Origin of the sequence: Burkholderia sp. RF4-BP95, assembly GCF_001521985.1 — a bacterium.
In the GTDB taxonomy this organism is placed as follows: Bacteria; Pseudomonadota; Gammaproteobacteria; order Burkholderiales; family Burkholderiaceae; genus Burkholderia; species Burkholderia diffusa.
Map to the genome: position 1 here is coordinate 1 of NZ_LOSX01000027.1, position 225,791 is coordinate 225,791.

General features: G+C 68.0%; 205 protein-coding genes, 1 tRNA gene, 1 pseudogene and 1 riboswitch (1 of these 208 running past the window's edge). Of the genes and pseudogenes, 96 read left to right on the forward strand and 111 right to left on the reverse strand.

What is annotated here, in order from left to right:
- Both WS46_RS33735 and WS46_RS11095 read right to left on the reverse strand, forming a co-directional pair.
- Positions 1-547: hypothetical protein (locus WS46_RS33735; protein ID WP_179949147.1), on the reverse strand; the 547-nt coding region annotated here is incomplete at its 3' end.
- A gap of 35 nt (positions 548-582) precedes the next feature.
- Positions 583-1,428: an aldo/keto reductase gene (locus WS46_RS11095; RefSeq protein WP_059527756.1), complete on the reverse strand. Its 846-nt coding sequence runs from the start codon at positions 1,426-1,428 to the stop codon at positions 583-585.
- Between the two features lie 168 nt (positions 1,429-1,596).
- Between WS46_RS11095 and WS46_RS11100 the strand changes: the two genes are divergently transcribed.
- Positions 1,597-2,343, forward strand: coding sequence for a GntR family transcriptional regulator (locus WS46_RS11100; RefSeq protein ID WP_059528318.1), 747 nt, complete (start codon positions 1,597-1,599; stop codon positions 2,341-2,343).
- Between the two features lie 21 nt (positions 2,344-2,364).
- Here WS46_RS11100 and WS46_RS11105 read toward each other — a convergent pair whose 3' ends face one another.
- Entirely contained in the window at positions 2,365-3,756 is a 1,392-nt protein-coding gene (locus WS46_RS11105; RefSeq protein ID WP_059690562.1) for a CoA transferase, read from the reverse strand.
- Positions 3,757-3,895: 139 nt separating this feature from the next.
- Here WS46_RS11105 and WS46_RS11110 point away from each other — a divergent pair, with 139 nt between their 5' ends.
- Positions 3,896-5,128, forward strand: coding sequence for a citrate/2-methylcitrate synthase (locus WS46_RS11110; RefSeq protein ID WP_059690563.1), 1,233 nt, complete (start codon positions 3,896-3,898; stop codon positions 5,126-5,128).
- Here WS46_RS11110 and WS46_RS11115 read toward each other — a convergent pair.
- The gene (locus WS46_RS11115; RefSeq protein WP_059690564.1) at positions 5,101-5,427 is read right to left on the reverse strand and encodes a DUF2917 domain-containing protein; all 327 of its coding nucleotides are present in this window, start codon (positions 5,425-5,427) and stop codon (positions 5,101-5,103) included. The genes WS46_RS11110 and WS46_RS11115 overlap by 28 nt on opposite strands.
- 201 nt (positions 5,428-5,628) lie before the next feature.
- On the opposite strand from WS46_RS11115, the gene mdtD reads away from it, so the two are divergent.
- Positions 5,629-7,068 (forward strand): multidrug transporter subunit MdtD, encoded by a 1,440-nt coding sequence (gene mdtD, locus WS46_RS11120; protein WP_059690565.1) that lies wholly within the window; start codon positions 5,629-5,631, stop codon positions 7,066-7,068.
- Positions 7,069-7,252: 184 nt separating this feature from the next.
- On the forward strand, positions 7,253-8,527 hold the full coding sequence (locus tag WS46_RS11125; RefSeq protein WP_059527773.1) for an EAL domain-containing protein: 1,275 nt from the start codon (positions 7,253-7,255) through the stop codon (positions 8,525-8,527).
- A 15-nt stretch (positions 8,528-8,542) separates the two neighbouring features.
- Here the strand turns inward: WS46_RS11125 and WS46_RS11130 are convergent, their stop codons facing one another.
- Both WS46_RS11130 and WS46_RS11135 read right to left on the reverse strand, forming a co-directional pair.
- Positions 8,543-9,157: a bifunctional 2-polyprenyl-6-hydroxyphenol methylase/3-demethylubiquinol 3-O-methyltransferase UbiG gene (locus tag WS46_RS11130; RefSeq protein ID WP_059690566.1), complete on the reverse strand. Its 615-nt coding sequence runs from the start codon at positions 9,155-9,157 to the stop codon at positions 8,543-8,545.
- Between the two features lie 182 nt (positions 9,158-9,339).
- Entirely contained in the window at positions 9,340-9,864 is a 525-nt protein-coding gene (locus WS46_RS11135; RefSeq protein WP_059690567.1) for a DUF962 domain-containing protein, read from the reverse strand.
- Positions 9,865-9,945: 81 nt separating this feature from the next.
- Here WS46_RS11135 and WS46_RS11140 point away from each other — a divergent pair, with 81 nt between their 5' ends.
- Together WS46_RS11140 and chrA are read left to right on the forward strand one after the other, a co-directional pair.
- A complete protein-coding gene (locus WS46_RS11140; protein WP_059690568.1) occupies positions 9,946-10,653 on the forward strand; it encodes a Crp/Fnr family transcriptional regulator in 708 nt (235 codons plus the stop codon).
- Between the two features lie 100 nt (positions 10,654-10,753).
- Positions 10,754-11,965 (forward strand): chromate efflux transporter, encoded by a 1,212-nt coding sequence (gene chrA / locus WS46_RS11145; protein ID WP_059690569.1) that lies wholly within the window; start codon positions 10,754-10,756, stop codon positions 11,963-11,965.
- 112 nt (positions 11,966-12,077) lie between these two features.
- On the opposite strand, the gene sodB is transcribed toward chrA, so the two are convergent.
- The gene (sodB, locus tag WS46_RS11150; protein ID WP_044848579.1) at positions 12,078-12,656 is read right to left on the reverse strand and encodes a superoxide dismutase [Fe]; all 579 of its coding nucleotides are present in this window, start codon (positions 12,654-12,656) and stop codon (positions 12,078-12,080) included.
- 240 nt (positions 12,657-12,896) lie between these two features.
- On the reverse strand, positions 12,897-14,279 hold the full coding sequence (xseA, locus tag WS46_RS11155; RefSeq protein WP_059690570.1) for an exodeoxyribonuclease VII large subunit: 1,383 nt from the start codon (positions 14,277-14,279) through the stop codon (positions 12,897-12,899).
- A 450-nt stretch (positions 14,280-14,729) separates the two neighbouring features.
- On the opposite strand from xseA, the gene lpxK reads away from it, so the two are divergent.
- From lpxK to WS46_RS11180, 5 genes are all read left to right on the forward strand, one after another.
- Positions 14,730-15,758, forward strand: coding sequence for a tetraacyldisaccharide 4'-kinase (lpxK, locus tag WS46_RS11160; RefSeq protein WP_059527790.1), 1,029 nt, complete (start codon positions 14,730-14,732; stop codon positions 15,756-15,758).
- Complete coding sequence (locus tag WS46_RS11165) at positions 15,739-15,942, forward strand: Trm112 family protein (protein ID WP_006750935.1); 204 nt, start codon at positions 15,739-15,741, stop codon at positions 15,940-15,942. The genes lpxK and WS46_RS11165 overlap by 20 nt, the downstream gene beginning before the upstream one ends.
- A gap of 118 nt (positions 15,943-16,060) precedes the next feature.
- Positions 16,061-16,852 (forward strand): 3-deoxy-manno-octulosonate cytidylyltransferase, encoded by a 792-nt coding sequence (gene kdsB, locus WS46_RS11170; RefSeq protein WP_059690571.1) that lies wholly within the window; start codon positions 16,061-16,063, stop codon positions 16,850-16,852.
- 208 nt (positions 16,853-17,060) lie between these two features.
- Positions 17,061-17,723, forward strand: a complete 663-nt coding sequence (gene adk / locus WS46_RS11175) for an adenylate kinase (protein ID WP_059690572.1) — start codon at positions 17,061-17,063, stop codon at positions 17,721-17,723.
- Positions 17,724-17,936: 213 nt separating this feature from the next.
- Entirely contained in the window at positions 17,937-18,695 is a 759-nt protein-coding gene (locus WS46_RS11180) for an SDR family NAD(P)-dependent oxidoreductase (RefSeq protein WP_059690573.1), read from the forward strand.
- Positions 18,696-18,773: 78 nt separating this feature from the next.
- Here WS46_RS11180 and WS46_RS11185 read toward each other — a convergent pair whose 3' ends face one another.
- Positions 18,774-19,616, reverse strand: coding sequence for a SirB1 family protein (locus tag WS46_RS11185; protein ID WP_059528320.1), 843 nt, complete (start codon positions 19,614-19,616; stop codon positions 18,774-18,776).
- A gap of 8 nt (positions 19,617-19,624) precedes the next feature.
- A complete protein-coding gene (gene murJ / locus WS46_RS11190) occupies positions 19,625-21,175 on the reverse strand; it encodes a murein biosynthesis integral membrane protein MurJ (protein ID WP_059527801.1) in 1,551 nt (516 codons plus the stop codon).
- A gap of 304 nt (positions 21,176-21,479) precedes the next feature.
- On the opposite strand from murJ, the gene rpsT reads away from it, so the two are divergent.
- Positions 21,480-21,752 (forward strand): 30S ribosomal protein S20, encoded by a 273-nt coding sequence (gene rpsT, locus WS46_RS11195; RefSeq protein ID WP_006482211.1) that lies wholly within the window; start codon positions 21,480-21,482, stop codon positions 21,750-21,752.
- Between the two features lie 147 nt (positions 21,753-21,899).
- On the opposite strand, the gene WS46_RS11200 is transcribed toward rpsT, so the two are convergent.
- Entirely contained in the window at positions 21,900-22,220 is a 321-nt protein-coding gene (locus tag WS46_RS11200; RefSeq protein ID WP_006762342.1) for a DUF3579 domain-containing protein, read from the reverse strand.
- A gap of 413 nt (positions 22,221-22,633) precedes the next feature.
- On the opposite strand from WS46_RS11200, the gene argF reads away from it, so the two are divergent.
- The gene (gene argF / locus WS46_RS11205; RefSeq protein ID WP_059511839.1) at positions 22,634-23,563 is read left to right on the forward strand and encodes an ornithine carbamoyltransferase; all 930 of its coding nucleotides are present in this window, start codon (positions 22,634-22,636) and stop codon (positions 23,561-23,563) included.
- A gap of 120 nt (positions 23,564-23,683) precedes the next feature.
- On the opposite strand, the gene murB is transcribed toward argF, so the two are convergent.
- On the reverse strand, positions 23,684-24,733 hold the full coding sequence (gene murB / locus WS46_RS11210; protein WP_059690574.1) for a UDP-N-acetylmuramate dehydrogenase: 1,050 nt from the start codon (positions 24,731-24,733) through the stop codon (positions 23,684-23,686).
- 136 nt (positions 24,734-24,869) lie between these two features.
- Between murB and WS46_RS11215 the strand changes: the two genes are divergently transcribed.
- On the forward strand, positions 24,870-25,355 hold the full coding sequence (locus WS46_RS11215; RefSeq protein ID WP_006762345.1) for a YajQ family cyclic di-GMP-binding protein: 486 nt from the start codon (positions 24,870-24,872) through the stop codon (positions 25,353-25,355).
- A gap of 82 nt (positions 25,356-25,437) precedes the next feature.
- Here WS46_RS11215 and plsY read toward each other — a convergent pair whose 3' ends face one another.
- Positions 25,438-26,076, reverse strand: coding sequence for a glycerol-3-phosphate 1-O-acyltransferase PlsY (plsY, locus tag WS46_RS11220; protein ID WP_059690575.1), 639 nt, complete (start codon positions 26,074-26,076; stop codon positions 25,438-25,440).
- 182 nt (positions 26,077-26,258) lie between these two features.
- Positions 26,259-26,750, reverse strand: coding sequence for a Cys-tRNA(Pro) deacylase (gene ybaK, locus WS46_RS11225; protein WP_059527812.1), 492 nt, complete (start codon positions 26,748-26,750; stop codon positions 26,259-26,261).
- Between the two features lie 279 nt (positions 26,751-27,029).
- Between ybaK and WS46_RS11230 the strand changes: the two genes are divergently transcribed.
- Entirely contained in the window at positions 27,030-28,592 is a 1,563-nt protein-coding gene (locus WS46_RS11230; RefSeq protein ID WP_059690576.1) for a class I adenylate-forming enzyme family protein, read from the forward strand.
- A gap of 37 nt (positions 28,593-28,629) precedes the next feature.
- On the opposite strand, the gene xerD is transcribed toward WS46_RS11230, so the two are convergent.
- From xerD to queG, 3 genes are all read right to left on the reverse strand, one after another.
- A complete protein-coding gene (gene xerD, locus WS46_RS11235; RefSeq protein ID WP_059690577.1) occupies positions 28,630-29,598 on the reverse strand; it encodes a site-specific tyrosine recombinase XerD in 969 nt (322 codons plus the stop codon).
- Positions 29,598-30,065, reverse strand: coding sequence for a methylated-DNA--[protein]-cysteine S-methyltransferase (locus WS46_RS11240; RefSeq protein ID WP_059690674.1), 468 nt, complete (start codon positions 30,063-30,065; stop codon positions 29,598-29,600). The genes xerD and WS46_RS11240 overlap by 1 nt, the downstream gene beginning before the upstream one ends.
- 63 nt (positions 30,066-30,128) lie before the next feature.
- The gene (gene queG, locus WS46_RS11245; RefSeq protein ID WP_059690578.1) at positions 30,129-31,364 is read right to left on the reverse strand and encodes a tRNA epoxyqueuosine(34) reductase QueG; all 1,236 of its coding nucleotides are present in this window, start codon (positions 31,362-31,364) and stop codon (positions 30,129-30,131) included.
- 17 nt (positions 31,365-31,381) lie between these two features.
- Here queG and tsaE point away from each other — a divergent pair, with 17 nt between their 5' ends.
- On the forward strand, positions 31,382-31,933 hold the full coding sequence (gene tsaE / locus WS46_RS11250) for a tRNA (adenosine(37)-N6)-threonylcarbamoyltransferase complex ATPase subunit type 1 TsaE (protein ID WP_059690579.1): 552 nt from the start codon (positions 31,382-31,384) through the stop codon (positions 31,931-31,933).
- Complete coding sequence (locus WS46_RS11255) at positions 31,915-33,441, forward strand: N-acetylmuramoyl-L-alanine amidase (RefSeq protein ID WP_059527826.1); 1,527 nt, start codon at positions 31,915-31,917, stop codon at positions 33,439-33,441. The genes tsaE and WS46_RS11255 overlap by 19 nt, the downstream gene beginning before the upstream one ends.
- A gap of 45 nt (positions 33,442-33,486) precedes the next feature.
- Here the strand turns inward: WS46_RS11255 and WS46_RS11260 are convergent, their stop codons facing one another.
- Positions 33,487-34,365, reverse strand: a complete 879-nt coding sequence (locus tag WS46_RS11260) for an EamA family transporter (protein WP_179949149.1) — start codon at positions 34,363-34,365, stop codon at positions 33,487-33,489.
- 247 nt (positions 34,366-34,612) lie between these two features.
- Between WS46_RS11260 and WS46_RS11265 the strand changes: the two genes are divergently transcribed.
- Both WS46_RS11265 and trxA read left to right on the forward strand, forming a co-directional pair.
- Positions 34,613-35,494, forward strand: a complete 882-nt coding sequence (locus WS46_RS11265; protein ID WP_059690580.1) for a pirin family protein — start codon at positions 34,613-34,615, stop codon at positions 35,492-35,494.
- A gap of 52 nt (positions 35,495-35,546) precedes the next feature.
- The gene (gene trxA / locus WS46_RS11270; protein WP_059690581.1) at positions 35,547-36,395 is read left to right on the forward strand and encodes a thioredoxin; all 849 of its coding nucleotides are present in this window, start codon (positions 35,547-35,549) and stop codon (positions 36,393-36,395) included.
- Positions 36,396-36,498: 103 nt separating this feature from the next.
- Here the strand turns inward: trxA and tcdA are convergent, their stop codons facing one another.
- A complete protein-coding gene (gene tcdA, locus WS46_RS11275) occupies positions 36,499-37,356 on the reverse strand; it encodes a tRNA cyclic N6-threonylcarbamoyladenosine(37) synthase TcdA (protein ID WP_059690582.1) in 858 nt (285 codons plus the stop codon).
- Between the two features lie 128 nt (positions 37,357-37,484).
- Between tcdA and pdxH the strand changes: the two genes are divergently transcribed.
- From pdxH to WS46_RS11290, 3 genes are all read left to right on the forward strand, one after another.
- The gene (gene pdxH, locus WS46_RS11280) at positions 37,485-38,129 is read left to right on the forward strand and encodes a pyridoxamine 5'-phosphate oxidase (RefSeq protein WP_059690583.1); all 645 of its coding nucleotides are present in this window, start codon (positions 37,485-37,487) and stop codon (positions 38,127-38,129) included.
- Positions 38,130-38,259: 130 nt separating this feature from the next.
- Positions 38,260-39,480, forward strand: coding sequence for a cyclopropane-fatty-acyl-phospholipid synthase family protein (locus WS46_RS11285; RefSeq protein ID WP_059527843.1), 1,221 nt, complete (start codon positions 38,260-38,262; stop codon positions 39,478-39,480).
- Positions 39,481-39,503: 23 nt separating this feature from the next.
- The gene (locus tag WS46_RS11290; RefSeq protein ID WP_059690584.1) at positions 39,504-40,820 is read left to right on the forward strand and encodes a DUF72 domain-containing protein; all 1,317 of its coding nucleotides are present in this window, start codon (positions 39,504-39,506) and stop codon (positions 40,818-40,820) included.
- Between the two features lie 41 nt (positions 40,821-40,861).
- Here the strand turns inward: WS46_RS11290 and msrA are convergent, their stop codons facing one another.
- Positions 40,862-41,422, reverse strand: coding sequence for a peptide-methionine (S)-S-oxide reductase MsrA (msrA, locus tag WS46_RS11295; protein ID WP_059527848.1), 561 nt, complete (start codon positions 41,420-41,422; stop codon positions 40,862-40,864).
- A 559-nt stretch (positions 41,423-41,981) separates the two neighbouring features.
- On the opposite strand from msrA, the gene WS46_RS11300 reads away from it, so the two are divergent.
- The 3 genes from WS46_RS11300 (at position 41,982) to WS46_RS11310 (ending at position 44,834) form a co-directional block, all read left to right on the forward strand.
- Positions 41,982-43,388: a selenium-binding protein SBP56-related protein gene (locus tag WS46_RS11300; protein ID WP_059690585.1), complete on the forward strand. Its 1,407-nt coding sequence runs from the start codon at positions 41,982-41,984 to the stop codon at positions 43,386-43,388.
- Entirely contained in the window at positions 43,385-44,050 is a 666-nt protein-coding gene (locus WS46_RS11305; RefSeq protein ID WP_059690586.1) for a hypothetical protein, read from the forward strand. Before WS46_RS11300 ends, WS46_RS11305 begins: the two co-directional genes overlap by 4 nt.
- A 274-nt stretch (positions 44,051-44,324) precedes the next feature.
- Positions 44,325-44,834, forward strand: coding sequence for a flavin reductase family protein (locus WS46_RS11310; RefSeq protein ID WP_059465659.1), 510 nt, complete (start codon positions 44,325-44,327; stop codon positions 44,832-44,834).
- On the opposite strand, the gene WS46_RS11315 is transcribed toward WS46_RS11310, so the two are convergent.
- The gene (locus WS46_RS11315) at positions 44,821-45,321 is read right to left on the reverse strand and encodes an Lrp/AsnC family transcriptional regulator (RefSeq protein ID WP_044844460.1); all 501 of its coding nucleotides are present in this window, start codon (positions 45,319-45,321) and stop codon (positions 44,821-44,823) included. The genes WS46_RS11310 and WS46_RS11315 overlap by 14 nt on opposite strands.
- A gap of 130 nt (positions 45,322-45,451) precedes the next feature.
- On the opposite strand from WS46_RS11315, the gene kynB reads away from it, so the two are divergent.
- From kynB to kynA, 3 genes are all read left to right on the forward strand, one after another.
- The gene (gene kynB / locus WS46_RS11320) at positions 45,452-46,093 is read left to right on the forward strand and encodes an arylformamidase (RefSeq protein ID WP_059690587.1); all 642 of its coding nucleotides are present in this window, start codon (positions 45,452-45,454) and stop codon (positions 46,091-46,093) included.
- Positions 46,094-46,133: 40 nt separating this feature from the next.
- Entirely contained in the window at positions 46,134-47,387 is a 1,254-nt protein-coding gene (gene kynU, locus WS46_RS11325; protein ID WP_059527860.1) for a kynureninase, read from the forward strand.
- Positions 47,388-47,481: 94 nt separating this feature from the next.
- The gene (gene kynA, locus WS46_RS11330; RefSeq protein ID WP_059690588.1) at positions 47,482-48,408 is read left to right on the forward strand and encodes a tryptophan 2,3-dioxygenase; all 927 of its coding nucleotides are present in this window, start codon (positions 47,482-47,484) and stop codon (positions 48,406-48,408) included.
- 27 nt (positions 48,409-48,435) lie between these two features.
- On the opposite strand, the gene WS46_RS11335 is transcribed toward kynA, so the two are convergent.
- The 4 genes from WS46_RS11335 to mdlC form a co-directional block, all read right to left on the reverse strand.
- Positions 48,436-49,833 carry an MFS transporter gene (locus WS46_RS11335; protein ID WP_059690675.1) on the reverse strand — a complete coding sequence of 466 codons (1,398 nt, stop codon included), beginning with the start codon at positions 49,831-49,833 and terminating at the stop codon, positions 48,436-48,438.
- A 261-nt stretch (positions 49,834-50,094) separates the two neighbouring features.
- A complete protein-coding gene (locus WS46_RS11340; protein ID WP_059690589.1) occupies positions 50,095-51,039 on the reverse strand; it encodes a ketopantoate reductase family protein in 945 nt (314 codons plus the stop codon).
- A 13-nt stretch (positions 51,040-51,052) separates the two neighbouring features.
- A complete protein-coding gene (locus WS46_RS11345) occupies positions 51,053-52,504 on the reverse strand; it encodes an aldehyde dehydrogenase family protein (protein WP_059690590.1) in 1,452 nt (483 codons plus the stop codon).
- A gap of 29 nt (positions 52,505-52,533) precedes the next feature.
- A complete protein-coding gene (gene mdlC, locus WS46_RS11350; RefSeq protein ID WP_059690591.1) occupies positions 52,534-54,150 on the reverse strand; it encodes a benzoylformate decarboxylase in 1,617 nt (538 codons plus the stop codon).
- A 99-nt stretch (positions 54,151-54,249) separates the two neighbouring features.
- Between mdlC and WS46_RS11355 the strand changes: the two genes are divergently transcribed.
- The 4 genes from WS46_RS11355 (at position 54,250) to WS46_RS11370 (ending at position 59,398) form a co-directional block, all read left to right on the forward strand.
- Positions 54,250-55,161: a LysR family transcriptional regulator gene (locus WS46_RS11355; RefSeq protein ID WP_059690592.1), complete on the forward strand. Its 912-nt coding sequence runs from the start codon at positions 54,250-54,252 to the stop codon at positions 55,159-55,161.
- A gap of 175 nt (positions 55,162-55,336) precedes the next feature.
- Positions 55,337-56,731 carry a D-arabinitol 4-dehydrogenase gene (dalD, locus tag WS46_RS11360; protein WP_059690593.1) on the forward strand — a complete coding sequence of 465 codons (1,395 nt, stop codon included), beginning with the start codon at positions 55,337-55,339 and terminating at the stop codon, positions 56,729-56,731.
- A 126-nt stretch (positions 56,732-56,857) separates the two neighbouring features.
- Positions 56,858-58,339 carry a xylulokinase gene (gene xylB / locus WS46_RS11365; protein ID WP_059690594.1) on the forward strand — a complete coding sequence of 494 codons (1,482 nt, stop codon included), beginning with the start codon at positions 56,858-56,860 and terminating at the stop codon, positions 58,337-58,339.
- A gap of 51 nt (positions 58,340-58,390) precedes the next feature.
- A complete protein-coding gene (locus WS46_RS11370; protein WP_175911239.1) occupies positions 58,391-59,398 on the forward strand; it encodes a sugar-binding transcriptional regulator in 1,008 nt (335 codons plus the stop codon).
- A 13-nt stretch (positions 59,399-59,411) separates the two neighbouring features.
- On the opposite strand, the gene WS46_RS11375 is transcribed toward WS46_RS11370, so the two are convergent.
- Together WS46_RS11375 and WS46_RS11380 are read right to left on the reverse strand one after the other, a co-directional pair.
- Positions 59,412-60,650 carry an MFS transporter gene (locus WS46_RS11375; RefSeq protein WP_059690595.1) on the reverse strand — a complete coding sequence of 413 codons (1,239 nt, stop codon included), beginning with the start codon at positions 60,648-60,650 and terminating at the stop codon, positions 59,412-59,414.
- Entirely contained in the window at positions 60,647-61,843 is a 1,197-nt protein-coding gene (locus WS46_RS11380; protein WP_059690596.1) for a serine hydrolase, read from the reverse strand. The genes WS46_RS11375 and WS46_RS11380 overlap by 4 nt, the downstream gene beginning before the upstream one ends.
- Before the next feature lie 113 nt (positions 61,844-61,956).
- Here WS46_RS11380 and WS46_RS11385 point away from each other — a divergent pair, with 113 nt between their 5' ends.
- The gene (locus WS46_RS11385; RefSeq protein ID WP_059450078.1) at positions 61,957-62,841 is read left to right on the forward strand and encodes a LysR family transcriptional regulator; all 885 of its coding nucleotides are present in this window, start codon (positions 61,957-61,959) and stop codon (positions 62,839-62,841) included.
- A gap of 13 nt (positions 62,842-62,854) precedes the next feature.
- Here WS46_RS11385 and WS46_RS11390 read toward each other — a convergent pair whose 3' ends face one another.
- The 8 genes from WS46_RS11390 to WS46_RS11425 all read right to left on the reverse strand — a co-directional run bounded on the left by WS46_RS11390 (position 62,855) and on the right by WS46_RS11425 (position 71,207).
- Positions 62,855-63,964 carry an ABC transporter ATP-binding protein gene (locus WS46_RS11390; protein ID WP_059528326.1) on the reverse strand — a complete coding sequence of 370 codons (1,110 nt, stop codon included), beginning with the start codon at positions 63,962-63,964 and terminating at the stop codon, positions 62,855-62,857.
- A gap of 59 nt (positions 63,965-64,023) precedes the next feature.
- Entirely contained in the window at positions 64,024-64,752 is a 729-nt protein-coding gene (locus WS46_RS11395; protein ID WP_059690597.1) for an HAD family phosphatase, read from the reverse strand.
- Positions 64,749-65,600, reverse strand: a complete 852-nt coding sequence (locus tag WS46_RS11400) for a carbohydrate ABC transporter permease (protein WP_059690598.1) — start codon at positions 65,598-65,600, stop codon at positions 64,749-64,751. The genes WS46_RS11395 and WS46_RS11400 overlap by 4 nt, the downstream gene beginning before the upstream one ends.
- Positions 65,597-66,544, reverse strand: a complete 948-nt coding sequence (locus WS46_RS11405) for a carbohydrate ABC transporter permease (RefSeq protein ID WP_059527898.1) — start codon at positions 66,542-66,544, stop codon at positions 65,597-65,599. Before WS46_RS11405 ends, WS46_RS11400 begins: the two co-directional genes overlap by 4 nt.
- A gap of 102 nt (positions 66,545-66,646) precedes the next feature.
- Positions 66,647-67,972 (reverse strand): sugar ABC transporter substrate-binding protein, encoded by a 1,326-nt coding sequence (locus tag WS46_RS11410; protein ID WP_059527901.1) that lies wholly within the window; start codon positions 67,970-67,972, stop codon positions 66,647-66,649.
- Positions 67,973-68,061: 89 nt separating this feature from the next.
- Entirely contained in the window at positions 68,062-69,414 is a 1,353-nt protein-coding gene (locus tag WS46_RS11415; protein WP_059690599.1) for a D-tagatose-bisphosphate aldolase, class II, non-catalytic subunit, read from the reverse strand.
- Positions 69,402-70,358, reverse strand: a complete 957-nt coding sequence (locus WS46_RS11420) for a sugar kinase (protein ID WP_059690676.1) — start codon at positions 70,356-70,358, stop codon at positions 69,402-69,404. Before WS46_RS11420 ends, WS46_RS11415 begins: the two co-directional genes overlap by 13 nt.
- 72 nt (positions 70,359-70,430) lie before the next feature.
- Entirely contained in the window at positions 70,431-71,207 is a 777-nt protein-coding gene (locus WS46_RS11425; protein ID WP_059690600.1) for an L-iditol 2-dehydrogenase, read from the reverse strand.
- A 328-nt stretch (positions 71,208-71,535) separates the two neighbouring features.
- Here WS46_RS11425 and WS46_RS11430 point away from each other — a divergent pair, with 328 nt between their 5' ends.
- From WS46_RS11430 to WS46_RS11450, 5 genes are all read left to right on the forward strand, one after another.
- Positions 71,536-71,997, forward strand: a complete 462-nt coding sequence (locus WS46_RS11430; RefSeq protein WP_059527909.1) for a Fur family transcriptional regulator — start codon at positions 71,536-71,538, stop codon at positions 71,995-71,997.
- A 48-nt stretch (positions 71,998-72,045) separates the two neighbouring features.
- Positions 72,046-72,960: a metal ABC transporter solute-binding protein, Zn/Mn family gene (locus WS46_RS11435; RefSeq protein WP_059690601.1), complete on the forward strand. Its 915-nt coding sequence runs from the start codon at positions 72,046-72,048 to the stop codon at positions 72,958-72,960.
- Positions 72,961-72,973: 13 nt separating this feature from the next.
- On the forward strand, positions 72,974-73,864 hold the full coding sequence (locus WS46_RS11440; RefSeq protein ID WP_059527914.1) for an ABC transporter ATP-binding protein: 891 nt from the start codon (positions 72,974-72,976) through the stop codon (positions 73,862-73,864).
- Positions 73,857-74,642, forward strand: a complete 786-nt coding sequence (locus WS46_RS11445) for a metal ABC transporter permease (RefSeq protein ID WP_059527918.1) — start codon at positions 73,857-73,859, stop codon at positions 74,640-74,642. The genes WS46_RS11440 and WS46_RS11445 overlap by 8 nt, the downstream gene beginning before the upstream one ends.
- A gap of 136 nt (positions 74,643-74,778) precedes the next feature.
- Positions 74,779-75,237, forward strand: coding sequence for a DUF2778 domain-containing protein (locus tag WS46_RS11450; protein ID WP_059690602.1), 459 nt, complete (start codon positions 74,779-74,781; stop codon positions 75,235-75,237).
- 303 nt (positions 75,238-75,540) lie between these two features.
- On the opposite strand, the gene fghA is transcribed toward WS46_RS11450, so the two are convergent.
- Genes fghA through WS46_RS11470 form a run of 3 tightly spaced genes read right to left on the reverse strand, consistent with a single transcriptional unit; the run spans position 75,541 to position 78,073 of the window.
- Positions 75,541-76,389: an S-formylglutathione hydrolase gene (gene fghA, locus WS46_RS11460; protein ID WP_059690604.1), complete on the reverse strand. Its 849-nt coding sequence runs from the start codon at positions 76,387-76,389 to the stop codon at positions 75,541-75,543.
- A 15-nt stretch (positions 76,390-76,404) separates the two neighbouring features.
- Positions 76,405-76,626: a hypothetical protein gene (locus WS46_RS11465; RefSeq protein WP_059690605.1), complete on the reverse strand. Its 222-nt coding sequence runs from the start codon at positions 76,624-76,626 to the stop codon at positions 76,405-76,407.
- A gap of 10 nt (positions 76,627-76,636) precedes the next feature.
- Positions 76,637-78,073, reverse strand: coding sequence for a xylulokinase (locus WS46_RS11470; protein WP_059690606.1), 1,437 nt, complete (start codon positions 78,071-78,073; stop codon positions 76,637-76,639).
- Between the two features lie 450 nt (positions 78,074-78,523).
- Between WS46_RS11470 and WS46_RS11475 the strand changes: the two genes are divergently transcribed.
- Positions 78,524-79,900, forward strand: coding sequence for a nucleobase:cation symporter-2 family protein (locus tag WS46_RS11475; RefSeq protein WP_059527937.1), 1,377 nt, complete (start codon positions 78,524-78,526; stop codon positions 79,898-79,900).
- 267 nt (positions 79,901-80,167) lie between these two features.
- Here WS46_RS11475 and WS46_RS11480 read toward each other — a convergent pair whose 3' ends face one another.
- The 3 genes from WS46_RS11480 to WS46_RS11490 are packed head-to-tail and all read right to left on the reverse strand — an operon-like array spanning position 80,168 to position 86,184.
- Positions 80,168-81,691 carry an efflux transporter outer membrane subunit gene (locus WS46_RS11480; RefSeq protein WP_059527941.1) on the reverse strand — a complete coding sequence of 508 codons (1,524 nt, stop codon included), beginning with the start codon at positions 81,689-81,691 and terminating at the stop codon, positions 80,168-80,170.
- Positions 81,691-84,891, reverse strand: coding sequence for an efflux RND transporter permease BpeB (bpeB, locus tag WS46_RS11485; protein WP_059690607.1), 3,201 nt, complete (start codon positions 84,889-84,891; stop codon positions 81,691-81,693). Before bpeB ends, WS46_RS11480 begins: the two co-directional genes overlap by 1 nt.
- 15 nt (positions 84,892-84,906) lie before the next feature.
- Entirely contained in the window at positions 84,907-86,184 is a 1,278-nt protein-coding gene (locus WS46_RS11490; RefSeq protein ID WP_059527948.1) for an efflux RND transporter periplasmic adaptor subunit, read from the reverse strand.
- Between the two features lie 398 nt (positions 86,185-86,582).
- On the opposite strand from WS46_RS11490, the gene WS46_RS11495 reads away from it, so the two are divergent.
- Positions 86,583-87,224 carry a TetR family transcriptional regulator gene (locus tag WS46_RS11495; RefSeq protein ID WP_059527951.1) on the forward strand — a complete coding sequence of 214 codons (642 nt, stop codon included), beginning with the start codon at positions 86,583-86,585 and terminating at the stop codon, positions 87,222-87,224.
- 120 nt (positions 87,225-87,344) lie between these two features.
- On the opposite strand, the gene WS46_RS11500 is transcribed toward WS46_RS11495, so the two are convergent.
- Entirely contained in the window at positions 87,345-87,998 is a 654-nt protein-coding gene (locus tag WS46_RS11500) for a cysteine hydrolase family protein (RefSeq protein ID WP_059690677.1), read from the reverse strand.
- 152 nt (positions 87,999-88,150) lie between these two features.
- On the opposite strand from WS46_RS11500, the gene WS46_RS11505 reads away from it, so the two are divergent.
- Positions 88,151-89,152, forward strand: a complete 1,002-nt coding sequence (locus WS46_RS11505) for a helix-turn-helix domain-containing protein (RefSeq protein WP_059690608.1) — start codon at positions 88,151-88,153, stop codon at positions 89,150-89,152.
- Between the two features lie 52 nt (positions 89,153-89,204).
- On the opposite strand, the gene WS46_RS11510 is transcribed toward WS46_RS11505, so the two are convergent.
- From WS46_RS11510 to WS46_RS11535, 6 genes are all read right to left on the reverse strand, one after another.
- Positions 89,205-89,915, reverse strand: coding sequence for a CoxG family protein (locus WS46_RS11510; RefSeq protein WP_059690609.1), 711 nt, complete (start codon positions 89,913-89,915; stop codon positions 89,205-89,207).
- A gap of 28 nt (positions 89,916-89,943) precedes the next feature.
- Complete coding sequence (locus tag WS46_RS11515; protein WP_059527959.1) at positions 89,944-90,303, reverse strand: DUF427 domain-containing protein; 360 nt, start codon at positions 90,301-90,303, stop codon at positions 89,944-89,946.
- Between the two features lie 136 nt (positions 90,304-90,439).
- The gene (locus tag WS46_RS11520; protein ID WP_059527962.1) at positions 90,440-90,877 is read right to left on the reverse strand and encodes a carboxypeptidase-like regulatory domain-containing protein; all 438 of its coding nucleotides are present in this window, start codon (positions 90,875-90,877) and stop codon (positions 90,440-90,442) included.
- A 94-nt stretch (positions 90,878-90,971) separates the two neighbouring features.
- Positions 90,972-92,456, reverse strand: a complete 1,485-nt coding sequence (locus WS46_RS11525; RefSeq protein WP_059527965.1) for a DegQ family serine endoprotease — start codon at positions 92,454-92,456, stop codon at positions 90,972-90,974.
- A 100-nt stretch (positions 92,457-92,556) separates the two neighbouring features.
- The gene (locus tag WS46_RS11530; RefSeq protein ID WP_059527967.1) at positions 92,557-93,903 is read right to left on the reverse strand and encodes an ATP-binding protein; all 1,347 of its coding nucleotides are present in this window, start codon (positions 93,901-93,903) and stop codon (positions 92,557-92,559) included.
- A 3-nt stretch (positions 93,904-93,906) separates the two neighbouring features.
- Positions 93,907-94,569, reverse strand: coding sequence for a response regulator (locus WS46_RS11535; RefSeq protein WP_040141750.1), 663 nt, complete (start codon positions 94,567-94,569; stop codon positions 93,907-93,909).
- Positions 94,570-94,752: 183 nt separating this feature from the next.
- On the opposite strand from WS46_RS11535, the gene dacB reads away from it, so the two are divergent.
- The 3 genes from dacB (at position 94,753) to WS46_RS11550 (ending at position 98,853) form a co-directional block, all read left to right on the forward strand.
- Positions 94,753-96,285 (forward strand): D-alanyl-D-alanine carboxypeptidase/D-alanyl-D-alanine-endopeptidase, encoded by a 1,533-nt coding sequence (dacB, locus tag WS46_RS11540; protein WP_059690610.1) that lies wholly within the window; start codon positions 94,753-94,755, stop codon positions 96,283-96,285.
- Between the two features lie 416 nt (positions 96,286-96,701).
- Positions 96,702-97,616: a sterol desaturase family protein gene (locus WS46_RS11545; RefSeq protein ID WP_059690611.1), complete on the forward strand. Its 915-nt coding sequence runs from the start codon at positions 96,702-96,704 to the stop codon at positions 97,614-97,616.
- Between the two features lie 94 nt (positions 97,617-97,710).
- The gene (locus WS46_RS11550) at positions 97,711-98,853 is read left to right on the forward strand and encodes an SGNH/GDSL hydrolase family protein (protein ID WP_059690612.1); all 1,143 of its coding nucleotides are present in this window, start codon (positions 97,711-97,713) and stop codon (positions 98,851-98,853) included.
- Positions 98,854-98,940: 87 nt separating this feature from the next.
- Here the strand turns inward: WS46_RS11550 and WS46_RS11555 are convergent, their stop codons facing one another.
- The 6 genes from WS46_RS11555 to pyk all read right to left on the reverse strand — a co-directional run bounded on the left by WS46_RS11555 (position 98,941) and on the right by pyk (position 105,746).
- Entirely contained in the window at positions 98,941-99,969 is a 1,029-nt protein-coding gene (locus tag WS46_RS11555; RefSeq protein ID WP_059527979.1) for an L-threonylcarbamoyladenylate synthase, read from the reverse strand.
- 11 nt (positions 99,970-99,980) lie between these two features.
- A complete protein-coding gene (locus WS46_RS11560) occupies positions 99,981-101,177 on the reverse strand; it encodes a 5-(carboxyamino)imidazole ribonucleotide synthase (RefSeq protein ID WP_059527982.1) in 1,197 nt (398 codons plus the stop codon).
- 88 nt (positions 101,178-101,265) lie between these two features.
- Complete coding sequence (gene purE / locus WS46_RS11565; protein ID WP_012364611.1) at positions 101,266-101,787, reverse strand: 5-(carboxyamino)imidazole ribonucleotide mutase; 522 nt, start codon at positions 101,785-101,787, stop codon at positions 101,266-101,268.
- A gap of 21 nt (positions 101,788-101,808) precedes the next feature.
- Entirely contained in the window at positions 101,809-102,699 is an 891-nt protein-coding gene (locus tag WS46_RS11570; protein ID WP_059527985.1) for a phosphoribosylaminoimidazolesuccinocarboxamide synthase, read from the reverse strand.
- 235 nt (positions 102,700-102,934) lie between these two features.
- On the reverse strand, positions 102,935-103,999 hold the full coding sequence (fba, locus tag WS46_RS11575; RefSeq protein ID WP_059690613.1) for a class II fructose-bisphosphate aldolase: 1,065 nt from the start codon (positions 103,997-103,999) through the stop codon (positions 102,935-102,937).
- Positions 104,000-104,309: 310 nt separating this feature from the next.
- Complete coding sequence (gene pyk / locus WS46_RS11580) at positions 104,310-105,746, reverse strand: pyruvate kinase (RefSeq protein ID WP_059447904.1); 1,437 nt, start codon at positions 105,744-105,746, stop codon at positions 104,310-104,312.
- On the opposite strand from pyk, the gene WS46_RS36430 reads away from it, so the two are divergent.
- Positions 105,745-105,873, forward strand: coding sequence for a hypothetical protein (locus tag WS46_RS36430; RefSeq protein ID WP_256097633.1), 129 nt, complete (start codon positions 105,745-105,747; stop codon positions 105,871-105,873). The genes pyk and WS46_RS36430 overlap by 2 nt on opposite strands.
- Before the next feature lie 157 nt (positions 105,874-106,030).
- On the opposite strand, the gene WS46_RS11585 is transcribed toward WS46_RS36430, so the two are convergent.
- From WS46_RS11585 to WS46_RS11595, 3 genes are all read right to left on the reverse strand, one after another.
- A complete protein-coding gene (locus tag WS46_RS11585) occupies positions 106,031-107,227 on the reverse strand; it encodes a phosphoglycerate kinase (protein ID WP_006481732.1) in 1,197 nt (398 codons plus the stop codon).
- Between the two features lie 280 nt (positions 107,228-107,507).
- Positions 107,508-107,831: an AzlD domain-containing protein gene (locus tag WS46_RS11590; RefSeq protein ID WP_059690614.1), complete on the reverse strand. Its 324-nt coding sequence runs from the start codon at positions 107,829-107,831 to the stop codon at positions 107,508-107,510.
- Positions 107,828-108,583, reverse strand: coding sequence for an AzlC family ABC transporter permease (locus tag WS46_RS11595; protein WP_059690615.1), 756 nt, complete (start codon positions 108,581-108,583; stop codon positions 107,828-107,830). The genes WS46_RS11590 and WS46_RS11595 overlap by 4 nt, the downstream gene beginning before the upstream one ends.
- A gap of 205 nt (positions 108,584-108,788) precedes the next feature.
- Between WS46_RS11595 and WS46_RS11600 the strand changes: the two genes are divergently transcribed.
- From WS46_RS11600 to WS46_RS11625, 6 genes are all read left to right on the forward strand, one after another.
- Positions 108,789-109,712 carry a branched-chain amino acid transaminase gene (locus WS46_RS11600; RefSeq protein ID WP_059447778.1) on the forward strand — a complete coding sequence of 308 codons (924 nt, stop codon included), beginning with the start codon at positions 108,789-108,791 and terminating at the stop codon, positions 109,710-109,712.
- A gap of 50 nt (positions 109,713-109,762) precedes the next feature.
- Positions 109,763-109,957, forward strand: coding sequence for a zinc-finger domain-containing protein (locus WS46_RS11605; protein WP_006749970.1), 195 nt, complete (start codon positions 109,763-109,765; stop codon positions 109,955-109,957).
- Positions 109,958-110,094: 137 nt separating this feature from the next.
- On the forward strand, positions 110,095-111,132 hold the full coding sequence (gene waaF, locus WS46_RS11610; RefSeq protein ID WP_059527997.1) for a lipopolysaccharide heptosyltransferase II: 1,038 nt from the start codon (positions 110,095-110,097) through the stop codon (positions 111,130-111,132).
- 115 nt (positions 111,133-111,247) lie between these two features.
- Positions 111,248-111,694 (forward strand): nuclear transport factor 2 family protein, encoded by a 447-nt coding sequence (locus WS46_RS11615; protein ID WP_006749968.1) that lies wholly within the window; start codon positions 111,248-111,250, stop codon positions 111,692-111,694.
- A 33-nt stretch (positions 111,695-111,727) separates the two neighbouring features.
- The gene (locus WS46_RS11620) at positions 111,728-112,765 is read left to right on the forward strand and encodes a hydrolase (protein WP_059528000.1); all 1,038 of its coding nucleotides are present in this window, start codon (positions 111,728-111,730) and stop codon (positions 112,763-112,765) included.
- A complete protein-coding gene (locus WS46_RS11625; protein ID WP_059528003.1) occupies positions 112,758-113,363 on the forward strand; it encodes a DUF2946 family protein in 606 nt (201 codons plus the stop codon). The genes WS46_RS11620 and WS46_RS11625 overlap by 8 nt, the downstream gene beginning before the upstream one ends.
- Positions 113,364-113,394: 31 nt before the next feature.
- Here WS46_RS11625 and WS46_RS11630 read toward each other — a convergent pair whose 3' ends face one another.
- Positions 113,395-115,089 carry a M48 family metalloprotease gene (locus WS46_RS11630; protein WP_059690616.1) on the reverse strand — a complete coding sequence of 565 codons (1,695 nt, stop codon included), beginning with the start codon at positions 115,087-115,089 and terminating at the stop codon, positions 113,395-113,397.
- Positions 115,090-115,364: 275 nt separating this feature from the next.
- On the opposite strand from WS46_RS11630, the gene moaC reads away from it, so the two are divergent.
- The 6 genes and pseudogenes from moaC to WS46_RS11660 all read left to right on the forward strand — a co-directional run.
- Positions 115,365-115,853 carry a cyclic pyranopterin monophosphate synthase MoaC gene (moaC, locus tag WS46_RS11635; RefSeq protein WP_059690617.1) on the forward strand — a complete coding sequence of 163 codons (489 nt, stop codon included), beginning with the start codon at positions 115,365-115,367 and terminating at the stop codon, positions 115,851-115,853.
- 216 nt (positions 115,854-116,069) lie between these two features.
- A complete protein-coding gene (locus WS46_RS11640) occupies positions 116,070-118,757 on the forward strand; it encodes a type VI secretion system Vgr family protein (RefSeq protein WP_059690618.1) in 2,688 nt (895 codons plus the stop codon).
- Positions 118,750-119,619, forward strand: coding sequence for a hypothetical protein (locus tag WS46_RS11645; RefSeq protein ID WP_059690619.1), 870 nt, complete (start codon positions 118,750-118,752; stop codon positions 119,617-119,619). Before WS46_RS11640 ends, WS46_RS11645 begins: the two co-directional genes overlap by 8 nt.
- A gap of 79 nt (positions 119,620-119,698) precedes the next feature.
- On the forward strand, positions 119,699-120,850 hold the full coding sequence (locus WS46_RS11650; protein ID WP_059690620.1) for a hypothetical protein: 1,152 nt from the start codon (positions 119,699-119,701) through the stop codon (positions 120,848-120,850).
- 100 nt (positions 120,851-120,950) lie between these two features.
- The gene (locus WS46_RS11655; RefSeq protein ID WP_082725313.1) at positions 120,951-122,228 is read left to right on the forward strand and encodes a YCF48-related protein; all 1,278 of its coding nucleotides are present in this window, start codon (positions 120,951-120,953) and stop codon (positions 122,226-122,228) included.
- A gap of 168 nt (positions 122,229-122,396) precedes the next feature.
- Positions 122,397-122,672: pseudogene (locus tag WS46_RS11660) on the forward strand (hypothetical protein); the annotation flags it as partial.
- An 83-nt stretch (positions 122,673-122,755) separates the two neighbouring features.
- Here WS46_RS11660 and WS46_RS11665 read toward each other — a convergent pair.
- From WS46_RS11665 to recA, 9 genes are all read right to left on the reverse strand, one after another.
- A complete protein-coding gene (locus tag WS46_RS11665; protein WP_059528021.1) occupies positions 122,756-123,106 on the reverse strand; it encodes a TonB family protein in 351 nt (116 codons plus the stop codon).
- Positions 123,107-123,516: 410 nt separating this feature from the next.
- Complete coding sequence (locus WS46_RS11670) at positions 123,517-125,295, reverse strand: Wzy polymerase domain-containing protein (protein ID WP_059690623.1); 1,779 nt, start codon at positions 125,293-125,295, stop codon at positions 123,517-123,519.
- 156 nt (positions 125,296-125,451) lie between these two features.
- Positions 125,452-126,048 carry a pilin gene (locus WS46_RS11675; RefSeq protein WP_059690624.1) on the reverse strand — a complete coding sequence of 199 codons (597 nt, stop codon included), beginning with the start codon at positions 126,046-126,048 and terminating at the stop codon, positions 125,452-125,454.
- Between the two features lie 97 nt (positions 126,049-126,145).
- Positions 126,146-126,850 carry a TerC family protein gene (locus tag WS46_RS11680; protein ID WP_059690625.1) on the reverse strand — a complete coding sequence of 235 codons (705 nt, stop codon included), beginning with the start codon at positions 126,848-126,850 and terminating at the stop codon, positions 126,146-126,148.
- 158 nt (positions 126,851-127,008) lie between these two features.
- Entirely contained in the window at positions 127,009-127,890 is an 882-nt protein-coding gene (gene sucD, locus WS46_RS11685) for a succinate--CoA ligase subunit alpha (protein ID WP_010090788.1), read from the reverse strand.
- 64 nt (positions 127,891-127,954) lie between these two features.
- Positions 127,955-129,121, reverse strand: a complete 1,167-nt coding sequence (gene sucC, locus WS46_RS11690) for an ADP-forming succinate--CoA ligase subunit beta (RefSeq protein WP_059528034.1) — start codon at positions 129,119-129,121, stop codon at positions 127,955-127,957.
- A 68-nt stretch (positions 129,122-129,189) separates the two neighbouring features.
- Positions 129,190-129,798, reverse strand: coding sequence for a DUF2889 domain-containing protein (locus WS46_RS11695; RefSeq protein WP_059528036.1), 609 nt, complete (start codon positions 129,796-129,798; stop codon positions 129,190-129,192).
- Between the two features lie 146 nt (positions 129,799-129,944).
- On the reverse strand, positions 129,945-130,814 hold the full coding sequence (gene recX / locus WS46_RS11700) for a recombination regulator RecX (protein ID WP_059690626.1): 870 nt from the start codon (positions 130,812-130,814) through the stop codon (positions 129,945-129,947).
- A complete protein-coding gene (recA, locus tag WS46_RS11705) occupies positions 130,814-131,887 on the reverse strand; it encodes a recombinase RecA (RefSeq protein WP_059465716.1) in 1,074 nt (357 codons plus the stop codon). Before recA ends, recX begins: the two co-directional genes overlap by 1 nt.
- A gap of 190 nt (positions 131,888-132,077) precedes the next feature.
- Here recA and WS46_RS11710 point away from each other — a divergent pair, with 190 nt between their 5' ends.
- From WS46_RS11710 to WS46_RS11725, 4 genes are all read left to right on the forward strand, one after another.
- Positions 132,078-132,806 carry a response regulator transcription factor gene (locus WS46_RS11710; protein ID WP_059528042.1) on the forward strand — a complete coding sequence of 243 codons (729 nt, stop codon included), beginning with the start codon at positions 132,078-132,080 and terminating at the stop codon, positions 132,804-132,806.
- Positions 132,807-132,823: 17 nt separating this feature from the next.
- On the forward strand, positions 132,824-134,377 hold the full coding sequence (locus WS46_RS11715) for a sensor histidine kinase (RefSeq protein ID WP_059690627.1): 1,554 nt from the start codon (positions 132,824-132,826) through the stop codon (positions 134,375-134,377).
- Between the two features lie 221 nt (positions 134,378-134,598).
- A complete protein-coding gene (locus WS46_RS11720; RefSeq protein WP_059528048.1) occupies positions 134,599-136,257 on the forward strand; it encodes an MFS transporter in 1,659 nt (552 codons plus the stop codon).
- Between the two features lie 122 nt (positions 136,258-136,379).
- Positions 136,380-136,456, forward strand: a tRNA-Met gene (locus tag WS46_RS11725).
- Between the two features lie 107 nt (positions 136,457-136,563).
- On the opposite strand, the gene WS46_RS11730 is transcribed toward WS46_RS11725, so the two are convergent.
- The gene (locus WS46_RS11730) at positions 136,564-137,538 is read right to left on the reverse strand and encodes a LysR family transcriptional regulator (RefSeq protein ID WP_059690628.1); all 975 of its coding nucleotides are present in this window, start codon (positions 137,536-137,538) and stop codon (positions 136,564-136,566) included.
- Positions 137,539-137,776: 238 nt separating this feature from the next.
- Complete coding sequence (locus WS46_RS11735) at positions 137,777-138,745, reverse strand: GlxA family transcriptional regulator (protein ID WP_059690629.1); 969 nt, start codon at positions 138,743-138,745, stop codon at positions 137,777-137,779.
- A 116-nt stretch (positions 138,746-138,861) separates the two neighbouring features.
- On the opposite strand from WS46_RS11735, the gene WS46_RS11740 reads away from it, so the two are divergent.
- Positions 138,862-139,545, forward strand: coding sequence for a DJ-1/PfpI family protein (locus WS46_RS11740; RefSeq protein WP_059690630.1), 684 nt, complete (start codon positions 138,862-138,864; stop codon positions 139,543-139,545).
- Between the two features lie 94 nt (positions 139,546-139,639).
- On the forward strand, positions 139,640-139,951 hold the full coding sequence (locus WS46_RS11745; protein ID WP_059528060.1) for a cupin: 312 nt from the start codon (positions 139,640-139,642) through the stop codon (positions 139,949-139,951).
- A gap of 9 nt (positions 139,952-139,960) precedes the next feature.
- Here the strand turns inward: WS46_RS11745 and WS46_RS11750 are convergent, their stop codons facing one another.
- Complete coding sequence (locus WS46_RS11750) at positions 139,961-140,245, reverse strand: PAAR domain-containing protein (protein ID WP_011657840.1); 285 nt, start codon at positions 140,243-140,245, stop codon at positions 139,961-139,963.
- A 314-nt stretch (positions 140,246-140,559) separates the two neighbouring features.
- Positions 140,560-140,952 carry an MAPEG family protein gene (locus WS46_RS11760; protein ID WP_059690632.1) on the reverse strand — a complete coding sequence of 131 codons (393 nt, stop codon included), beginning with the start codon at positions 140,950-140,952 and terminating at the stop codon, positions 140,560-140,562.
- Positions 140,953-141,352: 400 nt separating this feature from the next.
- Here WS46_RS11760 and WS46_RS11765 point away from each other — a divergent pair, with 400 nt between their 5' ends.
- A complete protein-coding gene (locus WS46_RS11765) occupies positions 141,353-144,460 on the forward strand; it encodes a biosynthetic peptidoglycan transglycosylase (protein WP_059690633.1) in 3,108 nt (1,035 codons plus the stop codon).
- A gap of 33 nt (positions 144,461-144,493) precedes the next feature.
- Here WS46_RS11765 and WS46_RS11770 read toward each other — a convergent pair whose 3' ends face one another.
- On the reverse strand, positions 144,494-144,841 hold the full coding sequence (locus tag WS46_RS11770; protein WP_059690634.1) for a GFA family protein: 348 nt from the start codon (positions 144,839-144,841) through the stop codon (positions 144,494-144,496).
- A 155-nt stretch (positions 144,842-144,996) separates the two neighbouring features.
- On the opposite strand from WS46_RS11770, the gene WS46_RS11775 reads away from it, so the two are divergent.
- The gene (locus tag WS46_RS11775) at positions 144,997-145,242 is read left to right on the forward strand and encodes a DUF1272 domain-containing protein (RefSeq protein WP_059528077.1); all 246 of its coding nucleotides are present in this window, start codon (positions 144,997-144,999) and stop codon (positions 145,240-145,242) included.
- Between the two features lie 21 nt (positions 145,243-145,263).
- Here the strand turns inward: WS46_RS11775 and WS46_RS11780 are convergent, their stop codons facing one another.
- Positions 145,264-145,983: a FadR/GntR family transcriptional regulator gene (locus tag WS46_RS11780; RefSeq protein ID WP_257129977.1), complete on the reverse strand. Its 720-nt coding sequence runs from the start codon at positions 145,981-145,983 to the stop codon at positions 145,264-145,266.
- A gap of 119 nt (positions 145,984-146,102) precedes the next feature.
- On the opposite strand from WS46_RS11780, the gene dgoD reads away from it, so the two are divergent.
- Positions 146,103-147,251: a galactonate dehydratase gene (gene dgoD / locus WS46_RS11785; RefSeq protein ID WP_040144789.1), complete on the forward strand. Its 1,149-nt coding sequence runs from the start codon at positions 146,103-146,105 to the stop codon at positions 147,249-147,251.
- 139 nt (positions 147,252-147,390) lie between these two features.
- On the opposite strand, the gene WS46_RS11790 is transcribed toward dgoD, so the two are convergent.
- On the reverse strand, positions 147,391-148,323 hold the full coding sequence (locus WS46_RS11790; protein ID WP_059528083.1) for a copper resistance D family protein: 933 nt from the start codon (positions 148,321-148,323) through the stop codon (positions 147,391-147,393).
- A 377-nt stretch (positions 148,324-148,700) separates the two neighbouring features.
- Here WS46_RS11790 and WS46_RS11795 point away from each other — a divergent pair, with 377 nt between their 5' ends.
- From WS46_RS11795 to WS46_RS11805, 3 genes are all read left to right on the forward strand, one after another.
- Positions 148,701-149,465 carry a c-type cytochrome gene (locus tag WS46_RS11795; RefSeq protein WP_059528087.1) on the forward strand — a complete coding sequence of 255 codons (765 nt, stop codon included), beginning with the start codon at positions 148,701-148,703 and terminating at the stop codon, positions 149,463-149,465.
- A 19-nt stretch (positions 149,466-149,484) separates the two neighbouring features.
- Complete coding sequence (locus WS46_RS11800; RefSeq protein WP_059528091.1) at positions 149,485-150,783, forward strand: cytochrome c; 1,299 nt, start codon at positions 149,485-149,487, stop codon at positions 150,781-150,783.
- A gap of 128 nt (positions 150,784-150,911) precedes the next feature.
- On the forward strand, positions 150,912-152,360 hold the full coding sequence (locus WS46_RS11805) for a DEAD/DEAH box helicase (protein WP_059690635.1): 1,449 nt from the start codon (positions 150,912-150,914) through the stop codon (positions 152,358-152,360).
- Here WS46_RS11805 and WS46_RS11810 read toward each other — a convergent pair.
- The 3 genes from WS46_RS11810 to WS46_RS11820 form a co-directional block, all read right to left on the reverse strand.
- Positions 152,354-152,863, reverse strand: coding sequence for a hypothetical protein (locus WS46_RS11810; RefSeq protein WP_059690636.1), 510 nt, complete (start codon positions 152,861-152,863; stop codon positions 152,354-152,356). The two genes, WS46_RS11805 and WS46_RS11810, sit on opposite strands and share 7 nt — an antisense overlap.
- Before the next feature lie 71 nt (positions 152,864-152,934).
- Positions 152,935-153,762: a ferritin-like domain-containing protein gene (locus tag WS46_RS11815; protein WP_059528332.1), complete on the reverse strand. Its 828-nt coding sequence runs from the start codon at positions 153,760-153,762 to the stop codon at positions 152,935-152,937.
- 322 nt (positions 153,763-154,084) lie between these two features.
- Complete coding sequence (locus WS46_RS11820) at positions 154,085-155,725, reverse strand: gamma-glutamyltransferase family protein (protein ID WP_059690637.1); 1,641 nt, start codon at positions 155,723-155,725, stop codon at positions 154,085-154,087.
- Between the two features lie 221 nt (positions 155,726-155,946).
- Between WS46_RS11820 and WS46_RS11825 the strand changes: the two genes are divergently transcribed.
- Both WS46_RS11825 and WS46_RS11830 read left to right on the forward strand, forming a co-directional pair.
- Positions 155,947-156,726 carry a DeoR/GlpR family DNA-binding transcription regulator gene (locus WS46_RS11825; RefSeq protein ID WP_044846783.1) on the forward strand — a complete coding sequence of 260 codons (780 nt, stop codon included), beginning with the start codon at positions 155,947-155,949 and terminating at the stop codon, positions 156,724-156,726.
- A gap of 302 nt (positions 156,727-157,028) precedes the next feature.
- Entirely contained in the window at positions 157,029-157,226 is a 198-nt protein-coding gene (locus tag WS46_RS11830) for a hypothetical protein (protein WP_040144790.1), read from the forward strand.
- Positions 157,227-157,314: 88 nt separating this feature from the next.
- Here the strand turns inward: WS46_RS11830 and WS46_RS11835 are convergent, their stop codons facing one another.
- Entirely contained in the window at positions 157,315-157,683 is a 369-nt protein-coding gene (locus WS46_RS11835; protein WP_059528100.1) for a hypothetical protein, read from the reverse strand.
- 162 nt (positions 157,684-157,845) lie between these two features.
- Between WS46_RS11835 and glpD the strand changes: the two genes are divergently transcribed.
- From glpD to WS46_RS11855, 4 genes are all read left to right on the forward strand, one after another.
- A complete protein-coding gene (glpD, locus tag WS46_RS11840; protein ID WP_059690638.1) occupies positions 157,846-159,369 on the forward strand; it encodes a glycerol-3-phosphate dehydrogenase in 1,524 nt (507 codons plus the stop codon).
- A gap of 105 nt (positions 159,370-159,474) precedes the next feature.
- Entirely contained in the window at positions 159,475-160,977 is a 1,503-nt protein-coding gene (gene glpK, locus WS46_RS11845) for a glycerol kinase GlpK (protein ID WP_059465737.1), read from the forward strand.
- Positions 160,978-161,073: 96 nt separating this feature from the next.
- Positions 161,074-161,790, forward strand: coding sequence for an MIP/aquaporin family protein (locus WS46_RS11850; protein WP_059528107.1), 717 nt, complete (start codon positions 161,074-161,076; stop codon positions 161,788-161,790).
- Between the two features lie 234 nt (positions 161,791-162,024).
- Complete coding sequence (locus WS46_RS11855) at positions 162,025-162,711, forward strand: HAD family phosphatase (protein ID WP_059528111.1); 687 nt, start codon at positions 162,025-162,027, stop codon at positions 162,709-162,711.
- 89 nt (positions 162,712-162,800) lie between these two features.
- On the opposite strand, the gene ribB is transcribed toward WS46_RS11855, so the two are convergent.
- From ribB to WS46_RS11870, 3 genes are all read right to left on the reverse strand, one after another.
- Entirely contained in the window at positions 162,801-163,511 is a 711-nt protein-coding gene (gene ribB / locus WS46_RS11860) for a 3,4-dihydroxy-2-butanone-4-phosphate synthase (protein ID WP_059690639.1), read from the reverse strand.
- 118 nt (positions 163,512-163,629) lie between these two features.
- Positions 163,630-163,778, reverse strand: a riboswitch (FMN riboswitch).
- Positions 163,779-163,960: 182 nt separating this feature from the next.
- Positions 163,961-164,644, reverse strand: a complete 684-nt coding sequence (locus tag WS46_RS11865) for a helix-turn-helix domain-containing protein (protein ID WP_059465738.1) — start codon at positions 164,642-164,644, stop codon at positions 163,961-163,963.
- Between the two features lie 212 nt (positions 164,645-164,856).
- Positions 164,857-166,032 (reverse strand): MFS transporter, encoded by a 1,176-nt coding sequence (locus WS46_RS11870; protein ID WP_059690679.1) that lies wholly within the window; start codon positions 166,030-166,032, stop codon positions 164,857-164,859.
- Here WS46_RS11870 and WS46_RS36020 point away from each other — a divergent pair.
- From WS46_RS36020 to lnt, 9 genes are all read left to right on the forward strand, one after another.
- Complete coding sequence (locus WS46_RS36020) at positions 165,965-166,150, forward strand: hypothetical protein (protein ID WP_162499717.1); 186 nt, start codon at positions 165,965-165,967, stop codon at positions 166,148-166,150. The two genes, WS46_RS11870 and WS46_RS36020, sit on opposite strands and share 68 nt — an antisense overlap.
- A gap of 29 nt (positions 166,151-166,179) precedes the next feature.
- Positions 166,180-167,112 (forward strand): LysR family transcriptional regulator, encoded by a 933-nt coding sequence (locus tag WS46_RS11875; protein ID WP_059528117.1) that lies wholly within the window; start codon positions 166,180-166,182, stop codon positions 167,110-167,112.
- Positions 167,113-167,368: 256 nt separating this feature from the next.
- A complete protein-coding gene (miaB, locus tag WS46_RS11880; protein ID WP_059528119.1) occupies positions 167,369-168,742 on the forward strand; it encodes a tRNA (N6-isopentenyl adenosine(37)-C2)-methylthiotransferase MiaB in 1,374 nt (457 codons plus the stop codon).
- A gap of 33 nt (positions 168,743-168,775) precedes the next feature.
- Positions 168,776-169,822, forward strand: a complete 1,047-nt coding sequence (locus WS46_RS11885) for a PhoH family protein (protein WP_059528122.1) — start codon at positions 168,776-168,778, stop codon at positions 169,820-169,822.
- Positions 169,823-169,974: 152 nt separating this feature from the next.
- Positions 169,975-170,760: an rRNA maturation RNase YbeY gene (gene ybeY / locus WS46_RS11890; protein WP_059528125.1), complete on the forward strand. Its 786-nt coding sequence runs from the start codon at positions 169,975-169,977 to the stop codon at positions 170,758-170,760.
- A gap of 13 nt (positions 170,761-170,773) precedes the next feature.
- The gene (locus WS46_RS11895) at positions 170,774-171,406 is read left to right on the forward strand and encodes a gamma-glutamylcyclotransferase (RefSeq protein WP_059528127.1); all 633 of its coding nucleotides are present in this window, start codon (positions 170,774-170,776) and stop codon (positions 171,404-171,406) included.
- A 53-nt stretch (positions 171,407-171,459) separates the two neighbouring features.
- Positions 171,460-171,609: a hypothetical protein gene (locus tag WS46_RS36025; RefSeq protein ID WP_179949148.1), complete on the forward strand. Its 150-nt coding sequence runs from the start codon at positions 171,460-171,462 to the stop codon at positions 171,607-171,609.
- Between the two features lie 286 nt (positions 171,610-171,895).
- Positions 171,896-172,783 (forward strand): HlyC/CorC family transporter, encoded by an 888-nt coding sequence (locus WS46_RS11905; protein WP_059447841.1) that lies wholly within the window; start codon positions 171,896-171,898, stop codon positions 172,781-172,783.
- A gap of 52 nt (positions 172,784-172,835) precedes the next feature.
- Entirely contained in the window at positions 172,836-174,527 is a 1,692-nt protein-coding gene (gene lnt / locus WS46_RS11910) for an apolipoprotein N-acyltransferase (protein ID WP_059690640.1), read from the forward strand.
- 37 nt (positions 174,528-174,564) lie between these two features.
- Here the strand turns inward: lnt and WS46_RS11915 are convergent, their stop codons facing one another.
- Positions 174,565-176,202: a tetratricopeptide repeat protein gene (locus WS46_RS11915; RefSeq protein WP_059690641.1), complete on the reverse strand. Its 1,638-nt coding sequence runs from the start codon at positions 176,200-176,202 to the stop codon at positions 174,565-174,567.
- A 345-nt stretch (positions 176,203-176,547) separates the two neighbouring features.
- Between WS46_RS11915 and glyQ the strand changes: the two genes are divergently transcribed.
- The 5 genes from glyQ to WS46_RS11940 are packed head-to-tail and all read left to right on the forward strand — an operon-like array spanning position 176,548 to position 182,011.
- Entirely contained in the window at positions 176,548-177,552 is a 1,005-nt protein-coding gene (glyQ, locus tag WS46_RS11920; protein ID WP_080294533.1) for a glycine--tRNA ligase subunit alpha, read from the forward strand.
- Between the two features lie 22 nt (positions 177,553-177,574).
- Positions 177,575-179,674 carry a glycine--tRNA ligase subunit beta gene (gene glyS / locus WS46_RS11925; protein ID WP_059690642.1) on the forward strand — a complete coding sequence of 700 codons (2,100 nt, stop codon included), beginning with the start codon at positions 177,575-177,577 and terminating at the stop codon, positions 179,672-179,674.
- A gap of 10 nt (positions 179,675-179,684) precedes the next feature.
- Positions 179,685-180,248, forward strand: a complete 564-nt coding sequence (gmhB, locus tag WS46_RS11930) for a D-glycero-beta-D-manno-heptose 1,7-bisphosphate 7-phosphatase (protein ID WP_059528142.1) — start codon at positions 179,685-179,687, stop codon at positions 180,246-180,248.
- 43 nt (positions 180,249-180,291) lie between these two features.
- Positions 180,292-181,056, forward strand: coding sequence for a 1-acyl-sn-glycerol-3-phosphate acyltransferase (locus tag WS46_RS11935; RefSeq protein ID WP_059528144.1), 765 nt, complete (start codon positions 180,292-180,294; stop codon positions 181,054-181,056).
- 46 nt (positions 181,057-181,102) lie between these two features.
- On the forward strand, positions 181,103-182,011 hold the full coding sequence (locus WS46_RS11940) for a M48 family metallopeptidase (RefSeq protein WP_059690680.1): 909 nt from the start codon (positions 181,103-181,105) through the stop codon (positions 182,009-182,011).
- A 108-nt stretch (positions 182,012-182,119) separates the two neighbouring features.
- Here WS46_RS11940 and gloA read toward each other — a convergent pair whose 3' ends face one another.
- Entirely contained in the window at positions 182,120-182,509 is a 390-nt protein-coding gene (gloA, locus tag WS46_RS11945; RefSeq protein ID WP_011657880.1) for a lactoylglutathione lyase, read from the reverse strand.
- Between the two features lie 358 nt (positions 182,510-182,867).
- On the opposite strand from gloA, the gene WS46_RS11950 reads away from it, so the two are divergent.
- Positions 182,868-183,803, forward strand: a complete 936-nt coding sequence (locus WS46_RS11950; protein WP_059690643.1) for a DMT family transporter — start codon at positions 182,868-182,870, stop codon at positions 183,801-183,803.
- Positions 183,804-183,914: 111 nt separating this feature from the next.
- On the opposite strand, the gene rsmA is transcribed toward WS46_RS11950, so the two are convergent.
- Genes rsmA through WS46_RS11970 form a run of 4 tightly spaced genes read right to left on the reverse strand, consistent with a single transcriptional unit; the run spans position 183,915 to position 189,572 of the window.
- Positions 183,915-184,745 carry a 16S rRNA (adenine(1518)-N(6)/adenine(1519)-N(6))-dimethyltransferase RsmA gene (gene rsmA / locus WS46_RS11955; protein ID WP_059690644.1) on the reverse strand — a complete coding sequence of 277 codons (831 nt, stop codon included), beginning with the start codon at positions 184,743-184,745 and terminating at the stop codon, positions 183,915-183,917.
- A gap of 55 nt (positions 184,746-184,800) precedes the next feature.
- Positions 184,801-185,790, reverse strand: a complete 990-nt coding sequence (gene pdxA / locus WS46_RS11960) for a 4-hydroxythreonine-4-phosphate dehydrogenase PdxA (protein ID WP_059690645.1) — start codon at positions 185,788-185,790, stop codon at positions 184,801-184,803.
- An 11-nt stretch (positions 185,791-185,801) separates the two neighbouring features.
- Positions 185,802-187,160, reverse strand: coding sequence for a peptidylprolyl isomerase (locus WS46_RS11965; protein WP_059528154.1), 1,359 nt, complete (start codon positions 187,158-187,160; stop codon positions 185,802-185,804).
- A 51-nt stretch (positions 187,161-187,211) separates the two neighbouring features.
- Positions 187,212-189,572, reverse strand: coding sequence for an LPS-assembly protein LptD (locus WS46_RS11970; RefSeq protein WP_059690646.1), 2,361 nt, complete (start codon positions 189,570-189,572; stop codon positions 187,212-187,214).
- A gap of 223 nt (positions 189,573-189,795) precedes the next feature.
- Here WS46_RS11970 and WS46_RS11975 point away from each other — a divergent pair, with 223 nt between their 5' ends.
- Together WS46_RS11975 and murU are read left to right on the forward strand one after the other, a co-directional pair.
- Entirely contained in the window at positions 189,796-190,845 is a 1,050-nt protein-coding gene (locus WS46_RS11975) for an aminoglycoside phosphotransferase family protein (RefSeq protein WP_059690647.1), read from the forward strand.
- 22 nt (positions 190,846-190,867) lie between these two features.
- Positions 190,868-191,590, forward strand: coding sequence for an N-acetylmuramate alpha-1-phosphate uridylyltransferase MurU (gene murU, locus WS46_RS11980; protein WP_059690648.1), 723 nt, complete (start codon positions 190,868-190,870; stop codon positions 191,588-191,590).
- Positions 191,591-191,800: 210 nt separating this feature from the next.
- Here murU and WS46_RS11985 read toward each other — a convergent pair whose 3' ends face one another.
- A complete protein-coding gene (locus tag WS46_RS11985) occupies positions 191,801-193,672 on the reverse strand; it encodes an ABC transporter ATP-binding protein/permease (protein ID WP_059690649.1) in 1,872 nt (623 codons plus the stop codon).
- A gap of 175 nt (positions 193,673-193,847) precedes the next feature.
- Here WS46_RS11985 and WS46_RS11990 point away from each other — a divergent pair, with 175 nt between their 5' ends.
- Positions 193,848-194,243 (forward strand): acyl-CoA thioesterase, encoded by a 396-nt coding sequence (locus WS46_RS11990; RefSeq protein ID WP_059528170.1) that lies wholly within the window; start codon positions 193,848-193,850, stop codon positions 194,241-194,243.
- A gap of 37 nt (positions 194,244-194,280) precedes the next feature.
- Here WS46_RS11990 and WS46_RS11995 read toward each other — a convergent pair whose 3' ends face one another.
- On the reverse strand, positions 194,281-194,763 hold the full coding sequence (locus WS46_RS11995; protein ID WP_059528173.1) for a nitrate reductase associated protein: 483 nt from the start codon (positions 194,761-194,763) through the stop codon (positions 194,281-194,283).
- Positions 194,764-194,876: 113 nt separating this feature from the next.
- On the opposite strand from WS46_RS11995, the gene fdhD reads away from it, so the two are divergent.
- Positions 194,877-195,707 carry a formate dehydrogenase accessory sulfurtransferase FdhD gene (gene fdhD, locus WS46_RS12000; protein ID WP_156437250.1) on the forward strand — a complete coding sequence of 277 codons (831 nt, stop codon included), beginning with the start codon at positions 194,877-194,879 and terminating at the stop codon, positions 195,705-195,707.
- Between the two features lie 22 nt (positions 195,708-195,729).
- On the opposite strand, the gene WS46_RS12005 is transcribed toward fdhD, so the two are convergent.
- The 18 genes from WS46_RS12005 to WS46_RS12090 all read right to left on the reverse strand — a co-directional run bounded on the left by WS46_RS12005 (position 195,730) and on the right by WS46_RS12090 (position 217,783).
- Positions 195,730-196,497, reverse strand: a complete 768-nt coding sequence (locus WS46_RS12005; RefSeq protein ID WP_059690650.1) for an enoyl-CoA hydratase — start codon at positions 196,495-196,497, stop codon at positions 195,730-195,732.
- Positions 196,498-196,587: 90 nt separating this feature from the next.
- A complete protein-coding gene (locus WS46_RS12010) occupies positions 196,588-197,787 on the reverse strand; it encodes an acetyl-CoA C-acyltransferase (RefSeq protein ID WP_059690651.1) in 1,200 nt (399 codons plus the stop codon).
- A 22-nt stretch (positions 197,788-197,809) separates the two neighbouring features.
- Positions 197,810-200,245 (reverse strand): 3-hydroxyacyl-CoA dehydrogenase/enoyl-CoA hydratase family protein, encoded by a 2,436-nt coding sequence (locus WS46_RS12015; RefSeq protein ID WP_059690652.1) that lies wholly within the window; start codon positions 200,243-200,245, stop codon positions 197,810-197,812.
- A 113-nt stretch (positions 200,246-200,358) separates the two neighbouring features.
- Positions 200,359-202,146, reverse strand: a complete 1,788-nt coding sequence (locus WS46_RS12020) for an acyl-CoA dehydrogenase C-terminal domain-containing protein (RefSeq protein ID WP_059690653.1) — start codon at positions 202,144-202,146, stop codon at positions 200,359-200,361.
- 58 nt (positions 202,147-202,204) lie between these two features.
- Complete coding sequence (locus tag WS46_RS12025; RefSeq protein WP_006751498.1) at positions 202,205-202,804, reverse strand: TetR/AcrR family transcriptional regulator; 600 nt, start codon at positions 202,802-202,804, stop codon at positions 202,205-202,207.
- A 199-nt stretch (positions 202,805-203,003) separates the two neighbouring features.
- On the reverse strand, positions 203,004-204,278 hold the full coding sequence (clsB, locus tag WS46_RS12030) for a cardiolipin synthase ClsB (RefSeq protein WP_059528188.1): 1,275 nt from the start codon (positions 204,276-204,278) through the stop codon (positions 203,004-203,006).
- The gene (gene nudB / locus WS46_RS12035) at positions 204,275-204,769 is read right to left on the reverse strand and encodes a dihydroneopterin triphosphate diphosphatase (RefSeq protein ID WP_059528191.1); all 495 of its coding nucleotides are present in this window, start codon (positions 204,767-204,769) and stop codon (positions 204,275-204,277) included. Before nudB ends, clsB begins: the two co-directional genes overlap by 4 nt.
- Positions 204,770-204,925: 156 nt before the next feature.
- Positions 204,926-206,728 (reverse strand): aspartate--tRNA ligase, encoded by a 1,803-nt coding sequence (aspS, locus tag WS46_RS12040; RefSeq protein ID WP_059528194.1) that lies wholly within the window; start codon positions 206,726-206,728, stop codon positions 204,926-204,928.
- Positions 206,729-206,795: 67 nt separating this feature from the next.
- Positions 206,796-207,446 (reverse strand): DUF502 domain-containing protein, encoded by a 651-nt coding sequence (locus WS46_RS12045; RefSeq protein WP_006477842.1) that lies wholly within the window; start codon positions 207,444-207,446, stop codon positions 206,796-206,798.
- Between the two features lie 61 nt (positions 207,447-207,507).
- The gene (locus tag WS46_RS12050) at positions 207,508-207,846 is read right to left on the reverse strand and encodes an FmdB family zinc ribbon protein (protein WP_059690654.1); all 339 of its coding nucleotides are present in this window, start codon (positions 207,844-207,846) and stop codon (positions 207,508-207,510) included.
- A gap of 95 nt (positions 207,847-207,941) precedes the next feature.
- On the reverse strand, positions 207,942-208,568 hold the full coding sequence (locus WS46_RS12055) for an SAM-dependent methyltransferase (RefSeq protein ID WP_059690681.1): 627 nt from the start codon (positions 208,566-208,568) through the stop codon (positions 207,942-207,944).
- 17 nt (positions 208,569-208,585) lie between these two features.
- Complete coding sequence (gene ubiB / locus WS46_RS12060; protein ID WP_059528200.1) at positions 208,586-210,163, reverse strand: ubiquinone biosynthesis regulatory protein kinase UbiB; 1,578 nt, start codon at positions 210,161-210,163, stop codon at positions 208,586-208,588.
- 12 nt (positions 210,164-210,175) lie between these two features.
- Positions 210,176-210,802, reverse strand: coding sequence for an SCP2 domain-containing protein (locus WS46_RS12065; RefSeq protein WP_059528203.1), 627 nt, complete (start codon positions 210,800-210,802; stop codon positions 210,176-210,178).
- 163 nt (positions 210,803-210,965) lie between these two features.
- The gene (locus WS46_RS12070) at positions 210,966-212,000 is read right to left on the reverse strand and encodes a Tim44 domain-containing protein (protein WP_059528206.1); all 1,035 of its coding nucleotides are present in this window, start codon (positions 211,998-212,000) and stop codon (positions 210,966-210,968) included.
- Positions 212,001-212,041: 41 nt separating this feature from the next.
- Entirely contained in the window at positions 212,042-212,773 is a 732-nt protein-coding gene (gene ubiE, locus WS46_RS12075) for a bifunctional demethylmenaquinone methyltransferase/2-methoxy-6-polyprenyl-1,4-benzoquinol methylase UbiE (protein ID WP_059528209.1), read from the reverse strand.
- A gap of 52 nt (positions 212,774-212,825) precedes the next feature.
- Complete coding sequence (locus WS46_RS12080) at positions 212,826-213,239, reverse strand: gamma-butyrobetaine hydroxylase-like domain-containing protein (protein ID WP_059690655.1); 414 nt, start codon at positions 213,237-213,239, stop codon at positions 212,826-212,828.
- Complete coding sequence (locus WS46_RS12085) at positions 213,236-213,679, reverse strand: HIT family protein (RefSeq protein ID WP_059690656.1); 444 nt, start codon at positions 213,677-213,679, stop codon at positions 213,236-213,238. Before WS46_RS12085 ends, WS46_RS12080 begins: the two co-directional genes overlap by 4 nt.
- An 87-nt stretch (positions 213,680-213,766) precedes the next feature.
- Positions 213,767-217,783 (reverse strand): DUF3683 domain-containing protein, encoded by a 4,017-nt coding sequence (locus WS46_RS12090; RefSeq protein WP_059528212.1) that lies wholly within the window; start codon positions 217,781-217,783, stop codon positions 213,767-213,769.
- Between the two features lie 576 nt (positions 217,784-218,359).
- On the opposite strand from WS46_RS12090, the gene ilvA reads away from it, so the two are divergent.
- Both ilvA and queF read left to right on the forward strand, forming a co-directional pair.
- Positions 218,360-219,883: a threonine ammonia-lyase, biosynthetic gene (gene ilvA, locus WS46_RS12095; protein WP_059528215.1), complete on the forward strand. Its 1,524-nt coding sequence runs from the start codon at positions 218,360-218,362 to the stop codon at positions 219,881-219,883.
- Positions 219,884-219,895: 12 nt separating this feature from the next.
- Entirely contained in the window at positions 219,896-220,720 is an 825-nt protein-coding gene (gene queF, locus WS46_RS12100) for an NADPH-dependent 7-cyano-7-deazaguanine reductase QueF (protein ID WP_059528217.1), read from the forward strand.
- Positions 220,721-220,911: 191 nt separating this feature from the next.
- On the opposite strand, the gene WS46_RS35275 is transcribed toward queF, so the two are convergent.
- The 4 genes from WS46_RS35275 to WS46_RS12115 form a co-directional block, all read right to left on the reverse strand.
- Positions 220,912-221,580, reverse strand: coding sequence for a hypothetical protein (locus WS46_RS35275; RefSeq protein ID WP_156443124.1), 669 nt, complete (start codon positions 221,578-221,580; stop codon positions 220,912-220,914).
- Positions 221,581-221,699: 119 nt separating this feature from the next.
- Positions 221,700-224,498, reverse strand: a complete 2,799-nt coding sequence (locus tag WS46_RS12105; protein WP_257129978.1) for a glycoside hydrolase family 19 protein — start codon at positions 224,496-224,498, stop codon at positions 221,700-221,702.
- A 290-nt stretch (positions 224,499-224,788) separates the two neighbouring features.
- Positions 224,789-225,175, reverse strand: coding sequence for a RidA family protein (locus tag WS46_RS12110; RefSeq protein ID WP_006751946.1), 387 nt, complete (start codon positions 225,173-225,175; stop codon positions 224,789-224,791).
- Between the two features lie 123 nt (positions 225,176-225,298).
- Positions 225,299-225,791: the 3' portion of an amidohydrolase family protein gene (locus WS46_RS12115; protein ID WP_059690657.1), read on the reverse strand. 989 nt of this gene lie beyond the right edge of the window; 493 of the gene's 1,482 nt are visible here — the last part of the coding sequence; its start codon lies beyond the right edge, outside the window — the gene reads right to left on this strand; the stop codon is at positions 225,299-225,301.

The following is a 225,791-nucleotide window of genomic DNA, read 5'->3' on the forward strand; positions in this document are numbered from 1 at the left end:
TGGCGGCTCCTCGGGTGGCGGCTCCTCGGGTGGCGGCTCCTCGGGTGGCGGCTCCTCGGGTGGGCATGGGGGCGGTGGTAACGGCGGTGGTAACGGCGGTGGTAACGGCGGCGGCGGCGGCGGCGGTGGTCACGGTAATGGTGGCGGTGGCGGCAGCGGCGGCGGCAACGGCGGTCACGGTAATGGTGGCGGTACCGGCGGTGGCAGCGGCGGTGGCAGCGGCGGTGGCAACGGCGGTGGCAACGGCGGTGGCAACGGCGGTGGCAACGGCGGTCACGGTAATGGTGGCGGCAGCGGCAACGGCGGCGGCAGCGGTGGCGGTACCGGCGGTGGCAGCGGCGGTGGCAACGGTGGCGGCGGTGCCGGCGGTGGCAACGGCGGTCACGGTAATGGTGGCGGCAGCGGCACCGGCGGCGGCAGCGGCAACGGTGGCCACGGCAACGGCGGCGGCAACGGTAATGGCAACGGGAGCGGCGGCGCCGGCAACGGTGGTGCCAACGGCGTCGGGAACGGCAATGGCGGCAACGGCGGATCGGCCGGTGGCCATGGCCACTGATCGACGCATCGCCTGACCCGCTACGGTCAGAGCATTTCGAGCGCGCGCTTGCTACGCGGCGGACGGAAATAGCCGTCGAGTTGCGCGCGCTCGTCATCGCTCAACACGAGATCGAGCGCCGCGCGATTGTCGCGGACATGTTCGATCCGCGACGCCTTCGGGATCGCGAATACACCCGGCCGCGCGAGCACCCAGGCGAGCGCGACGCGCATCACCGACACACCGCGTTGCCGCGCGATCTCGTCGAGCGGCGAACGCTTCGGCAGCCGCCCGTGATCGACCGGGCTGTATGCCATCGCCGGCATCCGGTGCTTGGCGAGCCATGGCAGCAGATCGAATTCCGGGCCGCGCCGCGCGACGTTGTAGAGGATCTGGTTGGTCGCGCACGCGCCGCCACCCGCCTCGTCGACGAGTTCCGCCATGTCGGCCGTATCGAAGTTGCTGACACCCCAATGGCGGATCTTGCCCGCGCGCCGCAGCGCCTCGAATCCCTCGACCGTCTCCTCGAGCGGCACCGAACCACGCCAGTGCAGCAGGTACAGGTCGAGACGGTCGGTACGCAAACGCTTGAGGCTCGCTTCACACGCGGCGACGACGCCCCGCCGGCTCGCATGATGCGGATACACCTTGCTGACAAGGAACACGCCGTCGCGCAATCCGGTCAGCGCCTCGCCGACGAGCACCTCGGTCGCGCCGTCGCCGTACATCTCCGCGGTGTCGACCAGCGTCATCCCGAGCGCGATCCCTTCGCGCAATGCGGCGATCTCGTCCGCGCGACGCGCGGGCCGCTCGCCCATTTCCCACGTGCCCAGGCCGAGCTTCGGAATGGTCTCGCCGTCCGGCAGGACGACCGTGGCGATCGTGTCTGTCATGCGCTCCTCGCTGCGGATTGGTGGCCGCGCACCCGCGGCCGTAGCATCGAATACGACGCATCAGTGTAGTCAATCGGTGCGGCGTCCACCTGCTGCACGGCAAAAACCGGATATAACGGCGCCGCATGATGACTTAGAATGGCCGGCAATCTGATCGATACCCATTCCATGAAGGCACCCACGGACGACCGCTGGCAGGACCTGCGCCCCGACCCCGAGAACGATACGCCGCTCTACCTGCAGCTCGCCCGCAAGCTCGGCGACGCGATCCACGACAATCGCTGGGCGGCCGGCGAGGCGCTGCCGTCCGAACGCGTGCTGTCCGAAGCGCTCGGCGTGTCGCGCATCACCGCGCGCAAGGCGATCGCGCTGCTCGTCGAGCAGGGCTTGATCCGCCGCACGCAAGGCGCCGGCAACTTCATCCAGCCGCGCTACGAGGATCCGCTGTCGCGGCTGTCGAGCTTCAGCGAGATGCTCGAGCGCCGTGGCTTCAAGCCGAGCTCGCAGTGGCTCGAACGCGAGATTCAGCCGGCGAACCGCGACGAAGTCATCCAGCTCGGCCTGTCGCCGGCCGCATCGGTTACACGGCTGAAACGCCTGCGTCTCGCCGACGGCATCGTGATGGCCGTCGAGAACTCGACGTTTCCCGCCACGCTGATTCCCGATCCGCAAGCGATCGGCGGGTCGCTGTACAGCTATCTCGAAGCACGCGGCACGCCGATCGTGCGCGCGCTGCAGCATTTCCGCGCGGTCAACGCGACCGACGAGATCGCGCAGCAGATGGGCATCGCGCCGCACGACGCGCTGCTGCTGATCACGCGAATCGGCTATACGGCCGACCAGCGCGCGATCGAGCTCACCGATACCTACTGCCGCAACGACTACTACGACTTCGTCGTCGAGCTGCGCAAGTAATGCGCGCGGCGCCGCCGGCGCTCATCGCCAGCGCGCTTCGTCCGTGCCGAGCGGCACGGGCGGCCGCGTGAATCGCGGCGGTGTCGCCGACAGGCGTTCGGCCGGACGCACGGCATCGATCACGCCGAACGGCGAAGCGGTCCGGTCGATCCGGTCGCGCACGTCGTCGAACGTGAAATCCGGTGCATGCAGGCCGTCCGGCACCGTGCCGAACGATTGCAGCCAGCGCCCCGTCTGCGCGAGCGACAGCCGCACGTGCCAGCTCCCGCCTTCCGTCGCACGGCGCGCGAGCGCGATCATCGCGCCGAACGCCGCGAGATAGCCCGTCGCATGATCGAGCGCCTGGCACGGCAGATGGCGCGGGCCGTCCGCGTGCGCGGCATGCTGCTCGTGCCAGGCGATACCGCTCGCCGACTGCACGAGGCTGTCGAAGCCGCGCCGCATCGACCACGGCCCCGCGTGCCCGTACGCGGATACCGAGACGCACACGATGCCGGGCCGCAATTCCGCCAGCGCCTGCGGAGAGAACCCGCGCGCCGCGAGCGCGCCGGGGCGATAGGCCTGCAGGAATACATCGGCATCGCGTGCGAGTTCGCGCAGCGTGGCAACACCGGCCGCCTCGCGCAGGTCGATCCACGTCGAACGCTTGCCGCGCCCGTTGTCGATCACGAGCGATGCGATGTTCGGCAGGTGCGGACCGTTGACGAGCAGCGTCTGCGCACCGTGCGATGCCAGCGTGCGGCCCGCGACCGGCCCCGCGATGATGCGCGTGAGATCGAGCACGCGCACGCCCGCGAGCGGCTGGTCGGGCTCGCCGCGGCCGATCGCCTCGACGGGCGCGTCGCCGATTCGCTCGATCTCGAACAACGGCAGCGACGCGAGCGCGCGTGCCTGGTCGTGCGCCGGCCATTCGTCAGGGGTTCTGATCAATGCCGCGCACAGGCCGGCCTCGGCCAGCGCGGTATCGAGCACCGCGCCGTCCCACGTGCGGATCGCGGCGGCAACGTCGTCACGCTGCGGGCCGCAGCCGAGCACGTCGAGAATCCCGTGCAGGTGATGCGGAAAGTTCGCATGCAGCTGGATCCAGCGTCCGTCGCGCGTGTCGTAGAAGCCCGTCACCGGATGGCGCGGCTCGGGCGGCAGGCCGTCGTCCACGCGCAGGTAGCGTTCGCTGCGAAAGGCGACGAGCGCGTCGCGCATCGATACGTCGACGCGCTGCGCGACGCCCGTGCGCAGCCGGTGGCATTCCGCCGCCGCGAGCCCGGCTGCCGCGATCGTCGCCGCGGCGAGCGTGCCGACGTGGAATGTCGACGGCAGCGTCGGGTCCTGCCCCGTCACGGCCGCGCGGGCCAGCGCGCCGGGCTCGCCGTGCGCGAGTTGCCACAAGCGGGTCAATGCGAGTTCGGGTGTCATGGTGGGCGCGAATCGTTGAGGAGACGGATTCGAGTCTAGAATTCGCGACGGGCGCGATCAATCTTGATTGCGCGAATCAATGCATAACGAATAGTTGTAGCCGGGCCGCGCTTCATGCGCCCCGACAGGAGCGATCGGCATGACGTCCCTCAGCGCGCCGGAAGCCGCCGGCATCCTCGGTGTCAGCGTGAGCACCCTTTACGCGTATGTGAGCCGCGGCCTGCTGCGCTCGCTGCCCGACGGCGCGAGCAAGCGCCGCCGCTACGACGCGGACGAGGTGCGCCTGCTCGCACGCCGCCGCGCCGATGCGAAACGCGCGGGCGGCGTCGCCGAACGCTCGCTCGACTGGGGCGTGCCCGTGCTCGAATCGCGGATCACGCAGATCGCCGACGGCCGCCTGCACTATCGCGGCGCCGATGCGATCGCACTCGCGAACGACGCGACGCTCGAGGAAACGGCCGCACTGCTGTGGGATTGTCCGCCCGCGCGGCTTGGCGCGGCATCGCTCGCGTCGACCGGATTCGACACCGCGCAGTGGGACGACTGGGCTCGCCGCTGGGCACATCTCGCGCCGCTCGAGCGCACGCTGGTGCTGCTCCCCGCCGCGGCCGCGTCGCTGCCGCGCCTGTGGGCGCAGGGGCGCGACGCGCAGTTCGACGCGGCCACGCTGCTGCTGCGCGTGACGACGGCCGCGCTGGCCGGCATCGCGCCGGGCGACGCCCCCGTGCATCGGCAGCTCGCCGCGGCGTGGCGGCTGCGGCGACGCGACGAAGCCGACCTGCTGCGCCGCGCGCTCGTGCTGTGCGCCGATCATGAACTGAACCCGTCGACCTTTGCGGTGCGCTGCATCGCGTCGACCGGCACTCACCTGTTCGGTGCGATCGCGGGCGGGCTCGCGGCGCTGTCGGGCCCGCGCCACGGCGGCGAGACGTTCCGCGCGGGCGCGCTGCTCGACGAAGCGGCGCGCGCCGCCGACCTCGACCGCTACCTCGCGCTGCGCGTCGCGCACGACGAACGGGCGGACGGTGCGCGCACCGCGCTGTCCGGTTTCGCGCACCCGCTCTATCCCGACGGTGACCCGCGCGCCCGCGCGTTGCTCGACGCGCTGCACGCGATGCTGCCCGACAGGACGCCGCTACGCATGGCCCGTGCGCTCGCCGCGCGTGTCGAGGCCGCGACCGGCCTGCGACCGTCGATCGATTTCGCGCTCGCGGTGCTGGAACGCACGCTCGCGCTGCCGGACGGCGCCGCGTTCACGCTGTTCGCGGCCGGCCGCACCGCGGGCTGGATCGCGCACGCGCTCGAACAATATGCGGACGGCAGGCTGATCCGGCCCCGCGCGCGCTACATCGGCAGCGACGCGGCTGCCTGACCACGGCCGCCGCGCCACGCGGCGGCGAACCGTCGCCACGCGATCGGCTCGGCCTGCGGGGCCGGCGCCGCCTGCGGGCCGAACGCGAACACCGCGCCGCCCGCCGCCGCGCTGATCCATACGCGCATGCCGGGCAGCAGCGCCAGCGTCTCGCCGGCGCGCAGCCAGTGATCGTCGGGCCGGCCCTCGATCGTCACCCACAGATCGCCGTCCGCGACCTGCAGCGCGGTGCGATCGACGATCCGCCACCGCCCGGCCGGCTCGTTGCCGTCCATCTCGTAGAGTCGCAGTTCTCGCATGGCCGCCTCCGGGTCGCGTGGGTTCGATGACGCCAGTATTTCGGACAGCGGCAACACACGGACAGATACGCCTGCGGACACTTTCGGCTGAACTGTACCGGTCGGCTGACGGACGGGCGTCCGGCGCCCGCGTTGCCGATCCTGCGTGTGACGGCGGCTTTGCCTACAATGGCGGCTGTCCCGCGCCCTCGGTCCGTCCCCATGTTCCAACGCCCGCCCGCCGCCGCTCCCGGCGAAAAGAACCTCACCGTGATGCTCTGGCTCGTTGCGACGGGCTTCTTCATGCAGACGCTCGATGCGACGATCGTCAACACGGCGCTGCCGTCGATGGCCGCGAGCCTCGGCGAATCGCCGTTGCGGATGCAGTCGGTCGTGATCGCATACTCGCTGACGATGGCGGTGATGATTCCCGTCTCGGGCTGGCTCGCCGACACGTTCGGCACGCGGCGCGTGTTCTTCAGCGCGATCCTGGTGTTCTCGCTCGGTTCGTTGCTGTGCGCGAACGCGCATACGCTGTCGCAGCTCGTCGTGTTCCGCGTCGTGCAGGGGGTGGGCGGCGCGATGCTGTTGCCGGTCGGGCGGCTCGCCGTGCTGCGCACGTTCCCGGCCGAACGCTACCTCGCCGCGCTGTCGTTCGTCGCGGTACCCGGGTTGATCGGTCCGCTGATCGGGCCGACGCTCGGCGGCTGGCTCGTGAAGATCGCGTCGTGGCACTGGATCTTCCTGATCAACGTGCCGGTCGGCATCGCCGGCTGCGTCGCGACCTTCTACTCGATGCCCGACGCGCGCAACCCGGCCGTCGGCCGCTTCGACCTGAAGGGCTATCTGCTGCTGACGATCGGGATGGTCGCGATCTCGCTGTCGCTCGACGGGCTCGCCGATCTCGGCATGCAGCACGCGGCCGTGCTCGTGCTGCTGATCCTGAGCCTCGCGTGCTTCGTCGCGTACGGGCTGTACGCGGTGCGCGCGCCGCAGCCGATCTTCTCGCTCGAACTGTTCAAGATCCACACGTTCAGCGTGGGCCTGCTCGGCAACCTGTTCGCGCGAATCGGCAGCGGCGCGATGCCGTACCTGATCCCGCTGCTGCTGCAGGTGAGCCTCGGCTATTCGGCATTCGAGGCCGGGCTGATGATGCTGCCGGTCGCGGCGGCCGGGATGTTCTCGAAGCGGATCATCACGCGGCTGATCACGCAGCACGGCTACCGCAAGGTACTGCTCGTGAACACGATCATGGTCGGCGTGATGATGGCCAGCTTCGCGCTGATGCGCGACACGGTGCCCGTGTGGGTGAAGGTCGTCCATCTCGCGCTGTTCGGCGGTTTCAACTCGATGCAGTTCACCGCGATGAACACGCTGACGCTGAAGGATCTCGGCACCGGCGGCGCGAGCAGCGGCAACAGCCTGTTCTCGCTCGTGCAGATGCTGTCGATGAGCCTCGGCGTCACGGTCGCGGGCGCGCTGCTCGCCACCTTCACCGGAATGCTGCGCACGGTGACGCCGAGCAACACGCTGCCCGCGTTCCATGCGACCTTCATCTGCGTCGGGATCATCACGGCCGCGTCCGCGTGGATCTTCGCGCAGCTCGCGCCCGAGATCCGCGCCCGCGCGCAGCACAAGACCGATCCGTCCGAGCGCGCGTGACGCACGACGCGCGTCGTGCCGGAAAACCCCACGACGGCGCGCCACGCACCATGTCGGTGCAGCATGGCTGCGCCGCGCGGCACCCGGCGACCGCGACGGGGCGTCCGCACGGGGCCCGATGCCGTGCATGCTTCTTGCTCGCCTATTCTGTAGGTAAACTGGCAGTCTTCCTTCGGCCGACATCATGAGCATGATCGACATCGATCCACCCGGCTTCCAGCCGCCCCGCCCCGTCGCCGGCGACGACGGCAAGCGGCGCACCGTGCTGTACGGTGCGTACACCGTGTTCAGCGTGTTCCAGCCCGTTTTCTCGGTGTCGCACCGCCGCGCGATCGGCTACCACGCGTCGCTGCGCGCGCACGACGAGGACAGCCGCCAGGTCGCGTCGCACGAGGTGTTCACGCAGGCGGCGCGGCGCGGCGACCTGCTCGAGCTCGGCCGGCTCGCCGAATCGCTGCATCTCGGCAACTTCCACGCGTTCGACAGTCACGACGAATGGCTCTTCCTGAGCCTGCATCCGGCCGCGCTGATGGACACCGTCTACGGCGACGCGCTGCTCGCGAACCTGAAGGCGCTCGGCCTGCCGCCGCATCGCGTGGTGCTCGAAGTGCCCGAGCAGGCAGGCGGCGAGACGCCGCGCTATGCGGCGATCGTCGACGGCCTGCGCAAGGCCGGCTTCCTGATCGCGCTCGGCGGCTTCGGCGCGAAACATTCCAACATCGACCGCGTGTGGCACCTGCATCCCGACATCGTCACGCTCGACCGCGGGATCCTCGCCCAGGCGAGCGAACACTCGCATCTCGAGCGTGTGCTGCCGGGGCTCGTGTCGCTGCTGCACGAATCCGGCCAGCTCGTGCTGATGGGCGGGCTCTCGACCGAGCGCGACGCGCTGATCGCGCTCGAATGCGATGTCGATTTCGTGCAAGGGCAGTACTTCGCGGGGCCGAGCGTCGACCCCGTGCAGCCGCAGGCCGCCGCGGGCTGCATGGATACGCTGTCGGCCGCGTTGCGGCTGCGCGTCGCGCAACGCGAGCGCACGCAGGCCGAACGCCTCGCGCCGTATGTCGCCGCGCTGGAGGAAGCGAGCCGGAAGCTCGTCGCGGGCGAATCGCTGATCGACGCGGCCGGCGCCGTGCTCGGATTGCCGGAAACCGCGCGCTGCTTCCTGCTCGACGCATCGGGCCGCCAGATCGGCGACAACGTGCTCGCGCGCGGCAGCGTATCGCAGCGGGCGAAACGCTTCCGGCCGCTGCTGCATTCGGAAGGCGCGAGCTGGGAGCGCCGCCCCTACTTCATCCACGCGATGCGCGCGCCGGGCCGCGTGCATCTGACGCCGCCGTACCTGTCGATCAACGAAGCGCACCTGTGCGTGACCGCATCGATCGCCGCGCCGGCCGCGACCGGCATGCAGGTGCTGTGCGTCGACATCAACTGGGAAGCGGCGCTCAACCGCGAATGAGTTCGCGCGCCGCGCTCATGCGGCGCCATCGATGGCGTCGTCCCGGCGCGCGATCAGCCGATGCACGCGCTTGCCGGATGACGCGCTGACCACCTCGTGCTCGTCGATCACGTGCATGCCGGGGCCGAGCGCCGCGTGCATGCGCGCCGAATCGAGCGGTGTGTACAAGCGGCCGCGCTCGTCGCGCAACGCGCCGTTGCCGGCCACCCGCCAGCTCAGGTACAGCGTGCCGCCGGGCATCAGCAGCGCGGCCAGCCGCGCGGCCGCCGCGGCGGCATCGGCCTGCTCGAGATGCATGACGACCGTCTCGCACAACACGTTTCGAAACGCGCCGGACGGCACGCCCGCGAGCGCCGGCAGCGCGGCCAGTTCGAACGTCAGCGACGGGTGACGCAAGCGTGCCTCGGCGAGCAGCGCCGCGCTCGCATCGTAGCCGCGCACGTCGAATCCCTGCGACGCGAGCCACGCAGTGTCGCGCCCCGCGCCGCAGCCGACGTCGGCGGTCGGCCCCGGCGAGAAATACTGCTCGAGCAGCGCATACATGTCATCGGGGGCGGCCTGGTCGAGCCAGTCCTGCGCGTATTGCGCGGCATGGGCTTCGTAGGCATCGAGAGTCGGGCGATCCACCATGGCGATTGCTCCGCGTACGCGTCCTGTCGTGCGACGCATCCCGCATCTTAGCCGTTGCGCATCGCGCGTGGTGTGGCGCGGGGTCCTATGCGGCGAGCACGAGCCGCGCGGCGGCCCTGGCGGCTTTGCCGGCCGGATCGGTCGAGCATGCGCCGAACCCTCAGACCGGCGCGGCTGGCGTGTCAGACATGCGAGTGCACGCCGCCGTGAACCGGGCCCGCGCGCCGCTCGACTTCGCGGCGCACGTCGCCGCGCAGGCCCGCGAAGAACGCGACTTCGGCGACGACGAACAGCGGCCCGACCATCAGGCCGACCAGGTCGTCGACGAACGCGGGCTTGCGCCCCTCGAACCAGTGCCCGACGAACTGCACGATCCAGCCGACCACGAACGCGCCGATGCCGATCCCGAGCCATTGCGCGGTCGGCAGCACCGCGAGCGTCTGCGCGGCCCACAGGCCGAGCGCGAACAGCGCGGTCATCACCAAGCCGAAGCGCAGGTCGAGACGCAGGTAGAACACCGCGAACGCCACCGCGAGCAGCAGCGCCGGCGACAGCGCGACGCCCGCCAGCACGCCGATCGCCGGCCGTGACAGCAGCACCTCGACCGCGAACACGATCATCGGAATGCCGACCAGATGCGTCGCGATGTTGCGCGCGTCGCGATGGTAGGCCGCATACTGGGAAAGGTGATCCTCGAGCGTCTTCATGGTGTCTCCTGAACGATCATTGGGCGCTATGATGCGCGTCACGCCCGACAACCTCTGTCAGCTACCCGACATCGCGTGTCCATGCCCTCGCCGCTCGCCCCGTACCTGCCGCAGCTCGAAGCGCACCCGTGGTTCGCCGCGCTGCCGCCCGCGTTGCGCGAGGCGTTGCTCGCCCGCGCCGCGTTGCGGCACCTGCCGGCCGGCCAAGCGCTGTTCCGCCGCGGCGACCCGCCGTGCGGGCTGTATGCGGTGCTGGCCGGTTCCCTCACCATAGGCGCGGTCGATCCGCAGGGCAAGGAAGCGCTGCTGACGGTCGCCGAACCCGTCACATGGTTCGGCGAGATCGCGCTGTTCGACGGCCAGCGGCGCACGCACGACGCGATCGCGCTCGACGACACGCTGCTGCTGCACGTCCCGCAGGCCGCGCTGCTCGCGATGCTCGACGCGACGCCGCAATACTGGCGGCAGCTCGCGCTGTTGATGGCGCAAAAGCTCCGGCTGAGCTTCCTGACCGTCGAATCGATGAGCGTGATGCCGGCCGCGCAGCGGCTTGCCGCGCGGCTGCTGATGATCGCCGACGGCTACGGCGGAATCAGCGCCGGCCGCACGCGCATCCGGCTGTCGCAGGAAAAGCTCGCGGCGATGCTGTCGCTCACGCGGCAAACCACCAACCAGCTGCTGAAGGCGCTGCAGGCCGACGGCATCGTGCGGCTGCATGTCGGCGAAATCGAGCTCGTCGACGTCGACGCGCTGCGCCGCGCGAGCGGCCTGTCCGACGGCACGCACTGACCGCACCCCGACGCCGCCGCGCAATCGCCGCCACGCGGCATTCCCGCCGTCATCGCATTGCGCTATCGTGGCGGCTCGTTCGCCCTCCCCGCATCCGCTCTTGAACACGTCCACCGTCACCACTCCGTCCCGCCATGCGTGGCCCGTATTCGTCGCGTTCCTGCGGCTCGGCCTCACGTCGTTCGGCGGCCCCGTCGCGCATCTCGGCTACTTCCGCGACGCGTTCGTCACGCGGCGCGGCTGGCTGACCGAGCGCGCCTATGCGGATCTCGTCGGCCTGTGCCAGTTCCTGCCGGGGCCGGCGAGCAGCCAGGTCGGGATGGCGATCGGCCTGTCGCGCGCGGGCTACGCGGGGATGTTCGCCGCATGGCTCGGCTTCACGCTGCCGTCCGCGCTGCTGATGATGCTGTTCGCGCTCGGCGTCCACGCGACGGGCATGCCGGTCGCGGCAGGCGCGTTGCACGGGTTGCGCATCGTGTCGGTCGCGGTGATCGCGCAGGCGGTGTGGGGCATGGCTCGCACGCTGTGCCCGGATGCGCGCCGCGTCACGCTGATGGCGATCGCGGCCTGCATCGCGCTGCTCGTCCCGGCCGCGTGGCTGCAGGTGGTCGTGATCGTCGCGGCAGGCGCCGCCGGTCTCATGCTGTTGCCGCAGCCCGAGCGCGGCGCCCACGATCCGTTGCCGCTGCACGTGTCGCACCGCGCGGGCGTGCTGTGGCTCGTACTGTTCGCCGCGCTGATCGTCGTGCTGCCGGTCGCGGCGAGCGCGCTCCACTCGCACACGCTCGCCGTCGTCGACGCATTCTTCCGCACCGGCGCGCTGGTGTTCGGCGGCGGCCACGTGGTGCTGCCGCTGCTGCAAGCGGCCGTCGTCGCGCCGGGCTGGGTCGGCGATTCGGCATTTCTCGCCGGCTATGGCGTCGCGCAGGCCGTGCCGGGGCCGCTCTTCACGTTCTCGGCCTTCCTCGGTGCATCGCTGCGCGACGCGCCGAATGGCTGGCTCGGCGGGACGATCGCGCTGGTGTCGATCTTCGCGCCGTCGTTCCTGCTCGTCGCGGGCACGGCGCCGTTCTGGGAACGCCTGCGCCGCAGCACGCACATGCAGGCCGCGCTCGCGGGCGTGAACGCGGCGGTCGTCGGGCTGCTGCTCGCCGCGCTCTATCACCCGGTGTGGAGCGACACGATCGTGTCGCCGCGCGACTTCGCGGCCGCGCTCGTCGCATTCGTCGCGCTCGTGTTCTGGCGCATGCCGCCGTGGGCCGTCGTGATCGCGAGCGCGGCGCTCGGCTGGTTGTCGGGGATGATCGTCTGATCGGGCGAATGCCGCGCGTCGACTCACGCCCGACGAAAACAAAAAAGCCCTCGCGACGAGGGCTTTTTTTGGGGTGTGCCGCGCGCCGCGGAGGCGCGCAGGATGCCCGGACTTACGCGAAGTTCTTCGCTGCGAAGTCCCAGTTCACGATGTTCCAGAACGCTTCGACGAACTTCGGACGTGCGTTGCGGTAGTCGATGTAGTACGCGTGTTCCCACACGTCGATCGTCAGCAGCGGCTTGTCGGCCGTCGTCAGCGGCGTGGCGGCGTTGCTCGTCGACACGATGTCGAGCGAACCGTCGGCCTTCTTCACGAGCCATGCCCAGCCCGAACCGAACGTGCCGACCGCGGCCTTCGTGAACGCTTCCTTGAATGCGTCGTACGAACCCCACTTCGCGTTGATCGCGTCGCCCAGCGCGCCCGACGGTGCGCCGCCGCCGTTCGGCGACAGGCTGTTCCAGAAGAACGTGTGGTTCCAGATTTGCGCGGCGTTGTTGAAGATGCCGCCCGACGACTTCTTCACGATCTCTTCCAGCGACAGGTTTTCGAATTCCGTGCCCGGGATCAGATTGTTCAGGTTCGTCACATATGCCTGGTGATGCTTGCCGTAGTGGTACTCGATCGTCTCTTTCGAGATGGTCGGCGCGAGTGCGTCTTCAGCGTACGGGAGCGGCGGGAGCGTATGAGCCATGGCGATTCCTTCGTTGAGTATGTAGGGAGGCTGTGTTGAATGCTGCCGAGCGTCCGATTGTAGGCGAGTCCGAATATCCCCGCAAACTCACGGGCATTTATCCGCGGTATGCAGAAAATCGCCGCTGGCGCTTCATCCGGCAGGACGGGACGACGATGCGCAGCATCCGTTCCCGCGTCCGGCGACCGGTATATCCGGACCGCCGGGCGCGCGACCTTCGTTTCGCTTACGCCGCCGTCGTCACATCGTGTCGGTCAGCCGCGGCTGCACGTCGGCGAGCGACACGTCGGCCGAGCCTTCGGCAAGATGCACGGTGAGTCGGCGCTGCGGCTTCAGCGCGCTCGGCGCGCGCACCGCGCGACCGGTCTGCGTGTCGATCAGCGCCGCATAGCCGCGCTCGAGCGTGCGCTGCGGGCTCAGCACCTCGAGCCGCGCCGCGCAGGCCGACACGCGCGCGGTATCGCGCTCGTGACGGCGCTGCAGCGCCACCGCGAGACGTTGCGACAGCCCGGCGAGCGCCTGACGCGCCTGCGCCGGGTCGGGCCGCGCGCGCTGCCAGCGCAATTGCGCGAGCGCGAAACGCGCACGCGCGTCGCGCACCGGCCGCGACGCCGCCGACGCGAGCCGCACCGCCAGTTGTTCGACGTGCGTGCGTTGCCGCTGCAGCCGTTCGGCCGGGCTGACGAGCCGGCGCGCGAGCCAGTCGAGCTGCTGCGCACGCTGCTCGAGCCCGCGTTCCAGGCTGCGCGCAAGCGCGCGCTGACGGTCGGCAACCTCGCGCAACAGCAACGCGCGCTGCGGACTCGCGAGCTCGGCCGCGCCGGTCGGCGTCGGCGCGCGCAGGTCGGCCGCGAAGTCCGCGATCGTGAAATCGGTTTCGTGGCCGACGCCGCTGACGACCGGCAGTTCGCTCGCCGCGATCGCTCGTGCGAGCGCTTCGTCGTTGAACGACCACAGATCCTCGATCGACCCGCCGCCGCGACAGACGAGCAGCACGTCGACCTCGCGCCGCGCATTCGCGGTCTGCACGGCCGCGACGAGCTTTTCGGCGGAACCGGCACCCTGCACGGGCGCCGGATAGACGATCACCGGAATGTGCGGCGCGCGGCGCGCGAGCGTGGTCAGCACGTCGCGCAGCGCGGCGGCCTGCAGCGACGTGACGATGCCGATCGCGCGCGGGTGCGCCGGCAGCGGCCGCTTGCGCTCGGCTGCGAACAGCCCTTCGGCCTCGAGCTGCGCCTTCAGCCGCAGGAACGCCTCGTACAAGCGCCCTTGGCCCGTGCGCCGCACGGCCTCGACGTTGAGCTGCACTTCGCCGCGCGGCTCGTACATCGTGACGACCGCGCGCACCTCGATCCGGTCGCCTTCGCGCGGCGTGAATTCCGCGTACTGCGCGCGACCGCGGAACATCACGCAGCGCATCTGCGCCTGCTGGTCCTTGATCGAGAAATACCAGTGGCCGCTCGCGGCACGCGTGAAATTCGACACTTCGCCCGAGATCCACAGCAGCGGAAACGAGCGCTCGAGCATCGTCGAAATCGCGCGATTGAGCGCCGAAACGGGAATCACTTCGTCGCCGCCGCGCGTGGCGCCGGGAGCGGAAAAAGGAGAGTCGGAAAGCATGTGCGGTCGGATGAATGCTGGCGGCGACACGATAGTCCGACACGCGCGCGGCGTCCAGCGCCGGCCGCGCGCACTGCAACACGCGGAAGGTGTCCACACTCTGGCAATCGTCCGCCAAAAACGCTTGAAAACCGCGAAAAAAACCAGACAATTCCGCGTAACGCGTTGATTTTTATATATTTTTAAACCTTACAGTTTTGTTCGACGCCGATTCGAAGTCCATCCGGCGGGCGTTTGACGCGGATGGGCGGGGAGTTTTTCACAGAGTTATCCACAACCCGCTCCGATCTGCCCCCATCGGATGCGTCGCCCGGCCGCGCTTGCCGCGCCCGCGTGCGGCGCGCTAGAGTGCCGCCTTCCGAAGACCTTGCGGCATGCGCCGCCCAACGGAGAATCCGTCTTGATGAATCCGTCCCACGCCGCGGCGCACGACGCGCCGCATCCGGCCCGATGAGCGCGCCCGGCGGCCCGCTCGCGCGGCTCGAAGCACGCCTCACGCGCGAATGGCAGCGACGCGGCGCCCTCGCCTGGGCGCTCACGCCGTTCGCGTGCGTGTTCGGCCTGTGCGCGGCGCTGCGCCGCACGGCCTACGCGCAGGGCTGGAAGCAACCGGTCGACGTCGGCGTGCCCGTCGTCGTGGTCGGCAACGTGACCGTCGGCGGCACCGGCAAGACGCCGACCGTGATCGCGCTCGTCGACGCGTTGCGCGCGGCCGGGTTCACGCCGGGCATCGTGTCGCGCGGCTACGGCGCGAACGTGAAGGCCCCCACCGCGGTCACGCCCGCATCGCGCGCGAGCGCGGCCGGCGACGAGCCGCTGCTGATCGCGCGCCGCACCGGCGCGCCGGTGTGGGTGTGCCCCGACCGCGTCGCGGCCGCGCAGGCGCTGCGCGCCGCGCACCCGGACGTCGACGTGATCGTCAGCGACGACGGCCTCCAGCACTACCGTCTCGCCCGCACGGTCGAGCTCGTCGTGTTCGACCACCGGCTCGGCGGCAACGGCTTCCTGCTGCCGGCCGGGCCGCTGCGCGAGCCGCTGTCGCGCCACCGCGACGCGACGCTCGTCAACGATCCGTACAGCGGCGCGCTGCCGCCGTGGCCCGACACCTATGCGCTCGCGCTCACGCCGGGCGCCGCGTGGCACCTCGACCAGCCGGCGCTGCGCCGCCCGCTGTCGCAATTCGCGAACGAGCGCGTGCTCGCCGCGGCCGGCATCGGCGCGCCGGAACGCTTCTTCGCGACGCTGCGCGCTGCCGGCCTCGCACCGGCGACGCGCGCGCTGCCCGACCACTACGCGTTCGCCGACAATCCGTTCGTCGACGACGCGGTCGATGCGATCCTGATCACCGAGAAGGATGCAGTAAAATTGGGCGCTTCCTGGCGCGACGCTCGGCTGTGGGTCGTCCCCGTCGAAGCCGCGCTCGATCCTCGCCTCATTGCCCTCGTTGTGGAGAAACTCCGTGGACGCTCGCCTGCTTGAAATCCTTGTGTGCCCTATCTGCAAAGGCCCGCTCCACTATGACCGCGCCGCGCAGGAGCTGATCTGCAACGCGGACAAGCTCGCCTACCCGATCCGCGACGGCATCCCCGTGATGCTCGTCGACGAAGCACGCCAGACCGTCGAAGGCACGCCGGTCGACCCCGCCGGCCCGGCCGGCAGCTGACGCCGCAGCGCTGCACCGGCGCCCGGCCGCGGTTCGCCGCGGCCGCGTGCCGGCCCCTGCCCCGGGCGGCCCGCCTTCGACGCGCCGCCCGCCCCGCTCTTCTCACCGCCCAGCCCCGATGACTCATCCGCAGCCCTTCATCGCCGTCATTCCTGCCCGGCTCGCGTCGACGCGTCTGCCGAACAAGCCGCTCGCCGATCTCGGCGGCAAGCCGATGGTCGTCCGCGTCGCCGAGCGTGCGCGCGAAGCGGGCGCGCAGCAGGTGCTCGTCGCGTCCGACGCGCAGAGCGTGCTCGACGCGGCCCGCGACCATGGTTTCGAAGCGGTGCTGACACGTGCCGACCATCCGTCGGGCACCGACCGGCTCGCCGAAGTCGCCGCGACGTTCGGGTGGAGCGACGACACCGTCGTCGTCAACGTGCAGGGCGACGAACCGCTGATCGACCCGGCGCTCGTGCGCGACGTAGCGTCGCACCTCGCCGCGCATCCGGACTGCGCGATCGCGACCGCGGCGCACCCGATCCACGCCGCCGCCGACGTGTTCAACCCGAACATCGTCAAGGTCGCGCTCGACGCGCGCAACGTCGCGATGTACTTCTCGCGCGCGCCGATTCCGTGGAGCCGCGATGCGTACCAGCCGCACTGGCCCGACGTCGCGGCCATGCCGGCACCGGCCTTTCCGGTCCATCGTCACATCGGCCTCTACGCGTATCGCGCGCGTTTTCTGCGCACCTATCCGTCGCTTGCGCAGGCACCGATCGAGCAGGCCGAGCAGCTCGAACAGCTGCGCGCGATGTGGCACGGCGACCGCATCGCGGTGCTGATCACCGAACATGCGCCCGAAGCCGGCATCGACACGCCGGCCGATCTCGCACGCGTGCAGGCCCTTTTTCGGCCGGGTTCAAAATAACCCGTGGCATAATCAGGCGATTGTGCGAGCCGTCCGCGACCCGCGCGTCCTCGCTTGACCCCGCCACGGCCCGCCCCGGCAGCCGCGCGTCGCTTTTCGCCGACGCGCCGCATCAGACCGGTCCGCCGCGCGCAAGGCAAGCCCCGCGCACGCTGTCGCCGACGCTTTTACGTCTCGCCATACGAATCTACATACTGGAGATATCACCATGCGTTTGATCCTGTTGGGCGCGCCCGGCGCGGGAAAGGGCACCCAGGCAAACTTCATCAAGGAAAAGTTCGGCATCCCGCAAATCTCGACGGGCGACATGCTGCGCGCGGCCGTCAAGGCCGGCACGCCGCTCGGCATCGAGGCGAAGCGCTTCATGGACGAAGGCAAGCTCGTGACGGACGACCTGATCATCGGTCTCGTGAAGGAGCGCCTGAAGGAAGCCGATTGTGCGAACGGCTATCTGTTCGATGGCTTCCCGCGCACGATCGCGCAGGCTGACGCGATGAAGGACGCCGGCGTCGCGATCGATTACGTGCTCGAAATCGACGTCCCGTTCTCGGAGATCGTCGAGCGCATGAGCGGCCGCCGCACGCACCCGGCGTCGGGCCGCACGTACCACGTCAAGTTCAACCCGCCGAAGGTCGAGGGCGTGGACGACGTGACGGGCGAACCGCTGATCCAGCGCGACGACGACAAGGAAGAAACCGTCAAGAAGCGTCTGGAAGTGTACGAAGCGCAGACCAAGCCGCTCATCAAGTACTACGGCGACTGGGCGCAGCGCGGCGAGGAAAACGGCCTGAAGGCCCCGCAGTATCGCAAGATCTCGGGCCTCGGCAGCGTCGACGAAATCCGCGAGCGTGCGTTCGACGCACTGAAGTAAGCACAGCGTCGTGCACCGCAAGCCGCCCTTCCGGGCGGCTTTTTTTTCGTCTGCTGCCGCCGTTTCGTCTGACCTGGGTTCGCACGACCGTGCCGCACTGGTCGGCGCGCGACGGCGCCCCGTACAATCGATCGAACGCGTGCGACGTGTGGACCGGCGCACCGGCCTTTCCTCCGATCGACCGGCATCGGACCCAAAACCAAGGAGACAGTGATGGAGATTCGCGGCAACGTCTTTCTGATCACGGGCGGCGCATCGGGCCTCGGCGCCGGAACGGCCCGCATGCTCGCGCAGGCCGGCGGCAAGGTCGTGCTCGCCGACCTGAACGAGGCGGCCGGCACGGCGCTCGCGACCGAGCTGGGCGGCCTGTTCGTGCGCTGCGACGTGTCGAGCGAGGCCGATGCGCAGGCGGCTGTCGACGCCGCGACGCGCGCGGGCACGCTGCGCGGCCTCGTGAACTGCGCGGGCATCGCGCCCGCCGCGAAAACCGTCGGCAAGGACGGCGCGCATCCGCTCGACGTATTCGCGAAAACGATCAACGTGAACCTGGTCGGCACCTTCAACATGATCCGGCTCGCGGCCGCTGCGATGGCTGCGACCGCGCCGAACGACGGCGGCGAGCGCGGCGTGATCGTCAGCACCGCGTCGGTCGCGGCCTACGACGGACAGATCGGCCAGGCCGCGTACGCGGCGTCGAAGGCCGGCGTCGCGGGCATGACGTTGCCGATCGCACGCGACCTGTCGCGCAGCGGCATCCGCATGATGACGATCGCGCCCGGGCTGTTCGAGACGCCGATGCTGCTTGGCATGCCGAAGGACGTGCAGGACGCGCTCGGCGCGATGGTGCCGTTCCCGCCGCGGCTCGGCAAACCGGACGAATACGCGATGCTGGTGCGCCAGATCGTCGAAAACCCGATGCTCAACGGCGAAGTGATCCGCCTCGACGGCGCGATCCGGATGCAGCCGAAGTAAGGGCCACGCAATTGCAAATGAAAAACGCCCGCGATGCGGGCGTTTTCACGTTCGGCGTTTCGGCGCTACCGCGACGGCTCAGTCCTCGTCGTCGCGCTGCATCCGCTGCCGCAACTCGGTCACCTGCGATTCGACGACGGTCGCGTCGTCCGCATCGGGCCGCTCGCCGAGATACTGCTCGAGATCCTCGAGCGCCGGGCGCAGATAGTCGAGCCGCGCATAGGCGAAGCCGCGGTCGCGCACCTCGTCGAGCTGTTCCGGCAGCAGGATCACGAGCCGCTGCTGCACGGCAAGCAGCCGCTGCCAGCGTTCCGTCTGCAGGTAGATCGTCTTCAGGTTGCGCAGCATCCGCGCGATGATCTCGCGGCTCGTGGCCGGCTGCAGCAGCGCGCGCAACGCGCTGTCGACCGCGCCCGCCGCACGCGCGACGTACGGCTCGAGCATCTCGACCATCTCGGCTTCGGACAGCGAATGACCGTTGGTCGGATCGATGATCAGGTCGCCGTCCGGCAGCGTCACGCGCAGCAGGAAGTGGCCGGGAAACGACACGCCGCGCGCCGGCACGCCGATCTGCTCGGCGAGCTCCAGGTACAGCACCGACAGCGAGATTGGAATCCCGCGCCGCCGCTTCAGCACCGCGTTCAGGTGGCTGTTATCGGGGTCGTAGTAATCGTTGTGATTGCACGCGAAGCCGAGTTCGCGGAAGAAGAACTCGTTCAGTGCGGCGACGCGGTCCTTCAGGTCCGCATCGTCGGCGAGCCGGCGGCGCAGCCGCGCGGCCAGCATGTCGATTTCGGCCAGCGTGCCCTGCAGGTCGAGGTCGGGATACGCGTCCTGTGCGAGCGACAGCGCGGTTTCCGTGACGGGCAGACTGTCGTCGTCCGCCACGAGCGTGCTGAAGTAGTCGAGGACGCGGGTCATTGCGGTCGTCACTTGGCGCGCCTTCTGAAGTAAGCGTATTTGAAGCCCATCACCCACAACATACCGAAATATAGTGCAGCGAACAGCACCAGGCACGCCGCCATCAGCGCGATGCGATCGAGCGGCTGCGCGCGCATGCCGGTCCAGTCGAAGCTGATCGCGCACCAGTGCATCAGGCCCGCGAGCACGAGCGCCGCGCCGATCAGTTGCATGAAGAAGCGCAGCCAGCCCGGCGACGGCTGGTAGATGCCGCGCTTGCGCAGCCCGAGGAACAGCAGCAGCGAGTTCAGGCATGCGCCGACGCCGATGCTCAGCGTGAGGCCCGCATGGCCGATCAGCGGCACGAACACGTAGTTCGAGATCTGCGTGACGATCAGCACGCCGATCGCGATCTTCACGGGCGTCTTGATGTCCTGCTTCGCGTAGAAGCCCGGCGCGAGAATCTTGATCAGGATGATGCCGACGAGGCCGATCCCGTAGGTCGCGAGTGCGCGTGCGACCATCGTGACCGTATGCGCGTCGAACTTGCCGTAGTTGAACAGCGTCGCGGTGAGCGGCGTCGCGAAGAAGAACAGCGCGAGCGCGCTCGGCGCCGCGAGCAGGAACGTGACGCGCAGCCCCCAGTCGAGCAGTGCCGAATACTCGTGCGAATCGGCGTCGACGTGCGCCTTCGACAGGCTCGGCAGCAGGATCGTGCCGAGCGCGACGCCGAGCAGCGCGGTCGGAAATTCCATCAGGCGGTCGGCGTAGTTGATCCACGACACGGCGCCCTGCCCGAGCCGCGACGCGATGTTGGTGTTGATGATCAGCGACAGTTGCGCGACCGACACCGCGAACGTCGCGGGCACCATCTTCGCGAGCACGCGCTTCACGCCGGGATGACGCAGCGCGCGCACCGGGTTGAGGCCGATCAGCGGCACCATGTCGATCTTCTTCAGCCCCGGCAGCTGCACGATGAACTGCAGCACGCCACCGACGATGACGGCCCATGCGAGCGCGTAGACCGGCACCTTCAGGTGCGGCGCGACGAACACGGCCGCGGCGATGAACGCGACGTTGAGCAGCACCGGCGCGAACGCCGGCAGCGAGAAGCTTTTGTAGGTATTCAGCACGCCGGACGCGAGCGTCGTCAGCGAGATGAACACGATGTACGGGAACATGATCCGCGTCATCGTGACCGCGAGCGGGAACGCCTGCCCGTCGGTATGCAGGCCGGACGCGACCGCGAACACGACCCACGACGCGCCGGCGATCCCGAGGACCGACAGTACGGCGAGCGCCCAGGCGAGCACGGTCGACATCGCGTCGACCAGCGCCTTGGTCGCATCGTGTCCCTGCTGGTTCTTGAACTCGGCCAGGATCGGCACGAACGCCTGCGAGAACGCGCCTTCGGCGGACAGGCGGCGCAGCAGGTTCGGGATGCGGAAAGCGACGTAGAACGCGTCGGTGTATTGACTGGCGCCGAACGCACGGGCGATCAGCGTCTCGCGGGCCAGTCCGGTCACGCGCGACAGCAGCGTGAAGCCGCTGACCGTCAGCAGGGCTCGGAATAGATTCATGGGGCGCTTATTATACGGACGTTGCGTGTCCCGGCACGGACGGATGCCGAAAAGGGCCCATGTCGCCGGCGCCCCCGTCCGGCCGACGTCACGTTGACCTTGCCACGCGCTTGATTTTGTTGCTATAATCGCCGGTTTCTGAGCCTGTTACATGCACGGCGCCTGTCGTTTTCATGTCTCGGCCTCGGTTAAAATCACCGTTTTTTATGCGCCCCTGGGCAATCGTTCTCAGGGGACGGATCGAAAAGCAGCGCTTGGCCGTCAGGCTCCAAGCTCTGGAAACAGGACAGGATAAGGAACCGTCATGGCTAACTCCGCACAAGCACGCAAGCGCGCCCGCCAAGCCGCGAAGGCAAATTCGCACAACTCGGCGCTGCGCTCGAAATTCCGTACCGCGATCAAGTCGGTTCGCAAGGCTGTTGAAGCCGGCGACCAGGCAAAGGCTGCCGAGCTGTTCAAGGCTGCCGTGAAGACGATCGACACGATCGCCGACAAGAAGATCGTTCACAAGAACAAGGCCGCTCGCAGCAAGAGCCGCCTCGCCGCAGCCGTCAAGGGTCTGCAGGCAGCAGCGTAAATCCGGTGCGCCCGCTCTCGCGGGCGTTCCTGTTTCCTGCGATCGCAAAAAAGCCCGCCTAGGCGGGCTTTTTGTCGTGCGTCGCCTGCGCATCGCGCCGGGCGACCATCAAATGCGGGCGCGGGATGCTCCCCTCGCCCGCCCAACTCACTTCTTCTCGTTGTAGTCCGGCAACTCGCACGCCTCGGTGACGACGAGGTTGTTGTCCTTCGCGAAGTTCAGCACGAAATCGAACGCCATTGGCTCGATGTCGCGCAGCCGGGAATCGAGGATCACGCATTTCAGGTCGCCGAGCATCGTCGGGCGCACGTACAGCGAATATTTCAGGCGCGCGTTCGGCCCGCTCGCACCCGGCCCGAAACAGGCCATCACGCCAGCCAGACGCTCCGACCAGTCGCTCGGGCGAAACTTTTTCCCGTCTTTCGTGATGCCCTGGATGAAGAATTCGGTCGGAGGGGTTTCAGCCATGTGGTTACCCAAGTGACGGCCCGGCGATGTCCAGGCGACGGCGCCTGGATACGCGAACACAAAGCTGGAGTGGACGGCGACACATGCGCTCCGATATCCCGAAAACAGGACGTCGCTGCGTGCCGCCGGCGCGCCGCACCGGATTTGTGCAGCGCATGGCTTGTGTCCGGCAGAGCGCGAAGAGCCTTGCCTGCCGGGCTGGAGAAAACTTTTGGATTATACCGCAGCGCGACATCGCGCGTCGTCTCGCGGCCCCTCTTCCGGCATCCTCCCGTGCGCGCGACGATCCCGCCCCGGTTTTCGGCGCGGCTCGTCAAAGCACAGAAAATCCTTTATGCTGCTTTGAGTTATCCACACCCGACGGCGGCGCCGTCCGGCCCCGCTGCCGGTTCAGACCCGCCGTATTTCGTTTCATGACCGCCAAAACCATTCGTCACTACCTGCAGTTCAAGGATTTCTCGCTGGAAGACTACGAGTACGTGCTCGAACGCACGGGTATCCTGAAGCGCAAGTTCAAGAACTACGAGACCTATCACCCGCTGCACGACCGCACGCTCGCGATGATCTTCGAGAAGAGCTCGACGCGCACGCGCCTGTCGTTCGAAGCCGGCATCTTCCAGCTCGGCGGCCACGCGGTGTTCATGAGCACGCGCGACACGCAGCTCGGCCGCGGCGAGCCGGTCGAGGATTCCGCGCAGGTCATCTCGCGGATGGTCGACATCATCATGATCCGCACGTTCGAGCAGGACGTGATCACGCGCTTCGCGGAAAACTCCCGCGTGCCGGTGATCAACGGCCTGACCAACGAATACCACCCGTGCCAGGTGCTCGCCGACATCTTCACGTACTACGAGCACCGAGGCCCGATCGCCGGCAAGACGGTCGCTTGGGTCGGCGATGCGAACAACATGCTGTACACGTGGATCGAAGCCGCGCAGATCCTCGGCTTCAAGCTGCGCCTGTCGACGCCGCCGGGCTATGCGCTCGACATGAAGCTCGTGTCGCCGGACAGCGCGCCGTTCTACGAGGTGTTCGACGATCCGAACGAAGCGTGCAAGGGCGCCGATCTCGTGACGACCGACGTGTGGACGAGCATGGGCTTCGAAGCCGAGAACGAAGCGCGCAAGCAGGCATTTGCCGACTGGTGCGTCGACGAGGAAATGATGGGCCACGCGAACGCGGACGCGCTCTTCATGCACTGCCTGCCCGCGCACCGCGGCGAGGAAGTGACGGCCGGCGTGATCGACGGCCCGCAGAGCGTCGTGTGGGACGAGGCGGAAAACCGCCTGCACGTGCAGAAGGCGCTGATGGAGTTCCTGCTGCTCGGCCGCCTCAAGCACTGATCGCAGCACCCGCGCGCCGCCGGCATCGGGCGGCATGCGAAAAAAAGCGCCGATCGTCGATCGGCGCTTTTTGTTTGTACGCGGCGAGAGCGAATGAAATGCGCGGTACGAAGCGCCGCGTTACAGGCACACCGGCTCGGGTTCGAGCTCGACGCCGAACCGCTCGCGCACGTCGTCCTGGATCGCGCGCGCCAGCGCGAGGACCTCGGCGCCCGTCGCGCCGCCGCGATTCACCAGCACGAGCGCCTGCCGGTCGTGCACGGCCGCCGCGCCGAGCGCGCGCCCCTTCCAGCCGCAGCGGTCGATCAGCCAGCCGGCCGCGAGCTTCACCTGCCCGTCCGGCTGCGGATACGACACCACTTCGGGCACGCGCGCGCGCAGCGCGTCGAACTGCGCGGCGTCGATCACCGGATTCTTGAAGAAGCTGCCCGCGTTGCCGAGCACGAGCGGATCGGGCAGCTTCGCGCGGCGGATCGCGACGACCGCGTCGAACACGTCGCGCGGCGTTGCCGCGTCCGGCGCGATGCCGCGCGCGTCGAGCTCGCGCGTGACATCGGCGTAGCCGAGCCGCGGCGTCCAGCGCTTGGGCAGCCGGAACGTCACCGCCACGATTGCGAAGCGGCCGCGCCCTTCCCGCTTGAAGAAGCTGTCGCGATAGCCGAACGCGCAGCGCGCGGCGTCGAAGCGCTCGCTGCGCCCCGTCGCGAGCTCGACGGCGACCAGCGAGTCGAAATACGTCTTCATCTCGAGGCCGTACGCGCCGATGTTCTGGATCGGCGCGGCGCCGACGGTGCCCGGAATCAGCGCAAGGTTCTCGAGGCCAGGCATCCCGTGCTCGAGCGTCCACGCGACGAACGCGTGCCAGATCTCGCCGCCGCCGGCCTCGACGTACCATGCGTCGTCGTCCTCGCGCACGACGCGGCGGCCGGCGATCTCGTCGAGCAGCACGACGCCGTCGAAATCGCGCGTGAACACGACGTTGCTGCCGCCGCCGAGCACGAGCTGCGGCAGTGACGCGACGCGCGGGTCGCGGTGCAGCGCCTCGAACTGCGCCGCCTGCGTGATGCGCGCGGCAAAGCGCGCCTTCGCGGCGATGCCGAACGTATTGTGCGCGGCAAGCGGATGGTCGGGGAGCAGCGACAGGGCGGAATCGTCAGGAGGCATCGGCATTCGCGGTCACGTCCGCCGGGCGGGCTCACGGCCGGCCTTGGGCAAACGGAGGGGCATCGGTAAAATGGCAAACAGTCCGCAATTATAGCGAGTGCCCGCGCGCGAGCCGGGCGCCCGCATCTCAAGGGAGAATGCCATGCCATCGTTCGACGTCGTTTCCGAAGCGAACATGATCGAAGTGAAGAACGCCATCGAGCAGTCGAACAAGGAAATTTCGACGCGCTTCGACTTCAAGGGCTCCGACGCGCGCGTCGAGCAGAAGGAGCGCGAGCTGACGCTGTTCGCCGACGACGATTTCAAGCTCGGCCAGGTCAAGGACGTGCTGATCAACAAGCTCGCGAAGCGCAACGTCGACGTGCGCTTCCTCGACTACGGCAAGGTCGAGAAGATCGGCGGCGACAAGGTCAAGCAGATCGTCACCGTGAAGAAGGGCGTGACGGGCGACCTCGCGAAGAAGATCGTCAGGCTCGTGAAAGACAGCAAGATCAAGGTGCAGGCGAGCATCCAGGGCGACGCGGTGCGCGTGGCCGGCACGAAGCGCGACGACCTGCAGAGCGTGATCGCGATGCTGCGCAAGGACGTGACCGACACCCCGCTCGACTTCAACAACTTCCGCGACTGATCGACGCCGTCGACCGGTCATGCCGCGCCGCCGGGCCCCGCACGCGGGGCGCCCCGGCGGGCGGCGGCAGTCATCCCCCTCCTCAGACCTTCCCGCCGTCCTGCGCGCCGCCGTCGGACGCAGCTTTCTTCTTGTCGCCGATCCGGCTTTCCTGCCCCGCCAGCAGCTTCGAGATGTTGCCGCGGTGGCGCCACACGAGCAGCACGCTCATCGCGAGCACGGCCCACGCGACCGGGTTGTGGCCGGTGCCGAACAGGAACACGTCGAACACCGGTGCGAACACGGCCGCCACCAGCGCCGCGAGCGACGAATAGCGGAAGAAGAACGCGACGATCAACCAGGTCAGCGCGGTCGCCAGGCCGAGCACCGGATGCACGGCGAGCAGCACGCCGGCCGCGGTCGCGACGCCCTTGCCGCCCTGGAAGCGGAAGAACACCGGATACAGGTGGCCGATGAAGACGGCGATCGCGACCCACGCGACGGCGACGTCGGACAGCCCGAAGTGCCGCGCGAGCCAGACGGCGAGCCAGCCCTTGAACGCATCGCCGACGAGCGTCAGGATCGCGGCCTTCTTGTTGCCGCTGCGCAGCACATTGGTCGCGCCGGGATTCTTCGACCCGTACGAACGGGGATCGGCCAGGCCCATCGCGGCGCTGACGACGACGGCGAACGACACCGAACCGATCAGGTAGGCAACAAGTGCGGCGAGCAGGATCTGCATGCGGAGAACTCTTCTTTCAACGTATCGGTGAAGGGGCGGCCGGGCACGGCATGCCGGCCGGTTGCGGCGGGCGCCGTCGCGGCGAACCGCCGGCGGGCCGTGGCGGCCGGCCGTGCGGGCCGACCGGCCGAAACGGCGCTCATTCTACCGAACGAGCACGGCCTGCCACGAAGGTGAAACCCTCAGTCGACGCTCGCGCACTGCACGGGCGTCGCGCCGAGCAGCGTCGTGAGCACCGTCGGCGCGAGGCTGACGAGATAGCCGCGGCGGCCGCCGTTCAGGTAGATCGTCGGCAATTCGAGGATGGTCGACTCGACGTACACGGGCATCGTCTTGCGCGTGCCGAACGGCGACGTGCCGCCGACCAGATAGCCGGAATGGCGGTTCGCGACGTCGGGCTTGCACGGCTCGACACGCTTCGCGCCGATCTGCCGCGCGAGGTTCTTGGTCGACACCGTGCGGTCGCCGTGCATCAGCACGATCAGCGGCTTCGCGTGCTCGTCCTCCATCACGAGCGTCTTCACGACGCTGTGTTCGTCGACGCCGAGCTGGCGCGCCGACTCGCCGGTGCCGCCGTGCTCGACGTAATCGTACGGATGCTCGCCGAAGGCGACGCCGTGGCGCCGCAGCAGCTGGGTTGCGGGTGTCTCGGACACGTGTCTGGATTTGCTCATCGCGGCATTTTAATGGCGAACGACCGCCGGGCGGGCGTCGACACACGACCGCACCGTCCCGTGTTCGGGGCGGCATGCCGCGCACCGGCGGTATACTCGCGGCCCTTTTGCACCGGTGTCCCGGGCGAGCACCCGTCGCCGCGGCGCGCCCGTCCATCATCATTGCGCACATCGCGAAGTGCTATTGCCCGATTGGCCGATTGTGGCGCGCCCGCCGTCATGGCACGATCGTTCGCAAAACTTGCCGCGCCGCCGCCCGGCCCTTCTTCTGGAGACGCCATGTCCTCGCCTGTCCGTTCATCCGCGCCGCTCGACGTCCCGGCGCTGCTCGCCGCCTTGCCCGAGCGCATCGCCGACGTGCCCGCCCGCTGGGCCGCGCAAGCGCCCGCGCATCCGGCACTGATCGAGGATGCGCGCCGCCTGTCGTACGGCGAGCTGTCGCGAGCGGTCGATGCGGCTGCCGAGCGGCTCGCGCGCCTCGGCGTGCACGGCGGCGATCGCGTGATGATCGTCGCGGAAAACAGCATCGCGCAGATCGTGCTGTTATTCGCGGCGGCGCGCGTCGACGCATGGGCGCTCGTGTCGAACGCGCGGCTGTCGGCCGGCGAACTCGATGCGATCGCCGCGCATGCGCGGCCGAAGCTGATCGCGTTCGCGACGGAGGCATCGCCCGATGCGCGCGCGCACGCGGCGCGCCACGACGCGACGCCGGCCGACGCGCTGCCGGTCGACATCGGCGCGTGGTCGTACCGCGTCGACCCGAGCGCGCCCGACGAACCGGTGGCGGCCGATGGCGCCGCGCAATGCGCTGCGCTGATCTACACGACCGGCACGACGGGTTCGCCGAAAGGCGTGATGCTGTCGCACCGCAACCTGCTGTTCATCGCGGCGACGTCGAGCGCGCTGCGCCGCGTGTCGCCGGACGACCTCGTCTACACGGTGCTGCCCGTGTCGCACGTGTACGGGCTCGCATCGGTCTGCCTCGGCAGCCTGTACGCTGGCGCGACGCTGCGGCTCGCGCCGCGCTTCTCGCCGGAGGCCGTGCGCGTCGCGCTTGCCGATGAAGGCGTGACGATCTTCCAGGGCGTGCCCGCGATGCACGCGAAGCTGCTCGAGCACCTGCACACGCACGCGCACGCGTGGCGCGCGCCGCGGCTGCGTTTCGCGTATTCGGGCGGCTCGCCGCTCGACGCCGACCTGAAGGCGCGCGTCGAGCGCGTGTACGGCGTGCCGCTGCACAACGGCTACGGAATGACCGAGAGCAGCCCGACGATCACGCAGACGCCGCTCGACGCGCCGCGTGCCGACTGCTCGGTCGGCATGCCGATCCCGGGTGTCGAGATGCGGATCGTCGCGCCGGACGGCGCCGACGTGCCGCAGGGCGAAGTGGGTGAAATCCGCGTGCGCGGGCCGAACGTGATGCTCGGCTACTACCGCAACGCGGAGGCCACGCGCGCGGCCGTGTCGCCCGACGGCTGGCTGAGCACCGGCGATCTCGCGCGCCAGGAAGCCGACGGCTCGGTGACGATCGCGGGCCGCAGCAAGGAGCTGATCATCCGCTCGGGCTTCAACGTGTATCCGGTCGAAGTCGAACAGGTGCTGAACGCGCACCCGGACGTCGTGCAGGCGGCCGTCGTCGGACGCGCGGTCGAGGGCAACGAGGAAGTGCTCGCATTCGTCGAACTGGTGCCGGGCGCGACCGCGACCGAGGCCGCGCTGCAGGCGTGGTGCGCGGAACGGCTCGCGCCTTACAAGCGCCCCGCGCGCATCCGCGTGCTCGATGCGCTGCCGGCCGCATCGACGGGCAAGGTGCTGAAGCACAAGCTGCGCGAACTCGCGTGACGCGCGGGCGCGGGCTGCATCCCGCGTGTGGCCCGCGCTAGCCGCGCGGGTGGTGCTGCGCGTGCAGCGTCTTCAGCCGCTCGCGCGCGACGTGCGTGTAGATCTGCGTGGTCGAGATGTCGCTGTGGCCGAGCAGCAACTGCACGACGCGCAGGTCGGCGCCGTGGTTCAGCAGATGCGTCGCGAATGCGTGCCGCAGCGTATGCGGCGACAGATGCGCGCGCACGTCGGCCTGCTGCGCGTGGCGCTTGATGATGTTCCAGAACTGCTGGCGCGTCATCCCGTCGCCGCGTCCGGTCACGAACAGCGCGTCGGCTGCGCGCGCGCCGAGCAGCGCGGGCCGCGCGTCGCGCAGGTAGCGCTCGATCCAGCCGTGCGCGACTTCGCCGAACGGCACGAGCCGTTCCTTCGAGCCCTTGCCCATCACCCGCACAACGCCCTCGTTGAGCCCGACCTCGACGGTCTTCAGCGTGACGAGTTCGCTCACGCGCAGCCCGCTCGCGTACATCAGCTCCAGCATCGTGCGATCGCGCAGGCCGAGCGGCGTGCCGATGTCGGGCGCGCCGAGCAGCGCTTCGACCTGCGCCTCGGACAGCGTCGACGGAAACCGCGCGGCCTGTTTCGCCGACGTGATCCGCAGCGTCGGGTCCGCGCTCGCGCGATGCTCGCGTACGGCCCAGCCGTAATAGCGACGGAACACCGACAACCGCCGGTTCGACGACGTCGCCTTGCCGTCGCTGCGCGCGGCGATGTAGCCGGTCACCATCGCTTCGTCGACCGAGTCGAGCGACGCGTCGTGCGTCGCGGCCAGCCAGTGCGAAAACAGCATCAGATCGCGCCGGTACGCGTCGAGCGTGTTGCGCGCGAGCCCGTGTTCGAGCCACAGCGCGTCGCAGAACACGTCGATCGACGCGCGGCTCGCGAGCAGCGCGGGCGAGGCCGCGGCCTCGTCGCCATTGGCGACGGGGGCGGAGTCGGAATCGGGGGAAAGCAAGGGTTCACTCATCAGTACGGCACGCCTTCGTGCGCCAGCAGCCAGCGCTTCACTTTCTGGTAATAGCCATTGTCGTCGTGGTTCGCGAAGCCGCCGAGACCGCCTGCCGCCACGACGCGATGGCACGGAATCACGAGCGGGAAATAGTTCGCGCCGCACGCCTGGCCGACCGCGCGCGGCGCGCTGCCGATCCGCTTCGCGACCTGCCCGTAAGTCAGCACCGTGCCCGGCGGAATGTCGCTGATCACGTTCCACACGCGATGCTGGAAAGCACTGCCGACGTCGGCGAGCGGCAGGTCGAAACGCGCCGACGCGCGCTCGAAATAACGTTCGATCTGCTCGACCGCGCGCTGCGCGAGCGGCGAGTCCGGATTGACCGATTTGACCGACTCGGGCAGATAGACGATCTCGCGCACCACCGCGGCATCGGTGCGAATGCCGACCTTGCCGAACGGTGCGTCGATGACTGCGTTGAACATGAGCTTCTCCTCACCGGTGAAACGCGCGGCACCGCCGCGCGCCGACGACACTTTACGCCGCCTTCATGCGGCACGCAGGGCCCATTCGACATGCTCGCGCACGACCGGCGACGGATCGTCGGCCCGTGCACGCAACGCGGCGACGATCGCGTCGCGCGCATCGGGCGCGAGCCGGTCGGCCGGCGCGCGCAACGCATTGCCGAGCCCGACCGCGAGATTGCGCAGCCAGCTTTCGTATCCGATGCGCCGGATCGCGCTGCCCTGCATCCGCGTGTCGAACGCGTCGGCATCCCAGCCGAACAGCTCGACGAGCGTCGCGCGGTCGAGCCCGTGCCGCACGTCGAAATCGGCGACGGGCGCGGCCTGCGCGAACTTGTTCCACGGGCACACGAGCTGGCAGTCGTCGCAGCCGTATACGCGGTTGCCGATCATCGGCCGCAGCGGCTCCGGAATGCTGCCTTTCAGTTCGATCGTCAGGTAGGAAATGCAACGGCGCGCGTCGACGCGATACGGTTCGACGATCGCGCCGGTCGGGCACGCGCCGATGCAGCGCGTGCAACTGCCGCAATGCGCGCCGGGCGTCTCGGGCGCGACGTCGGGCGCGGTTTGCGCGTCGGTCGGCAACGGCACGTCGACGTAGATCTCGCCGAGGAAGAACAGCGAACCCGCGTCGCGCTGCAGCAACAACGTGTGCTTGCCGCGCCAGCCGACGCCGGCCTTCTGCGCGAGCTCGACCTCGAGCACCGGCGCCGAATCGGTGAACACGCGGTAGCCGAATGCGCCGATCTCGCGCTCGATGCGCTCCGCGAGCGTCTGAAGCCGGTTGCGCAGCACCTTGTGATAGTCGCGGCCGCGCGCGTAGATCGACACGACGGCCGCCTGCGGATCGTCGAGACGCGCGCGCTCGCGTGCGCGCCAGTCGTGCGGCACGAGCGCGCCGGATGACGCATCGGGGGTGTCGGCGGCGAGCGTTTCGGCCGGCAGATAGGCGAGTCGCGCCGAGATCACGCGTCGCGTACCGGCCACAAGTTCGGCCGGCCGCGCGCGTTTCATCCCGTGTTTCGCCATATAATCCATTTCGCCGTGGTACCCGGCTTCCAGCCAGGCGGCGAGGCCCGCTTCGGCATCCGAGAGATCGGTATCGCTGATGCCGATCGCCCCGAAACCCAATTCGCGCCCCCACGCCCTGATGCGCGCGGCGAGCGCTGTCAACGTCGCATCATCGAGCGCGCATGGCGTCGCGCCTTCGGCACGTGTCGAAGGTCTGTCGGATGCGGCGAGTTCCGGTAATCGGTTCATCGCACTATTTTACGAGAATGCCAGCCACGCCCCATACGCCTCATGCCGACACGCTGCCCGTCCCGCTCGCGGAGCGCGTGATCGCACTCGCCGACGAAGCGGCGACCGAGGCCTTCGGCACCCGCTTCGCGCACGCGCTCGACGCGGCACGCAGCGAACTCGCCCATGCACACGCGTTCGACGGGCTGCAGCTCCAACTGATCGGCGACCTCGGCGCGGGCAAAACGACCCTCGTGCGCGCGATCCTGCGCGGCCTCGGCCACCACGGGCGCGTGCGCAGCCCGACTTACACGCTCGTCGAACCATACGCATTCGCACGCGACGATGGGGAACTTGAGGTCTATCACTTCGATCTGTATCGATTCAACGATCCGGCCGAATGGTCCGACGCCGGCTTTCGCGAATATTTCAATTCCAGCGCGATCTGCCTCGTCGAATGGCCGCAACAGGCGGGCACCCTGCTCGGCGTGCCCGATCTGGTTTTCTCGCTCGACGTGGATGGCGACGGCCGCGCCCTCACCGTCCGGGCGTTCAGCGCTTCAGGAAAGGCATGTCTCGAAAGATGTTGATCAAACCGTTCCGCTCGATCGAATCGGCGGCCACCGCGACGCACAACTGGCGGCGCCGTCAGATCCTGCGCGCGGGCGCGTCGACGCTGGTGCTCGGTCTCGCCGCGCCGCGGCTCGCGCACGCATCGTCGGTGCTCGGCGTGCGCGTGTGGCCCGCGCGCGATTACACGCGCGTCACGATCGAATCCGACCAGCCGCTGCAGAATAGCCAACAGCTGTTGCAGGGTCCCGACCGGCTCGTCGTCGACCTGAACGGACTCGATCTCGACCAGGCGCTGCGCGACCTCGTGTCGAAGATCGCGCCGAACGATCCGCAGATCCAGTCGGTGCGCGTCGGCCAGTATCAACCGCACGTCGTGCGGATGGTGTTCGACCTGAAAGGCTCGGTGAAGCCGCAGGTGTTCACGCTGCCGCCGGTCGGCACCTACAAGTACCGGCTCGTGTTCGACCTGTATCCGGCCGTCGCGCCCGATCCGCTGACCGACCTGATCGCGCAGACGGAGCGCAAGGAGCAGGCGCTCAACGACAGCGCGCGCGCGCAGCAGGTGCAGCCGCCGACCACGCTCGCGGGCCCCGCCGCGCCGCCGCCCGCCGCGGGCGACAACAGCGACGCATTCTTCCAGCGCTTCGCGCAGAACACGCCGACCACCCCGCGCACGCCGCCGGCCGCCGCGACACCTTCCGCACCCGCGAAGCCGGCCGTCAAGCCGCCGCCCGTCATCGCACGCCGCGACGACAGCGAAGACGACGGCGACACCTACAAGTTCACCGCGCCGAAATCGGGCAAGGGCGGCACCGTGCGCCTGCTGACGGTCGCGATCGATCCGGGCCACGGCGGCGAGGATCCGGGCGCGATCGGCGGCGGCGGCACGTACGAGAAACACATCGCGCTCGACATCGCGAAGAAGCTGCGCGCGAAGATCGACGGCGCGCCGAACATGCGCGCGATGATGACGCGCGACGCGGATTTCTTCGTGCCGCTGAACGTGCGCGTACAGAAGGCGCGCCGCGTCGGCGCCGACCTGTTCGTGTCGATCCACGCCGATGCATTCACGACACCGTCCGCGCGCGGCTCGTCGGTGTTCGCGCTGTCCGATCACGGCGCGTCGAGCGCCGCGGCACGCTGGCTCGCGAACAAGGAGAACTCGTCCGACCTGATCGGCGGCATCAACATCAAGACACAGGACGCGGCAGTCAGCCGCGCGCTGTTCGACATGTCGACGACCGCGCAGATCCGCGATTCGCTGCGCTACGGCAACTACGTGCTGAAGGAAGTCGGCGGCATCAACAAGCTGCACAAGGGCTCGGTCGAGCAGGCCGGGTTCGCGGTGCTGAAGGCGCCCGACATTCCATCGATCCTCGTCGAGACCGCGTTCATCAGCAACCCTGACGAAGAACGCCGGCTCAACGACGACAGCTATCGCGACGAGATGGCCGACGCGATCTTCCGCGGCATCAAGCGTTACTTCGCCGCGAATCCGCCGCTCGCGAAGAACCGGATGGCCTGACCGGCCGCCCTTCCCCGCCGCCGGCACGCGCTGCGTGCCGGCGCGTCACGACGTCGCGAAGCGGCGCACCAGCTTTCCGCCGAACACATTCACCGCGAGCCCGCCCATCACGAGCGCGGCGCCGATCAGCTGCGCGTCCGTCAGATGCTCGTCGAGCAGCAGCGCCGACGACGCCAGCCCGACGACTGGCACCAGCAGCGAGAACTGCGCGACCTGCGCGGCCGGATAGCGCGACATCAGGCGGCTCCACAGGCCGTAGCCGACGAGCGTCGCGACGAACGCGAGATAGACGACCGCGAAGATCGACGCGCCGTCGAGCCCGGCCAGCGCGGCACCGATCCGCTGCGGCCCCTCGAACCAGAGCGACAGCAGGAAGAACGGCACGGGCGGCACGAGGCTCGCCCACACGACGAGCGACACCAGATTGGCCTTGCCGACCTTCTTCGTGACGATATTGCCGAACGCCCACATCGCGGCCGAGCAGATGGTCAGCAGGAAGCCCGCGAGCGTCATCGCGCGGCCGCCCTGCGCCGCGATCACCACGAGCCCGCCCGCGGCGATCGCGAGCCCGATCAGGTTCTGCACGCGCAGCCGCTCGCCCAGAAACACCATCGCGAACACGAGCGTGAAAAATGCCTGCGACTGCAGCACGAGCGACGCGAGGCCGGCCGGCATGCCGACATACATGCCGGTGAACAGGAACGCGAACTGGCCGAGCTGGATCGTCGCGCCGTACAGGATCAGCATCCGCCACGGAATCTGCGGCCGGCGCACGAAGAACACCGCGGGCACCGCCGCGAGCGTGAAGCGCAGCGCGCCGAGCAGCATCGGCGGCATGCCGTGCAGGCCGACCTTGATCACGACGAAGTTCACGCCCCACGCCAGGATCACGACCAGCGCGAGCAGCAAGTCCTTCGGGGCCATCATCGGCGTCTCCTCAATTGTCAGATGGTTTCCTGAAGCCGCTCAGTCTACCCAATTTCGCCGTGCGGCCCGATACCCGCGCGGCGTGCATGGAATCGGCGACGGGCAACGGACATGGCGGCCGCACGACGCGTGCCCGCACGTCCGCATCGCGGGGGAAACATTGCGCCCGCGCCCCGTCACGCACGTCGCCACCGCGCCGCCAGTACAATGACCGGCATTCCAGCCGTTGCCCACGAGGCCCGCCATGACCGATTCGATCAAAGCCCTGCTCAAGCCGCATGTTCGCGACATCGGCAACCTGCAGGTGCGCCGCACGCTGCCCGCGCTCGCCGCGCGCCTCGTCGGTCCGTTCATCTTCTTCGATCACATGGGGCCCGCGACGCTGCCGGCCGGCACCGGGCTCGACGTGCGCCCGCACCCGCACATCGGACTCGCCACCGTCACCTATCTGTTCGACGGCGCGATCCTGCACCGCGACAGCCTCGGCTCGCTGCAGGAAATCGTGCCGGGCGACGTGAACTGGATGACGGCCGGTCGCGGCATCGTCCATTCGGAGCGCACGCCCGACGCGCAGCGCGCGAGCGGCCACACGGTGCACGGGATCCAGACCTGGGTCGCGCTGCCCGTCGCCCACGAGACCACCGAGCCGTCGTTCGAGCACCATGCGGCCGACACGCTGCCCAAGCGCGACGAGAACGGCGTGTCGCTGACGGTGATCGCCGGCGACGCGTTCGGCCTGCGCTCGCCCGTCACGACGTTCTCGCGCACGCTGTACGTGGCCGCCGAATTCGCGGCCGGTGGCCGCCTCGAACTCGACGCGTCGCACGAGGAGCGCGCGGTCTACGTGGTCGACGGCGACCTCTCGATCGACGGCACGCCGGTGCCGGCCGAACAGATGGCCGTGCTCGCGCCCGGCGCCACCGTCACGCTCGCGAGCGGCGGCGGCGCACGCGCGATGCTGCTGGGCGGCGCGAAGATCGACGGCGAGCGCTTCATCGAATGGAACTTCGTCGCCAGCAGCCGCGACGCGATCGAGCGCGCGAAACAGGCGTGGACGAACCAGGAAATGGGCAAGGTGCCCGGCGAAACCGAGTGGATTCCGCTGCCCGAATCGAAGCCGCGTTGAAAAAGGGGCACGCTGCCCCCATCCTGACGACATTCGAACGGAAGAGAACGACATGGACACCACGCTTGCCACTTTCGAGAAAGACGTCATCGAGGCGTCGCTGGACACGCCCGTGCTGGTCGACTTCTGGGCGCCGTGGTGCGGCCCCTGCAAGACGCTCGGTCCGCTGCTCGAAAAGCTCGAAGCCGACTACGAAGGCCGCTGGAAGCTCGTGAAGGTGAACGTCGACGAGAACCAGGAACTCGCCGCGCACTTCCAGACGCGCAGCATCCCGCACGTGATCGCGTTCGCCGACGGGCGTCCCGTCGACCAGTTCATCGGCGTGCTGCCGGAAGGCCAGTTGCGCGCATTCCTCGACCGGCTGCTGCCGGCGCCCGACGAAGCCGAGCGCCGCGCCGCGCAAGACGCGATCGCCGAATCGCGCTACGACGATGCGCTGACCCACCTCGAAGCGGCGCTCGCGCTGAACCCCGGCTTCGACGACGCACGGCTCGACCTGATCGAACTGCTGCTCGCGAACAACCAGGTGGGCGCCGCGCGCGCCGAGGCCGAGCGCCTGTCGCCGCAGACGATACAGAGCGGCGATCCGCGCTACCAGGCGATCAAGACCCGTTTCGATGCGCTCGACGCGACGGCCGACCTGCCGCCGACCGACGCGCTCGAAGCGCGCATCGCGGCGAATCCCGCCGATCTCGACGCACGCTTCGACCTCGCGCAGAGCCTGATCGCGCGACGCGCATACGAAGGCGCGCTCGAGCAGTTGCTGGAAATCGTGTTGCGCGACCGCGCGTATGGCGACGACCTCGGCCGCCGCACGATGATCTCGGTGTTCGAGCTGGCGGGCGATCGCCCCGAACTCGTCGCCGCATGGCGGCGCAAGCTGAGCATGGCGCTCAACTGACGAACGACCGGCCGGGCCGCGATGGCCTGGCCGAATCGCCTTGTCGCGGCACGGCAGGTCTGCCGCGCCGCGACATTCCTCTGCGTGTCGATCTGCTCGCCGATCAGCCCGCAGCGCGCGCCGCGATCGCCCGCAGCGCATGCGCGGCGGCCGCGAAGCCGAAGCTCGCGGTCACGCATACGCTCGAACCGAACCCCGCGCAGTTGAGCCCCGCGACATGCGCGGCGGCGGACGGCTCCGCGCCGTCCTCGATGTCGCACGCGGCCGCTTCCGGATAGATCAGCGGCTCGTCCGAATACACGGCGCTCACCTTGAAACGCGCCTTCGGTCCGCGCGGAAAGCCGTGCTGCTTGCGCAACTGCGCGCGCACCTTCGACAGCAGCGGATCCTGGATCGTCAGCGCGAGATCGTCGATGCGGATGCGCGTCGGGTCGAGCTGCCCGCCCGCGCCGCCGACCGTGACGAGCGGCTGCCCTTTTGCGACGCACCACGCGATCAGCGCGACCTTCGTGCGCACACTGTCGATCGCGTCGACCACGTAGTCGAAGCCGCCGCCGAGCAGCGCGTCGAAGTTGTCGGGTTCCGCGAAATCCTCGATCCGGTTCACACGGCACGCGGGATCGATCAGCGCGATCCGCTCGGCCATCGCGTCGACCTTCGGCTTGCCGTAATTGCCGTCGAGCGCATGGATCTGCCGGTTCGTATTGCTTTCCGCGACGTTGTCGAGGTCGATCAGCGTCAACGTGCCGATCGCGCTGCGCGCGAGCGCCTCGGCCGTCCACGACCCGACGCCGCCGATGCCGATCACGGCGACGTGCGCGCGTTCGAACGCGGCGAGCGCGGGGGCGCCGTACAAGCGCGCGATGCCGCCGAAGCGGCGCTCGCGATCCACGTCAAGCTGGATTGTCGGGCTCGGGGTAAGATCAGAGGAACTGTGCGGGGCAGTGTCGGCAGCGGACATGGCAGCAAGGAAAACGTAAGTCGTGCAGCCCTCTATTTTGCCTGAACTCCCCGCCGACACACGTCCCTGTGCACGCACGATTCTCGCGCGTTCGCTATACTGGCCCCAGATTGAAGCGTTTGCATAACATGACGACTCTCGCCGATCTCCGCATCAATTATTCGCGTGCTTCGCTCGACGAAGCCGATGCTGCCCCCAACCCCTTCGCCCAGTTCGATCGCTGGTTCAAGGAGGCGCTCGCCGCCAAGCTCCCCGAGCCCAACACGATGACGCTCGCCACCGTCGGCGACGACGGCCGGCCGTCGGCCCGAATCGTGCTCATCAAGGGTGTCGACGAACGCGGGTTCGTCTTCTTTACCAATTACGAAAGCCGCAAGGGCCGCGATCTCGCCGCCAATCCGCATGCGGCGCTGCTGTTCTACTGGATCGAGCTCGAGCGCCAGGTGCGCATCGAAGGCCGGATCGAGAAAACCAGCGCCGACGAAAGCGACCGCTATTTCGCGTCGCGCCCGCTCGGCTCGCGCATCGGCGCGTGGGCGTCCGAGCAGAGTGCCGTGATCGACAGCCGCGCGACGCTCGAAGCGCGCGAAAAGGCCGTGATCGAACGCTACGGCGAGAACCCGCCGCGCCCGCCGCACTGGGGCGGTTACCGCGTCGTGCCCGACGCGATCGAATTCTGGCAGGGCCGCCCGTCGCGGCTGCACGACCGCCTGCTCTATACGCGCGACGCCGCGGCAGGATCGGGCTGGACGATCTCGCGCCTGTCGCCGTAAGCGCGGCTGCCGCAGTGCCGGCGCGCGCCGGCCGTGTCTCGTGTTGCATCCGGGCGCCCACGTCGCAAGGCATGGGCGCCGGTCAAGATACTTGGCTGTATTCGATTCAACGAACAAACGGAGAATCCAAATGTTCTGGGAAAAGAAGCTGGCACAGTGGGCGGACGAAGTACGGGCGAAAGCGAACATACCGGCGCGACTGGTGCTGTGGAACGGCGATCAACTCGATTTCGGCACCTTCAGCGCGCCGCAGGTCACGCTGAAGGTCAACAGCGCGTCGGCGTTGCCGCTGCTGCTCGAACCGAGCCTCGACAATCTCGGCGAGGCGTACGTGAAGGGCAAGATCGACATCGAGGGCAGGCTGTCGGACATCATCAACATCAGCTACTCGCTCGCGCGCAGCACGGTCACCAGCGCAAGCAAGCTCGCGCGCGTGAAGCGCTACTTCAATCACACGAAAAACACCGACAGGAAGGCGATCCAGTATCACTACGACGTCTCGAACGCGTTCTACCAGCTGTGGCTGGACGAAAACATGGTGTATTCGTGCGCGTACTTCGAGAACGGCGACGAGGATCTTTCGACCGCCCAGATCAAGAAGATCGACCATATCCTGACCAAGATCCAGCTCGAGCCCGGCCAGCGCCTGCTCGACATCGGCTGCGGCTGGGGCGCGCTCGTGCTGCGCGCCGCGCAGAAGTTCGGCGCGACGTGCCTGGGCGTGACGCTGTCGCAGAACCAGTTCGATCTCGCGACCGCGCGCGTGAAAGCCGCCGGGCTCGAGGACAAGATCGAGATCCGTCTGCAGGACTACCGCGAGATCGAGGGACAGTTCGACCGCATCACGAGCGTCGGGATGTTCGAGCACGTCGGCCGCAAGAACCTGCCGCTCTATTTCTCGCGCGTGCACGATCTGCTCACCGACGACGGCATCGCGATGAACCACGGAATCACGTCGACCGACGCGGAAAGCGGCGAAACGGCGCTCGGCGGCGGCGAATTCATCGACCGCTACGTGTTCCCGGACGGCGAGCTGCCGCACATCAGCCTCGCGCTCGAAGCGGCGCAGCGCGGCGGGCTCGAGGCGATTGACGTCGAAAGCCTGCGGCGGCACTATGCGCGCACGCTCGAAATCTGGACCGAGAACTTCGAGGCGAAGGCGGAAGAGGCGCGCACGCTCGTCGACGACGAAAAATTCCGCATCTGGCGCGTGTATCTCGCCGGCTGCGCGTATGCGTTCGAGCACGACGACGTGTCGATCTTCCAGATCGTGTGCCGCAAGGCCGGACGCAGCGCGAAAACGCTGCCGTGGTCGCGCCGCTACATGTACGAACACACGCTGCCGCGCTAGGCGGCACTTCACGCTGGGCATGCATGGGTGACGGCAGGACGCGGCGCAGCACGCCGCCGCAACGACAGCAGCGCGACGAACCGGACGAGTCGCACGCCGACGGGCAGTTCGACCTGTTCGGCGCGTCGCCCGACGACGCGCGCGCGTCCGCGCCCGCGCACGACGACAAGCCCGCAGGCGCGGGCGATCGCGCGACGCCTGACGAACACGACACCGCGCGACCGGCAAAGTCGTCCGCACGCGCCGGCCGTGCATCGCCCCGCCTTCCCGCCGACCAGGAACCGGAACCGCCGCCCGCCTCCGGCATGCTGTGGGACGAACCGCCGCCGGCCACGCCGCCGAAGAAGGCCCGGCGTCGGCGCGGCGTGCCGCCCGCACCGGTTTCCGCGGAAGTCGCCGCCGCCGCGGCCGCGCTGCCGCCGAACGTGCGGCTCGGCACGTCGTCGTGGTATTTCCCCGGCTGGGACGGCATCGTCTACGACGGCGATTTCGCGCAGACGAAGCTGTCTCGCGAGGGGCTCGAGGCGTACGGCGCACATCCGCTGCTGAAGAGCGTGAGCCTCGACCGGTCGTTCTACGGGCCGCTGTCGGTGGCCGACTACCTGCGCTACGCGCAACAGGTGCCGGACGACTTCCGCTTCGTCGTGAAGGCGCCGGCGTCCGTCACCGATGCGGTCGTGCGCGGGCGGCGCGGCGAGCCGTCGGGCCCGAATCCGACCTTTCTCGACGCGCAGCTCGCCACTCGCGAATTCGTGCAGCCGTGCCTCGAAGGGCTCGGCAGGAAGGCCGGCGTGCTGGTGTTCCAGTTTTCTCCGATGCCCGATCAACTGCTCGCCGAACCGGCCGCGCTGATCGACCGGCTGTCGGCGTTCTTCGCGGCGCTGCCGACGCTGCCGCCGGACGCCGACGGCACGCGCTACGCGATCGAGATCCGCGACGCGAGCCTGCTCACGCCGCGCTTCATCCGCGCGCTCGCGGCGCTCGGCGTGCGCTACTGCGTCGGCCTGCATGCGCGGATGCCCGACCCGCTGCGCCAGGCGGCCGCGCTCGCGCTGCTCGACGGCGACGCGCCGGGCCCGCTGATCGTGCGCTGGAGCCTGCATGGCGGCTTCAAGTACGAACAGGCCAAAGCGAAATACGAGCCGTTCGACAAGCTCGTCGACGAGGATCCGGCCACACGCTCGGCGCTCGCCGAGCTGGCCGCGCGCTACGCGCTGGCCGGACAGCCCGTGATCATCACGATCAACAACAAGGCGGAAGGCTCTGCGCCGCTGTCGTGCCTCGCGCTCGCGCGCGAGATCGCCGCCGCGTGCGCGCACTGGCGCAGCGAGGCGGCGTAAGCATCGCGGGCGCGGGCGCCGTTTGCGCGCCGGCAAACCGATTACGCGCCGCGCAGCGACTTCAGCCGGTGCGAGAACTTCTGGCGGAATTTCGCGAGCTTCGGCCCGATCACGACCGAGCAGTAGCCCTGCCCCGGATTGCGCGCGTAATAGTTCTGGTGATAGTCCTCGGCCGGCCAGTAGTTGTCGTCGAGCGGCACGACCTGCGTGACGATCGGCTGCCCGAACACCTGCTCGCGCTCCAGTTCGCGGATCACGTCGAGCGCGACGTCGCGCTGCGCGTCCGAATGCGTGAACACGACCGAACGGTATTGCGTGCCGACGTCGTTGCCCTGGCGGTTCAACTGGGTCGGATCGTGCGTCGCGAAGAAGATCTCGAGGATCTCGCGATAACCGATGCGCGCCGGATCGAACGTCACGTTCACGACCTCCGCGTGACCGGTATCGCCGTCGCATACGTCGCGATAGCCGGGATTGCGCGTATGGCCGCCTGCATAGCCCGACTGGACGGCCGTCACGCCGTCGACGTCGAGAAACACGGCCTCCGTGCACCAGAAGCACCCGCCGCCAACAGTCGCGGTTTCAAGCATCTCGTTCACCATGAAATCATTACCTCGTTGATGACGACGGCCGGCACGCGGGCGCGCGCCGGCATCGCCGGTCCTTATCTCCGCTGCCCGGCTGCGGCCCGGTTGCCCGGTGCGCAGCGGCAGCGTTCAAGTATCTCACTCGTGCGCGAATCCGGCAGAACCGCATGCGTGCCGCGCACCACCGGCCGCGCGTTTCTCGTCTACACTTAGGCACGCTTCGCCGTGACGGCACACCGTCCGGCTGCGCACAGCGTCCGATGCATGCCCGTCCTGATGCCAACATCATCCGCCGGAACATCGATATGCACGCCTCAGCAGAATTCGCCCGCATCGCGGGCCCGACCGCCGGCGCTTTCACCGCGCCCTCGCGCCGCCGTGCGCCCGTTGCGCTGCGTGCGCGGCGTTCCGGCGCACCGCCTTTCCCACCTTTCCCGACCTGATGTACCGCGCGGCGCGCCCTCCAATCGCGCGAGGCCGCCAGTGCGTTCCCGTCACGCAACCCGTTCGACCCGCACGTTCGCAGCGAACGTCCGTGCGCCCGTGATCCGATTCGACCGAAAGAGGCACTACGATGAGCATGCGGCCTGACCCGACATTTCACGCTTCGCCGGAACTTGCGATGCAGGCGCCGGCGGAGGAATTCGCCTATACGTTGTTGCTGAGCCCCGATTTTTCCAGACCCGACGCGCTCGCCGTGATCGACGTGAAACCCGGCTCGGCGACCTACGGCAAGATCGTGCACACGGTGACGATGCCGAACAGCGGCGACGAATTCCACCACTTCGGCTGGAATGCGTGTTCGTCGTCGCTGTCGCCGCTGACCGGCCACGCATTCCTCGAGCGCCGCTTCCTGATCATCCCGGGCCTGCGTTCGTCGCGGATCTACGTGATCGACACGAAGCCGCACCCGACGCAGGCGCGCATCCACAAGATCATCGAGCCCGACGAGGTGTTCGCGAAGACCGGCTATTCGCGGCCGCATACGGTTCATTGCGGCCCCGAAGGCATTTACGTGAGCACGCTCGGCGGTGCGGGCAAGGACGGCACCGACGGCGCGCCCGGCATCTTCATCATGGATTGCGAGACGTTCGACGTGCTCGGCCGCTGGGAGATCGACCGTGGCCCGCAGGACAAGCATTACGACTTCTGGTGGAACCTGCCGCGCGACTACATGGTGTCGAGCGAATGGGCGCTGCCGCCGCAATTCGAGAACGGCATCGTGCCGGAAGACCTGCTCGCGAACCGCTACGGCCACCGGCTGCATTTCTGGGACCTGCGCGCGCGGCGCAACGTGCAGACGATCGATCTCGGCGCGCATCACCAGATGGCGCTCGAGGTGCGGCCCGCGCACGATCCGGTACGCGAATACGGTTTCGTCGGCGTCGTGGTCGACACGACCACGCTCGAAGGATCGATCTGGACCTGGTGGCGCGAGGACGGCCAGTTTCATGTGAAGAAGACCGCGACGATTCCGCCCGAACCGGCCGCGGCCGACGAACTGCCGCCGCTGCTCAAGAGTTTCGGCGCGGTGCCGCCGCTCGTGACCGACATCGACCTGTCGCTCGACGACCGCTTCCTGTACGTGTCGTGCTGGGGCACCGGCGAGATGCGCCAGTACGACGTGTCGGATCCGCATCACCCGGTGCTCGCGGGGTCGGTGCGTATCGGCGGGATCGTGCGCCGCGCGCCGCACAAGAACGGCCGCGCGTTCGCCGGCGGCCCGCAGATGGTGGAAATCAGCCGCGACGGCCGCCGCGTGTACTGGACCAACTCGCTCTACTCGACGTGGGACGACCAGTTCTATCCGGACGGCGTGCCGGCCGCGCAGGTGCTCGCGCATGCGGGGCCGGACGGCGGGCTGACGCTCGCCGACGACTATTGGGTCGAGTTCCCCGACGGCTATCGCGCGCACCAGATCCGGCTCGAAGGCGGCGACTGCTCGACCGACTCGTTCTGCTATCCGTCGGTCAAGCGTTGAGCGCAGGCCTCTCCGCGCCGCTCGCGCTGTGGGCGGCCGTGCTCGCGAGCGGCGTCTATCACGGGCTCAATCCGGCGATGGGCTGGCCGCTCGCGGTGTCGAACGCGCTGATGACGCGCCGCGACGGCGCGCTCGTCGCCGCGCTCGGCTATCTCGCGCTCGGCCACGCGCTCGCGGTATTCATGGTGATGCTGCCGTTCGGGCTGCTTGCCGCGCTGCTTGCGTGGCAGTCGGCGATCCGAATCGGCGCGAGCGCGCTCGTGATCGGCTTCGGCGTGGTGCTGCTGATCCGGCGGCGGCATCCGCGTGCGCTCGCGCGGATTCCGCCCGCGCGGCTCGGCCTGTGGTCGTTCGCGGTTGCGCTCGCGCACGGCGCGGGGCTGATGCTGGTGCCGATTTACCTCGGACTCTGCGGGCTCGACCGGGACGCCGGCCATCGCGCGGCGGCCACGCTCGTCGATGCGCATCTCGGGATGGCGCTCGTCGTCGCGGCCGTGCACGCGGCCGCGATGATCGGCGCAGGCGGCGTGCTCGCGTGGCTCGTGTACCGCTATCTCGGGCTGAAGTTCGTCGCGCGGAGCTGGTTCAATCTCGATGCGGTGTGGGCGTCCAGCCTGATCCTGACGGGTGCGCTGTCGCTCGGGCTGGCGGCGACGGCCTAGCGCGCGGCTCGGGGAGCGGCCTCGTGTGACGCGCAATGAAAGGCGCGAAAACGACCGTTCCAGCACGGCGTCGGCGTCGCGCGACAGTGTTCGCTACCTCACGCTCGCCCCGCGATGCGCCGTCCGCACGGGTCCGGCGGTCGCGATTCCGCTAAAATCGGGCCATGCGCACCACTTCCCAACCGACCGCCCTGGCCTTGTCGCCTTTCGTCCGCCGCGCCCGTTGCATCCGCCGCGCGCCGCGCCCGTCCGTTTCGTTCCGGATGGCCGCCCGATGAACCACGCCACCCCGCCGGATTTCGACTCGGCCGCCTTTCGCCAAGCGCTCGGGCAGTTCGCGACCGGCGTCACGGTCATCACGACGCGTGCGCCGTCCGGGCAGCTGATCGGCATCACCGCGAGCTCGTTCAACTCGGTGTCGCTCGACCCGCCGCTCGTGCTGTGGAGCCTCGCGCACAAATCGGCGTCGACCCCGGTGTTCCGCAACAACAGCCATTACGTGGTGAACGTGCTCGCGGCGTCGCAGCTCGACCTGTGCAAGCGCTTCTCGACCTACAAGGGCGACCGCTTCGAAGGGATCGCGCACGCGGCCGGCAACTCGGGCATGCCGGTGCTCGACGGCGCGCTCGCGTGGTTCGAATGCCACAACCGCAGCCGCTACGACGAAGGCGACCACGTGATCTTCGTCGGCGAAGTGGAACGCTGCGGCGTGCGGGCCGCGTCGGATGCCGCGGCGCCGCTCGTGTTCCACGGCGGCGGCTTCCACGGCCTCACACCGCTTTGATCGCCCCCATGCGCGCCAGCCCGACCGGCGCGCCCGCTTCGTCCTTCAGCGTCTGCAGCACGATGTTCGAACGGATGTCCATCACGCCCGGCGCCTTGTAGAGCCGGTTCAGCACGAAATCCGAGTAGTGCTTGAGGTTGTGCGCGAGCACCCGCAGCAGGTAGTGGCTCTCGCCCGTCACGACGAACGCGCCGACCACCTCCGGCCATTCGCGCAGCGCTTCCGCGAAGCGCTCGTGCCATTGATTCTCTTCGTTGCGCATCGACACCTGCACGAACGCCTCGAGCTCGAAGCCGAGCTTCTCGCGGCTCAGGCACGCGCGATAGTGCTCGATCACGCCCTGCTCCTCGAGCAGGCGCATCCGGCGCAGACAGGCGGACGGCGAAAGCGAGATCCGTTCCGCCAGGTCGAGATTGCTGATTCTGCCCTCCTCCTGCAATACCGCCAGAATCCGGCAGTCGGTGGCATCGAGCGTGATCGCGTGCATTTTTGGTCCCCGTTTTCCCTCTGAGTCGAATTATCTGCCAATCGGGCGGATTGTCCATGTTTATTTCGCAAGCACTTTCTGCGAGCGTCCACCTATCATTCGAAGCATCGATTCACCGCTTCGTCATGCCATGGACACACTCTGGGACATCTCGCCGCCTGTCAGCCCCGCCACCCCCGTGTGGCCGGGCGACACGCCGGTTTCCATCGAACGCGTCTGGCGGATGGAGGCCGGCTCGCCGGTCAACGTCGCGCGCCTGACGCTGTCGCCACACACGGGCGCGCACTGCGACGCGCCGCTCCACTACGACGCCGACGGCGCACCGATCGGCGCGGTGCCGCTCGACACCTATCTCGGCCCATGCCGCGTGATCCACTGCATCGGCGCGTCGCCCGTCGTGCGCCCGGCCGACATCGACGCCGCGCTGGACGGCGTGCCGCCGCGCGTGCTGCTGCGCACCTATGCGCGCGCCAGCGTCGAGCAATGGGACAGCGGCTTCTGCGCGGTCGCGCCCGAAACCGTCGACCTGCTCGCCGCGCGCGGCGTGAAGCTGATCGGCATCGACACGCCGTCGCTCGACCCGCAGGAATCGAAGACCATGGATGCGCATCGCCGCGTGCGCGCGCACCGGATGGCGATCCTCGAAGGGATCGTGCTCGACGACGTGCCGCCCGACGACTACGAACTGATCGCGCTGCCGCTGAAGTTCGCGACGCTCGACGCGAGCCCCGTGCGCGCGGTGCTGCGCGCGCTGCCCGGCCGATCCTCCTGATTCACCGAACCACTGACCCGAGAACCACTGACCCGACATCATGATCAAGACCCGTGAAGACGCGCTCGCCCTCGACCGCGACGACCCGCTCGCCCCGCTGCGCGACCAGTTCGCGCTGCCCGACGGCGTGATCTATCTCGACGGCAACTCGCTCGGCGCGCAGCCGCGCGCGTCGGCCGCCCGCGCGCAACAGGTGATCGGCGCCGAATGGGGCGAAGGCCTGATCCGCAGCTGGAACACCGCCGGCTGGTTCGCGCTGCCGCGCCGCCTCGGCGACAAGCTCGCGACGCTGATCGGCGGCGCGCCCGGCGAGACCGTCGTGACCGACACCATCTCGATCAACCTGTTCAAGCTGCTGTCGGCGATGCTGCGCCACCAGGCCGAGCGCGCGCCGGAACGCCGCGTGATCGTGTCGGAGCGCTCGAACTTCCCGACCGACCTGTACATCGCGCAAGGGCTGATCGAACAGCTCGGCGGCGGCTATGAGCTGCGCCTGATCGACGATCCGGCGGACCTGCCCGACGCGCTCGGCGCGGACACGGCCGTCGCGATGATCACGCACGTGAACTACCGCACCGGCTACATGCACGACATGCCGGCCGTCACGCAGCTCGTGCACGACGCGGGCGCGCTGATGCTGTGGGATCTCGCGCATTCGGCCGGCGCGGTGCCGGTCGACCTGAACGGCGCGCGGGCGGACGGCGCGGTCGGCTGCACGTACAAGTATCTGAACGGCGGCCCCGGTTCGCCGGCGTTCGTGTGGGTGCCGCACCGTCATCACGCGCACTTCTCGCAGCCGCTGTCGGGCTGGTGGGGCCATCGCGCGCCGTTCGCGATGCAGCCGGACTTCGCGCCCGATCCGGGCATCGCGCGCTTCCTCTGCGGCACGCAGCCGATGGTGTCGATGTCGATGGTCGAATGCGGGCTCGACGTGTTCCTGCAGACCGACATGCACGCGATCCGCCGCAAGTCGCTCGCGCTGACCGATGCGTTCATCGCGCTCGTCGAGGCACGCTGCGCGGGCCTGTCGCTGAAGCTCGTCACGCCGCGCGCGCATCACCAGCGCGGCTCGCAGGCGAGCTTCGAGCATCCGCACGGCTACGAGGTGATGCAGGCGCTGATCGCACGCGGCGTGATCGGCGACTACCGCGAGCCGTATGTGCTGCGCTTCGGCTTCACGCCGCTCTATACGCGCTTCGTCGACGTGTGGGATGCCGTCGAGACGCTGCGCGACATCCTGGCCACCGATGCGTGGAAGGCACCCGAGTTCGCCGAGCGCGGCGCGGTGACCTGACCGGCTTTTTGCCCGGCGCGCGCCGCGGTGACATGCGGATTGCGCGCCGCGCCCCCGTCATTCAATTCTGGAGAGAGTCGTGAATTCTGGTCATATGCAGCCACCCGGCGACGACGCGCCGGCGGGCTGCCCGTTCTCGGGCGCACGCGCGGCCCAACCGGCACACGAAGCACCGCACGTGCCGGGCGATGCCTCGGGCGAAGCCGGCTGGCACAACGCGCAGCTCGATTTCTCGAAGTCGATGAGCTACGGCGACTACCTGTCGCTGAATTCGATCCTCGACGCGCAGCATCCGCTGTCGCCCGATCACAACGAGATGCTGTTCATCATCCAGCATCAGACGAGCGAGCTGTGGATGAAGCTCGCGCTGTTCGAATTGCGCGGCGCGCTCGACGCGGTGCGCGGCGACGCGCTGCCGCCCGCGTTCAAGATGCTCGCGCGCGTGTCGCGCATTCTCGAGCAGCTCGTGCAGGCGTGGAACGTGCTGTCGACGATGACGCCGTCCGAGTATTCGGCGATGCGCCCGTACCTCGGTCAGTCGTCGGGCTTCCAGTCGTATCAGTACCGGCAGCTCGAATTCCTGCTCGGCAACAAGAACGTGCAGATGCTGCAGCCGCATGCGCACCGGCCCGACATCCTCGAACAGGTGCGCGCGACGCTCGAGGCGCCGTCGTTCTATGACGAGGTCGTGCGCCTGCTCGCGCGGCGCGGTTTCCCGATCGCACCCGAGCGGCTCGAGCGCGACTGGACGCAGCCGATGCGGCACGACGAAACCGTCGAAGCCGCGTGGCTCGAGGTCTACCGCCACCCGCAGCAGCACTGGGAGCTCTACGAAATGGCCGAGGAGCTCGTCGATCTCGAGGACGCGTTCCGCCAGTGGCGCTTCCGTCACGTGACGACCGTCGAGCGCATCATCGGCTTCAAGCAGGGCACCGGCGGCACGAGCGGCGCGCCGTATCTGCGCAAGATGCTCGACGTCGTGCTGTTCCCCGAGCTCTGGCACGTGCGCACCACGCTGTAACGCGCTCCTGCATCATGCGCCCGCGCGTCACGACGACGTGCGGGCCAGTTCCTCCCCGTCGCGCGGCAACGCGCGTTCGCGCGTGAGCCGCGGAATGTGCCGCCGCATCGCGAGCAGCGCGACGCACACCACACTCATCGCCGCGGCCAGCATCGTCAGGTACGCCGTCGCGCCGCCCGCGGTGATCACCATCGCGCCCGCGAACGCGCTGAGGATCGCGCCGAGCCGGCCGAACGCGAGCGCGCTCGCGGTGCCGGTCGCGCGCACCGCCGTCGGATAGATGTAAGCGCACAACGCATACATCGTCGACTGCACCGCGTTGACGAACAACCCGTGCACGCCGAGCCCGACGATCAGCCAACCCGTGTGGCGTCCCGCGTCGACACCCATCAACCACACCGCGCTCGCCGCGCCGCCGATGCTGCACAGCGCGAGCGGCCAGCGCGAACCCGCATGCGCGATCGCCCACGCGCACAGCAGCGCGCCGATCACGCCGCCGAGGTTGTACGCGGTGAGCCCGGCGCCCGCGACCGACACGCTCAGCCCGCTCGCGGCGAGCATCGTCGGCAGCCAGCTGAACGCCGCATACACGGCGAGCAGGCACATGAAGAACGCGCACCACAGCGCGATCGTGTCGCGCGCCTGGCCGCCAGCGAACAGCGCGCCGAACCCGCCGCGTGCGCCGGGCGCGCGTGCATCGCGCAGATCGGTGAACGCGGTGCCGGGCGCGACCGGCCGCTGCATGCGCGCGAGCAACGCGCCGAGTTCCGGCCAGCGCGCGGGGCGGCGCGCCAGGAAGCGCGGCGACTCGGGCAACGCGCGCACGAGCACGAAGCCGAGCACGAGCGGCAGCGCGCCGCCGGCGAAGAACAGCCCGCGCCAGCCGTAGCGCGGCAGCACTTCGTGCGCGAACAGCCCGGCCAGCATGCCGCCGAGCGGCACGCAGACGATCGTCGCCGTCACCATCATCGTGCGGCGCCGCGCGGGCGTGTATTCGGCCGTCATCGTCGTGGCCGTCGGCAGCGCGCCACCGATCCCGAGCCCCGCGCAGAAGCGCAGCATCGCGATCGTCGCGACATCCGGCGCGAAGCCGATCGCGCAAGTCGCGATGCCGAACAGGAACACGCTGCCGATCACGGCCTGGCGGCGCCCGAAACGGTCCGCGACGATGCCCGCGCACGCGCTGCCGATGCCCATCCCGATCAGCCCGGCGGCCACCGCCGGCGCGAACGCGCCGCGCGTGATCCCCCATTCGCGGATCAGCACGGGAATCGCGAAACCGGTCAACTGCCCGTCGAAGCCGTCGAGCACGATCGCGAGCGCGGCGAGCAGCACCACGCAACGCTGCATCGTCGTGAACGGTCCGTCGTCGAGCGTCGCGCCGATGTCGACCGGGGGCGGCTGCAATCCGTCGCGCGTGCTCATGCGACCTCCCGTGCGCCACGCGTCGGCGGCAACGTGCGCGCACGGCGCGCGGCAAGACAACGGCATTCGATGACTTTCATGGCGTCTCCAGTTGCCCGGGCTGGCGCTTGCGCGTGCCCGGATCTCGTGTTGCACGGGCGGTCGGCATCCGTGCATCGGCGCCGGCCCCCGTCTCGTCCAATCCAATCCGATCCGGCGACACCGCCTGCATCCGGCGCGCCCGTATCGTCATGCGGCGCGAGCCCGCCGCCGGTGTGTTGCTCAGTCGCGCCGCGCGTCGATCAGCCTGACGAGCGCGAGCAGCGTATCGGTATGCGGCACCGCGATACCCGTCTCGCGCGCGGCCGCGACGACCTTGCCGCTGATCGCGTCGATCTCGGTGCGGCGGCCCGCGAGCACGTCCTGCAGCATCGACGGCCGATGGCCGCGATGCGCGTAAATCGCATGCTCGACGTTGCGCGCGATGCGTTCGCCGTCCACCGCGATGCCTTTCGCGCGCGCGACGGCGGCCGTCTCCGCCGCGATCGCCAGCGCGAGCCGTGGGCCGTCGGGTTCACGGCCGAGCTGGTCGACCGTGCAGCCCGTCGCCGCGCACAGCGTGTTGAGCGCCGCGTTGAACGCGACCTTTTCCCAGATCGCGGCCCACACGTCGGCATCGAGCGAACACGCGAGCCCGGCACGCGACAGCGCGTCGGCCACGGCCGCCGCGAACGGGCGCGCCGCGCCGTCGGCCGTCATCATGCGGATCGCGCCGGCACCGTGCGAGCGCACGTGCCCGGCGCCGGCGAAGTCGGCCGGCCACGTCGTGACGCCGACCAGAATCCGTTCGAGCGGCACGAACGCGTTCAGCGTCTCGACGTTGCCGAGGCCGTTCTGCAGCGTCAGCACGTACGTACGCGACGTCAGCAATGCGCGCACGCCGTCGAGCGCCGCACGCGTGTGCAGCGATTTCGTAAAAACGATCAGCAGATCGAACGGGTCGTCGGGCGACGCGCTTGCTTGCGCATTCGCCGTTTCCGGCCGGACGGCCTGCAGCGCGCGGATGCGGCGTTCGCCGCGATCGTCGTCGATGCGCAGCCCGTCGCGGCGGATCGCATCGAGATGCGCATCGTTCACGTCGATCAGCGTGACCGCCTCGCCGTGCTCGGCCAGCCGCGCGCCGAACAGCGAGCCCATCGCACCGGCGCCGAGAATCGCAATCTTCATCGTCGGCGGCCTCTCAGAATGGATACTGGCGCGGCGCGGTCTGCACCGTGATCCAGCGCAGGTCCGTGAACGCGGCGATGCCGGCCTTGCCGCCGAAGTGGCCGAAGCCGCTGTCCTTCACGCCGCCGAACGGCATTTGCGCCTCGTCGTGCACGGTCGGGCCGTTCACGTGGCAGATGCCCGATTCGATGCTCGCCGCGACTCGCATCGCGCGGGCGACGTCGCGGCTGAACACGGCCGACGCCAGCCCGAACGCGTTGTCGTTCGCGCAGCGGATCGCGGCCGCCTCGCCATCGACCCGCACGATGCCCTTCACCGGCCCGAACGATTCCTCCGCGTAGATCCGCATCGCGGGCGTCACGTGATCGAGCAGCGTCGCCGGGAACAGCGTGCTGTCCGACTTGCCGCCGCACAACAGCGTCGCGCCGTGCGCGAGCGCATCGTCGATCAGCGCGTTGCAGCGCTCGACGGCCTTCATGTCGATCAGCGAACCGAGCACGACCGGCCCTTGGCGCGGATCGCCGAGCGGCAGCGACGCGGCCTTGGCGGCAAGCTTCGCGACGAATGCATCGGCGATCGACGCGTCGACGACGATCCGCTCGGTCGACATGCAGATCTGCCCTGAATTCGCGAATGCGCCGAATGCGGCCGCGGCGACCGCCGCATCGAGATCCGCATCGTCGAGCACGACGAACGGCGCCTTGCCGCCGAGTTCGAGCACCGACGGCTTCAGATGACGCGCGCACGCTTCGGCGACGATGCGCCCGACGCGCGTCGAGCCGGTGAAATTCACGCGGCGCACGGCCGGATGGGCGATCAACGCGTCGACGACGGCGCCCGCATCCTCGGGCGCGTTCGTCACGAAGTTGACGACGCCCGGCGGCAGCCCGGCCTCCTGCAGCGCCTCGACGATCAGCCCGTGCGTGACGGGGCACAGCTCGGAGCCCTTCAGCACGACCGTGTTGCCGCAAGCGAGCGGCAGCGCGAGCGCACGCGTCGCGAGGATCACCGGTGCGTTCCACGGCGCGATGCCGAGCACCACGCCGGCCGGCTGCCGCACGCCCATCGCGAGCGAGCCGGGCACGTCGGACGGGATCAGCTCGCCGCCGACCTGCGTGGTCAGCGACGCGGCCTCGACGAGCCCGCTGGCGGCAAGGTGCACGTTGAAGCCTGCCCACAGCGCCGACGCGCCGGTTTCGGCCGCCATCGCGGCGACGAACTGCTCGTGCTTCGCTTCGAGCGCGGCGGCAGCCTTCAGCAGCAGCGCGCGGCGCGCGCCGGGGCCGAGCGCGGCCCATTCGGGAAACGCGCGAGCGGCCGCGTCGGCCGCCGCGCGCGCATCGTCGACCGTGCCCGCGGGCGCGGCCGACGCGACTTCGCCGTCGAGCGGGTTGCGGCGCACGAAGGTCGCGCCGCTGGACGAATGGCGGCGTTCGCCGCCGATCAGCATCGATACGGTTTGCATGGATTCTCCGGAACGACGCGCAACGCGCGTCAGGCAACCTCGACGTCGACGACGACGGGCGTATCGGCCCGCAGCGCATCGGTCAGCGTGTCGTGCAGGCGCGCGGCATCGGCGACGCGGATGCCGCGGCACCCCATCCCCTGCGCGAGCGCGACGAAATCCAGATCGGGCAGATCGGTGCCCTGCACCGGATCGTCGGGGCCGAAGCCGAACACGGGCGCGAAATCCTGCAGCGCCGCGTAGCGCCGATTGTTCAGGATCACGAACGTGATCGGCAGCTTCAACTGCGCGGCGCTCCACAATGCCTGGATCGAATAGAGACTCGACCCGTCGCCGATCAGCCCGATCACGCGCCGCCCCGGCCGCGCGAGCGCGACGCCGACCGCGGCCGGCATCCCGTAGCCGAGCCCGCCGCTGTCCATCGTGTAGAACGTGCCGCTGCGCGTGAACGGCAGGTGCGCCTGCATCACCGGCCGCGCGCTCGGCGCTTCCTCGACGACGATGTCGCGCGCGTCGCGCACGTCGGCGAGCGTCTGCAGCGCGAATGCCACCGACATCCGCCCGCCGGCGGCTGGCGCTTCGGCGCGCGGGCGCGGCGGCCGCGGCGCGGGCATCGGCCGCTCGGGCGGCGCCGGCCGCGCCAGCAGGTCGCGTGCCGCGAGCCGCAGGTTGCCGACGACCGCGTCGCCCGACGGCGTCCACGCGGCGATGCCGGGATCGTCGACGAGCTGCACGAGTGTGGCGCCCGGCGGCACGTGCGGGCCGCTGCCCTCGATGTGATAGGTGAACGCGGGCGCGCCGAACGCGAACACGAGGTCGTGCCCGTCGAGCCGCGCGACGATCTTCTCGCGGATTGCGGGCAGGAAGCCGGCGAACAGCGGATGATCCTCGGGAAAGCTGCAGCGCCCCGACATCGGCGCGACGTACACGCTGGCCCGGTGCCGCTCGGCGAGCCGCACGACGTCGTCCCACGCACCGGCCCGATCGACGGCCGCGCCGACCACCAGCGCGGGACGCCGCGCCGCATCGAGCGCGTCGCCGAGCCGCGCGAGCGCATCGGGATCGGGCCGCACGACGCTGCTCACGTCGCGGCGCGGCAGCAGCTCGGCCGGCTGGTCCCAGTCGTCGACCGGGATCGACACGAACACCGGCCCGCGCGGCTCCTGCATCGCGATCCGGTACGCCCGCGCAATCGCGGCCGGCACGTCCTGCGCGCGCGCCGGCTCGATGCTCCATTTCACGTACGGCTTCGGCAGCTCGGCGGCCTGCGTCGCGCCGAGAAACGGATCGAACGGCAGGATCGCGCGCGCCTGCTGGCCCGCGGTGACGATCAGCGGCGTGCGGTTCCTGAACGCGGTGAACAGGTTGCCCATCGCGTTGCCGACGCCGGCCGCCGAATGCAGGTTGACGACCGCCGCGTTGCCGGTGGCCTGCGCATGACCGTCCGCCATGCCGACCACGACGGCCTCCTGCAGGCCGAGCACGTAGCGGAAATCGGCGGGGAAATCGCGGAACATCGGCAGCTCGGTCGAGCCGGGATTGCCGAACACGCGATCGATGCCGAACTGGCGAAACAGGTCGATGACGGCATCGCGAACGGTGATCGGGGTGGCCGGTGCGGCGGAATGGGACGGGGTGCCGGACATGCTCGGGCGTCTCCTTGGTGGCTTGGCGGTTTCCACAGTATCGAAGCGCGAGTCATTCACGGATACTGTATTTTTTGCGAAAAGCCATTACGGTTCGGCATGACTTTCGATCTCCGGCAATTGCGGGCATTCACGACCATCGTCGCGTGCGGCAGCCTCGGCCGCGCGGCCGACGCGCTGCACGTGACCCAGCCGGCGTTGAGCCGGATCCTGAAGCGGCTCGAGGATCAGGTCGGCGCGCCGCTGTTCGAGCGTCATTCGAAAGGCGTGCAGTTGACGGCATTCGGCGAGGCGTTGCTGCCGCACGCGACGCTGCTGCAGCACGAGGCCGAGCACGCGCGCGAGGAGCTGGACGCGATGCGCGGCTTCGCGAAGGGCACGATCAAGGTCGGCACGGTGGGCAGCATCGCGAGCCTCGTGCTGCCGGTCGCGGTCGGCCGCGTGCTCGACCGCTGGCCGAACCTGCGTGTCGAGATTCTCGAAGGCGTGTGGGACCGGCTCGCGGAAGGGCTGAACAAGCACGAGATCGATCTCGCGCTGTCCGCGCATGGGCCCGACACCGACGAGATCGTCGCGATTCCGGAGTGCCGCTGGGAAGATCGCAGCCACATCGTTGCGGCGCCGCACCATCCGCTGCGCGCGCTCGGCCGCGCACCGACGCTCGCCGATACGCTGCACGCGCGCTGGGCGATTCCGCCGCGCGGCACCGCGCCGTTCGACCACATGCGCGCGACCTTCGACGCGCACGGGCTTGCCCTTCCCGACATCGCGGTCGAGACGCGCTCGGTCACGACGCTGAAGAGCCTCGTCGCGCATGCCGGCTTCCTGAGCTGGATGGCCGAACCGATGTACGGCGCCGAACAGCGCGCCGGCACGATCGACACGCTGCCCGTGCGCGAGGTCGTCGCGGTGCGCACGCTCACCGCGTTCCGGCGCCGCCACGGGATCCTGCCGGGGCCGGCCGGCAAGCTGCTCGACGAACTCGTCGCGCTCACGCGCGAAGGTCGCTGACACCGCTCTCCCCTTCGCGCCCCGCATTCGCGCCGCCGCGCGCGCCGCCGCAGCGCACCATCGAAATGCCGTGTCCCCGCCTTGACTTTCGTTCGCCCGAATACGATCATTCGCTCACGCAAAGAGCAAATGATCGTATTCGACAGGAAAGACTGGCACGAACAGGAGACACCGGATGAGCGAATCGTCCTCCGCCCGCGCGCCCGTGCTGCTGCACATCGGCGCGGGCTCGTTCCACCGCGCGCACCAGGCGTGGTATCTGCATCGCGTGAACGCGGCCGTGCCGGCCGACGAACGCTGGTCGCTGACCGTCGGCAACATCCGCGACGACATGCGCGCGACGATGGACGCGCTCGCCGCGCAACACGGCGCGTACACGCTCGAAACCGTCACGCCGCAGGGCGAGCGCGCATACGAGACGGTCCGCGCGATCTCGCGCGTGCTGCCGTGGTCGATCGACCTCGCCGCGCTGATCGACGCCGGCGCCGACCCGGCCTGCCGGATCGTGTCGTTCACCGTGACCGAAGGCGGCTACTACCTCGACGAACACAACCGGCTCGACCTCGCGAACGCCGATCTCGCGGCCGACCTGCAGGGCGCGCGCACGACGCTGTACGGCGCGCTCGCGGCGCTGCTCGCCGAGCGCGTGAAGCGCGGCGCGGGCCCGCTCACGCTGCAGAGCTGCGACAACCTGCGCAACAACGGCGCGCGCTTTCGCGCGGGCATGCGCGAATTCCTCGAACGGCGCGGCGAGGACGGCCTGCTCGCGTGGTTCGATGCGAACGTCGCGACGCCGAGCGCGATGGTCGACCGCATCACGCCGCGCCCGACCGCCGACGTGCGCGAACGCGTGCGCGCGGCCACCGGCGTCGACGACGCATGCCCGGTGATGGGCGAATCGTTCATCCAGTGGGTGATCGAGGACCGCTTCGCGGCCGGCCGGCCGCGCTGGGAGCTGGCCGGCGCGGAGCTGGTCGACGACGTGCACCCGTACGAGGAAGCGAAGATCCGCATCCTCAACGCAACGCACAGCTGCATCGCGTGGGCCGGCACGCTCGCGGGCTACACGTACATCCACGAGGGCACGCACGACGCGGCGATCCGCCGGTTCGCGCACGACTACGTGACGCAGGACGTGATCCCGTGTCTCGGCCCGAGCCCGCTCGATCTCGAACGCTACCGCGACGTCGTGCTCGAACGCTTCGGCAACCCGTACGTGCTCGACACGAACCAGCGCGTCGCGGCCGACGGCTTCTCGAAGATTCCCGGCTTCATCGCGCCGACGCTCGCCGAATCGCTCACACGCGGCGCGGCGCCGGTCGCCACCGCCGTGTTGCCGGCGCTGTTCCTGCGCTTTCTCGAACGCTGGGCGCGCGGCTTGCTGCCGTATGCGTACCAGGACGGCGTGATGGACGACGGCGCCGCGCGCGCGATCGTCGAAGCCGACGACCCGGTCGTCGCGCTGTGCGCGAGCCGCGCGCTGTGGGGCTCGCTCGCCGGCAACGCGGCGCTGTTCGACGCGCTGCGCGCCGGGCTCGCACGCGTCGACGCATGGCTCGCGCAGCGCTGACGCGCGACGGCCGGCAGCCCCGCAACCGGCCGCCGCGAGCGGCCGCGCATCCGGGCGAACCTGCGTTGGCAGGCGCGCACGCGTGCGGCTAAAGTAGCGGCTCCTCACTGACGGAACGGATCGCTCATGTATCTCGGCATCGACCTCGGCACCTCGGAAGTGAAGGTGCTGCTGCTTGCCCCGGACGGCACGGTGGTCGGCACCGCGGGCACGCCGTTCAGCGTGTCGCGGCCGCATCCGCGCTGGGCGGAACAGCATCCGGACGACTGGTGGCGCGGCACGCTCGCCGCGCTCGCGGCGCTGCGCGAGCGGCATCCGCACGCATTCGCGCAGGTGCGCGGGATCGGCCTGTCGGGCCAGATGCACGGCGCGGTGCTGCTCGGCCGCGACGACCGCGTGCTGCGCCCCGCGATCCTGTGGAACGACATGCGCAGCGCCGACGAATGCGCGCTGCTCACCGAACGCGCCCCCGATCTGCACGCGCTCGCCGGCAACCTGGCGATGCCCGGCTTCACCGCGCCGAAACTGCTGTGGGTCGCGAAGCACGAGCCCGACGTGTTCGCGGCGACCGCGTGCGTGCTGATGCCGAAGGACTACCTGCGTTTCCGTCTCACCGGCGCGAAGGTATCCGACCCGTCCGACGCGGCCGGCACGCTGTGGCTCGACGTCGCGCGCCGCGACTGGTCCGACGCGCTGCTCGCCGCGTGCGACATGACGCGGGCGCAGATGCCGCGCATCGTCGAAGGCAACGCGCCGTCCGGCACGCTGCGCGCGGATCTCGCGCGCGAGCTCGGGCTGTCGGAGGCCGTCGTGGTGGCGGGCGGCGGCGGCGACAACGCGACCAGCGCGCTCGGCATCGGCGCGATCCACGCGGGCGACGGCTTCGTGTCGCTCGGCACGTCGGGCGTGCTGAGCGTCGTCGGCGACCGCTTCATGCCGAACTCCGCATCGGCCGTGCATGCGTTCTGCCACGCGATTCCCGATCGCTGGCAACTGATGAGCGTCGTGCTGTCGGCCGCGAGCTGCCTGCGCTGGGTCTGCAAGCTGACGGGCACGGACGAGCCGGCGCTGCTCGCCGAAATCGAGGCGCTCGACGCGGACGCGCTCGCGACGGCGCCGCTGTTCCTGCCGTACCTGTCCGGCGAACGCACGCCGCACAACGATCCTTATGCGCAGGGCGTGTTCTTCGGGATGACGCACGCGACCGAACGCGCGCACCTCGGCTACGCGGTGCTCGAAGGCGTGACGCTCGGCCTCGCGGACGGCCTCGACGCGCTGCATGCGGCCGGCGTCGAAACCGACCGCCTGTCGCTGATCGGCGGCGGCGCGCGCAGCGCGTTCTGGGCGCAGCTGATCGCCGACGCGCTGAACGTGCGCACGTGCCAGCACGGCGGCGGCGAAACCGGTGCGGCGCTCGGCGCCGCGCGCCTGGGCTGGCTCGCCGTCGGCGGCGATCCGCATGCCGTGCTGACCAAGCCGCCGGTGCGCGCCGAATACGCGCCGGACGCCGGCCGTCATGCGCGGCTGCGCGAGCGCCTCGACGCATTCCGCGCGCTGTATCGCCACGTGCGCCCGCTTTACGAACCGTCGCGCGCGCGGCTCGCGTAAGCGGCGACGCGCAGCGGCCGGCGGCCGCGCATCCGGCATGCGTTACAGTGGATGCCGTTGCGCCGCCCGACGGCCGACCCAGATCCGAACCGAACCGCTATCGTGTCCAAGTCCTCAGAAAAACTCGATCTCGCCACGCGCGCCGCGTGGCTCTACTACGTCGCGGGCGACACGCAGAACGAAATCGCCGAGAAGCTGCAGGTGTCGCGCCCGGTCGCGCAGCGCCTCGTCGCGTTCGCGGTCGAGAAGAACCTGATCCGCGTGCGCGTCGATCATCAACTCGCCGATTGTCTCGACCTCGGCGCGCAGCTGTCGAAGCGCTACGGGCTCGCGATGTGCGAAGTCGTGCCGGTCGACGCCGACGCGCCCGAAGCGATCGACCGCAAGCTCGCGGTCGCCGGCGCGCAGGTGATGGAGCGCTATCTGAACGAGACGCGGCCGATGGTGATCGCCGTCAGCAGCGGCCGGACGCTGAAGGCCGCGGTCGCGCAGATCGCGCAGATCGAGCGGCCGCAGCACCGGCTCGTGTCGATGGTCGGCGCGATTGCGGCCGACGGCTCGTCGAACCGCTACGACGTCGCGCAGTACATCTCCGAGAAAACCGGCGGCAAGCACTTCCTGCTGCCCGCGCCGCTGTTCGCCGACAGCGACGCCGAGCGCGCGCAATGGTGCAATCACCGGCTGTACCGGATCGTCGACGCGCTGTCGGCGCAGGCCGATGTCGCGTTCGTCGGGATCGGCAACATCGGCCCGCACTGCCCGCTCTACGAGGACGGCTTCATCACCGAACAGGAACGCGACGAGATGACCGCGCTCGGCGCGGTGGCCGAACTGCTCGGCGTGCCGATCGATGCGCAGGGCAAGCTGGTCGACGTGTCGACCAGCGCGCGCGTGACGAGCGTCGCGCTCGACGCGCCGCCGAAGCGCCCGACGATCGCGTTCGCGGGCGGCCCGAAGAAGCGCGACGCCGTGATCGCCGCGCTGCGCGGCGGCTGGCTGTCGGGGCTCGTCACCGACGAGACCTGCGCGCGCGCGGCGCTCGAGGCGAAGGCGGCCTGACGCCGCCCAACGCTCACGCGGCCGCGCGCGGCGCCGGAAACGCGTGCCGGCGCGCGCGCCACGCGCCGATCCACGCCGCGGCCAGCAGCGCGACGAGCACCCATGGAATCGCCCCCGCACCCGTCGCGCCGAGCAGCATCCCGCCCGCGATGCCGCCGCCCGCGATCGCCAGATTCCACACCGTCACGAGCATCGACTGCGCGACATCGGCCGCGTCGCCCGCCGCGTTCGCGGCAGCCGTCTGGAACAGCGTCGGCGCGCCGCCGAACGCGAGCCCCCAGAGCGCGACGCCCGCATACACGATCGTCATGCCGGACCCGGCGCCGAGCATCGCCGCCGCAAGCGCGAACAGCGCGATGCTCGCGAGCGTCAGCCGCCGCTGCGCGGCGCCGATCCATGCGCCCGTCAGCGCGATGCCGACCAGCGACGCGACGCCGAACACGAACAGCACCGCATCGACCTGCGCGCCCATCCGCACGCCCGCGAGGAACGGCGCGACGTACGTGTACAGCATGTTGTGCGCAAGCACGTACGCGAACATCACGACCAGCACCGGCCGCACGCCGGGCAGCGCGAACACGCGGCGCACCGGCGCGCGCGCGCCGGCCGGCTGCCCCGGAAAGTCGGGCACGCGCAGCCGGATCCAGCCGATCAGCGCGAGCGCCGCGACCGTGATGCCCGCGAACGCGACGCGCCAGCCGAACATCGCGCCGAGCGCGGTGCCGGCCGGAATGCCGATCGACATCGCGACCGGCGCGCCGAGCATCGCGACCGCGATCGCACGGCCGCGCAACGATGCGTCGACCATTCGGCTCGCGTAGCCCGCCAGCAGCGCCCACAGCAGCCCGGCCGACATGCCCGCGACGAAGCGCGCGGCGAGCGTGAGCGCGTAGTACGGCGACGCGGCCGTCAGCGCGTTCGACACGACGAACCCGGCGAGCGCCGCGAGCAGCAGCCGGCGTCTGCGCATCGCGCGCGTCGCGGCGACGAGCGGAATCGCCGCGACGATCGAGCCGAGCGCATAGACGGTCACGAGCTGGCCGATCAGCGCCTCGGTCACGCGCAGGTCGACGCTCATCAACGGGAGGAAGCCCGCCGGCAACGCTTCGGTGAGGATCGTGATGAACCCGGCGGTCGCGAGCGCCAGCAGGTTCGCAACCGGCAAGCCTTCGCGCACCGGCGTGGACAATCCGGACGCCGGGTCGGCGATGCGGTCGGAGACGCGATCGGAAACGGCTACGCACTCGCTCATGTCGCGCTCCGTTGGTCGACGCCGTACACCGCATCGCGCATGTGGGTGACGAAACGCCCGTGCATCCCTTCGTACAACGTATTGGTCAGCGCGACGACCGTCAGCCCGGCCGCGCGATCGACGAACCACGCATGCCCGTACGCACCGCCCCAGCGCCACGTGCCGACCGACTCCGGCGACTGCGCGGCCGCCGGATCGCGCAGCACCGAAAAACCCAGCCCGAAGCCGAATCCCGGCGCGTCCGGCAGGTCCTGCGCGCCCGGCTGCACACGCGCCATCTCGTCGATCCAGCGGCGCGCGAGCCAGCCGTCGCGGCCGGTGCGCAACGTCTCGAGCAGCGTCAGGCAGTCGCGCGCGGTGCCGACCATCCCCGCGCCGCCCGACGGCCACGCGGCCGCGTCGAACGCGCGCGCCGGCGCGAAGCGGATGCCGACCGTGCCGTCGTACACCGGCGCGAGATCGTCGTCGGCCATCCGCCGCGGCGCGCCCGGCGTGCTCACGTACGGCGTCGCGAAGCGCGCCGCATCGCGTGAGAAGAACGCGGTGTCCGTCATCCCGAGCGGCGTCGTGACGAGCGCGGCCACGGCGTCGGCGAGCGGCCTGCCGTCGACCGCCTCGATCAGCGCGCCGACCACGTCGGTCGCGAGCGAGTAATCCCACGACGTGCCGGGCGCGAACCGCAGCGGCACGCCTGCGATGCGCCGCACGTTCTCTGCGAGCGACAGGTCCGCGCGGTCCATCCCGTCGGACACGCCGGCACGCGCATACGGGCCGTCGGTGTCGGCTTCGAGGAAGCGATAGCCGAGCCCGGCCGTATGCGACAGCAGATGACGCAACGTGATGTCGGCCGGCGTGCCGTCGGCCAGCGTCGGCCGGAACGCGGGTAGCCAGCGCGCGACCGGCTCGTCGAGTTCGATGCGTGCCGCCGCGACCAGCCGCATCGCGGCGGCCGTCACGATCGGCTTCGATACCGACGCGAGCCGGAACAGCGTGTCCTCCCGCATCGGCGTGCCGGCCTCGCGATCGGCGAGACCGGCCGCGCGCGTGTAGCGAAGCTCGCCGTCGCGGGCGACCAGCACGACCGCGCCGACCACGCGCGCGTCGGCCAGCGCGCGGTCGAGCGCGGCATCGAGGCGCTCGGGCAGCGCGGCGTCCGGTTCGGCGCGGCGAGCGGAGACAGGCAGGGATGACATGGCGTGACCTCGAAGAAAGAAGGAACGCCCATCGTAGGGAACCGGCGCAATAAGAAAAACCGGGTTAGAGTTCCGGACACTCCGGACGTCGATGTCCGCAATCGGGAACCTGCATGGAAAATCTTGGCGGTTTCGTCGTGTTCGTCCAGGTCGCGGAAACGCGCAGTTTCGTCGCGGCCGGCCGCGCGCTCGGGTTGTCGGCGTCCGCGATCGGCAAGCGCATCGCGCGGCTCGAGGCCCGGCTGAACGTGCGGCTCTTCCACCGCAGCACACGCAGCATCACGCTGACCGCGGAAGGCACGCGCTTCCTGGAACGGTGTCGGCGCGTGATCGCCGAGATCGACGCGGCCGAGCAGGAATTGACGCACAGCGCCGAAGCGCCGCGCGGGCGCTTGCGCGTGAGCCTGCCGACGATCGGCACGCTGCTGCTGCCGCTGCTCGCCGATTTCATGGCCGCGTATCCGGAAATCGAACTCGACATCGATTTCAGCGACCGCCTCGTCGACGTCGTCGACGAAGGCTTCGATGCGGTGCTGCGCACCGGCCGGCCGACGGATTCGCGACTGTCGTCGCGGCTGCTCGGCCATTTCCGGCAGCACCTCGTCGCGTCGCCCGGCTATCTCGAACGGCACGGCGCGCCGCGCACGCCGGCCGATCTCGCTCGGCATCGCTGCCTGCACTACCGTTTCCCGAGCAGCGGCAAGCTCGAGACCTGGCCGTTGCGCGCGTCGCGCTCGGGCACGCCGCCGGTGGTGCCCGTCTCGATGGTCAGCAACAATGCCGAGACCCGCCTGTGCTTCGCCCAGCGCGGGCTCGGCATCGCGTGCCTGCCCGAATTCTTCGTGCGCGACGCGCTCGACGACGGCACGCTGCATGCAGTGCTCGACGAATACGTCGCGAGCCGCACGCCGATCTACGTCCTGTGGCCGTCAGGGCGCCATCCGACGCCGAAACTGCGCGCCTTCGTCGATTACATGGTCGAGCACCTGCGCATCTGACCGCGCCCCGCCGTCACGCCGCCTTCGCGTGCGGGCTCAGCCGGCGCAACGCCTGCCCGTGTTCGTCGAACAGATGGCAGTGCTCGGCCTGCGCATGCACGTGCAGCGCCTCGCCGGTGCGGTACGTGTCGAGCGGCGGAATCCGCGCGATCAGCCCGTCCGGCGCGACGGCCGACTCCGCGTACAGATACGCGGCATCGCCGAGCGATTCGACGGCCATCGTCCGCGCGGCGACGCCGGTCGCCGCCTGCGCCACCATCAGATGCTCGGGCCGCACGCCGACGGTCACCGCCGCGCCGCGCTGCAACCCGGCCGCGTCGACCGCGACGCGCTGCGTCTCGCCGCTGCCGAAGCGCACCAGCACGCCGGTCGCATCGGTCGACTCGACCGTGCCCGTCAGGAAATTCATCTTCGGCGAGCCGATGAAGCCCGCGACGAACTGGTTGGCCGGCGCGTGGTACAGCGCGTTCGGCGTGCCGACCTGCTGCACCGCGCCGCCCGACAGCACGACGATCTTGTCGGCGAGCGTCATCGCCTCGACCTGGTCGTGCGTCACGTAGATCATCGTCGTCTTCAGCTCGTCGTGCAGCCGCGCGAATTCCAGCCGCATCTTCACGCGCAGCGCCGCGTCGAGGTTCGACAACGGCTCGTCGAACAGGAACACCTTCGGCTTGCGCGTGATCGCGCGGCCGATCGCGACGCGCTGCCGCTGGCCGCCCGACAGCTGCTTCGGCTTGCGGTCGAGCAGGTGATCGATGTGCAGGATCTTCGCGGCCTGCTTCACCGCCTGGTCGATCTCGGGCTTCTTCGCGCCGGCGAGCTTCAGGCCGAACGCCATGTTGTCGTACAGCGTCATGTGCGGGTACAGCGCATACGACTGGAACACCATCGCGATGCCGCGCTTCGCGCTCGGCACGTCGTTGACCTTCGCGCCGTCGATCAGCAGGTCGCCGCTCGAGATGTCCTCGAGCCCGGCGATCATCCGCATCAGCGTGGATTTGCCGCAGCCGCTCGGCCCGACGAACACGACGAATTCGCCGTCGGCGATGTCGAGGTTCACGTTGCGCAGCACTTCGGTGTCGTCGTAGCGCTTCGCGATGTTGCGCAGGAGCACGCTTGCCATGATCTGTCTCCGTTCGTTCGTGATGCGTCGCGTTCGATGCGGCGCGATCGTTCGTGGTACTAGTTCGGCAGCACGGCGCCGGTCGCCTGCCAGCGCGCGACGTAGCCGGGCAGCTCGTGCATGTCGTCGAATACGTGACGCGCGCCGATTCCGCGCAGCGCGTCGATCTGCGCGGCCGACGCATGCCCGCCGCCGACGAAGCCGAGCACGGTCATGCCGGCCGCGGCGGCCGCGGTGATGCCGGTCACGCTGTCCTCGACGACGAGGCATTGCGCGGGCACCGCGCCGAGCGCGCGTGCGGCCGCGAGATACACGTCGGGCGCGGGCTTCGGCCTGGCGACGGCGTCCGCGCAGAACAGCCGGTCGCCGAAGAAACGCGCGAGGCCGGTGCGGGTGAGCGCCGCCTCGACGTATGCGCGGTAGCTGTTGCTCGCGCACGCCGTCGTCAGACCGATCGCGGCGAGTGCCGTATCGATGCCGGCGACCATCGGCGCATTGACCGCCGCCGCCTCGACCGCGCGGCGGATCGCGTCGACGTCGACCTCCGTCAGCGTGCGGCCGACCGCCTCGCTCGCGCCGGCCAGCACGCGCTCGATGCGCAGCCCGAGCAGCGGCATCACCGCCGGCCGCGCGTCGACGCCCGGCCAGCGCGCGTCCAGCTCGCGCACGATCACGTCGGCGGCGACGGCCTCGCTGTCGATCAGCACGCCGTCGCAATCGCAGATCAGCACGTTCATCCCGTGGCCGACCGCGCCTTTTCCGGCCGCGCCTTCGCCGGCCGCGCTCATTTGACCGCCCCGAACGTGAGCCCGCGCACGAGCTGCTTCTGCGACAGCCAGCCGACGATCAGGATCGGCGCGACGGCCAGCAGGGAAGCCGCGGACAGCTTCGCCCAGAACAGCCCCTCGGGGCTCGAGTACGACGCGATGAACACGGTCAGCGGCGCGGCGTTCGAGCTCGACAGGTTGATGCTCCAGAACGCCTCGTTCCACGCCAGGATCACGAGCAGGAGCGCGGTGGACGCGAGACCCGGCAGCGCCATCGGCATCAGCAGGTAGACGATCTCCTGCCACGTCGACGCGCCGTCGATGCGCCCGGCTTCGAGGATGTCCTTCGGGATCTCGTTGAAATACGTGAAGGTCATCCAGACCGCGATCGGCAGGTTGATCAGCGTGTACACGATCACGAGGCCCGACACGGTATCGAGCAGCCCCGCGTTCTTCCACAGCAGGTAGATCGGCACGAGCACGCCGACCGACGGCATCATCTTGGTCGACAGCATCCACAGCAGCACCTTCTGCGTGCGGTGGTTCGGGAAGAACGCCATTGCATAAGCCGCAGGCACGGCGAGCAGCAGCGAAATCACCGTGACGCCGGCCGAAATCAGCACCGAATTCCACGCGAACGCGAAGTAGTTGCTGCGCGCGAACACCTCGCGGAAGCTGTCGAGCGTCGGCATGAAGAACAGCGACGACGCGTACGCCTGCTGCTCGGTCTTGAACGCGGTGATCGCCATCCAGAAGATCGGGAAGAACAGCAGCAGCGCGAGCAGCCACGCGAGCGCGCCGGGCAGCGCACGCCGCACGAGGGCGAACGCGGCCGGCGCGCGCCGGCCTTCGAGAGTCAGGTCGCTCATTTCTCGTACTCCCCCTTCAGGTTGCGCGCGAGCATCCGCACCAGGAAGAACGACACGACGTTCGCGACCACGACGGCGATGATCCCGCCCGCGGATGCGAGGCCGACGTCGAACTGCTGCAGGCCGAGCGCATAGATCAGGTACGACAGGTTGGTCGTCGCGTTGCCGGGGCCGCCGCCCGTCGTCGTGTAGATCTCCGCGAAGATCGACAGCAGGAAGATCGTCTCCATCATCACGACCACGGCGATCGCGCGCTTCAGGTGCGGCAGCGTGATGTAGAAGAACATCGCGATCGCGCCCGCGCCGTCGATGCGCGCGGCTTCCTTCTGTTCCTGGTCGAGCGACTGGATCGCGGTGAACAGGATCAGGAACGCGAACGGCAGCCACTGCCACGCGACGATGATGATCACGGCGGTGAGCGGGTAGTCGGCGAACCAGTCGATCGGCGTCATCCCGAGCGCGCGCATCGCGTTCGCGACGAGCCCGTACACCGGATGCAGGATCATGTTCTTCCAGATCAGCGCGGCGACCGTCGGCATCACGAAGAACGGCGCGATCACGAGCAGGCGCGCCACGCCCTGCCCGTAGAACTTGCGGTCGAACAGCACGGCCATCAGCACGCCGCCGACCACGGTGATCGCGAGCACCGCGCCGATCAGCACGAGCGTGTGCCAGATCGCGGGCAGGAACGACGGATCGGTCGCGAGGAAGCGGTAATTGTCGAACCCGGCAAAGCCCTTCACGTCCGGGTTCAGCAGGTTGTAGCGCGAGAACGAATACCAGATCGTCATCGCGAGCGGGATCGACATCCACAGCAGCAGCACCGCGACGGACGGCGACACGAGCCAGCTGGCGCCGCCGCGCGCGCGGCGCGGCGCGCCCGGCGGCGACGACGCGTCGCCGACCGACGGCGCGTGGCTCAGGGGAAGACGTAAATGACGCATGATCGGAGTCCCTCCGGTTGAGGCGCGGGCGCGAACGGCCACCCGGCCTGTCTGCTTCGGCGACGGGCACCGTGCGCGGCAGCGCGCACGGTGCGGGCCGCGTTACTTCTTGTAGCCGGCCTGACGCACCGCGCGATCGGCGGCGGCCTGCCCGGCGGCGAGCGCCTGGTCGACCGTCATCTGGCCGGCCACCGCACCCGCGATCGCCTGTCCGACCACCGTACCGAACGACTGGAATTCAGGAATCCCGACATACTGCACGCCCGTGTACGGCACCTTCTTCAGCGACGGATCGTTCGGGTCGGCCGTCTCGATCGCCTTCAGCACGAAGTCCGAGAACGGCGCGGCGGCCTTGTACTCGGGGCGCTGGTAGGTCGACGCGCGCGTGCCCGGCGGCACCGACGCCCAGCCTTCGTCCTTGCCGGCCATCTCGATGTACTGCTTGGACGTCGCCCACGCGATGAACTTGCGCGCGGCGTCCTGCTGCTTCGACGTCTTCGGCACGGCCAGCGCCCATGCCCACAGCCAGTGCGAGCCCTTCGGCGTGGCGGCGACCGGCGCGGCCGCGAAGCCGATCTTGTCGGCGACCTGCGACTGCTGTTTGTTATAGAGCATCCCGGCCGCAACCGTCGCATCGATCCACATCGCGCACTTGCCCGATGCGGTCAGGGTCAGGTTCTCGTTGAAGCCGTTCGAGCTTGCTCCCGGCGGCCCGTCTTTCTTCAGCAGGTTCACGTAGAAATTGATCGCCTTCTTCCATTCCGGCGACGTCAGCTGCGCGTTCCAGTTCTCGTCGAACCAGCGCCCGCCGAACGTGTTCACGACCGTCGACACGTACGCCATGTTCTCGCCCCACCCGGCCTTGCCGCGCAGGCAGATGCCGTAGGTGCCCTTCGCCTTGTCGGTGAGCTTGTCCGCGAATTCGGCGATCTGGTCGTAGGTCGGCTGGTCGGGCATCTTCAGCCCCTTCGCCGCGAACAGGTCCTTGCGGTAGAACGTCATCGAGCTTTCGACGTAGAACGGCAGCGCATACAGCTGGCCGTTGTACGACAGGCTGTCGCGCGCCGTCTTCACGATGTCGTTCAGGTCGTAGTCGGCGGGCAGGCCCGTCATCGGCGCGAGCCAGCCGCGCTTGCCCCACTGCGGCGTCTCGTATGTGCCGATCGCCATCACGTCGAACTGGCCGCTGCCGGTCGTGATGTCGGTCGTCGCGCGCTGGCGCAGCACGTTTTCCTCGAGGATCACCCAGTTCAGCTTGATGTCCGGGTTCGCCTTCTCGAACGCCGGCGACAGCTTCTTCAACTCGATCATGTCCGGGTTGTTCAGCGTCGCGATCGTCAGCGTGCCGGCGGACGCCGCGCACGCGGCCGTCGCGAGCGCGGCTCCGGCGAAGCAGCGTGCGGCGGCATCGAGCATCTTTCGTTGCATGGCATGTCTCCTGTGATTGTTCGAACTGTCGTCGGTGTTGCGTGTTGCGTATTGCGCGTTTCGTATTGCGTCGCTTCCTTCGCGGCCCGTCACGCCGGCCGCTGCATTCCGCACGCGCGCGCATAGTGCGCGATCACGTCGCGTATCCGGTGGCGCACCCATGCGCGCGGCTCTCTCGCGAGGCCGCCCGCGCGGCACGCGGCGTACACGTCCGGCAGCCACTGCGCGACGAGCGTCTCGGGCACGGGCTGCCGCGCAAGGTTGTCGAACAACTGCTCGACCGCCGCCGCGACGGCCGGCTGCAGCCAGTAATAGCGGATCCGGTCGCTGTAGCTGAACTGGCGCGCGAGCCGCTGCTCGGTTTCGTCGCCGCGGTAATACGGCGCCCAGTGCTCGGGCTGCGCGCGCATCGCGGCGTCGACGACGTCGCGCAATCGCGAGCGCTGCGCGACGTCGTCGATCAGCGCGTCCTCGATGAAGGTGAGCGCGAACAGCGCCTCGCGCAACGCGAAGGTCAGCGCGGGCCCGACCTTCAGCACCGCGAAGTGGTCGCGCACGAGCGCAGCGAGCGCGCCTTCGGTCTGGTAGTCGGTCGAATGCGCTTCGAACACGAGGCGCGGCGTGCGCAGGATGCTTGCACCGAGCGCTGCGGCCTTCGCGCTGTCGTAGTCGAGCACGTGGCGATCGTCGAAATCGACGCCCGGCTGCGCGACGATCGCGACCACGCGCGTCCATGCGTCGTCGAGCCCGGCCGCCGCGAATGCGCCGCGATGCGCGTCCAGCGTCGCGGCGATGCTGTCGCTGCGCGTGACCGCGATCCGCGCGATCGCATCGCCGCCCGTGCCGCCAGCCACTTCGCCGCCCGGCGTCGGCACCTCGGTGCCGATCACGTAGACGGGCGCGACGCCGGCGCGCGCCGCCACGTCTTCGGCCGCGCGGCACAGCTCGGCCGCACGGGTGGCGATGGTCCGGTCGTCGAGCCGCGCCGGATCGTCCGCGCACGCCATGCTCGCGTCGAGGTGGATCTTCTCGAAACCGGCTTCGACGTATGCGGCGACCATCGCGGCCGCTTCGCGCATCGCATCGGCCGCGCGGCGGTGCCGCCACGGGTTCGGGCCCAGATGGTCGCCGCCGAGCACCAGCGCCGACGGCGCGAGCCCGCAGCGCTGCGCGATCGCATCGACGTCGCGCCGGAAATCGGCGGGCGTCATGCCCGTGTAGCCGCCGAGATGGTTCACCTGGTTGCAGGTCGCCTCGATCAGGAGCGGCGAGCCGTCCGCGCGCGCGGCCTCGCACGCGGCCTCCAGCACGAGCCGGTGCGCGCTGCAGACCGAATAGATGCCGCGCTGCGCATCCGCGCGGTTCGCGTCGAAGATCATCCGCAGCACGGTGCCGGCGTGCGCGTTGCGCGGGCGTTCGGCGACGGGGGTCAGGCCGGACATGCGACACCTCGTTCGGTCAGGAAGCGGTCGATTTCCGTCGCGCTGCTGTTGCCTTCCATCGGGCCGCGCCGCGTGACCGCGAGCGCGCCGGCCGCATTCGCGCGGCGCAGCGCGACGTCGACCGGCAGGCCGGCGACGAGGCTCGCGACCAACGTGCCGCCGAAGCAGTCGCCGGCGCCGGTCGGATCGAGTTCGTCGACCGGCCAGGCCGGCACGTCCACACGGCTCGCACGGTCGAACGCGGCGCTGCCGGCCGCGCCGCGCTTGAGCACGACGCGCTCGAGCAGCGGATGCGTCGCGAGCAGCCCCGCGATCGCGCGCTCGGCCGGTTGCGGCCCGCAGAAAAACGGCAGGTCGGCCTCGCTCGGCAGAAACAGATGGCACGCGGCGAGCATCGTGTCGAGCGCCGCGCGCATCGGACGAAAGCTCAGCATCTCGGGTCGCACGTTCGGGTCGAACGACACCTTCGCGCCGACGCGCGCCGCTTCGATCACGCCGCGCTGGACCGCCGCGATCGCCGATTCGCTCGTCAGCGACGAGCCCATCACGTGGAAGTAGCGGCAGCCGTCGAACATCGCGGTGTCGACGTCGGAGGCATCGACGCACGCGGCCGCGCTGGTCGACAGGCTGAACACGAAGCTGCGCGAGCCGTCGTCGCGATACGCGACGAACGCGGTGCCGGTGGGACGCGCGACACGACGAATGCGCGCGACGTCGACGCCGTCGTGCTCGAGCCGCGCGACGATCGCGTCGCCGAACGCATCGCGCCCGACGCAGCCCGCATACGCGACGCGCGCGCCGAGCCGCGCGGCCTGGTCGGCGAAGATCGCCGGCGCGCCGCTCGGAAACGGCCCCGCGAACAGGCCCGGCGTGTCGAAGCCCTGGCCGCGCTCGGCGGCGACGAATTCGGCCAGCAGTTCGCCGGCGACGACGATCTCGGCCATCATGCGTGCCCTCGTGCGGCGTCGGCCGCGCGCGGCGCGGACGCCCGGGTTGCGCGTGCGAGCGGCGCCATGTCAGCTCATCCAGTTGCCGCCGTCGACGTTCAGCGTCTGGGCGGTGATGTAGTCGGCGTCGGTCGACGCGAGGAACAGCGCGGCGCCGGTCAGGTCGCCCGGCACGCCCATCCGGCCGAGCGGCACGGCTTCGCCCACGAGCCGCTTCTTCTCGCCGAGCGGCCGGTTCTCGTAGCGCGCGAACAGCGCATCGACCTGCTCCCACATCGGCGTGTCGACCACGCCCGGCGCGATGCCGTTCACGTTGATCCGGTGCGGCGCGAGCGCGAGCGCGGCCGACTGCGTGTAGCTGATCACCGCGGCCTTGGTCGCGCAGTAGTGCGAAACGAGCGCCTCGCCGCGACGCCCCGCCTGCGACGACATGTTGACGATCTTGCCGCCGCGGCCCTGCTCGACCATCCGCTGCGCGACGGCCTGCATCAGGAAGAACAGCCCTTTCACGTTGACCGCGAACAGCCGGTCGAACACGTCCCAGGATTCGTCGAGGATCGGGCGCATGTCGAAGAGCGCCGCGTTGTTGAACAGGATGTCGACGCCGCCGAAGCGCTCGACGGCGGTCGCGACGATGCGCTCGATATCGTCGCGGCGCGTGACGTCCGCGGTGACGGCCACCGCGCGGCCGGGGTTCGCCTCGATCAGCCGTGCGAGCGAACCGCTCGCGGGCTTCACGTCGACCAGCACGCAGCGCGCGCCCTCGTCCAGATAGCGTTGCGCGACCGCTTCGCCGATGCCGCTTGCCGCGCCCGTCAGGATCGCGACCTTGTCTTCCAGTCTCACTGGTTGTCTCCGGTTCGTTCTGCTGTGCGAAGGCAGCGAGGTGAGCGAACGCTCGCCGACCGATCAATTGCTCTGTTGTTGGTCGAATGATCGGATACGCGATTCACGCTGTCAAGGCGGCACGGCGGCTTTCGATGATGCGCTGCGGCACGATCGCGCCGCGCGTCGCGTGGGGAACCGCGCGCGGCAAGGCGCGGCGCGCTGGGTGCGGCGCGGCTGAAACGGCGATGAAGGGGACGGAGCCGGTGCGCGGGGCGGAATTCGGGCTGCACGACGAGAAGATACGTTATATCATCGCGATACTTCGTTTCATTGCCTGCTTCACGCCATGGCCACCTCATCGCCTATCGACGCCCGGCTGTCCCGGGCCGACGCATTCGCCGCCGAGCACGGGCTCGCGTGGACGCCGCTGCGCCGCCAGGTCTACGAACGCGTGCTGGCCGCGCAGCGCCCGATCGGCGCGTACGACCTGCTCGCCGAGCTCGAGCCGCAGCGCGGCCGCGTGCCGCCGACGACCGTCTATCGCGCGCTGGATTTCCTCGTCGAGCACGGCTTCATCCACCGGATCGAATCGAAGAACGCGTTCTTCGCGTGCTGCGAGATCGGCGTGCCGCACGAAGGCCAGTTCCTGATCTGCGACTCGTGCGGCGAGACCGTCGAGATTCCGGGCAGCGACCTCGCGAAACAGCTGTCCGCGAGCGCGCCCGCGCACGGGTTCGAAGTCCACCACCAGGTCGTCGAGCTGAACGGCCTGTGCGGGCACTGCAAGGGCAAGCCCGCGCAACGCTGACACCGCACACGCGCGGCGCACGCGCCGCCCCTTCCAACGAGGAGTTTCATGTCCATTGCCCTGAAGCGCGCGCCGCGGCGCGCCCTGCCGCTTGCCCGTCTGTTCGCCGCCGCGGCCGCCGCGCTGTCGATCGCCGCACCCGCCTTCGCGCAGGCCGCGACCGTCAACGTGGTCGCCGCCGAGAATTTCTATGGCGACGTCGCATCGCAGATCGGCGGCCGCCACGTCGCGGTGACCAGCATCCTCAGCAATCCCGATCAGGATCCGCACCTGTTCGAAGCGAGCCCGAAAACCGCGCGCGCGCTGCAGCACGCGCAGGTCGTGATCTACAACGGCGCGGACTACGATCCGTGGATGGGCAAGCTGCTCGGCGCGTCGAAGCAGGCGAAGCGCGCGACGATCGTCGTCGCGGATCTCGTCGGCAAGAAGGCCGGCGACAACCCGCACCTGTGGTACGACCCGGCGACCATGCCGGCCGCCGCGCGCGCGATCGCGGCCGAGTTGGGCCGCGCCGATCCGGCGAACAAGGCCGACTACGACGCGAACCTGCAGAAATTCATCGCGTCGCTGAAGCCCGTCGACGACAAGGTCGCCGCGCTGCGCGCGCAATACAAGGGCGTGCCGGTGACGGCCACCGAGCCGGTGTTCGGCTACATGTCCGACGCGATCGGCCTCGACATGCGCAACCAGCGCTTCCAGCTCGCGACGATGAACGACACCGAAGCCAGCGCGCAGGACGTCGCCGCGTTCGAGAACGACCTGCGCAAGAAGCAGGTGCGCGTGCTGATCTACAACAGCCAGGCCGAAGCGCCGATGACCAAACGCCTGCTGAAGATCGCCCGCGACAGCGGCGTGCCGGGCGTGAGCGTCACCGAGACGCAGCCTGCCGGCAAGACCTTCCAGCAATGGATGGCCGGCCAGCTCGACGCGCTCGCCGCCGCGCTGGCCGCCAGCAAGAAATGACTTACGCAACGCCATGACCGACACTCCCCACGCACTCGCACTCGATCGCGTCACGCTCGAACTGGGCGGACGCACGATCCTTCGCGACGTGAGTTTCTCGATCGAACCCGGCGAATTCGTCGGCGTGCTCGGGCCGAACGGCGCCGGCAAGACGACGCTGATGCGCGCGGTGCTCGGTCTCGTGCCCGTCGCGGGCGGCACGCTGTCGGTCGGCGGCGTGCCGGTCGCGCGCGGCAACGCGTCGATCGGCTACATGCCGCAGATCAGGAGCGGCCTCGCGAATCGCCGGATGCGCGGCTACGACTTCGTCGCGATGGCCGCCGACGGCCACCGCTGGGGGCTGCCGCACACGAACGCCGCGACGCGGCGCGACGTCGACCGCGTGCTCGACCTCGTCGGCGGCCGGACGCTCGCGCGCCGGCCGCTGTCGGAGCTGTCGGGCGGCGAGCGGCAGCGCCTGCTGCTCGCGCAGTGCCTGCTCGGCAACCCGAAGCTGCTGCTGCTCGACGAACCGCTGATCAGCCTTGACCCGAACCACCAGCGCGGCGTCGTCGAACTCGTGCGCAAGGTGCAGCGCGAACTCGGCATCACCGTGCTGTTTTCCGCGCATGAACTGAATCCGCTCCTGAACGCGCTCGACCGCGTGCTGTATCTCGGCAACGGCGTCGCGGCGCTCGGCACCGTCGACGAGGTCATCACCAAGCCCGTGCTGTCGCGGCTCTACGGCTCGCCGATCGACGTGATGCGCGTGAACGGCAAGATCTTCGTGATGTCGGGCGACGTCGAAATCGAAAAGCACGATCACGAACACGAGGACGACGACGGCCACTCGCACGGCGGTGGCGGCGGCCACGACCATCACCACCACGGACACGCCCATCCGGGGCATTCGCACGATGTTTGAATACGACTTCATGATCAACGCGTTCGCCGCGTCGGGAATCGTCGCGGTGCTCGCGGGCATCGTCGGCTACTTCCTGGTGCTGCGCGGACAAACCTTCGCCGGCCACGCGCTGTCGCACGTCGGCTTCACCGGCGCGACGGGCGCGGTGCTGCTCGGCATTTCGCCGATCTGGGGGATGGTCGGTTTCACGCTCGCGGCCGGGATCGGCATGGGCGCGCTCGGCGAACGGCTCGCGGGCCGCGACGTCGCGATCGGCGTGATCCTGTCGGGCGCGCTCGGGTTCGGCCTGCTGTTCCTGCACTTCTACACGTCGTTCGCGACGCAGGTCACCGCACTGCTGTTCGGAAACGTGCTCGCGGTCAACCACGACACGCTCGCGGTGCTGGCCGGCATCGGCGCGGTGAGCCTCGTCGCGCTCGCGCTGATCGCGCGGCCGCTGCTGTTCGCGTCGCTGCAGCCCGAACTGGCCGAAGCCAAGGGCGTTTCGCTGCGCACGGTGTCGATGCTGTTCCTCGCGGTGTGCGCGCTCGCGGTGGCCGCGGCGACGCAGATCGTCGGCGTGCTGCTCGTGTTCACGCTGCTGGTCGGGCCGGCCGCGGCCGCGCAGAACGTGTCGACGCGGCTGTCGACTGGCGTGCTGCTCGCCGCGCTGTTCGCGCTGTTCGAAGCGTGGGCCGGGATCGCGCTCGCGTATCACACCGACTGGCCGACGAGCTTCTGGATCACCGCGCTGTCCGCGCTCGTGTATGGCGCGAGCCTGTTGCGGCGACGCACATGACGTTCAGCCGGTTCCCGGCATGCCTCGCAACCGTGCCTGTCGGCGCACCCAATATTTTCGGACCAATCCGATCGCGCGCGCCACATCGACCATGGCAGGATGTTCAGCCCCCGCTCCGGCTGAGCCATACCCTGCCATGCTCGAATGCACATTCGATCTGAACGATCAGGACATGAGTCGTCTGCAATGCGGCGCCATGTCCTTTCCAGCCTTTTCGGGCAGCGCGCGTCACCGCAATCGCCGCTCGTCGTCGTGCCTCGTCGGTGAAGGCGCCATTCCGCCAGGCCGCTACTACATCGTCGATCGGCCAACCGGCGGCATGCTGGGCCCGCTGCGAGAACTCTTCAGCGACAAGAGAGACTGGTTTGCGCTCTATGCCGCCGACGACAACATCGACGATTACGTACTTTGCGACGACGTCCGACGCGGAAGTTTTCGCCTTCACCCAAAAGGCGTGCGGGGAATCAGCAGGGGATGCGTGACCATCGAATCGATGATCGATTACGCGCGACTGAAAGACTTGCTGACCGCGCAGAAGCCCATTCCGATCCCGGGCTCCTCCGTGCGGGCATACGGCACGATTACCGTCAAATGAAGCGAATCGTGTACCGAGCCGCAGTCACCGCGTGGGTACTCGTGGCATCCGTGTCGCTTGCGAGGCTATGCCTCACTCACGCGTCGTTCGCACTACCGATACCCGATCGCGCGTGGGTTTGGCTCTTCACGCATGTACCCGGGTTCTGGGACGGCGAGGCGGGCGGTGATCTCGTCATCGTCGTGCATTTGCTGGTAGCGTTTGCAGTGGTGATACCGGCGACATGGCTCGCCTTGCGCCTGCTGCGAAAGTCGAAGCGCCACGCCACTCGCTGATGCGGGATAGCGTGGCCGGTTCGCCGCACTAACGTGACAACACCCGCGCATGATGCGCGACGTGATCGGCGATGAACGTCGAGATGAAGTAGTAACCGTGGTCGTAGCCCGCATGACGGCGCAGCGTCAGCGGCTGGCCGGCCTTCGCGCACGCGGCTTCGAAGACGTCGGGGTTCAGCTGGTTCGCGAGGAACTGGTCGGCGAGGCCCTGATCGACGAGGATGCCGTCCGCGAACTTCGGCGCATCCGCGCGCGCGACGAGTTCGCTCGCGTCGTGCTGCTTCCACGCTTCGCGATCATCGCCGAGGTACCCCGAGAACGCCTTTTCGCCCCACGGGCAACGCGTCGGCGCGGCAATCGGCGCGAACGCCGACACCGACCGGTACAGGTCGGGGTGACGCAGCGCGAGCGTCAGCGCGCCGTGCCCGCCCATCGAGTGGCCGAAGATCCCGAGCCGCGCGCCGTCGATCGGCAGCTCGGCCGCGACGAGCTCGCGCAGCTCGCCCGTCACGTACGACTCCATCCGGTAATGCGTCGACCACGGTGCTTGCGTCGCGTCGACATAGAAGCCCGCGCCGACGCCGAAATCCCACGCATCGGCCTCGCCCGGCACGCCCGCGCCGCGCGGGCTCGTATCGGGCATCACGAGCGCGAGGCCGTGCTGCGCCGCGTACTGCTGCGCGCCGCCCTTGATCGCAAACGTCTCCTCGGTGCACGTGAGCCCCGCGAGATAGAACAGCGCCGGCACGCGACCGTGCGCCGCTTGCGGCGGCAGGTACACCGAGAACTTCATCGGCAGGCCGATCGCCTTCGAATCGTGGCGATAGAAGCGTTGCTCGCCACCGTGGCAAGCATGCGAAGAAACGAGTTCGAGCATGGGGTTCCCTTCCGTTCAATACAGCACGATCGGGCGAATCGATTCGCCCTTCTTCATCGGGTCGGCGGCGCCGTGGAGCGTCTCGAGCGGCAGCACGTGCGTGATCCGGTCGAGCCGCGCCGCGCGACACGGCGTTACCGTGGCGTGCCCGTCATGATCCCCGATCCCGCCGCCCGGCGCGTGCGTGAAACAGCCGCCGGCTTGCCGCGACGCGTCACCGCTGTCGCGACAGGACACGTGCCCGAGTTTAAACGCCGGTCGTGAACCACGCATCCGTTCGCGCATACAGATCGACGAAACGCGCATGGCGTGCGGCCAGCGCGCGATCGTCGTGCGGCGCGGCGACCGGCGACGCGGTCGGCGCCAGCGTGCGCAGCGCGTCGCCGCGCCAGTGTCCGATCGCGACGCCCGCGAGCAGCGCGGCACCGCGCGTCGCGGCATTCGGGCAATCGACCGCGTCGAGCGACGCGCCGAGCGCATCCGCGAGCAACTGGCGCCAGCGCGGATCGACCGAGCCGCCACCGGCGAGGCGCAACGTCGTCACCGAATCGGCCCGATTCGCATCGCGGATCGCATCGAGCCCCGCGCGCAACGCGAACGCGACGCCCTCGAACGCGGCGCGCATCATCGCGCCGCGCGTGTCGCCGAGGCCGAGACCGAGCCAGCCGCCGCGCGCGTCGGGATTCATCCACGGCGAACGCTCGCCCGTCAGGTACGGCAGGAAGCAGAGCCGCGCCGACGCCGCCTGCGCGAATGCGTCGTCGTACGCATCCGGCCAGCGCGGATAGCCGAGCCAGCCGCGCACGGCTTCGAGCGCGAGCCCGACGTTCTGCATCGCGGCCATCGTGTAATAGCCGTCGCCAGCCGCCGTGCGATAACGGTGCAGCCCGCGCCGTGCGGGCGGCAACGCATCCGCGAGCACGACGATCTGGCCGCCGCTGCCGGTGGTCAGCAGCGCGTCGCCCGCCGCGACGAGCCCGCTGCCGAGCGCCGCGCACGCGGTATCGGCCGCCCCCGTCGCGAGCGGCACGCCGGCCGGCAGCCCGAGTGCCGCCGCCGCCTTCGCATCGAGCACGCCGCAGCGCGCACCCGACGCCCGCACCGGTGCGAACCGGTCGACGGGCAAGCCGAGCGTGTCGATCAGCGCCGTATCCCAGGCGCCGTCCGGCGTCGCGAGCGCGGTCGCGCATGCGTCGCTCGGATCGGCCGCGACCTCGCCGCCCAGCGCGACGCGCAGCCAGTCCTTCGGCTGCACCGCCCAGCGTGCGTCCCGCAACGCCTGCGGTTCGTGTGCGGCCACCCAGCGCAACAGGGGGCCCGCCATGCCGGGCGCGACGGGATTCGGCGCGCCCGGCCAGTCGGCCGCGTCCGCTTCGCGCGCCGCGCGCGTATCGGGCCACAACAGCGCGGGCCGCACCGGCCGCCCGGCCGCATCGATCAGCACGACGCCGTGCATCTGGCCGGAGAGGCCGATCGCCGCGACCTGCGCGCGCTCGTCGGCCGGCAATCGCGCAGCGGCGCGCACGAGCGCCTGCCACCACACGTCGGGGGTGATTTCAGCCCAGCCGGGCTGCGGCGACGACAACGCATAGGGTTCGCTCGCAACCGCGCGCTCGACGCCATCGGCATCGAGCGTGACGAGTTTGACGGAGCCGGTACCGAGGTCGATTCCGAGCAGGCGCATGACGGGTTGGCGTATTCGAATAAACGGATATCGATGATAGCGGGATCGCGACATGCGGCCCGATTTGCGCGGCGATTTTGACGCGCTGGCGACGCGATAAAACGAAGCCGCGCACGACCGGTTTCACCCGGCTGCACATGGCGTGCCAAAACGGCCGCCAGCGGGTTAACCCGGCGCGATTTTCCGCCGGTCGTTTTTTCCACTATGCCGCGGTCGCGATACACACCATAAAGCCGCCGATATTTGACATGGGGGCCTGCACTATTTTGAAGGGCTATAAAACCGGGGAACCTCACTCCAGCGGCGTTTCCCGATGATCGACACCCTGTTTCATGCCGAAATGGCATATCGAACCAGCAAAGAACGGAATAGAACCCAGCGCTCTTGTTGCGATGTTCCATTCCGCATAACTTCGTATCACCCCGAAAACAAGATCATGGAGTGAGACAGATGCAATCGAACACGGTCCATCCGTGCGATGAGGTGCTGCCGACCGGCAAGCTTGTAACGCTTGGTCTCCAGCACGTCCTCGTCATGTACGCCGGCGCCGTCGCCGTGCCGCTTATCGTCGGCGGCGCGCTGAAGCTGCCGAAAGACCAGATCGCGTTCCTGATCAGCGCCGATCTGTTTTCGTGCGGCATCGCCACGCTGATCCAGACGCTCGGCCTGTGGATCTTCGGGATCCGCCTGCCCGTCATCATGGGCTGCACGTTCGCGGCCGTCGGCCCGATGATCGCGATCGGCACCAACCCCGGCCTCGGCATTCTCGACATCTTCGGCTCGACCATCGCGGCCGGCATCATCGGCATCGTGCTCGCGCCGATGATCGGCAAGCTGTTGCGGTTCTTCCCGCCGGTCGTCGTCGGCACCGTGATCGCGGTGATCGGGCTGTCGCTGATGGAAGTCGGGATCAACTGGGCGGCGGGCGGCGTCGGCAATCCGGAATACGGCAGCCCCGTCTACCTCGGCCTGTCGCTGCTCGTGCTCACGCTGATCCTGCTGATCAACAAGTTCGGCCGCGGCTTCCTCGCGAACATCTCGGTGCTGCTCGGCATCGTCGCCGGCTTCGTGATCGCGTTCGCGATCGGCCGCGTGAATACCGACGGCGTCGCGCACGCACCGTGGGTCGGCTTCGTGATGCCGTTCCACTTCGGCCTGCCGCACTTCGACCCGCTGTCGATCGCGACGATGGTCACGGTGATGTTCGTCACGTTCATCGAATCGACCGGCATGTTCCTCGCGGTCGGCGACATGGTCGATCGTCCGGTCAACCAGGAGCGCCTCGTGCGCGGCCTGCGCGTCGACGGTCTCGGCACGCTGATCGGCGGCATCTTCAACTCGTTTCCGCATACGTCGTTCTCGCAGAACGTCGGCCTGATCGGCGTGACGGGCGTGAAGAGCCGGTACGTCTGCGCGACGGGCGGCGTGATCCTGGTGCTGCTCGGCCTGTTCCCGAAGATGGCGCAGGTCGTCGCCTCGGTGCCGCCGTTCGTGCTCGGCGGCGCGGGCATCGTGATGTTCGGGATGGTGGCCGCGAACGGCATCAAGGTGCTGTCGAAGGTCGACTTCGTGAACAACTCGCACAACCTGTTCATCGTCGCCGTGAGCGTCGGGATGGGCCTCGTGCCGGTCGTGTCACCGCACTTCTTCTCGAAGCTGCCGCCCGCGCTCGCACCGATCCTGCACAGCGGCATCCTGCTTGCGTCCGCCTCCGCCGTGATCCTGAACATCGTGTTCAACGGCGTGAAGGGCGAGAAGGATGCACGTTGCGAAATCCGCCGCGCAGGGCACGACTTCGACGGACGCCCGGCCGACGCGCATCACTGATCGATCCGACCCGGATGCGCCAGGGCATGGCGCGATACGGTAGAGGAAAAACGCCACGGCTTGCCGTGGCGTTTTGCTTTGTGGCGAGTTGATTGGGCGACGATAGTGGTGGCGCCGGCGGCGCCGGTGATGACGATCCGCGATCGCTGCTTACCCAAACCGGCCGCAAAAAAAACGCCACGGACTTTCGTCCGTGGCGTCGTCGCATCCCGGAGACCGAGACTTCAGCGAACCGGAGCGGTCGCCCGCCCCTGCCCGCCTTCGTGCTTACCCGTTCGTCGCCGCTGCCGACGCAGGCGCCGGTGCGGCCGCCTTGTCGTAGTCGACCGTTTCGTCCGGTGCACGCGGCGTCTCGCCGGCGCGCTGGATCCAGCCGCCGCCCAATGCGCGGTACAGCGTGACCAGGTTCGTCCAGCGTGCCAGACGTGCGCTGATCAGCGACTGTTGCGCCGAGTACAGGTCGGTCTGCGCGGTCAGCACCGACAGATAGCTGTCGACACCGTTCTTGTAGCGCAGGTCCGACAGGTCGAAGCGTCGCTGCTGCGCGTGCTCGTTGCGCTCGAGCGCGGCGATCTGCTGATCGTACGTGCCGCGTGCAGCCAGCCCGTCCGACACTTCGCGGAACGCCGACTGGATCGCCTTCTCGTAGTTGGCGATCTCGATGCGCTTCTGCACGTTCGCGAGGTTCAGGTTCGCGATGTTCTGCCCGCCTTCGAAGATCGGCATCGTGATCTGCGGCGCGAACGACCACGCCGCCGTGCCGGCCTTGAACAGGCCGCCGAGCGTCGGGCTGCCGGTGCCGAACGCGCCCGTCAGCGAGATGCGCGGAAAGAACGCCGCGCGTGCCGCGCCGATGTTCGCGTTCGCGGCCAGCAGCGTCTGCTCGGCCTGCATCACGTCCGGACGACGCGTCAGCAGGTCGGAAGGCAGGCCGGCCGGCACGTCCGTCAGCAAGTTCTGCGCGTCGAGCGGCATGCCGGGCGGCAGGTCGTCCGGCAGCGGCTCGCCGATCAACAGCACCAGCCCGTTCAGCGCCTGCGCGCGTGCACGCGCCTGCGCCTGCTGGTTCGCGAGCGCCGTCTCGACGACCGTCTGCGCCTGACGCAGCTCGAGCTCGGAGCCCGTGCCGTTGTCGAACTGCAGCTTCGTGAGGTCGTACGACGCCTGTGCCGTCTTCAGCGTGTTTTCCGTGACCTGCAGCAGGTCGTCGGTGGACAGCAGCGTCAGATACTGGTCCGCGACCTGCGACACGAGCGAGATCTCGGTCGCCTGCCGCGCATACGACGTCGACAGGTACTGCGCGAGCGCCTGGTCCTTCAGGCTCTGCACGCGACCGAACAGGTCGAGTTCCCACGACGCGGAAACGCCGACGTTGTAGGCGCGCGAGATATACGGCGCCCCGGTCTGCGACAGGCCCTGCGGCACGCGCTGGATGCTGCCCGTGCCCGTGCCGTCGAGCGTCGGGAACAGGCCCGCGCGCGTGATCTGGTACTGCGCGCGCGCCGCCTCGATGTTCAGCACCGACACGCGCAGGTCGCGGTTGTTCTTCAGCGCGATCTCGATGAGCCGCTGCAGGCGCGGATCGACGAAGAATTCGCGCCAGCCGATGGCGGTCGCCGCCTGGCCGTTCGCGCTGCGCGCGCCGGCAGCGCCCGGCTGCGTCGCATAGACGCCGCCGGCCGGGTACGCCTGCGCGACGGGTGCGTCGGGCCGCGTGTAATGCGGCGCCATCGTGCAGCCCGTGGCAAAGAGCGCGACCGCGATTGCAGTCAAAGCGTGTTTTTGCATCATCACTGTCCCTTGTTGCCTTCGTCGCCGTTGCCCGGCTTCTCTTCGTGGTGCGAGTGCTCCTGAGCCAGACGCAGCGCCTGGTCGACGTCTTCCTTCTCGCCGCTGAAGATCGCGCGGATCTTCACGAAGAACATCGGGATCATGAAGATCGCGAGGAACGTCGCCGTGATCATCCCGCCGATCACGCCCGTGCCGATCGCGTGCTGGCTCGCCGAACCCGCGCCGTTGCTGATCGCGAGCGGCATCACGCCGAGAATGAACGCGAGCGACGTCATCAGGATCGGACGCAGCCGCAGGCGCGCTGCTTCCAGCGCGGCCTCGATCGGCCCCATCTTCTCCGTCATCTGCAGTTCGCGCGCGAACTCCACGATCAGAATCGCGTTCTTCGCGGACAAGCCCACGGTGGTCAGCAGGCCGACCTGGAAGAACACGTCGTTCTCGAGGCCGCGCATCGTCGCCGCGAGCAGTGCGCCGATCACGCCGAGCGGCACCACCATGATCACCGAGAACGGGATCGACCAGCTTTCATACAGCGCCGCGAGACACAGGAACACGACGAGGATCGAGATCGCATACAGGATCGGCGCCTGCGAACCCGACTGGATTTCCTGGAACGACAGGCCGGTCCACGAATAGCCGATACCGACCGGCAGCTTCTTCGCGAGCCCTTCCATCGCGGTCATCGCCTGGCCGGTCGACTTGCCCGGCGCGGCCTGACCCTGGATTTCCATCGCCGAGACGCCGTTGTAGCGCTCGAGCTTCGGCGAACCGTACGTCCAGTGGCCGGTTGCGAACGCGCTGAACGGCACCATCCCGCCCGACCCGTTGCGCACGTACCAGATGTTCATGTCCTCCGGCGTCATCCGGAACGGCGCGTCGGCCTGCACATACACCTTCTTGATCCGGCCGTCGGTGTCGAGGAAGTTGTTCACGTACTTCGACGCCCACGCGATCGAGAACGTCTGGTCGATCGCCTCCGCCGTCACGCCGAGCGCATTCGCCTTCTCGCGGTCGATGTCAACCTTGTACTGCGGCGTGTCGTTCAGGCCGTTCGGGCGCACGCCCTGCAGCGTCGGATCCTTCGAGGCCATCCCGAGCAGCTGGTTACGCGCGGCCATCAGCGCGTCGTGGCCGAGACCGGCGTTGTCCGTCAGCTCGAAGTCGAAGCCCGCGGCCGTACCGAGTTCGGGAATCGACGGCGGGTTGAACGGGATCACGATCGCGTCCTTGTAGCCGGCGTAGCGACCGAACATCCGGCCGATCAGCGCCTGGACCTTCTGGTTCGCATGCTGACGCTGCGAGTAGTCCTTCAGCCTCACGAACACGAGACCGGAGTTCTGGCCGCGGCCCGCGAAGCTGAAGCCGTTGACCGTGAACGCCGATTCGACGATTTCCTTCTCGTCCTTCAGCAGGTAGTCGGAAATGTTCGCGAGCGTCTTCGCGGTCGTTTCCTGCGTCGAGCCCGACGGCGTCTGCACGATCACGAACATCAGGCCCTGGTCTTCATCCGGCAGGAACGACTTCGGCAGGCGCACGAACAGCAGGCCGACCGCGACGATCACGACCAGGTAGATGATGAGCCAGCGGCCCGAACGCTTGATCACGTGGTGCACGCCGACGTGGTACTTGTCGCGGCTGTTGTTGAACGTGCGGTTGAACCAGCCGAAGAAGCCCTTCTTCTCTTCGTGATGCCCTTGCGGGATCGGCTTGAGGATCGTCGCGCACAGCGCGGGCGTCAGAATCAACGCGACCAGCACCGACAGCACCATCGCCGACACGATCGTCAGCGAGAACTGACGATAGATCGCGCCGACCGAACCGCCGGAGAACGCGACCGGCACGAACACCGCCGACAGCACCAGCGCCACGCCGACGAGTGCGCCGGTGATCTGGCCCATCGCCTTGCGGGTCGCCTCCTTCGGTGACAGGCCCTCTTCCGCCATCACGCGCTCGACGTTCTCGACCACCACGATCGCATCGTCGACCAGCAGGCCGATCGCGAGCACGAGGCCGAACATCGACAGCGTGTTGATCGAGAAGCCCACCAGCGACATGATCGCGAACGTGCCGAGCAGCACCACCGGCACCGCGATCGTCGGGATGATCGTCGCCCGCAGGTTCTGCAGGAACAGATACATCACGAGGAACACGAGCACGATACCTTCGAGCAGCGTCTTGACCACTTCCTCGATCGACAGCTTCACGAACGGGGTCGTGTCGTACGGATACTTCACGACGAGGCCGTGCGGGAAGAACGGTGCGAGCTCGTCGATCTTCGCGCGCACGGCTTTCGCGGTCGCGAGCGCGTTCGCGTTGGTCGCGAGCTGGATACCGAGTGCCGCGGTCGGCTGACCGTTGTACTTCGTGTCGAAGTTGTAGTTTTCGCCGCCGAGGCCGATCTGCGCGACGTCCTTCAGGCGAACCTGCGAGCCGTCCTGGTTGACCTTCAGCAGGATGTTGCCGAACTGCTCGGGCGTCTGCAGCAGCGTCGATTCGGTGATCGTCGCCTGCAGCACGGTGCCCGGCTTGGCCGGCGTGCCGCCGATCTGGCCGCCCGCGATCTGCACGTTCTGTGCGGTGATCGCCGAGCTCACGTCGACCGGCGTGAGGCCGTAGTTCGTCAGGCGGGTCGGGTCGAGCCAGATCCGCATCGCGTACTGCGAGCCGAACAGCGTGACGGTGCCGACGCCGTTCAGCCGGCTGATCGGATCCTTCACGTGCGACGCCACGAAGTTCGCGAGGTCGTACTTGTTCATGCTGCCGTCTTCGGAGTTGAAGGCGAGCACCAGCAGGAAGCTGCTGCTCGACTTCGTCACCGACAGGCCGAGCTGCTGCACGACCTGCGGCAGAACCGGCGTCGCGAGCGACAGCTTGTTCTGCACCTGGACCTGCGCGATGTCGGCGTTGGTGCCCGGCGCGAACGTCAGCGTGATCGTCGCGTTGCCCGAGTCGTCACTGGTCGACGACATGTACAGGAAGTTGTCGAGACCGCTCATCTGCTGCTCGATCACCTGCGTCACCGTGTCTTCCACCGTCTTCGCGGAAGCGCCCGGGTAGTTCGCGGTGATCTGGATCGATGGCGGCGCGATCGTCGGATACTGCGCGATCGGCAGCGTGAAGATCGCCGCGACCCCGGCCAGCATCAGGATGATGGCGATCACCCACGCGAAGATCGGGCGATCGATAAAAAACTTTGCCATGAAACAGGCTCCCTGTTATTGCGCGCTCGAAGCAGCGGCAGCACTCGCCGGCGCGGCGCCCGATGCGGCGGCACCGGACGCGGCGGCGGCGCCGGAACCGGCGGCAGCCGGCGCGGCGGTGGCAGCGGCGACACCCGATGCGGCGCCGGCCGCCGGTGCGAGTTGTGCCTCCACCGACTTCACGGTCGCGCCCGGACGCACCTTCTCGACGCCCTGCACGATCACGTGATCGCCCGCCTGCAGACCGCCTTCGACGATCCAGTCCTGGCCGCGCATGCCCGACGTCTTCAGCTGACGCGGCTCGACCTTGTTGCTCGCGTTCACCACCATCGCGATCGCCTGGCCCTTCTGGTCATGCGTGACGCCGATCTGCGGCACCAGGAACGCGTTCTCGTTCACGCCTTCCTCGATCCGCGCGCGCACGAACATCCCCGGCAGCAGCACGCGGCCCGGGTTCGGGAAGACCGCGCGGATCGTCACCGAGCCGGTTGCCTGGTCGACCGTCACGTCGGAGAACTGCAGCTTGCCGGCTTCCGAATACGTCTTGCCGTCCTCGAGGATCAGCGACACCTTCGCCGCGCCCGGGCCGCTCGTCTTCAGGCGGCCGCTCTGCACGTCCTGGCGCAGCTTCAGCCCCTCGAGGCTCGATTGCGTGAGGTCCACGTACACCGGGTCGAGCTGCTGCACCGTCGACATCAGCGTCGCCTGGCTCGCCTGCACGTAGGCGCCCGGCGTCACTTGCGAAATGCCGACGCGGCCCGTGATCGGCGAGACCACGTCCGTGTAGCCGAGGTTGATCTGTGCGGTATCGACCGCCGCCTTGCCGGCCGCGACGTCCGCCGCGGCCTGCCCCTGGGTGGCCACCGCGTTGTCGTAGTCCTGCTTGCTGACCGCGTTCGCGGCCACGAGCACCTTGTAGCGCGCGACCAGTGCGTTCTGCGTGACGAGGTTCGCCTGCGCCTTCGCGAGCGTCGCCTTCGCGCTGTTCAATGCCGCGATGTACGGCGCCGGATCGATCTTGTAGAGACGTTGGCCAGCCTTGACGTCGGTGCCTTCGGTGAATTCACGGCGCAGCACGATGCCGTCGACCCGCGCGCGCACCTGCGCGACGAGGAATGCGCTGGTACGGCCCGGCAGTTCGCTGAAGATGGGCACGGCTTGCGGCTGGACGGTGACGACGCCGACTTCCGGCGTTTGCGGCGGCGGTGCCGATTCTTTTTTTCCGCATGCAGCCAGGAAAACCGCGGCTGCCGCGACAGTGATCAAGCGGTATGGAACCCGTTCGACGCGCATGGAGCGACCTCTGTGTGTAACCAATGGAATAAGTGCAGCACCCGACGGGAGCGCAACACGGATGCGCCTCGCGGCGCAGATCGAACACCTGAATTACTGGACTGCTGGATACAGCAAGTCGGCACGAGACCTCCATGCCGACGAGATGCCGCGAACTGCGGACTGGTACTTTGGCGGGAATCAGCAGAGTGGGATATTAACTGATTGCCACTTTGGTCATTCGATCGTAGGGTGGTATTGTATATACATTCACGAATGTATGTAAAAAGCCCGCTCGCCCTTCGCCAACCGCTAGGTCTTACGAATTATTACCAGTCGCAAGCATAGCCCGTCCGCACAGCGACGACGAGGGTTACGGACCCTATATTCATCTACGATCGATTCATTCAGGCCTGCACATGGTCAGACGCACCAAGGAGGAGGCGCTCGAGACGCGCAACCGCATTCTCGACGCCGCCGAACACGTGTTCTTCGAGAAGGGCGTGTCGCACACTTCACTCGCGGACATCGCCCAGCACGCCGGCGTGACGCGCGGCGCGATCTACTGGCATTTCGCGAACAAGAGCGAGCTGTTCGACGCGATGTTCGACCGTGTGTTCCTGCCGATCGACGAGCTCAAGCGGATGCCGCTCGATGCGCCCGGCGGCAATCCGCTGGAGAAAATCCGCAGGATCCTGATCTGGTGCCTGCTCGGCGTGCAGCGCGACTCGCAGTTGCGGCGCGTGTTCAGCATCCTGTTCATGAAGTGCGAGTACGTCGCGGACATGGAGCCGCTGCTGCAGCGCAACCGCGCGGGGATGAGCGAGGCGCTGCACGCGATCGATGCCGATCTCGCGGGCGCCGTGCGGCTCAAGCTGCTGCCCGAGCGGCTCGACACATGGCGTGCGACGCTGATGCTGCACACGCTCGTCAGCGGTTTCGTGCGTGACATGCTGATGCTGCCCGACGAGATCGACGCCGAGCAGCATGCGGAACAGCTCGTCGACGGCTGCTTCGACATGATGCGTTACAGCCCGGCGATGCTGAAGACGAACGACTGACCGGCGGCCCCTCCGCCGGCGCGCCGCGCACCGCGGCATCGCGACCGGCCGGTCGATCCGGCCACGCGCGGGCGGCAGCGCCGCTCCGCCCGGTCGCCCCCCCTGCTCTCCCCGATTCGCTCAGGCCGCCTTCGCGCGTTGCGCGCGGGCCCGCCGGTTCGACGCGGCCACCGAATCGCGCGCCGGCATCGCCGCGCCGCCGAGTCCCGCGATCCATGCATCGGTCGACATCACGGCCGCGAAATTCGACTGAAACACCACCGTGTACGCGCGGTGAATCTCTTCGGCACTCGCCGCGCCCGCTTCGTTCTCGTACGGCAACGCGCCGGTCGCATCCGCCAGATACTCGACGGCGAGCCCCGCGTGCGCCGCGTGATAGACCGTCGACGCATTGCAGTTGTGCGTCATGTAGCCGGCGACCGCGAGCGTGTCGATGCCGTGCGCGTCGAGCCATGCGGCGAGATCGGTGCCGGCGAACGAACTGGCCTGCGCCTTCACGATCAGGTGCGCATACGGCCGGTCGGCGACGACCGGATGCAGCGCGACGCCGTCCGTGCCCGGCGCGAAGATCGGCGCGCCCGCCGGCGCGACGTGCTGGACGACGATCACGGGCACGCCGGCCGCGTGCGCGGCGTCGATCGCGCGGCCGATGTTCGCCAGCGATGCGTCGACGGGCGGATATTCGATCGGCAGGTTGCCCGTCACGTATTCGTTCTGGACATCGATCACGATCAGCGCACGGCGGGAAGCGGAAGTCAATTGGGCATTCGGCATGGCAGGCTCCGGTTTCGGCGGCGCCGCCCCGCTCCGGAACGGGGCGGCCAGCAGCGCGATGCGATGCATTGTCGGATCGCATCGCGCTGACGGACAGTGGCCTGATAGCCATTCTTCGATAGAATCGGGCCATCACCCTTCCGGAGCCAATCATGCGCGCCGCCGCGTCGTCCGTTGCCCCTGCCCCGACCGTCGTCGCCGTGATCGCGTACGACGGCATCAGCCCGTTTCACCTGTCGGTGCCGTCCGTCGTGTTCGGCAAGGAACGCGACGCGGCCGCGATGCCCGCGTTCGAGTTCCGCGTGTGCTCGGCCGAGCGCGGCCCGCTGTCGACGACGGGCGGCTTCACGATCACCGCGCCGTACGGGCTCGAGGCGCTCGACGACGCGGACATCGTCATCGTCCCGGCATGGCGCGACCCCGACGAAGCACCGCCTGACGTGCTGGTCGATGCGGTCCGCGCGGCCGCCGCGCGCGGCGCGCAGGTCGTCGGCCTGTGCCTCGGCGCGTACGTGCTCGCCGCGGCCGGGCTGCTCGACGGGCGCCCGGCCACGACGCATTGGGCGTGGGCCGACGACTTCGCGCAGCGCTTTCCGCGCGTGAAGCTCGACCCCGACGTGCTGTACGTCGACGACGGCAACCTGATGACGTCGGCCGGCACGGCAGCGGGGCTCGACTGCTGCCTGCACGTCGTGCGGCGGCGCTTCGGCTCGGACGCCGCGAACCGGATCGCGCGCCGTCTCGTGATCCCGCCGCACCGCCAGGGCGGGCAGGCGCAATACGTGCCGCAGCCGGTCGCCGCGCATCCGCGCGACGCGCGGCTCGCGGGCCTGCTCGACTGGGTGCGCGCGCATCTGGACATCGCGCACAGTGTGGATTCGCTCGCCGAACGCGTGCTGATGAGCCGGCGCACGTTCACGCGCCACTTCCGCCAGGCGACGGGCACGACCGTCACCGCGTGGCTGCAGGCCGAGCGGCTCACGCGCGCGCAGCATCTGCTGGAAACGACGGGACAATCGATCGACGCGGTCGCACAGGCGGCCGGTTACGGCTCGAGCGTGTCGCTGCGCCAGCATTTCGCGGGCGCGCTCGGCACGTCGCCGTCGGCCTATCGGAGGGAATTTCGCGGCGCCGCGCCCGATGCGCGGCGCTAATGGCCGCCGCGCCGCCGGCGCTCGACCGCGTATGGCGGTGGCCGCCGGCCGCTCAGACGCCGTTGATCCAGCGCGCCGCATACAGCAGCAGCGCGACGAACACGACGATCGCCGCCCACGCCCAGACGGGCAGCGGGCCGGATTCGCGATGATGCACGGCGCTCGCGACGCGGCCGCTCAGCGCGCCGCCGAGGTGCGGCGGTAGCGGACGCTTCGCCGCGGCCATCAGCGACGCGGGCCGCAGGAACACATGCTGGCGACGCTGCGGGCTCGAACGCGCGCGGTTCGGCACGAGACCGTGCTTCGCCTGCACGACCGCGCAAAATTCCCGGAAGAAATCGTCGGTCCACGCGTGCAGCGCATTCTCGATCTGCCGTGCCGGCAGTTCGGCGAGCGGCCCGCTCGCCGTCGCCCACACGACGTATTCGATGCGCGTCGCGGCCGCGTCGTCATCGTCCGGCCGCAGCACCAGCTCGACCTGCCCGCGCAGCGCGCCGAGACCGTCGGCCCGCGCCTTGAAGTTGAGCACGCGGCGCGGCTGGCCTTCCGCGTCGCCCTGCTCGCTCGCCGAATGCGCACGCACGTCGTAGCGCGCACGCAGCGGGCCGAGCGGCACCGTGATGGTCAGCGCGAATTCGCCGTGCGCGTGCTTCACGAAGGATTCGCAATGGTCGAAGCTCGCCCGCAGCAACGCGAGATCCTCGAGGGCCTCCCGCACGACGGCCGGCGCGAGCGGTACGCGTAACGTGTCGTTCAGTTCCATGATGCCTCCCCGATGAACGCGCGCCGCATCAGGACGTCTCGATGAGACTGTCGACCCGCGCGACATCGAAGGCGACGTAGTGCGCCAGCGCGGACGCGGTCTCCCCCGGTGCCTCGTAACTCCATGCGGCGTTCTCGATCACGCCGTCTTCCGTCTGCAGGTTGAAATACACCGCACGGCCCCTCACCGGACAATCCGTCGTGACGCTCGACTTCACGAGCCGGTGCATGTTGACGTCGCCGCGCGGCAGGTAATGGATGTCCGGCAGGCCCGTTTCGCGCACGGTCAGCGCGCCGTGCGAATCGGCATACGTGATGCCGCGATGGATCACGCGCACGCGGTGGCGGTTCGGCACGATCTCGAGGCGAGGGTCGGCAGCATCGGACATCGTTTCTCCTCCGGACGGCGGCCCCGGCGGGCAAGCCGGGCGCAGGAAACGAAAAAGCCACGGCACAGGTGCCGTGGCTCTCATTATGGGCGAAACCGCCTCCGATTGCGCGGCCTGGCCGCGCCCGCGCGATACGCTACTGCGCACTCCACTGGAACGCGGCCTTCGCCCCGCCCTTCGCACCGACCGTGACCGCGCGCGATTCGTCGCTGCCCTGGTACGACGCGTGCACGGTGTAGCGCCCAGGCGGCAGCTTCACGAGCATGTACGGCCCGCGCGCGTCCGTCGTCAGCAGCTCGGTGCCCTTGCCGTCGACGATCCGCACATGGACGTCGGCCAGGAATTCGCCACCCTTGCCGGTGAAGCGCAGTGCGAGCGGCCACGCCGCTTCGCTCTGCTCGAATGCCGTCGATTGATCCTTGCCGATGCCACCCGACACGTAGCTGACATCGCCCTGCTGGCTCGCCGCGGGCAAGCCGTCCGATTGCGCGTACGCGCCGGGCGCGGCGACGGCGAAGCCGGCGGCCAGCGCCGCGGCGGCGGCAAATCGGGACACGTTGCGTAGATATTGCATGGCTCCCTCCTTTTCGGGTCGGAACACAGCACCACGGGCCGAACGCCGGCAGCGCCCGCCAAGGCCGGCGAAGCCGGCCCGCAGCGGCCGCCGGTCAGCTCAGGTCGACCGGCACGAAGATCTGTGCATTATCGCGCTGGATCAGGAGAGCAAGACTGTTGCCCGCTCCCTTGACCGCGTCGCGCAACTGCTCGGGGCTCGTGACCGGGCGGCCGTTCACCGCGAGGATCACGTCGCCGGGCTGGATGCCCGCGCTGGCTGCCGGACCGCCGGCCTGCTGCACGATCAGCCCGTGCGACAGGCTGGTGGCGCTGCGCTCCTGCGGCGTGAGCGGACGCACCGCGACGCCGAGGCGCCCCTGCTCGACGGGGCCGCCGTCGTTCGAGGCCAGCTTCGCGTCGGACATCGCGCCGAGCGTCACGCTGATCGACTTCTTCGACTTGTCGCGCCACACCTGCAGATCGGCCTTCGAGCCCGGCTTCAGGTTCGCGATCTGCGCGGGCAGCGACGTGGAATCGGCAACCGGCGAGCCGTTGACCGCGAGAATCACGTCGCCCGGCTGCAAGCCCGCCTTCGCGGCCGGGCCGTTCGGGTCGACCGAGCTGACGAGCGCGCCGTCCGGCTTCTGCAGCCCGAACGAGCTCGCGAGCGTCTGGTTCAGCCCCTGCACGGCGACGCCGAGGCGGCCGCGGCTCACATGGCCCGTCTTCACGAGCTCGTCCTTGACCTTGATCGCCTCGTTGATCGGGATCGCGAACGACAGGCCCTGGAAGCCGCCCGTCTGCGAATAGATCATCGAGTTGATGCCGATCACCTCGCCCTGCAGGTTGAACAGCGGGCCGCCCGAGTTGCCGGGGTTCACGGGCACGTCGGTCTGGATGAACGGCGTGTAGTTCTCGTCGGGCAGCGAGCGCGATTTCGCGCTGATGATGCCGGACGTGACCGTATTGTCGAAGCCGTACGGCGAGCCGATCGCGACGACCCACTGGCCGACCTTGCTCTGTGCCGGATCGCCGATCTTCACGGTCGGCAGGCCGCTCGCGTCGATCTTCAGCACGGCGACGTCGGACTGCTTGTCGGCGCCGACGACCTTCGCCTTGTACTCGCGCTTGTCGGTCAGCTTGACCGTGACGACGTTCGCGCCGTCGATCACGTGCGCGTTGGTGAGGATGTACCCGTCCGCGCTGACGATGAATCCCGAACCGAGGCTCGCGCTCGGCTGGTCGTCCGGCTGCGTGTCGCCGCCCATGCCCGGCATCTGGCCGTAGAAGTGCTTGAAGAACTGGTAGAACGGATCGCTCGGATCCATCGGCAGCTGCGGCTGCGGCACGCGCCGCGACACCTGCTTCACGACGTGCTTCGCGCTGATGTTCACGACCGCCGGGCCGTAGGTTTCGACCAGCCCGGAGAAATCGGGAATGCCGGTCTTCGCCGCGGCCTCGGCCGGCATCAGCGCGGCGGCCTGCGCGGGCGTGATGATCTGCGGATCGGCGCGGCGGGTGCCTGCGACATAGCCGGCGGACAGGGCAGCCGCCACGGCGACCGCGACGGCGCCGCGCGCAAGGAATCGGGTGTTCATCGTAGGACCTCCTCTTTGTTAGGACGCAGCGTAACGACCCTGACTTAAAGGAGGCTTAATCGACCTTAAACGGGGCTTAGGCCACCGCCGGCGCCGTTCGTCATACGGATTCGGATGCCTGCGGCACCTGCGCCGGCATCTCGGCATCGCGGAACACGACGCTCACGAGCAGGCCGCCCGCGGCCGCGTCGCCGAGCGTCACCGTCGCGCCCTGCTGCGCCGCGACGCGCTTGACGATCGCCAGCCCGAGCCCGCTGCCCGACACGTCGGCGCGCGCCCGCGCGGAGCTGTCGCGGTAGAAGCGGTCGAACACGCGCTCGCGCTCGTCGGCCGGGATGCCGGGGCCGCTGTCGCCGATCTGCACGCACACGCGGCCGGCCGCGTCGCGAGTCAGCGACACGTCGATGCGGCCGCCGTCCGGCGTGTACTTCACCGCGTTGTCGAGCAGGTTGCCGAACATCACGCGCAGCGCGCCGACATCCGCGACGACGGTCGCCGCGCTGCTCTCCTCGAAGCCGAGATCGATGCTGTGCCGTTGTGCGAGCGGCGCATGCGCGGCCACGCATTCGACGAGCAGCGCCTGCAGGTCGACCGGCTCGCGCATCGTCGCGCCATCCGGTTCGGCGCGCGCCAGCGCGAGCAACTGCTCGGCGAGGCGCGTCGCGCGCGTGACGCCGGCCTGCAGATCGGCGACCGCCTCGCGGCGCGACGTGTCGTCCTTCGCGCGCGCGACGAGCTGCGCCTGGATCTGCACGGCCGCGAGCGGCGTGCGCAGTTCGTGCGCGGCATCGGCGACGAAGGCCTTCTGCGTGTCGAGCGCCGCCGACAGCCGCGCGAGCAGCCCGTTCAGCGCACGCACGAGCGGCTGCACCTCGAGCGGCAGACGCGCATCGGGCAACGGATCGAGCGCTTCCGGCCGACGCGCCTCGACCGCGCGCGTCACGCGGCCGAGCGGCGCGAGCCCGCGCCCGACGATCACCCAGACCGCCGCGCCGAGGAACGGCAGCAGCACGATCAGCGGCCACAGCGTGCGCAGCGCCACGTTCGCGGCGAGCCGGTTGCGCACCGACAGCGGCTGTGCGAGCTGCACGACGTTGTCGCCGACGATCGCGCCGTACACGCGCCATTCGCCGCGATCGGTGCGCTCGGTCGAGAAGCCGAGCTCCGCGCGCGGCGCGATCGGCGCACGCGGATGCGAGAAGTACATCAGCACGCCGTTGCGGTTCCAGATCTGGATCACGATGCCTTCGTCGCCGTTGGTGCGCGAACCGAACACCTGCGAAAACGGCTCGGACGGCAGCGCCGCGGCGATTTCCTGCAGCTGGTAGTCGAACAGCTCGTTCGCCTCGGCGAGCGCCTGCCGATAGATGAGCCAGCCCGCGGCGCCCACGCCCGCGACGACGATCGCGAGCAGCCAGATCAGCAATTGATGACGAATCGACCTCACGCGTCAGCTTTCCTTGACGACCATGTAGCCGAGCCCGCGCACGTTGCGGATCAGGTCCGAGCCGAGCTTCTTGCGCAGCGCGTGGATGTAGACCTCGACCGTGTTGCTGCCGATCTCCTCGCCCCAGCCGTACATCTTTTCCTCGAGCTGGCTCTTCGACAGCACCGCGCCGGGCCGCGCGAGCAGCGCCTCGAGCAGCGCGAACTCGCGCGCGGACAGCGCGACGGGCGCGCCGTCGAGCGTCACCTGATGCGACGCGGGATCGAGCGTCAGCGCGCCGTGACGGATCAGCGACTCGCTGCGCCCCGCCTGGCGGCGGATCAGCGCGCGCATCCGCGCGCCCAGTTCGTCGAGGTCGAACGGCTTGACGAGGTAGTCGTCGGCGCCCGCGTCGAGCCCCTTCACGCGATCGGCCACCGCATCGCGCGCGGTGACGATCAGCACCGGCAACGACAGCCCGCGCGCGCGCAAAGTGCGCAGCACGTCGATGCCGTCGCGCTTCGGCAGGCCGAGGTCGAGCAGCAGAAGGTCGTACGTCTCGCCGCCGAGCGCCGTGAGCGCGGCGTCGCCGTCCTGCACCCAGTCGACTGCGAAGCCGTCGGCGCGCAACGCCTTGCGTACGCCCTCGGCAATCATTCGATCGTCTTCAACAAGCAGAATCCGCATCGGAGCTGGAACCCATCGGGCGAGTGAAACATGGCGACCATTGTAGCGCCGCGAATCGCGTGCGCCCCGTGCAATGCAACAGAAAGGCGGATTGCAAGGGGCGTGTGCGCACTTGTCTCTACAATGTGCGCTCCGGCGCCGCGCGCGCCCTGCCCGAATCCCGTGCTTTTCCCGTATTCGCCCATGCCGATTTCCGATCTTTCCGCCCGGTTCGCCCCCCGCGCCCGCCCGTTCCTGCGCGCGGCCGCCGTCGTCGCCACCTGCACGGCCCTTGCGTTCGCACCGTCCGCGCAGGCCCGCAAGAAGCCCCACAAGGAAGCGCGCAAGACCGCCGTCGTGTCGCCCGCTGCGCGGGCGGCCGGCCTGCCGGCGTCCGTACTCGTCGCGCTGCAGCGCGCGAAGGTGCCGGCATCGGCGATGAGCGTCGTCGTCGAGCGCGTCGGCGACCCCGAGCCGCTGATCGCATGGAATGCGAACCGACCGATGATGCCCGCGTCGACGATGAAGCTCGTCACGACCTTCTCGGGCCTGTCGATCCTCGGCCCCGACTACCGCTGGCGCACGACCGCGTACGCGGACGGCCCGGTCGATCCGGACGGCACGCTGCAGGGCAACCTGTACATCAAGGGCACCGGCGATCCGAAGCTCGTACCGGAGGAACTGATCGACCTCGTCGACAAGATCCGCAAGGCCGGCGTCAAGCGCGTGGCCGGCGGGCTCGTGCTCGACAAGAGCTATTTCGCCGCGTCGACGCGCGACCTGCCGTCGTTCGACGACGACGCGAGCGCACCGTACAACGTCGGCCCCGATCCGCTGCTGTATGCGTTCAAGGCCGTGTCGTTCACGGTTACGCCGGGCGACGACGGCAAGATCGCCGTCGACGTGCTGCCGCCGCTCGCGAACCTGTCGATCGACAACCAGCTGTACGAAGGCACCGGGTCGTGCGGCGCGGCTGCCGCGGCCGCGCGCCCGACGCTGTCGGCCGGCGGCGGGATCATGACCGCGTCGTTCGCCGGCGACTATCCGCTCCGCTGCGGTGCGCACACGACCAACCTCGCGATCCTCGATCACACGACGTTCTTCGCGCGCGGCTTCCTCGCGCTGTGGCAGCAGGACGGCGGGACGATCGCGGGCCCGGTCAGCGAAGGCAAGGTGCCGACCGCCGCGCGCCCGCTCGCCGTCCATCACAGCCCCGTGCTCGGCAGCATCGTCTACGACATCAACAAGTTCAGCAACAACGTGATGGCGCGCAACCTGTTCCTGACGATCGGCGCGGCCACCGGCAAGCCGCCCGCGAGCCCCGAGCAGTCGAGCCGCGCGATTCACGCGTTCCTGCAGAAGAGCGGAATCGCGATGCCCGACCTCGACCTCGAGAACGGCTCGGGCCTGTCGCGCGAGGAGCACGTGAGCGCGCAGTCGCTCGCCGCGCTGCTGCAGGCCGCGAACGCGAGCCCCGTCGCGCAGGCGTTCATCGATTCGCTGCCGATCGCCGGCATCGACGGCACGATGAAGAACCGCCTGACCAACGCCGGCGTGCTCGGCAACGCGCACATCAAGACCGGCACGCTGCGCGACGTGCGCGCGATCGCGGGCTACGTCGCGGGCGCCGACGGCCAGAGCTACATCGTCGTCAGCTTCATCAACGACGATCACGCGGAAGCCGCGCGCGCCGCGCACGACACGCTGCTCGAATGGATCTACGCGGGCGCGCACTGACGACGCACTCGCCGCGACGCGGCGCACGCATGCCCGGCTGTCGGCTTGCGTCGATCACGGTAAGACGCCCCGCCCCCGGGGTTTCGCCCCGTATGGTTTGAAACGGCCCCGGCCGCGAGCGCGCCGCGCACGGGCCGCCAGCCGTGCCCGCAAAACGGGGCCGCACCGCGCGGCCCCGTTCCACATGACTTCCGTAGAAACCCTGTCCTCGAGAAAACGCCGGGCCGCCCCAGGTTTTCTTGCCCCCTCGGGGGGCCTGGCGCGAAGCGACAGGTTTGGGGGCGCTCTGAGGGAACCCTCTACGCTCCCCCCTCGCCTAGCGCGTGGCGATTGCGTAGGCTGTTGGCCTGACCGATATCTACAACGGGCCGTACGCCCGGCCACACGGCTTGCAGGGGAAAGGAGGAGACACGTCCATGCGATTCGACGTCGAATTGCTTCTGCTCGCGCTGGCGCCCGTCTTCCTGCTCTGCATCGCGTGGGAAGCCTGGCACCTCGCCCGCACGCGTGCGCAGGACCATGTCTATGCGTGGCGCGACACGCTGTGCAACGCGGCGCTCGCCCTGATGCACCAGGGCGCCGACAAGCTCGCGTGGCTGTTCGTGATCCCCGTTTATGCGTACTGCTACGCACATTTCCGGCTGTTCACGTGGCACGACGGCTGGCTGTCGTTCGCCGTGCTGTTCGCCGGCCAGGACTTCCTCTACTACGTGTTCCATCGCGCGAGCCATCGCGTGCGCTGGCTGTGGGCCGCGCACGTCGTGCATCACTCGTCCGAGCGGATGAATTTCTCGACCGCGTTCCGGCAGAGCCTGATGTATCCCGTCGCGGGCATGTGGGCGTTCTGGCTGCCGCTCGCGTTCCTCGGCTTTCCGCCGCAGCAGATCGTCGGCATCGTGCTGATCAACCTCGCGTTCCAGTTCTTCGTGCACACGCAGGCGATCGGCAAGCTCGGCTGGCTCGAATACGTGTTCAACACGCCGTCGATTCATCGCGCGCACCACGCACGTAATCCGCGCTACATCGACCGCAATTACGCAGGTGTGCTCGTGATCTGGGACCGCCTGTTCGGCAGCTACGTCGAGGAGTCGCCCGACGATCCGCCGCAATACGGAATCGTCGAGCCGCTCGGCTCGAACAATCCGCTCGTCGCGACGTTTCACGAGTGGGTGTCGATGGCGGCCGACGCGTTGCGCGTCCACGGATGGCGCAACAAGCTGCGCGCGATTTTCGGCCCGCCCGAATGGGCGAGCGCTTATCATGCGCAGATCGCCGAGGCCGCGAATCGCGATCCGCGCACCGTGCCGCTTGCGGCCGTGCGCGACCAATAACCGTTTCAGCCAACGGCCGCCGCGCAGCCCGGATCCGAGCCGGCGCGCGGCAGATGAGAAACACATCGGGCCATATCTACGAGGAGATCGAACGATGCAGTCACAACGACAATTCCCGCCGCGCACCCGTCAACGCCTGCTGCGCACCGCGCAGGTCGCGATCGCGGGCGCCGCGCTCGCCCTGCTCGCCGCGTGCGGCGGCGGCGACGACAACAACAGCAGCGCGTCGAACACGCCGCCGTCCGGCGTGAAGATGCAGGTCGTGTCGTTCGGCGACAGCCTGTCGGACGCCGGCACCTACTCGCAGATCAAGCTCGGCTTCGGCGGCGGCCGCTTCACGACCAACCCCGGCCAGGTGTGGACGCAGGACGTCGCGCAGTACTACGGCGACACGCTGCAGCCCGCGAACCAGGGTGGCTTCGGCATTCCGCTGCAGGCCACGGGCGGCCTCGGCTACGCGCAGGGCGGCTCGCGCGTGACGCTGCAACCGGGTATCGGCCACGCGGCCTCGAGCGTGCCGAACGCCGACTACGCGCAGGCCACGACGACTCCGATCGCCGACCAGGTCAAGCAATATCTGACGCAGCACGGCAGCTTCAACGCCGGCCAGATCGTGCTGATCAACGGCGGCGCCAACGACATCTTCTATCAGGCACAGGTCGCGCAGGCGCAGGGCAACACGCCGGCCGCGCAGCTCGCGGCCGCGCAGGCGATCGGCCTCGCCGCGCAGCAGCTCGGCGGCATCGTCCAGCAGATCGTCGCGGCCGGCGCGTCGCACGTGTTCGTCGCGACGGTGCCGGACATCGGCGGCACGCCGCTCGCGCTGCAAGGCGGCCCGCAGACGCAAGCCGCGTTCACGCAGCTGTCGGGGCTGTTCAACCAGACGCTGGTCGGCACGCTCGCCGCGCTGAAGGTCGACACGACGAAGTACGCGGTGGTCGATGCGTTCAAGTGGCAGGACGGCATCGCGGCCAACTACCAGGCGAACGGCTTCAGCGTGTCGAACACCGACACCGCATGCAACCTGAAGGCGATGGTCGCGGCGGCGACCCAGTACGGCGTCGCGGACGCGACCGCCTTCGGCTCGTCGCTGTTCTGCTCGCCGCAGACCTACACGACCGCCAACGCGGACCAGACCTACATGTTCGCCGACACGGTCCACCCGACGACGCGTCTGCACGCGCTGTTCGCGCAGTACGTCCAGCAGCAGATCGCGGCCTCGGGCGTCGGCAAGTAAGCCGCGCGCCACGCGCGCAAACGAAAACGCCCGACCGGTTCGCCGGTCGGGCGTTTTTCATTTCACGAGCGGATACGAACGGCTGCGTCAGTCGCGCGCTTCGAACGCGGCGGCCGCACGACCGAGGCGATCGTTGACCGCGATCCATTCGACGGTCTCGGGCAGCTTCTCGACGAGGATGCGAGCGACCTGCGCGCGGTCGAGCGCGCGCAGCATGCCGTACAGGTCGCGCGCATACGCCTGCGGATCTTCCGGCGCCGCGACGAAATGCACGCCGTCGGCCTGCGCCCAGCGTCCCGCGCGCGACGCGCGTGCGACGAGCGCGACACGTTCGCCATCGGTCTGCGCCGCCGCGAGCAGCGGCTCGAGCGCATCGAACGGCAGCAGCGCGAGCGGCGTGCGCGGCGCGTAATGCGCCTTCAGCGTGCCCGACGCGCGCGGTGCGGTCGCGTCGCTGCCGTCGGGCAGGCGCGGCGCGCGGCCGAGCACGTCGGCGATCTGCTGCGGCGTCACGTGGCCGGGGCGCAGCAGCGCCGGAAAGCCGCGCGACAGGTCGAGGATCGTCGATTCGATGCCGACTTCCGACGGGCCGCCATCGAGCACGTGCACGGTGTCGCCGAATTCGTCGCGCACGTGTTGGGCGGTGGTCGGGCTCACGTGACCGAAGCGGTTCGCGGACGGCGCGGCGACGCCGCCGTGGCCGCCGCGCCGCGCGCTGAACGCCGCCAGCAGCGCCTGCGCGACCGGATGCGACGGACAGCGCAGGCCGACCGAATCCTGGCCACCGCTCACGGCGTCCGGAATGCGCGCATGGCGCTTCAGGATCAGCGTCAGCGGGCCCGGCCAGAATGCATCGATCAGCGCCCGCGCATCGGCCGGCAGGTCTTCGACCCAGTAACCGGGATCGCCGCCGGGCGGCAGGTGCACGATCACCGGATGGTTCGCCGGACGCCCCTTCGCCGCGTAGATGCGCGCGACGGCCTCGGGATTCGCCGCGTCGCCGCCGAGCCCGTACACGGTTTCGGTCGGGAACGCGACGAGTTGCCCCGCGTCGAGCAGCGCGGCAGCCGCGTCGATCTGCGCGGGCGTCACGGAGTTCGGGAGATCGATGGACATCGGCTGGCGCCTCAGTCGAGCGGCACGCGCAGCAGCTGCGCGCACGCGGTGGCGGCGGCAACGGCATCGTCGCGCGTCTCGGCCGTGAAGTTCACGTGGCCCATCTTGCGGCCGACGCGCGCTTCTTCCTTGCCGTACAGGTGCAGGTGCGCGGCCGGCATCGCGGCGACCGTGTCCCACGGCGGCGTGACGGCCTCGGCCGCGGCGCCGTTCGGGAACCACACGTCGCCGAGGATGTTCAGCATCGCGGCCGGCGAATGCTGGCGCGGATTGCCGAGCGGCATGCGCGTCATCGCGCGCACCTGCTGCTCGAACTGGCTCGTTGCGCACGCATCGACCGTGTAGTGGCCGGAGTTGTGCGGGCGCGGCGCCATTTCGTTCGCGACGAACGAGCCGTCTTCCAGCACGAAGAATTCGACGCAGAGCACGCCGACGTAGCCGAGCGTATCGGCGATCCGGACGGCTGCCTGCTGCGCCTCCTCGACGCGCGCGGCATCGGCGGCCGGCGCCGGCACGACGGTCAGCGCGAGGATGCCGTTGTGATGCACGTTCTGCGCGAGCGGGAATGCGGCCGAGCGGCCGTCCGCGCCGCGCGCGATCAGCGCCGACACTTCGTATTTCAGCGGCAGGCGCTTCTCCAGCACACACGGCACGCCGCCGAGCGACGCATGCGCGTCGCGCGCTTCCCGCGCGGTGTTCACGCGCACCTGGCCCTTGCCGTCGTAACCGAGGCGCGCCGTCTTCAGGATGCCCGGCAGCACCGCGTCGAGCGCGGCATCGTCGAGCGCGGCGAGCGCCGCCGCCGATTCGATCACGACGTGCGGTGCGACCGGCACGCCCGACGCCTCGATGAAACGCTTCTCCGCGATCCGGTCCTGCGCGACCGCGACGCAGCGGCCGGCCGGCGCGACGAACGTCGTGCGCGCGAGGAAATCGAGGCTCGCGGCCGGCACGTTCTCGAATTCCGTCGACACGGCATCGCACAGCCCAGCCAGTTCGGCGAGCGCGGCTTCGTCGTCGTAGGCCGCGCGCAGGTGACGGTCGGCGACCGCGCCGGCGGGGCTCGTCGGATCGGGATCGAGCACGGCGACGCGATAGCCCATCGACTGGGCGGCAAAGCAGAACATGCGGCCGAGCTGGCCGCCGCCGACCATGCCCAGCCACGCGCCGGGCAGGATCGGGGAAACGGAATCAGGAGTTGCGGTCATGTCAGTGGTCGGTCGCGGCGGGCGCTGCCCGCCGCAGTGATGAGGATCTGGCGGCCGCTGGAACGCCAGTGCGGCCGCCGGTGCGCCGTCATGCGAGCGGCGGCAGCACCATCGCGTGCGCGGCTTCGTTCTGGCGCACGCGGAACGCGGCGAGGCGGTTCGCGTAGTCGACCGACGTGCCGGACAGAATCGACACCGCGAACAGCGCGGCGTTCGCGGCGCCGGCCTCGCCGATCGCGAACGTCGCGACCGGCACGCCCTTCGGCATCTGCACGATCGAGTGCAGCGAATCGACGCCCTTCAGGTACTTGCTCGCGACCGGTACGCCGAGCACCGGCACCGTGGTTTTCGCGGCCAGCATGCCGGGCAGGTGCGCGGCACCGCCGGCGCCCGCGATGATCGCGCGCAGCCCGCGCTCGCGCGCCTTCTCCGCGTAGTCGAACATCTCGTCGGGCATCCGGTGCGCGGACACGACCTTCGCTTCGTACGGCACGCCGAATTCCTGCAGGATCGCGACCGCGTTCTTCATCACGTCCCAGTCGGAACTCGAACCCATCAGCACGCCGACGAGCGGCGCGCTGTGCGTGTGGGCAGTCTGGACTTCACTCATTTCGTGCGTTCCTTCCTTCCTTCAGGCGAGCGGCTGGCCGGTGATGCGCTCGAGCGCTTCCTGGTACTTCGCGGCCGTCTTCTCGACGACGTCGGCCGGCAGCGCCGGTGCCGGCGCGGTCTTGCCCCACGGCTGCGCCTCGAGCCAGTCGCGCACGAACTGCTTGTCGAACGACGGCGGGTTGGTGCCGACCTGGTACTGGTCGGCCGGCCAGAAGCGCGACGAATCGGCCGTCAGCACTTCGTCCATCAGGTACAGCTTGCCGTGATTGTCGAGGCCGAATTCGAACTTCGTGTCGGCGATGATGATGCCGCGCGTCGCCGCGTAGTCGGCCGCTTCCTTGTACAGGCGGATCGAGATGTCGCGGATCGTCGCGGCCAGCTCGGTGCCGATGCGGCGCTCGGTTTCCTCGAACGTGATGTTCTCGTCGTGCTCGCCGAGCTCGGCCTTCGCGGCCGGCGTGAAGATCGGCTCGGGCAGCTTCTGCGCGTTCTGCAGGCCTTCCGGCAGCTTCACGCCGCACACGGCGCCCGACTCCTGGTATTCCTTCCAGCCGCTGCCGGCCAGGTAGCCGCGCACGACCGCCTCGATCATGATCGGCTCGAGGCGCTTGACGACCGCGGCGCGGCCCTTGACCTGCTCGACCTCGTCGGCCGCGACGACCGCTTCCGGCGCGTCGCCCGTCAGGTGGTTCGGCACGATGTGCGCGAGCTTGTCGAACCAGAAGTTCGCCATCTGGTTCAGCACGCGGCCCTTGTTCGGAATCGGCTCGCCCATGATCACGTCGAATGCCGACAGGCGATCCGTCGTGACGATCAGGAGCTTGTCGTTGCCGACCGCGTAGTTGTCGCGGACCTTGCCGCGACCGAGGAGCGGCAGCGAGCGGAGCGTGGATTCGTAAAGGGTAGACATCGTCTTTTCGCAGATAAGGAGCCAAACAAAAAGGGAAACGCCGTTCCCCGCGGCAGGCGGGAACGGCGGTCTTGCAATGCGTCGGCGAACCGGCGGGCGATCAGGCCCGCCGGCTGCCGGCCGGCCCTTGTTCGGCCGGACGGAACGGCCGCCCCGAGGGCCGGATCGAATCCGGCGCCCGGGCGGCCAGCCCCGGCCCGGCGGCAAGACCGGGCGGGGCAATCGTACTACAGTCTCAGCGCACGACCTGCGCAAGCGCGCCGGACTTGTACTGCTCGGCGATCTTGTCGAGCGACACCGGCTTGATCTTCGCGGCCTGGCCTTCGCAGCCGAACGCGAGGTAGCGGTCGACGCACACCTGCTTCGCCGCTTCGCGCGCGGGCTTCAGGTAGTCGCGCGGATCGAACTTGCCCGGGTTCTCGAACAGGTAGCGGCGGATCGCGCCAGTGATCGCGAGACGCAGGTCGGTGTCGATGTTGATCTTGCGCACGCCGTGCTTGATGCCTTCCTGGATTTCCTCGACCGGCACGCCGTAGGTTTCCTTCATGTCGCCGCCGAATTCGCGGATCTCGGCCAGCAGTTCCTGCGGCACCGACGACGAACCGTGCATCACCAGGTGCGTGTTCGGGATGCGTGCGTGGATTTCCTTGATGCGCTGGATCGACAGGATGTCGCCCGTCGGCTTCTTCGAGAACTTGTACGCGCCGTGCGACGTACCGATCGCGATCGCGAGCGCGTCGCACTGCGTGAGCTTCACGAAGTCGGCGGCCTGCTCCGGATCGGTCAGCAGTTGCTCGCGCGTCATCGTGCCTTCCGCGCCGTGGCCGTCTTCCTTGTCGCCCTTCATCGTCTCGAGCGAGCCGAGCACGCCGAGTTCGGCTTCGACCGTCACGCCGATCGAGTGCGCCATCTCGACGACCTTGCGCGACACCTCGACGTTGTATTCGTACGAGGCGACCGTCTTGCCGTCGGCTTCGAGCGAACCGTCCATCATCACGCTGGTGAAACCGCTGCGGATCGCGCCCATGCACACGGCCGGCGACTGGCCGTGGTCCTGGTGCATCACGACCGGGATGTGCGGATACGACTCGACCGCCGCTTCGATCAGGTGGCGCAGGAACGGCTCGCCCGCGTACTTACGCGCGCCGGCCGATGCCTGCATGATCACGGGCGCGCCGACCTGATCCGCCGCCGCCATGATCGCCTGGACCTGCTCCAGGTTGTTCACGTTGAAGGCCGGCAGGCCGTAACCGTGCTCTGCCGCGTGGTCCAGCAATTGACGCATTGATACGAGAGGCATTGTGGAACTCCTTGGAATGAAAACCGGTGCGCCCTGACGCCGGCGCGGCGCTCGGCCCCGTCGAAACCGGGGCGGCACGGCGCGGCTGAGCGTCGAATAGCCGCATTTTATCGCGAAGCGCCTCCGATTCCGACCGGCCGGTAGCGCGTACTCGCAATTTGTTACCTTCGCACGGCACAATCCGGCCAAAAAACAGAAAAAAAGCCGCGCGGGGCATCAGACCCCGCGCGGCTTTCGTCAAAAAACGGTGCCCGATCGGCTCGGGCGGCCGGTGGACCGGCCGCCGGGCCGGCCCGGCGCATGCCGGCGCTCAATAATGCTCGCCGACCCGCACGATCTTCAGCGTGTTGGTGCCGCCCGCCTGCCCCATCGGCTCGCCGACGGTCAGCACGACCATGTCGCCGTGCTGCACGTAGCCCTGCTTGACGACGATCTCGAGCGCCGCCTGCAGCGCCGAATCGCGGTCGCTGTTGAAGTCGACGTGCAGCGGCGTCACGTTGCGGTACAGCGCCATCGTGCGCTCGCTGCCGACGCGCGGCGTCAGCGCGAAGATCGGCACGTGCGTGTAGTGACGCGACATCCACAGCGCGGTCGCGCCCGATTCGGTCAGCGCGACGATTGCCTTCGCGCCGAGGTGATACGCGGTGAACAGCGCGCCCATCGCGATCGACTGGTCGATCCGCGTAAACGTGCGGTCGAGGAAATCCTTGTCCAGCTCGACGTGCTCGGACTTTTCCGCCTCGACGCACACGGCCGCCATCGTCTCGATCGTGACGACCGGGTACTTGCCGGCCGCCGTCTCGGCCGACAGCATCACCGCGTCGGTGCCGTCGAGCACCGCGTTCGCGACGTCCGACACTTCCGCGCGGGTCGGCACCGGCGCGTGGATCATCGATTCCATCATCTGCGTCGCGGTGATCACGAGCTTGTTCGACTCGCGCGCCATCCGGATCATCCGCTTCTGCAGCGCCGGCACGGCCGCGTTACCGACTTCCACTGCGAGGTCGCCGCGCGCGACCATGATGCCGTCGGACGCGTCGAGAATGCTCTGCAGCGCCGGAATCGCCTCCGCGCGCTCGATCTTCGCGATCATCTTCGGCTTGATGCCGTACGGCGCGCCCGCGATGTTCGCGAGCTGGCGCGCCATTTCCATGTCCGTCGCATTCTTCGGGAACGACACCGCGACCAGATCCGCGCCGAGCGACATCGCCGTGCGGATGTCTTCCATGTCCTTCGCGGTCAGCGCGGGCGCCGACAGACCGCCGCCCTGGCGGTTGATCCCCTTGTTGTTCGACAGCTCGCCGCCCACCTTGACGATCGTGTGGATCTCGTCGCCGAGCACGCGCTCGACGGTCAGCACGATCAGGCCGTCGTTCAGCAGCAGCAGGTCGCCCGGCTTCAGGTCGCGCGGCAGTTCCTTGTAGTCGAGGCCGACGCGCTCGTCGTTGCCGAGTTCGCAGCCCGCATCAAGGATGAAGGCCTGGCCCGGCACGAGGGTCGTCTTGCCGTTCTCGAACTTGCCGACGCGGATCTTCGGGCCCTGGAGGTCGGCCATGATCGCGATCTCGCGGCCGACCTTGCGGGCGGCCTCGCGCACCATCTCGGCGCGCTGGCGGTGATCGTCGGCCGTGCCGTGCGAAAAGTTGAGCCGCACGACGTCGAGGCCCGCCTGCATCATCTGCAGCAGAATCTCCGGCGAACTGGAAGCCGGGCCGATCGTGGCGACTATCTTGGTGGCGCGCTGCATGAAACTCCTCATCTGGATCAAGGTGGATGCGCTGGGTGAAACGCTGCGAGAGCCGGAATCGGCGGGCCCAGCGGCGGCCGTTCCGGGGGGCGTGCCGGTGCTTGCGCCCGGCATCGCTTTGTTCTGAATCTCGTGGTGCTGCACGACCGCGTCGCCGGCGGCCGCCGGTGCGCGCGGGGTCGAGTTCGCCCGCGCGGGCGCGCGTTTGCGCTTGCCCGCGCCGGCCGGCTGCTCCGCCTTCGCGGAGCGCGCGGCCCTCGTCACCCCTGCGCGCGCCGCCACGCTCAGGCCGCCCGCGTTTCGAGCACTTCCACTGCCGGCAGCTTCTTCCCCTCGAGGAACTCGAGGAAGGCGCCGCCGCCCGTCGAGATGTAGCTGACCTGGTCATGGATGCCGTACTTCGCGATGGCCGCGAGCGTGTCGCCGCCGCCCGCGATCGAGAACGCGGACGATTTGGCGATCGCTTCGGCGAGCGTCTTGGTGCCATTGCCGAACTGGTCGAACTCGAACACGCCGACCGGGCCGTTCCAGACGATCGTGCCAGCCTTCTCGAGCTGGCTGGCGAGCGCCTTGGCGGTATCCGGGCCGATGTCGAGGATCATGTCGTCCGCTTCGATGTCGGCGACCTGCTTCACCGTGGCCGCGGCCGTCGGCGAGAATTCCTTGGCCGTCACGACGTCGGTCGGGATCGGCACCGACGCGCCGCGCTCGCGCGCCTCGTCGATGATCGCCTTCGCCTCGGCGACGAGATCGGCTTCCGCGAGCGACTTGCCGATCGACAGGCCGGCCGCGAGCATGAACGTGTTCGCGATGCCGCCGCCGACGATCAACTGATCGACCTTGCCGGCGAGCGACTTGAGAATCGTCAGCTTGGTCGACACCTTCGAACCGGCGACGATCGCGACCAGCGGGCGGGCCGGGTTGCCGAGCGCCTTGCCGAGCGCGTCGAGTTCGGCGGCCAGCAGCGGGCCCGCGCACGCGACCGGCGCATACTTCGCGATCCCGTGGGTGGTCGCTTCCGCGCGGTGCGCGGTGCCGAACGCGTCGTTCACGTAGACGTCGCAGAGCTTCGCCATCTTTTGCGCGAGTTCGTCCGAATTCTTCTTCTCGCCCTTGTTCACGCGGCAGTTCTCGAGCAGCACGACCTGGCCCGGCGCGACGTTCACGCCGTTCTCGACCCAGTTCGAGACGAGCGGCACGTCACGGCCGAGCAGTTCGGCGAGACGCTTCGCGACCGGCGCGAGCGAGTCTTCCGGCTTGAATTCGCCTTCGGTCGGACGACCGAGGTGCGACGTGACCATCACGGCCGCGCCGGCGTCGAGCGCGGCCTGGATGGCCGGCACGGACGCGCGCACGCGCGTGTCTTCGGTGATGTTGCCGTGATCGTCCTGCGGGACGTTCAGGTCGGCGCGGATGAACACCCGCTTGCCGGCGAGCTGGCCGGCGGCGATCAGGTCGGTAAGACGCTTGACTTGGCTCATGTTGAACAGATTGAAGTAGTGGATGGGGAAAGGGGGTTCACGCTGGACGTGCGCGGGCTGCCGCGAAAGGGCGCCGGATGCGGCCGTGGCTGGCGGTTCGCATGACGCGCACGGGTAAAAAATCTCGAACGGGCATTCTAGCCGATCCATCCGGCAGACTGACCCGTGCGGCGGCGAATTCCGCCTATTTGGGATCGCGCGCGGCCGTCGACACATTTCCGCAACGCAACAATATGGACGCGCCAGCGGCCGGCGCCGGGCGGGCGGCCACGACGATTCGTCAGAAGATCAGCCGCAGCGCGGTGAAGACGAGCATCCCGACGATGATCGTGCCGAGCATGCTGCGCCGCCACAAAAACCAGCCGAGACCGGCCAGTGCGGCGTAAAACGGATGGTTGGACAGCGCGAACGACAGCCCGGTCGGCGTTTCGAGCACGTCGGGCAGCACGACCGCGACGAGCGCGGCGGCCGGCGCGTAGCGCAGCGCACGCTGCGCGCGCTCGGGCAGCACGGTGCGTTCGCCGCCGATCAGGAACAGCGCGCGCGTGACGGCCGTGACGATCGTCATCCCGACGATCACGATCCAGATTTCCGTCGCGCTCATTCGATTTCCTTTTCGTGCACGGTTTCGGTGCGGATGCGGCGCCAGTCGGCGCGTTCGACGAAGAAATCGGCCGTGCACCCGGCCGCGAGCGCGGCCAGCACCGCGATCGGCAGCGCGAGCCGGTACGGCAGGTCGAACGCGATCAGCGACACGATGCCCGCGACCGCGACGGCCGCGAGCGTCGAGCGGTTCGCGACCGCCGACACCATGATCGGAAGCAGCGCGAGCGTGCCGGCCAGCTCCAGCCCCCAGCTCGCGGGAAAGAAGCTCGCGAGCAGGATGCCGGCGAGCGACGACACCTGCCACGACGCCCAGCTCGCGAGCGCCATCCCCCAGAAATACGCCTCCTTGCCCGGCACGTGGCCGTATGCGAAGCCCTGTTTCTGGAACAGCAGATAGATCACGTCGCCGTTGAAATAGCCGATCGCGAGGCGCCGCCACAGCGGCAGGTAGGAAAAATGGGGCGCAAGCCCGGCGCTGAAGATCACGAAGCGCATGTTGACCATCGTGGCCGTGAGCAGGATCGTCCAGATCGGCAGCTTCGCGACGAGGAGCGGCAGCACCGCGAGCTGCGACGAGCCCGCGTAGACGAAGATCGACATCGCGCTCGCCTGCCCGAGCGTCATCACCGACTTGCTCATCGCGACCCCGGTGACGAGCCCCCAGGACAGGATCGCCATCAGTGTCGGGGAATAGTCGCGCGCGCCCTGGATCAGCGCGAAGCGGTCGGTGGCGGAGAATCGAGCGAGCATGGGAAGCGGGCCGCGGCGGGCGGTTCGTCGGGCCGCCGGCGCCTCCTGCCGGTACGACCCGTCGTTATTGGAATCGGTACCGGGCGATTATAGCGCCGGCCCCGTGCCGACCGACCGGATCGCCTTCAAATGACGCTAAAATAAGCGTCTTTCCGGCTCAATGCTGCACACAACCCGCTGCACAACTGCTTCCCAGGAGAATCCTATGTCAATGGCCGACCGCGACGGCAAGATCTGGATGGACGGCAAGCTGATCGACTGGCGCGACGCCAAGATCCACGTCCTGACCCATACGCTGCACTACGGCATGGGCGTCTTCGAGGGCGTGCGTGCGTACAAGACGGCCGACGGCAGCACCGCGATCTTCCGTCTGCGCGAGCACACCAAACGTCTGCTGAATTCGGCGAAGATCTTCCAGATGGACGTGCCGTTCGACCGCGAAACGCTCGAAGCCGCGCAGCTCGAAGTCGTGCGCGAGAACAAGCTCGAGTCGTGCTACCTGCGCCCGATCATCTGGGTCGGCTCGGAAAAGCTCGGCGTGTCGGCGAAGGGCAACACGATCCACGTCGCGATCGCCGCCTGGCCGTGGGGCGCGTACCTCGGCGAGGACGGCCTCGCGAAGGGCATCCGCGTGAAGACGTCGTCGTTCACGCGCCACCACGTGAACGTGTCCATGGTGCGCGCGAAGGCGTCGGGCTGGTACGTGAACTCGATCCTCGCGAACCAGGAAGCGACCGCCGACGGCTACGACGAAGCGCTGCTGCTCGACGTCGACGGCTACGTGTCGGAAGGCTCCGGCGAGAACTTCTTCCTGGTGAACAACGGCAAGCTGTACACGCCGGACCTGTCGTCGTGCCTCGACGGCATCACGCGCGACACGATCATCACGCTCGCGAAGGACGCCGGCATCGAGGTGATCGAGAAGCGCATCACGCGCGACGAGGTCTACACGGCCGACGAAGCGTTCTTCACGGGCACGGCCGCCGAAGTCACGCCGATCCGCGAGCTCGACAACCGCACGATCGGCAGCGGCGCGCGCGGCCCGGTCACGGAAAAGCTCCAGTCGGCATTTTTCGATATCGTGTCGGGCAAGAACGCGAAGTACGCGCACTGGCTGACGAAGGTCTGAGTGCGCTGCGCCACCGACCGCCCCACAAAAGAGTGATAAGAGAAAGTCTCATGAGTGAAATCAAGGAAATGCCGCTGGTCGAGCTGACGGCCAAGGATCTCCCCGCCTACTGCCCGAACCCGGCCATGGCGCGCTGGAGCGCGCACCCGCGCGTCTTCATCGACGTGTCGCACGGCGAGGCGCGCTGCCCGTATTGCGGCACGCGCTACAAGCTGCGCGACGGCGAGGTGGTCAAGGGCCACTGAGCCCTGGCCGGGCCCGCGGGCCCGCCGCACGCGAGGCGGCGCAGCCGGAACCCCGGCGCGCCGCCCTTTTCCTGTTCTGACAACCCGAACGCGGTGCATGCGCGCCGTGCTTCATTACGACATCGGAAGTCGACCTGATGCGTCGAGCGCTGGTTATCGCACCGAACTGGATCGGTGACGCATTGATGGCGCAGCCGCTTTTTGCGCTGCTGAAAAAGCTCCATCCCCGCATCGCGATCGATGCCGTCGCGCCCACCTGGGTCGCGCCCGTGCTCGAGCGGATGCCCGAGATCCACGATGTCTACGCGACCGACCTCGCGCACGGCAAGCTGCAGCTGCTGCGCCGCTGGCAGCTCGCGACCGACCTGCGTGACGTCGGCTACGACGCGGCGTACGTGCTGCCGAATTCGCTGAAGTCCGCGGTGATCCCGTGGCTCGCGAACATCCCGCTGCGGATCGGTTACACGGGCGAGCACCGCTACGGCCTGCTGAACGTGCGGCACGCGAACCCGGACAAGTCGGCCGAGCGTCCGCCGATGACGACCCACTACGCGGCGCTCGCGTATGCGCCGGGCGCGAAGCTGCCCGAGTCGATGAAGACGCTGCCCGCGCCGCGCCTCGACGCCGACCTGAACGAGACGGCGCGCGTGTCCGCACGTTTCAATCTCGATACGCGCAAGCCGCTCGTCGTGTTCTGCCCCGGCGCGGAATACGGCCCGGCCAAGCGCTGGCCGCCCGAGCACTTCGCGACGCTCGCGACCATCGTCCACCAGTCGTTCCCGTACACGCAGATCGTCGCGCTCGGCTCGCAGAAGGACGCCGCCGCCGCGCAGGCGATCGCCGACCACGCGCCGAACGTGCGCAACCTGTGCGGGCAGACGTCGCTGTCCGAGGCGTGCGCGCTGATCGCGCGCGCGAACGCGGTCGTGACCAACGATTCGGGGCTGATGCACGTCGCGGCCGCCTTGCGCCGGCCGCTCGTCGCGCTGTACGGCTCGACGGATCCGCGCCACACCCCTCCGCTGTCGGAGCTGGCGAAGGTACAATGGCTGCATCTCGAATGCAGTCCCTGCTTCGAACGCGAGTGTCCGCTCGGCCATCTGAACTGCCTGCGCCAACTCGGTCCCGAGCAGGTATTCGGCGATTTGCGCGGCATGCTCGTCGGGCAGCGCTGACCCTGGCCGGCAGCGTCGCACGACGCGCCGGGCAATCCGATTCACCGGTGTACGGCGGCTCCATCCGGGCCGCCGTGCTGAATACGGCGCGCGACGCGCGCGAGAGATAACCCCGATGCCACGTTTTGCCCGCCTTTTCGAAGCCGCTGCCGATACGCTGAACGCTTACTACCAGGCCGTCGCCGATGCCAATCTCGACGCGCTGCTGGGGTTGTGGATCGACGAGGACTTCGCCAGCTGCGTCTGGGCCGACGGCGAGCATCTGCACGGCCTCGACCAGATCCGCAGCGGGCTGGCGAACCGCCTCGCGACGCGTCCCGTGACGATCGAGCCGCTCGACATCCGCGTATACGATAGTCTCGGCACCGTCGTCTACACGATCGCCGAGGCGCATCAGCAGGCCGACCTGACGGCCGAACCGGACATGGTTTTCGCCACGTACGTGATGATTCACGAACGGGGCGAGTGGCGCATCGCGCATATTCACGCGAGCCCGATTCCCGAACAAGCGGCCGGACAATTCGCCGCGAAGATCCGTCACGGGCAGGGTCCGCTGCACTGACGAAGAACGAAGCAACGCATTAGCGGGGCGATCATGAGTACGGCTTCTCCGCCCACCTCGCCGCTGACCGGGGCCCCGGCCCCCGACGACGATTCATTGCGCTATCGCGCACCGCGCTGGCTGCCGAACAGCCATGCCCAAACCATCGTGCCCGCGCTGTTCGCACGGCGTCCGGCGGTCGCGTACCGACGAGAGCGATGGGAAACCCCCGACCACGACTTCATCGATCTCGACTGGGTCGCGCATCTCGACAGTGCCGCCCCGGCGCCCGACGCACCGCTGTTCGTGCTGTTCCACGGCCTCGAAGGCAGTTCCGGCTCGCATTACGCGCTGGCGATGATGGCCGCCGCGCGCGCGAAGGGCTGGCACGCCGTCGTCCCGCACTTTCGCAGCTGCAGCGGCGAGCTCAACCGGCAGCCGCGCTTCTACCATCTCGCCGACAGCGCCGAGGTCGACTGGATCCTGCGCCGGCTCGCCGCGCAGCATCGCGGGCCGGTCGTCGCGGCCGGCGTGTCGCTCGGCGGCAACGTGCTGCTGCGCTGGCTCGGCGAGCACCGCAGCGACACGTCGATCGTGCACGCGGCCGCCGCGATCTCGACGCCGATCGACGTGCACGCGGGCGGCCTCGCGCTGTCGCAGGGCTTCGCGATGGTCTATACGCGCAGCTTCCTCAAGACGTTGAAGCGCAAGGCGCTCGCGAAGCTCGACCAGTATCCGGGGCTGTTCGACCGCGACGCGATGCTGCGGGCCGTGACGATGCGCGACTTCGACGAAGTCGTGACCGCGCCGCTGCACGGCTTCGCGGACGCCGACGACTACTGGACCCAGGCCACGACGCGCCCGCTGCTGCCCGCGATCGACGTGCCGACGCTGATCCTCAACGCCCGCAACGATCCGTTCCTGCCCGAATCCGCGCTGCCGAGCGCCGCCGACGTGTCGCCGGCCGTCGAGCTCGACCAGCCCGCGGACGGCGGCCACGCGGGATTCATGACCGGGCCGTTCCCCGGCCGCCTCGACTGGCTGTCGGCGCGGGTGTTCGGCTATTGCTCGAAATTCGTCGACCATGGATGACATCGTCAGGCAGGCCCTCGCCAAGTGGCCGAACGTGCCGCACTGCACCGGCTGGCTGCTGCTCGACCGGCGCGGCGAATGGCGGCTGCGCGACGACGCCGCGCAGGCCGCGGGAGCGCTCGGCTCGCCGGTCCGGCATGCGGCGCTGAACGCGTTCATCGGGCGCAACTACGACTGCGACGCGCACGGCCAGTGGTTCTTCCAGAACGGGCCGCAGCGCGTGTACGTCGAGCTCGCCTATACGCCGTGGGTCGTGCGCCTGGCCGAACGCGACGGGCAACTCGCGCTGGCCGACCAGACCGGCGCGCCGTTCGAACCGGACGCCGCGTGGCTCGACGACGCGGGCGGCGTGCTGTTTCGCGCGGCCGGCTCGCCGCCGCGCGTCGCGGCGCTGCACGACCATGACCTCGGCCTGTTCGCCGATCACGCGGACTTCGACGCGACGCCGCCCGTGCTGCGCTGGCGCGACGGGCGCACGCTGTCGCTCGGCAATCTCGCCTGCGCCGACGTGCCCGCGACGTTCGGCTTCGTCGCGAGTCCCGCACAGCGGGCGCGCCGCAGCTCGCCAGATGGCCGCGACGGCAGCGTCGAAAGCTGACGCGCAACCCACCCTGCCCGCCTGACGGCCGTCATCCGCGGCCGTTCTTCTCGTCCTCGCGCTCTTCCTTGTAGCGCGCCTCGAATTCCAGCAGCCGCGCGCCGATGATCGACTGATCGTAGAACGATACGTCCTTCGCGTCGCGCGCCTCCTTCAGTTGGCGTATCGCCGACGGCCACGCGCCGTCGAGCGCCAGCTTCTCCGCGAGCGCGCGGCGCCGCGCGAGCACGTCGCCCCGGCCGTCGCTCGCCTTCGCGAGATAGTCCCACCAGTCCGGCTGCTCGGGATCCGCCTGCGCCTCCGTGCGGGCGAGCGTCTGTGCTTCGGCGAAGCGGCGCGCGGCGATCAGCGCCTGCAGGTGCGCGACGATCGCCGCGTGCGACGCCGGCCAGCGCCGCTGCGCGAGCGCCGCGAGCCGCACCGCGTCGTCGGTCCGGCCCGCGCGGCGCGCGATGTCGGCGGCGAGCACGTCGAGGCTCGGCGAACTCGTCTCGGGATCGTCCGCGCGCCGCTCGCGCGCGTCGAACGCGGCACGGGCCGACACGAGCGCCTTGTCGGCCGCGTCGTACTGGCCGAGCAGCATGTTCGCGAGCGCGATTCCGTATTCGTTCGCCGCGACGTTCGGCGCCGTGCGATCGTCGAGCTCGAGCTGCATCCGGCGCGCCTCGGCCGCGATGTCGTTCGGCGCGCGATTCTGCAGGATGCGCAGCCGTGCGCGCACGAAGCCGTATTCGGCCGACTGGCGCGGCTGCCGATATGGCGCGCGGCGTGCGCGATCTTCCATGTCGGCGATCCGTTCGCCCGTCAGCGGGTGCGTACGCGCATAGGCCGGCACGCCCGCGTCGCCCATCGACGCGCGCTCGAGCCGTTCGAAGAAGCCCGGCATCCCGTACGGATCGTAGCCGGCGCCGGCGAGCAGCTGGAACCCGACGCGATCGGCCTCGCGCTCCGCCGACCGCGAGAAGCGCAACTGGTTGTCGACCGCGTACGCCTGCCCGCCCATCGCGATCGCGCTGCCGAGATCGCCGCTGCGCGCGAGCACGCCCGCCAGCACGCCGAGCAGCATCGTCGCGAGCGCCGTGTAGCCGGTCTTCTCGTTCGCGCCGATCATCCGCGCGATGTGCCGCTGCAGCACGTGGCCCATCTCGTGGCCGACCACCGATGCGAGTTCCGATTCCGTCTGCGTCGTGACGACCAGCCCGCTGTTGATGCCGATGAAGCCGCCCGGCATCGAGAACGCGTTGATCTGCGGATCGCGCACCGGGAACAGTTCGAAATCCGGCATGTAGCCGCCGATGTAGCGCGCGGCCGCCGCGGCCGCGAGCCGCTTCGCGATCGCGTTCAGGTAGTCGCGGGCGAGCCAGTCGTCGAGATAGTCGGGATCGCGCCGCACCTCGCGCATCACGCGCTCGCCGAGACGCCGTTCGGCCCGCGGCGTGAGCGAACCGCCGGAGCCGTCGCCGAGGTCGGGCAGCTCCAGCGCGCGCAGCGGTGCGCGCAGGCTCGCGACGGGCGCGGACGCGCCGTCGGCGCCGGAAAACCGGCTCTCCGCGCCGCCGTAGGTGCCGAATACGCCGGTCGCGATGCCGGACGGCACCGTGGAAATCGACGGCGACGCGCCTGCCGCCGGCTCGAGCGGCAGCGCGGACGTGCGCTGTGCATGGCCGCTCGGCGGCAGCACGAGCGCCGCCGACAGCAACACGGCAAGCAACTGTTTGACACGCATGGCAGGATGAAAGCGACGCCGTCCCGCGCGCCGGGCGCGCATCGCGGCGTTTGGTCTGAATATTCGGGTCATTGTACCGGCGACATCGCGACTGTCCCGCGCGGCAAATGCGCCATCTGCGCGCTCGGCGCCGCGAAGGCCACTGCTATGATAGGCGCCCGTTGAAACGTTGGATCGGATCGGGGTGCGGATACGGGATTCGGCGCCCCCGGCCGATCGCGAAGCCGGATCGAGGGACGTGCTCGCGCGCGCACTCCGTTCCACTGGAGCAAGACATGTCAGGACTCACCCATTTCGACGCCGCGGGCCACGCACACATGGTCGACGTCGGCGGCAAAGAGGAAACGCAACGCATCGCGATCGCGCGCGGCACGATCCGGATGCTGCCGGCGACGTTCGCGCTGATCCGCGACGGCAAGGCGAAGAAAGGCGACGTGCTCGGCGTCGCGCGCATCGCCGCGATCCAGGGCGCGAAGCGCACCGCCGACCTCATTCCGCTGTGTCATCCGCTCGCGCTGACGCGCGTGGCCGTCGACTTCGAACTCGACGAGGCACTGCCGGGCGTGCACTGCGTCGCGCAGGTCGAGACGTTCGGGCGCACCGGCGTCGAGATGGAAGCGCTGACTGCCGTGCAGGTCGGGCTGTTGACCGTGTACGACATGTGCAAGGCCGTGGATCGCGGGATGGTGATCACCGACGTGAGCGTCAGGGAGAAACGCGGCGGGAAGTCGGGGGACTGGAAGGCGGAGGACGCGGCGGGCTGAGCGGCCCAGGGGCGGTCGGTCGGGCCCGGTACGACCCACGCCCGACCGTCGTTCGACTGCATGACGTGCGCGGCCTCCCCTGTCAGGCCAACGCGCTGACCGTATTTGAAATATCGTTGAAAGGCAAATTCGAGATAACTGCCGTTTATCTCATACAATTACCGGATTCCGCACGGGAGAGCGTGCGACCCAGCACAAAAAAAGCGAGCACGGGTGATGAATTCGCAAGCATTGAGAAACGCGCTGCAGGCCGGGCCGATCCAGGACGAACGACTCGTCAAGCTGGAGACGCCGCTCGGCCCTGACGTCCTGCTGCCCCATCGCGTCAAGGGACGATCGCGGCTCGGGCGTCATTTCGAGTTCACCGTCGACGCCGTGTCGGTGTCCGACGGTATCGAGCTCAAGAAGCTGATCGCGCAGCCCGTCACGCTGCGGATCCAGCAGGCCGACAAGTCGTACGCGCCGCACCACGGGTATGTGCACGCGGCCCGCCGGCTCGGGTCGGACAGCGGCCTCACGCACTATCAGATCGTCTTCGCGTCGTTCCTGCACTTCCTGAAGTTCCGCCGCGACCAGCGCATCTGGCAGGACAAACCCGCCGACGAGATCATCGCCGATGTCCTGAACCAGCACCCGCAAGCCAAGGGCTGCTTCGACTTCAGGCTCCACCGGCCGCTGCCGTCGCGCTCGTTCTGCATGCAATACGAGGACGACTGGAACTTCGTGCATCGCCTGCTGGAATCGGAAGGCCTGTACGGTTTCTGGGAGCAGGCGCAAGACGGCAAGTCGCACAAGCTCGTCGTCGTCGACACGATCGACGCGCTGCCCGCGCTGTCGCCGCAGACCCTGCGCTTTCATCACGCCGGCGCACACGACGAAGCCGACACGCTCGTCCAGTTCTCCGGCACGCGCGCGCTGCGCAGCGTCGAGCGCACGACGCGCACGTTCGACTACAAACAGCCGCCCACCGCGTCGAATCCGAAGGCAACCCACACGCCGACGATCGCGAACCAGGGCGACCTGCCGCAGCAGCTCGAAGTCTACGAATACACCGGCGCCTACACGTACCCTGAACAGTCTCGCGGCGACCATCTGTCGAAGATCTGGATGGAGGAGCAGGAGTCGCTTGCGAAGCGCTTTCACGGCATCGGTGGCGTCCGGCGCATGGACGCGGGACGCACGTTCGAGCTCGCCGATCACCCCGCACACGACAAGGACGATGCCGGCCAGCGCCGCTTCGCCGTGATCGAGACGGTCTGGCGCATCGCCAACAACCTGCCCGTCGGCGATCGGCAGGCCAGGTTCCCGCATAGCCTGCAGACCGAAATCGACGATCTCGTGCGGGCCGGCGGTGCGGACCTGCCGCACGTCCGGCATCCGGACGGCAGCGAGGGCATTTTTCAGGTCAGCATCGAAGCGCAGCGCACGACGGTGCCGTTCCGCAGCCCGTTCGAACATTCGAAGCCGCCGATGCATCTGCAATCGGCGATCGTCGTCGCGCCGCAAGGCGAGGAAGTCCATACCGACGAACTCAACCGCATCAAGGTCCGCTTCCACTGGGATCGTCTCAACGACGGCGACGAGAAGGCCTCGTGCTGGCTGCGCGCCGCCGCGTCGGATTCGGGCAATGGCTATGGCGCCGTTCATCCCCATCGCAGCGGCGAGGAAGTGCTGGTCGATTTCCTCGGCGGCGACTGCGATCGTCCGATCGTCGTCGGAAAGCTGTACAACGGTGCGACCCGTCCGCAATGGCACAGCAACGGGATCCTGTCCGGATACCGGTCCAGGGAATATTCGGGCGCCGGCTTCAACCAGCTGGTGCTCGACGACGCGACGTCGCAGAACCGTGTGCACCTGTACAGCAGCCAGGCAAACGCGCACCTGCACCTGGGCTACCTGATCGACCATACGGGCAACGACCGCGGCAGCTATCTCGGCAGCGGCTTCGACCTGCGCTCCGACGCATTCGGCGCGGTTCGCGCGAACCGCGGCCTGTACGTCACGACGCATCCGAAACAGCCGGCGAGCCAGCCGCTCGACGTGAAGGAAACGCAAGAGCAGCTCGTCAGGGCGGAAGGCCTGATGGAGGCGATGTCGGAGGTCAGCGCGCAGCATCAGGGCGAGTCGCTCGACGCCGGCCACTCGGCGCTGAAGCAGTTCAGCGACGCGACGCAGAACAGCGTGAGCGGCAGCGCGTCGGGCGGGCGAACCGGCGGCGGCGGAACCGGCAGCGCCAATGCGTTCAAGGAACCCGTGATGCTGTTCGGCAGCCCGGCCGGCATCGCGCTGTCGACGCAGCAATCCGTGCAGTTCGCCGCGGACCGGCACGTCAACCTCGTCAGCGGACAAAGCACGCACGTCGCTGCGGGGAAGTCGCTGATCGCGAGCGTCCTCGACCGGATCAGCCTGTTCGCGCAGAACGCAGGCATGAAGCTGTTCGCCGGCAAGGGCAAGGTGGAAATCCAGGCGCACGCGGACAACATCGAACTGACTGCGCAGAAGGCGCTGAAACTGGTGGCGGCCACGCAGTCGATCGAAGGCGCGGCGGCGAAGGAAATCCTGCTGACGTCCGGCGGCGCCTACATCCGCATCGCGGACGGCAACATCGAGGTGCACGCACCCGGCAAGATCGACATCAAGGGCGCGCAGCACGTGTTCGACGGCCCCACGCACCTGTCGCAAACCCTGCCGACGTTGCCGAACTCGAGCGGCAACTACGACCAGGCGTTCATCGCGCACTGGGCCGGCACCGACATTCCGGTCGCGAACACGCGATACCAGATGTTCTCGAACGGCGCGCTGATCTCGGAAGGCGTCACCAACGCGGCAGGCGAGACGGGGCTCACGCAGAGCCACGTGCCGCATGACGTCATCGTCAAGTTCTTAGGGAAATCGAATGGCTGACGTGCAACAGAAGGACAACGTGCTGGGTACCGGCGCGGGGATGCTGACGCCGACGGGGTACAAGGATCGGCCGAAGGTGGCTATCCAGATCTGCGACAAGCATGTCACGCCGGCACCGAAATGGATCGTCGGCACTTGTCCGTTCTACTATCGGCCACTTCACGGCGCCTATCTGGAGACGGTCGAAAAGGTCAGCATGTCGAGCATTTGGTCGACCATCAAGGGCTTCGCGCTATCGTGGGATCCGTGGACCGATTCCGATGTTGCGCACAAGCTCCTGCACCGGCGCGAGCGATTGATAGAGCCGGAGAGTTCGGATTCCGACTGGTCGCGGCATGGAAACTTCATGATGCGTCATGTCGGATGCGGGCATAAGCCGCCCGACTACTACATCAGCTACGGCTACTACTACTGTTCCGACTATGGAGCGAATCTGTACCCACGACTCAGCCCCCAGGGGAAGGCGTGGTTGAACAAAGCGAGGAAGCTGCTTCAGGTCAACATGGAAGACGGGCTGAATCAAAACATGATGGGCAATACGATCCAGATGGCCAGCCCAACACCGGGAAACGGTGGCGTCGATATGACGTGGCCGCAGTTCGAGCTGGAAATGAACACCGAAAAGTTCAAGGAATTCGCATTCAAGACACACCCGATGGCTTATCTGGACGGCGGGCTGGCGGACCTGCCGATCATGGATCTCGTCAGGATCGGGACACGTCCAAACATTCAGGAATGGGGCGACGGCAGAACGTGGGGACAGGCGCGCGATTCGGCCATTCCCGTTCTCAGGAACAAGGCCGAGGGGTGGGACGTCGACGATCCGGTCGGCAAGGCGCTCGGAAGGCTGCTGGTGAAGTGACATGCAAATGGGAAAACGATGGCTTTGGGTCGCGGGATGCGTTCTTGTTCTCCCGATCGCTATTTACGGATACACGGAAATGACTTCAGGGTGGGAAACGGTATCGACCGAATTCATGCGCAACGACAAGCCGTACGGTGCAGGCGCATTTCGCGTGCAACGCAACGACTTCATGTCGCTGAAGGTTGCGAGACCGGAGCTCAGGTTCAAGCCGGAGAGCGAGCAGAAGAGTCCTGACGTCGCGGAATTCGCCGAACCCTGGATGGACGATTCGAACCAGCGGCTGAACCGGTCGACCGTCAGTTTCCTGCGCGGCACGCTGGGCGGTAGCGTCGCGCGCCACTTCCAGCAACCGGGCCAGACCGCTTCATGGTGGTACACGCCTGACTGGCAGGTCCTGTACGTCAGTACCGGCTGGATGGACTACGCGGCACCGCGTCCCGGTGACGGGGCTTCGCCTCAGACAACCAGGCTCTGGAAGTCGAGCGATGGTGGCCAGCATTGGTCCCAGCTGGAATGGGCAGCGGACCGCAACATCAATCGCTTGCTGTTCATCGATGCGCAACGGGGTTATGCGATCGGCTGGGGGCCACACGTATGGCGCACGGCCGACGGCGGGCAATCGTGGCAGGAAATCAAGCCGCCGCCCGGTGCCACCATCCCAAGCAAGCCGCGCCGGACTTTCGACGGTACCAATCTCGGTCCCGACGGTGTACTACGCATTGCATGTCAGATCGAAGACGCCGAGCATCCGCAACCGATGACAGTTGTGTGGCGGCTCGCGTGGAGTCAGCAGGACTTCGTCCGGGAAGCGGTGCTTCCCGGACAGGTTATCGTCAGCCTCGAATCGCCGCCGGCACCCGCCCGGGATTACGCACTGTATGCGTTGTCGCGGACAAGCGGCGAATCCGGCAGCGGTCGTGGTACGGGCGTCGTTTCGACCTGGACCAGCGACCACCCCGACCACATCCGGGCGCTGCATGCGTTTGACAGTCCGCTGACGCTCAACGGACTGAGCGCGGGTCGCAACGGCGTCCTGTTGGTCCACGCGACCGACCCGAACACCGCGAACGGCGGTGGCGCCCCGATCGACCTGACGATCAGCAGCACCGACGGTGGACGGACGTGGCGGCAGACCACCGACAAGGCCTCACAGGGCGGCTACTTCGACCCACAAACGAACACGCTCTATTCAGTGTTCGCCTATACGCTGCGCAAACGGCAATTCTGATCGCCGCCCGACGCCTTTGCCGCGGGCCGCGTCCGCAGAATCGGACGACGTCCGCGGCACGGCCAGCCACATGATCCCTGTATCGACTTCAGCCAGTCCCATGCGCAATCGATCCCGACTGAAGCGGCTGGCCGCCGTCACGATCGGAAGCATCGTACTGATTCTGCTGTACGAAAACTCCGGCCCCCGATGGGAAACCGTTTCGTCGCAGATCACCTGGCCCGACCCGCCGACAGGTATCGGTGATTTCTACATCACCGGCAACGAAATCATGTCGCTCACGATCGCCGATCCCGTGGTAATGCTGAAGCCTGCGGACGAGTGGAAGAATCCGACGGTTGCCGAACCCACCGAACCATGGATGAACAACGCGGCGGAAACCCTCAATCGGCGGACCGCGAATTTCTTCCGCGGCACGCTCGATCGCGGACTGCAGCGCGTCTTTCAAGCGCCCGGCCAGCACATCGCGTGGTGGCATTCACGAGATGGCCATGTCCACTTGATCAGTGTCGGCCGGATGAACTATACGTCGCCGCGCCCCGCTGACGACTTCATCTGGCAGCAAACCCGTGTCTGGAAATCGCTCGACGGTGGCCGCCATTGGTCGCAACTTGAATGGCACGAGGACGAAGACATCGATCAGCTCCTCTTCATCGACGCACGGCACGGCTACGCGATCGGCCGGGGCCCGGCCGTCCGGCGAACATCCGACGGCGGCGAGTCCTGGCAGCGGATTGCACTGCCGCCGGATGCAATGGCCCCCGGTAGCCCCTGGCGCAATTTCAACGCAGTGAACCTAGGCCCCGACGGCGCCCTGCGAGTTGCTTGCCATGTCAAACGGTCGGCCACGGCCCCGGCTCGCAGCGTCGTATATCGGCTCGCGCCGGATCAGCAGACGTTCGTTCCCGATACCGTCCTGCCGAACCAGACCGTCATCCGTCTCGCGTCGACACCGGCCACGACCGGTGGTTACGCGCTTTACGCACTGTCTCTCCTCGACGACGAGAGCGGCGGCGATACCGATCCCGATCGAGCACGCCGGCCCGGCGTGCTTTCAACATGGGCAGACACGCACCCCGAGCGAGTCCGGCAAGTGACCACGTTTGACAGGAAGCTCATCCTGAGCGACCTCGACGTGGGCCGCGACGGCCTGTTGCTCGTCTATGCGACCGACCCCAGGCAGGCAATCGATGATCCCCCGGTCCCTCTGCTGGTCAGCAGCACTGACGCAGGCAGGACCTGGAAACAGAAAGTCGACGAGATCGTCGATAACAGCCGGTACTTCGATCAGGATACGAACACGCTCTATTCGCTGCTCGATGAAAGACTGGAGAAACTGTCGTTCCCTGTCCGAATGACCACTGCCTCACACGACTGAATCCCCTCGCGACGCCCGCAGACTCCATTCGATGAACAAATCGCTGCAGCGCGCCGCACTCGTGCTGTGCGTTACCGTATCGCCCACCGTCTTCGCCGCCAGCCCCTGCCCTGCCGACACCGCCGCGCGCGCCGCCGTCGACGCGCAACACCGCGTGCAACAAGTCCGCAATCCGCGGCCGCCGCGGCGGCGCTGGATGACCGAGAGGCGTTCCACGCCGCAAGCAACGCTGCCGATACCGGGTTCGCGTCCGGCCCCGTGCGCGGCTGCTGTGACAGCAAGGATCGCTTCGAGGTCGAACTGGATCTGACCGGCGAGGACGGAAACACGGTGGCGCGGCGCTATGCGCTGATGCGCCAGGAGCGCAACGGGTTCACGATGCTCGGACTGCGCAAGGCGGCCGAGCCGGCTTGTCACGGGGCAAATCTGATGCCGCAGCATTGAACCGCGGCTGCGCACAGCGGCGGAGAAGAAACGACAGCGAGCAGCTGGCGCGACGCGGCATGACCGGCAGCGCCGGCCGCCCCTCACTCACCGCGACGCGGCTCGAACACGAACGGCTGTGTCAGCAAGAACGGATTCGCGGTCGCGCCCGTCTGCGTACAGGTGGCGTGCGTCATCGCTTCGACTGCCGCGCGATCCGCGGCCGTGTTGCGACTGCTCGTCGTGATCGTGACGTTCTGCGCTTCGCCCGACGTCGTCATCAGCGCGCGCACGAGCACGGTGACGGGACGCGTGAGCGGCTTCGCGCTATCCGGATAGACGGCACGCGGAATGTGGCACGTCAGCTTGCTGTCCTGCGACGACGACATCATCGCGCAGCCGGAAAACAGCATGGCGACAGCGGGCAGGATCAGGTAGGTCGAGCGAATAGTCATGGTCGAATATCGTTCTTCAACACTGTTCTGGAGGAGCGCCGCACGCCGGCCGGTATCGTCCGCGATGCACCGCATTGCGCCGCAGCCCTCGGACCGGCGCCCCGTGACGGCCGCGCGACCGATGGCTGACCGGTCGCGATCCCGCTTGGCGGTTCCCGGAGATCCGGGCGCTTCGTTCGCGCCGGGCGGCCCACACCGGGCGACCTTGCATGCGAACGCTTTCGCGCATTGTGCACGCGCCACCTCGCGCGTGGCGGCGATTTGACAATGGTTGACGCGAATCCCGCCGGATTCGGCAGCGATCCATTCCCCGAGGGAAGCAATCGCCGCACCGTCCCGTGCCGCCATCGCTCGCCTGCCTCACCGCGATCCGACCAGCGCCGGGATTCCCCGCCCGGCGCCGCGCGGCGTCACTCGGAATCGTCGTCCGAGTCGTCGTCGTCCGCGTTGGACGGGACTTCCCCGTACTTCGCGACGACGGCCGCCTTGAACGCTTTCAGCTCCGGCTGCTGATCGCAGAGCTTGTACAGCGACGCGAGTTGCTGCGGCCAGTCCTTCAACTCCTTCGCGAACACATGCAGGCGCGCGACCGTATCGAGCGCGTCGGCTTCGCGACCGGCCAGCGCCTGCAGCACCGCATAGCGGCGCAGCACCGTCTCGCCGGGCAGCAGCGCGATCGCGCGCTCATGCGCGACGAGCTTGAGCGGCAGGTTGTCCGGCGAAATCGCCAGCAGCGTGGCCGCCCCGTAGTCGCCCCACGCGCCGAACAGCAGCGACGGCGCATCGCGGTACTGTGCGGCCGGATCGCTGCCGTAATACAGCACTTCCGCGCGCTGGTAGTCGCGCAGCACGGGCACCGCCGCCAGCACGCCGCCGAACGACAGCACCGCGAACAGCCCGAACGCCGCGCGGCCCGGCAGGATCCGCAGCGGCTTCACCTCGAGCAGGCCGATCACGAACATCGCCGGCAGCAGGAAGAACATGTACTGCTGCGGATATTCGACGAGCGCATGCATCAACAGGATGCCGATCAGCGCGAGGCCGAACACGCGCGTGCTCGACTGCGGCGCGCGCACCGCGCGCACGAACCATGTCACGAGCGCAACGACGAGCACGCCGAGACCGACGAGGCCGGACTTCGCGAGCAGGTCGATGAAGATGTCGTGCGAATTGTTCGCGATCTCGACACCGCCGAGCGTGCGCACGAGCGCGAACTGGTGCGACGGGAACTCGCCCCAGCCGACGCCGAGCACCGGATGCTCGCGGAACATCGCGAGCCCGTACTTCCACAGCGCGAGGCGCGGCGCGATCTGCCCCGCGTCGCGCATCCGGTCGGCCGCCGACTCGGCGAGCCCCAGATGGAAATGCACGTTGGCCCAGCGCACCGCGACATTCACCGCGACGAAGGCCACCGCGAGCGCGACCGGGATCACCCATGCGCGGCGGTTGCCCGGCGCGCGGCGCGACTCGAGCCACGCCATCCAGAAACCCGCGACGACCAGCACCGCGACCTGCAGCCACGGGCCGCGCGACACCGTCAACGCGAGCCCGACCGACAGCACGATCGACAGTGCGAGCCACGCCCATACCGCGAGCCGGCGCGTCTGCACCAGATACAGCGCGCCCGCGAGCGCGAACGCGATGTAGGTCGCCAGGTGGTTCGCCTGCGCCATGTTGCCGTACGGACGGCGATCGACCGCGATGTTGTACACCACCACGAACGGCGACACCGCGGATTCGAGATGGAACAACTGCACGATCTGACTCGCGACCGCGAGCATCCCGCCGAGCAGCAGCGCGCCGGACATCATGCGTGCGGCGGCTTCGGCGAGCCCCTCGCGCGCGAGCGTGTAGCCGGCCTGCATCGCGACCAGCGCGGCGGCCAGATACCCGACCGCCAGCCAGTTCATCGACGGCACCTTCAGCGGCATGAGCGCGACCTGCGCGATCAGCGCCGCCGCGAACCCGAGCGGCGCGACGAACGCGGCCGGCGCGGCGAACGGCTCCGCCGGGCGGCCCGTGCGTGCAAGCAGCACGACGGAAAGCCCCACCAGCAGATACAGCACCAGCGCGGCAAACTCGGAATAGAAGGTCGGGATCGGATACGTGTGATTCGTGATCGAGTACGGCACGATCAGGGCGACAGCCAGCGCAACGAGCGGCAACGAACGGGAAAAAGTAGAAGGCATGAGCGAACCGGATGTCAGCAACCGGCGCACTATACAAAACTTTCCCCCCTCTGTGCGGCCCCGTCGCGCCATCACCCATGCCGTGAAGCGGGCACACCCTGCCGGCGGGCGCCGCGCCACGCACGCGGCCACGGACTTGCCGGCATGCCCGCGGCACTACGCGCGGCACTCCGCCGGCGCATATTGCGCGGGCAACGTCGCGGCTTCCGCCGGCAACGGGCCCGCGCCCGGCGCCGGGAGCGACGACGCAGACTTCCCGGCGGCAAAACACTCCCACGCGATCGCGCCCGCCTGCATCGCGCCCTTTTTCAGCGGCACGCGCGCGGTCGGCGTGTCGGCCTTGTCCGGCGCGGACGGCACCAGGACGAGCGTATTCGCGCCGGCCGCGGCGACGCGGGGGGTGAACGCCACCGTGATCTGGCCGGTGTCGCCGTCGATGGCGACGGATTCGACGTTGCGGGTGGCGGCCGGCGGGCTGTAGCCGCCGTCGAGGCTCGCGCCGCTCGCGGCGTTGTCGGCCACGGCGAGCCGCGCGGACGAAGCGAGCGCGAGCCCCTCGCCGACACGCGACCGCGCGAGGTAATCCTGGTACGCGGGAATCGCATAGGCCGCGATCACGCCGACGATCGCGAGCACGATCATCAGCTCGATCAGCGTGAAGCCGGCCGGCCGCCAGCGCGGCACCGGCCGGCTCGCGCGCCGCAGATCGGCGGCGAGACGACGGAACAGGGAAACGGAAAAGGCTTCGAACATGACTGGCTCCGGAAACGAAAAACGCCTGCCGAATCAGGCAGGCGTTTCGATCGTAGCCAGCGGGCCGCGGCCCCGGCAGTCGGCCGGACGGCCAACATCAATGCGCGTGCGAGGCGCTGCGGCGGCGCCGGAGCGTGTAACCGGCGGCGACGACGAACAGCGCGCCCGCGATGCTCGCGCCGTAGATCGCCGCCGGCGTATCGAGCACCGGCCAGCGGTCGCCGACCGGGTCGTGCACCATCAGCCCGCCGGCGATCCAGCCCAGCAGCCCGGCGCCGAGCGCCACGACGATCGGAAACCGGTCGAGCAGCTTCAGCACCAGCGTGCTGCCCCACACGATGATCGGCACGCTGACGACGAGCCCGAAGATCACCAGCGCCAGACGGTGCGACGGATCGGCCTGCTCGGCCGCGCCGGCGATCGCGATCACGTTGTCGAGGCTCATCACGGCGTCGGCGATCACGATCGTCTTCACCGCGTCCCACAGCCGGTCGGCCGGCTTCACGTTGTCGTGCGCGCCGGCGTCGGGTGCCATCAGCTTGACGCCGATCCACAACAGCAGCAGGCCGCCGCCGAACTTCAGGAACGGCACGTCGAGCAGCACGACCGCGAACGCGATCAGCGCGACGCGCAGCAGGATCGCGCCGGCCGTGCCCCACACGACGCCGCGCAACCGCTGGTTGGCCGGCAGGTTGCGGCACGCGAGCGCGATCACGACCGCGTTGTCGCCACCGAGGAGGATGTCGATGATGACGATCTGAAACACCGCGCCCCAGTGGAGCGACGTCAGGAATTCAAGCATGAGCGGTATCGGGTGCAGGGCAACGGCTGTCGGACAGGCGCGCCGGGTGAACGCCGGGACATGCATCGCGCACGCCCGGGGCTTACAAATTCATTGCGCGAGCATAACAAAAAACGCCGGCGAGGCCGGCGTTTTTTGCAGGACGAACCACGCGGAAATTACAGCGCCTTCTTCAGCAGGCGGCCCATTTCCGACGGGTTGCGCGTGACGGTGATGCCGCACGCTTCCATGATTTCCAGCTTCGCTTCGGCCGTATCCGCACCGCCCGAGATCAGCGCGCCGGCGTGGCCCATGCGCTTGCCCGGAGGCGCCGTGACGCCAGCGATGAAGCCGACGACCGGCTTCTTCATGTTGTCCTTGATCCACTGAGCGGCGTTGGCTTCGTCCGGACCGCCGATTTCGCCGATCATCACGACCGCGTCCGTATCCGGATCGTCGTTGAACATCTTCATCACGTCGATGTGCTTCAGACCGTTGATCGGGTCGCCGCCGATACCGACTGCCGACGACTGGCCGAGGCCCAGTGCCGTCAGCTGAGCAACCGCTTCATACGTCAGCGTGCCCGAACGCGACACGACGCCGATGCGGCCCTTGCGGTGGATGTGGCCCGGCATGATGCCGATCTTCAGTTCGTCCGGCGTGATCGTGCCCGGGCAGTTCGGCCCGAGCAGCAGCGTCTTGCGGCCTTCGCGACGCATGCGGTCCTTCACTTCGATCATGTCGCGAACCGGGATGCCTTCCGTGATGCAGATCGCGAGATCCAGATCGGCTTCGACCGCTTCCCAGATCGCAGCGGCTGCGCCTGCCGGCGGAACGTAGATGACCGACACGGTCGCGCCGGTTTCGGCCTTCGCTTCCTTGACGCTCGCGTAGATCGGAATGCCTTCGAAGTCTTCGCCGGCCTTCTTCGGGTTCACGCCCGCGACGAATGCTTCGCGGCCGTTTGCGTATTCACGGCAGGCGCGCGTATGGAACTGACCGGTTTTGCCGGTAATGCCCTGCGTGATGACCTTCGTGTCCTTGTTGATCAGAATCGACATGTATTTTGACCTCTGTTCGATTGGCGTCGCGTATCTGCCGCGCCGCCATGCGTATTCGATAGCGTTACTTGCCTTCGGCAGCCGCGACGACCTTCTGCGCAGCCTCTTCCATGCTGTCCGCCGAGATGATCGGCAGGCCCGAATCGGCCAGCATCTTCTTGCCGAGGTCCTCGTTCGTGCCCTTCATGCGCACGACGAGCGGCACGTTCAGGTTCACGGCCTTCGAACCGGCGATCACGCCTTCCGCGATCACGTCGCAGCGCATGATGCCGCCGAAGATGTTCACGAGGATCGCCTTCAGGTCCGGGTTCTTCAGCATCAGCTTGAACGCTTCCGTGACCTTCTCGGTCGTCGCACCACCGCCGACGTCCAGGAAGTTCGCCGGCTCGCCGCCGAACAGCTTGATCGTGTCCATCGTCGCCATCGCGAGGCCTGCGCCGTTCACGAGACAGCCGATGTTGCCGTCGAGCGAGATGTACGCGAGGTCGAACTTCGACGCTTCGATTTCAGCCGGATCTTCTTCGTCCAGGTCGCGGTACGCGACGATTTCCGGGTGGCGGAACAGCGCGTTCGAGTCGAAGTTGAACTTCGCGTCGAGTGCGATGACCTTGCCGTCGCCGGAGACGTTCAGCGGGTTGATTTCAGCCAGCGATGCGTCGGTTTCCCAGAATGCCTTGTACAGGCCTTGCAGGATCGCGCGCGCTTGCGGAATCGAAGCAGCCGGCACGCCGATCTTCGCGGCGAGGTCGTCGGCCTGCGCGTCCAGCAGGCCCGTCGACGGCTCGACGATGACCTTGTGGATCAGTTCCGGGTGCTTTTCGGCGACTTCTTCGATGTCCATGCCGCCTTCGCTCGAACCCATCAGAACGATCTTTTGCGACACGCGATCAACGACGAGGCTGACGTACAGTTCCTGCTTGATGTCGGCGCCTTCCTCGATCATCAGGCGGTTGACCTTCTGGCCTTCCGGACCGGTCTGGTGCGTGACGAGCTGCATGCCGAGGATCTGGTTCGCGTATTCGCGAACCTGCTCGATCGACTTCGCCACCTTCACGCCGCCGCCCTTGCCACGGCCACCCGCGTGAATCTGAGCCTTCACGACCCACACCGGGCCGCCCAGCTCTTCTGCCACCTTGACGGCCTCTTCAACCGAGAACGCCGGCTTGCCGCGCGGTACCGCGACTCCGAATTTCCGCAGGATTTCCTTACCCTGGTACTCGTGAATCTTCATGCGTGATTCCCTTCAGTCTGAGAGTTGGATGAAATGTCGCTTAAGACGCTTCTTCGAATGATTTCCGTTCATTCCTTCGTGCTGCCCTCACCGGGCAAGTCCGGCCGGTTCGTGCCATACCAGCGCGGGTAGTACTGCCGCACGACCTCGCCGTCGAACCGCAACGCCCGGCAGCGGCCGAGCTGGAAAGGCGGTTCGGCGTGCTCGCCGTCATGGTCCGGTCCTTCGCCTCCCTCCTCGCGCACGTTCCATACGTCACCGGCGAACGCCTGGATCGCTGCCGTCGGCAGCACGGCGCACAGTTCGGTGAGATGGGAACAGCCTGCGACGCCGGCGAGCAGCCGGTTCGCGTTGCGGCGGAAATTGCGGAAGAGATTGAGCCCGATGAGGGCCCGGTAGGCGGGAGGGGCGGATTGACAGTGACCGGGATAGGGAACCCACTCCGAAGACGCTTCGGCGTCGACGACATTGAGGTCACGATCGATAGTCACGCGCAGCCAGAGTTCGTGGATCGGCAGGCCTTGGGGCCGGATGCCCGACGCAAGCGCGACATCGCGCGGCTTGTGGTCGGTCAGGCAGGCTTCGATGTCCCACAAGCCGTCGCCGCGCTCGTAGGCTTCCGCTCGGATTGCGCGTCGATGTCGCAACTGACGGGGCACGGGCTCGGATAGCGGCATGCTGGAGGTTGAGGCCGAAGAGGAAAACCCGTGGATTTTAGCATATTGGGTATTTGAGGCATCCGGCCGCGACGGCGGGTATTCCCGCCTGTCCGGAAACGGTTGCGTTGCAGCAAAATCGCGCGCAGCGCGCGCGACCGAACCGGTCAGTCGTCGATCGGGAAATCGTCGCCGACCTTCAGCAACTTCACGATGGTCGAGCTCGAGAAGCCGCGCGCGGCAAGGAAGCGCGCCTGCTTCGCGCGCTCGGCGGGCGTTTGCGGCAGTGCACCGAATTTCTTGCGCCACACGGCCTGCGCGCGTGCCCACTCGGTCTCGCGCAATTGCGCATTCACTTCCTCGACGAGACTGTCGCCGACCGCATGACGCTTCAGTTCGCTGACGATGCGTGCGACGCCGACGCGCGATGCGCGGCGATGCACGAGACTCTCGGCAAAGCGCGCGTCGGACAGCCAGCCTTCCTTTTCCAGTGCATCGAGCACCGGCTCGACGGATTCGTCCTCACCGACGTACGGTGCGAGCTTGCGCGCGAGTTCGGCCCTGCTGTACTCGCGCCGGGACAAATAGCCGAGCGCGCGGCCCTTCAGCGAACGCGGCGGTTTCGACGACTTGCGCTCGGCGGTACCGGATGCGTCGTCTGAAGCAGTGCCGGCGGAACCGCCGGACGCACGGCGCGTGCGACGCGGATGCTGGCTACTGCGCGTATACACATCTTCCTTGACCGACGCAGACGCATCGGCCGCGTGCTCGCCCGGAAAACTGACACCGGACACGCGACGGCGCGACCGGTCGTGCGCGTCGAACGATTCGTCGTCGTCGAACGGATCGACCGGCGCGGTCATCTCAAACGAAACGAGGGCATCCTCGGATGCCCTCGTCGCGGTGCGGGTCGCGGCACGACTGCCCGCGCTCCGCCGGTTGGCCCCCGAGGATTCGGCTTGCCGGCCGGAGCGACCCGCCGTGTCGGGCGCGTCGCTCGGTTCCGGTTCGCCAGCCTGACCTCGGCGCCCGACCATCACTCTTCTTCGTCCATCGCCTCGGCTTCGTCGAGCCCTGCACCATCCGGCATGGCGGCAACGCCGAGCGATTCGCGAATGCGGTTTTCGATCTCGCGCGCGATTTCCGGATTCTCGCGCAGGAATTCACGCGCGTTGTCCTTGCCCTGGCCGATCTTCTCGCCGTTGTAGCTGTACCAGGCGCCTGCCTTGTCGACGATCTTCGCCTGCACGCCGAGATCGATGATCTCGCCCTGACGCGAAATGCCCTCGCCGTACAGGATGTCGAAGATCGCTTCGCGGAACGGCGGCGACACCTTGTTCTTGACGACCTTCACGCGGGTTTCATTGCCGATCACCTCGTCGTTCTTCTTGATCGAACCGATGCGGCGGATATCCAGACGCACCGACGAGTAGAACTTGAGCGCGTTGCCGCCCGTCGTGGTTTCCGGGTTGCCGAACATCACGCCGATCTTCATCCGGATCTGGTTGATGAAGATCACGAGGCAGTTCGTGCGCTTGATCGTGCCCGTCAGCTTGCGCAGTGCCTGCGACATCAGGCGAGCCTGCAGGCCCGGCAGCGAATCGCCCATCTCGCCTTCGATTTCGGCCTTCGGCACGAGCGCCGCGACCGAGTCGATGACGATCATGTCGATCGAACCCGAGCGCACCAGCGCGTCGGTGATTTCGAGCGCCTGCTCGCCGGTGTCCGGCTGCGAGATCAGCAGCTCCGGCACGTTCACGCCGAGCTTCGCCGCATATTGAACGTCGAGCGCGTGCTCGGCGTCGATGAAGGCTGCCGTGCCGCCCAGCTTCTGCAGTTCGGCGATGACCTGCAGCGTGAGCGTGGTTTTACCGGACGATTCCGGACCGTAGATCTCGACCACCCGGCCGCGCGGCAGGCCGCCGACGCCGAGCGCGATATCGAGACCCAGCGAGCCCGTGGAGACGACCTGGATGTCTTCGGCCGCTTCGCCGTCGCCCATCCGCATGATCGATCCCTTGCCGAACTGCTTCTCGATCTGCGCGAGTGCGGCCGCCAGCGCCTTGCTCTTCTCGGCGGTCATCCCGGAGCCCTTCTTGCTATCTTCCATGAATCGTCCTTTGCTATGATGAGCAGCGTCTGTCAGAGGCGCGCCCGCTTTCAAGCGCTGCCCACGAATGCAGACACTGTATAAAAAAACAGTGTTTTATGCAAGCCCGCAATGCAGGCTGCGTTGTACACGGATAACTTCGGAGACAGCCGCGCCGGCGCGAACGCCCCGCCGGCCATCGGTCAGCAACATGCGAATTCTCATCGCCGAAGACGACAGCATACTCGCGGACGGCCTCACCCGGTCACTCCGCCAATCGGGCTATGCCGTCGACCACGTGAAGAGCGGCGTCGAAGCCGATACCGCGCTGTCGATGCAGTCCTTCGACCTGCTGATCCTCGATCTCGGGCTGCCCAAGATGTCCGGGCTCGACGTGCTGAAGCGCCTGCGCGCGCGCAATTCCAATCTCCCCGTGCTGATCCTGACCGCCGCCGACAGCGTCGACGAGCGCGTGAAGGGGCTCGACCTCGGTGCGGACGACTACATGGCCAAGCCGTTCGCGCTCAACGAGCTCGAGGCGCGCGTGCGCGCGCTGACCCGGCGCGGCGCGGGCGGCGGCCCGACCGTCGTGCGCCACGGCTCGCTCGCGTTCGACCAGGTCGGCCGCATCGCATATGCGAACGACCGCGTGCTCGATCTGTCCGCGCGCGAGCTCGGGCTGCTCGAAGTGCTGCTGCAGCGCATCGGCCGGCTCGTGTCGAAGGAGCAGCTCGTCGACCATCTGTGCGAATGGGGCGAGGAAGTCAGCAACAACGCGATCGAAGTGTACGTCCACCGGCTGCGCAAGAAGATCGAGCCGAGCGGCGTGCGGATTTCCACCGTGCGCGGCCTCGGCTACTGCCTCGAGAAAGTCGCGCCCGCGGCGCCGGCCGACTCGCCCGCGCCCCAGTCCGCGGCGGCCGGCACGCCGCTGCGCTGAACCCGGCCGTCGCCGCGATGGCCACGCCGGCCCATTCCCGCCATCCGACCGGCGATCAACCGTCCGCCGCCGACGCCGCGCGCGACGCGCGCTACGAGAACCCGTTCGCGCCGCCCGACGAAACCGACACGCCCGAGGCCGCGCGGCCGCGCTCGCTGTTCGGCGAAATCCTCGACTGGATGCTCGCGCCGCTCCTGCTGCTGTGGCCGATGAGCATCGCCGTCACCTATCTCGTCGCGAAGACGATCGCGAACGGCCCGTTCGACCGCGCGCTCGAGACCAACGCGTACGTGCTCGCGCGGCAGATCCATCCGGTCAACGGCGTCGCCGAGCTGACGCTGCCGCAGCAGACGCGCGACTTCCTGCGCGCGGACAACGTCGACAGCGTGTACTTCCAGGTGCTCGGCACGCGCGGCGAACTGGTCGCGGGCGAGGCCGACATGCCGCTGCCGCGCGACGAGGACCGCCCGCCGCCGGGCGTCGTCGTGTTCCGCGACGACCTGCTGCGCGGCAACGACGTGCGCGTCGCGTATACGACCGTCGCGCTGCCCGAGTCGAACGGCACGCAGCCCGTGCTCGTGCAGGTCGGCGAGACGCTCGACAAGCGCAACGCGCTCGCGAACGACATCATCAAGGGCGTGATCCTGCCGCAGTTCGTGATCCTGCCGCTCGCGATCCTGCTCGTCTGGTTCGGGCTGTCGCGCGGGCTCGCGCCGCTCAACGCGCTGCAGGCGCACATCCGCGCACGGCGTCCCGACGACCTGTCGCCCGTCGAGGCGCAGCGCGCGCCGCCCGAGATCGAGCCGCTCGTCACGTCGTTCAACGACCTGCTCGCGCGCCTCGAACAGAACATGGCGCTGCAGAAGCGCTTCATCGCCGACGCCGCGCACCAGATGAAGACGCCGCTCGCGGGGCTGCGCACGCAGGCCGAGTTCGCGTTGCGCCACCCCGTGCCGCCCGACGTGCAGCGTTCGCTCGAACAGATCGCGACGAGTTCCGAGCAGGCCGCGCGGCTCGTCACGCAACTGCTCGCGCTCGCGCGCGCCGAGAACCGCGCGAGCGGGCTGACGTTCGAGCCGGTCGAGATCGCCGCGCTTGCACGCCGCACGGTGCGCGACTGGGTGCAGGCCGCGCTCGCGAAGCGCATGGACCTCGGCTACGAAGGCCCGGAGGACGACGCGCCGCTCGAGGTCGACGGCAATCCCGTGATGCTGCGCGAGATGCTCGGCAACCTGGTCGACAACGCCATCCGCTACACGCCCGAAGGCGGCCGCATCACCGTGCGCGTGCGGGCCGAGCGTGCGGCGCGGCGCGTGCATCTCGAAGTCGAGGACACCGGGCCCGGCATCCCGGCCGCGGAACGCGACCGCGTGGTCGAACGCTTCTACCGGATCCTCGGCCGCGAAGGCGACGGCAGCGGCCTCGGGCTCGCGATCGTGCGCGAGATCGCCGCCCAGCACGGCGGCACGCTGACGCTCGACGATCACGTATACCAAAGCGCACCGCGCCTCGCGGGCACGCTCGTGCGCATCAGCCTGCCGCTGTCGGACACCGCGCCGGATCAATCCTGATACGCGCGGGTCCGTACCGCGCCGCGATCACATCGAAACCGGCGCTTTAACCCCGATTGCGACAGGATCGGAGCGCGAAACGACCGATTCGGCGCGGGTTAACGCGCAGTCGTTTTGTGCCCGCGAGTCAGTGCGCCGTAAGTTTCCGTGCCAATAATCGTCGACAGGCCCGCCCCCCCAAGGTGGCCGCATATCTATATCAAGGGACTTGGAGACGATTCATGGCAACGTTAGGCGAGCAAATTTCGCACTCGCCGATGACGGGCGAAGAGAAGAAGGTGATCTTCGCGTCGTCGCTCGGCACCGTGTTCGAGTGGTACGACTTTTATCTGGCCGGATCACTCGCGGCCTACATCAGCAAGAGCTTCTTCTCCGGGGTCAATCCGACCGCCGCATTCATCTTCACACTGCTCGGCTTCGCGGCGGGCTTCGCCGTGCGTCCGTTCGGCGCGATCGTGTTCGGCCGGCTCGGCGACCTCGTCGGCCGCAAGCATACGTTCCTCGTGACGATCGTGATCATGGGCATCTCGACCTTCGTGGTCGGCTTCCTGCCCGGCTACGCATCGATCGGCATCGCGGCGCCGGTGATCTTCATCGCGATGCGGCTGCTGCAGGGCCTCGCGCTCGGCGGCGAGTACGGCGGTGCGGCGACCTACGTCGCCGAGCATGCGCCGGCGAACCGTCGCGGCTTCTATACCGCATGGATCCAGACGACCGCGACGCTCGGCCTGTTCCTGTCGCTGCTCGTGATCCTCGGCGTGCGCACGTTCATCGGCGAGGAAGCGTTCGGCAACTGGGGCTGGCGCGTGCCGTTCGTCGCGTCGATCCTGCTGCTCGCTGTGTCGGTGTGGATCCGGTTGCAGCTGAACGAATCGCCGGTGTTCCTGCGCATCAAGGCGGAAGGCAAGACGTCGAAGGCGCCGCTGACCGAAGCGTTCGGCCAGTGGAAGAACCTGAAGATCGTGATCCTCGCGCTCGTCGGCCTGACCGCCGGCCAGGCCGTCGTGTGGTACACGGGCCAGTTCTACGCCCTGTTCTTCCTCACGCAGACGCTGAAGGTCGACGGTGCCAGCGCGAACATCCTGATCGCGATCGCGCTCCTGATCGGCACGCCGTTCTTCCTGTTCTTCGGGTCGCTGTCGGACAAGATCGGCCGCAAGCCGATCATCCTCGCGGGCTGCCTGATCGCGGCGCTGACCTACTTCCCGCTGTTCAAGGCGCTCACGCACTACGCGAACCCGCAGCTCGAACTCGCGACGCAGAAGGCGCCGATCACGGTCCTCGCCGATCCGGCCACCTGCTCGTTCCAGTTCAACCCGGTGGGCACGTCGAAGTTCACGAGCTCGTGCGACATCGTGAAGAGCGCGCTCGCGAAGGCCGGCCTGAACTACGAGAACGTCGCGGCGCCGGCTGGCGCGACCGCGCAGATCAAGGTCGGCGATGCGGTGATCCCCGCGTATGACGGCAAGGCGGCCGATGCGAAGGCGCAGGGCGCGGCGTTCGACAAGACGCTCGCGTCGACGCTGAAGGCGGCCGGCTACCCGGCGAAGGCCGACCCGTCGCAGCTCAACTGGCCGATGACGATCGTGATCCTGACGATCCTCGTGATCTACGTGACGATGGTCTACGGCCCGATCGCGGCGATGCTGGTCGAGATGTTCCCGACGCGCATCCGCTACACGTCGATGTCGCTGCCGTATCACATCGGCAACGGCTGGTTCGGCGGCTTCCTGCCGGCGACCGCGTTCGCGATCGTCGCGGCGAAGGGCGACATCTATTCGGGGCTCTGGTATCCGATCGTGATCGCGCTGGTCACGTTCGTGATCGGTCTGCTGTTCGTCAAGGACACGAAGAACTCGAACATCTACGCGCAGGATTGAGGTCGGGCGCGGGCGGCACCCCGCCCGCAACCTGTGCCGGCGCCCGCCGCCGGCACCTTTTTTCAGGAAAGTGAAAAAAGGTGTTGACAGCCCGGCGGCACATCTACATAATTCAAGTCTTCGGCGAATTAGCTCAGTCGGTTAGAGCGACGGAATCATAATCCGCAGGTCCGGGGTTCGAGTCCCTGATTCGCCACCAAATGCGAAAAGCCGCTGTTCCGAAAGGATCAGCGGCTTTTTTCATTGCATCATCCGGGCGGCCGCGGATTCGCGCACCGCCTGTCCGTCAGGCGTGCGTCCCGCGCGTCATGCCACCACCGCCCCGCGCTGCGCGTCGGGCACCTCCGCCCGCACCTTCCCCCGCCAGTTCTCTCCACCCTCCAGCGCCGGCGTCGACTCGAACAGCTCCGCGATCCAGTCCGCGAACACGCGCACCTTCTGCGACAGATGCCGGTTGTGCGGATACACGATCGAGATCGGCTTGGGCTTCGGATTGCAGTCGGGCAGCACCTCGACCAGCGAGCCGTCGCGCAGGTGCGGCAGCACCATGAACAGCGTCGGCTGGATCATCCCGAACCCTTCGAGCCCGCATGTCACGTACGCATCCGAATCGTTGACGGTGACACTGCCGTTCATCCGCACCTCGACCGGCTTGCCCTCGATCATGAACACCCACGGAATCGCCCGTGCGCCGTGGCTCGCGCGGAAATTCACCGCATGATGGTCGGCCAGGTCGGCGATCTCCTGCGGCTCGCCGTGACGCGCGAGATAGTCGGGCGACGCGCAGGTCACGCGCTTGAGCATCCCGATCCGCCGCGCGACCATCGACGAATCCTCGAGCGGCCCGACCCGGATCATGCAGTCGATGCCTTCCTCGACCGGATCCACGTAACGGTCCGACAAGCCGAGGTCGAGCGTCATGTCCGGATAGCGCTGCCGGAAGATCGACAGCGCCGGCAACACGACGCGCCGCCCGAGCGAACTCGGCATGTGGACGCGCAGCACGCCGCTCGGCTTGCGGTTGCCGGTCTGGAAACTCGCGTCGGCTTCCGCGATCTCCGAGATGATCTTCATGCAATGCTCGTAATACGCGGCGCCCTCCGGCGTCAGCGACAGCCGCCGCGTCGTACGGTGCATCAGACGCACGCCGAGCAGCGCCTCGAGATTCTGGATGATGGTCGTCACCGACGCGCGCGGCATCGCGAGCGTGTCGGCCGCGCGCGTGAAGCTGTTCGCGTCGACCACGCGGGTGAAAACTTCCATTGCCTGAATGCGGTCCATGCTGCGCCCCCTTCGAATCGCCAACGGAACAGAATAGAGCGCGCAACCCGCGCGGCACAAGCCCCCGCCTATTGTTTGCCACTTCTGAATAGTCGCAGCGTTTCGGACTGGAAAGTGATCCGGATCCGTGCAGTTCCAGACGCGACGGCCCGATCCCCGGTCGCCATGCGCGGCGCGCTCACCGCTCACCGCTCACCGCTCACCGCTCACCGCTCACCGCTCACCGCTCACCGGCACGTTACCGCACGAACCGCTCGCGATAGCCCTGCGGCGACACGCCGAGCACGCGTACGAAACTTCGCCGCAGCGTCTCCTCCGAGCCGAAACCGCACCGCGTGGCGATCCGCTTGACGGGCCACGCGGTTTCGCCGAGCAGACGCTGCGCGGCCTCGACGCGAATCTGCTCGACCGCGCGCGCGGGCGTGCGGCCGGTGCCCGCGCGGTAGTGACGCACGAAGCTGCGCTCGCTCATGCTGACGCGCTCGGCAAGCGCCGGCAACGACAGGTCGGCCGTCAGGTGCTCGGCGATCCACGCATGGAGTTCGCCGAAGCGGTCGTCGGTACGTTGCATCGACAACATCGCGCTGAACTGCGCCTGCCCGCCCGGCCGCTTCAGGAACACGACGAGCTCGCGCGCGGCGTCGAGCGCGATCGCCCGCCCGAGATCCTCCTCGACCAGCGCGAGCGCGAGATCGATGCCGGCCGTCACGCCGGCCGACGTCCACAACGCCCCTTCGCGGATGAAGATCGGGTCGGGCTCGACGCGCACGTTCGGATAGCGCGCCGCGAATTCGTCGCAGCGCGCCCAGTGCGTGACCGCGCGCCGCCCGTCGAGCAGGCCGGCCTCGGCGAGCAGGAACGCGCCGGTGCAGACCGATGCGACACGTCGCGCGCGCTGCGCCTGCTGCCGGACCCAGCGCACCGTCCGCGCATCCCGCGAAGCGGCGTGCACGCCCTTGCCGCCGGCCACGATCACCGTATCGGGACGCCCGGCCGAGCGCAGCGAATCGGCCATCACCACGAGGCCGGAGGACGTCTCGATCGGCCCCGCCTCCGCGGCGACGACACGCGGCACATACGGCACGGGCTGCCCGCGCTCCTGCGCGAGTTCGTTGACGGATGCGAACACCTGCAGCGGCCCGGTCACGTCGAGCAACTGCGCACGGGGGAACGCGAGGACGATGATCGAGCGCGGAGCGGCAGGCATGGCGATTGGCTGAAAACGTGGGTGATATGGCAATTTCGCCAAACACTACGCGCCTAGAATCGATCTGTCCATCGTGCGCCGGCCGTGGCGCATTCCCTTCCCTTCGGAGCGTTCGCATGACTCTGCATATCGGCCTTCTCGTGTTTCCCGGCGTCCAGCAACTCGATCTCACCGGCCCGCACGACGTGCTCGCGTCGTTGCCCGACGCGACCGTCCATCTGGTCTGGAAATCGCACGACACCGTCACGTCGAGCAGCGGCCTCGCGCTCGCGCCGACCTGCACGTTCGACGATTGCCCGCCGCTCGACGTGATCTGCGTGCCCGGCGGGATCGGCATCAACGACCTGCTGCTCGATGCCGAAACGATCGCGTTCGTGCAGCAGCGCGCGGCCGCCGCGCGCTACGTGACGTCGGTCTGCACGGGCGCGCTGCTGCTTGGCGTGGCCGGCCTGCTGCGCGGCCGCCGCGCGACGACGCACTGGGCATTTCATTCGCTGCTCGCGCCGCTCGGGGCAGTGCCCGTGCGCGAGCGCGTGGTGCGCGACGGCAACCTGATCACCGGCGGCGGCGTGACGGCCGGCATCGACTTCGCGTTGACGATCGCCGCCGAACTCGTCGGCGACGAAGAGGCGCAGTCGATCCAGCTGGCGCTCGAATACGCGCCCGCGCCGCCGTTCGATGCGGGCTCGCCGGATACGGCGCCGGCGTCGGTGCTGAAGCGCGTGACCGAGCGCTCGGCGGCAGGGCTGGAGAAGCGCAGGCAGACGATCGACGCGGCATTGCGCGCGATGTCCCGCTGAAGACAAGCACACGAAAACCGAAGGGCGGGCGGGCCGCGCAGTCACGCAGCCTGCCCGACTCCGCAGCATTCGCATTGACGGACCGGACCTATCGATGAACATCATCCGCAGCACCGCATTCACCGCGCAACGCCCGTGGGGGGCGCTGGACATCGCGAACCTGAACGGCATCACGGTCCGCCTGCACTGGACCGATCGGCCGTACCGTTGGCATGTGAACGACGGCGAGGAGGTTTTCGCGGTGCTCGACGGCCGTGTCGAGATGCGCTACCGCGCAGCAGGTGTCGAGCACGCGACGGTGCTCGAGACGGGAGACGTCTTCCACGCGACGATCGGCACCGAACACGTCGCGCACCCGCTCGGCGAAGCGCGCATCCTCGTGATCGAGACCGAAGGCAGCGACTGACGGCGGGCGTCAGCCCGAGATGGTGCCCGTCCCCTGCGACGGGATCAGCTTCGGCTGCGGCGTGCACAGGCACTGGCACAGGTCGTGTTCGAGCGCGACGACCTTGCCCATCACGGTCATCGTCCGCTCGCCGCCGTCGGACACGATCACGCCCTGGGTCTTGCACGCGGCGCAGAACACCGGCGCGCCGAGATAGGCGAGTTCGCGGCCGTCGAACGACGAATTGGCGATTCCGTCGAGCACGACACCGCCATGGTCGGTCGTGTCGCCCTTCAGGATGAATTTGCGGCTCATGCTTCGGCTCTCCCTCGGAAACGCCGCGCAGCGCGGCATCGGGCCACGCGCGGGCAGTCGGTATCCGCCCGTCGGTCGCGGGCGTTTCGCGAGGATATCACCGCGCGGCCGATCGTCGAATGCACGTCGTTCAGCGCGGCGTTCACGGTGTCGTCGTACGCCGACGCCGTGTCATGCACGCCGAAGCACTTCATGGAGGTCGACTCGATACGCGAGCGGATGATCGCGATCGCGTGCGACTGGCCGATTCACTGCTTCGTCGAAGCCGTGCGCCGGCACGATCCCGCGAAGCGGCGATGGCGATGGCGACGCGCTCAGACGAACAGCGCGACGCAAAGCGCGGCGCCGCACAGATACGTGCCGAGCGCGCCGATGAAACGCAGGGGATTCGGCCTGTCCATCGTCGGCCACGCGAGCAGTCCGATCACGAGCAGACAGCGGCACGCGGTTGCCGCGACGATCAGCGAGACGATCGCGCGCGACGGGTCGTGTGCGCCGAAATAGAGAAACAGCACCGCGAGAAACGGCGCGTATTCGGCCGTGTTGCCGTGCGCGCGCACGATCTTGTGCAACCCGTCGGCCGGATCGGACGCACATCCGGAACCGGTGGTGCGCCGGAAGCGCGCAACGGACACGATCAGGCCGAGCCCGAACAGCAGCAACCCCAGGATCGTCGTGCAAACGAGCGCGACGGGATGGATCGACATGGCACCCCCGATGAATGCGGACATGCGCTGCACATCGGGCGATCGTACCTGCGGCCGGTGCACCCGGCTATCGCGGAAACCCGTAGCGTCTTCACGCACCGGCGACGGATTCGGACAGGATCGGACCCGATTTGCGGTCGATAAGGCAATGCACAAGACCGGTGCGTGAGCCGCCGGCGCCGCCACGCGCCGTCGTTCCCGGCGGCCGGGCGGTGCGCGCAAACGTTACGCCACGGCGACACGCGCCACCGCATCGCACCGCCCGTTGCCGCACGTCACAGGCATGTGCGTTGCGTCGACGCATCTCGGTAGTGAACCGCCCTTGGCAGCCCGCTGCGGAGGACTACACTAATCCTTAATGAGGTGCGGCCGGAGCCTGCGCCTTCAGGGAGACGCCGCCATGAATCGGCCGCTGAATCGCATCCTGCCGCGCGTGACCGGTAGTGCCTCGGTCTGGACGTGGATCAAGTGGTCCTTGCTGGCCGCGCTGGTGATCGCGATCGCGATCGTCGCGCGACTCGTGATGACCGAGATCGCGACATCGCGCCTGCAGGCGCACTACCTGTCCGAGCTCACGCGTGACGTCGGCTACACCGTCGAGGCCGGCGCAAGCGACCACATCCGCTTCCCCGCCAACGGGCCATACGACCAGCGCCTCGGCTACGCGATGATTCCCGCGTTCCAGCAGCATCTGCTCGCGCGCGGCTTCGTCGTCGGCAAGCAGGCGCGCGATTCGCAACGAATGCTGTCGCTCGCCGATCACGGCCTGTTCCTGCCTTACGAAGAGAAAGACCAGGCCGGGCTGATGCTGTTCGACTCGACCGGCGCGCCGCTGTTCGCGACCGTGTTCCCGCAGCGCGTCTACGCCGACTTCGACACGGTGCCGCGCGTGATCGCGGATTCGCTGCTGTTCATCGAGGATCGCTACCTGCTCGACTCGAACCAGCCGAACCGCAACCCGGCGATCGACTGGGGACGCTTCAGCCGCGCGCTCGCCGACCAGGCGATGCACGTCGTCAACCATCATCAGGCGCGTCCGGGCGGCAGCACGCTCGCGACGCAGATCGAGAAGTTCCGCCATTCGCCCGACGGCCGCACCGCGACGCCGCCGGAAAAGCTGCGGCAGATCGCGTCCGCGTCGGTCCTCGCGTACCTGAACGGCCCGCAGACGATGCTCGCGCGGCGCGCGATCCTGGTGCGCTACCTGAACTCGGTGCCGCTCGCCGCGCGGCCGCACGTGGGTGAAATCACCGGCATCGGCGACGGTCTCGCCGCGTGGTACGGCCGCGACTTCAACGACGTCAACCGGATCCTGTCCGCGCCGACGACCGGCGACAACGTCGACGAACAGGGCAAGGCGTTCCGCGAGGTGCTGTCGCTGATCATCGCGCAGCGCGCGCCGTCGTACTTCCTGAATCGCGGCTATCCGGCGCTGCAGAAGCTGACCGACAGCTACCTGCGGCTCCTGTCGAACGGCGGCGTGATCTCGCCCGCGCTGCGCGATGCTGCGCTCGCCGCGCAGATCGAGCGCAGCGCGCCGCCGGCCGCCGCGCACGTGCAGTCGTTCGTGTCGCGCAAGGCCGTGTCGTCCGCGCGCGCGTCGCTGCTGTCGGCACTCGGGATCAGCGACCTGTACCAGCTCGACCAGCTCGACCTCGAAGCCACCAGCACGCTCGACAACGGCGTGCAGCAGGCGGTCGCCGAACGGCTCGCGCGGGCGTCGACCCGCGACGGCGCGCAGGCCGCCGGCCTGTACGGCTTCGAGATGCTCGCGCCGAAGGACGACCCGTCGCACCTCACGTACAGCTTCACGCTGTACGAGCACCGCAACGGCGCGAACATGCTGCGTGTGCAGACCGACAGCGTGAACCAGCCGTTCGACGTGAACCGCGGCGGCCGCATCAACCTCGGCTCGACCGCGAAGCTGCGCACGCTGATCACCTACCTGCAGATCGTCTCCGACCTGCACGCGCGCTACGGCAACCTGTCGAACGCGCAACTCGCGAAGGTGAAGCCCGACCCGATCGACGGACTGTCGCGCTGGGCGCTCGATTACCTGTCGCATACGCGCGATCGCTCGCTGCAGGCGATGCTCGACGCGGCGGTCGAACGCAAGTATTCGGCGAGCCCCGACGTGTTCTACACGGGCGGCGGCGCGCAGGTATTCTCGAACTTCGAGAAGTCGGACAACGGCCGCATCCTGACGCTGCATGCGGCGTTCGAGCACTCGGTCAACCTCGTGTTCGTGCGGCTGATGCGCGACATCGTCCATTACGAGATGCTGCAGGCGGCCGGCCCGTCGTCGTCGTGGCTCGGCGATCCGGAGCAGCGCAAGCATTACCTCGAGCAGTTCGTCGACGGCGAAAGCAAGGTCTACGTGAAGCGCTACTACACGCGCTATGCGGGCAAGGCGCCCGACGACGCGCTCGCGCTGATGCTGCAGGACGTGCGCAAGTCGCCGCCGAAGATCGCGACGGTGCTGCGCAGCGTCGCGCCGAACGAATCGCTCGCGTGGTTCAGCGCGCGGATGCGCGCGCAGCTGAAGGGCACGCCGGCCGCGACGTTGTCGGACGACGATCTCGCCGCGCTCTACGCGAAGTACGCGATCGACCGGTTCAACCTCAACGATCGCGGCTACATCGCGAGCGTCCACCCGCTCGCGCTGTGGACGCTCAACTATCTGCGCGCCCACCCGAACGCGCCGCTCGGCGACGTTCAGCGCGACAGCCGCGATGCGCGCTTCTACACGTATTCGTGGCTGTACAAGACGCGCTACCACGCGACCCAGGACCGGCGCATTCGCCACATGGTCGAGTTGCGCGCGTACGGGGAGATCACGAAAGCGTGGCGTGCGCTCGGCTACCCGTTCGCGGAAGTCACGCCGTCATACGCGGCCGCGATCGGCGCATCGGGCGACCAGCCCGACGCGCTCGCGAAACTGATCGGCCTGATCGCGAACGGCGGCCAGAAGGCGCCGACCGAGACGATCACGCGCCTCGACTTCGCGAAGGGCACGCCGTACGAAACGCGCTTCGTGCGTGCGGCCGCGCAGCCGCAGCCGATGCTGTCGCCGGAGATCGTCGACGTGGCGCGCACGCTGCTGCGCGACGTCGTGCTGAACGGCACCGCGCGGCGTCTCGCGGGCGGCTTCACGCTGCCCGACGGCAAGACGCTCCAGGTGTACGGCAAGACCGGGACGGGCGACCAGCGCTTCAACGTCTACGCGCGCGGCGCGCGGCTGATCGAGTCGCGCAAGGTCAATCGCAGCGGCACGTTCGTGTTCGTGCTCGGCGACCGCTTCTTCGGCGTGCTGACGGCGACCGCGCACGAGCCGTACGCGGCACGCTACGACTTCACGAGCGCGATGGCCGTCCAGCTGCTGAAGTCGATGGCGCCGGCGCTCGCGCCGCTGATCGAGCGTCCCGTCACCGCCGGCACGCGCACGGCGGGCCCGGCGCCGCAGGCGGAAACGCCGGCGCCGCAGGCCGCGCCGGTCGAGCCGTCCTGACGGCGGCGCGCGCGCCCGCGCGAGACGCGCCGCTCAGTGCGAGCGGCCGTCGTAGTGCGTGACCGGCAGCGCGTCGATATCGACATCCTCGAGGCATCGCACGTTGATCGCGGCCATCGCGGTGCCGTCCGGATGGGTCCCCTCGCCGAACGCATGAATCCCGCAGCGCTTGCAGAAGCGATGGCGGATCACGTGCTTGTTGAACGTATAGGTCGCGAGATGTTCGTCGGGCGTGAGGAGCTTCATGTGATCGCGCGGCACGAACCACATCAGCGCGCCCTTGCGCCGGCAGATCGAGCAGTTGCAGGCCAGCACGCCCTGCAGGTCGCCTTCCGCCTCGAACTTCACGTCGCCGCAGTGACAGCTTCCACGATAAAGCATGGGCGTCTCCCGGGGCGGCCCGTGCGCGACGACGGCATCCCGGCGGGACACCGTTGGCCGGGCCGGTTCATGCGAGTACAGTAGCGCGCACCCGCGTCGCGCGCAATGTGCGGCGACGCTCGTCCCGACCCACTCCGACCACGAGGAAAACCGCCATGCTCGAACTGCGCCCCGGCTGCGAATGCTGCGACAAGGACCTGCCGCCCGATTCGCCGGACGCACGCATCTGCACCTTCGAATGCACGTTCTGCGCGACCTGCGCGGACGACGTGCTGAAGGGTCGCTGCCCGAACTGCGGCGGCGATCTGGTGGTGCGGCCGCGCCGTCCGGCGAGCCTGCTCGCGAAATATCCGGCGTCGACGCAACGCGTGCTGAAGCCGGGCGGCTGCGCGAACCACTGACGGCCCGCACCGCCCTCCCCGTCAGGACATCTCGATCCGCGCGCGCGTCACCGCGAGCAGCGACGCCATCGCGCGGCGCGCGCCGTCCTCGTCGCGCACGCGAATCGCGTCGCTGACGGCCGCGTGCTCGGCGAGCGACGCATTGAACACATGCGCCCGGCGCGCGTTCAGATGCAGCTGCGCCTCGAGCGTGCGATCGATCAGCGCGCCGAGCGGCACCAGCAGCTCGTTGCCGCCTGCTTCCAGCACGCTCAGGTGAAAGCGCAGGTCCGCGCGCACCCATTCGTCCACGTTGCGCGCGGCGGCCATCGCGCGCACCGCGTCCTCGATCGCGTCGAAGGCGCCCGGCCCGTGCGTGCGCGCGGCCAGCGCGGCCGCATGCGGCTCGATCATCTCGCGCATCTCCTGCAGCTTCAGCGCGAACGCGAGCGGTGGCGCGACACGCGCGTACCAGTCGAGCAGGTCGGCGTCGAGCAGGTTCCACGCGCGGCGCGGCCGCACGCGCGTGCCGACCTTCGGCCGCGATTCGACCAGCCCCTTCGACGTCAGCGTGCGCAGTGCCTCGCGCAGCACCGTGCGGCTCACGCCGAACATCTCCATCAGGTCCGGCTCCCGAGGCAGCAGCGATTCGGGCGGATAGTCGCCGCGCAGGATCGCCGTCGCCAGCCGGAAGGCCGTCTGTCCATGCAGGTCGCGTTGAATGATCGTTCTCCGGTGACGGGCAACGCCGCGGCTGCCCACTATCTGCACAATAGTGCTATTAATACTATTTTTTATCGGGCTACGCTAGGATAACCGTCACGCATTCGACCGGTGCCGCATCGGCATGTCCGCGCCGGTCACCCCTGGAGACTCGCGACATGAAAATCACCCGCCTCGAAACCTTCGTCGTCCCGCCGCGCTGGCTGTTCCTCAAGATCGAAACCGACGAAGGGATCGTCGGCTGGGGCGAACCGGTCGTCGAGGGCCGCGCGCACACGGTCGAAGCCGCCGTGCACGAACTCGCCGATTATCTGGTCGGCAAGGATCCGCTGCTGATCGAGGATCACTGGCAGGTGATGTATCGCGCCGGCTTCTACCGCGGCGGCCCGATCACGATGAGCGCGATCGCGGGTGTCGACCAGGCGTTGTGGGACATCAAGGGCAAGCATCACGGCGTGCCCGTGCACGCGCTGCTCGGCGGCCAGGTACGCGACCGCATCAAGGTGTATTCGTGGATCGGCGGCGACCGGCCGAGCGACGTAGCGAACAATGCACGCGCGGTGGTCGAGCGCGGCTTCAAGGCCGTGAAGATGAACGGCTCCGAAGAGCTGCAGATCGTCGACACCTACGACAAGGTCGAGCAGGTGATCGCGAACGTCGCGGCGGTGCGCGACGCGGTCGGCCCGCACGTCGGGATCGGCGTCGACTTCCACGGCCGCGTGCACAAGCCGATGGCGAAAGTGCTCGCGAAGGAGCTCGATCCGTACAAGCTGATGTTCATCGAGGAGCCGGTGCTGTCGGAGAACGCCGAGGCGCTGCGCGACATCGTCAACCAGACCAACACGCCGATCGCGCTCGGCGAGCGGCTCTACTCGCGCTGGGACTTCAAGCACATCCTCGCGGGCGGTTACGTCGACATCATCCAGCCCGATGCGTCGCACGCGGGCGGCATCACCGAGTGCCGCAAGATCGCGACGCTCGCGGAAAGCTACGACGTCGCGCTCGCGCTGCACTGCCCGCTCGGCCCGATCGCGCTGGCCGCGTGCCTGCAGCTCGATGCGGTGAGCTACAACGCGTTCATCCAGGAACAGAGCCTCGGCATTCACTACAACCAGGGCAACGACCTGCTCGACTACCTGCGCAATCCCGAGGTATTCCGCTACGAAGACGGTTTCGTCGCGATCCCGCAGGGCCCGGGGCTCGGCATCGACGTCAACGAGGAGAAAGTGCGCGAGATGGCGAAGACGGGGCATCGCTGGCGCAACCCGGTGTGGCGTCACGCGGACGGCAGCGTCGCCGAGTGGTGATGAGGAAGTGAGATGAGGTGCGTTGCACGGCGTGCATGCCGCGCAACGGCTTCGAGACGGCCGCCCGACAGGCGGCCGTTTTTGCATCTGCAGCACGCGACGCGCGGGCACCCGGCCCGGCACCGCGCCGCCCCGGCCGTCAGCCGAGCGCCGCGAACCCCGGCACGCTGAACGACAGCACGGCGGCCGCGACGAACACGCCGATCATCGTCAGCGCCTCGAGATGCAGGATGTTGCGGAACGTGTGCGCGTCTTCGGTCGACGCGGTCCGGCGCAGGCGCGGCAGCGCCGAGAAGCGGTTCAACCCGCCGAGCACGAGCGCGAGCGCGACGAGCAGCAGCTTGAGCAGCAGCACGCGCCCCCACGTGGTGCCGTCGAGCGGCGCGAGCGAGCCGCCGAGCCCGCGCAGCGCATTGAGCACGCCCGTGCCGAGCACGAACACGACGGCGATCGTCGAGGTACGCGACAGCTGCTGGCCGATCCGGATCAGCGCGCCGCGCGCGACCGACGAGCCGAGCACCGGCAGCACCGCGAGCCCGCCCGCGAGCACGAGGCCGCCCCACACCGCGGTGGCGAGCAGGTGCAGCGTCTGCACGCCGACCGCCGCGGACAGCGGGCCGGTGTCGGCCGCATGGCCGAGCGACGCCTTGCCGGCCGCGACCACGATCACCGCGAGCCACAGCACCGCATGCGCGACCGGGCCTTCCGGCTTTGCCAGCGCGACGATCGCGAGCACGACGGCGCCGGCGAACGCGACGCTCCATGCGAAGCCCGTGTGCGTCTGCGCGAGCATGACGGGAATCGCGGCGAATGCGCCGCCGAGCCCCGCGCCGCTCATCGACGCCGCTTCATACACCAGCCAGCCGAGATCGGCGAGCACGAGCGCCAGCGCCGCCGCGACCAGCGAATGTTGCGCGCGCAGCCATGCGGGATGCGACGGCGCGACGACCGGTCGCGCGCCGTCCTTGCCGAGCCACGCCTTGAGCAGCGCCGAGCCGACGGCCATCGCGAACGTCGCGTCCATCAATGCCGCCAGCGCGACCTGTCCGATCCACAAGCTGTCGATCCTCATCGCGCGCGCCCTCCCGGGAACGGCCGGCCCGCAACGCGGCGGCAAGTGGAACGACTGCGGGAAGACGGCAACGGCACGGTAGGGAACGTCATCGATGAATCCGGAAACGGGAGAAATGACTGGGTCTGCGGCGGAGGCGGCGCCGCGCGACCCGCGAGTGTACGGTCTTCGATGGTCAAAGCGCACGCCGGTTCACACAACCCGTGTACGAAGCGCGTCAAATTGTCGCAAGTCGCAAACAGGCAGGAACCGATGTCCTTTTGCCAAATAGCCGTCATTACCCATCGATGATAGAATGCCGCGTCGCAGCAGCCCGGCTGTCCTGCCGTCCATGCGCCGAGCCGATCGTAGCCCGGACAGGTCCCCGACGAATAAACATGGAGTCTCGTGTGTCTTCAAGACGCCTCTTCCGTCCGTTGCTTGCCGTTCTCCTGATCGGTGGCGCGGGCCTTACGAGCGCTGCTCAAGCGCAGACCAAGCCCACGGAGCAAGCGCACGCCCAGCAGGCGCCGCTCAAGGCACCCGATACGATGGCCGAGCGTGTGCGCGGCTGTACCGCATGCCATGGCGTTCACGGCCAGGGTACGGACAACGACTATTTCCCGCGGCTTGCCGGCAAGCCGGCGGAGTACCTGTACAACCAGCTCGTCAACTTCCGTGATGGCCGGCGCAAGTACCCGCCGATGAACTATCTGCTGACGTACCTGAACGACGATTACCTGAAAGAGATCGCCGAGCACTTCTCGGCCGAGCGTCCGCCGTACCCGACGCCGGCCAAGCCGACGCTGCCGGCCGCCACGCTCGCGCGCGGCAAGCAGCTCGTCACGCAAGGCGATCCGTCGCGCAAGCTGCCGGCCTGCGTGGCCTGCCACGGCGCGGGGCTGACCGGCATGCAGCCGGCGATCCCGGGCCTCGTCGGCCTGCACGCCGATTACCTGAGCGCACAGCTCGGCGCATGGCGCTCGGGCAACCGCCACGCGAAGGCACCGGATTGCATGCACGAGATCGCGTCGAAGCTGTCGGACGAAGACGTGACGGCCGTGACCGCATGGCTCGCCGCGCAACCGGCGCCCGCCAACCCCGTGCCGGCCCCGGCGCGTTCGATGAAGACTCCGCTCGCCTGCGGCAGCGAACCGCAATAAGGCAAGGGAGACAGACACAATGAAACGCAAGTCCCTGTTTGCACTCTCGGCCGTCGCGATCGTCGCGGCTGCCGCCCTCGTGCCGGTCCTCTGGCCGGGCAACGACACGCTGCACGGCAACGCTGCCGTCGCGGCCACGCCGGCCGACCAGGCCGCGCTGATCAAGAAGGGCGAATACCTCGCGCGCGTCGGCGACTGTATCGCGTGCCACACCGTGCGCGGCGGCAAGTCGTTCGCGGGCGGCCTGCCGATGGCGACGCCGTTCGGCACGATGTACACGCCGAACATCACGCCGGACGACAAGGACGGTATCGGCAAGTGGACGTCGGACGACTTCTACCGCGCGATGCACACCGGCCGTTCGAAGGACGGCAGCCTGCTCTACCCGGGCTTCCCGTTCGCGAGCTACACGAAGGTCACGCGCGCCGACTCGGACGCGATCTACGCGTACCTGCGTTCGGTCCCGCCGGTCTCGGTGCCGAGCCGTCCGCACGAACTGAAGTTCCCGTTCAACAACCGCAACCTGCTGATCGGCTGGCGCACGCTGTTCTTCAAGGAAGGCGAATACAAGCCGGATCCGACCAAGTCGGTCGAATGGAACCGCGGCGCGTACCTCGTCGAAGGCCTCGGCCACTGCTCGATGTGCCACACGTCGATCAACATGATGGGCGGCCCGGTGAGCTCGGCGGCCTTCGCGGGCGGCCTGATCCCGCTGCAGAACTGGTATGCGCCGTCGCTGACGAACGACAAGGAACTCGGCCTCGGCGACTGGCACGTGCAGGAGCTGTCGGACCTGCTGCAGGCCGGCGTGTCGAACAAGGGCGCGGTGTTCGGCCCGATGGCCGACGTCGTGCACAACAGCCTGCAGTACATGAGCGACGAAGATACGCGCGCGATGTCGACGTACCTGAAGTCGATCCCGCAGAAGGCTGAAGCGCCGAAGAACATGCAGTACGAGCCGTCGAAGCAATTCGGCAACGCGCTGTTCGACCAGGGCAAGAAGATCTACGCGGACAACTGCGCGACCTGCCACGCCGAAACCGGCGCAGGCAAGCCGCCGGCGTATCCGCCGCTCGCGGGCAACCATTCGATCGTGATGGAATCGGCGGTCAACCCGATCCGCATGGTGCTGAATGGCGGCTATCCGCCGAGCACGTTCAAGAATCCGCGTCCGTACGGGATGCCGCCGTTCGCGCAGTCGCTGTCGAACCAGGAAGTCGCGGCGGTCGTCACGTATATCCGGATGTCGTGGGGCAACAACGGTACGCCGATCTCGCCGCAACAGGTGAGCGACCTGCGTTCCGCGCCGCTTGACTAAATAACGCGCGACACACACGGGGGCGCGGCTGCGGGAAACCGCAGCCGCGCCCCTTTGCTTTTTGCGACGCCGTTCCCCGCGCGGGCCGCGCGAGGCGTCGCCGATCATAAAACTCAAGAGTGGTATCTATGTCTTTCGAATCTCTCGGCTTGGCCGAACCGCTCGTCAAGGCGGTCAACGAGCTCGGCTACACGTCGCCGACTCCCATCCAGCAACAGGCGATCCCCGCCGTCCTCGGCGGCGGCGACCTGCTCGCCGGCGCACAGACCGGCACCGGCAAGACCGCCGGCTTCACGCTGCCGATCCTGCAGCGCCTGCACACGTTCTACGCCGAGCATCGCGGCGCGAAGCGCGCGGTGCGCGCGCTGATCCTCACGCCGACGCGCGAACTCGCCGCCCAGGTCGAGGAAAGCGTGCGCGCATACAGCAAATACCTGAAGCTGCGCTCGACCGTGATGTTCGGCGGCGTCAGCATCAATCCGCAGATCGATGCGCTCAAGCGCGGCGTCGACATCGTCGTCGCGACGCCGGGGCGTCTGCTCGACCACATGCAGCAGAAGACGATCGATCTGTCGGATCTCGACATCCTCGTGCTCGACGAAGCCGACCGGATGCTCGACATGGGCTTCATCCACGACATCAAGCGCGTGCTCGCGAAGCTGCCGCCGCAGCGCCAGAACCTGCTGTTCTCGGCGACCTTCTCCGACGAGATCAAGTCGCTCGCCGACAGCCTGCTCGATTCGCCCGCACTGATCGAGGTCGCGCGCCGCAACACCACCGCGGAAAGCGTCGCGCAGAAGATCCACCCGGTCGACCGCGATCGCAAGCGCGAGCTGCTCACGCATCTGATCCGCGAACACAACTGGTTCCAGGTGCTCGTGTTCACGCGCACCAAGCACGGCGCGAACCGGCTCGCGGAACAGCTGACGAAGGACGGCATCAGCGCGATGGCGATCCACGGCAACAAGAGCCAGTCGGCTCGCACGCGCGCGCTCGCGGAATTCAAGAACAGCACGCTGCAGGTGCTGGTCGCGACCGACATCGCCGCACGCGGGATCGACATCGACCAGCTGCCGCACGTCGTCAACTTCGACCTGCCGAACGTGCCGGAGGATTACGTGCACCGGATCGGCCGCACGGGCCGCGCGGGCGCGACGGGCGAAGCCGTGTCGCTCGTGTGCGTCGACGAGAAGCAGCTGCTGCGCGACATCGAGCGGCTGATCAAGCGCGAGATTCCGCAGGAAGTGATCGCGGGCTTCGAACCCGATCCGAACGCGAAGCCGGAGCCGATCCAGCAACGCCGCGGGCAGCAGCCGCGCGGCGGCAACGGCAACGGCGGCGGCGGCAATCGCCAGCCGCGTGCAGGCGGCGCCGGCCAGCCGGCCGCGAAGCGCGACGGCAATGCGCAACCGAAGGCCGCGAAGGCGGCCAAGCCGCGCGCGGCCGGCGGCGCGAGCGGCAATGCCGGTGGCGGCGGCGGTCGCCCGTCAGGCGGCAACGGCGCGCGTCCGGCGAACGGCAACGCCGCGCACGCCAACCGCAACCGTTCGTCGCGCAGCGGCCAGCGCGGTCACTGAAGCCGCGCGGCCGCGCGCCGCAGGTGCTCGACCTGGCGCTGCCAGCGCGCGAGCACCTCGGCGCGCGCCTGCCCTTCCAGCGCGAACGTGACGCCCGTCGCGAGACGCGCATAGCCGACCCGCTGCGCATCGCCATGCGCGATCGTCGCGGCGAACCCGGCCAGTCCGCCGAAGTCCCCTTCGAGCGGCTCGATCCTCAGTTGTGCCTGAAAGAATGCGCCGTCCGCGACGAGCGTCAACGCGGCCGCGCGCCGTTGCGCCAGCGCGCGCGCCGCGCGCGATTGCGGCCATAGCGCAAGCAGCAGCGTGTGCGCGTCGCGCGCATGAATCTCGCCGACGCTGAGCAGCGTCGTGCGCAACTGGCCATCGTCGGTCGCGACGATCAGCGATGCGGCGAAGTCGGCATGGCGTTCGAGCGCGGTGCCGTCGAACAGCGAAACGACGGCCGGCGGCCACGCGTCGAACGTCCATTGTTCGAGCGCGTGGCGATGGGTATCGGTCATGATGGCGGGCCCGGTGAAAAGCAGACGATGATGCCGAAGCATACGCGCGCCGCCGGACCGCGCGGTGACGATCAGCGCATGAACACGTGCCGCGTGATCTTCGTCAGCGGATAGTGGACGCTCGGCTGGATCTTGGCGGGCAGGTCGAGCGGCTTGAGCAGCATCTTCACGCACATGTCGGCCGACAGGTTGCGCCGCACGAGCGAGCTGATGCGCGCGACGCGCTCGCGGTTGTACTGGCTGTCGCCGACACGGTCCGGGTAGCGGATCGCGAACACGTGGCGCAGCGCGATCTCCGAATCCTCGTTCTTGATTTCCAGCACGCGGCGCGTCAGCGCGCCGAGCACCGCGAGCCGGCCGTTGCCTTCGAGCTTGTTGTACTTCTTGAAGAACTTGAAGAAGTGCTTGTAGTGGCGCACCTCGTCCGATCGGATGTTGTCGGTGATTTCCTTCAGCACCGGCTCGTCCGAGCATTCGTTGATCGCGCGATAGAGCGTGGCCGTGCCCGTCTCGACGACGCAGCGCGCGACCATCTCGAGCGCGCGGGTCTTCTCGAATGCGTCGACCGAGCAGGTCTTCGAGTACTCGGCGAAGAAATTCGCGAACGCGGTATCCCAGTCGAACTCGGGCCACACGTGCGCGATGTACGCCTTCAGCGCGCGCCCGTGCTGCAGTTCCTCGTGCTCCCACGCCGTGTTGAGCCACGCGGACACTTCCGGATCGTCGTTGAAGAACTCGCTCAGGTTGCTCGTGTAGAGATCCGAGCCGCTTTCGATGAACGACGACGCGCACAGCAACAGCAGCAGATCCTCGTTCGCGGCGGCGCGCTGACGATCGATCCGGTTGAGGTCGATGTCCTCGATACGCCACGGCATGACATGCGTCGTTTCAGTAGGCATGGTGGTGCGCTCCCAGTCGTCGCGCGGCCGGCGGCCGGCCCCGATCTTCGGCACGGGCCCGGCGCGCCCGCAGGCGACGTTTTGCTTGCATTTTTAGTGAGTTGGTCCGGCCGAACCATCTTGGCATCTTAGCCGGACTTTTATGTTCGTGCTTCAAAGCACTGACCATACCCGACGGGCGCAGTTCCGCCGCGCATGTTGCGGTTCGTTAGACGAGTTGTTCGAACCGGTTCGCGCACGTTCGACGAGATCCGCCGCGTCAAGCAAAACGGGCGGCCATCCGGCCGCCCGTCGAGCGCAAGACTGGACTGGAAGCGTTCCGTCAGAAACCGGCCGCGAGGCCGTCGCGACGGCTGTCGCTCGCGGCCACGTAGCCGCGCTCGGGATCGTCGCGATCGAGCCGCCACACGAACTGCCCCGAGCCGAAATCCATGTAAGGATCGTCGATCGACTTGATCGTATGGCCGCGCGCGGCGAGCGCATCGACCGTGTCGCGATTCATCGTCGACTCGACGTCGAGCGTGAAGTCGCGATTGACCTTCCAGCGCGGCGCGTCGCAGGCGGCCTGCGGCTGCTGCCCGTAGCCGAGCATGCGCACGACGGTCTGCAGATGGCCCTGCGGCTGCATGTCGCCGCCCATCACGCCGAAGCTCATCACGGCCTCGGTGCGGCCGTCGACGTCCTCGGTGACGAACGCCGGGATGATCGTATGAAACGGCCGCTTGCCGCCCGCGACGACGTTCGGCGACGCCGGGTCCATCGAGAAGCCGTGCCCGCGGTTCTGCAACGCAATGCCCGTACCCGGCACGACGAGCCCCGAACCGAAACCCATGTAGTTCGACTGAATGAAGCTCACCATCATCCCGCGCTCGTCCGCCGCCGACAGATAGATCGTGCCGCCCGAATGCGGCCGGCCGGCAGCGAAGTGCGTCGCGCGTGCGCGATCGATCAGCTTCGCGCGTTCCGCGAGATACGCGTCGTCGAGCATCTGCGCGGGCGTCACGTCCATCGCGCGCGGATCGGCGACGTAGCGATAGACGTCCGCGAACGCGAGCTTCATCGCCTCGATCTGCAGGTGCTGCGAGTCGGCCGAATCGACCGGACATTCGGCCACGCCCGCATGCTCGGCGATCCCGAGCGCGATCAGCGCGGCGATGCCCTGCCCGTTCGGCGGGATCTCGTGAATCGTGTGCCGCCCGAAGCGCTTGCCGATCGGCTCGACCCATTCCGGCCGGTACGCGCGCAGGTCGGCTTCGGTCAGCGCGCCGCCGCCTTCGCGCGCGAATGCCGCGATCTGCCCGGCGAGCGCGCCCTCGTAGAACGCGCGCGGACCGTCCTTCGCGAGGATGCGCAGCGTCCGCGCGTGGCCCGGCAGGCACATGCGCTCGCCGACGAGCGGCGCGCGCCCGCGCGGCATGAAGGTATCGGCGAAGCCCGGCAGCCCCTGCAGCTCGGGCACCGCGGCGGCCCACTTGTGCGCGACGATCGGCGACACCGAATAGCCGCGCTCGGCGATCTCGATCGCCGGCTCGAGCAGGTCCGCGAACGGCAGCGAACCGAACTTCGCGTGCAGCGCTTCCCAGCCCGCGATCACGCCCGGCACCGTGACGGTGTCCCAACCGCGCGTCGGCTTGTTCGCGATGCCGCGTGCGTCCTCGCCGTGGCGCTGGCGGAAGTAGCCGGGGTTCCACGCGGCCGGCGCGACGCCCGACGCATTCAGCCCGGACAGCCGCTCGCCGTCCCACACGAGCGCGAACGCATCGCCGCCGAGCCCGCACGACACGGGCTCGACCACCGTGATCGCGGCTGCCGCGGCCAGCGCCGCATCCACGGCATTGCCGCCCTTCCACAGCATCCGCAGCCCGGCCTGCGCCGCGAGCGGGTGCGACGTCGACACGACGTTGCGCGCGAACACCGGAATGCGGGTCGTCGGATACGGGTTGTGCCAGTTGAAGCCAGTCATCGGTTCCACCTCGTCGAAAGCTGAATGAACGCGCCGGACGCACGGCCGGCGCGCGGACAGTCCGCCATTGCAGCGCGATCCGCGTGATCGCACAAATTCATTTGTCACATGAATCCATACACTTTCCGCATGAATTCCGCGCAGCGATACGCCGCAGGCCGGTCGAACGCCCTTCCCGCCCTTACAATACCCGCTCCGCCTCACGACCTGACCGCCGAGCCATGACCCGAGATCCCCGCCTCACCCTCAACGCGCGCCAGCAGGAACTGCTCGAATGGGTGCAGCGCGACGGCTTCGTGACCGTCGACGATCTCGCCGCGCACTTCGCGGTCACGCCGCAGACGATCCGCCGCGACGTGAACTGGCTCGCCGACCTGAACCTGCTGCGCCGCTATCACGGCGGCGCGAGCCTGCCGACCAGCTCGGAAAACGTGTCGTATACCGCGCGCCAGCGGATGTTCCACGACGAGAAGCGACGCATCGCGGCGCTCGCCGCGTCGCACATCCCCGACCAGGCATCGCTGTTCATCAACCTCGGCACCACGACCGAGGAGGTTGCGCGCGCACTGAACCGCCATCACGGGCTCCATGTGATCACGAACAACCTGAACGTCGCGTCGATGATGAGCGGCTACCCGGACTGCGAGGTGCTGATCACGGGCGGCATCGTGCGGCCGTGGGACAAGGGCATCGTCGGCGAACTCGCGATCGACTTCATCCGCCAGTTCAAGGTCGACTACGCGATCATCGGCACGTCGGCGATCGAGGCCGACGGCACGCTGCGCGACTTCGACACGCGCGAGGTGCGCGTGGCCGAGGCGATCATGCAGCACGCGCGCACGGTCTACCTCGTCGCCGACCACTCGAAGGTCGGCCGCCCGGCGCTGGTGCGCCAGGGACACCTGAGCCAGGTGCATGCGCTCTTCACCGACAAGCCGCTGCCGCCGGAGATGGCCGATGCGGTGGCGAACGCTGGCACCCAGGTGTACGTCGCGGAATGACGCTTGCGATGCTGCACCGCACCTGAAACTTCAAGTGAAATCAAGAAGTTGGCGCGCCGGCTGAACCGCTTGCGGCATACGTCCCTGTCAAACTGAAAATTAACGGGGCACGATTTGTCGTTGCCCGCGCGCTCGACTAGACTCCAGTTCCCCGGCCCGTTCGCCCGATACGCCCGTGCCAAGGCGTGTGCGAATCCCAAGGCCGGCGAATACAGCTTTCCCCCCAAGCCATACCCCGTGGGGTATCGCGCACCGGCGTTCGCGCCGGCCGCGCGGGCAGACCGATTGCCATGGAGAGAACGATGCTGAGTCCGCATGAATTCGCCACGCTACTGCTTGTGAAGGACGCCCCTGACCAGGGCGACATGGATCGGGATGAACTCGACGCGCTGCTCGAACAGCAGCTCGTCCGGCTCGAAGGGCTGGGATCGGGACGCAAATACTGCGTGACCGAGACCGGCGACGCCGCGCTGCGATCCATCAAATACCGTTATTCCTGAAGCTCCGCTGTTCCTGACCTGAGCGCGCCGGCCGGATTTCCGGCCGCGCCGCTTTTCCGGTTTTCCCGCCTTCCGCGGCTTTGCCGCGTCAGCCGCCGCGCAGCGTCGGATCGACCGCGGCCCGCCAGCTGACGGCCTGCGCGCGTGCGCCGTTGAAATAGGCGACCCAACCGGCGCGCCCCGCCGCGTCGGGTGCCGCGTAGTGCGTCGAAAGTTCGTTTACGAACGCGCAATAGTTCGCCTGCGTCAGCCCGCGATACCGCTTCGCCACATACGCGTCGTACAGCGTCGCGTAGACCGGCTGCGCGTCCGCGCCCCAGTCGCGCGCGGTGCCGCCGCACGACGTCTGCAGGTCGACGAACGACGGCGCACGCCAATTGCCGGCCAGCGGCGGCATACCGGCGCCGCACCCTGCCAGAACGACGGCGCACGCACCGGCCCACATCCCAATACGCATGATTCACCTCGCGAAACGGTCGATTCCGCCAGTATCGTCCGGGATCGCGCCGCGCGCTACTGGCCCCGCTTTTTCGAACTTTACTTTTTCGATTTCGTTCGTTAAATTTCGAATTCGAACATTTCATGTTCGCCCATTTCCATCAGACGATAAGGACAGCAGGTGACCCAACCGAATCGCTACGATCTGCTCGTCGTCGGCGGCGGCATCAACGGCGCGGGCATCGCGCGCGATGCGGCCGGCCGCGGCCTGTCGGTGCTGCTCTGCGAGCAGGACGACCTCGCGTCGCACACGTCGTCGTCCAGCACGAAGCTGATTCACGGCGGCCTGCGCTACCTCGAATACAACGAATTCGGCCTCGTCCGCAAAGCGCTGCAGGAGCGTGAAACGCTGCTGCGCGCGGCGCCGCACATCATGTGGCCGCTGCGCTTCGTGATGCCGCACATGCCGAACCTGCGGCCGGCCTGGCTGATCCGCATCGGCCTGTTCCTCTACGATCACCTCGCGAAACGCGAACTGCTGCCCGGCTCGCGCGGCATCGACATGCGCCGCCATGCGGCCGGCGCACCGCTGATCGACTCGATCAAGCGCGGCTTCGTCTATTCGGACGGCTGGGTCGACGACGCGCGCCTCGTCGTGCTGAACGCGCTCGATGCGAAGGAGCGCGGCGCCGAGATCCTCACGCGCACGAAGCTCGTGTCGGCGGAACGCCGCGGCGACGAATGGGAAGCCCGGCTGCGGCACGCGGACGGCTCGATCCGCGTCGTGCACGCGCGCGCGGTCGCGAACGCGGCCGGCCCGTGGGTCGGGGAAGTGCTGCACGGCGCGCTCGGCCGCGGCGCGCAACACAGCGTGCGGCTCGTGAAAGGCAGCCACATCATCACGCGCCGCCTGTTCGATCACGATCACGCGTACATCTTCCAGAACCCGGACAAGCGGATCATCTTCGCGATTCCGTACGAGCACGACTTCACGCTGATCGGCACGACCGACGTCGAATACACGAACGATCCCGCGAAGGTCGCGATCGATCGCGACGAGACGCAGTATCTGTGCGATTCGATCAACCGCTACTTCAAGCGCAAGATCTCGCCCGCCGACGTGCACTGGACCTATTCGGGCGTGCGCCCGCTGCTCGAGGACGAAAACGCGGCGAACGCGTCGGCCGTCACGCGCGACTACCGCCTCGAGATGGACGACGGCGCCGGCGCGCCGCTGCTGTCGGTGTTCGGCGGCAAGATCACGACCTTCCGCAAGCTCGCGGAAGAAGCCGGCGACCTGCTGTGCAGCGCGCTCGGCCGCGAGGCGAAAACCTGGACGGCCGGCGCGCCGCTGCCCGGCGGCGACATCGCGAACGCGAAGTTCGACGTGTTCGCCGACGCGTTCGCGAAGCGCCATCCGTGGCTGCCCGCCGCGCTCGCGCGCCGCTACGCGCGCGCATACGGCACGCGCGCGGAACGCGTGGTCGACGGCGCGACGTCGCTCGCCGACCTCGGCGCCGAAATCGCGCCGGGCATCCACGACGCCGAACTGCGCTACCTGCGCGACGTCGAATGGGCGACCTGCGCGCAGGACGTGCTGTGGCGCCGCTCGAAGCTCGGCCTGCACGTCACGCCGGGCACGCTCGACGCGGTGACGGCCGCGGTCGACGCGTGGTTCGCCGCCGTGCACGCGCCGCACGCGTGATGCGTTTGCAGTTGCAATTGTCTGACCGACGTTGATTCACCGACGCGCCGCGTAACATGCGGCGCGCATCACAACTACGCCAATCCACGGATGGAGATGAGAGACATGCAGGATCAGTACATCCTCGCGCTTGACCAGGGCACGACGAGCTCCCGCGCGATGCTGTTCGATCGCCAGGGCAACATCGTATCGATCGCCCAGAAGGAATTCGAACAGATCTACCCGCAACCCGGCTGGGTCGAGCACGACCCGCAGGAAATCTGGTCGACGCAAGCCGGCGTCGCCGCCGAAGCGGTCACGCGCACGGGCCTGAACGGCACGTCGATCGCCGCGATCGGCATCACCAACCAGCGCGAGACGACGATCGTCTGGGATCGCGAGACGGGCCAGCCCGTCTACAACGCGATCGTGTGGCAGGACCGCCGCACCGCCGACTTCTGCGATTCGCTGAAGAAGCAGGGCCTCGAAGCGAAGGTGCGCGCGAAGACCGGCCTGCCGATCGACTCGTACTTCTCCGCGACCAAGATCCGCTGGATCCTCGACAACGTGCCGGGCGCGCGCGACAAGGCGCGCCAGGGCAAGCTCGCCTTCGGCACCGTCGACAGCTGGCTCGTGTGGAACTTCACGAAGCACGAACTGCACGTGACCGACGTGACCAACGCGTCGCGCACGATGCTGTTCAACATCCACACGCGCGAGTGGGACAGCGAGCTGCTCGAGCTGCTCGACATCCCGCGCAGCATGCTGCCGGAAGTGAAGGCGTCGTCGGAAATCTACGGCCATACGAAGACCACGGTGTTCGCGTCGAAGATCCCGCTCGCGGGCATCGCCGGCGACCAGCACGCCGCGCTGTTCGGCCAGATGTGCACGACGTCGGGCATGGTGAAGAACACCTACGGCACCGGCTGCTTCCTGATGATGAACACCGGCGACAAGCCGATCGAGTCGAAGAACAACCTCGTCACGACGATCGCCTGGCAGATCGGCGACGACGTGCAGTACGCGCTCGAAGGCAGCATCTTCATCGCGGGCGCGGTCGTGCAGTGGCTGCGCGACGGTGTCGGCATCATCAAGACGGCCGCCGAGATCGAAGCGCTCGCCGCGAGCGTGCCGCATACCGACGGCGTCTATCTCGTGCCGGCGTTCGCGGGCCTCGGCGCGCCGCACTGGAATGCGCGGGCGCGCGGTTCGGTGTTCGGCGTCACGCGCGGCACGACGTCCGCGCACCTCGCGCGCGCGGCGCTCGACGCGATCGCTTACCAGTCGCTCGACGTGCTGGCCGCGATGGAAGCCGACTCCGGCATCAGCATCGGCGAGCTGCGCGTCGACGGTGGCGCGAGCGCGAACAATCTGCTGATGCAGTTCCAGGCCGACCTGCTCGGCGTCGACGCGGTGCGTCCGCAGATCACCGAGACGACCGCGCTCGGCGCGGCCTACCTCGCGGGCCTCGCGATCGGCTACTGGAAGAACCTCGACGAAGTGCGCAGCCAGTGGCAGCTCGATCGCCGCTTCTCGCCGTCGATGCCGAAGGAGCAGGTCGAGCGCTGCATGGCCGGCTGGCAACGCGCGGTGCGCGCCGCCAAGGCGTGGGCCGACGACACGCAGTAACCCGCAGCAGCCGGAACCGGAAGCAATCCGAACGAAATAAAACAACACCGGCGGACCGCGCGGCGCGCGAGTCCGCCGTCATCTACGAGAGACAACATGTCACCTTACATTGCGGAATTCATCGGCACGGCGATCCTCGTGCTGCTCGGCAACGGCGCGGTCGCCAACGTGCTGCTTGCGAAGACCAAGGGCAAAGGCGCGGACCTCATCGTGATCGTCATGGGCTGGGCGATGGCGGTGTTCGTCGCCGTCTACGTGACCGCGTCGTTCAGCGGCGCGCACCTGAACCCGATCGTCACGATCAGCCTCGCGCTCGCGGGCAAGTTCGCGTGGTCGAAGGTCGGCGGCTACATCCTCGCGCAGATGCTCGGCGGGATGGCCGGCGCGCTGCTCGTGTGGCTCGCGTATCGCCAGCACTTCGCGAAGGAAGCCGATGCGGACCTGAAGCTCGCGGTGTTCTGCACGGCGCCCGCCATCCGCAGCACCACGCACAACGTGCTGACCGAAGCGATCTGCACGTTCGTGCTGATCCTCGGCGTGCTGTACCTCGCGTCGCCGCAGGTCGGTCTCGGCGCGCTCGACGCGTTGCCCGTCGGCCTGCTCGTGCTCGGCATCGGCATCTCGCTCGGCGGCCCGACCGGCTATGCGATGAGCCCGGCGCGCGACCTGTCGCCGCGCATCATGCACGCGCTGCTGCCGATTCCCGGCAAGCGCGACAGCGATTGGCGCTATGCGTGGGTGCCGGTGATCGGCCCGCTGCTCGGCGGCGCCGCGGCGGCCGGCCTGTATCTGCGTCTGCACGCGATGGCCTGATCGCGGTTTCGATCGAGCTCGAGCCTGGGCGCGCGGCCGCGGTTGCCGCGCGCTTCCGCCCTCCCGTTTCGTCACACGAGCGACGACGCGCCGGCCTCGCTCGCGCCGGCGTGTCGGCCAACGGAGGGCGTAGCCGGGACCGGACGCAGGCGCCAAGCGGTTCGCGGCGCACCGTCGAAAGCACGTATCATGGCGGGATGCTCGGCGTCGCCGACACCCCGCTTCTTCACCACCATGCTCGATCACCTTATCTGCGACTGCGACGGCGTCCTCGTCGACAGCGAAGTCATTGCCGACCGCGTGCTGTTCGACACGCTGTCCGCCACCTTCCCTCACCTCGATTTCGAAGAAGCCGCGAAGTCCGCCTTCGGCCAGCAGACGTCGCGCTTTCTCGCCGGGCTCGAAGCGCATTTCGGCATCCGGATGCCCGACAACTTCATCGAGACCGTCGAGCGCAACATCGAGACCGGTCTCGCACAATCGCTCGCGCCGATCACCGGCGTGCGCGACGCGCTGCTGAAGGTCGGCCTGCCGGCCGCGGTGGTATCGAACAGCCGGCTCGTGCGCGTGCGCAGCTCGCTGAAGCGCGCCTCGCTCACCGAAATCTTCGGCGATCGCGTGTTCAGCTCCGAGCAGGTCGCACGGCCTAAGCCCTACCCCGACGTGTACCTGCACGCCGCGCGGACGCTCGGCGTCGCGCCGGCGCGCTGCGTCGTCGTCGAGGACAGCGTGTCGGGCCTGAACGCCGCGCGCGCGGCGGGCATGAAGACGATCGCGTTCGTCGGCGCGAGCCACATCCCCGACAACTACGCGGACGCGCTGCGCGCGATGGGCATCACGCGGATCATGCGCAGGATGGATGAACTGCCGGCGCTCGTCGCGGCCGGCCTGCGCGGCGAATTCGGCGACGTGCAGTCCTGACGGACGGCCGCGCCGGATCGCCATGACCGGCGCGCGCTCGATGCGCACGCCGTCCCGCGGGCGCATCGGCGCGCCCGCCACACCTGCCGTCAGGCCGGCTCGCAGCAGCGCTCGCGCACGGCCGCCAGCGCCTCGCGGAATTCGACGAGCTCCGCGATCGTCAGCATCGGCAACCCGTGCTGCCGCGCGAAACGCTCGACGTCGTCGCCGCGCGTCATCGTGCCGTCCGGATTCATCAGCTCGCACAGCACGCCCGCCGGCTTCAGGCCGGCGAGGATCGACAGATCGACCGTCCCTTCGGTGTGACCGCGGCGCGCCAGCACGCCGCCGGGTTGCGCACGCAACGGAAACACGTGGCCGGGGCGCACGATGTCGTACGGCTTCGCATCGTCGGCGATCGCCGCGCGGATTGTCGTCACGCGGTCGGCCGCGGACACGCCGGTATGCACGCCTTCGCGCGCCTCGATCGATACGGTGAACGCGGTGCCGTTGCGGCTCTCGTTGGTCTGCACCATCGGCGGCAGCTCGAGCGCGCGGACCTTGTCGTCGGTCAGGCACAGGCATACGATGCCGCTGCACTCGCGGATCAGGAGCGCCATCGTCTCGGGCGTGATGCGCTCGGCGGCGACGATCAGGTCGGCCTCGTTTTCACGGTCGTGATCGTCCTGCAACACGACCGCGCGGCCCGCGCGCAACGCGTCGAGCGCGGCGGCGATGCGCGGCGGCACCGGTTCGGAATCGAGCAACGGGAGATCGGCAAAGGCGTCGGCGGGTGCCGACGAAACGGACATGAAGGACATGTGAAACGCTCCTCGCAATGATGATTTGGGCGAAAAACGTTTCAGGGCATTGCAAACAGACAGAACGACAACCCGCTTCGCACGCATGGCAAAGCGGCCCTGACGGACATGACTATCTGCACATCTTCTCTCATCCGGACTATGACCGTCGGCTCTGGCATTCGACCAGATCTGCTGACCCCGCGCGGATGCGCGGGCGCTCGCGGGCTCGCCGGCTTTCGCCAGCCTACCGCCGGTGGGGAATTTCGCCCCGCCCTGAAGACGCACTGATTACCGGCCGGGGTCTACCCCGGAACCGGCGGGCCAAGCATACATCAGCCGCGCGCACCGCGCAGCGAACCACACCTAAAACCTTACCGACGACTCGTTCTAACGGCATCGTCCGAACGGCCGGCACCCGGCCTGCGCGCCGTCCCGAACGGAACCGGCGCCGGCCCGGCGACCCGCGCTCAGCCGGCCGCGTGCGCGGCGTCGGGCACGAGCCAGCGCGGCGGCACCTCCGGGCTCACCGTCACGCGGAATGCGCGCGCCTCGCTGTCGCCGGGATTGCGCAGGCTGTACGGCTGGTCGGCGTCGAACACGATTGCATCGCCGGTCGCGAGCAGCTGGCGCCGATCGTGCACGCTGACTTCGAGCGTGCCTTCGCTGACGACCAGGTTGACCGTCGTGCCGGGCGCGCGGCGCGTGCCGGGTTCCGTGTGCAGCGGCGCGATCCGCAACTCGTGGAATTCGGCCGCGGCCGGCTCGCCTTCCGGATACAGCGCGCGCGCCGAGAAGCGGCCGTTCGAACTGACGACGCGCGCCGCGCGCTCGGCCGCCAGGTGCTCGAAGCCGTTCACCGCGTGGCGACGCAGGAATGCGGCCACCGATACCTTCAGCGCCGCGGCGATCTTGCAGAGCACCTTGATCGACGGCACGCTGCGCGCGGATTCGATCTGCGCGAGCATCGCGCGCGACACGCCGGACAGCCGCGCGAGCGCATCGAGCGACAACTGCCGCTCGGCGCGCAAGCGCGCGAGATTCACGCCGACGACCTGCTCGAGGACGTCGAGCGACGCGGACGTCCGCGCGTCGGCGGCATTGCCGGACTCGAAGGAAGACACGTCGCGCACCAGCGCCAGGGGTGAAGACATAGCATGGCCTCCGGGCCGCCGCGCGGCCCTGCGAATGGGGTAAGCCGGAATCGGGTTGCGCCACGAACGGCGCGTATCGAGACGCTATCACCCGGCCCCGCCCCGGCAAACGAAGTTATCTTCACACCGTTATCAGCATCGCGGAGGAATGCGTTTCTCGCGAACCTTTTCCTGTCGCCATAGCGCCGGCACACCGCCGCCCGGTGCACCGCTCAATGCGCGGCCGGTGCCGCGCCGCGCGCCGGGGCACGCGCATCGAGCCGCATCGCGAACCACGTGACGACGAGCGCGGCGAACGTCACCGCGACGGCGACCCACGGCAACGCATCGAGCGCGAAGCCGTGCCCCAGCGCGAGGCCGCCGAGCCACGCGCCGCCCGCGTTGCCGACGTTGAACGCGCCGATGTTCAGCGTCGACGCGAGATGCGGCGCGCTCGCGGCCTTTTCGACCACGCGCGCCTGCAGCGGCGGCACCGTCGCGAACGCGGCGATCCCCCAGACGAATACGGTCACGGCGGCGGCGACCGGCAGATGGCTCGTCTTCGCGAACACGGCCATCACGGCCATCAGCGCGACCAGGATCGCGATCAGCGACGGCATCAGCGCGCGGTCGGCGAGCCTGCCGCCGAGCGTGTTGCCGACCGTCAGCCCCGCGCCGAACAGCACGAGGATCAGCGCGACCGCACGCGGCGAAAAACCGGTGACGGTTTCGAGGATCGGCGCGATGTACGTGAACACGACGAATACGCCGCCGAAACCGAGCACGGTCATCAGGAGCGCGAGCCAGACCTGCGGCTCCTTGAGCACCCGCACTTCGTGGCCGAGGCCGACGGGCCCGCTGTCGTGGCGGTTCGGCACCAGCAGCGCGACGCCGCCGAGCGACAGCACGCCGAGCGCGGCGACGATCCAGAACGACGCGCGCCAGCCGAGCAGCTGGCCGACGAACGTGCCGAACGGCACGCCGAGCACGTTCGACAACGTGAGGCCCGTGAACATCAGCGCGATCGCGCTCGCGCGCTTGTCGGCCGGCACGAGCGACGCGGCCACCACCGCGCCGATCCCGAAGAACGAGCCGTGCGCGAACGACGTGACGACACGTGCGACCATCAGCATCGCGTAGCCGGACGCGGTCGCGCACAGCACGTTGCCGACGATGAAGATCGTCATCAGCAGCTGCAGCGCGGCCTTGCGCGGCATGCGGCTCGTCAGCACCGCGAGCAGCGGCGCGCCGACCGCGACGCCGAGCGCGTAGCCCGTGACCAGCAGGCCGGCCGACGGCAGCGACACGGCGAGGTCGTGCGCGACTTCGGGCAGGAGTCCCATGATGATGAATTCGGTGGTGCCGATGGCGAAGGCGCTGATCGCGAGCGCCAGTAATGGAATGGGCATGACGTTCTCCGAAAAGGCGGCGGACGCGGCATCCGGTCCGTACCGCACCGCACAAGAAGCGGGATGTGCGCGCATTGTCCCGAATACGCCTATCTTTGATAATTGGCGCGGCATTTGAACCATTTTCAAAAAATTCTGGAAATTCCGATGGATCGACTGGGCGACATCCGGCTGTTCGTCGAGGCGGCGGAACTGGGCAGCCTGTCCGCGGCGGGGCGCAAGCTGAACCTCACGCCGGCCGCCGCGAGCGCGCGCCTCGCGAAGCTCGAGGCGAAGGTCGCGACGCGGCTGTTCGAGCGCTCGACGCGGCAGCTGCGCCTCACCGACGAAGGCCGGCTCTACCTGAACTGCTGCCGGCAGGCGCTGCAGGCGCTCGACGACGCGCACGCGCTGCTGCAGGAGGGCCGCAACGTGGTGGCCGGCAAGGTGCGGCTGTCGTCGACGTCCGATTTCGGCCGCAACCAGCTGCTCGACTGGCTCGACGAATTCACCACGCTGCATCCGGGCGTCACCTTCTCGCTGACGGCGTCCGATTCGTCGTCGAACCTGTGGCAGGACGAGATCGACCTCGCGATCCGCTTCGCCGCCCCGCCCGACGGCGCGCTGATCGCACGCCGGCTCGCCGCGAACCGGCGCGTGCTGTGCGCGGCGCCGTCGTTCGTCGAGCGCCATGGCGTGCCGGCCGATCCGCACGATCTGGCTCGTTTTCCCTGCAACGTGATCACGATCGCGTCGGGCCCCATGAACACGTGGCGCTTCACGCGCGGCGACGAGGTGCAGACCCATACGGTGCAGGTCTCGACCGCGTTCGAGACCAACGACGGCGGCCTCACCCGCGAATGGACGCTGCGCGGCCACGGCATCGCGCTGAAGTCGCTGTGGGACATCGCCGACGACGTGCGCGCCGGCCGGCTGCGCGTGCTGCTGCCCGACTGGCGGCACCAGGACGCGCCGCTGCACGCGCTCTATCACGGCAAGCGCTACATGGCGCCGCGCGTGCGCGTGCTGCTCGACTTCCTCGCCGAACGCTTCGCGCGCGAGGAAGCAGCGCTCGACGACCTGCTGAACGCGTGCCGCTGACGCTTGCCGCGCCGCCATATCGGGGTCGGAGCGCCACGGCGGCGTCGCGCGGCCGCAACCCGCCGCCCGCCCGCGACGGCGCGTAAAGCTATAATGGAAAGCTTTCCCGACGGCTTTTCACGCATTCGCGAGGTTTCGCGACATGCTCGCTCGACGCGCGCCGCGCGCCCCGGTCCGCCACGCGGCACCGGCAGCAGCCGTCCCGATTCACCCTTGACGACGCCCCCAGGTCAACCACTGCGAACGGCGAATCCCCATGACCAAGAAAGTTTACGTAAAGACCTTCGGCTGCCAGATGAACGAGTACGACTCGGACAAGATGGTGGATGTGCTCAATGCGGCCGAAGGCCTCGAAAAGACCGATACCCCGGAAGACGCGGACATCATCCTGTTCAACACGTGCTCGGTGCGTGAGAAGGCGCAGGAAAAGGTGTTCTCCGACCTCGGCCGCGTGCGCGAGCTGAAGGAAGCGAAGCCGGGCCTGCTGATCGGCGTCGGCGGCTGCGTCGCCAGCCAGGAAGGCGCGTCGATCGTGTCGCGCGCGCCGTACGTCGACCTCGTGTTCGGCCCGCAGACCTTGCACCGCCTGCCGCAGATGATCGACGCGCGCCGTGAAAGCGGCCGCGCGCAGGTCGACATCACGTTCCCCGAGATCGAGAAGTTCGACCACCTGCCGCCCGCGCGCGTCGAGGGGCCGAGCGCGTTCGTGTCGATCATGGAAGGCTGCTCGAAGTACTGCAGCTACTGCGTCGTGCCGTACACGCGCGGCGACGAAGTGTCGCGTCCGCTCGACGACGTGCTGACCGAAGTGGCCGGCCTCGCCGACCAGGGCGTGCGCGAAGTCACGCTGCTCGGCCAGAACGTGAACGCGTATCGCGGCGCGCTGACGGCCGGTTCGACCGAAATCGCCGATTTCGCGACGCTGATCGAATACGTCGCCGACATCCCCGGCATCGAGCGGATCCGCTACACGACGTCGCATCCGAAGGAATTCACGCAGCGCCTGATCGACACCTACGCCAAGGTGCCGAAGCTCGTGAGCCACCTGCACCTGCCCGTCCAGCACGGCTCCGACCGCATCCTGATGGCGATGAAGCGCGGCTACACCGTGCTCGAATACAAGTCGGTGATCCGCAAGCTGCGCGCGATCCGCCCGGATCTGTCGCTGTCGACCGACATGATCGTCGGCTTCCCCGGCGAGACCGAGGAGGATTTCGACAAGATGATGGCGCTCGTGCACGAGATGAGCTACGACACCAGCTTCTCGTTCATCTACAGCCCGCGCCCCGGCACGCCGGCCGCGAACCTGCACGACGACACGCCGCGCGAGGTCAAGCTCAAACGCCTGCAACATCTGCAGGCGACCATCGAGGAAAACGTCGCGCGCATCAGCCAGTCGATGGTCGGGAAGGTCGAGCGGATCCTCGTCGAGGGCCCGTCGCGCAAGGACCCGAACGAACTGTCGGGCCGCACCGAGAACAACCGGGTCGTGAATTTCCCGGCGCCGCTCGCGTCGCACCCGCGCCTGATCGGCCAGATGATCGACGTGAAGATCAACCATGCGTACCCGCACTCGCTGCGCGGCGAGCTGCTGCTCGTGAGCGACGATGCGAGCGCGGCCACCCACTGACCGACTGACGTTCCACAGGAGCCCGACGCTACTTTGAAGACCGTCCAAGCACTGGAATTCACCGCGCCGCGCGACGACAACGCGCGCCTCGCCAACCTCTGCGGCCCGCTCGACGAGAACCTGCGGCAGATCGAACAGGCGCTCGACGTCACGCTCGCGCGGCGCGGCCACCGGATCACGATCCGCGGGCGCGGCGCGAAGCTCGCGCTCGCGGCGCTCGAGAACTTCTACAACCGCGCGCGCGATCCGCTGTCGGTCGACGATATCCAGCTCGCGCTGGTCGAAGTGCGCCACACGTCCGGCAACGGCCGTCAGGACACGATCGACGTGCGCTTTCGCGGCGACCCCGACCATCCGTTCGACGAGCCCGTCGTGCAGCTCGACGCGGACCTGCCGGACGAAGAACCCGCGCCGAAGCTCTATACGCGGCGCGCCGACCTGCGCGGCCGCACGCCCGCGCAGCGCGAATACCTGAAGCAGATCCTGTCGCACGACGTGACGTTCGGCATCGGGCCGGCCGGCACCGGCAAGACCTACCTCGCGGTCGCGTGCGCGGTCGACGCGCTGGAGCGCGACCAGGTCAAGCGGATCGTGCTGACACGCCCGGCCGTCGAGGCCGGCGAGCGGCTCGGCTTCCTGCCGGGCGATCTCGCGCAGAAGGTCGACCCGTACCTGCGGCCGCTGTACGACGCGCTGTACGACCTGCTCGGCTTCGACAAGACCGCGAAGATGTTCGAGCGCCAGATGATCGAGATCGCGCCGCTCGCATATATGCGCGGCCGCACGCTGAACCACGCGTTCATCATCCTCGACGAGGCGCAGAACACGACGCCCGAGCAGATGAAGATGTTCCTCACGCGGATCGGCTTCGGCTCGAAGGCCGTCGTCACCGGCGACACGAGCCAGGTCGACCTGCCGCGCGGGCACAAGAGCGGCCTCGTCGAGGCGCAGCAGGTGCTCGGCGGCGTGCGCGGCATCGCGCTCACGCGCTTCACGAGCGCGGACGTCGTGCGGCATCCGCTCGTCGCCCGCATCGTCGAAGCGTACGACGACTTCCACGCGCAGCACCGCGACGCGTAACGAGCCGGCGGCGCCCGCGCGCCGCACCGGCCGACGGCCCGGCCCGCCCGACGGCGCGCCGGGCCTTTTTTCGCTTGGGCGCGGCCGGTTCGAATTCGGGAGCGATCGGCCGTTTGGTGTATCCTCAACGCGTTCCAATCGCCGCACCCGTCATGAAATCTTCCCGTTCTCGCAAGTCCGGGCGCGACCAGTCCGCCGCGCCCGATTTCCCCCGTCTCTCGCTGTTCGATGCGAAGGGCAAGGCCCGGACCGTCAGCGCGCAAGGGCTTCGAATCGACTTCCCCGACGGCCGCAGCCTGATGTTCGACCTGTCGGGCAGTTCGGGCGAGGCCGCCGTCGCGATCGTCGCGCAGCACAACGATCCGGCGATGCGCGCGAAGCTCGCGCTGCAGCCCGAGCACTACGACAGCGTGACGCTGCACGTGGGTGCCGAACCCGCGCCGCTCGACGAGGAACTCGCGGAAATGGCGAACGAGGTGCGCGAGCTGGAGCTCGACCTGTCCGTGCAGTACGGTGACGAAATCACCGGCGACATCCGCAAGACGCTTCCCAAGCGCAAGCTGATCGCCGAATGGATCGAACCGGCGCTGTTCGCGAGCGCGCAGCTCACCGTGCGCTTCGTCGGCGAGGAAGAAGGCCGCACGCTGAACGCCGGCTACCGCCACAAGGACTACCCGACCAACGTGCTGACCTTCGCGTACGACCCGGCGCCCGACGGCACCGTGATCGGCGACCTCGTGCTTTGCTGCCCGGTCGTCGAGAAGGAAGCGCACGACCAGGGCAAGCCGCTCGCTGCCCACTACGCGCACCTGCTGGTGCACGGCGCGCTGCACGCGCAGGGCTACGATCACGAGACGAGCGACGAGGACGCCGCCGAAATGGAGGCGCTCGAAGTCGACATCCTCGCGAAACTGGGCTTTCCGAACCCGTACCAGTAAAGTCGTCCGCACCATGCACCACGCCGCGATGCTGCCGCCCGCCTACCCGCCGTCGATCGGCGAGGGGCGGCTGCTGACGGAAGACGAGCTCGCCGCGTCGCTCGCGCACACGATGCGCGACTGGGACGGCCGGCAGGATCTCTGGCTGTTCGGCTATGGCTCGCTGATCTGGAACCCCGGGCTGCCCACCATCGCCGCCGTGCGCGGCAAGGTGCACGGCTATCATCGCGGGCTCTACCTGTGGTCGCGCGTGAACCGCGGCACGCCCGAACGGCCGGGCCTCGTGCTCGCGCTCGACCGCGGCGGCTCGTGCTCGGGCATCGCATTCCGGCTCGCGGGCCCGACCGCGCAGCCGCATCTCGAGACGTTGTGGAAACGCGAAATGCCGATGGGGTCGTACCGGCCCGCGTGGCTGCCGTGCTCGCTCGAGACCGGCGAACGCGTGAACGCACTCGCGTTCGTGATGCGCCGCGACGTACCCACTTACACCGGCAAGCTGAGCGACCCCGTCGTCAAGGAAGTGTTCAGCTGCGCGGCCGGCCGCTACGGCACGACGCTCGACTACGTGAGCCGCACGGTGGACGCGCTGCGCGCGAGCGGCATCCCCGATCGCGCGCTGGAAGGGCTGCTCGCGCGATGCCGGTGAGGCTCGACCAGCCGGCCCGCGCCGCTCGTGCACGCGAAGGAGGCCCCGCACCCATGAAACCGTCACGCAAATCGCGCATCACGCTGGCCGCGCTGCTCGTCGCCGCGAGCGTCGCGCTGTCCGGCTGCGGCATCCTCGGCTGCGGCGGCGCCGCGACCAACGGCGCGGCTGCCGGCGGCTGCTCTGCCGGCATGCGCTTCTGAGGGCCCGAACGTCGGCCCGGCGTGTCCCGCACGCGACGAAATGCCACTGACGCCGGCAGCCCGGCCGGTCGCCCGCGCTTTTTTGCCGCCGCTGCCCCGCCGCCCCTTTCTGAGATAGGATGGAGACGAAGGACGGCGCCGCGCCCGGCGCGGCCGTTCCCGAGCGGGGCTCGCGCGCACCGCATGCCCTGGCCGGACGGCCGGTGTGACACGGCCGCGCCATGCCCTTGGTGTATCCTTGCCTACTCCGTGACCGCGCGCTCCGGCATGACCCGGGCGCACCACCATGAACGATTCGTATCCCAGTCGTAAGCTCACCGACAAACCGCAAGAAAAGCGCTCGCTGCTCGAGCGCCTGACCGACTTCATCTCGCCCGAGCCGGAATCCCGGACCGAGCTGCTGGAAATCCTCCAGGACGCCCACGAACGCAATCTGATCGACGCCGATTCGCTGTCGATGATCGAAGGCGTGTTCCAGGTGTCCGACCTGTGCGCGCGCGACATCATGGTGCCGCGCGCGCAGATGGACGCGATCAACATCGCCGACAAGCCCGAAGACTTCATCCCGTTCGTCCTCGAGAAGGCGCACTCGCGCTACCCGGTGTACGAGGAGAACCGCGACAACGTCATCGGCGTGCTGCTCGCGAAGGACCTGCTGCGCTTCTATGCCGAAGAGGAATTCGACGTGCGCGGGATGCTGCGTCCCGCCGTGTTCATTCCCGAATCGAAGCGCCTGAACGTGCTGCTGCACGACTTCCGCGTGAACCGCAACCACCTCGCGATCGTCGTCGACGAATACGGCGGCGTCGCGGGCCTGATCACGATCGAGGACGTGCTCGAACAGATCGTCGGCGACATCGAGGACGAATACGACTTCGACGAGGAAGCCGGCAACATCATCTCGGGGCCGGACGGCCGCTACCGCGTGCGCGCCCTCACCGAGATCGAACAGTTCAACGAAACGTTCGGCACCGACTTCCCCGACGACGAGGTCGACACGATCGGCGGGCTGATCACCCATCACTTCGGCCGCGTGCCGCACCGCGGCGAGAAGCTGCAGCTCGGCAACCTCGTGTTCGAGATCCAGCGCGGCGATGCGCGCCAGGTCCACGTGCTGCTGGTGCGCCGCAACCCGCTCGCGAGCCGCCGCGCCGAAACCTCGCACGAGGACTGACCGTCTCGCGCCGGCCGCGTCTCCTTCAACCGCTCGCCCTTTTTCGCTTCACATGGACGATCCGATCCCGTCCCGCCCGGCTGGCGGCCTTTTTGCGCCGGCCCCCGGCCGCACGCTGCCGCGCTGGCACTATCCGGCCGCACTGCTCGCCGGCGCGGCCAATACGCTCAGCTTCGCACCGACCCCGCACGGCGGCTGGCTGCAGCTCGCCGTATTCGTCTGGTTTTTCGCGCAGCTGACGCGCACGTCGAGCTGGCGCGGCGCCGCGCTCACCGGCGGCGCGTTCGGCTTCGGCAACTTCATCAGCGGCATCTGGTGGCTGTACATCAGCATGCACGTGTACGGCGAAATGGCCGCGCCGCTCGCGGGCGGCGCGCTGGTGCTGTTCTCGCTCTACCTGTCGCTGTACCCGGCGTTCTCGGCGGGGCTCTGGTCGTTCTGCGCGGGCCATGCGTGGCATCGCCGCGAACCCGATCCGCGGCCGTTCTCGCCGACCTGGCACGGCGCGTTCGCCTTCGCGAGCGCATGGGCGCTCGGCGAATGGCTGCGCGGCACCGTGTTTACCGGCTTTCCGTGGCTCGCGAGCGGCTATCCGCAGGTCGACGGCCCGTTCGCGGGCTTCGCACCGGTCGTCGGCGTGTACGGGATCGCGTGGGTGCTCGCGCTGTTCGCCGCGCTGGTCGTGCAGGCGCTCGTCGCCGCGCGCCGGTCGCCCGCATCCGAATCCGGCGGCGCCGGCAATGCGCGCGTGCGCGTCGTCGCGCCGGCCGGCATCGCCGTCGCGCTCGTCGCGGCCGGCATCGGGCTGTCGCAGGCCACGTGGACCGTGCCCGCGAACGCGCCGCTCACGGTGCGGCTGCTGCAGGGCAACGTGAAGCAGGACATCAAGTTCGAGCAGGAAGGCATCGACGCGGCGATCAAGATGTACACGCAGATGATCGTCGAGAAGCCGGCCGACCTGATCGTCACGCCGGAGACCGCGATCGCGGTGATGATCCAGGAGCTGCCCGAGCCGTTCGCCGTCGCGATCCGCAAGTTCAGCGACACGACGGGCTCGGCCGTGCTGTTCGGCGCGGTCGGCGCGTCGGTGACGCCGGACGGTCATTACGTCGACTACACGAACAGCCTGTACGGCGTGACGCCGCATTCGCGCGACATCTATCACTACGACAAGCACCATCTCGTGCCCTTCGGCGAATTCATTCCGTGGGGCTTCCGTTGGTTCGTCGACCTGATGAAGATGCCGCTCGGCGACTTCGCGCGCGGCGCGCCGGTGCAGAAGCCGTTCCTCGTGCACAACCAGCCGGTGATGGCCGACATCTGCTACGAGGACTTGTTCGGCGAGGAAATCGCCGCGACGATCCGCGACAACCCGCAACCGCCCGGCGTGCTCGTCAACGTGACGAACCTCGCGTGGTTCGGCGACACGATCGCGCTCGACCAGCATCTCCAGATCGCGCGGATGCGCGCGCTCGAAACGGGCCGGCCGATGCTGCGCTCGACCAACACGGGGATGACGGCCGCGATCGACGCGCGCGGACGCGTGCTCGGCCAGTTGAAGCCGTTCACGATCGGCTCGCTCGACGTGCGCATCGAAGGCACGAGCGGCTTCACGCCTTACGTGACGAGCGGCAACAACATCGTGCTCGCGGTGTCGCTGGTGCTGCTCGCGTTCGGCTTCACGTTCGGGCCGGGCCTGCGCCGCCGCAACGGCGCGAAGGCCGGCGACGACCGCAACGCCTGACGCATCGGGCGGCCGTCGCAAGCGGTGCGGCGGCCGCTCAGCCGCTCCGCTTCGCGTCCGCGGCCAGACCGCGCAGATCCCGCCCGAGCGTTTCCATCACCGGCGCCCATGCGCCGAACGTCGGCTGGCGGTACAGCGTCGCGGTCGGATACCACGGGCTGTCGGTGCGCTCGAGCAGCCACGGCCAGTGCGGATTCACGTCGAGCAGCACCCAGGTGCGCGCGCCGAGCGCGCCCGACAAGTGCGCGACCGACGTGCACACCGTGATCACCAGATCCAGCGCGCCGATGAACGCGGCCGTATCGTCGAAACTCTTCAGTTCGGCGGTGAAGTCCTCGATCGCGAAACCGGCCGCGCGCGCCGCGGCGACATCCGCGTCCGCCCCCGGCTGCAGCGAATGGAACGCGACGCCGTCGATACCGCGAAACGCATCGGCATAGCGTTCGAGCCCGACGCGCCGGAACGGATTGCGCTGGTGCCCCGCGCTGCCCGTCCACACGAGCCCGACCTTCAGCCGGCCGTCGCCCGCGAGCCGCGCCCGCCATGCGTCGCGCGCGTGCGGATCGGCATGCAGGTACGGCACCGACGCGCCGAGCGTCGACGTCTCCATCCCGAGCATCAGCGGCAGGCCGATGAGCGGCACTTCGTAGTCGAACGCAGGCAGCTCGTCGACGCCGCCGCCCGCGCTGAATGCGTCCGCGTGCGCGCCGAGGCTGCGCCGCATCAGCGTGCCCACTTGCGGAAACGTGTTCCACGCGAGCCGGCCGCCCTCGCGGTGCACGCGCTCCGCGAGCGGCGCGACGAAGCGCGCGAACTGCAGCACGTCGCCGAGCCCCTGCTCGCCCCAGACGAGCAGCGTCTTGCCCGCGAGCGGCTCGCCCTGCCAGCGCGGGCCGGGCAGCGCCGGCCGGCGGCCGCGCAGCTCGCCGGCGCCGTCCCAGCGTGCCTCGTGGCCGCGCCAGCCGGCCGCGTAGTTGCCGCGCACAAGCTGGATGATCGCGAGGTTGAATCGGAACGACGCGTCGTCGGGCGCCAGTTCGCACGCGCGCGCCGCGTAGCGCTCGGCGTCGTCCCAGCGCTGCGCCTCCTTCATCGCCATCGCGATGTTGTTCAGCGCGAGCGCATTGTCGGGCGCGATCTCCGCAAGCCGCGCCGCACCGGCGAGCGCGCCGTCGAGGTCGAGCGTCGCGAGCCGCGCGACGATCAGGTTGATCCACGCCTGCACGTCGTGCGGGTCGGCTTCCACGGCTGCGTCGAGCAGCGCGATTTCCTCGCGACGGTCGCCGCCCGACAGCCGCAGCGCGATCGCCAGGTTGTTGCGCAGCGACGGCCAGCGCGGATCGAGCGCGTAGGCGGCGCGGTACGGCGCGACGGCCTCCGCGTGACGGCCGAGCATCTGCAGTGCGTAGCCGTGATTGAAACGGGCACCGGCGTCCGGATGAATGCGCACCGCGCACTCGGCCAGCGCGAGCGCGTCGGCCGTGCGCTGCCGCGCGACGAGCGTCACGGTCAGCTGCGAGAGCGCAGCCGTGTCGACCGCGTGCAAATGGCCGGCGGCGGCGAGCCAGAGTGCGTGCGCGCCGTGCTCGCCGCGCGCTTGCGCGTCGGCGGCCTGCCCGAGCAGCGCGAGCAGCGGCGGCATCAGCGGAATGAGGAGGTCGTTCGAATCGTCCATGCGGTCCGGAGTGGAAAATCGGTCGCGCGGCAGGCGTCGCGCGCACTTCGATACGCGCATCTTAACGCCCGCGCAAGGTGGCGCGGCAGGCGGTGCCACAAGCGCATCGAGACGCCGCTGCCACGAGCGCACCGCGCATACCGGCAACCCGCGCACAGGCTGCGCACGGCTCGCCGAAACACCGCCGGCAGCCCCTTCGTCCGCGTTCCGGCCGCATCCGCCCGCCGATCCGGTAAAATTGCACGTTTCAGCACACTAACAAGCCGCGCCGCCGCGCGAGCCGACCCTCCGGGCCCCGCCCGGAGCGCCGCCCGCAACGGAGCGCCAGCGCCACGAAGGCTCTTCATGCTTACGTTTCAGCAAATCATCCTGACGCTGCAGTCCTACTGGGACAAGCAGGGTTGCGCCCTGCTCCAGCCCATCGACATGGAAGTCGGCGCGGGCACGTCGCACGTTCACACGTTCCTGCGCGCGGTCGGCCCCGAGCCGTGGCGCGCCGCCTACGTGCAGCCGTCGCGCCGCCCGAAGGACGGCCGCTACGGCGAGAACCCGAACCGCCTGCAGCATTACTACCAGTACCAGGTCGTGCTCAAGCCGGCGCCGGAAAACATCCTCGACCTGTACCTCGGCTCGCTGGAAGCGCTCGGCTTCGACCTGAAGCAGAACGACGTGCGCTTCGTCGAGGACGACTGGGAGAACCCGACGCTCGGCGCGTGGGGCCTCGGCTGGGAAGTGTGGCTGAACGGGATGGAAGTCACGCAGTTCACGTATTTCCAGCAGGTCGGCGGCCTCGACTGCAAGCCGGTGCTCGGCGAGATCACCTACGGCCTCGAGCGCCTCGCGATGTACCTGCAGAAGGTCGAGAACGTGTACGACCTCGTGTGGACCGAGTGGGAAGAGCAGGGCCCGAACGGCCCCGAGCTGCGCCGCCTGTCGTACGGCGACGTCTACCACCAGAACGAGGTCGAGCAGTCGACCTACAACTTCGAGCACGCGAACGTCGACCTGCTGTTCACGTTCTTCAACAGCTACGAAGCGGAAGCGAAGAAGATGATCGACGCGCAGCTCGCGCTGCCCGCGTACGAACTCGTGCTGAAGGCCGGCCACACGTTCAACCTGCTCGACGCGCGCGGCGCGATCTCGGTGACGGAACGTGCGGCGTACATCGGCCGCATCCGCGCGCTGTCGCGTCTCGTCGCGCAGGCTTACTACGACTCGCGCGAGAAGCTCGGCTTCCCGATGCTCGGCAACCCGCCGGGCGTGCCGGGCCTCACCACCGACGCCCAGGACGCCGCCCAGCCGGCATGGGCGCCGCCGCTCAAGGTCGAACGCAAGATCGATCAGGACTGACGAGACGAGATTTATTCCAGACATGACGCACAATCATCCCGCCCCCCTGCTCGTCGAACTGCTGACCGAAGAGCTGCCGCCGAAGGCCCTCGCGCGCCTCGGCGACGCATTCGCCGAAGGTCTCGCGCAACGCCTCGCGGCGCGCGACCTCGTCGAAGGCGACCTCGTATTCGAACGCTACGCCACGCCGCGCCGCCTCGCGGTCGTCGTGCAGAACGTGCGCGCCGTCGCGCCTGAAAAGCAGGTCCGCGAAAAGGTCCTGCCCGTGTCGGTCGCGCTCGACGCCGAAGGCAAGCCGACCGCCCCGCTCGCGAAGAAGCTCGCGGCGCTCGGCCATCCGAACCTGTCGATCGCCGATCTCGAGCGCGCGCGGGACGGCAAGGCCGAAGCGTTCTTCGTCAACTACTCGGCCGCCGGCGTGACGCTCGCCGACGGGCTGCAGGCCGCGCTCGACGAAACGCTCGAGAAGCTGCCGATCCCGAAGGTCATGACCTACCAGCGCCCGGACGGCTCCGACGTGAAGTTCGTGCGCCCGGTGCACCGCCTGACCGTGCTGCACGACGATCGGATCGTGCCCGTCACGGCGTTCGGCGTCGATGCCGGCGACACCACGCTCGGCCACCGTTTCCTGTCCGACGGCCTCGTCGCGATCCAGCACGCACGCGCGTATGCCGACACGCTGCGCGACAAGGGCCGCGTGATCGCGCACTTCGCCGATCGCCGCGAAACGATCCGCACGCAGCTGAACGAGCACGCGAACGGCGACACCGTCGTGATGCCCGAATCGCTGCTCGACGAAGTGACGTCGCTGGTCGAATGGCCGGTCGTCTACCCGTGCCGCTTCGAGGACGAATTCCTGCAGGTTCCGCAGGAATGCCTGATCCTCACGATGCAGACGAACCAGAAGTATTTCGCGCTGACCGACATCGCCGGCAAGCTGCGCTCGCGCTTCCTGATCGTGTCGAACATCGAGACGAAGACGCCGGGCGAGATCGTCGAGGGCAACGAGCGCGTCGTGCGCCCGCGCCTCGCCGACGCGAAGTTCTTCTTCGAGCAGGACAAGAAGAAGCCGCTCGCCGACCGCGTGCCGCTGCTCGCGAACGTCGTCTATCACAACAAGCTCGGTTCGGCGCTCGCGCGCGTCGAGCGCCTCGAAGCGCTGGCCGGCGAGATCGCGCCCGCGATCGGCGCCGACGCCGCGCACGCGAAGCGCGCCGCGCGCCTCGCGAAGGCCGACCTGCTGACCGACATGGTCGGCGAGTTCCCGGAACTGCAGGGCACGATGGGCACGTACTACGCGCGCCACGACGGTGAACCCGACGACATCGCGCTCGCCTGCGCCGAGCACTACCAGCCGCGCTTCTCCGGCGACGCGCTGCCGACCACGCCGGTGTCCACCGCCGTCGCGCTGGCCGACAAGCTCGAGACGATCGTCGGCATCTGGGGCATCGGCCTCGCGCCGACCGGCGAGAAGGATCCGTTCGCGCTGCGCCGTCACGCGCTCGGCGTGCTGCGCCTGCTGGTCGAGAAGCAGCTGCCGCTCGATCTCGTGTCGCTGCTGCGCACGGCCCACGCACGCTTCGAAGGCGTGCCGGGCGTCGCGGAATCGACCGACGCGATCCTCGCGTTCTTCATGGACCGCCTGCGCGGCCTGCTGCGCGAGCGCGGCTACACGGCCGGCGAAGTCGACGCGGTGCTGAGCCTGAACCCGACGCGCGTCGACGATCTCGTCGCGCGCCTCGACGCGGTGCGCGAATTCACGCGCCTCGCGGAAGCCGAAGCGCTCGCGGCCGCGAACAAGCGGATCTCGAACATCCTGAAGAAGTCGGAAGGCGGCGCGAACGGTGCGGTGCAGCCGACGCTGCTCGTCGAGGCCGCCGAAAAGGCGCTGCACGAACAGCTCGCGGCCGTGACGCCGCACGTGCAGTCGCAGCTCGAGGCGCGTGCGTATACGGGCGCGCTGTCGGCGCTCGCCGCGCTGCGCGCGCCGGTCGACACGTTCTTCAACGACGTGATGGTCAACGCCGAGGACCCCGCGCTGCGCGCGAACCGTCTCGCGCTGCTGTCCGCGCTGCATCAGCAGATGAACTGCGTCGCCGACATCTCGAAGCTCGCCGCATAAGGGCCGAACGATGCCGACCAGCCCCAACCGCAAGCTCGTCGTCCTCGACCGGGACGGCGTGATCAACGTCGATTCGGACGCGTTCATCAAGACGCCCGACGAGTGGATCGCGCTGCCCGGCAGCCTCGAGGCGATCGCACGACTCAACCACGCGGGCTATCGCGTGGTCGTCGCGACCAACCAGTCCGGCATCGGCCGCGGGCTGTTCGACATGGCCGCGCTCAACGCGATGCACCTGAAGATGCATCGCGCGGCGGCCGCCGTCGGCGCGCGCATCGACGCGGTGTTCTTCTGCCCGCACGTGTCGGAAGACCACTGCGACTGCCGCAAGCCGAAGCCCGGCATGATGCAGATGATCGCGGAGCGCTTCGAGGTCGACCCCGGTCACACGCCGGCCGTCGGCGATTCGCTGCGCGACCTGCAGGCCGGCGTCGCGGTCGGCTTCAAGCCGCACCTCGTGCTGACCGGCAAGGGCAAGAAGACGCTCGCCGCGGGCAATCTGCCGGACGGCACGAAGGTCCACGACGATCTGCGCGCATTCGCGCTCGACTTCCTTTCACACGAACACGAGTGATGCGGCCGCCGCGCGCATCCTCCCAACTGTCAGACCCACGCCGATGCGCTTCGTCCGCTCCCTGCTGCTGCTGATCTACTTCATCGTGTACACGGTGCCTTACGCCACCGCGTGCTTCATCGCGTTCCCGTTCATGCGTCCCGACGCGCGCTACTGGATGGCGGCCGGCTGGTGCAAGTCGACGCTATGGGTCGTGCGCTGGCTGAACGGCATCCGCTACCGGATCGAAGGGATGGAAAACCTGCCCGACGGCCCGGCCGTGCTGCTGTCGAAGCATCAGTCCGCGTGGGAGACGCTCGCGTTTCCGGCGCTGATGCCGAAGCCGCTCTGCTACGTGTTCAAGCGCGAACTGCTGTACGTGCCGTTCTTCGGCTGGGCGCTCGGGCTGCTGCACATGGTCAACATCAACCGCAAGGAAGGCAAGAACGCGTTCGCGTCGGTGATCCGTCAGGGCAAGAAGCGCCTGTCGGAAGGCGCCTGGATGATCATGTTCCCGGAAGGCACGCGCACGCCGGTCGGCAAGCAGGGCAAGTACAAGACGGGCGGCGCGCGCTTCGCGATCGAAACCGGCACGCCGGTCGTGCCGATCGCGCACAATGCAGGTCGCGTGTGGCCGCGCAATTCGTTCACGAAATTCCCGGGCGTCGTCACCGTGTCGATCGGCAAGCCGATTCCCGTCGACGGCAAGACGCCCGACGTATTGAACTCGCAGGTCGAAGCATGGATCGAAGCGGAAATGCGCCGCATCGATCCCGATGCCTATCGCCAGCCGGGCAATGCCGGCGCGCGCGATGCCGCGCGCGTCTGAATCACCCGGATTGCAGCCGTTGCGAACGACGAAACGAAGCGAACTGATGAAAAAGCGTCCGCGGCCACGGCCTGCCGTCGTGGCCCTCGATCATCGCCAGATGGATCTGCCGCTCTTCGACGGGCCGACGGCATCGCCGGCACCGTCGGCGCCCGCCGCACCGCCCTCGCCGCCTGAAGCGGCCACGGCCCCCGCGGTGCCCACGGCGCCGCTCGATCCGGGTCCCGCGCCCGATCGCTCCCGCATCCGCACGTTCGCACTCGACAGCCGTGTGCTCGAATACCGGCTGAAGCGCTCCGCGCGCCGCACGATCGGCTTCACGATCGACGGCAGCGGGCTGTCGATCACCGCGCCGCGCTGGGTCACGCTCGCCGACATCGAAGCGGCCATCGCCGAGAAGCAGCGCTGGATCTTCGCGAAGCTCGCGGAGTGGAAAACCCGCACCGAGCAGCGCGCGCTGCCGCAGATCGACTGGCGCGACGGCGCACAACTCCCGTATCTCGGCAAGACGATCACGATCGCGCTCGGCGCCAGTGCGCTCGCCTTCGACGCCGATGCGCAGCGGCTGTCGCTGCCGCTGCCCGCGCAAGCCGACATGCAGCAGATCAAGGATCGCGTGCAGGGCTGGCTGCAGGGCGAAGCGAAGCGGATTTTCGGCGAACGCCTCGTCGTCTATGCGGAAATGCTCGGCGTCACGTATTCGATGTACGCGCTGTCGTCGGCCGCGACGCGCTGGGGCAGCTGCTCGAGCGACGGCAAGATCCGGCTGAACTGGCGGCTGATCCACTTCCCGATGTCGATCATCGACTACGTCGTCGCGCACGAGCTGTCGCACCTGCGCGAAATGAACCACAGCCCGGCCTTCTGGCAGACCGTCGAATCGATCTTCCCGGAATTCCGCGAAGCGCGGCACACGCTCAAGCATCACCCGCCCGAGTTGCTGCCGTCGCTGTAACGCGATCGGTCGCACCGAAAATGCGAACGGGCGATGCGGATTCCTCCGCATCGCCCGTTTTCTTTGCGCGCCACGCCCATCGTGCGTCGCGCGCCGCTCATCCCGCGCTCAGTGCGCCTTCTTCTGGATGAACTCGATCTTGTAGCCGTCCGGATCCTCGACGAATGCGATCACGGTCGTGCCGTGCTTCATCGGACCCGCTTCGCGGGTCACCTTGCCGCCTTGCGCCTTGATCTTGTCGCAGGCCGCGTACGCGTCGTCGACTTCCACCGCCAGATGGCCGAAGCCGTTGCCGAGATCGTAGGACGGCGTATCCCAGTTATGGGTCAGCTCGATCACGGTGCCCGTGCTTTCCGCTTCATAGCCGACGAACGCGAGCGTGAACTTGCCTTCCGGATAATCCTCGCGACGCAGCAGCTTCATGCCGAGCAATTCGGTGTAGAACTTGATCGAGCGGTCGAGATCGCCGACTCGCAGCATCGTATGCAGCAAACGCATGTGTTGTACTCCTGTGGGGACTTTCCAGAAGCGGAAATTCTACCGGAGTCGGGTGAATCCCGCCGTCGGCGCCCCGTCCGCCGTCGGCCGATACCGGCTTCCGGACGGCGAGCCCGATGCCCGTGCGGCGGCAGTCATCACCGCACCCGACGGCACCCTGCAAGTCCACCGATCGGGTAACATCCTCCCACCTCGCACCAAAAGCGGGCATGCCGTCCGCCGCTTGAACGCGACCACCACCTCAATCAGCCACACAGCCTGCCGTGCGAAACCGCCGAATCGAGCGCGCCGGACACGACCTCCGTCCGCCGCTGCCCTTGTCCGTGCCCCCTTCCCGCCGCATCGGCGAGGTCCGCCGATGACCGCGCTCGCCGGCGCGCCCGCGCGCCGCGCGCTCGACACGCGCGCCATCGGTGTGATGCTGCTGCTGTGCGCGATCTGGGGCTTCCAGCAGGTCGCGATCAAGAGCACGAACGCGGCGATCCCGCCGATGTTCCAGGCCGGGCTGCGCTCGGTGATCGCCGCGCTCCTTCTGTGGGGCTGGGCCCGCTCGCGCGGCACGCCGCTGTTCCGCGGGGACGGCACGCTCGGCGCGGGCATCGCGGCGGGTGCGCTGTTCGCCGGCGAGTTCGTCTGCGTGTTCTTCGGGCTGACGCTGACGAGCGCGTCGCACATGGCGATCTTCCTGTACACGGCCCCGTGCTTCACGGCGCTCGGCCTGCACCTGTTCGCGCCGGGCGAGCGGCTGCAGCGTGTCCAGTGGGCCGGCGTCGGCCTCGCGTTCGCCGGCATCGCGCTCGCGTTCGCGGACGGCTTCCTCAAGCCGCGCGCGCCCGGCGCATCGGTATTGGCCGGGCTCGCCGGCGACGCACTCGGCATCCTCGGCGGCGCGATGTGGGCCGCGACGACGGTCGTCGTGCGTTCGACGTCGCTCGCGCGGGCCAGCGCGAGCAAGACGCTGTTCTACCAGCTCGCGGTGTCGGCCGTCATGCTGATCGCGCTCGCCGCGCTACTCGGCCAGACGTCGTTCGCGCAGGTCACGCCGATCGCGCTCGCGAGCCTCGCGTACCAGTCGGTGATCGTCGCGTTCGTCAGCTATCTGTCGTGGTTCTGGCTGCTGACGCGCTACAGCGCGTCGCGGCTGTCGGTGTTCACGTTCCTGTCGCCATTGTTCGGCGTCGCGTTCGGCGTGCTGCTGCTCGGCGAATCGGTCGGCTGGCGCTTCATGTCCGCGGCCGCGCTGGTGCTGACCGGCATCGCGCTCGTCAACGCGCCGCCGCGCGGGCGCGCGTAACGCCGTCCGGCATCGACGAGAACGGCGCGGAAAAACAAAAAGGCTGCCGGTCAGGGCAGCCTCATGAATCTCGAGCCGGCGGGCACCACGCGCGTTGCCCGCGTGGTCCTGCTACTCCGCAGCCTTGCGCACCTTCGCAAGCGCCTGCGCGACGCCGACATATTCGGCCACGCTCACATCCTCCGCGCGTCGCGCGAGGTCGAAGCCGAGCCCGTCGAAATCGATCGTCTCGCGGTAGTCGCCGAGCGTGTTGCGCAGCATCTTCCGACGCTGCGAGAACGCTGCCGTGACCACTTCGCCGAGCAGCACGGGATCGACGTCCGGCAGTTCGTGCGGCTCGTACGGAATCATCCGGACGATCGCCGAATCGACCTTCGGCGGCGGCTGGAACGACTCCGGCGGCACGTCGAGCATCTTGTCCATCACGTAGCGGTACTGCAGCATCACCGACAGCCGCGAGAACGCCTTCGTGCCCGGCTCCGCGACCATCCGTTCGACGACCTCGTTCTGCAGCATGAAATGCTGGTCGATGACCACGCCGGCGAACGTCATCAGGTGAAACAGCAGCGGGCTGGAAATGTTGTACGGCAGGTTGCCGACGATCCGCAGCGACGGCTTGTCGCCGGGCGCCGCGAGCGAGCCGAAGTCGAACGCGAGCGCATCGCCCGCGTGCAGTTCCAGCAATGCGCCGAATCGCTGCTTCAGGCGCCCGATCAGGTCGCGGTCGAGCTCGACCGCATGCAGCGGCGACTCGGGTGTCGCGAGACGCGCGATCAGCGGCTCGGTCAGCGCGCCGAGGCCGGGGCCGATCTCGACCATTCGCTGGCCGCGCGCGGGGCCGATCGTCGCGACGATCGAGTCGATCACGCCGTGATCGACGAGGAAGTTCTGCCCGAAGCGCTTGCGCGCGAAGTGGCCTTGGTGCTGTCTGCTGTTCGACATCGACTGAGAAAAACGAAAAATACGACGAATGAAGTCAGGCCTGGGGCCGTGGGCGTCAGGCCGCGCGGCGATGGCGCGCCATCGTGACGGCCGTGTCGAGCGCGGCGACCATGCTGCCCGGATCCGCACGGCCCGTGCCGGCCAGATCCAGCGCGGTGCCGTGATCGACCGACGTGCGGATGATCGGCAGCCCGAGCGTGACGTTGATGCCCTCGCCGAAGGTCGCATACTTCAGCACGGGCAAGCCCTGATCGTGGAACATCGCGAGCACGCAATCGGCGTCCTCGAGATAGCGCGGCTGGAACAACGTATCGGCCGGATACGGGCCGCGCGCGTCGATGCCCTGCGCTTGCGCGCGCGCGAGCGCCGGCGAGATCACGTCGATCTCCTCGCGCCCGAGATAGCCGTTCTCGCCCGCATGCGGGTTCAGCCCCGTCACGAGGATGCGCGGCGCGGCGAGACCGAAGTCCCGCCGCAGGTCGCGATCGACGATCGCCAGCGTCTCGACGAGCCCGTCGATCGTCAGCGCGGCCGACACGTCCTTCAGCGGCAGGTGCGTGGTCGCGAGCGCGACGCGCAGCGGCCGCTCGCCGGTGCCCGCCAGCATCATCACGACGCGCGGCGTGTGCGTGCGTTCCGCAAGGTATTCGGTATGGCCGGTAAACGGTACGCCGGCATCGTTGATCGTGCTCTTCTGCAGCGGTGCGGTGACGATCGCGTCGAACCGGCCCGCCATCGCGCCGTCGATCGCGGCATCGAGCAGCGCGAGCACGTAGCGGCCATTGGCCGCATCGAGCTTGCCGGCCCGTGCGGGCACGGCGAGCGGATGGTGCTCGACCGACACCGGCCCGCCGCCGGCGAGCACTGCACGATCGGCACCGACGGCCGCCGCGCGCGCGTCGAGCAGCGCGGCGTCGCCGAGCACGGTGAAATGCGCGCCCGGCCAGCGCCGCGCGGCATCCTGCAACGCCTGCACGGTCAGCTCCGGGCCGACACCCGCGGGTTCGCCGGTCGTGATCGCGATCTGCAGCGCGGATGCCGTCATGCGAAGCTCGCTCAGTTCGCCGGGCCGACGCCGCCGATCTTGTACTGCACGTACGACGAGTCGCGCAGCTCGCGCAGCCAGTCGGCGTACGCCTGCTCGGCCTTGCGCTGGCCGATCGCCTGACGCGCGATATCCATCTGCTGCTGCACCGAGCCTTCCGCTTCGCGGCGCTCCATCACCTGGATCAGGTGGTAGCCGTACTCGGTACGAATCGGCTGGCTGATCTGGCCGTCCTGCAGATTGTTCATCGCGCGCTCGAATTCCGGCACGGTCTCGCCCGGGCTGATCCAGCCGAGATCGCCGCCCTGCGACGCCGAACCGTCCTGCGAGTAGGTGCGCGCGAACTTCGCGAAATCGCCGCCCGCCTCGACCTGGCGGCGGATGTCCTGCAGCTGCTGGCGAGCCTGGCCTTCCGACTTGCCTTCGCCGACGCGCAACAGGATGTGGCGCACGTGCGTCTGGACGATCTTCGGTGCCGCGGCGGTCGCGCCCTGGCTCTGGCGGCGGTCGACGAGACGCACGATCTCGAAGCCGTCCGGCACGCGGATCAGCGTCGGGTTGACCTGGCCCGGGCGCAGCTTCGATGCGGCGTCGACGACGTCGGCCGGCAGCGCGCCCGGCGCCTTGAAGCCGAGGTCACCGCCCTTCTTCGCGTCGTTCGCTTCCGAATTGTTCTTCGCGAGCTTCTCGAAATCGGCGCCCGACGTGGCCTGCTGCAGCAGCGCTTCAGCCTTCTTCTGCGCGGCTTCGATGTCGGCCTGCGGCGCGTTGGTCGGTGCCTTGATGAAGATGTGCTGGAAGCGCAGGTCCTGCTGCTGCGATGCGTTCGGCCCGCGCTGGCTCGCGATGTAGTTCGCGACCTCGGCATCCGACACGGTGATCTTGCCGTCGACCTCGCGCTCGCGCAGCTTCGACAGCATCAGCTCGGTGCGGGCGTCGCTCGTGAACACGCTCCAGGGCACGCCTTGCGCCACGATCCGCGCGCGGTACTGCTCGAGCGTCATCCCGTTCGCCTGCGCGAGGCGCTGCAGCGTGGACTGCACGGTCGCGTCGTCGATGCGGATCCCGTCGTCCTTGGCCTTCTGCACCTGGATGCGTTCGAGCACCATCTGGTTCAGCACCTGCGCGCGCAGCTGGTCGGCCGGCGGCACGGGTGCGTTCTGCTGCTGCAGCCGGCGCGAGATCAGGCCGACGCGCTGGTCGAGTTCGCGGCCCGTGATCACGTCGTTGTTGACGACCGCGACGACTTCGTCGGCGAGCTGCGCGCCTTGCGAACCAAGCGCCTGCGCCGCGGCCGGCGCGGCGGCGAGCAGCGCGGCGGACGCGGCGAGGCTGGACACGACTGCCGCGAAACGAAGGGTTTTCTTCATTGCCACTGATACTCCATTGAAATCGTGCTGACCGGTGCAGACAAGCCGGCGTTACTCGTAATTGCTGAAGCGGGACATCGGCGGCGGCGCGGACGGCAGCGGCGTGTAGCCCGGCACCCCGGCGCGGAATGCGGCCACGAGACCGTTGTCGACGCTCGACAGCCCCTTCAACGTCAGCTGCATCATGACTCGCGTCGACGAATTCTGCTGCCCCGACGTGTTCACGCCGTTCGCGTACCGCTGGACACCGACTCCGAGCGCCCAGCAATCCGCGTCGTATTGTAAGCCGAGCAGACCGTCGACGACCCGGTCGGCCGCCAGGTCGTAGTTGAAGCGGCCGATCGCATACAGGCGGCGCGTGAGCGGCCATTGCGCGGACACCAGGAACTGGTTGATCGGCTGGTTGTCGAGCGTCGTGTTCGCACGCGTATAGCGGTAGCCGACGTTGATCACGCGGCGCTCGCCCGGGCTGAAACCGAAACCGACGCTCGACTTCACGAGCTGGTTGTTGTTCTGGTTGTACTGGAACGCCGTCTCCGACATGAAGCCGGAGCCGAGTTTCAGCGCGGCGCCGACGATCAGGTCCGAGTGGCGCGCCAGCACGGCGCTCTGCCCGGAATTCAGCGTGACGCGCTGGTCGGCGAAATAGTACTGCTGCGCGACCACGAAGCGCGCGCGTTCGTCGCCCGTGCGCGGATCGATGAAGCGCGACGTCAGGCCGGCCGTGATTCGGTTCGCGTCCGCGATCCGGTCGTTGCCGACGAACGTGTTCGGCTGGTAGATCTCCGCGAGGCCGAAGTCCGATTCCGCGGTGTCGAACAGCGGCGCGTTCGACTGGTCGCGATACGGCGTGTACACGTAGTACAGGCGCGGCTCGAGCGTCTGGATGAAGTCCTGGCCGAACAGGCGCACCGAGCGGTCGAAGATCAGGCCCGAGTCGAAGCTCACGGTCGGAATCGACTCGGTGAAGCGCTTCGGGTTGTTCGGCGTGCGCGACGACAGATAGTTCAGGTCGTACGACGCGAAGTGATACTGGACCTTCGGCACGACGAAGTAGCCGGGGCCGTACACGCCGTATGCGATGTACGGGTTGAAGACGATGCGGTCGCCTTCGGTCGCATCGGCGGTCGTGATGCGGAACCGCGAATAGTCGGCTTCCGCGCCGAAGTCGAAGCCGCCGACGTTGTACTTCGTGTACTTCACGTTCAACTGCGGTTCGCGGCTGTACGGCGCGATCGACGGCGGCAGCGTCTGCCAGTGCTGATAGCGCGCGAGCACCGACCACGGGCCGTTGTTGTACGTGAGGCCGGCTTCCTGCTGGTACAGCGTCTGCGTCCCGTTGACGAACTGGTTCATCGACCCAAGGTCTTCGGGATACGTATCGTCCGAGACCTTGTTGTAGTAGACGTAGCCGCCGAAACCGCCGCCGAAGTTCTGCTGGTGCTGCCAGTAGATCGCGTAGCGGTTGCGGTGCGCGAGCCGGTCGTCGGGCAGGTAATTGGCCGTAAACGTGCCCGAATACGACGGCGACAGATAGCGGAACGTCGCTTCGGTCTGCACGCCGCGCCGCGAGATGATGCGCGGCGTGATCGTCAGGTCGCGGTTCGGCGCGATGTTGAAGTAGTACGGCAGCGTCAGCTCGAACCCGTTGTTCGAGTTCATCGAGAACGTCGGCGGCAAGAGGCCGCTGCGCCGCTCGCCCGACAGCGGGAACGTCATCCACGGGCTCGCGAAGATCGGCACGCCCTGGAAGAACAGCACGCCGTTGCGCGCGGTGCCTTCGTCGGCGCCCGTGTCGAAGTCGAAACGGCTGCCCTTGATGTACCACGCGGGGTTGGTCGAGCACTGGCACGCGGTGTAGGTGCCGTTGACGAACACCGAACGCTCGCTGTCGAGCAGGTCGACGCGCTCCGCGCTGCCGGACCCGCCCGTCACGTTGAAGTGGTACTTCGGCGCCGTCATGAAGCCCTGGTTCGCCTCGACCTTCAGATGCGCCTCGGGGCCCGCGAACGACGTGCCGCCGTTGACTACCTTGACCTGGCCGTACGCATCGGCCATGTCGGTATCCTGATCGTAGTGGATCGCGTCGGCCTTCACGACCGCGTCGCCGCGGCGCAGCTCGGCCGAGCCCTTCGCGGCGAGGTCCTGATCGGCCGTGCCGCTCGTATGGTCGGCAATCACGAAGGTGGCCGGCTTCGCGCCGTCCTTCAGCGGATGATCCTCGAGCTGCGGGGCGAGACGCAGGTCCCACGGCGAGTCGAGCGGCTGCGGCTGCGCGGCCGCGCCCGACAGCTGCGCGTACGACACGGCCGGCACGAGGCCGGGCACGGCCAGCAGCGCGAGCGCGAGCCGCCGTTTGCGCGGCGCCCCGTCACCGGGGAAGACATTCGGGAATAGCGGTTTGGGCGGCATCTATCGTTTGGCGAATCGCCCCTTGTCAACCGCACCTGCACGGCACATTCGCGCGCGGCGGGCCGCGCCGTCGCACCGCGACTGCGGCTGAGCGCAAACCGGGGAGGCGATCGGGCGGACTGCGCGACAGGCGGCGAGCCTGCACGGCGGAAGCTGACGCGGGGCGCGTCAAAAAAGTCGTGGGGTATTATATGGCAAGACGTTCCCCCCTCCGCCGAGTTTCATGACACCCCCATCCGCCGCATCCCAGCCCGACGCCCGCCTCGACGCACTGACCGCGTGGCTGCGTCCGCTCGCCGAGCGCTTCGCCCTCGACCTGTCGACCCTCGCACCCGCGTCGTCGGACGCCAGTTTCCGCCGCTATTTCCGGGTCGCGTCGGCCACGCGCCCCGGCGGCTCGCTGGTCGCGGTCGACGCGCCGCCGCCCGAGAAATGTCGCGAATTCGTTCAGGTCGCGCAGTTGCTCGCCGCGGCCGGCGACCACGTGCCGGAGGTGCTGGCCCACGATTTCGACGCGGGCTTCATGCTCGTGAGCGACCTCGGCCGCACGTCGTACATCTCGGTGCTCGATCCGGCCGACCCGGTCGCGGCGCGCCCGTTGATGCGCGACGCGCTCGACGCGCTGATCCGCTTCCAGCTGAGCTCGAAGCCCGACGTGCTGCCGCCGTTCGACGAGGCATTCCTGCGCCGCGAGATGGAGCTGCTGCCCGAATGGTTCGTCGGCCGGCACCTCGGCAAGCCCGTCACCGACGCGATGCGCGGCACGCTCGACCGCACCTTCGCACTGCTGGTCGCGAGCGCCCATGCGCAGCCGCAGGGCTTCATGCTGCGCGATTTCATGCCGCGCAACCTGATGGTCTGCGAACCGAACCCCGGTGTGCTCGACTTCCAGGACGCCGTGTACGGGCCGCTGACGTACGACGTCGTGTCGCTGCTGCGCGACGCGTTCATCAGCTGGGACGAGGAGTTCGAGCTCGACTGCTTCGCGTATTACTGGGAAAAGGCGAAGAAGGCCGGCCTGCCGGTCGATCCGGACTTCGGCGAGTTCTACCGCCAGCTCGAATGGATGGGGCTGCAGCGCCACATCAAGATCCTCGGCCTGTTCGCGCGGATCAACTACCGCGACGGCAAGCCGCATTACCTGAACGACCTGCCGCGCTTCCTCGCGTACGCGCGCAAGGTCGCGCTGCGCTACCGCCCGCTCGTGCCGTTCGCGAAGCTGCTCGACGAGCTCGAGGGCAAGGGCGCGGCCGACGTCGGCTATACGTTCTGACCGCCCTCACATTCAGACGAACATGAGCACTACCCTGACCACGGCGATGATTTTCGCCGCCGGGCGCGGCGAGCGGATGCGCCCGCTGACCGACACCCGCCCGAAGCCGCTGCTCGAAGTCGGCGGCAAGCCGCTGATCGTCTGGCAGATCGAGGCGCTCGCGCGCGCGGGCATCGAAACGATCGTGATCAACCACGCGTGGCTCGGCGAACAGCTCGAGGCAACGCTCGGCGACGGCTCGCGCTGGGGTGTGCGACTCGCGTATTCGGCCGAAGGCGACGCGCTGGAAACCGCCGGTGGCATCGCGCAGGCGCTGCCGCTGCTCGAGCGCGACGGCCGGCCGACGGTGTTCGCGGCGGTCGCGGGCGACGTGTACTGCGCATTCGACTACCGGACGCTTGCCGCCCGCGCCGCGCGGATGGCCGCGCTCGACGCGCCCGCGATGCATCTCGTGATGGTGCCGAACCCGCCGTTCCACCCGGACGGCGATTTCGTGCTCCGCGACGACGGCCGGCTGGCGCTCGCCGGCGCCCCGCGCGTCACGTTCGGCAGCATCGGCGTGTACGACACGCGGATGTTCCGCGACATCGTGCCCGGCACGCACCGGCCGCTGACGCCGTATTTCAAGGCGACCATCGAGGCCGGCCGCGCGAGCGGCGAATTGTATGAAGGTATCTGGGAGAACGTCGGCACGCCCGCGCAACTGGGCGAACTGGATACGCGGCTGCGTGCCGCCGCAGGCTGATCGTTTCGCGGCCTGGCCGTCGAGCCACAGGGCGCGGTGGCCAAGGGCCCGCAAGGCCGATGACGGCCCGGCCGATCGCCGCCAGGCCGCTCCTGAATCAAATGCCGCGCACGCCGCGCCGGAACGCCCGGCCGTGACGGCGCAACGCCGCCCGATGCCGAACGGCCGGCGAACCGACCGTTCCCGCGCCGCCCGGCGCGGCATCCACGCTCACGCGGCCTCGGCCGCTTCCCCGCCCGCCGCCGCGCGCTGCTGCTGCAGCGCCCACATCTGCGCATACAGCCCGTCCGCGCGCACGAGTTCGTCATGCGTGCCGCGCTCGACGATCCGCCCGTGGTCCATCACGAGAATCTGCTGCGCATGCACGACCGTCGACAGCCGGTGCGCGATCACGAGCGTCGTGCGGTGCCGCGCGATCTGGTCGAGTTCGTGCTGGATCGCACGCTCCGAGCGCGAATCGAGCGCCGACGTCGCCTCGTCGAACAGCAGCACCGGCGGATCCTTCAACAGCGTGCGCGCAATCGCGACGCGCTGCTTCTCGCCGCCCGACAGCTTCAGCCCACGCTCGCCGACCGGCGTGTCATAGCCCTTCGGCAAGCTCTCGATGAAGTCGTGGATGTGGGCGGCGCGCGCGGCCGCGATCACTTCGTCACGGCTCGCGGTCGGCCGGCCGTACGCGATGTTGTAATAGATCGAGTCGTTGAACAGCACGGTGTCCTGCGGCACGATCCCGATCGATGCACGCAGCGAATCCTGCGTGACGTCGCGAATGTCCTGGCCGTCGATCCGGATCGCCCCGCCCGCCTGCCGGTCGAGATCGTAGAAGCGGAACAGCAGCCGCGACAGCGTCGACTTGCCTGACCCGCTGTGCCCGACCACCGCGGTCGTCGTGCCCGCGTCGATCGTAAACGTCACGTCGTGCAGGATTTGCCGCGACGCTTCGTACGCGAAGTTCACGTGCTCGAAGCGGACCTGCGCGCCGGCCACCGCGAGCGGCCGCGCGTCGGGCGCGTCCGCGACTTCCTTCGCGGCCGACAGCAGTCCGAACATGCGGTCCATGTCGGTGAGGCTCTGCTTCAGTTCGCGATACACGACGCCGAGAAAATTCAGCGGGATATACAACTGCAGCATGAACGTGTTGATCAGCACGAGATCGCCGAGCGTCAGCTTGCCGGCCAGCACGCCCTGCGTCGCGCGCCACAGGATGAACACGAGCCCGGTGCCGATGATCGCCTGCTGGCCGAAGTTCAGCACCGACAGCGAATTCTGCGAGCGGATCGCGGCCTTGCGGTAGCGCTTCAGGTTTTCGTCGTAGCGCTGCGCCTCCCACTCCTCGTTGCCGAAGTACTTCACCGTCTCGTAGTTGATCAGCGAATCGATCGCCCGCGAGTTCGCGCGCGAATCGAGTTCGTTCATCGTGCGGCGAAAGTGCGTGCGCCAGTTGGTGACCTTCACGGTGAACACGATGTACGTGACCAGCGCCGCGAACGTCACGTATGCGTAGTACGCCTCGTACTTGACCACGAAGAAGCCGAGCACGAGCCCGACCTCGACGAGCGTCGGCAGGATGCTGTACAGCGAATAGGAAATCAGTTGCTGGATGCCGCGCGTGCCGCGTTCGATGTCGCGCGACATGCCGCCCGTCTGGCGCTCGAGATGAAAGCGCAGCGACAGCCCGTGCAGGTGCCGGAACACCTGCAGCGCGAGCTGGCGCACCGCGCTCTCGGTGACCTTCGAGAACAGGATCTCGCGCAGCTCGGTGAAGAGCGACGTCGACAGCCGCACGAGCGCATAGGCGATGACCAGCAGGCCGACGCCGCCCGCCAGCACGATGCCGGCCGACTGCTCCGCGCGGCCGAGCGCGGTGAGTTGCTGCACCGCCGACAGATGATCGACGATGCGCTTCATCACGACCGGCACGCCGAGGTTCGCGACCTTCGCGCCGATCAGGCAGCCGAGCGCGAGCGCGACGCGCCATTTGTAGGTGACCAGGTACGGCAGCAGCGACCGGATGGTCTGCCAGTCGTTGCGAGGCCCGGTCTGAGCCGGCGCGGGCTCGCCGGAAGCGGAATATCGGCGCATGGGGGGAAGGATCGGCGGGGTGCGGCACGCGTTGCGGTGGCGGCCGGCTCGCCCGCTTTCTCGTACAATTTGCGAACGTTGTATTGTCGCAGAAGCCGCTACGCGCCGCTGCCGGCGGCCTCGCCGGCTGGCCTGCGCGCGGCGGCGCATTTATTACAGGATGAAAGCCCCCGCCATGACCGATTCGACCCTCGAACTTCCGCAAAAGCAGCCCGCGCTGCGCGTCGTCCCGCAACCGCACGACGCGAACGTCCACGGCGACGTGTTCGGCGGCTGGATCATGTCGCAGGTCGACATCGCCGGCTCGATCCCCGCGAGCCAGCGCGCGAACGGCCGCGTCGCGACGGTCGCGGTCAATTCGTTCGTGTTCAAGCAGCCGGTGTTCGTCGGCGATTTGCTGAGCTTCTACGCCACCATCATGCGCACCGGCAACACGTCGGTGACGGTCGACGTCGAGGTGTACGCGCAGCGCATGCGCCTGATGGGCGAAATCGTGAAGGTCACCGAAGCAACGCTCACCTACGTCGCGACCGGCCCCGACCGCAAGCCGCGGCCGCTGCCGCCGCTCTGATCGGCGCGCGCCGCGCTGCGGCGCCGCACGCGGCCCGTCAGTGCGTGGCCGTCAGCCCGAACTCCCGCATCGCGGGCAGGAAGTCGTGATTGAGCTTCGGCTTGCGCGACAGCTTCATCAGCACGTAGCGCTGGAACGGCGCGAGCCGCTGCCACTGCGCGAGCGCGGGCGCCGGCAGCCCGGCCAGCGCGCTCTGCTGCACGAGCGCGTCCGGCACCGAATCGGTCGCTCGCCAGCTCGGCTGCTCGTCGGGCTGAAACCACGACGGTTCGAGGTCGGCATGCGTGCGCAGCATTTCGAACAGCGCGTGATCGAAATTGGGCTCGATCGCGGTGTCGTCGTCGGCCGGGAAGCGTGCGAGCAGCTTGCGGTCCTCGAGCGGCAGCAGCTGCCACTGCTCCAGTGAAATCCGCAGACCGAAACGGTCGAGATTGAAACGTACGATCATCGGGATGTACGTCAGGTTTTCCGACGAATCGTGTTCGAAATTGAATAGCAGCGGAGCGTCGCTGAGTCCCATGGTCGTTACCTGAGTGGCGGATGCCGGCGCGGCCGGCCTGCCTGAGGTATTTTAGAACCTCTGCGCGCGAGCGGCGGACACGATCGTCGCCGCCCCGCCACGAATCAACGGGAGTGCTCGTGAATCCGACTGAAACAGAAGAACCGCGCGGCGCGATCGAGCTGTCCGTGCGCCGCACGCGCGGCGGCGCCGTCGAAACCGCGCACGATTACGTCGGCCAGGAATGGCCGGTCGCGCTGGTCTTCAACGGCATCTCGCACGCGGTGATGATGTGCACGCCGCGCGACCTCGAGGCGTTCGCGGTCGGCTTCGCGATCTCGGAAGGGATCGTCGAACGCGGCAGCGACATCAAGGACATCGAGGTGATCCTCCACGCCGATGCATCGCTGCCGCACGCGGAGGTGCATCTGGAGGTCGTCCAGCAGGCTTTCGCCGCGCTGAAGGACCGCCGCCGCGCGCTCGCGGGGCGTACCGGCTGCGGCGTGTGCGGGATCGAGAGCATCGACCTGCTCGACCTCGCGCCCGAACGGGTGCCCGACACCGGCTTTCTCGCGCGCCTCGCGCCCGACGCGCTCGCGCGCGCGGCCCACGCGCTGCCGGTGCACCAGGCGCTCACGCAACTCACCGGCGGCCTGCACGCGGCCGCGTGGTGCGACGCAACAGGCGCGATCCGGATGGCGTTCGAGGATGTCGGCCGCCACAACGCGCTCGACAAGCTGATCGGCTCGCTCGTGCTGTCGCGCGCCGACGCGACCGACGGCTTCGTGTTCCTGTCGAGCCGCGCGAGCTACGAGCTCGTGCGCAAGTCGGCGCGGGTCGGAATCCCGATGGTCGCGACGATCTCCGCGCCGTCGTCGCTCGCGATCGAGATCGCGAAGGCGGCCGGCCTGCGGCTGGTCTGCTTCTGCCGCGAAACCGGCCACGTCGATTACGGCACGGCCTGATGCCGGCCGCCCGGCCGCTGCGTCAATCGAACTGACGGAAATCCGGCTTGCGCTTCTCGAAGAACGCGGTCATCGCCTCGCGGGCTTCCGGCGCGCGCAGCATCGCGGAGAAGTGACCGGCTTCCTCGTTCATCCGCGCGGCAACGGACACCCCGCCCGTCTCCTTCAGCAACGCCTTCGTCACGCGCAGCGACGACGCCGGCAGCGCCGCGAGCTTCGCGGCCTGCTTCGCCGCGAATGCGTCGAGCTCGGCGGCCGGCAGCACGCGGTTGACGATGCCGATGCGGTGCGCTTCCAGCGCGTCGAACGCTTCGCCGAGCAGCAGCTTTTCAGCGGCGACCTGATGGCCGGCCAGGCGCGGCAGCAGCACGCTCGATGCGGCTTCCGGGCACAGCCCGAGCTGCGCGAACGGCAGCGAGAATGCCGCGGTGTCGGCCGCGTAGACGAGATCGCAGTGCAGCAGCATCGTCACGCCGACACCGACCGCGATGCCCGGCACCGCGGCAACGATCGGCTTGGTCGCGCCGCTGATCCGCGCGAGAAACTGGAATACCGACGCGTTCTCGTCCTTCGGCGGCGCCTTCAGGAAATCCTCGAGATCGTTCCCCGCGCTGAAGTTGCCGTCGCTGCCGCGCAGCAGGATCACGCGGATCGCCTTGTCTTCCTGCGCGTCGGCGAGCGCATCGGCCATCGTCTGGTACATCGCCGCCGTCAGCGCGTTCTTCTTCGCCGGGCGCGCGATCGTGATCGTCATCACGCCGTCGGCGCGTTCCACTTGAATTTCGGCCACAACCGTCTCCTTTGACTTTCCTCTTCCGGAATGAAAAACGGTGCGCAAGCTCGTGGCTCGCGCACCGTGATCGCTACTGTCCCGCTCCGCTTACAGGCGTTCGATGATGCCCGCCGCACCCATGCCGGTGCCGACGCACATCGTGACCATCCCGTACTTCAGGTTGCGGCGGCGCAGGCCGTGCACGACGGTCGCCGCGCGGATCGCGCCGGTCGCGCCGAGCGGGTGGCCGAGCGCGATCGCGCCGCCGACCGGGTTGACCTTCGACGGGTCGAGGCCGAGATCGCGGATCACCGCCAGCGACTGCGCGGCGAATGCCTCGTTCAGCTCGATCCAGTCGAGATCGTCCTGCTTCAGGCCCGCGGCCTTCAGCGCGGCCGGGATCGCTTCCTTCGGGCCGATGCCCATGATTTCCGGCGGCACGCCGCGCACCGCGAAGCTCACGAAGCGCGCGAGCGGCGTCAGGTTGAATTCCTTGAGCACCTTCTCCGACACGACCAGCAGCGCGCCCGCGCCGTCCGACGTCTGCGAGCTGTTGCCGGCCGTGACCGAGCCCTTGTTCGCGAACACCGTGCGCAGCTTCGCGAGGCCTTCGAGCGACGTGTCCGCGCGCGGACCTTCGTCGAGCGCGATTTCGCGCGTCTTCACGTCGACTTCGCCCGTCGCGAGGTTCGGGAAACGCTCGGTGATCGTGTACGCGGCAATTTCGTCGCCGAACTCGCCGGCCTGCTGCGCGGCGAGCGCCTTGCGATGCGACTCGACCGAGAACGCGTCCTGGTCTTCGCGGCTCACCTTCCACTGCTCGGCGACGCGCTCGGCCGTCAGGCCCATCCCGTATGCAATGCCGAAATCCTCGCTGCGATCGAAGATATGCGGCGACATCGACGGCTTGTTGCCCATCATCGGCACCATGCTCATCGATTCGCAGCCGCCCGCGAGCAGCGCGTCCGATTCGCCGACGCGGATGCGGTCCGCCGCCATCGCCAGCGCCGTGATGCCCGACGCGCAGAAGCGGTTGACCGTCACGCCGCCGACCGTCTGCGGCAAGCCCGCGAGCAGCGCGCCCATGCGGGCGACGTTCAGGCCCTGCTCGGCTTCCGGAATCGCGCAGCCGATGATCGCGTCCTCGATCACCTTCGTGTCGAGGCCGGGCACCTGCGCGACCGCCGACTTGATCGCGTGAACCAGCAGCTCGTCGGGGCGCGTGTTCTTGAAGACACCGCGCGGGGCCTTGCCGATCGGGGTGCGGCTGGCGGCGACGATGTATGCGTCTTGCAGTTGTTTGCTCATTTGAAGCTCCTTATCCGCTCGCTCAGTTACGCACCGGCTTGCCGGTCTGCAACATGCCCATGATCCGTTCCTGCGTCTTCTGCGTGCCGAGCAGCTCGACGAACGCGCGGCGCTCGAGCGCGAGCAGCCACTGCTCGTCGACGAGGCTGCCGGCTTCGACGTCGCCGCCGCACACGGCTTCGGCGATGCGGCTCGCGATCAGGTAGTCGTGGTCGCTGATGAAGCGGCCGTCACGCATGTTGACGAGCGACGCCTTGATCGTCGCGATCGCCGAGCGGCCCGCGACCGTCACGTCCTTCGCGCGCAGCGGCGCACGGTAGCCGACGGCCGCCAGCGCGCGTGCTTCCTTCTTCGCGGTGTCGAGCAGCTCGAACACGTTGAAGATGATCGTGTCGGACGGCTTCAGGTAGCCCATCGCGCGTGCATCGTGCGCCGACGACGACACCTTCGCCATCGCCGCGTTCTCGAACGACTTCGTGACGAACTTCAGGATGTCGGTGGTCGCGTTCGCGGCCGTTGCCGCATCCGCCGCGCGCAGCGCCGCTTCCTTCAGGCCGCCGCCCGCCGGCACGAGGCCGACGCCGACTTCGACGAGACCGATGTAGCTCTCGACGTGCACGACGCGCTTCGCGCTGTGCAGCATCAGCTCGCACCCGCCGCCGAGCGCGATGCCCGACACGGCCGCGACGACCGGCACGTTCGCGTACTTCACGCGCAGCATGCCTTCCTGGAACTTCTTCACGAACGGCTCGATGCCCTTCGCGCCGCCCATCATGAACGCGGGCATCGCCTCTTCGAGGTTCGCACCGGCCGAGAACGGGCCGCCCGGCGTGCCGAGCTTCAGCGACGTCGGCTGCCAGATCACCACGCCCTTGTAGTCCTTCTCCGCGAGTTCGATCGCCTGCACGAGGCCGTCGATCACGCTCGGTCCGATCGTGTTCATCTTCGACTTGAACGACACGATCACGACGTCGTCCTCGCCTGCGCGATCGTCGACCCATGCACGCACGGCGTCGGTTTCGAACAGCGTCTTGCCGTACGTCTTCGGGTCGGCGCCGGCTTCGCCGACGAGCGGCGCGCGGAACACCTGCTTGCCGTAGACGGCCAGGTCGGAGCGCGGCACGAAGCGCTTCGACGCCGGCGCCCACGAGCCTTCGGCCGTGTGCACGCCGCCCTTCTCCGCAACCGCGCCTTCGAGCACCCACGACGGCAGCGGCACGTTCGCGAGCGCCTTGCCGGCCGCGATGTCTTCCTGCACCCACTCGGCGACCTGCTTCCAGCCGGCAGCCTGCCAGCCTTCGAACGGGCCTTCGTTCCAGCCGAAGCCCCAGCGGATCGCGAGGTCGACGTCACGCGCGTTGTCGGCGATCGACTCGAGATGCACGCCGATGTAGTGGAACACGTCACGGAAGATCGACCACAGGAACTGCGCGTGCGGATGGTCCGTCTCGCGCAGCAGCTTCAGGCGTTCCGCCGGCGGGCGCTTCAGGATGCGGCCGACGGTTTCATCCGCCTTCGCGCCCGAATCGACGTACGTGCCCGTCTTCGCGTCGAGCACCTTGATCGCCTTGCCTTCCTTCTTGTAGAAGCCGCCGCCCGTCTTCTGGCCGAGCGCGCCCTGCTTCACCAGTTCGGCGAGCACGGCAGGCGTCTGGTAGACCGGGAAGAACGGATCGTCGGCGAGGTTGTCCTGCATCGTCTTGATCACGTGCGCCATCGTGTCGAGGCCGACCACGTCCGCGGTGCGGAACGTCGCCGACTTCGCGCGGCCGAGGCGGCTGCCCGTCAGGTCGTCGACTTCGTCGAAGCGCAGGCCGAACTTCGCGGCCTCGGTGATCACCGCGAGGATCGAGAAGATGCCGACGCGGTTCGCGATGAAGTTCGGCGTGTCCTTCGCGCGCACGACGCCCTTGCCGACGATGCTCGTCAGGAAGGTCTCGAGCTGGTCGAGGATCTCCGGACGCGTGTGCGCGGTCGGGATCAGCTCGACGAGGTGCATGTAGCGCGGCGGGTTGAAGAAGTGCACGCCGCAGAAGCGCGACTTCAGCTCGTCCGAGAAACCTTCGGACAGCTTCGTGATCGACAGGCCCGACGTGTTGGTCGCGAAAATCGCGTTCGGTGCGATGTGCGGCGCGACCTTCTTGTACAGGTCGTGCTTCCAGTCCATCCGCTCGGCGATCGCCTCGATCACGACGTCGCACTCGGCGAGCTTCGCGATGTCGTCTTCGTAGTTCGCGGCTTCGAGGTATTTCGCGTCGTCCTTCACGCCGAACGGCGCGGGCGACAGCTTCTTCAGGTTCTCGATCGCCTTCAGCGCGATCGCGTTTTTCGGGCCTTCCTTGGCCGGCAGGTCGAACAGCAGCACCGGCACGCGCGCGTTGACGAGGTGCGCGGCGATCTGCGCGCCCATCACGCCGGCGCCCAGCACGGCGACCTTGCGAATCAGGAAATTGCTCACGGGATGTCTCCGGATAATGTCGTGCAGCGCGGGTTGTGAGGGCTGCACGACGAAGTGAGTACCAGGAACCGTTGCGTTCGGGCGGCGCGCGGCGCGCACCGCCCGGACTCGCGTCAGAACAGCGATTCGTCGACTTCCATCAGCGTCTTCGAGCCGGCGCGCGCGGCGCGGATCGTCGCCGCCGTCTCGGGCAGCAGGCGCGCGAAATAGAAGCGTGCGGTCGCGAGCTTCGACTTGTAGAACGGGTCGCCCGACGCTTCCTTGTCGAGGGCGAGACGCGCCATGCGCGCCCAGAAGTACGAGAACACCAGGTGGCCGACGGTGCGCAGGTACGGCACGGCGGCGGCGCCGACTTCGTCCGGGTTCTGCATCGCCTTCATGCCGATTTCCATCGTCAGCTTCTGCACCTTGTCGCCGATGTCGGCGAGCGGGTTGATGAACTCGGCCATCTCCGGCTTCACGCCTTCGGCTTCCGCGAATTCGGTGACGAGCTTGCCGAACTTCTTCAGCTTCGCGCCCATGTCGCCGAGCACCTTGCGGCCCAGCAGGTCGAGCGACTGGATCGAGTTCGTGCCTTCGTAGATCATGTTGATCCGCGCGTCGCGCACGTACTGCTCCATGCCCCACTCGGAGATGAAGCCGTGGCCGCCGTAGATCTGCATTGCGTGGTTGGTCGACTCGAACGCGTTGTCGGTCAGGAACGCCTTGATGATCGGCGTGAGCAGCGCGACGAGGTCGGCCGCTTCCTTGCGCACCGCTTCGTCACCGTGCGACAGCTCCTTGTCGATCTGCAGCGCGGACCAGTACGTGAATGCGCGCGCGCCTTCCGCGTAGGCCTTCTGCGTGAGCAGCATGCGGCGCACGTCCGGGTGCACGATGATCGGGTCGGCCGGCTTGTCCGGTGCCTTCGGGCCCGTCAGCGAGCGCATCTGCAGGCGTTCCTTCGCGTACGTCAGCGAGTTCTGATACGCGACTTCCGTGAGGCCCAGGCCCTGCATGCCGACGCCCAGGCGCGCGGCGTTCATCATCACGAACATCGCGTTGAGGCCCTTGTTCGGCTCGCCGACCATCCAGCCCTTCGCGTTGTCGAGGTTCATCACGCACGTCGAGTTGCCGTGGATGCCCATCTTGTGTTCGATCGAGCCGCACTTGATGCCGTTGCGCTCGCCCGGCTCGCCCGCGGCGTCCGGAACGAACTTCGGCACGATGAACAGCGAGATCCCCTTCGTGCCTTGCGGCGCGTCCGGCAGGCGCGCGAGCACGAGGTGGACGATGTTCTTCGACATGTCGTGCTCGCCGCTCGAGATGAAGATCTTCGTGCCGCTGATCGAGTACGAGCCGTCGCCGTTCGGTTCGGCCTTGGTGCGCAGGATGCCGAGGTCGGTGCCGCAGTGCGGCTCGGTCAGGCACATCGTGCCCGTCCATTCGCCCGACACGAGCTTCGGCAGATACTGCTTCTGGAGTTCCGGCGCGCCGTGCGCGTGCAGGCACTCGTAGGCGCCGTGCGACAGGCCCGGATACATCGTCCATGCCTGGTTCGCCGAATTAAGCATTTCGTAGAGCGCGTTGTTCACGAACGCGGGCAGGCCCTGACCGCCGTAGTCCGGATCGCAGCCGAGCGCCGGCCAGCCTGCCTCGACGTACTGCCGATACGCTTCCTTGAAGCCGGTCGGGGTCTTCACGACGCCGTCGCCTTCGTACGTGCAGCCTTCACGGTCGCCGACCTGGTTCAGCGGGAACAGTACCTCGGAGCAGAACTTGCCCGCCTCCTCGAGGACCTGGTTGATCGTGTCGGCGTCGAGGTCCGCGTGCCGCGGCATTTGCTTGACCTCGGCTTCGACGTTCAGAAGCTCGTGCAACACGAATTGCATGTCGCGCAGCGGCGCGGCGTACTGTCCCATGACTCTCTCCAAAGGTGGGCAAAACGGCTCGAGCTCCTGGCGGGCGGATCACGCGCCGCTAACGGCTCTCGCTCTGATACGAAACGATCGTCTTTTCCAGCGCGGCCCACGTGAGGCGCACGGCATCCGGCGAATGCAGGAATCGTGCGTCGTGATGCAGGCCGAGCGTGAAGCTGTACAACTCGAAGAGCATCAGGTCCGGATCCGTATCCGCACGCAGATGGCCTTCTTCCTTCGCCTGCGAAATGGCACGCAGCATCGCAGCACGCCAGGCCGTCACGCTCGCGATCAACTGCTCGCGCACGGGGCTGTCAGGCCGGTCGTCGTACTCGACGGCGCCGCTGATGTAGATGCATCCGGTCGTCACCTCCTGGATGCGCTTCTCCGTCCAGCGGGCCAGCATCGCCCGAAGGCGCGGCAAGCCTCGCGGCTCGCGCAGGCTCGGAAAGAACACCTCGTTTTCGAAACGATGGTGATACTCGCGGACGACCTCGACCTGCAGGTCTTCGCGCGATCCGAAGTGCGCGAACACACCACTCTTGCTCATCTGCATGCGCTCGGCCAGCAGGCCGATCGTCAGCCCCTCCAGCCCGTCACGGCTGGCAAGGTCCAAAGCAGCTTCGAGTATCGCGGCACGCGTCTGTTCGCCTTTTCGCATAGCTATTTCTGTAACCGTTCGGGGGTTCGAATAAAATCGAACGGCCGTACTATTATTGAGTGCAGCCGCTCGCGAAACAAGGAAATTATTAGAAACCGGTGTCTAACCGAGCCGCTATTTTGCGCGATTCCGGCGGGACCGGAGCGGCTTTTCCGCACGAACGTGCGGACAGATTTTTGAAGCGGATGCTTAGTCCGTGTCAGTCGTAACCACCGACCGTCAGCGCCTTCATCACGATGCGGTACGTGTTGTACGCGAGCCAGTTCAGCATGCGCTCGATGCGCGGCCGCGCGGCATACCGGGCGGCGTCGATTTCACGGCCTTCGGTGAAGGCGGCCGCGATTGCGTCGCGCAGTTCGTTGGTGACCGCATCGTAGCGCACCAGCACGACATTCGCCTCATTGTTCAGCATCAGGCTCAGCGCGTCGAGGTTCGACGAACCGACGGTCGCCCAGTTGTCGTCGATCACCGCGACCTTGCCGTGCAGGATCGTCTTGTCGTATTCCGCCACGCGCACGCCCGCGCGCAGCAGCGCGTGATACAGGAACGGCACGGCCGTATCGAGCGCCGTGAACTCGTTGCGGCCGATCAGGATCCGCACGTCGACGCCGCGGCGCGCGGCGCCCGTCAGCGCGCGGCGCAGCTTGCGGCCCGGCATGAAATACGGATTCGCGAGCAGGATCCGCTGGCGCGCCTGGCCGATCGCGGCGAGATACGCCTTCTCGATCGCGCGGCGGTTCACGACGTTGTCGCGCGCGACGAACGCGACGCTCGGCTCCGTCACGACCCGCAGTGCACCGGCCTTGATCCATCGATGGCTGCGCATCCAGCGCCGGAACATGTCCGGGAATGCCTCGCCGCCGTGCAGTCCGGCCGCGTACTGCGCGTACGGCTTGTGGCCGAACTGGATGCGGTGCCACTGCAGCTCGAACGCGGCGCGCACGTCCGACACCGCCGGCCCGGCCATCTCGACCGCGAAATCCCAGCGCGGGAACGGCAGCGTCGCGCTGCCCTGCGCGTAGTCGTCGACGATGTTGATGCCGCCGCAGAACGCGACCGCATGATCGATCACCGCGAGCTTGCGGTGCGTGCGCGAGAAGCCGAAGCGGCCGAACAGGTAGCGGTTGTAGATGCAGTGCTCGACACCGGCCCCGGCCCACGTATCGAACAGCGGCAGGCGCGCGGTGCCGACGCCGTCGGTGATCACGCGCACGCGCACGCCGCGCTGCGCCGCGCGAATCAGCGCATCCGACACCGGGCGGCCGGCCGCGTCGTCGCAGAAGATGTAGGTTTCGAGCATCACCTGCTCGCGCGCCGCATCGATCCGTTCGATCAGCGCGTGGAAGAATTCGCTGCCGGTCTCGCAGAGCCGCACCGTGTTGCCGGCCGTGAACGCGAGCCGCGACGCGGAGCCGCGCTCCTGCAGGAACATCTGCCGCAATTGCGCGAAGCGCTTGCGGGTTTCCGCATTCATGCGGACGAGCCGTGCGGCGCCCGCGCGAGCGACACGCGCACGGGCAATTGCAGGATCGCCTCGGCGTTCGACGGCGAGAAGCAGCGCGCGGCCGCTTCACGGTACGGCAGCCACGCGTGGTCGACATGCTCGCGCGGCGACAACGTCACGTCGACGCGGCGCGGCACACACAGGCCGAACCAGTGCTCGACGTTGCGCGTGACGCCCGGCGCATAGCGATGCAGGTATTGCGGATAGATGCTGTATTCGATCCGGTGGTGCCAGTCGATCAGCGCGGTGGCCGGCACGTCGTGCGACCCGACCGAGATGCCGGTTTCCTCGGCGACTTCGCGCGCGGCCGTGAGCGCGAGCGGCTCGTCGAGCGCGTCCTTCGATCCGGTCACCGATTGCCAGAAATCGGGCTGGTCGGCACGCTTGATCACCAGCACGTCGAGCTCGGGCGTATAGATCACGACGAGAACGGATTCGGGGATTTTCGGCGGCTTCGTCATCTTTGTTTCATGCGGCACAGGGCCGGGCGCCGGGCCTGTGCCGGAACGTGCGGCAAGTGCTGCGACTGTACCGCAAAAAACGAAAAAGGCGCACCACGGCGCCTTTTTCGCTGGATGTCGTGCACGCGTCGCCGCGCACACGACCTGTGGCACGCATTACGCCTTCGGCTGTTCCGGCTGACGCAGACGGATGTGCAGCTCGCGTAGTTGACGCTCGTCGACCGGGCTCGGCGCCTGCGTGAGCAGATCCTGCGCACGCTGCGTCTTCGGGAACGCGATCACGTCGCGGATCGAGTCGGCGCCGGCCATCATCGTGACGATGCGGTCGAGGCCGAATGCGATACCGCCATGCGGCGGCGCGCCATACTGCAGCGCGTCCAGCAGGAAGCCGAACTTCAGTTGCGCTTCTTCCGCGCCAATCTTCAGCGCGCGGAACACCTTGCTCTGCACTTCCTCACGGTGGATACGCACCGAGCCGCCGCCGATTTCCCAGCCGTTCAGCACCATGTCGTACGCCTTCGCGAGGCAACGGCCCGGATCGGTCTCGAGGTACTCGAGGTGCTCGTCCTTCGGGCTGGTGAACGGGTGATGCGCGGCGACGTAGCGCGCGTCTTCGTCGTCGTATTCGAACATCGGGAAGTCGACGACCCACAGCGGCTTCCAGCCGGCCTGGACGAGGCCGTTCGCCTTGCCGAATTCCGAATGGCCGATCTTCAGGCGCAGTGCGCCGAGGCTGTCGTTGACGACCTTCGCGCGGTCGGCCGCGAAGAAGATGATGTCGCCGTCTTCAGCGCCGGTGCGCTCGAGGATCGCCGCGATCGACGCGTCGTGCAGGTTCTTGACGATCGGGCTTTGCAGGCCGTCGCGACCCTTCGCCTTCTCGTTGACCTTGATCCATGCGAGGCCCTTCGCGCCGTAGATGCGCACGAATTCCGTGTAACCGTCGATGTCGCCGCGCGACAGCTCGCCGCCCTTCGGCACGCGCAGCGCCGCGACACGGCCGTCCTTCGCGTTGGCCGGCGTGCTGAACACCTTGAAGTCGACGTCCTTCATCGCGTCGGTCAGCTCGGTGAATTCGAGCTGCACGCGCAGGTCCGGCTTGTCCGAACCGAAACGCGCCATCGCTTCCGAGTACGGCATCACCGGGAATTTCGCGTCGAGTTCGACGTCGATCGTCGTCTTGAAGATGTGACGGATCATGTCTTCGAACAGGTCGCGGATTTCCTGCTCGCCGAGGAACGACGTCTCGCAGTCGATCTGCGTGAATTCCGGCTGACGATCGGCACGGAGGTCCTCGTCGCGGAAGCACTTGGTGATCTGGTAGTAACGGTCGAAGTTCGCGACCATCAGCAGCTGCTTGAACAACTGCGGCGACTGCGGCAGCGCGAAGAACTGGCCCGCGTTCACGCGCGACGGCACGAGGTAGTCGCGTGCGCCTTCCGGCGTGCTCTTCGTCAGCATCGGCGTTTCGATGTCGATGAAGCCCTGCTCGTCGAGGTACTTGCGTGCTTCGATCGCGACGCGGTAGCGCAGGCGCAGGTTGTGCTGCATCTGCGGACGGCGCAGGTCGAGCACGCGGTGCGTGAGGCGCGTCGTTTCCGACAGGTTGTCGTCGTCGAGCTGGAACGGTGGCGTGATCGACGCGTTCAGCACGATCAGCTCATGGCACAGCACTTCGATCTTGCCGCTCTTCAGGCCGGCGTTGACCGTGCCTTCCGGACGGTTGCGCACGAGACCCTTGATCTGCACGCAGAACTCGTTGCGCACGCCTTCGGCGGTCGCGAACATTTCCGCGCGATCCGGGTCGCACACCACCTGCACGAGGCCTTCACGATCGCGCAGGTCGATGAAGATCACACCGCCGTGATCGCGGCGGCGCTGCACCCAGCCGCACAGCGACACGGTTTGGCCCAGCAGGTGTTCGGTCACGAGACCGCAGTATTCAGTACGCATCGACATGATGTTTGCTTTCGTTCGGTTTGATCAACGGGTGCCGCAACGCGCGGCCCGGGCGATGATTCTTTACTTACAGCGGCGGCTCGACGGGACGGCGGGCGGGCGCCGGAGCCGGCGCCGAAGGCGCCACGACGCCCATCGAGACGATGTACTTGAGCGCGGCATCGACCGACATGTCGAGTTCGATGACTTCGCTCTTCGGCAGCATCAGGAAGAAGCCCGACGTCGGGTTCGGCGTCGTGGGCACGTACACGCTCACGTACTCTTCCGTCAGATGGTTGACCACGTCGCCGCCGGGCGTACCCGTCAGAAACGCGATCGTATACGAGCCGCGCCGCGGGTATTCGATCAGCAGCGCCTTGCGGAACGCGTTGCCGCTGCTCGACAGCAGCGTGTCCGACACCTGCTTGACGCTCGTGTAGATCGGCCCGACGACCGGGATGTGACGCACGACCGCGTTCCACCACGTGACGAGCTTCTGGCCGATGAAGTTCTGCGTGGCCAGCCCGACGACGAAGATGAACGCGAGCGTCAGCACCGCGCCGATCCCCGGCAGGTGGAAGCCGAGCATCCGCTCCGGCTGCCACGATTCGGGCAGCAGCAGCAGCGTCTGGTCCATCGTGCCGATGATGAGGCCGAGCACCCACAGCGTGATCGCGAGCGGGACGAGAACCAGCAGGCCGGTCAGGAACACCGTTTTCAGGGTCGTCTTTTTCATCATCTGCCGTCAATGAACCGCGCCGGAAGCGCGGGTTGGTCGCGGCCCGGCCGGGCCGCGACGGTCAACTGCCGGCGGCGGGCGCCGCAGCCGGGGCCGGCGCGGCGCTCGTCGTCGTACTTTCGGAGCTCGCGGCAGCGGGCGCGGCTGCCGCCGGCGCTGCGGCCGGTGCCGCCGCCGTGTCGCCGGACGCCGTCGCCGGCGCGCTGGTGCCGCCCGAGCCACCGCGGAAATCTGTGACATACCAGCCGGAGCCCTTCAGCTGGAAGCCGGCGGCGGTGACCTGCTTGCGAAAAGCATCCTTCCCGCATTCGGGGCACTGCGACAACGGCGCGTCGCTCATCTTCTGGAGCACGTCCTTCGCGAAACCGCACGCTTCGCATCGATAGGCGTAGATCGGCATGATATTTTTCCCGCAGAAACTGGAAACGGCTTGCAAAACCTTGAATTATAGCCGAAACCCCGGCGCGCTCCGGCAACGGCCGCGACGCCCCGGCTTCAGCGACGGCGCCACGTGAGCCAGCGCTCGTGCCCTTCGAACACGGCCAGCGAATCGGTCACCGGCAGATCCTCGATCAGTTCGAAGTGCGGCGCGAGCAGCGCATCGAGTTCGGCGCGCTCGATGCCGAACGGCGGCCCCTTCGGTTTCGTCGTCACGAAGAAATAGCCGGCCAGCAACGCTCCGGCCGGCAACAATTCGGCCATCCGCGCCGCATAGCCGGCGCGCAGGCTCGGCGGCAGCGCGCACAGGAACGCACGCTCGTACACCCACTGCACGTCGAACGGCGGTCGGTACGCAAAGAAATCGGCCTGCTCGACGACGTCCGCATGCGCGCCGAGCTGCGCCTTCGCGGTCGCCACCGCCTGCGCCGAGAAATCGATCGCGCGCACGGGCCAGCCGGCCTGCGCGAGCCAGCCGGCCTCCTGCGCGCTGCCGCAGCCGGGAATCAGCACCGCGCACGGCTCGAGGCGCTGCGCAAACGCGCGAAACCCGTCGGGCACGCCGCCGAATTCCCACGGCGTCACGCCGCGCGCGAAACGCTCGTCCCAGAACGCGGCGTTGCCGGGGTCGCGCGTCGCGAAATCGGCGGCGCTCGGTGCGGACGGTTGTGTCGGTTCAGGCATCGCGCGGCTCCCTTCGTTCATGCGCCGTACGCGAGCGCGAGCAGCACGCGCGCGACGAGCGCCCCGACGCCGACGGCAAGCCCGAAGATCAGCAATGCCTGCAGCAGCCGGTTGGTACGTTTCTGCTCGACGAGGATCTGACGCATCAGGTCCTCGCTCGCCGCGCGCGGTGCGTCGTGGCGCGCCGCCATCGCATGGTGGATCAGGCGCGGCAGTTGCGGCAGCGTCTTGCTCCACTGCGGCGCCTCGACCTTGAAGCGCTCGTACCAACCGCGCAGGCCGATCTGCTCGGTCATCCAGCGTTCGAGATACGGCTTCGCCGTCTTCCACAGGTCGAGTTCAGGATCGAGCGAACGGCCGAGCCCCTCGACGTTCAGCATCGTCTTCTGCAGCAGCACGAGCTGCGGCTGGATCTCGACGTTGAAGCGACGCGACGTCGAGAACAGGCGCATCAGCACCTGGCCAAGCGAGATGTCCTTCAGCGCGCGGTCGAAATACGGCTCGCACACCGCGCGAATCGCGCTTTCCAGCTCCTCGACACGCGTCTCGGGCGGCACCCAGCCCGATTCGAGGTGCAGCGTCGCGACGCGGTGGTAATCGCGCTTGAAGAACGCGAGGAAGTTCTGCGCGAGGTAGTTCTTGTCGAAATCCGACAACGCGCCGACGATCCCGAAATCGAGCGCGATATAGCGGCCGAACGTGTTCGGATCGAGGCTCACCTGGATGTTGCCCGGGTGCATGTCCGCGTGAAAGAAACCGTCGCGGAACACCTGCGTGAAGAAGATCTCGACGCCTTCGCGCGCGAGCTTCTTGATGTCGACGCCGGCCGAGCGCAGCGTCTCGACTTGGCTGATCGGCACGCCGGTCATGCGCTCCATCACGAGCACCTGCGACGTCGAGAAATCCCAGAACATCTCGGGCACGAGCAGCAGATCGAGGCCCGCGAAGTTGCGGCGCAGCTGGCTGCCGTTCGCGGCCTCGCGCATCAGGTCCAGCTCGTCGTGCAGGTACTTGTCGAATTCGGCGACGACTTCGCGCGGCTTCAGGCGCCGGCCGTCGGCCCACATGCGCTCCGTCCACGTCGCGATGTCGCGCATCAGCGCGAGGTCCGAATCGATCACCGGCAGCATGTTCGGGCGCAGCACCTTGACCGCGACGGCCTTGCCCGCGTGCGGGCCCTGCTTCAGCTTCGCGAAATGCACCTGCGCGATCGACGCGCTCGCGATCGGCTCGCGCTCGAATTCGTCGAACAGCTCGTCGACCGGCGCGCCGAGCGACTTCTCGATGATCGCGATCGCGACCGCCGAATCGAACGGCGGCACCTGGTCCTGCAGCTTCGCGAGTTCGTTCGCGAAGTCGACCGACAGCAGGTCGCGGCGCGTCGACAGCACCTGGCCGAACTTCACGAAGATCGGGCCGAGGCTTTCGAGCGCGTGACGCAGCCGCACGGCGGGCGGATCGGAATAGCGGCGGCCGATCGTCGTGATCCGCAACAGCAGTTTCACGCGCCGGTCGTCGATCCGGGACAGCATCACTTCGTCGAGGCCAAAGCGGATGACGGTGTAGACAATCTTGATGAAACGGAAAATGCGCATGCCCTGCGGCCCTCAGTGCGCGCCGCGCGGGCCGGAGCCCGTGCGCGCGCCGATTTTTTGTTCGAGTCGCTCGACCCGTTTCTCGACCCGCGCGAGCGCATCGCGCGCACGCGCCAGCTCGGCGTCGAAGCCGCCGAGCACCGTGCGCCGGACGACTTGCGGGTTTTCGTCGAGCCAGTATTCGGCGACGGAATCGAGCACGTTGCGGCCGGTGCGGCGCGCGCGCGCGCCGGCGTCGCGCACGACCGTCGCGATCCGGTGCGCCGCCGCGTCGCCGACCAGCTTCGCGAGATCTTCCTCAGGTTCCCAGCGCAGGTGCTCGGCCAGCTTCGCGATCTGCGTCGCGAACTCCGCGTCGCCCTCGATCTTCACGTGCTTCATCACGGCCGCCTGGCCGCCCTGCAGGAATGCGGCGACGGTGTCGCCCGCGAGCGCGATCGACACATCGACGTGTTGCGCATCGTGCGCTTCCACGGCGGACAGATAGCCGTCGGGCTGCACGAGCAGCGTGAGCGTGACGGGCGGCACGTCGAGCCGGGCGGTCTTGCCCGCGTAGGGGATCAGGCGGTCGCGCGCCCACGATTCGCGCGCGAGCAGGTGATTGACAGCAGCAGCAAAAGGCTTGGCGGCAAAGGTCATCGGGCTGGGAAAGAAAAAACCCGCGCGGGCCGGGCGCCCACGCGGGTTTCTATTGTAACGTCGGATCGTCGGCAGACCGCGGCCAACCGCACACCCGGGCGGCAAGCGGTCGCAGTGCGGCGGCCGTCGCCCGGGCAGCCGGCAAGCCGGCCACCGGTCATGCTCAGTGCGTGTTGAGCTGCTGGATACCCGCGAGCAGCCAGCCCTGACTGCCCGACTTCGACAGGTTCCACACCTCGTCGAACGGCGCCGCCGACGCATTCGCCGATTCGCGGATCAGCCCGTGGAAGCGCACGCTCGCCGACTGCTCGATGCCGCGATCCTCGATCGCGACCAGTTCCGCGTCGAGCTGCACGACATCGGTCTGGTTCGCCTCGTTGCCGCGCGAGTCGAGGTCGATCTTGATCTCGGCGAACATTTCCGGCGTCGTGAACTCGCGAATGTCGGCCAGGTTGCCCTGGTCCCAGGCTGCCTGCAGGCGCACGAAGTAGACCTTCGCGCTGCGCAGGAACGCTTCGGTGTCGAAGCCGGCCGGCACCTGTAGCGGCGCGGCCGCCATCGCGCCCGCCGCGCCCGCGGCGGCTGCGCCGCCGCCGAACACGCCTTGCGCTTCGTTCGCATAGCTGCTGCCGCTGCCGGCATAGTTGTTGCCGGTGCTGCCTTGCTGGAACGACGGGCTCTGCGAGTAGCCGCCCGACGACGATGCCGAACCGCCCACCGAGTACGCCGGTTCGTGCGAACGGCGACGGTTCATGAACTTGCGAACCAGCCAGATGCCGACCATCGCGAGCAGGGCGATCACGATGACGTTCGCCATCATGCTCGCGAACGCGCCGCCCAGGCCGAAGTGCGACAGCAACGCCGCGATGCCGAGGCCGGCCGCGAGACCGGCGATCGGCCCGAGCCAGCGCGAGCGGTTCGGCTGCGCGGCCGGAGCCGGTGCGGCCGGGTTCGCGCGCTGCGCCTGCGCCGGCGCCGCCTGCTGCATCGGCTGCTGCGCAGGCGGCGTGGCCTGGCGCTGCGTGACGGTGGAGCTTTGACGGCCGATGCTGCGCCCGCCGCCCATGCGCTTGGCTTCAGCGTCGAGCGATGCGAACGTGCCGGCCGTGAGCAGGCCGACCATCAGCAGCGTGCCGACCCGTCGAGCCCACGGCTTCGACGGCTTGCTACGGTTGAACAACGAACGCGATTCGGACATCAGCTTCTCCAGATGTAAGGCGAATGTATGGAAAGAACCCCTTAGTACTTGGTTCCTAGGTGTAACGCTACCACGCCACCTGACAAATTGTAATATTTGACGGCATCGAGGCCCGCTTGTTCCATCATCGTCTTCAGCGTGTCCTGATCGGGGTGCATCCGGATAGATTCAGCAAGATACTTGTAACTTTCAGCATCTTTCGCGAACTTGTCGCCAAGCCACGGTAATACTTTGAAAGAATACAGATCGTACGCTTTTTTCAGCGGATCCCAGACTTTCGAGAATTCCAGCACCATCACGCGGCCGCCGGGCTTCGCCACGCGGCGCATCTCGGCGAGCGCGGCGTCCTTGTGCGTCATGTTGCGCAGCCCGAATGCGACCGTGACGACATCGAAGTAGTTGTCGGGAAAGGGAATTTTCTCGGCGTCGCACAACAGCGACGGCGTCACGATGCCCTTGTCGAGCAATCGGTCGCGGCCGACGCGCAGCATCGATTCGTTGATGTCGGTATGCCAGACCTCGCCCGTCGGGCCGGCCGCCTTCGCGAACGCCTTGGTCAGGTCGCCGGTGCCGGCCGCGATGTCGAGCACCTTGAAGCCGGGGCGCACGTTCGCCTGCGCGATCGTGAACGCCTTCCACGCGCGGTGCATGCCGGCCGACATCAGGTCGTTCATCAGATCGTAGTTGCTCGCGACCGAATGGAACACGCCCGCCACTTTCTTCGCTTTTTCGGTTTCCTCGACGCTTTCGAAGCCGAAGTGGGTTTTGCTCATCGCGTTGATCCTCAGTAAATGGCAAGACGGCGCCGAGCGGGCGCCGTCGATTTCAGTGGCAGTGGCCGTGCGGCGCGGGAGCCGCCTGCATCGGCGCGTCGCGCTCGACGCCCGCCGCCTTCAGTTTGTCGAAATAGTCGCGCCACAGCGCGTCCTGCTGCGTCGCCAGTTCGTACAGCAGATCCCACGAGTAGATGCCGGTCGAATGGCCGTCCGAGAACGTCGGCTGCAGCGCGTAGTTGCCCACGCCCTCGAGCGCGGTGATCGTCACTTCGCGCTTGCCAGTCTGCAACGTCTCCTGGCCGGGCCCGTGGCCGCGCACCTCGGCCGACGGCGAATAGACGCGCATCAGCTCGAACGGAATCCGGTAGCTCTCGCCGCTCGGGTACTGCAATTCGAGCACGCGCGACACCGCGTGCACGACGACGCCGGACGGAATCGGCGTCGTGGAAGTCAAACCGCTCATGGCTGCCTCGAATCGGTCATGCGTTGAATTTCCTCGCGCACCGCATTGTGCAGCAGCGAGGCCTGCGCCGCGCGCGTGCGCAGCAGTGCCTCGGACACGCTGCGCTGGCGCGGCGCCCAGACGGGCTGCGGGAAATGGGCGTCGTTGGGGAAGCGCGGGATCACGTGCCAGTGCACGTGCGGCACCATGTTGCCGAGGCTCGCGAGATTCACCTTGTTCGGCTGCATCACGCGGCGCACTGCCCGCTCCACCGCGTAGACCACGCGCATCAGATGTGCCCGCTCGGGCTCGCCGAGATCGGAAAACTCGGCCACGTGCGTGCCCCAGATCACCCGGCAGAAGCCCGGGTAGTCGTGCTCGCCCGTCGCAAGCACGACGCGCAGCGCATCGTCCTGCCAGAGCACCTCGCCGCCGTCTTCACGGCAAAACACGCATTCCATCGTCGCTCCCATGTGGACGGGCGCCGGCGCTTCAGCGCAGGCGCCCGCTCTCATCCCTCGCCCGGCCGGGCGGTCGTCATGCCCGCATTAGACCAGCACGCGCTCGATCCCGCCATTGTTCGCGTGTGCGACATAATCGGCCATCCAGTTCTCGCCGAGCACCTGGCGCGCGATCTCGACCACGATGTAGTCGGCCTCGAGGTTCGCGTCCTCGTTGTAGCGCGACAGGCCCTGCAAGCACGACGGGCAGCTCGTCAGGATCTTCACGTCCGGGCCGTTCGCGGCGGGCGCCGGCGTGTCGCCGGCCACGACCGGGATGCTGCGCAGCTTCGCGGCACCCTTGCGGATTTCCTCTTCCTTGCGGAAGCGGACCTGCGTGGACACGTCCGGACGCGTGACCGCGAGCGTGCCCGATTCGCCGCAGCAGCGCTCGTTCTTCTCGATCTTGTAGCCGTCCTTCTCCGTGCCCATCAGCTCGTTGACGAGCTTCACCGGGTCCATCGTCTTGATCGGCGTATGGCACGGGTCGTGATACATGTAGCGGGTGCCCGTCACGCCGTCGAGCTTCATCCCCTTCTCGAGCAGGAACTCGTGGATGTCGATGATCCGGCAGCCCGGGAAGATCTTGTCGAATTCGTAGCCCGCGAGCTGGTCGTAGCAGGTGCCGCACGACACGACCACCGTCTTGATGTCGAGGTAGTTCAGCGTGTTCGCGACCCGGTGAAACAGCACGCGGTTGTCGGTGACGATCTTCTCGGCCTTGTCGTACTGTCCCGAGCCGCGCTGCGGATAGCCGCAGCACAGGTAGCCCGGCGGCAGCACGGTCTGCACGCCCGCCTCCCACAGCATCGCCTGCGTCGCGAGGCCGACCTGCGAGAACAGGCGCTCGGAGCCGCAGCCCGGGAAGTAGAACACCGCTTCCGAATCGACGGTCGTCGACTTCGGGTTGCGGATGATCGGCACGATCTTGTTGTCCTCGATGTCGAGCAGCGCGCGCGCCGTCTTCTTCGGCAGGTTGCCCGGCATCTTCTTGTTGACGAAGTGGATCACCTGCTCGACCACGGGCGGCTTGCCGACCGTCGCCGGCGGATGCTGGGTCTGCTTCGTCACGACCTTCTTCAGCATGTCGTTCGCGAAGCGCTGCACCTTGTAGCCGACGCCCATCATCACGCTGCGCGCGGCGTTGATCGTCTGCGGATTGGTCGCGTTCAGGAAGAACATGCCGGCCGCATTGCCGGCGTTGAATTTCTTCTTGCCCATCTTGCGCAACAGGTTGCGCATGTTCATCGTGACGTCGCCGAAGTCGATCTTCACCGGGCACGGCGTCGCGCACTTGTGGCACACCGTGCAGTGGTCGGCCACGTCGTTGAACTCGTCCCAGTGCTTGATCGACACGCCGCGGCGCGTCTGTTCCTCGTACAGGAATGCCTCGACCAGCAGCGAGGTCGCGAGAATCTTGTTGCGCGGGCTGTACAGGAGGTTCGCGCGCGGCACGTGCGTCGCGCACACCGGCTTGCACTTGCCGCAGCGCAGGCAGTCCTTCACCGAATCGGCGATCGCGCCGATGTCGGACTGCTGCATGATCAGCGACTCGTAGCCCATCAGCCCGAAGCTCGGCGTGTATGCGTTGCGCAGGTCGGCGCCGTCGAGCAGCTTGCCCTTGTTGAAGCGGCCGTTCGGATCGACGCGCTGCTTGTACGCGCGGAATTCTGCGATCTCGTCGTCGGTCAGGAACTCGAGCTTCGTGATGCCGATCCCGTGTTCGCCGGAAATCACGCCGTCGAGCGAGCGTGCGAGCGTCATGATGCGCGCGACCGCCGCGTGCGCATCCTGCAGCATCTCGTAATTGTCGGAGTTGACCGGAATGTTGGTGTGGACGTTGCCGTCGCCCGCGTGCATGTGCAGCGCGACGAATACGCGGCCGCGCAGCACCTGCTTGTGGATCGCCTGCGCCTCGTCGAGGATCTGCTTGAACGCGCCGCCGTTGAAGATCGCGCGCAGCTCCGCGCGGATCTCCTGCTTCCACGAGATGCGGACCGTGCGGTCCTGCGTGACGTGGAACACGGTCGCGCCCGGCTGATCGTCCGCGCGATCGGCGAACTTCTCGGCGAGCGCCTCGTAGCCGAGCTGCACAAGGTAGTGCTGTGCCTCGCGCAGCGGCTGGTCGAGCCGGTCGCGCACGAATTCCCAGCGCGCACGCACGCGCTTGAGCAGCTCCAGCGCCTGCTGCACGCGATCCTCGAGCAGTTCGGCGCTCGGGATTTCGTTCGCGTCGTCGGTCTTGCCGAGCGGCAGGTTGCCGGCGCGGAAGAACGCTTCGAGCGCGTCGACCAGCTGCAGCTTGTTCTTCAGCGACAGCTCGATGTTGATCCGCTCGATGCCGTCGGTGTACTCGCCCATCCGGTTCAGCGGGATGACGACGTCCTCGTTGATCTTGAACGCGTTGGTGTGCTTCGCGATCGCGGCCGTGCGGCTGCGGTCGAGCCAGAAGCGCTTGCGCGCCTCCGCGCTGATCGCGACGAAGCCTTCGCCGCTCTTGCCGTTCGCCATCCGGATCACTTCGGACGTCGCCTGCGCGACCGCATCGGCATCGTCGCCGACGATGTCGCCGATCAGCACCATCTTGGGGAATGCGTTGCGCTTGCTCTTGGTCGCATAGCCGACCGCGCGCAGGTAGCGCTCGTCGAGGTGCTCGAGGCCCGCGAGAATCGCGCCGCCCTGCTTCGACGTCTCGAACAGGTAATCCTTGATCTCGACGATGCTCGGGATCGCCTCGCGCGCCTGGCCGAAGAATTCGAGACAGACGGTGCGCGTATGCGCGGGCATCTTGTGCAGCACCCAGCGCGCGGACGTGATCAGCCCGTCGCAGCCTTCCTTCTGCACGCCCGGCAGCCCGGCGAGGAACTTGTCGGTGACGTCCTTGCCGAGGCCTTCCTTGCGGAACCGGCGGCCTTCGATCTCGAGCATCTCGCTCTTCAGCAGCTTCTCGCCCGGCGCGTACGCGCCGTCGAACCACTTCAGCTCGAAACGCGCGACCGCGATGTCGTGGATCTTGCCCTGGTTGTGCTCATGGCGCGTGACTTCGAGCCAGTTGCCGTCCGGGTCGACCATCCGCCACCAGGCCAGGTTGTCGAGCGCGGTGCCCCACAGCACGGCCTTCTTGCCGCCCGCGTTCATAGCGACGTTGCCGCCGATGCACGATGCGTCCAGCGAGGTCGGATCGACCGCGAACACGTAGCCGGCCGCTTCGGCCGCTTCCGTCACGCGGCGCGTGACGACGCCCGCGCCGGAGAAGATCGTCGGCACCTTGTGCGCGACGCCCGGCAATTCGGTGAGCTCGACCGCGCCGAGCTGTTCGAGCTTCTCGGTGTTGATCACCGCGGAGAACGGCGTGAGCGGCACCGCGCCGCCCGTGTAGCCGGTGCCGCCGCCGCGCGGGATCACGGTCAGGCCGAGCTCGAAGCACGCCTTGATCAGGCCCGCGATCTCGGCTTCGGTATCGGGAGTCAGCACGACGAACGGGTATTCGACGCGCCAGTCGGTCGCGTCGGTCACGTGCGACACGCGCGACAGCCCGTCGAAGCGGATGTTGTCCTTCTGCGTGCAGCGGCCGAGCGCCTTGGTCGCACGGCGGCGCAGGTCGGCCATCTTGTCGAATTCGTCGGCGAACTCGTCGACCGCGCGCTGCGCGGCGGCTTCCAGCATCTCGACGCGTCCGGCGCGTTCGCGGCCCGCGTCGTCGCGGTGCTCGGTCAGGTCGGCGCGGCGGCGCTTGCCGATCTCGGTCAGGCGGTGGTTCAGCGCCTCGATCAGCAGCGCGCGGCGCTTCGGGTTGTCGAGCAGGTCATCCTGCAGGTACGGGTTGCGGCGCACGACCCAGATATCGCCGAGCACTTCGTACAGCATCCGTGCCGAGCGGCCCGTGCGCCGTTCGGCGCGCAGCTCGTCGAGCACCGACCACGCCTCCGCGCCGAGCAGGCGGATCACGATCTCGCGGTCGGAGAAGGACGTGTAGTTGTAGGGAATCTCGCGCAGACGGGGCGCGGGGTCGGCGGCGACGGTGGCGGCCGCGCCATGCGGATCGAAAACTTGTGGTGCGTTCATGTTCGGACGACTCGGAGGGCCGATACACCGTGCACGGGCGTCGGCAAGCGCGTAGGCGCAATCTTGGGGAAATCTGTTCTGGTGCCAGGCGCGCGACTATCTCGCATGGGGCCGGAGCGGGTCTGGACTCACCGTTCCGGGCCGGCGGGGCCTGGCGGCACTCGGAGCCATCAGCACGATCGCGCGCGGCGCGCATGCCGCTCCGCCGCGGGGCTGGCTGCGCGCGGCGTCGGCTTCAACGGGGCGATCCGAGGGTGCCTCTGCATCTTCCGATCCTTGATTCAAAACGGAATTCTAACCCATGATCGGCCCGCCCGTGAGACGCCGGACAGGTCGTGGGGCTTTCGCCGCAACCCGCGCCGGGCCTGCTTCGGCGCGATTTCGCGCCCGCATTCGCCGTCCGTCCGGTCGGTAACCACGCGGTTAACCCGGTAAAAAGGGGACGCTCCGCGCGGCAAACACGCCCGCCGACGCGCTTCCGTGACCGCGCGCCCGGCATGCCGCTTGCGTGCGGACGGACCCTTGGCGCTATCATTGATCCTTTACCGTCTGCTTCCGCACTGCACGCGAGCGCCCATGGCATCCCACGATTACCTGAAGAAAATCCTCACCGCGCGCGTCTACGACGTCGCGCTCGAGACGGAACTCGAACCCGCCCGCAACCTGTCGGCCCGACTGCGCAACCCCGTTTACCTGAAGCGCGAGGACAACCAGCCGGTGTTCTCGTTCAAGCTGCGCGGCGCGTACAACAAGATGGCGCACATTCCGGCCGACGCGCTCGCGCGCGGCGTGATCACGGCATCGGCCGGCAATCATGCGCAGGGCGTCGCGTTCTCGGCGGCACGGATGGGCATCAAGGCCGTGATCGTCGTGCCCGTCACGACGCCGCAGGTGAAGGTCGACGCGGTACGCGCGCACGGCGGCCCGAGCGTCGAGGTGATCCAGGCGGGCGAGTCGTACAGCGATGCGTACGCGCACGCGGTCAAGGTGCAGGCGGAGCGCGACCTCACGTTCGTCCACCCGTTCGACGATCCGTACGTGATCGCCGGCCAGGGCACGATCGCGATGGAAATCCTGCGTCAGCACCAGGGGCCGATTCACGCGATCTTCGTGCCGATCGGCGGCGGCGGGCTCGCGGCCGGCGTGGCGGCCTACGTCAAGGCGGTGCGGCCGGAAATCAAGGTATTCGGCGTGCAGGCCGAGGATTCGTGCGCGATGGCGCAATCGCTGCAGAAGGGCGAGCGCGTCGAGCTGAGCGAGGTCGGCCTGTTCGCGGACGGCACCGCGGTGAAGCTCGTCGGCGAGGAAACCTTCCGGCTCTGCAGCGAATTCCTCGACGGCGTGCTGACGGTCGACACCGACGCGCTGTGCGCGGCGATCAAGGACGTGTTCCAGGATACGCGCAGCGTGCTCGAACCGTCCGGCGCGCTCGCGGTCGCGGGCGCGAAACGCTACGCGGAACGCGAAGGCATCGAGAACCAGACGCTCGTCGCGGTCACGTCCGGCGCGAACATGAACTTCGACCGGATGCGCTTCGTCGCCGAACGCGCGGAAGTCGGCGAGGCGCGCGAAGCCGTGTTCGCCGTCACGATCCCCGAGGAGCGCGGCAGCTTCAAGCGCTTCTGCTCGCTCGTCGGCGATCGCAACGTGACCGAGTTCAACTACCGGATCGCCGATGCGCAATCCGCGCACATCTTCGTCGGCGTGCAGATCAAGCGTCGCGGCGAATCGGCCGAAATCGCCGCGAACTTCGAGTCGCACGGCTTCAAGACCGTCGACCTGACGCACGACGAGTTGTCGAAGGAACACATCCGCTACATGGTGGGCGGCCGCTCGCCGCTCGCGCTCGACGAACGCCTGTTCCGCTTCGAATTCCCGGAGCGGCCGGGCGCGCTGATGAAGTTCCTGTCGTCGATGGCGCCGGACTGGAACATCAGCCTGTTCCACTACCGCAACCAGGGCGCGGACTACAGCTCGATCCTCGTCGGGCTGCAGGTGCCGCAGGCCGATCGCGCCGAATTCGAACGCTTCCTCGCGGCGCTCGGCTATCCGTACGTCGAGGAGAGCGCCAATCCGGCTTACCGCCTCTTCCTGTCGTAAAGGCTTCGTGCAATGAATCCCGAACATTCCCCGCTCGGCAAGGCGACCGTCTACGCAGCGCAGTACGACGCGTCGCTGCTGTTCCCGATCCCGCGCGCCGGCGCGCGCGAGCAGCTCGGCATCACGTCGGCGCCGCCGTTCTTCGGCACCGACATCTGGAACGCGTACGAGCTGTCGTGGCTCAACGCGCGCGGCAAGCCGCAGCTCGCGGTCGCGACGTTCTTCGTGCCGGCCGAATCGCCGAACATCGTCGAATCGAAGTCGTTCAAGCTGTATCTCGGTTCGTTCGCGCAATCGAAGTTCGACTCGGTCGACGCCGTGCGCGACGTGCTGAAACGCGACGTGTCGGCCGCATGCGGTGCGAGCGTGTCGGTGCAGCTCGTGTCGCCGCACGATTTCGGCAAGCTCGAGATGGAGGAGCTCGACGGGCTGTCGCTCGACCGGCTCGACCTCGACACCGACGTGTACGAACCCGATCCGTCGCTGCTGTCGGCCGCCGAGGACGAAGCGCCTGTCGAGGAAACGCTCGTGTCCGACCTGCTGCGCTCGAACTGCCCGGTCACCGGCCAGCCCGACTGGGGCAGCGTGCAGATTCACTACGTCGGGCCGCAGATCGATCACGCGGGGCTGCTGCGCTACATCATCTCGTTCCGCAATCACACGGGCTTTCACGAGCAGTGCGTCGAGCGGATCTTCCTCGACATCCTGCATGCGTGCAAACCGGTGAAGCTCGCGGTGTATGCGCGCTATACGCGCCGCGGCGGGCTCGACATCAATCCGTTCCGCACGAACTACAACCAGCCGATGCCGGACAACGCGCGGACCGCGCGGCAGTGACGGAGGGCGGCGAACGCCGCGGGTAGTCACGGCGAACCTCAAACGAATCAGCCCGTTCGGCACAAGCCGAACGGGCTGTTTTCCTGTGCGCGGGAAGCGCGGTCGCGTTACTTCGCATACGCTTTGTACGCGATGCAGCCTCTCCACCAGACTCGACTGCACACATGCTCAGGATTCCTACCTCGAGCTTTTCACAACCCATTCTGATTATGCTGAACCGCCACACCTTGAAGCCTCTTCATAATATACTCCGACCCCACAACATCCCCAGCCCTTTTTAATTCCTCAGCAATGTTTTTGTACGACTCAACATTACCCGCCCTCGGTAAATCGCATGCCATCAAATTATAAACCCCCAAACCCGAATAAATCTCCTCACGAATTGAAAGATGAAATGGTTTTCCAACAGAATTTACATATCCATTCCATAAAGCGTTTGCATCTTTAAATTGATGACTAAGCATTCCGTTGCTTGCATCATCCATCAACCCCGGAACGATCCAATGATCGCTTTGTCTCTCCCACTGCCCAGCACACAGTTCGCCAGACTGGTTGCTCACAATACAACCAGTCTTTGTTTCCAAGACTGGACAATATTGTCTACTCTGAACCTCTGGCTTCCCGGACATGCCGGGATCTACAAAGCCAGCCCTGATTATGTCTATAACAGCGTATTCCCCAGCAGGAGATACTCTTAGGTTCAGATAATCTCCAAATATTACCCCCCCTTCTCGAGTTAACTTCTCCAGCGGGAAAAGATTGAATTTATCCCCTCCCACGCTTGTATATGTTGCAACCTTCCATCCGGATCCAAAGATTTTTTTCTCATTAGACGTCAACGGCGCCGAGAATACAAGCATGGCACCACCCACAAGAGGTATGCGATCCGCGCTCGCGTGGCATATTTGCGAGTATCCGATCGCAGCCACCGACAAACATTTAACCAAAACAAATCGAATAAAATTCAACGACACCTCCTTTAAGAAAGCCCGCTCTTGAGTGATGAATATCTTGCGGGAGCAACGCTCACGCCACCGACCTTTGCCATCCGCCTATCCGGACCGTATATTTCCAATATTTCATATTCGTAATCCGCACGACTATCTCCCCATTCGTCCGGATTTCTTGGAATAGATGGGTGACGGGAGAAGAATGTATCTAGCGCCTTGCCGATGTCTGGTCCGACGTAAGACGGCCTGTTTACACTTTGATCCAGCGCCGTTGCACGGCCGAGATCCGATGCAAAATATTCGCCAACTGTGCGCGAATAACGCGCCGGAACAGTGGGCAATACTATATTTCTTAGACGGTCAACGAAATCCATCAACTGGCGTTTTTCGTATGATCTGCTAGAAATCGCATGAACAATGGCCGCCAGGGGTTCATTCTTGATCCTAGACTTGAAACTACTCTTCGAACACCCGTTTCTGATAAGCTTTTTCAAGCCGTCTCCAGTAATTTTTTCTCCCCCAGTAAGTATCGGATGAGAATAGTACATGGTAGCCGTCGGTCCAGCCCCATCGACCATCCACCCGCATCGTTCGAATAGATCTCGATAGTCAGCTTCGTTGAATTTTTTGAACTGTGCAACCTGCTCAGGAAATTCTCCATTTCCATATGAATTAATCGTTTTTTGCATTGCCCCTGCAGTTACGACTTCGCTGTCATATGACTGTACGGCATCCAACTTTCCTTCGTTTTCAGACATGGCAACAAGTATCCTCTGTTCACTTGAGGACAACTCCCCGGCACTCACCATATCACCCAGCACCGTCGACTTTGCCATCGGCTTGGAGCCCCAGTAAACTGGGCCATAATTGGATCCCATGCGAGTGATCTGAAATACCTCCTCGTAACAGCAGCCGCACTGGCACGCGTCGGGAGTTGAGGCAAAGTTGGCTCGCAGTGCAATTGGGTGAAGGTGAAAGACATCCGTCGTAGGGAAACCCGGGATACGTGCCTTGACGTCATCCCACCATGCGAGCTTCTTGATCCGCTTCTGCTCTTCCTCATGCTGCGACTTCGGCCCCGTCTGCTTTTCCAACTCGGTGATCAACTGCTTCCATTTCGACGGATTCGCCCACTCGCTCTCATGCTTAACAATCAATCGGGACGCCGCCTGCATCAACCACGGATATCCACCACGCTCGGTCCGTGACAGCGCACATAGCTCGTCAGCCGCATGCTCACCATCGCCTCTGGTAATCAGGGCGTCATACACCTTAAGCATCAACGGACTGAGCTTCGAACGCGAAGCAAGGTCGTCAACATTGGCTCCGCTCGCATAATCAACCCACCCCTGCGTTGTCGCAAAGATCGTATGCGCCGGATCATGGGCATCCGCCAAGCACTCGAAATCAATCCACTTCTGCGCGAATTCCCGCGTCACCCGACCGCCCGCGTGGTTGAAGTCGCACACCCAGCCGTCAATCGGTTGACCTTGTGCATTCACACCGTCAACGTGCCACCAGTTCACCGGATAACCCGGATCGGGATTCGGATGCGGCTCAGCGACTCGTCGATTCGGGTCACGCGCCAGTTCGGCGAGCGAATACACCTGAACGGCGCCCGTTTTTCTCAACTGTGGATCAACACCAGGAACAAATTTTTTCTTGTCTTGAGTACGTTGATACAGCAACGTGCCCGGCGCGATCCGCAGGATCGTCGGCTCGGATGGCAGGCCAAATGCCGTCCAATCCTCCTTGTTCGGGCTGTGTTGATTGACCCATGCACGCCCCTTTTCGAGGAACGGCTGGATGCTGTCATCGCAGAAGACTTCAATGTGTGCCATTCGGGTTCCCGAACTACACTGGTTCAGCGCGTCGTAGCGCCCCAAGTGCCCAATCAGGTCTCCTGCCTTGACTGGAATACCGGGCGTGTTGCCTGCCGCGCCCTGGCCCGTCGTCACGACAACCCGATCAAATACAGCGTCCTCAACCGTCTCTTCAGCGACCGGACCACCGTTTTCCTGGCCGAGAAACACCCACTTACCGATCGCACTCGACGGCTCGACGTATTCACCGGCTTTCTGTGGATACAGTGACGTCCCACGAAGATCCGTCAACTGCCCCCACTGCTTTCCGTTCTTCGTCTCAATCTTTCCGATACCGACGTTGGCTCCTTGCGGCAGAATCGCGATGGGACTCCCTCCCTGGGTCTTGCGAATACGCCGCCCCTGCTGTGCCGGATCGGGAGCCTGCCCGCTTCGGCCTGACGCCTGCTTATCCTGCGCATACTGCGTCACCAGCCATTGCCGCGGCCAATACGACGGCTTTTCCCGCTTCGGGAAGTTTGTGTAGTCTTCCCAGGACATCAGGTGCATGTATAGGCTGTAAAACGTCAGCTTCGTGTCCCGCGGAAACTCCATCGTGTGCCGTACCAGCGCGAAGCCCGTGCTATACGGTGCCTCGTACGGCAATCCGCCATCTGCCGTTGCGATCTCACTGACCGGATAGGTCTTGTCGATGCGAAAGGCGACTAGCTCGCCGTCAGCGATGCAGCGCAATCCCGCATCGAGGTCCAGCGATTGCCCTGCGCCGGCCTCAGTGACGTGGATGCCGCCGTGCCACATCCCTTTCCGACTGACGAGATACGCGCCTGAAGGCTCTCGTTCGGCGAGTAGCCGGTATATCTCGTTCTCGTCGGCAAATCGTGAAGAAGTCGTGGATTTGCCTTGTCCTTTGCGCAGGAAAGGAAATGTAAACGGCAGTAGCTTCAACCGGGCATTGGTGGCCTCTGGAGTTGGTGAGGCTTTCTTCGGTGCGGGTTTGTCGGTCACGATCTGATTTATTCAGGGAATCCTTAGCGTGACCAGACCATACAACGCGTACTCGGATCTGGTTTAACCGAAACTGTCGACGCTATTCTTGAACAACATCCCAACCTCGGCTCTTCCTGCCCAACGAAAGCGTCGCGCCCTCCCCACTGCTCAGAGCGGCTTTGTTACAAACCGCAAAATTCCAGCATCAAACGCAACTGATCAGAAATCCATCGAAAGCGCCTCAACGCAACGAGGCCGGCGCACGTTAATGCGCCGGCCTCGTTGCACAACAATTCGCCCTCGCCGCGTTACTTCGCCGGCGCCTTGTAAGCGATGCAATCGACCTCGACCTTGCAGTCGATGACCATGCTCGACTGCACGCACGCGCGTGCCGGCGGATGCTCGCCGAAGTACGACACGAACACCTTGTTGAACGACGCGAAATCGCGTGCGTCGTCGAGCCACACGCCGCAGCGCACGACGTGTTCGAGGCCGTAGCCGGCTTCCTTCAGGATCGCGATCACGTTCTCGATCGTCTGCTTCGACTGCGTGACGATCCCGCCTTCGACGACCTCGCCGTTCACCATCGGCGTCTGGCCCGACACGTACAGCCAGCCGTCGGCCTCGACCGCGCGTGCAAACGGCATCACCTGGCCGCCGGTACCCTTCGCTTCGCCCACGCCATATCGCTTCATCGTTTCACTCCTTGATTGTCGACCGGCATCGGCGCGCAAGCGCCAGCGCCGGTCCCATGCAACGCACGGTTGCGGATGCGCGCGCCGACATGGCGCACGCGGCAAATCGGATCGGGACCGCGTTCAGAACGCGGCGTCGGCGCTCGCCGGCACGCGCTCGCCGCGCGCGACGAAACCGCCGGCGCGCGCGCCGGTCGGCTGGCCGTTCTCGTAGGTCAGCACGCCGTTCACCCACACCGCGTCGATCCCGTGCGCGGGCTGCTGCGGCTTCTCGAACGTCGCGGCATCGATCACGCGCGCCGGATCGAACAGCACGAGATCCGCGTGGTAGCCGACGTGCACTTCGCCGCGCCGCGCGATCCCGTAGCGGCGCGCGGACAGCGACGTCATCTTGCGGATCGCTTCCTCGAGCGGCAGCAGGTTCGTGTCGCGCACGTAATGGCCGAGCACGCGCGGGAATGCGCCCCACAGTCGCGGGTGTGGCAGCGGATCGTTCGGCAGGCCGTCCGAGCCGACCATCGTCGCCGGATGCGACAGGATCCGCCGCACGTCGTCCTCGGACATGTTGTGGTACACGGCGCCGGCCGGGCGGATCCGCTGCGCGGCCTCCTGCTCG

What these genes read in the sequence shown, in the direction of transcription:
- dalD (WP_059690593.1), top strand. Translation starts at nt 55,337, where the DNA reads ATGAGCGAATCGTCCTCCGCCCGCGCGCCCGTGCTGCTGCACATCGGC.
- kdsB (WP_059690571.1), top strand. Translation starts at nt 16,061, where the DNA reads ATGACTCATCCGCAGCCCTTCATCGCCGTCATTCCTGCCCGGCTCGCG.
- WS46_RS11915 (WP_059690641.1), bottom strand. Translation starts at nt 176,202, where the DNA reads ATGGACGATTCGAACGACCTCCTCATTCCGCTGATGCCGCCGCTGCTC.
- WS46_RS11255 (WP_059527826.1), top strand. Translation starts at nt 31,915, where the DNA reads ATGTCTCGAAAGATGTTGATCAAACCGTTCCGCTCGATCGAATCGGCG.
- WS46_RS11710 (WP_059528042.1), top strand. Translation starts at nt 132,078, where the DNA reads ATGCGAATTCTCATCGCCGAAGACGACAGCATACTCGCGGACGGCCTC.
- nudB (WP_059528191.1), bottom strand. Translation starts at nt 204,769, where the DNA reads ATGACGAAGCCGCCGAAAATCCCCGAATCCGTTCTCGTCGTGATCTAT.
- WS46_RS11200 (WP_006762342.1), bottom strand. Translation starts at nt 22,220, where the DNA reads ATGGCTGAAACCCCTCCGACCGAATTCTTCATCCAGGGCATCACGAAA.
- WS46_RS11300 (WP_059690585.1), top strand. Translation starts at nt 41,982, where the DNA reads ATGAGCATGCGGCCTGACCCGACATTTCACGCTTCGCCGGAACTTGCG.
- WS46_RS11315 (WP_044844460.1), bottom strand. Translation starts at nt 45,321, where the DNA reads ATGCACGCGATCACGCTCGATGCCACCGACTGCCGGATTCTGGCGGTA.
- xylB (WP_059690594.1), top strand. Translation starts at nt 56,858, where the DNA reads ATGTATCTCGGCATCGACCTCGGCACCTCGGAAGTGAAGGTGCTGCTG.
- WS46_RS11560 (WP_059527982.1), bottom strand. Translation starts at nt 101,177, where the DNA reads ATGACCGCAACTCCTGATTCCGTTTCCCCGATCCTGCCCGGCGCGTGG.
- WS46_RS11595 (WP_059690615.1), bottom strand. Translation starts at nt 108,583, where the DNA reads ATGCTCGCTCGATTCTCCGCCACCGACCGCTTCGCGCTGATCCAGGGC.
- gloA (WP_011657880.1), bottom strand. Translation starts at nt 182,509, where the DNA reads ATGCGTTTGCTGCATACGATGCTGCGAGTCGGCGATCTCGACCGCTCG.
- WS46_RS11395 (WP_059690597.1), bottom strand. Translation starts at nt 64,752, where the DNA reads ATGAGCGCGGCCGGCGAAGGCGCGGCCGGAAAAGGCGCGGTCGGCCAC.
- trxA (WP_059690581.1), top strand. Translation starts at nt 35,547, where the DNA reads ATGGACACCACGCTTGCCACTTTCGAGAAAGACGTCATCGAGGCGTCG.
- pyk (WP_059447904.1), bottom strand. Translation starts at nt 105,746, where the DNA reads ATGCAGCGCGCCACCAAGATAGTCGCCACGATCGGCCCGGCTTCCAGT.
- WS46_RS12090 (WP_059528212.1), bottom strand. Translation starts at nt 217,783, where the DNA reads ATGAACGCACCACAAGTTTTCGATCCGCATGGCGCGGCCGCCACCGTC.
- WS46_RS11115 (WP_059690564.1), bottom strand. Translation starts at nt 5,427, where the DNA reads ATGCGAGAACTGCGACTCTACGAGATGGACGGCAACGAGCCGGCCGGG.
- WS46_RS12025 (WP_006751498.1), bottom strand. Translation starts at nt 202,804, where the DNA reads ATGCGAAAAGGCGAACAGACGCGTGCCGCGATACTCGAAGCTGCTTTG.
- WS46_RS12045 (WP_006477842.1), bottom strand. Translation starts at nt 207,446, where the DNA reads ATGATGAAAAAGACGACCCTGAAAACGGTGTTCCTGACCGGCCTGCTG.
- murU (WP_059690648.1), top strand. Translation starts at nt 190,868, where the DNA reads ATGAGCACTACCCTGACCACGGCGATGATTTTCGCCGCCGGGCGCGGC.
- mdtD (WP_059690565.1), top strand. Translation starts at nt 5,629, where the DNA reads ATGTTCCAACGCCCGCCCGCCGCCGCTCCCGGCGAAAAGAACCTCACC.
- glpK (WP_059465737.1), top strand. Translation starts at nt 159,475, where the DNA reads ATGCAGGATCAGTACATCCTCGCGCTTGACCAGGGCACGACGAGCTCC.
- purE (WP_012364611.1), bottom strand. Translation starts at nt 101,787, where the DNA reads ATGAGTGAAGTCCAGACTGCCCACACGCACAGCGCGCCGCTCGTCGGC.
- WS46_RS11480 (WP_059527941.1), bottom strand. Translation starts at nt 81,691, where the DNA reads ATGATGCAAAAACACGCTTTGACTGCAATCGCGGTCGCGCTCTTTGCC.
- WS46_RS11640 (WP_059690618.1), top strand. Translation starts at nt 116,070, where the DNA reads ATGAATTCGCAAGCATTGAGAAACGCGCTGCAGGCCGGGCCGATCCAG.
- WS46_RS11745 (WP_059528060.1), top strand. Translation starts at nt 139,640, where the DNA reads ATGAACATCATCCGCAGCACCGCATTCACCGCGCAACGCCCGTGGGGG.
- WS46_RS11525 (WP_059527965.1), bottom strand. Translation starts at nt 92,456, where the DNA reads ATGAACACCCGATTCCTTGCGCGCGGCGCCGTCGCGGTCGCCGTGGCG.
- fghA (WP_059690604.1), bottom strand. Translation starts at nt 76,389, where the DNA reads ATGCTCGAACTCGTTTCTTCGCATGCTTGCCACGGTGGCGAGCAACGC.
- WS46_RS11550 (WP_059690612.1), top strand. Translation starts at nt 97,711, where the DNA reads ATGCAGTCACAACGACAATTCCCGCCGCGCACCCGTCAACGCCTGCTG.
- WS46_RS11720 (WP_059528048.1), top strand. Translation starts at nt 134,599, where the DNA reads ATGGCAACGTTAGGCGAGCAAATTTCGCACTCGCCGATGACGGGCGAA.
- queG (WP_059690578.1), bottom strand. Translation starts at nt 31,364, where the DNA reads ATGAACCGATTACCGGAACTCGCCGCATCCGACAGACCTTCGACACGT.
- WS46_RS11180 (WP_059690573.1), top strand. Translation starts at nt 17,937, where the DNA reads ATGGAGATTCGCGGCAACGTCTTTCTGATCACGGGCGGCGCATCGGGC.
- WS46_RS12055 (WP_059690681.1), bottom strand. Translation starts at nt 208,568, where the DNA reads ATGCCTGAACCGACACAACCGTCCGCACCGAGCGCCGCCGATTTCGCG.
- WS46_RS12070 (WP_059528206.1), bottom strand. Translation starts at nt 212,000, where the DNA reads ATGTCCGAATCGCGTTCGTTGTTCAACCGTAGCAAGCCGTCGAAGCCG.
- WS46_RS11815 (WP_059528332.1), bottom strand. Translation starts at nt 153,762, where the DNA reads ATGCCTACTGAAACGACGCATGTCATGCCGTGGCGTATCGAGGACATC.
- WS46_RS11310 (WP_059465659.1), top strand. Translation starts at nt 44,325, where the DNA reads ATGAACCACGCCACCCCGCCGGATTTCGACTCGGCCGCCTTTCGCCAA.
- argF (WP_059511839.1), top strand. Translation starts at nt 22,634, where the DNA reads ATGACCGCCAAAACCATTCGTCACTACCTGCAGTTCAAGGATTTCTCG.
- WS46_RS11510 (WP_059690609.1), bottom strand. Translation starts at nt 89,915, where the DNA reads ATGGAACTGAACGACACGTTACGCGTACCGCTCGCGCCGGCCGTCGTG.
- WS46_RS11260 (WP_179949149.1), bottom strand. Translation starts at nt 34,365, where the DNA reads ATGGCCCCGAAGGACTTGCTGCTCGCGCTGGTCGTGATCCTGGCGTGG.
- WS46_RS11590 (WP_059690614.1), bottom strand. Translation starts at nt 107,831, where the DNA reads ATGAGCGCGACGGAAATCTGGATCGTGATCGTCGGGATGACGATCGTC.
- WS46_RS11335 (WP_059690675.1), bottom strand. Translation starts at nt 49,833, where the DNA reads ATGAGCACGCGCGACGGATTGCAGCCGCCCCCGGTCGACATCGGCGCG.
- WS46_RS11545 (WP_059690611.1), top strand. Translation starts at nt 96,702, where the DNA reads ATGCGATTCGACGTCGAATTGCTTCTGCTCGCGCTGGCGCCCGTCTTC.
- WS46_RS11095 (WP_059527756.1), bottom strand. Translation starts at nt 1,428, where the DNA reads ATGACAGACACGATCGCCACGGTCGTCCTGCCGGACGGCGAGACCATT.
- WS46_RS11620 (WP_059528000.1), top strand. Translation starts at nt 111,728, where the DNA reads ATGAGTACGGCTTCTCCGCCCACCTCGCCGCTGACCGGGGCCCCGGCC.
- dgoD (WP_040144789.1), top strand. Translation starts at nt 146,103, where the DNA reads ATGAAAATCACCCGCCTCGAAACCTTCGTCGTCCCGCCGCGCTGGCTG.
- ribB (WP_059690639.1), bottom strand. Translation starts at nt 163,511, where the DNA reads ATGTCCTTCATGTCCGTTTCGTCGGCACCCGCCGACGCCTTTGCCGAT.
- WS46_RS11770 (WP_059690634.1), bottom strand. Translation starts at nt 144,841, where the DNA reads ATGCTTTATCGTGGAAGCTGTCACTGCGGCGACGTGAAGTTCGAGGCG.
- WS46_RS11495 (WP_059527951.1), top strand. Translation starts at nt 86,583, where the DNA reads ATGGTCAGACGCACCAAGGAGGAGGCGCTCGAGACGCGCAACCGCATT.
- WS46_RS11285 (WP_059527843.1), top strand. Translation starts at nt 38,260, where the DNA reads ATGTTCTGGGAAAAGAAGCTGGCACAGTGGGCGGACGAAGTACGGGCG.
- lpxK (WP_059527790.1), top strand. Translation starts at nt 14,730, where the DNA reads ATGAGCGCGCCCGGCGGCCCGCTCGCGCGGCTCGAAGCACGCCTCACG.
- WS46_RS11605 (WP_006749970.1), top strand. Translation starts at nt 109,763, where the DNA reads ATGAGTGAAATCAAGGAAATGCCGCTGGTCGAGCTGACGGCCAAGGAT.
- glyS (WP_059690642.1), top strand. Translation starts at nt 177,575, where the DNA reads ATGACGCACAATCATCCCGCCCCCCTGCTCGTCGAACTGCTGACCGAA.
- WS46_RS11965 (WP_059528154.1), bottom strand. Translation starts at nt 187,160, where the DNA reads ATGAAGAAAACCCTTCGTTTCGCGGCAGTCGTGTCCAGCCTCGCCGCG.
- aspS (WP_059528194.1), bottom strand. Translation starts at nt 206,728, where the DNA reads ATGTCGATGCGTACTGAATACTGCGGTCTCGTGACCGAACACCTGCTG.
- WS46_RS11100 (WP_059528318.1), top strand. Translation starts at nt 1,597, where the DNA reads ATGAAGGCACCCACGGACGACCGCTGGCAGGACCTGCGCCCCGACCCC.
- ybeY (WP_059528125.1), top strand. Translation starts at nt 169,975, where the DNA reads ATGAAATCTTCCCGTTCTCGCAAGTCCGGGCGCGACCAGTCCGCCGCG.
- WS46_RS11450 (WP_059690602.1), top strand. Translation starts at nt 74,779, where the DNA reads ATGCTCGAATGCACATTCGATCTGAACGATCAGGACATGAGTCGTCTG.
- WS46_RS11985 (WP_059690649.1), bottom strand. Translation starts at nt 193,672, where the DNA reads ATGCGCCGATATTCCGCTTCCGGCGAGCCCGCGCCGGCTCAGACCGGG.
- WS46_RS11105 (WP_059690562.1), bottom strand. Translation starts at nt 3,756, where the DNA reads ATGACACCCGAACTCGCATTGACCCGCTTGTGGCAACTCGCGCACGGC.
- WS46_RS11820 (WP_059690637.1), bottom strand. Translation starts at nt 155,725, where the DNA reads ATGACTGGCTTCAACTGGCACAACCCGTATCCGACGACCCGCATTCCG.
- ilvA (WP_059528215.1), top strand. Translation starts at nt 218,360, where the DNA reads ATGGCATCCCACGATTACCTGAAGAAAATCCTCACCGCGCGCGTCTAC.
- waaF (WP_059527997.1), top strand. Translation starts at nt 110,095, where the DNA reads ATGCGTCGAGCGCTGGTTATCGCACCGAACTGGATCGGTGACGCATTG.
- WS46_RS11380 (WP_059690596.1), bottom strand. Translation starts at nt 61,843, where the DNA reads ATGTCATCCCTGCCTGTCTCCGCTCGCCGCGCCGAACCGGACGCCGCG.
- WS46_RS11990 (WP_059528170.1), top strand. Translation starts at nt 193,848, where the DNA reads ATGACCGATTCGACCCTCGAACTTCCGCAAAAGCAGCCCGCGCTGCGC.
- ubiE (WP_059528209.1), bottom strand. Translation starts at nt 212,773, where the DNA reads ATGAGCAAAACCCACTTCGGCTTCGAAAGCGTCGAGGAAACCGAAAAA.
- WS46_RS11585 (WP_006481732.1), bottom strand. Translation starts at nt 107,227, where the DNA reads ATGAGCCAAGTCAAGCGTCTTACCGACCTGATCGCCGCCGGCCAGCTC.
- bpeB (WP_059690607.1), bottom strand. Translation starts at nt 84,891, where the DNA reads ATGGCAAAGTTTTTTATCGATCGCCCGATCTTCGCGTGGGTGATCGCC.
- WS46_RS11600 (WP_059447778.1), top strand. Translation starts at nt 108,789, where the DNA reads ATGTCAATGGCCGACCGCGACGGCAAGATCTGGATGGACGGCAAGCTG.
- WS46_RS11470 (WP_059690606.1), bottom strand. Translation starts at nt 78,073, where the DNA reads ATGCGCCTGCTCGGAATCGACCTCGGTACCGGCTCCGTCAAACTCGTC.
- mdlC (WP_059690591.1), bottom strand. Translation starts at nt 54,150, where the DNA reads ATGTCCGGCACCCCGTCCCATTCCGCCGCACCGGCCACCCCGATCACC.
- rsmA (WP_059690644.1), bottom strand. Translation starts at nt 184,745, where the DNA reads ATGTCGAACAGCAGACAGCACCAAGGCCACTTCGCGCGCAAGCGCTTC.
- WS46_RS11535 (WP_040141750.1), bottom strand. Translation starts at nt 94,569, where the DNA reads ATGCGGATTCTGCTTGTTGAAGACGATCGAATGATTGCCGAGGGCGTA.
- plsY (WP_059690575.1), bottom strand. Translation starts at nt 26,076, where the DNA reads ATGCAGATCCTGCTCGCCGCACTTGTTGCCTACCTGATCGGTTCGGTG.
- xerD (WP_059690577.1), bottom strand. Translation starts at nt 29,598, where the DNA reads ATGAGTGAACCCTTGCTTTCCCCCGATTCCGACTCCGCCCCCGTCGCC.
- WS46_RS11355 (WP_059690592.1), top strand. Translation starts at nt 54,250, where the DNA reads ATGACTTTCGATCTCCGGCAATTGCGGGCATTCACGACCATCGTCGCG.
- WS46_RS11810 (WP_059690636.1), bottom strand. Translation starts at nt 152,863, where the DNA reads ATGACCGATACCCATCGCCACGCGCTCGAACAATGGACGTTCGACGCG.
- WS46_RS11265 (WP_059690580.1), top strand. Translation starts at nt 34,613, where the DNA reads ATGACCGATTCGATCAAAGCCCTGCTCAAGCCGCATGTTCGCGACATC.
- WS46_RS11440 (WP_059527914.1), top strand. Translation starts at nt 72,974, where the DNA reads ATGACCGACACTCCCCACGCACTCGCACTCGATCGCGTCACGCTCGAA.
- WS46_RS11855 (WP_059528111.1), top strand. Translation starts at nt 162,025, where the DNA reads ATGCTCGATCACCTTATCTGCGACTGCGACGGCGTCCTCGTCGACAGC.
- xseA (WP_059690570.1), bottom strand. Translation starts at nt 14,279, where the DNA reads ATGCTTTCCGACTCTCCTTTTTCCGCTCCCGGCGCCACGCGCGGCGGC.
- WS46_RS11140 (WP_059690568.1), top strand. Translation starts at nt 9,946, where the DNA reads ATGCCCTCGCCGCTCGCCCCGTACCTGCCGCAGCTCGAAGCGCACCCG.
- WS46_RS11645 (WP_059690619.1), top strand. Translation starts at nt 118,750, where the DNA reads ATGGCTGACGTGCAACAGAAGGACAACGTGCTGGGTACCGGCGCGGGG.
- WS46_RS36020 (WP_162499717.1), top strand. Translation starts at nt 165,965, where the DNA reads ATGATGATGAATTCGGTGGTGCCGATGGCGAAGGCGCTGATCGCGAGC.
- WS46_RS12085 (WP_059690656.1), bottom strand. Translation starts at nt 213,679, where the DNA reads ATGGAATGCGTGTTTTGCCGTGAAGACGGCGGCGAGGTGCTCTGGCAG.
- queF (WP_059528217.1), top strand. Translation starts at nt 219,896, where the DNA reads ATGAATCCCGAACATTCCCCGCTCGGCAAGGCGACCGTCTACGCAGCG.
- WS46_RS11570 (WP_059527985.1), bottom strand. Translation starts at nt 102,699, where the DNA reads ATGTCTACCCTTTACGAATCCACGCTCCGCTCGCTGCCGCTCCTCGGT.
- WS46_RS11850 (WP_059528107.1), top strand. Translation starts at nt 161,074, where the DNA reads ATGTCACCTTACATTGCGGAATTCATCGGCACGGCGATCCTCGTGCTG.
- WS46_RS11760 (WP_059690632.1), bottom strand. Translation starts at nt 140,952, where the DNA reads ATGTCGATCCATCCCGTCGCGCTCGTTTGCACGACGATCCTGGGGTTG.
- WS46_RS11670 (WP_059690623.1), bottom strand. Translation starts at nt 125,295, where the DNA reads ATGCCTTCTACTTTTTCCCGTTCGTTGCCGCTCGTTGCGCTGGCTGTC.
- WS46_RS11385 (WP_059450078.1), top strand. Translation starts at nt 61,957, where the DNA reads ATGGAAAATCTTGGCGGTTTCGTCGTGTTCGTCCAGGTCGCGGAAACG.
- kynU (WP_059527860.1), top strand. Translation starts at nt 46,134, where the DNA reads ATGATCAAGACCCGTGAAGACGCGCTCGCCCTCGACCGCGACGACCCG.
- WS46_RS11400 (WP_059690598.1), bottom strand. Translation starts at nt 65,600, where the DNA reads ATGAGCGACCTGACTCTCGAAGGCCGGCGCGCGCCGGCCGCGTTCGCC.
- rpsT (WP_006482211.1), top strand. Translation starts at nt 21,480, where the DNA reads ATGGCTAACTCCGCACAAGCACGCAAGCGCGCCCGCCAAGCCGCGAAG.
- pdxA (WP_059690645.1), bottom strand. Translation starts at nt 185,790, where the DNA reads ATGACGGCATCCGCGCTGCAGATCGCGATCACGACCGGCGAACCCGCG.
- WS46_RS12010 (WP_059690651.1), bottom strand. Translation starts at nt 197,787, where the DNA reads ATGAGCAAACAACTGCAAGACGCATACATCGTCGCCGCCAGCCGCACC.
- ybaK (WP_059527812.1), bottom strand. Translation starts at nt 26,750, where the DNA reads ATGAGCAAATCCAGACACGTGTCCGAGACACCCGCAACCCAGCTGCTG.
- WS46_RS11630 (WP_059690616.1), bottom strand. Translation starts at nt 115,089, where the DNA reads ATGCGTGTCAAACAGTTGCTTGCCGTGTTGCTGTCGGCGGCGCTCGTG.
- WS46_RS12020 (WP_059690653.1), bottom strand. Translation starts at nt 202,146, where the DNA reads ATGGGACAGTACGCCGCGCCGCTGCGCGACATGCAATTCGTGTTGCAC.
- WS46_RS11875 (WP_059528117.1), top strand. Translation starts at nt 166,180, where the DNA reads ATGGATCGACTGGGCGACATCCGGCTGTTCGTCGAGGCGGCGGAACTG.
- WS46_RS11680 (WP_059690625.1), bottom strand. Translation starts at nt 126,850, where the DNA reads ATGCTTGAATTCCTGACGTCGCTCCACTGGGGCGCGGTGTTTCAGATC.
- WS46_RS11625 (WP_059528003.1), top strand. Translation starts at nt 112,758, where the DNA reads ATGGATGACATCGTCAGGCAGGCCCTCGCCAAGTGGCCGAACGTGCCG.
- moaC (WP_059690617.1), top strand. Translation starts at nt 115,365, where the DNA reads ATGTCAGGACTCACCCATTTCGACGCCGCGGGCCACGCACACATGGTC.
- WS46_RS11735 (WP_059690629.1), bottom strand. Translation starts at nt 138,745, where the DNA reads ATGCCTGCCGCTCCGCGCTCGATCATCGTCCTCGCGTTCCCCCGTGCG.
- WS46_RS11800 (WP_059528091.1), top strand. Translation starts at nt 149,485, where the DNA reads ATGAAACGCAAGTCCCTGTTTGCACTCTCGGCCGTCGCGATCGTCGCG.
- tcdA (WP_059690582.1), bottom strand. Translation starts at nt 37,356, where the DNA reads ATGTCCGCTGCCGACACTGCCCCGCACAGTTCCTCTGATCTTACCCCG.
- WS46_RS11405 (WP_059527898.1), bottom strand. Translation starts at nt 66,544, where the DNA reads ATGCGTCATTTACGTCTTCCCCTGAGCCACGCGCCGTCGGTCGGCGAC.
- WS46_RS11445 (WP_059527918.1), top strand. Translation starts at nt 73,857, where the DNA reads ATGTTTGAATACGACTTCATGATCAACGCGTTCGCCGCGTCGGGAATC.
- WS46_RS11975 (WP_059690647.1), top strand. Translation starts at nt 189,796, where the DNA reads ATGACACCCCCATCCGCCGCATCCCAGCCCGACGCCCGCCTCGACGCA.
- WS46_RS11935 (WP_059528144.1), top strand. Translation starts at nt 180,292, where the DNA reads ATGCGCTTCGTCCGCTCCCTGCTGCTGCTGATCTACTTCATCGTGTAC.
- lnt (WP_059690640.1), top strand. Translation starts at nt 172,836, where the DNA reads ATGGACGATCCGATCCCGTCCCGCCCGGCTGGCGGCCTTTTTGCGCCG.
- WS46_RS11740 (WP_059690630.1), top strand. Translation starts at nt 138,862, where the DNA reads ATGACTCTGCATATCGGCCTTCTCGTGTTTCCCGGCGTCCAGCAACTC.
- WS46_RS11125 (WP_059527773.1), top strand. Translation starts at nt 7,253, where the DNA reads ATGAGCATGATCGACATCGATCCACCCGGCTTCCAGCCGCCCCGCCCC.
- WS46_RS11130 (WP_059690566.1), bottom strand. Translation starts at nt 9,157, where the DNA reads ATGGTGGATCGCCCGACTCTCGATGCCTACGAAGCCCATGCCGCGCAA.
- WS46_RS11555 (WP_059527979.1), bottom strand. Translation starts at nt 99,969, where the DNA reads ATGTCCATCGATCTCCCGAACTCCGTGACGCCCGCGCAGATCGACGCG.
- WS46_RS11290 (WP_059690584.1), top strand. Translation starts at nt 39,504, where the DNA reads ATGGGTGACGGCAGGACGCGGCGCAGCACGCCGCCGCAACGACAGCAG.
- WS46_RS11905 (WP_059447841.1), top strand. Translation starts at nt 171,896, where the DNA reads ATGAACGATTCGTATCCCAGTCGTAAGCTCACCGACAAACCGCAAGAA.
- WS46_RS12080 (WP_059690655.1), bottom strand. Translation starts at nt 213,239, where the DNA reads ATGAGCGGTTTGACTTCCACGACGCCGATTCCGTCCGGCGTCGTCGTG.
- kynA (WP_059690588.1), top strand. Translation starts at nt 47,482, where the DNA reads ATGCAGCCACCCGGCGACGACGCGCCGGCGGGCTGCCCGTTCTCGGGC.
- WS46_RS11415 (WP_059690599.1), bottom strand. Translation starts at nt 69,414, where the DNA reads ATGTCCGGCCTGACCCCCGTCGCCGAACGCCCGCGCAACGCGCACGCC.
- WS46_RS11515 (WP_059527959.1), bottom strand. Translation starts at nt 90,303, where the DNA reads ATGTCCGATGCTGCCGACCCTCGCCTCGAGATCGTGCCGAACCGCCAC.
- WS46_RS11695 (WP_059528036.1), bottom strand. Translation starts at nt 129,798, where the DNA reads ATGCCGCTATCCGAGCCCGTGCCCCGTCAGTTGCGACATCGACGCGCA.
- WS46_RS11950 (WP_059690643.1), top strand. Translation starts at nt 182,868, where the DNA reads ATGACCGCGCTCGCCGGCGCGCCCGCGCGCCGCGCGCTCGACACGCGC.
- WS46_RS11110 (WP_059690563.1), top strand. Translation starts at nt 3,896, where the DNA reads ATGACGTCCCTCAGCGCGCCGGAAGCCGCCGGCATCCTCGGTGTCAGC.
- WS46_RS11940 (WP_059690680.1), top strand. Translation starts at nt 181,103, where the DNA reads ATGAAAAAGCGTCCGCGGCCACGGCCTGCCGTCGTGGCCCTCGATCAT.
- miaB (WP_059528119.1), top strand. Translation starts at nt 167,369, where the DNA reads ATGACCAAGAAAGTTTACGTAAAGACCTTCGGCTGCCAGATGAACGAG.
- WS46_RS11370 (WP_175911239.1), top strand. Translation starts at nt 58,391, where the DNA reads ATGCCGTTGCGCCGCCCGACGGCCGACCCAGATCCGAACCGAACCGCT.
- WS46_RS11375 (WP_059690595.1), bottom strand. Translation starts at nt 60,650, where the DNA reads ATGAGCGAGTGCGTAGCCGTTTCCGATCGCGTCTCCGACCGCATCGCC.
- WS46_RS11410 (WP_059527901.1), bottom strand. Translation starts at nt 67,972, where the DNA reads ATGCAACGAAAGATGCTCGATGCCGCCGCACGCTGCTTCGCCGGAGCC.
- WS46_RS11500 (WP_059690677.1), bottom strand. Translation starts at nt 87,998, where the DNA reads ATGCCGAATGCCCAATTGACTTCCGCTTCCCGCCGTGCGCTGATCGTG.
- WS46_RS11765 (WP_059690633.1), top strand. Translation starts at nt 141,353, where the DNA reads ATGAATCGGCCGCTGAATCGCATCCTGCCGCGCGTGACCGGTAGTGCC.
- WS46_RS11655 (WP_082725313.1), top strand. Translation starts at nt 120,951, where the DNA reads ATGCGCAATCGATCCCGACTGAAGCGGCTGGCCGCCGTCACGATCGGA.
- msrA (WP_059527848.1), bottom strand. Translation starts at nt 41,422, where the DNA reads ATGGTGAACGAGATGCTTGAAACCGCGACTGTTGGCGGCGGGTGCTTC.
- WS46_RS35275 (WP_156443124.1), bottom strand. Translation starts at nt 221,580, where the DNA reads ATGCTTGTATTCTCGGCGCCGTTGACGTCTAATGAGAAAAAAATCTTT.
- murB (WP_059690574.1), bottom strand. Translation starts at nt 24,733, where the DNA reads ATGCCGATGCCTCCTGACGATTCCGCCCTGTCGCTGCTCCCCGACCAT.
- murJ (WP_059527801.1), bottom strand. Translation starts at nt 21,175, where the DNA reads ATGAATCTATTCCGAGCCCTGCTGACGGTCAGCGGCTTCACGCTGCTG.
- WS46_RS11870 (WP_059690679.1), bottom strand. Translation starts at nt 166,032, where the DNA reads ATGCCCATTCCATTACTGGCGCTCGCGATCAGCGCCTTCGCCATCGGC.
- WS46_RS11505 (WP_059690608.1), top strand. Translation starts at nt 88,151, where the DNA reads ATGCGCGCCGCCGCGTCGTCCGTTGCCCCTGCCCCGACCGTCGTCGCC.
- WS46_RS11805 (WP_059690635.1), top strand. Translation starts at nt 150,912, where the DNA reads ATGTCTTTCGAATCTCTCGGCTTGGCCGAACCGCTCGTCAAGGCGGTC.
- WS46_RS11240 (WP_059690674.1), bottom strand. Translation starts at nt 30,065, where the DNA reads ATGTTCAACGCAGTCATCGACGCACCGTTCGGCAAGGTCGGCATTCGC.
- WS46_RS12110 (WP_006751946.1), bottom strand. Translation starts at nt 225,175, where the DNA reads ATGAAGCGATATGGCGTGGGCGAAGCGAAGGGTACCGGCGGCCAGGTG.
- WS46_RS11430 (WP_059527909.1), top strand. Translation starts at nt 71,536, where the DNA reads ATGGCCACCTCATCGCCTATCGACGCCCGGCTGTCCCGGGCCGACGCA.
- sucD (WP_010090788.1), bottom strand. Translation starts at nt 127,890, where the DNA reads ATGTCGATTCTGATCAACAAGGACACGAAGGTCATCACGCAGGGCATT.
- WS46_RS11775 (WP_059528077.1), top strand. Translation starts at nt 144,997, where the DNA reads ATGCTCGAACTGCGCCCCGGCTGCGAATGCTGCGACAAGGACCTGCCG.
- clsB (WP_059528188.1), bottom strand. Translation starts at nt 204,278, where the DNA reads ATGAATGCGGAAACCCGCAAGCGCTTCGCGCAATTGCGGCAGATGTTC.
- tsaE (WP_059690579.1), top strand. Translation starts at nt 31,382, where the DNA reads ATGCCAGCCACGCCCCATACGCCTCATGCCGACACGCTGCCCGTCCCG.
- WS46_RS36025 (WP_179949148.1), top strand. Translation starts at nt 171,460, where the DNA reads ATGAAACCGTCACGCAAATCGCGCATCACGCTGGCCGCGCTGCTCGTC.
- recX (WP_059690626.1), bottom strand. Translation starts at nt 130,814, where the DNA reads ATGGTCGGGCGCCGAGGTCAGGCTGGCGAACCGGAACCGAGCGACGCG.
- WS46_RS11435 (WP_059690601.1), top strand. Translation starts at nt 72,046, where the DNA reads ATGTCCATTGCCCTGAAGCGCGCGCCGCGGCGCGCCCTGCCGCTTGCC.
- recA (WP_059465716.1), bottom strand. Translation starts at nt 131,887, where the DNA reads ATGGAAGATAGCAAGAAGGGCTCCGGGATGACCGCCGAGAAGAGCAAG.
- WS46_RS11615 (WP_006749968.1), top strand. Translation starts at nt 111,248, where the DNA reads ATGCCACGTTTTGCCCGCCTTTTCGAAGCCGCTGCCGATACGCTGAAC.
- WS46_RS12050 (WP_059690654.1), bottom strand. Translation starts at nt 207,846, where the DNA reads ATGCCGATCTACGCCTATCGATGCGAAGCGTGCGGTTTCGCGAAGGAC.
- WS46_RS11345 (WP_059690590.1), bottom strand. Translation starts at nt 52,504, where the DNA reads ATGCAAACCGTATCGATGCTGATCGGCGGCGAACGCCGCCATTCGTCC.
- adk (WP_059690572.1), top strand. Translation starts at nt 17,061, where the DNA reads ATGCGTTTGATCCTGTTGGGCGCGCCCGGCGCGGGAAAGGGCACCCAG.
- sodB (WP_044848579.1), bottom strand. Translation starts at nt 12,656, where the DNA reads ATGGCTCATACGCTCCCGCCGCTCCCGTACGCTGAAGACGCACTCGCG.
- WS46_RS11750 (WP_011657840.1), bottom strand. Translation starts at nt 140,245, where the DNA reads ATGAGCCGCAAATTCATCCTGAAGGGCGACACGACCGACCATGGCGGT.
- fba (WP_059690613.1), bottom strand. Translation starts at nt 103,999, where the DNA reads ATGCCTCTCGTATCAATGCGTCAATTGCTGGACCACGCGGCAGAGCAC.
- glyQ (WP_080294533.1), top strand. Translation starts at nt 176,548, where the DNA reads ATGCTTACGTTTCAGCAAATCATCCTGACGCTGCAGTCCTACTGGGAC.
- dacB (WP_059690610.1), top strand. Translation starts at nt 94,753, where the DNA reads ATGCCGATTTCCGATCTTTCCGCCCGGTTCGCCCCCCGCGCCCGCCCG.
- WS46_RS11215 (WP_006762345.1), top strand. Translation starts at nt 24,870, where the DNA reads ATGCCATCGTTCGACGTCGTTTCCGAAGCGAACATGATCGAAGTGAAG.
- sucC (WP_059528034.1), bottom strand. Translation starts at nt 129,121, where the DNA reads ATGAAGATTCACGAGTACCAGGGTAAGGAAATCCTGCGGAAATTCGGA.
- WS46_RS11790 (WP_059528083.1), bottom strand. Translation starts at nt 148,323, where the DNA reads ATGAGGATCGACAGCTTGTGGATCGGACAGGTCGCGCTGGCGGCATTG.
- WS46_RS11135 (WP_059690567.1), bottom strand. Translation starts at nt 9,864, where the DNA reads ATGAAGACGCTCGAGGATCACCTTTCCCAGTATGCGGCCTACCATCGC.
- WS46_RS11995 (WP_059528173.1), bottom strand. Translation starts at nt 194,763, where the DNA reads ATGGGACTCAGCGACGCTCCGCTGCTATTCAATTTCGAACACGATTCG.
- WS46_RS11650 (WP_059690620.1), top strand. Translation starts at nt 119,699, where the DNA reads ATGACTTCAGGGTGGGAAACGGTATCGACCGAATTCATGCGCAACGAC.
- WS46_RS11230 (WP_059690576.1), top strand. Translation starts at nt 27,030, where the DNA reads ATGTCCTCGCCTGTCCGTTCATCCGCGCCGCTCGACGTCCCGGCGCTG.
- WS46_RS12065 (WP_059528203.1), bottom strand. Translation starts at nt 210,802, where the DNA reads ATGACCTTTGCCGCCAAGCCTTTTGCTGCTGCTGTCAATCACCTGCTC.
- gmhB (WP_059528142.1), top strand. Translation starts at nt 179,685, where the DNA reads ATGCCGACCAGCCCCAACCGCAAGCTCGTCGTCCTCGACCGGGACGGC.
- WS46_RS11490 (WP_059527948.1), bottom strand. Translation starts at nt 86,184, where the DNA reads ATGCGCGTCGAACGGGTTCCATACCGCTTGATCACTGTCGCGGCAGCC.
- WS46_RS11185 (WP_059528320.1), bottom strand. Translation starts at nt 19,616, where the DNA reads ATGACCCGCGTCCTCGACTACTTCAGCACGCTCGTGGCGGACGACGAC.
- WS46_RS11895 (WP_059528127.1), top strand. Translation starts at nt 170,774, where the DNA reads ATGCACCACGCCGCGATGCTGCCGCCCGCCTACCCGCCGTCGATCGGC.
- WS46_RS11865 (WP_059465738.1), bottom strand. Translation starts at nt 164,644, where the DNA reads ATGTCTTCACCCCTGGCGCTGGTGCGCGACGTGTCTTCCTTCGAGTCC.
- WS46_RS11520 (WP_059527962.1), bottom strand. Translation starts at nt 90,877, where the DNA reads ATGCAATATCTACGCAACGTGTCCCGATTTGCCGCCGCCGCGGCGCTG.
- pdxH (WP_059690583.1), top strand. Translation starts at nt 37,485, where the DNA reads ATGACGACTCTCGCCGATCTCCGCATCAATTATTCGCGTGCTTCGCTC.
- WS46_RS11795 (WP_059528087.1), top strand. Translation starts at nt 148,701, where the DNA reads ATGGAGTCTCGTGTGTCTTCAAGACGCCTCTTCCGTCCGTTGCTTGCC.
- WS46_RS36430 (WP_256097633.1), top strand. Translation starts at nt 105,745, where the DNA reads ATGAAACTCCTCATCTGGATCAAGGTGGATGCGCTGGGTGAAACGCTG.
- WS46_RS11830 (WP_040144790.1), top strand. Translation starts at nt 157,029, where the DNA reads ATGCTGAGTCCGCATGAATTCGCCACGCTACTGCTTGTGAAGGACGCC.
- WS46_RS11825 (WP_044846783.1), top strand. Translation starts at nt 155,947, where the DNA reads ATGACCCGAGATCCCCGCCTCACCCTCAACGCGCGCCAGCAGGAACTG.
- WS46_RS11970 (WP_059690646.1), bottom strand. Translation starts at nt 189,572, where the DNA reads ATGCCGCCCAAACCGCTATTCCCGAATGTCTTCCCCGGTGACGGGGCG.
- ubiB (WP_059528200.1), bottom strand. Translation starts at nt 210,163, where the DNA reads ATGCGCATTTTCCGTTTCATCAAGATTGTCTACACCGTCATCCGCTTT.
- WS46_RS11420 (WP_059690676.1), bottom strand. Translation starts at nt 70,358, where the DNA reads ATGGCCGAGATCGTCGTCGCCGGCGAACTGCTGGCCGAATTCGTCGCC.
- WS46_RS11665 (WP_059528021.1), bottom strand. Translation starts at nt 123,106, where the DNA reads ATGACTATTCGCTCGACCTACCTGATCCTGCCCGCTGTCGCCATGCTG.
- WS46_RS11390 (WP_059528326.1), bottom strand. Translation starts at nt 63,964, where the DNA reads ATGGCAAGCGTGCTCCTGCGCAACATCGCGAAGCGCTACGACGACACC.
- WS46_RS11340 (WP_059690589.1), bottom strand. Translation starts at nt 51,039, where the DNA reads ATGAAGATTGCGATTCTCGGCGCCGGTGCGATGGGCTCGCTGTTCGGC.
- WS46_RS11715 (WP_059690627.1), top strand. Translation starts at nt 132,824, where the DNA reads ATGGCCACGCCGGCCCATTCCCGCCATCCGACCGGCGATCAACCGTCC.
- WS46_RS11475 (WP_059527937.1), top strand. Translation starts at nt 78,524, where the DNA reads ATGCAATCGAACACGGTCCATCCGTGCGATGAGGTGCTGCCGACCGGC.
- kynB (WP_059690587.1), top strand. Translation starts at nt 45,452, where the DNA reads ATGGACACACTCTGGGACATCTCGCCGCCTGTCAGCCCCGCCACCCCC.
- WS46_RS11675 (WP_059690624.1), bottom strand. Translation starts at nt 126,048, where the DNA reads ATGTTCGAAGCCTTTTCCGTTTCCCTGTTCCGTCGTCTCGCCGCCGAT.
- WS46_RS11835 (WP_059528100.1), bottom strand. Translation starts at nt 157,683, where the DNA reads ATGCGTATTGGGATGTGGGCCGGTGCGTGCGCCGTCGTTCTGGCAGGG.
- WS46_RS11730 (WP_059690628.1), bottom strand. Translation starts at nt 137,538, where the DNA reads ATGGACCGCATTCAGGCAATGGAAGTTTTCACCCGCGTGGTCGACGCG.